At 70.6% G+C, this 226910-nt stretch carries 218 protein-coding genes and 7 pseudogenes (2 of these 225 cut by a window edge); 107 read left to right on the top strand and 118 right to left on the bottom strand.

The annotated features are described in order from the left end of the window. The 4 genes in view from J2S55_RS39325 to J2S55_RS39310 are tightly spaced (at most 44 nt apart) and all read left to right on the top strand, a layout consistent with a single transcriptional unit that may run on beyond the window. Positions 1-128 carry the end of an acyl-CoA thioesterase gene (locus J2S55_RS39325; RefSeq protein ID WP_306871737.1) on the top strand. The gene continues 802 nt to the left of window position 1, outside the view, so 128 of the gene's 930 nt are visible here — the last part of the coding sequence; its start codon lies beyond the left edge, outside the window; it ends in the stop codon at positions 126-128. Continuing rightward, the gene (locus J2S55_RS39320) at positions 125-2500 is read left to right on the top strand and encodes a bifunctional salicylyl-CoA 5-hydroxylase/oxidoreductase (protein WP_306871735.1); all 2376 of its coding nucleotides are present in this window, start codon (positions 125-127) and stop codon (positions 2498-2500) included. Before J2S55_RS39325 ends, J2S55_RS39320 begins: the two co-directional genes overlap by 4 nt. A 44-nt stretch (positions 2501-2544) precedes the next feature. Continuing rightward, entirely contained in the window at positions 2545-2919 is a 375-nt protein-coding gene (locus tag J2S55_RS39315; RefSeq protein WP_306871731.1) for an acyl-CoA thioesterase, read from the top strand. Between the two features lie 41 nt (positions 2920-2960). Beyond that, positions 2961-3836 carry a PaaX family transcriptional regulator gene (locus J2S55_RS39310; protein ID WP_306871729.1) on the top strand — a complete coding sequence of 292 codons (876 nt, stop codon included), beginning with the start codon at positions 2961-2963 and terminating at the stop codon, positions 3834-3836. On the opposite strand, the gene J2S55_RS39305 is transcribed toward J2S55_RS39310, so the two are convergent. Beyond that, positions 3833-4153 carry a hypothetical protein gene (locus tag J2S55_RS39305; protein WP_306871727.1) on the bottom strand — a complete coding sequence of 107 codons (321 nt, stop codon included), beginning with the start codon at positions 4151-4153 and terminating at the stop codon, positions 3833-3835. The two genes, J2S55_RS39310 and J2S55_RS39305, sit on opposite strands and share 4 nt — an antisense overlap. A gap of 23 nt (positions 4154-4176) precedes the next feature. Continuing rightward, a complete protein-coding gene (locus tag J2S55_RS39300; RefSeq protein WP_306871725.1) occupies positions 4177-4788 on the bottom strand; it encodes a CGNR zinc finger domain-containing protein in 612 nt (203 codons plus the stop codon). A 103-nt stretch (positions 4789-4891) separates the two neighbouring features. On the opposite strand from J2S55_RS39300, the gene J2S55_RS39295 reads away from it, so the two are divergent. Continuing rightward, positions 4892-5740 (top strand): SDR family NAD(P)-dependent oxidoreductase, encoded by an 849-nt coding sequence (locus J2S55_RS39295; RefSeq protein WP_306871724.1) that lies wholly within the window; start codon positions 4892-4894, stop codon positions 5738-5740. A 502-nt stretch (positions 5741-6242) separates the two neighbouring features. After that, positions 6243-9170, top strand: a complete 2928-nt coding sequence (locus J2S55_RS39290) for a tetratricopeptide repeat protein (protein WP_306871723.1) — start codon at positions 6243-6245, stop codon at positions 9168-9170. 13 nt (positions 9171-9183) lie between these two features. Here J2S55_RS39290 and J2S55_RS39285 read toward each other — a convergent pair whose 3' ends face one another. Continuing rightward, positions 9184-10347: an IS30 family transposase gene (locus J2S55_RS39285; RefSeq protein ID WP_306871721.1), complete on the bottom strand. Its 1164-nt coding sequence runs from the start codon at positions 10345-10347 to the stop codon at positions 9184-9186. Positions 10348-10539: 192 nt separating this feature from the next. Here J2S55_RS39285 and J2S55_RS39280 point away from each other — a divergent pair, with 192 nt between their 5' ends. Then, positions 10540-11169, top strand: a complete 630-nt coding sequence (locus J2S55_RS39280) for a recombinase family protein (protein WP_306871720.1) — start codon at positions 10540-10542, stop codon at positions 11167-11169. 94 nt (positions 11170-11263) lie between these two features. Here J2S55_RS39280 and J2S55_RS39275 read toward each other — a convergent pair whose 3' ends face one another. Beyond that, complete coding sequence (locus J2S55_RS39275) at positions 11264-11422, bottom strand: hypothetical protein (protein WP_306871718.1); 159 nt, start codon at positions 11420-11422, stop codon at positions 11264-11266. A 63-nt stretch (positions 11423-11485) separates the two neighbouring features. Between J2S55_RS39275 and J2S55_RS39270 the strand changes: the two genes are divergently transcribed. Next, positions 11486-12748 (top strand): hypothetical protein, encoded by a 1263-nt coding sequence (locus J2S55_RS39270; protein ID WP_306871715.1) that lies wholly within the window; start codon positions 11486-11488, stop codon positions 12746-12748. Between the two features lie 150 nt (positions 12749-12898). Beyond that, complete coding sequence (locus J2S55_RS39265) at positions 12899-13294, top strand: transposase (RefSeq protein ID WP_306871714.1); 396 nt, start codon at positions 12899-12901, stop codon at positions 13292-13294. Positions 13295-13446: 152 nt separating this feature from the next. Here J2S55_RS39265 and J2S55_RS39260 read toward each other — a convergent pair whose 3' ends face one another. The 4 genes from J2S55_RS39260 to J2S55_RS39245 form a co-directional block, all read right to left on the bottom strand. Continuing rightward, on the bottom strand, positions 13447-14313 hold the full coding sequence (locus J2S55_RS39260; RefSeq protein ID WP_306871712.1) for a hypothetical protein: 867 nt from the start codon (positions 14311-14313) through the stop codon (positions 13447-13449). Further along, complete coding sequence (locus J2S55_RS39255) at positions 14310-14858, bottom strand: RNA polymerase sigma factor (protein ID WP_306871710.1); 549 nt, start codon at positions 14856-14858, stop codon at positions 14310-14312. The genes J2S55_RS39260 and J2S55_RS39255 overlap by 4 nt, the downstream gene beginning before the upstream one ends. Before the next feature lie 395 nt (positions 14859-15253). Continuing rightward, complete coding sequence (locus J2S55_RS39250) at positions 15254-15598, bottom strand: hypothetical protein (protein WP_306871708.1); 345 nt, start codon at positions 15596-15598, stop codon at positions 15254-15256. Then, positions 15598-16716, bottom strand: coding sequence for a tyrosine-type recombinase/integrase (locus tag J2S55_RS39245; RefSeq protein WP_306871707.1), 1119 nt, complete (start codon positions 16714-16716; stop codon positions 15598-15600). The genes J2S55_RS39250 and J2S55_RS39245 overlap by 1 nt, the downstream gene beginning before the upstream one ends. Before the next feature lie 260 nt (positions 16717-16976). On the opposite strand from J2S55_RS39245, the gene J2S55_RS39240 reads away from it, so the two are divergent. Continuing rightward, positions 16977-18236 (top strand): carotenoid oxygenase family protein, encoded by a 1260-nt coding sequence (locus J2S55_RS39240; protein ID WP_306871706.1) that lies wholly within the window; start codon positions 16977-16979, stop codon positions 18234-18236. Between the two features lie 11 nt (positions 18237-18247). Beyond that, on the top strand, positions 18248-19138 hold the full coding sequence (locus J2S55_RS39235) for a TetR/AcrR family transcriptional regulator (protein WP_306871705.1): 891 nt from the start codon (positions 18248-18250) through the stop codon (positions 19136-19138). A gap of 107 nt (positions 19139-19245) precedes the next feature. On the opposite strand, the gene J2S55_RS39230 is transcribed toward J2S55_RS39235, so the two are convergent. Together J2S55_RS39230 and J2S55_RS39225 are read right to left on the bottom strand one after the other, a co-directional pair. Next, entirely contained in the window at positions 19246-19557 is a 312-nt protein-coding gene (locus tag J2S55_RS39230; protein WP_306871703.1) for a hypothetical protein, read from the bottom strand. Between the two features lie 22 nt (positions 19558-19579). Further along, positions 19580-20209 (bottom strand): TetR/AcrR family transcriptional regulator C-terminal domain-containing protein, encoded by a 630-nt coding sequence (locus J2S55_RS39225; protein WP_306871701.1) that lies wholly within the window; start codon positions 20207-20209, stop codon positions 19580-19582. Positions 20210-20281: 72 nt separating this feature from the next. Between J2S55_RS39225 and J2S55_RS39220 the strand changes: the two genes are divergently transcribed. Beyond that, positions 20282-21532: an FAD-dependent monooxygenase gene (locus J2S55_RS39220; RefSeq protein ID WP_306871699.1), complete on the top strand. Its 1251-nt coding sequence runs from the start codon at positions 20282-20284 to the stop codon at positions 21530-21532. 13 nt (positions 21533-21545) lie between these two features. Here the strand turns inward: J2S55_RS39220 and J2S55_RS39215 are convergent, their stop codons facing one another. After that, positions 21546-21734: a hypothetical protein gene (locus J2S55_RS39215; RefSeq protein ID WP_306871696.1), complete on the bottom strand. Its 189-nt coding sequence runs from the start codon at positions 21732-21734 to the stop codon at positions 21546-21548. A 182-nt stretch (positions 21735-21916) separates the two neighbouring features. Between J2S55_RS39215 and J2S55_RS39210 the strand changes: the two are divergent. The 5 genes and pseudogenes from J2S55_RS39210 to J2S55_RS39190 all read left to right on the top strand — a co-directional run. After that, positions 21917-22687: pseudogene (locus tag J2S55_RS39210) on the top strand (Tn3 family transposase); the annotation flags it as partial. A gap of 85 nt (positions 22688-22772) precedes the next feature. Beyond that, a complete protein-coding gene (locus J2S55_RS39205) occupies positions 22773-23612 on the top strand; it encodes a helix-turn-helix domain-containing protein (RefSeq protein WP_306871691.1) in 840 nt (279 codons plus the stop codon). A gap of 66 nt (positions 23613-23678) precedes the next feature. Then, positions 23679-24260 carry a dihydrofolate reductase family protein gene (locus tag J2S55_RS39200; protein WP_306871689.1) on the top strand — a complete coding sequence of 194 codons (582 nt, stop codon included), beginning with the start codon at positions 23679-23681 and terminating at the stop codon, positions 24258-24260. 412 nt (positions 24261-24672) lie between these two features. Further along, positions 24673-24936 carry a hypothetical protein gene (locus tag J2S55_RS39195; RefSeq protein WP_306871686.1) on the top strand — a complete coding sequence of 88 codons (264 nt, stop codon included), beginning with the start codon at positions 24673-24675 and terminating at the stop codon, positions 24934-24936. Positions 24937-24974: 38 nt separating this feature from the next. Beyond that, positions 24975-25325: a hypothetical protein gene (locus J2S55_RS39190; protein ID WP_306871683.1), complete on the top strand. Its 351-nt coding sequence runs from the start codon at positions 24975-24977 to the stop codon at positions 25323-25325. A 613-nt stretch (positions 25326-25938) separates the two neighbouring features. Here the strand turns inward: J2S55_RS39190 and J2S55_RS39185 are convergent. Continuing rightward, positions 25939-27159 carry an FAD-dependent monooxygenase gene (locus J2S55_RS39185; RefSeq protein WP_306871681.1) on the bottom strand — a complete coding sequence of 407 codons (1221 nt, stop codon included), beginning with the start codon at positions 27157-27159 and terminating at the stop codon, positions 25939-25941. Positions 27160-27193: 34 nt separating this feature from the next. Continuing rightward, a complete protein-coding gene (locus tag J2S55_RS39180; RefSeq protein ID WP_306871679.1) occupies positions 27194-28120 on the bottom strand; it encodes a quinone oxidoreductase family protein in 927 nt (308 codons plus the stop codon). 211 nt (positions 28121-28331) lie between these two features. Here J2S55_RS39180 and J2S55_RS39175 point away from each other — a divergent pair, with 211 nt between their 5' ends. After that, positions 28332-28784, top strand: a complete 453-nt coding sequence (locus J2S55_RS39175; RefSeq protein WP_306871676.1) for a MarR family winged helix-turn-helix transcriptional regulator — start codon at positions 28332-28334, stop codon at positions 28782-28784. A gap of 73 nt (positions 28785-28857) precedes the next feature. On the opposite strand, the gene J2S55_RS39170 is transcribed toward J2S55_RS39175, so the two are convergent. The 3 genes from J2S55_RS39170 to J2S55_RS39160 are packed head-to-tail and all read right to left on the bottom strand — an operon-like array spanning position 28858 to position 31486. Then, complete coding sequence (locus J2S55_RS39170) at positions 28858-29517, bottom strand: response regulator (RefSeq protein ID WP_306871674.1); 660 nt, start codon at positions 29515-29517, stop codon at positions 28858-28860. After that, on the bottom strand, positions 29514-30668 hold the full coding sequence (locus J2S55_RS39165) for a sensor histidine kinase (RefSeq protein WP_306871672.1): 1155 nt from the start codon (positions 30666-30668) through the stop codon (positions 29514-29516). The genes J2S55_RS39170 and J2S55_RS39165 overlap by 4 nt, the downstream gene beginning before the upstream one ends. Beyond that, positions 30665-31486 (bottom strand): CPBP family intramembrane glutamic endopeptidase, encoded by an 822-nt coding sequence (locus J2S55_RS39160; protein WP_306871669.1) that lies wholly within the window; start codon positions 31484-31486, stop codon positions 30665-30667. Before J2S55_RS39160 ends, J2S55_RS39165 begins: the two co-directional genes overlap by 4 nt. Before the next feature lie 265 nt (positions 31487-31751). Here J2S55_RS39160 and J2S55_RS39155 point away from each other — a divergent pair, with 265 nt between their 5' ends. Then, on the top strand, positions 31752-32666 hold the full coding sequence (locus J2S55_RS39155; RefSeq protein WP_306871667.1) for an alpha/beta fold hydrolase: 915 nt from the start codon (positions 31752-31754) through the stop codon (positions 32664-32666). Positions 32667-32873: 207 nt separating this feature from the next. Here the strand turns inward: J2S55_RS39155 and J2S55_RS39150 are convergent, their stop codons facing one another. Beyond that, positions 32874-33911, bottom strand: a complete 1038-nt coding sequence (locus J2S55_RS39150; RefSeq protein WP_306871666.1) for an amidohydrolase family protein — start codon at positions 33909-33911, stop codon at positions 32874-32876. A 127-nt stretch (positions 33912-34038) separates the two neighbouring features. Between J2S55_RS39150 and J2S55_RS39145 the strand changes: the two genes are divergently transcribed. Continuing rightward, positions 34039-34764 carry a TetR/AcrR family transcriptional regulator gene (locus J2S55_RS39145; RefSeq protein ID WP_306871664.1) on the top strand — a complete coding sequence of 242 codons (726 nt, stop codon included), beginning with the start codon at positions 34039-34041 and terminating at the stop codon, positions 34762-34764. A gap of 199 nt (positions 34765-34963) precedes the next feature. Here J2S55_RS39145 and J2S55_RS39140 read toward each other — a convergent pair whose 3' ends face one another. Beyond that, a complete protein-coding gene (locus tag J2S55_RS39140; protein ID WP_306871663.1) occupies positions 34964-35176 on the bottom strand; it encodes a helix-turn-helix transcriptional regulator in 213 nt (70 codons plus the stop codon). 702 nt (positions 35177-35878) lie between these two features. Between J2S55_RS39140 and J2S55_RS39135 the strand changes: the two genes are divergently transcribed. Beyond that, complete coding sequence (locus J2S55_RS39135; RefSeq protein WP_306871661.1) at positions 35879-36154, top strand: hypothetical protein; 276 nt, start codon at positions 35879-35881, stop codon at positions 36152-36154. On the opposite strand, the pseudogene J2S55_RS48670 reads toward J2S55_RS39135, so the two are convergent. The 3 genes and pseudogenes from J2S55_RS48670 to J2S55_RS39125 all read right to left on the bottom strand — a co-directional run. Beyond that, positions 36136-36261 (bottom strand): annotated as a pseudogene (locus J2S55_RS48670) (IS30 family transposase); the annotation flags it as partial. The gene J2S55_RS39135 and the pseudogene J2S55_RS48670 overlap by 19 nt on opposite strands. After that, positions 36254-38176, bottom strand: a complete 1923-nt coding sequence (locus J2S55_RS39130; protein ID WP_306871658.1) for a hypothetical protein — start codon at positions 38174-38176, stop codon at positions 36254-36256. The gene J2S55_RS39130 and the pseudogene J2S55_RS48670, both read right to left, overlap by 8 nt. Positions 38177-38561: 385 nt before the next feature. Beyond that, positions 38562-39200 (bottom strand): maleylpyruvate isomerase N-terminal domain-containing protein, encoded by a 639-nt coding sequence (locus J2S55_RS39125; RefSeq protein ID WP_306871655.1) that lies wholly within the window; start codon positions 39198-39200, stop codon positions 38562-38564. 659 nt (positions 39201-39859) lie between these two features. On the opposite strand from J2S55_RS39125, the gene J2S55_RS39120 reads away from it, so the two are divergent. After that, positions 39860-40168, top strand: a complete 309-nt coding sequence (locus J2S55_RS39120; protein ID WP_306871654.1) for an aldo/keto reductase — start codon at positions 39860-39862, stop codon at positions 40166-40168. On the opposite strand, the pseudogene J2S55_RS39115 reads toward J2S55_RS39120, so the two are convergent. Next, positions 40117-40257 (bottom strand): annotated as a pseudogene (locus tag J2S55_RS39115) (IS5/IS1182 family transposase); the annotation flags it as partial. The gene J2S55_RS39120 and the pseudogene J2S55_RS39115 overlap by 52 nt on opposite strands. Positions 40258-40371: 114 nt before the next feature. On the opposite strand from J2S55_RS39115, the gene J2S55_RS39110 reads away from it, so the two are divergent. Next, entirely contained in the window at positions 40372-41235 is an 864-nt protein-coding gene (locus J2S55_RS39110) for a YwqG family protein (protein ID WP_306871650.1), read from the top strand. On the opposite strand, the gene J2S55_RS39105 is transcribed toward J2S55_RS39110, so the two are convergent. From J2S55_RS39105 to J2S55_RS39095, 3 genes are read right to left on the bottom strand one after another with little or no spacing between them, the layout of a single operon-like run. After that, a complete protein-coding gene (locus J2S55_RS39105) occupies positions 41232-41516 on the bottom strand; it encodes a Tn3 family transposase (RefSeq protein WP_306871648.1) in 285 nt (94 codons plus the stop codon). The two genes, J2S55_RS39110 and J2S55_RS39105, sit on opposite strands and share 4 nt — an antisense overlap. Further along, complete coding sequence (locus tag J2S55_RS39100) at positions 41513-42253, bottom strand: hypothetical protein (protein WP_306871645.1); 741 nt, start codon at positions 42251-42253, stop codon at positions 41513-41515. The genes J2S55_RS39105 and J2S55_RS39100 overlap by 4 nt, the downstream gene beginning before the upstream one ends. Then, on the bottom strand, positions 42234-42494 hold the full coding sequence (locus J2S55_RS39095; RefSeq protein WP_306871642.1) for a hypothetical protein: 261 nt from the start codon (positions 42492-42494) through the stop codon (positions 42234-42236). The genes J2S55_RS39100 and J2S55_RS39095 overlap by 20 nt, the downstream gene beginning before the upstream one ends. A 248-nt stretch (positions 42495-42742) precedes the next feature. On the opposite strand from J2S55_RS39095, the gene J2S55_RS39090 reads away from it, so the two are divergent. The 6 genes from J2S55_RS39090 (at position 42743) to J2S55_RS39065 (ending at position 51510) form a co-directional block, all read left to right on the top strand. After that, the gene (locus J2S55_RS39090) at positions 42743-43939 is read left to right on the top strand and encodes a coiled-coil domain-containing protein (RefSeq protein WP_306871641.1); all 1197 of its coding nucleotides are present in this window, start codon (positions 42743-42745) and stop codon (positions 43937-43939) included. A gap of 456 nt (positions 43940-44395) precedes the next feature. Beyond that, positions 44396-45448 carry an NAD(P)-dependent alcohol dehydrogenase gene (locus tag J2S55_RS39085; protein WP_306871638.1) on the top strand — a complete coding sequence of 351 codons (1053 nt, stop codon included), beginning with the start codon at positions 44396-44398 and terminating at the stop codon, positions 45446-45448. A 102-nt stretch (positions 45449-45550) separates the two neighbouring features. Continuing rightward, entirely contained in the window at positions 45551-47380 is a 1830-nt protein-coding gene (locus J2S55_RS39080) for a glycoside hydrolase family 15 protein (protein WP_306871636.1), read from the top strand. Further along, positions 47377-48747, top strand: coding sequence for a glucose-6-phosphate dehydrogenase (locus J2S55_RS39075; protein ID WP_306871633.1), 1371 nt, complete (start codon positions 47377-47379; stop codon positions 48745-48747). The genes J2S55_RS39080 and J2S55_RS39075 overlap by 4 nt, the downstream gene beginning before the upstream one ends. Then, entirely contained in the window at positions 48747-50516 is a 1770-nt protein-coding gene (locus tag J2S55_RS39070) for an IlvD/Edd family dehydratase (RefSeq protein ID WP_306871630.1), read from the top strand. The genes J2S55_RS39075 and J2S55_RS39070 overlap by 1 nt, the downstream gene beginning before the upstream one ends. Beyond that, positions 50503-51510 carry a C-terminal binding protein gene (locus J2S55_RS39065; protein WP_306871628.1) on the top strand — a complete coding sequence of 336 codons (1008 nt, stop codon included), beginning with the start codon at positions 50503-50505 and terminating at the stop codon, positions 51508-51510. Before J2S55_RS39070 ends, J2S55_RS39065 begins: the two co-directional genes overlap by 14 nt. 433 nt (positions 51511-51943) lie before the next feature. On the opposite strand, the gene J2S55_RS39060 is transcribed toward J2S55_RS39065, so the two are convergent. Next, a complete protein-coding gene (locus J2S55_RS39060; RefSeq protein ID WP_306871625.1) occupies positions 51944-52906 on the bottom strand; it encodes a VOC family protein in 963 nt (320 codons plus the stop codon). Positions 52907-52999: 93 nt separating this feature from the next. On the opposite strand from J2S55_RS39060, the gene J2S55_RS39055 reads away from it, so the two are divergent. From J2S55_RS39055 to J2S55_RS39040, 4 genes are all read left to right on the top strand, one after another. Then, a complete protein-coding gene (locus J2S55_RS39055; RefSeq protein ID WP_306871622.1) occupies positions 53000-53578 on the top strand; it encodes a TetR family transcriptional regulator in 579 nt (192 codons plus the stop codon). A gap of 457 nt (positions 53579-54035) precedes the next feature. Continuing rightward, positions 54036-54224 carry a hypothetical protein gene (locus J2S55_RS39050; RefSeq protein ID WP_306871620.1) on the top strand — a complete coding sequence of 63 codons (189 nt, stop codon included), beginning with the start codon at positions 54036-54038 and terminating at the stop codon, positions 54222-54224. Beyond that, a complete protein-coding gene (locus J2S55_RS39045; protein ID WP_306871619.1) occupies positions 54215-54517 on the top strand; it encodes an anthrone oxygenase family protein in 303 nt (100 codons plus the stop codon). The genes J2S55_RS39050 and J2S55_RS39045 overlap by 10 nt, the downstream gene beginning before the upstream one ends. 320 nt (positions 54518-54837) lie before the next feature. Further along, positions 54838-55947 (top strand): SGNH/GDSL hydrolase family protein, encoded by a 1110-nt coding sequence (locus J2S55_RS39040; RefSeq protein ID WP_306871617.1) that lies wholly within the window; start codon positions 54838-54840, stop codon positions 55945-55947. Positions 55948-56104: 157 nt separating this feature from the next. Here J2S55_RS39040 and J2S55_RS39035 read toward each other — a convergent pair whose 3' ends face one another. Together J2S55_RS39035 and J2S55_RS39030 are read right to left on the bottom strand one after the other, a co-directional pair. Then, entirely contained in the window at positions 56105-57271 is a 1167-nt protein-coding gene (locus J2S55_RS39035; RefSeq protein WP_306871614.1) for an erythromycin esterase family protein, read from the bottom strand. Between the two features lie 73 nt (positions 57272-57344). Continuing rightward, positions 57345-58571, bottom strand: coding sequence for an MFS transporter (locus J2S55_RS39030; RefSeq protein ID WP_306871612.1), 1227 nt, complete (start codon positions 58569-58571; stop codon positions 57345-57347). 72 nt (positions 58572-58643) lie between these two features. Here J2S55_RS39030 and J2S55_RS39025 point away from each other — a divergent pair, with 72 nt between their 5' ends. After that, positions 58644-59486 (top strand): LysR family transcriptional regulator, encoded by an 843-nt coding sequence (locus tag J2S55_RS39025; RefSeq protein ID WP_306871609.1) that lies wholly within the window; start codon positions 58644-58646, stop codon positions 59484-59486. A gap of 175 nt (positions 59487-59661) precedes the next feature. Continuing rightward, entirely contained in the window at positions 59662-59784 is a 123-nt protein-coding gene (locus J2S55_RS39020; protein WP_306871606.1) for a hypothetical protein, read from the top strand. A 148-nt stretch (positions 59785-59932) separates the two neighbouring features. Here the strand turns inward: J2S55_RS39020 and J2S55_RS39015 are convergent, their stop codons facing one another. Next, complete coding sequence (locus J2S55_RS39015; protein WP_306871604.1) at positions 59933-61318, bottom strand: MFS transporter; 1386 nt, start codon at positions 61316-61318, stop codon at positions 59933-59935. Positions 61319-61443: 125 nt separating this feature from the next. On the opposite strand from J2S55_RS39015, the gene J2S55_RS39010 reads away from it, so the two are divergent. Further along, a complete protein-coding gene (locus tag J2S55_RS39010; RefSeq protein WP_306871601.1) occupies positions 61444-62331 on the top strand; it encodes a helix-turn-helix transcriptional regulator in 888 nt (295 codons plus the stop codon). A 142-nt stretch (positions 62332-62473) separates the two neighbouring features. Here the strand turns inward: J2S55_RS39010 and J2S55_RS39005 are convergent, their stop codons facing one another. Further along, entirely contained in the window at positions 62474-63160 is a 687-nt protein-coding gene (locus J2S55_RS39005) for an SRPBCC family protein (RefSeq protein ID WP_306871598.1), read from the bottom strand. A gap of 164 nt (positions 63161-63324) precedes the next feature. Next, positions 63325-63672 (bottom strand): hypothetical protein, encoded by a 348-nt coding sequence (locus J2S55_RS39000; RefSeq protein ID WP_306871595.1) that lies wholly within the window; start codon positions 63670-63672, stop codon positions 63325-63327. Between the two features lie 184 nt (positions 63673-63856). Between J2S55_RS39000 and J2S55_RS38995 the strand changes: the two genes are divergently transcribed. The 3 genes from J2S55_RS38995 (at position 63857) to J2S55_RS38985 (ending at position 65981) form a co-directional block, all read left to right on the top strand. Further along, positions 63857-64504 (top strand): TetR/AcrR family transcriptional regulator, encoded by a 648-nt coding sequence (locus tag J2S55_RS38995; RefSeq protein ID WP_306871592.1) that lies wholly within the window; start codon positions 63857-63859, stop codon positions 64502-64504. A 122-nt stretch (positions 64505-64626) separates the two neighbouring features. Then, a complete protein-coding gene (locus J2S55_RS38990) occupies positions 64627-65682 on the top strand; it encodes a serine/threonine-protein kinase (protein ID WP_306871590.1) in 1056 nt (351 codons plus the stop codon). Positions 65683-65684: 2 nt separating this feature from the next. After that, positions 65685-65981, top strand: a complete 297-nt coding sequence (locus tag J2S55_RS38985; RefSeq protein ID WP_306871588.1) for a hypothetical protein — start codon at positions 65685-65687, stop codon at positions 65979-65981. A 75-nt stretch (positions 65982-66056) separates the two neighbouring features. Here J2S55_RS38985 and J2S55_RS38980 read toward each other — a convergent pair whose 3' ends face one another. Next, positions 66057-67250, bottom strand: coding sequence for an MFS transporter (locus J2S55_RS38980; RefSeq protein WP_306871585.1), 1194 nt, complete (start codon positions 67248-67250; stop codon positions 66057-66059). A gap of 79 nt (positions 67251-67329) precedes the next feature. Between J2S55_RS38980 and J2S55_RS38975 the strand changes: the two genes are divergently transcribed. Beyond that, on the top strand, positions 67330-67731 hold the full coding sequence (locus J2S55_RS38975) for a MerR family transcriptional regulator (protein ID WP_306871582.1): 402 nt from the start codon (positions 67330-67332) through the stop codon (positions 67729-67731). 159 nt (positions 67732-67890) lie between these two features. Here J2S55_RS38975 and J2S55_RS38970 read toward each other — a convergent pair whose 3' ends face one another. After that, complete coding sequence (locus tag J2S55_RS38970; RefSeq protein ID WP_306871580.1) at positions 67891-69036, bottom strand: serine hydrolase domain-containing protein; 1146 nt, start codon at positions 69034-69036, stop codon at positions 67891-67893. Positions 69037-69176: 140 nt separating this feature from the next. Between J2S55_RS38970 and J2S55_RS38965 the strand changes: the two genes are divergently transcribed. Further along, the gene (locus J2S55_RS38965) at positions 69177-72323 is read left to right on the top strand and encodes an AfsR/SARP family transcriptional regulator (RefSeq protein WP_306871577.1); all 3147 of its coding nucleotides are present in this window, start codon (positions 69177-69179) and stop codon (positions 72321-72323) included. A gap of 93 nt (positions 72324-72416) precedes the next feature. Beyond that, entirely contained in the window at positions 72417-73205 is a 789-nt protein-coding gene (locus J2S55_RS38960) for an inositol monophosphatase family protein (RefSeq protein ID WP_306871574.1), read from the top strand. Between the two features lie 138 nt (positions 73206-73343). Here the strand turns inward: J2S55_RS38960 and J2S55_RS38955 are convergent, their stop codons facing one another. Together J2S55_RS38955 and modA are read right to left on the bottom strand one after the other, a co-directional pair. Continuing rightward, a complete protein-coding gene (locus J2S55_RS38955) occupies positions 73344-73580 on the bottom strand; it encodes a hypothetical protein (RefSeq protein WP_306871573.1) in 237 nt (78 codons plus the stop codon). 154 nt (positions 73581-73734) lie between these two features. Next, a complete protein-coding gene (modA, locus tag J2S55_RS38950) occupies positions 73735-74532 on the bottom strand; it encodes a molybdate ABC transporter substrate-binding protein (RefSeq protein WP_370879742.1) in 798 nt (265 codons plus the stop codon). Positions 74533-74714: 182 nt separating this feature from the next. Here modA and J2S55_RS38945 point away from each other — a divergent pair, with 182 nt between their 5' ends. Further along, a complete protein-coding gene (locus J2S55_RS38945; protein ID WP_306871569.1) occupies positions 74715-75323 on the top strand; it encodes a molybdopterin-dependent oxidoreductase in 609 nt (202 codons plus the stop codon). 166 nt (positions 75324-75489) lie between these two features. Here the strand turns inward: J2S55_RS38945 and J2S55_RS38940 are convergent, their stop codons facing one another. After that, positions 75490-76290: an SDR family oxidoreductase gene (locus J2S55_RS38940; protein WP_306871568.1), complete on the bottom strand. Its 801-nt coding sequence runs from the start codon at positions 76288-76290 to the stop codon at positions 75490-75492. A 51-nt stretch (positions 76291-76341) separates the two neighbouring features. Here J2S55_RS38940 and J2S55_RS38935 point away from each other — a divergent pair, with 51 nt between their 5' ends. Beyond that, positions 76342-76935, top strand: a complete 594-nt coding sequence (locus J2S55_RS38935; RefSeq protein ID WP_306871566.1) for a TetR/AcrR family transcriptional regulator — start codon at positions 76342-76344, stop codon at positions 76933-76935. A gap of 331 nt (positions 76936-77266) precedes the next feature. Here J2S55_RS38935 and J2S55_RS38930 read toward each other — a convergent pair whose 3' ends face one another. Both J2S55_RS38930 and J2S55_RS38925 read right to left on the bottom strand, forming a co-directional pair. Then, positions 77267-77575 carry a hypothetical protein gene (locus J2S55_RS38930; RefSeq protein WP_306871563.1) on the bottom strand — a complete coding sequence of 103 codons (309 nt, stop codon included), beginning with the start codon at positions 77573-77575 and terminating at the stop codon, positions 77267-77269. Between the two features lie 41 nt (positions 77576-77616). After that, positions 77617-77907: a hypothetical protein gene (locus J2S55_RS38925; protein WP_306871560.1), complete on the bottom strand. Its 291-nt coding sequence runs from the start codon at positions 77905-77907 to the stop codon at positions 77617-77619. Positions 77908-78028: 121 nt separating this feature from the next. On the opposite strand from J2S55_RS38925, the gene J2S55_RS38920 reads away from it, so the two are divergent. From J2S55_RS38920 to J2S55_RS38905, 4 genes are all read left to right on the top strand, one after another. Beyond that, positions 78029-78493: a helix-turn-helix domain-containing protein gene (locus tag J2S55_RS38920; RefSeq protein WP_306871558.1), complete on the top strand. Its 465-nt coding sequence runs from the start codon at positions 78029-78031 to the stop codon at positions 78491-78493. Between the two features lie 56 nt (positions 78494-78549). After that, positions 78550-79002, top strand: a complete 453-nt coding sequence (locus J2S55_RS38915; protein ID WP_306871555.1) for a M78 family metallopeptidase domain-containing protein — start codon at positions 78550-78552, stop codon at positions 79000-79002. 1 nt (position 79003) lies between these two features. Then, the gene (locus tag J2S55_RS38910; protein WP_306871553.1) at positions 79004-80173 is read left to right on the top strand and encodes an MAB_1171c family putative transporter; all 1170 of its coding nucleotides are present in this window, start codon (positions 79004-79006) and stop codon (positions 80171-80173) included. Positions 80174-80372: 199 nt separating this feature from the next. After that, the gene (locus J2S55_RS38905; RefSeq protein WP_306871550.1) at positions 80373-81314 is read left to right on the top strand and encodes a tyrosine-type recombinase/integrase; all 942 of its coding nucleotides are present in this window, start codon (positions 80373-80375) and stop codon (positions 81312-81314) included. Positions 81315-81465: 151 nt separating this feature from the next. On the opposite strand, the gene J2S55_RS38900 is transcribed toward J2S55_RS38905, so the two are convergent. Continuing rightward, a complete protein-coding gene (locus J2S55_RS38900) occupies positions 81466-82119 on the bottom strand; it encodes a class I SAM-dependent methyltransferase (RefSeq protein ID WP_306871548.1) in 654 nt (217 codons plus the stop codon). A gap of 112 nt (positions 82120-82231) precedes the next feature. Here J2S55_RS38900 and J2S55_RS38895 point away from each other — a divergent pair, with 112 nt between their 5' ends. Next, a complete protein-coding gene (locus J2S55_RS38895; RefSeq protein ID WP_306871545.1) occupies positions 82232-82810 on the top strand; it encodes a TetR/AcrR family transcriptional regulator in 579 nt (192 codons plus the stop codon). On the opposite strand, the gene J2S55_RS38890 is transcribed toward J2S55_RS38895, so the two are convergent. Next, complete coding sequence (locus tag J2S55_RS38890) at positions 82728-83951, bottom strand: MFS transporter (RefSeq protein ID WP_306871542.1); 1224 nt, start codon at positions 83949-83951, stop codon at positions 82728-82730. The genes J2S55_RS38895 and J2S55_RS38890 overlap by 83 nt on opposite strands. Positions 83952-84021: 70 nt before the next feature. Next, on the bottom strand, positions 84022-84987 hold the full coding sequence (locus tag J2S55_RS38885; protein ID WP_306871540.1) for a cation diffusion facilitator family transporter: 966 nt from the start codon (positions 84985-84987) through the stop codon (positions 84022-84024). Positions 84988-85127: 140 nt separating this feature from the next. Here J2S55_RS38885 and J2S55_RS38880 point away from each other — a divergent pair, with 140 nt between their 5' ends. Then, a complete protein-coding gene (locus J2S55_RS38880) occupies positions 85128-85484 on the top strand; it encodes an ArsR/SmtB family transcription factor (protein ID WP_306871537.1) in 357 nt (118 codons plus the stop codon). Between the two features lie 61 nt (positions 85485-85545). Here J2S55_RS38880 and J2S55_RS38875 read toward each other — a convergent pair whose 3' ends face one another. From J2S55_RS38875 to J2S55_RS38855, 5 genes are all read right to left on the bottom strand, one after another. After that, positions 85546-88584, bottom strand: a complete 3039-nt coding sequence (locus tag J2S55_RS38875) for a Tn3 family transposase (RefSeq protein ID WP_306871535.1) — start codon at positions 88582-88584, stop codon at positions 85546-85548. A 194-nt stretch (positions 88585-88778) separates the two neighbouring features. Further along, complete coding sequence (locus J2S55_RS38870; RefSeq protein ID WP_306871532.1) at positions 88779-91790, bottom strand: alpha-mannosidase; 3012 nt, start codon at positions 91788-91790, stop codon at positions 88779-88781. 30 nt (positions 91791-91820) lie between these two features. After that, on the bottom strand, positions 91821-92777 hold the full coding sequence (locus tag J2S55_RS38865) for a carbohydrate ABC transporter permease (protein WP_306871529.1): 957 nt from the start codon (positions 92775-92777) through the stop codon (positions 91821-91823). Position 92778: 1 nt separating this feature from the next. Next, positions 92779-93678 (bottom strand): carbohydrate ABC transporter permease, encoded by a 900-nt coding sequence (locus J2S55_RS38860; protein WP_306871526.1) that lies wholly within the window; start codon positions 93676-93678, stop codon positions 92779-92781. Further along, positions 93675-94955: an ABC transporter substrate-binding protein gene (locus tag J2S55_RS38855; protein ID WP_306871523.1), complete on the bottom strand. Its 1281-nt coding sequence runs from the start codon at positions 94953-94955 to the stop codon at positions 93675-93677. Before J2S55_RS38855 ends, J2S55_RS38860 begins: the two co-directional genes overlap by 4 nt. 98 nt (positions 94956-95053) lie before the next feature. On the opposite strand from J2S55_RS38855, the gene J2S55_RS38850 reads away from it, so the two are divergent. The 7 genes from J2S55_RS38850 to manA all read left to right on the top strand — a co-directional run bounded on the left by J2S55_RS38850 (position 95054) and on the right by manA (position 107125). Next, positions 95054-96085 carry a LacI family DNA-binding transcriptional regulator gene (locus tag J2S55_RS38850; RefSeq protein WP_306871521.1) on the top strand — a complete coding sequence of 344 codons (1032 nt, stop codon included), beginning with the start codon at positions 95054-95056 and terminating at the stop codon, positions 96083-96085. A gap of 46 nt (positions 96086-96131) precedes the next feature. Continuing rightward, a complete protein-coding gene (locus tag J2S55_RS38845) occupies positions 96132-97352 on the top strand; it encodes a glycoside hydrolase 5 family protein (protein WP_306871519.1) in 1221 nt (406 codons plus the stop codon). 10 nt (positions 97353-97362) lie between these two features. After that, entirely contained in the window at positions 97363-99876 is a 2514-nt protein-coding gene (locus J2S55_RS38840; protein WP_306871518.1) for an endo-beta-N-acetylglucosaminidase, read from the top strand. Positions 99877-99975: 99 nt separating this feature from the next. Next, positions 99976-104202, top strand: a complete 4227-nt coding sequence (locus tag J2S55_RS38835) for a glycoside hydrolase family 38 N-terminal domain-containing protein (RefSeq protein ID WP_306871516.1) — start codon at positions 99976-99978, stop codon at positions 104200-104202. Next, entirely contained in the window at positions 104199-104984 is a 786-nt protein-coding gene (locus J2S55_RS38830; RefSeq protein ID WP_306871514.1) for a DUF7158 domain-containing protein, read from the top strand. Before J2S55_RS38835 ends, J2S55_RS38830 begins: the two co-directional genes overlap by 4 nt. A gap of 12 nt (positions 104985-104996) precedes the next feature. Further along, positions 104997-105938 (top strand): ROK family protein, encoded by a 942-nt coding sequence (locus J2S55_RS38825; protein WP_306871511.1) that lies wholly within the window; start codon positions 104997-104999, stop codon positions 105936-105938. Further along, positions 105935-107125 (top strand): mannose-6-phosphate isomerase, class I, encoded by a 1191-nt coding sequence (gene manA, locus J2S55_RS38820; protein ID WP_306871509.1) that lies wholly within the window; start codon positions 105935-105937, stop codon positions 107123-107125. Before J2S55_RS38825 ends, manA begins: the two co-directional genes overlap by 4 nt. A 50-nt stretch (positions 107126-107175) precedes the next feature. Here manA and J2S55_RS38815 read toward each other — a convergent pair whose 3' ends face one another. The 3 genes from J2S55_RS38815 to J2S55_RS38805 all read right to left on the bottom strand — a co-directional run bounded on the left by J2S55_RS38815 (position 107176) and on the right by J2S55_RS38805 (position 111736). Then, a complete protein-coding gene (locus tag J2S55_RS38815) occupies positions 107176-109425 on the bottom strand; it encodes a glycoside hydrolase family 3 C-terminal domain-containing protein (protein WP_306871507.1) in 2250 nt (749 codons plus the stop codon). After that, the gene (locus tag J2S55_RS38810; RefSeq protein WP_306871504.1) at positions 109422-110120 is read right to left on the bottom strand and encodes a TetR/AcrR family transcriptional regulator; all 699 of its coding nucleotides are present in this window, start codon (positions 110118-110120) and stop codon (positions 109422-109424) included. The genes J2S55_RS38815 and J2S55_RS38810 overlap by 4 nt, the downstream gene beginning before the upstream one ends. A 383-nt stretch (positions 110121-110503) precedes the next feature. Then, a complete protein-coding gene (locus J2S55_RS38805) occupies positions 110504-111736 on the bottom strand; it encodes a serine hydrolase domain-containing protein (RefSeq protein WP_306871502.1) in 1233 nt (410 codons plus the stop codon). Between the two features lie 175 nt (positions 111737-111911). On the opposite strand from J2S55_RS38805, the gene J2S55_RS38800 reads away from it, so the two are divergent. Both J2S55_RS38800 and J2S55_RS38795 read left to right on the top strand, forming a co-directional pair. After that, complete coding sequence (locus tag J2S55_RS38800) at positions 111912-112049, top strand: hypothetical protein (RefSeq protein ID WP_306871499.1); 138 nt, start codon at positions 111912-111914, stop codon at positions 112047-112049. 4 nt (positions 112050-112053) lie between these two features. Further along, a complete protein-coding gene (locus J2S55_RS38795) occupies positions 112054-112830 on the top strand; it encodes a MerR family transcriptional regulator (protein ID WP_306871497.1) in 777 nt (258 codons plus the stop codon). Here the strand turns inward: J2S55_RS38795 and chrA are convergent. Together chrA and J2S55_RS38785 are read right to left on the bottom strand one after the other, a co-directional pair. Further along, positions 112824-114188, bottom strand: a complete 1365-nt coding sequence (gene chrA, locus J2S55_RS38790; RefSeq protein WP_306871495.1) for a chromate efflux transporter — start codon at positions 114186-114188, stop codon at positions 112824-112826. The two genes, J2S55_RS38795 and chrA, sit on opposite strands and share 7 nt — an antisense overlap. Beyond that, positions 114185-114622: a chromate resistance protein ChrB domain-containing protein gene (locus tag J2S55_RS38785; protein WP_306871492.1), complete on the bottom strand. Its 438-nt coding sequence runs from the start codon at positions 114620-114622 to the stop codon at positions 114185-114187. The genes chrA and J2S55_RS38785 overlap by 4 nt, the downstream gene beginning before the upstream one ends. Positions 114623-114799: 177 nt before the next feature. Here J2S55_RS38785 and J2S55_RS38780 point away from each other — a divergent pair, with 177 nt between their 5' ends. Then, a complete protein-coding gene (locus J2S55_RS38780) occupies positions 114800-114922 on the top strand; it encodes a hypothetical protein (protein WP_306871491.1) in 123 nt (40 codons plus the stop codon). 25 nt (positions 114923-114947) lie between these two features. On the opposite strand, the gene J2S55_RS38775 is transcribed toward J2S55_RS38780, so the two are convergent. Beyond that, positions 114948-115358 (bottom strand): ArsR/SmtB family transcription factor, encoded by a 411-nt coding sequence (locus tag J2S55_RS38775; protein ID WP_306871490.1) that lies wholly within the window; start codon positions 115356-115358, stop codon positions 114948-114950. 65 nt (positions 115359-115423) lie between these two features. Between J2S55_RS38775 and J2S55_RS38770 the strand changes: the two genes are divergently transcribed. Next, positions 115424-117499 (top strand): heavy metal translocating P-type ATPase, encoded by a 2076-nt coding sequence (locus tag J2S55_RS38770; RefSeq protein WP_306871489.1) that lies wholly within the window; start codon positions 115424-115426, stop codon positions 117497-117499. Between the two features lie 104 nt (positions 117500-117603). Here J2S55_RS38770 and J2S55_RS38765 read toward each other — a convergent pair whose 3' ends face one another. The 3 genes from J2S55_RS38765 to J2S55_RS38755 form a co-directional block, all read right to left on the bottom strand. After that, a complete protein-coding gene (locus tag J2S55_RS38765) occupies positions 117604-118608 on the bottom strand; it encodes a HEAT repeat domain-containing protein (protein WP_306871488.1) in 1005 nt (334 codons plus the stop codon). Positions 118609-118614: 6 nt separating this feature from the next. Beyond that, on the bottom strand, positions 118615-119283 hold the full coding sequence (locus J2S55_RS38760; RefSeq protein ID WP_370879741.1) for a HEAT repeat domain-containing protein: 669 nt from the start codon (positions 119281-119283) through the stop codon (positions 118615-118617). Positions 119284-119566: 283 nt separating this feature from the next. Then, positions 119567-120064: a winged helix-turn-helix transcriptional regulator gene (locus J2S55_RS38755; RefSeq protein WP_306871486.1), complete on the bottom strand. Its 498-nt coding sequence runs from the start codon at positions 120062-120064 to the stop codon at positions 119567-119569. A gap of 76 nt (positions 120065-120140) precedes the next feature. Between J2S55_RS38755 and J2S55_RS38750 the strand changes: the two genes are divergently transcribed. After that, positions 120141-120635, top strand: a complete 495-nt coding sequence (locus tag J2S55_RS38750) for a nuclear transport factor 2 family protein (RefSeq protein ID WP_306871485.1) — start codon at positions 120141-120143, stop codon at positions 120633-120635. Between the two features lie 252 nt (positions 120636-120887). Here the strand turns inward: J2S55_RS38750 and J2S55_RS38745 are convergent, their stop codons facing one another. Beyond that, positions 120888-121427: a DinB family protein gene (locus tag J2S55_RS38745; protein WP_306871480.1), complete on the bottom strand. Its 540-nt coding sequence runs from the start codon at positions 121425-121427 to the stop codon at positions 120888-120890. Positions 121428-121797: 370 nt separating this feature from the next. Here J2S55_RS38745 and J2S55_RS38740 point away from each other — a divergent pair, with 370 nt between their 5' ends. Continuing rightward, positions 121798-121992 carry a hypothetical protein gene (locus J2S55_RS38740; protein WP_306871478.1) on the top strand — a complete coding sequence of 65 codons (195 nt, stop codon included), beginning with the start codon at positions 121798-121800 and terminating at the stop codon, positions 121990-121992. A gap of 1439 nt (positions 121993-123431) precedes the next feature. Here the strand turns inward: J2S55_RS38740 and J2S55_RS38735 are convergent. The 3 genes from J2S55_RS38735 to J2S55_RS38725 all read right to left on the bottom strand — a co-directional run bounded on the left by J2S55_RS38735 (position 123432) and on the right by J2S55_RS38725 (position 126549). Next, a complete protein-coding gene (locus J2S55_RS38735; protein ID WP_306871475.1) occupies positions 123432-123659 on the bottom strand; it encodes an NUDIX domain-containing protein in 228 nt (75 codons plus the stop codon). A 520-nt stretch (positions 123660-124179) separates the two neighbouring features. Further along, on the bottom strand, positions 124180-125055 hold the full coding sequence (locus J2S55_RS38730; RefSeq protein ID WP_306871473.1) for a metalloregulator ArsR/SmtB family transcription factor: 876 nt from the start codon (positions 125053-125055) through the stop codon (positions 124180-124182). Between the two features lie 1101 nt (positions 125056-126156). Further along, a complete protein-coding gene (locus J2S55_RS38725) occupies positions 126157-126549 on the bottom strand; it encodes a nuclear transport factor 2 family protein (RefSeq protein ID WP_306871471.1) in 393 nt (130 codons plus the stop codon). 392 nt (positions 126550-126941) lie between these two features. Here J2S55_RS38725 and J2S55_RS38720 point away from each other — a divergent pair, with 392 nt between their 5' ends. Continuing rightward, on the top strand, positions 126942-127760 hold the full coding sequence (locus J2S55_RS38720; protein ID WP_306871468.1) for a S1 family peptidase: 819 nt from the start codon (positions 126942-126944) through the stop codon (positions 127758-127760). Between the two features lie 226 nt (positions 127761-127986). Here J2S55_RS38720 and J2S55_RS38715 read toward each other — a convergent pair whose 3' ends face one another. Continuing rightward, complete coding sequence (locus tag J2S55_RS38715) at positions 127987-128589, bottom strand: TetR/AcrR family transcriptional regulator (RefSeq protein ID WP_306871466.1); 603 nt, start codon at positions 128587-128589, stop codon at positions 127987-127989. An 81-nt stretch (positions 128590-128670) separates the two neighbouring features. Here J2S55_RS38715 and J2S55_RS38710 point away from each other — a divergent pair, with 81 nt between their 5' ends. Continuing rightward, positions 128671-129669, top strand: coding sequence for an SDR family NAD(P)-dependent oxidoreductase (locus J2S55_RS38710; RefSeq protein WP_306871464.1), 999 nt, complete (start codon positions 128671-128673; stop codon positions 129667-129669). Positions 129670-129698: 29 nt separating this feature from the next. Here the strand turns inward: J2S55_RS38710 and J2S55_RS38705 are convergent, their stop codons facing one another. Beyond that, positions 129699-130619: an SGNH/GDSL hydrolase family protein gene (locus J2S55_RS38705; protein ID WP_306871461.1), complete on the bottom strand. Its 921-nt coding sequence runs from the start codon at positions 130617-130619 to the stop codon at positions 129699-129701. Further along, positions 130616-131191, bottom strand: a complete 576-nt coding sequence (locus tag J2S55_RS38700; protein ID WP_306871459.1) for a PadR family transcriptional regulator — start codon at positions 131189-131191, stop codon at positions 130616-130618. The genes J2S55_RS38705 and J2S55_RS38700 overlap by 4 nt, the downstream gene beginning before the upstream one ends. Positions 131192-131429: 238 nt before the next feature. On the opposite strand from J2S55_RS38700, the gene J2S55_RS38695 reads away from it, so the two are divergent. Beyond that, on the top strand, positions 131430-132011 hold the full coding sequence (locus J2S55_RS38695; RefSeq protein ID WP_306871457.1) for a TIGR03086 family metal-binding protein: 582 nt from the start codon (positions 131430-131432) through the stop codon (positions 132009-132011). A 659-nt stretch (positions 132012-132670) separates the two neighbouring features. Then, positions 132671-133651 carry an MFS transporter gene (locus tag J2S55_RS38690; RefSeq protein WP_306871456.1) on the top strand — a complete coding sequence of 327 codons (981 nt, stop codon included), beginning with the start codon at positions 132671-132673 and terminating at the stop codon, positions 133649-133651. 141 nt (positions 133652-133792) lie between these two features. Here the strand turns inward: J2S55_RS38690 and J2S55_RS38685 are convergent, their stop codons facing one another. Genes J2S55_RS38685 through cynR form a run of 3 tightly spaced genes read right to left on the bottom strand, consistent with a single transcriptional unit; the run spans position 133793 to position 139271 of the window. Beyond that, complete coding sequence (locus J2S55_RS38685) at positions 133793-136999, bottom strand: DUF7824 domain-containing protein (RefSeq protein WP_306871453.1); 3207 nt, start codon at positions 136997-136999, stop codon at positions 133793-133795. Next, positions 136996-138324 (bottom strand): SWIM zinc finger family protein, encoded by a 1329-nt coding sequence (locus tag J2S55_RS38680; protein WP_306871450.1) that lies wholly within the window; start codon positions 138322-138324, stop codon positions 136996-136998. Before J2S55_RS38680 ends, J2S55_RS38685 begins: the two co-directional genes overlap by 4 nt. A 41-nt stretch (positions 138325-138365) precedes the next feature. Continuing rightward, entirely contained in the window at positions 138366-139271 is a 906-nt protein-coding gene (cynR, locus tag J2S55_RS38675) for a transcriptional regulator CynR (RefSeq protein ID WP_306871447.1), read from the bottom strand. A gap of 124 nt (positions 139272-139395) precedes the next feature. Between cynR and J2S55_RS38670 the strand changes: the two genes are divergently transcribed. The 3 genes from J2S55_RS38670 to J2S55_RS38660 all read left to right on the top strand — a co-directional run bounded on the left by J2S55_RS38670 (position 139396) and on the right by J2S55_RS38660 (position 141260). Next, positions 139396-140028: a carbonic anhydrase gene (locus J2S55_RS38670; RefSeq protein ID WP_306871444.1), complete on the top strand. Its 633-nt coding sequence runs from the start codon at positions 139396-139398 to the stop codon at positions 140026-140028. Positions 140029-140146: 118 nt separating this feature from the next. Continuing rightward, positions 140147-140617, top strand: a complete 471-nt coding sequence (gene cynS, locus J2S55_RS38665) for a cyanase (RefSeq protein ID WP_306871441.1) — start codon at positions 140147-140149, stop codon at positions 140615-140617. A gap of 145 nt (positions 140618-140762) precedes the next feature. Next, positions 140763-141260, top strand: coding sequence for a nucleoside deaminase (locus J2S55_RS38660; RefSeq protein ID WP_306871438.1), 498 nt, complete (start codon positions 140763-140765; stop codon positions 141258-141260). Positions 141261-141418: 158 nt separating this feature from the next. Here J2S55_RS38660 and alc read toward each other — a convergent pair whose 3' ends face one another. From alc to J2S55_RS38605, 11 genes are read right to left on the bottom strand one after another with little or no spacing between them, the layout of a single operon-like run. Beyond that, the gene (alc, locus tag J2S55_RS38655) at positions 141419-142561 is read right to left on the bottom strand and encodes an allantoicase (protein ID WP_306871435.1); all 1143 of its coding nucleotides are present in this window, start codon (positions 142559-142561) and stop codon (positions 141419-141421) included. Further along, entirely contained in the window at positions 142558-143898 is a 1341-nt protein-coding gene (allB, locus tag J2S55_RS38650) for an allantoinase AllB (RefSeq protein WP_306871433.1), read from the bottom strand. Before allB ends, alc begins: the two co-directional genes overlap by 4 nt. Further along, positions 143898-144632 (bottom strand): aspartate/glutamate racemase family protein, encoded by a 735-nt coding sequence (locus J2S55_RS38645; RefSeq protein WP_306871431.1) that lies wholly within the window; start codon positions 144630-144632, stop codon positions 143898-143900. The genes allB and J2S55_RS38645 overlap by 1 nt, the downstream gene beginning before the upstream one ends. 1 nt (position 144633) lies before the next feature. Then, complete coding sequence (locus tag J2S55_RS38640) at positions 144634-145920, bottom strand: DUF6986 family protein (protein ID WP_306871429.1); 1287 nt, start codon at positions 145918-145920, stop codon at positions 144634-144636. Next, positions 145917-147371, bottom strand: coding sequence for an amidohydrolase family protein (locus tag J2S55_RS38635; protein ID WP_306871427.1), 1455 nt, complete (start codon positions 147369-147371; stop codon positions 145917-145919). The genes J2S55_RS38640 and J2S55_RS38635 overlap by 4 nt, the downstream gene beginning before the upstream one ends. Continuing rightward, positions 147368-148153: an ABC transporter ATP-binding protein gene (locus tag J2S55_RS38630; protein ID WP_306871425.1), complete on the bottom strand. Its 786-nt coding sequence runs from the start codon at positions 148151-148153 to the stop codon at positions 147368-147370. The genes J2S55_RS38635 and J2S55_RS38630 overlap by 4 nt, the downstream gene beginning before the upstream one ends. Continuing rightward, positions 148150-149079, bottom strand: coding sequence for an ABC transporter ATP-binding protein (locus J2S55_RS38625; protein WP_306871423.1), 930 nt, complete (start codon positions 149077-149079; stop codon positions 148150-148152). Before J2S55_RS38625 ends, J2S55_RS38630 begins: the two co-directional genes overlap by 4 nt. Further along, complete coding sequence (locus tag J2S55_RS38620; RefSeq protein WP_306871421.1) at positions 149076-149876, bottom strand: ABC transporter permease; 801 nt, start codon at positions 149874-149876, stop codon at positions 149076-149078. Before J2S55_RS38620 ends, J2S55_RS38625 begins: the two co-directional genes overlap by 4 nt. Beyond that, the gene (locus tag J2S55_RS38615) at positions 149873-150805 is read right to left on the bottom strand and encodes an ABC transporter permease (RefSeq protein WP_306871418.1); all 933 of its coding nucleotides are present in this window, start codon (positions 150803-150805) and stop codon (positions 149873-149875) included. The genes J2S55_RS38620 and J2S55_RS38615 overlap by 4 nt, the downstream gene beginning before the upstream one ends. Further along, entirely contained in the window at positions 150802-152430 is a 1629-nt protein-coding gene (locus J2S55_RS38610) for an ABC transporter substrate-binding protein (protein ID WP_306871415.1), read from the bottom strand. The genes J2S55_RS38615 and J2S55_RS38610 overlap by 4 nt, the downstream gene beginning before the upstream one ends. Then, the gene (locus tag J2S55_RS38605) at positions 152430-153560 is read right to left on the bottom strand and encodes an amidohydrolase family protein (protein ID WP_306871413.1); all 1131 of its coding nucleotides are present in this window, start codon (positions 153558-153560) and stop codon (positions 152430-152432) included. The genes J2S55_RS38610 and J2S55_RS38605 overlap by 1 nt, the downstream gene beginning before the upstream one ends. A gap of 76 nt (positions 153561-153636) precedes the next feature. Here J2S55_RS38605 and J2S55_RS38600 point away from each other — a divergent pair, with 76 nt between their 5' ends. Continuing rightward, positions 153637-154305, top strand: a complete 669-nt coding sequence (locus tag J2S55_RS38600; RefSeq protein WP_306871410.1) for a FadR/GntR family transcriptional regulator — start codon at positions 153637-153639, stop codon at positions 154303-154305. Between the two features lie 112 nt (positions 154306-154417). Next, on the top strand, positions 154418-154852 hold the full coding sequence (locus J2S55_RS38595) for a VOC family protein (RefSeq protein ID WP_306871406.1): 435 nt from the start codon (positions 154418-154420) through the stop codon (positions 154850-154852). A 233-nt stretch (positions 154853-155085) separates the two neighbouring features. Here the strand turns inward: J2S55_RS38595 and J2S55_RS38590 are convergent, their stop codons facing one another. Then, positions 155086-155466 (bottom strand): nuclear transport factor 2 family protein, encoded by a 381-nt coding sequence (locus tag J2S55_RS38590; protein WP_306871404.1) that lies wholly within the window; start codon positions 155464-155466, stop codon positions 155086-155088. Between the two features lie 88 nt (positions 155467-155554). On the opposite strand from J2S55_RS38590, the gene J2S55_RS38585 reads away from it, so the two are divergent. Next, on the top strand, positions 155555-156205 hold the full coding sequence (locus J2S55_RS38585) for a winged helix-turn-helix transcriptional regulator (protein ID WP_306871401.1): 651 nt from the start codon (positions 155555-155557) through the stop codon (positions 156203-156205). 227 nt (positions 156206-156432) lie between these two features. Here J2S55_RS38585 and J2S55_RS38580 read toward each other — a convergent pair whose 3' ends face one another. Further along, complete coding sequence (locus tag J2S55_RS38580) at positions 156433-157326, bottom strand: NAD(P)-dependent oxidoreductase (RefSeq protein ID WP_306871398.1); 894 nt, start codon at positions 157324-157326, stop codon at positions 156433-156435. Positions 157327-157511: 185 nt separating this feature from the next. Further along, positions 157512-157844, bottom strand: coding sequence for a nuclear transport factor 2 family protein (locus J2S55_RS38575; protein ID WP_306871395.1), 333 nt, complete (start codon positions 157842-157844; stop codon positions 157512-157514). Between the two features lie 241 nt (positions 157845-158085). Between J2S55_RS38575 and J2S55_RS38570 the strand changes: the two genes are divergently transcribed. After that, positions 158086-158796: a TetR/AcrR family transcriptional regulator gene (locus J2S55_RS38570; protein WP_306871393.1), complete on the top strand. Its 711-nt coding sequence runs from the start codon at positions 158086-158088 to the stop codon at positions 158794-158796. A gap of 187 nt (positions 158797-158983) precedes the next feature. Next, positions 158984-159508 (top strand): hypothetical protein, encoded by a 525-nt coding sequence (locus J2S55_RS38565; protein WP_306871391.1) that lies wholly within the window; start codon positions 158984-158986, stop codon positions 159506-159508. Between the two features lie 744 nt (positions 159509-160252). On the opposite strand, the gene J2S55_RS38560 is transcribed toward J2S55_RS38565, so the two are convergent. Continuing rightward, positions 160253-161404 carry an IS630 family transposase gene (locus J2S55_RS38560; protein ID WP_306863766.1) on the bottom strand — a complete coding sequence of 384 codons (1152 nt, stop codon included), beginning with the start codon at positions 161402-161404 and terminating at the stop codon, positions 160253-160255. Positions 161405-161446: 42 nt separating this feature from the next. On the opposite strand from J2S55_RS38560, the gene J2S55_RS38555 reads away from it, so the two are divergent. The 3 genes from J2S55_RS38555 (at position 161447) to J2S55_RS38545 (ending at position 163264) form a co-directional block, all read left to right on the top strand. Further along, entirely contained in the window at positions 161447-161800 is a 354-nt protein-coding gene (locus J2S55_RS38555) for a hypothetical protein (protein ID WP_306863763.1), read from the top strand. Positions 161801-161827: 27 nt separating this feature from the next. Further along, positions 161828-162241: a WD40 repeat domain-containing protein gene (locus J2S55_RS38550; protein ID WP_306871389.1), complete on the top strand. Its 414-nt coding sequence runs from the start codon at positions 161828-161830 to the stop codon at positions 162239-162241. A gap of 636 nt (positions 162242-162877) precedes the next feature. Further along, positions 162878-163264, top strand: coding sequence for a VOC family protein (locus J2S55_RS38545; RefSeq protein WP_306871388.1), 387 nt, complete (start codon positions 162878-162880; stop codon positions 163262-163264). Positions 163265-163811: 547 nt separating this feature from the next. Here the strand turns inward: J2S55_RS38545 and J2S55_RS38540 are convergent. The 3 genes from J2S55_RS38540 to J2S55_RS38530 all read right to left on the bottom strand — a co-directional run bounded on the left by J2S55_RS38540 (position 163812) and on the right by J2S55_RS38530 (position 165399). After that, a complete protein-coding gene (locus tag J2S55_RS38540; protein WP_306871386.1) occupies positions 163812-164006 on the bottom strand; it encodes a hypothetical protein in 195 nt (64 codons plus the stop codon). A 632-nt stretch (positions 164007-164638) separates the two neighbouring features. After that, positions 164639-164986, bottom strand: coding sequence for a hypothetical protein (locus J2S55_RS38535; RefSeq protein ID WP_306871384.1), 348 nt, complete (start codon positions 164984-164986; stop codon positions 164639-164641). A gap of 35 nt (positions 164987-165021) precedes the next feature. Continuing rightward, entirely contained in the window at positions 165022-165399 is a 378-nt protein-coding gene (locus J2S55_RS38530) for a DUF6292 family protein (protein WP_306871381.1), read from the bottom strand. Here J2S55_RS38530 and J2S55_RS38525 point away from each other — a divergent pair. Beyond that, the gene (locus tag J2S55_RS38525) at positions 165304-165822 is read left to right on the top strand and encodes a DUF6245 family protein (protein ID WP_306875753.1); all 519 of its coding nucleotides are present in this window, start codon (positions 165304-165306) and stop codon (positions 165820-165822) included. The genes J2S55_RS38530 and J2S55_RS38525 overlap by 96 nt on opposite strands. Positions 165823-165945: 123 nt before the next feature. Here the strand turns inward: J2S55_RS38525 and J2S55_RS38520 are convergent, their stop codons facing one another. The 3 genes from J2S55_RS38520 to J2S55_RS38510 all read right to left on the bottom strand — a co-directional run bounded on the left by J2S55_RS38520 (position 165946) and on the right by J2S55_RS38510 (position 168490). Further along, positions 165946-167013 (bottom strand): tyrosine-type recombinase/integrase, encoded by a 1068-nt coding sequence (locus tag J2S55_RS38520; RefSeq protein WP_306875751.1) that lies wholly within the window; start codon positions 167011-167013, stop codon positions 165946-165948. Between the two features lie 2 nt (positions 167014-167015). Further along, positions 167016-167444, bottom strand: coding sequence for a hypothetical protein (locus J2S55_RS38515; protein ID WP_306871378.1), 429 nt, complete (start codon positions 167442-167444; stop codon positions 167016-167018). 231 nt (positions 167445-167675) lie between these two features. After that, positions 167676-168490, bottom strand: a protein-coding gene (locus J2S55_RS38510) for an IS5 family transposase (protein WP_370879740.1) whose coding sequence is annotated in 2 segments (ribosomal slippage) — positions 167676-168136 and positions 168136-168490 — 816 coding nt in all. Because the reading frame shifts where the segments join, the coding sequence is not laid out codon by codon here. 348 nt (positions 168491-168838) lie between these two features. Here J2S55_RS38510 and J2S55_RS38505 point away from each other — a divergent pair. Then, the gene (locus tag J2S55_RS38505) at positions 168839-169693 is read left to right on the top strand and encodes a hypothetical protein (RefSeq protein WP_306871376.1); all 855 of its coding nucleotides are present in this window, start codon (positions 168839-168841) and stop codon (positions 169691-169693) included. Then, positions 169687-172413 carry an outer membrane protein assembly factor BamB family protein gene (locus J2S55_RS38500; protein ID WP_306871374.1) on the top strand — a complete coding sequence of 909 codons (2727 nt, stop codon included), beginning with the start codon at positions 169687-169689 and terminating at the stop codon, positions 172411-172413. The genes J2S55_RS38505 and J2S55_RS38500 overlap by 7 nt, the downstream gene beginning before the upstream one ends. Positions 172414-172504: 91 nt before the next feature. Here the strand turns inward: J2S55_RS38500 and J2S55_RS38495 are convergent, their stop codons facing one another. The 7 genes from J2S55_RS38495 to J2S55_RS38465 form a co-directional block, all read right to left on the bottom strand. Next, on the bottom strand, positions 172505-172693 hold the full coding sequence (locus J2S55_RS38495; RefSeq protein WP_306871371.1) for a hypothetical protein: 189 nt from the start codon (positions 172691-172693) through the stop codon (positions 172505-172507). 377 nt (positions 172694-173070) lie between these two features. Further along, positions 173071-173403: a group II intron maturase-specific domain-containing protein gene (locus tag J2S55_RS38490; protein WP_306875746.1), complete on the bottom strand. Its 333-nt coding sequence runs from the start codon at positions 173401-173403 to the stop codon at positions 173071-173073. A gap of 8 nt (positions 173404-173411) precedes the next feature. Continuing rightward, entirely contained in the window at positions 173412-173996 is a 585-nt protein-coding gene (locus tag J2S55_RS38485; RefSeq protein ID WP_306871368.1) for a recombinase family protein, read from the bottom strand. A gap of 163 nt (positions 173997-174159) precedes the next feature. Continuing rightward, positions 174160-175473 (bottom strand): MFS transporter, encoded by a 1314-nt coding sequence (locus J2S55_RS38480; RefSeq protein WP_306875743.1) that lies wholly within the window; start codon positions 175471-175473, stop codon positions 174160-174162. Beyond that, entirely contained in the window at positions 175473-176375 is a 903-nt protein-coding gene (locus tag J2S55_RS38475) for a PP2C family protein-serine/threonine phosphatase (RefSeq protein WP_306871367.1), read from the bottom strand. Before J2S55_RS38475 ends, J2S55_RS38480 begins: the two co-directional genes overlap by 1 nt. Further along, positions 176368-176583 (bottom strand): MerR family transcriptional regulator, encoded by a 216-nt coding sequence (locus J2S55_RS38470; protein ID WP_306871364.1) that lies wholly within the window; start codon positions 176581-176583, stop codon positions 176368-176370. The genes J2S55_RS38475 and J2S55_RS38470 overlap by 8 nt, the downstream gene beginning before the upstream one ends. A 129-nt stretch (positions 176584-176712) precedes the next feature. Further along, positions 176713-179646 (bottom strand): Tn3 family transposase, encoded by a 2934-nt coding sequence (locus tag J2S55_RS38465; RefSeq protein WP_306871361.1) that lies wholly within the window; start codon positions 179644-179646, stop codon positions 176713-176715. Between the two features lie 206 nt (positions 179647-179852). Between J2S55_RS38465 and J2S55_RS38460 the strand changes: the two genes are divergently transcribed. Both J2S55_RS38460 and J2S55_RS38455 read left to right on the top strand, forming a co-directional pair. After that, a complete protein-coding gene (locus J2S55_RS38460) occupies positions 179853-180356 on the top strand; it encodes a DUF6245 family protein (RefSeq protein ID WP_306871358.1) in 504 nt (167 codons plus the stop codon). A 377-nt stretch (positions 180357-180733) separates the two neighbouring features. Beyond that, positions 180734-181219, top strand: a complete 486-nt coding sequence (locus J2S55_RS38455) for a hemerythrin domain-containing protein (RefSeq protein ID WP_306871356.1) — start codon at positions 180734-180736, stop codon at positions 181217-181219. Between the two features lie 152 nt (positions 181220-181371). On the opposite strand, the gene J2S55_RS38450 is transcribed toward J2S55_RS38455, so the two are convergent. After that, positions 181372-182130: a pentapeptide repeat-containing protein gene (locus tag J2S55_RS38450; protein ID WP_306875740.1), complete on the bottom strand. Its 759-nt coding sequence runs from the start codon at positions 182128-182130 to the stop codon at positions 181372-181374. 376 nt (positions 182131-182506) lie between these two features. Here J2S55_RS38450 and J2S55_RS38445 point away from each other — a divergent pair, with 376 nt between their 5' ends. The 5 genes and pseudogenes from J2S55_RS38445 to J2S55_RS38425 all read left to right on the top strand — a co-directional run bounded on the left by J2S55_RS38445 (position 182507) and on the right by J2S55_RS38425 (position 185661). Further along, entirely contained in the window at positions 182507-182989 is a 483-nt protein-coding gene (locus J2S55_RS38445; RefSeq protein ID WP_306871354.1) for a hypothetical protein, read from the top strand. Between the two features lie 373 nt (positions 182990-183362). After that, positions 183363-183547, top strand: a pseudogene (locus J2S55_RS38440) (low molecular weight phosphatase family protein); the annotation flags it as partial. Beyond that, entirely contained in the window at positions 183544-183846 is a 303-nt protein-coding gene (locus J2S55_RS38435; RefSeq protein ID WP_306871351.1) for a GNAT family N-acetyltransferase, read from the top strand. The pseudogene J2S55_RS38440 and the gene J2S55_RS38435, both read left to right, overlap by 4 nt. Further along, entirely contained in the window at positions 183831-184058 is a 228-nt protein-coding gene (locus J2S55_RS38430; RefSeq protein ID WP_306871350.1) for a GNAT family N-acetyltransferase, read from the top strand. Before J2S55_RS38435 ends, J2S55_RS38430 begins: the two co-directional genes overlap by 16 nt. 349 nt (positions 184059-184407) lie before the next feature. Next, the gene (locus J2S55_RS38425; RefSeq protein ID WP_306871348.1) at positions 184408-185661 is read left to right on the top strand and encodes a serine hydrolase domain-containing protein; all 1254 of its coding nucleotides are present in this window, start codon (positions 184408-184410) and stop codon (positions 185659-185661) included. On the opposite strand, the gene J2S55_RS38420 is transcribed toward J2S55_RS38425, so the two are convergent. The 3 genes from J2S55_RS38420 to J2S55_RS38410 all read right to left on the bottom strand — a co-directional run bounded on the left by J2S55_RS38420 (position 185649) and on the right by J2S55_RS38410 (position 190745). Continuing rightward, the gene (locus J2S55_RS38420) at positions 185649-188873 is read right to left on the bottom strand and encodes an AfsR/SARP family transcriptional regulator (RefSeq protein ID WP_306871345.1); all 3225 of its coding nucleotides are present in this window, start codon (positions 188871-188873) and stop codon (positions 185649-185651) included. The two genes, J2S55_RS38425 and J2S55_RS38420, sit on opposite strands and share 13 nt — an antisense overlap. Positions 188874-189060: 187 nt before the next feature. Next, the gene (locus tag J2S55_RS38415) at positions 189061-189840 is read right to left on the bottom strand and encodes an ABC transporter permease (RefSeq protein ID WP_306871344.1); all 780 of its coding nucleotides are present in this window, start codon (positions 189838-189840) and stop codon (positions 189061-189063) included. Beyond that, on the bottom strand, positions 189837-190745 hold the full coding sequence (locus J2S55_RS38410; RefSeq protein ID WP_306871342.1) for an ABC transporter ATP-binding protein: 909 nt from the start codon (positions 190743-190745) through the stop codon (positions 189837-189839). The genes J2S55_RS38415 and J2S55_RS38410 overlap by 4 nt, the downstream gene beginning before the upstream one ends. Before the next feature lie 132 nt (positions 190746-190877). On the opposite strand from J2S55_RS38410, the gene J2S55_RS38405 reads away from it, so the two are divergent. Beyond that, the gene (locus J2S55_RS38405) at positions 190878-191990 is read left to right on the top strand and encodes a sensor histidine kinase (RefSeq protein WP_306875738.1); all 1113 of its coding nucleotides are present in this window, start codon (positions 190878-190880) and stop codon (positions 191988-191990) included. Further along, on the top strand, positions 191987-192658 hold the full coding sequence (locus tag J2S55_RS38400; RefSeq protein WP_306871339.1) for a response regulator: 672 nt from the start codon (positions 191987-191989) through the stop codon (positions 192656-192658). The genes J2S55_RS38405 and J2S55_RS38400 overlap by 4 nt, the downstream gene beginning before the upstream one ends. 84 nt (positions 192659-192742) lie before the next feature. On the opposite strand, the gene J2S55_RS38395 is transcribed toward J2S55_RS38400, so the two are convergent. Together J2S55_RS38395 and J2S55_RS38390 are read right to left on the bottom strand one after the other, a co-directional pair. Further along, complete coding sequence (locus J2S55_RS38395) at positions 192743-193279, bottom strand: hypothetical protein (RefSeq protein WP_503167705.1); 537 nt, start codon at positions 193277-193279, stop codon at positions 192743-192745. 33 nt (positions 193280-193312) lie between these two features. After that, positions 193313-193546: pseudogene (locus J2S55_RS38390) on the bottom strand (DUF2867 domain-containing protein); the annotation flags it as partial. 95 nt (positions 193547-193641) lie between these two features. On the opposite strand from J2S55_RS38390, the gene J2S55_RS38385 reads away from it, so the two are divergent. From J2S55_RS38385 to J2S55_RS38375, 3 genes are all read left to right on the top strand, one after another. After that, positions 193642-194226 (top strand): TetR/AcrR family transcriptional regulator, encoded by a 585-nt coding sequence (locus J2S55_RS38385; protein WP_306871334.1) that lies wholly within the window; start codon positions 193642-193644, stop codon positions 194224-194226. A 158-nt stretch (positions 194227-194384) separates the two neighbouring features. Then, positions 194385-195368, top strand: coding sequence for a sigma-70 family RNA polymerase sigma factor (locus J2S55_RS38380; protein WP_306871331.1), 984 nt, complete (start codon positions 194385-194387; stop codon positions 195366-195368). Between the two features lie 100 nt (positions 195369-195468). After that, complete coding sequence (locus J2S55_RS38375; protein WP_306871328.1) at positions 195469-196245, top strand: alpha/beta fold hydrolase; 777 nt, start codon at positions 195469-195471, stop codon at positions 196243-196245. Positions 196246-196489: 244 nt separating this feature from the next. On the opposite strand, the gene J2S55_RS38370 is transcribed toward J2S55_RS38375, so the two are convergent. The 7 genes and pseudogenes from J2S55_RS38370 to J2S55_RS38340 all read right to left on the bottom strand — a co-directional run bounded on the left by J2S55_RS38370 (position 196490) and on the right by J2S55_RS38340 (position 201800). Then, on the bottom strand, positions 196490-196867 hold the full coding sequence (locus J2S55_RS38370; RefSeq protein ID WP_306871326.1) for a hypothetical protein: 378 nt from the start codon (positions 196865-196867) through the stop codon (positions 196490-196492). 286 nt (positions 196868-197153) lie between these two features. Continuing rightward, positions 197154-198008 (bottom strand): LysR family transcriptional regulator, encoded by an 855-nt coding sequence (locus J2S55_RS38365; protein WP_306871322.1) that lies wholly within the window; start codon positions 198006-198008, stop codon positions 197154-197156. A gap of 122 nt (positions 198009-198130) precedes the next feature. After that, positions 198131-198392: pseudogene (locus tag J2S55_RS38360) on the bottom strand (ferritin-like domain-containing protein); the annotation flags it as partial. Between the two features lie 28 nt (positions 198393-198420). Continuing rightward, positions 198421-199689, bottom strand: coding sequence for an MFS transporter (locus tag J2S55_RS38355; RefSeq protein ID WP_306871321.1), 1269 nt, complete (start codon positions 199687-199689; stop codon positions 198421-198423). Positions 199690-200058: 369 nt separating this feature from the next. Next, positions 200059-200494 (bottom strand): annotated as a pseudogene (locus tag J2S55_RS48665) (helix-turn-helix domain-containing protein); the annotation flags it as partial. 104 nt (positions 200495-200598) lie between these two features. Continuing rightward, a complete protein-coding gene (locus tag J2S55_RS38345; protein ID WP_306871317.1) occupies positions 200599-200976 on the bottom strand; it encodes a GntR family transcriptional regulator in 378 nt (125 codons plus the stop codon). Beyond that, a complete protein-coding gene (locus tag J2S55_RS38340) occupies positions 200973-201800 on the bottom strand; it encodes a hypothetical protein (protein ID WP_306871316.1) in 828 nt (275 codons plus the stop codon). The genes J2S55_RS38345 and J2S55_RS38340 overlap by 4 nt, the downstream gene beginning before the upstream one ends. Positions 201801-202047: 247 nt before the next feature. Between J2S55_RS38340 and J2S55_RS38335 the strand changes: the two genes are divergently transcribed. Next, on the top strand, positions 202048-202680 hold the full coding sequence (locus J2S55_RS38335) for an IS110 family transposase (protein WP_306875736.1): 633 nt from the start codon (positions 202048-202050) through the stop codon (positions 202678-202680). Here the strand turns inward: J2S55_RS38335 and J2S55_RS38330 are convergent. The 4 genes from J2S55_RS38330 to J2S55_RS38315 form a co-directional block, all read right to left on the bottom strand. Beyond that, a complete protein-coding gene (locus tag J2S55_RS38330) occupies positions 202652-203884 on the bottom strand; it encodes an RNA polymerase sigma factor (RefSeq protein ID WP_306871314.1) in 1233 nt (410 codons plus the stop codon). The two genes, J2S55_RS38335 and J2S55_RS38330, sit on opposite strands and share 29 nt — an antisense overlap. Further along, positions 203881-204204: a YciI family protein gene (locus J2S55_RS38325; RefSeq protein ID WP_306871313.1), complete on the bottom strand. Its 324-nt coding sequence runs from the start codon at positions 204202-204204 to the stop codon at positions 203881-203883. The genes J2S55_RS38330 and J2S55_RS38325 overlap by 4 nt, the downstream gene beginning before the upstream one ends. A 53-nt stretch (positions 204205-204257) precedes the next feature. Continuing rightward, the gene (locus J2S55_RS38320) at positions 204258-204866 is read right to left on the bottom strand and encodes a dihydrofolate reductase family protein (RefSeq protein WP_306871312.1); all 609 of its coding nucleotides are present in this window, start codon (positions 204864-204866) and stop codon (positions 204258-204260) included. A gap of 357 nt (positions 204867-205223) precedes the next feature. Continuing rightward, positions 205224-206183, bottom strand: a complete 960-nt coding sequence (locus J2S55_RS38315) for an AraC family transcriptional regulator (protein ID WP_306871311.1) — start codon at positions 206181-206183, stop codon at positions 205224-205226. A 75-nt stretch (positions 206184-206258) separates the two neighbouring features. On the opposite strand from J2S55_RS38315, the gene J2S55_RS38310 reads away from it, so the two are divergent. After that, positions 206259-207221, top strand: coding sequence for an NADP-dependent oxidoreductase (locus tag J2S55_RS38310; RefSeq protein WP_306871309.1), 963 nt, complete (start codon positions 206259-206261; stop codon positions 207219-207221). Between the two features lie 14 nt (positions 207222-207235). Then, positions 207236-207910 carry a DUF6069 family protein gene (locus J2S55_RS38305; RefSeq protein ID WP_306871308.1) on the top strand — a complete coding sequence of 225 codons (675 nt, stop codon included), beginning with the start codon at positions 207236-207238 and terminating at the stop codon, positions 207908-207910. Between the two features lie 63 nt (positions 207911-207973). On the opposite strand, the gene J2S55_RS38300 is transcribed toward J2S55_RS38305, so the two are convergent. Then, positions 207974-208972, bottom strand: a complete 999-nt coding sequence (locus J2S55_RS38300) for a zinc-dependent alcohol dehydrogenase family protein (RefSeq protein WP_306871307.1) — start codon at positions 208970-208972, stop codon at positions 207974-207976. Between the two features lie 92 nt (positions 208973-209064). Here J2S55_RS38300 and J2S55_RS38295 point away from each other — a divergent pair, with 92 nt between their 5' ends. Next, positions 209065-209382, top strand: a complete 318-nt coding sequence (locus J2S55_RS38295; RefSeq protein WP_306871305.1) for an ArsR/SmtB family transcription factor — start codon at positions 209065-209067, stop codon at positions 209380-209382. Positions 209383-209535: 153 nt separating this feature from the next. Here J2S55_RS38295 and J2S55_RS38290 read toward each other — a convergent pair whose 3' ends face one another. Continuing rightward, complete coding sequence (locus J2S55_RS38290; protein ID WP_306871304.1) at positions 209536-210744, bottom strand: FAD-dependent monooxygenase; 1209 nt, start codon at positions 210742-210744, stop codon at positions 209536-209538. 233 nt (positions 210745-210977) lie between these two features. On the opposite strand from J2S55_RS38290, the gene J2S55_RS38285 reads away from it, so the two are divergent. Continuing rightward, positions 210978-211622 carry a TetR/AcrR family transcriptional regulator gene (locus tag J2S55_RS38285; RefSeq protein ID WP_306871300.1) on the top strand — a complete coding sequence of 215 codons (645 nt, stop codon included), beginning with the start codon at positions 210978-210980 and terminating at the stop codon, positions 211620-211622. Between the two features lie 349 nt (positions 211623-211971). Beyond that, on the top strand, positions 211972-213540 hold the full coding sequence (locus J2S55_RS38280; RefSeq protein ID WP_306871299.1) for a serine/threonine protein kinase: 1569 nt from the start codon (positions 211972-211974) through the stop codon (positions 213538-213540). A gap of 291 nt (positions 213541-213831) precedes the next feature. Here the strand turns inward: J2S55_RS38280 and J2S55_RS38275 are convergent, their stop codons facing one another. Together J2S55_RS38275 and J2S55_RS38270 are read right to left on the bottom strand one after the other, a co-directional pair. Then, positions 213832-214557 (bottom strand): GbsR/MarR family transcriptional regulator, encoded by a 726-nt coding sequence (locus tag J2S55_RS38275; protein WP_306871297.1) that lies wholly within the window; start codon positions 214555-214557, stop codon positions 213832-213834. A gap of 299 nt (positions 214558-214856) precedes the next feature. Next, complete coding sequence (locus J2S55_RS38270) at positions 214857-215498, bottom strand: TetR/AcrR family transcriptional regulator (RefSeq protein ID WP_306871295.1); 642 nt, start codon at positions 215496-215498, stop codon at positions 214857-214859. A gap of 106 nt (positions 215499-215604) precedes the next feature. On the opposite strand from J2S55_RS38270, the gene J2S55_RS38265 reads away from it, so the two are divergent. Continuing rightward, positions 215605-216489: an NmrA family NAD(P)-binding protein gene (locus J2S55_RS38265; protein WP_306871292.1), complete on the top strand. Its 885-nt coding sequence runs from the start codon at positions 215605-215607 to the stop codon at positions 216487-216489. Positions 216490-216564: 75 nt separating this feature from the next. On the opposite strand, the gene J2S55_RS38260 is transcribed toward J2S55_RS38265, so the two are convergent. Further along, positions 216565-217893: an erythromycin esterase family protein gene (locus tag J2S55_RS38260; RefSeq protein WP_306871290.1), complete on the bottom strand. Its 1329-nt coding sequence runs from the start codon at positions 217891-217893 to the stop codon at positions 216565-216567. 63 nt (positions 217894-217956) lie between these two features. Between J2S55_RS38260 and J2S55_RS38255 the strand changes: the two genes are divergently transcribed. From J2S55_RS38255 to J2S55_RS38230, 6 genes are all read left to right on the top strand, one after another. Then, positions 217957-218505: a helix-turn-helix domain-containing protein gene (locus J2S55_RS38255; RefSeq protein WP_306871287.1), complete on the top strand. Its 549-nt coding sequence runs from the start codon at positions 217957-217959 to the stop codon at positions 218503-218505. A gap of 95 nt (positions 218506-218600) precedes the next feature. Then, complete coding sequence (locus J2S55_RS38250; RefSeq protein WP_306871284.1) at positions 218601-219848, top strand: hypothetical protein; 1248 nt, start codon at positions 218601-218603, stop codon at positions 219846-219848. An 86-nt stretch (positions 219849-219934) separates the two neighbouring features. Further along, positions 219935-221185 carry a DUF1266 domain-containing protein gene (locus J2S55_RS38245; protein WP_306871282.1) on the top strand — a complete coding sequence of 417 codons (1251 nt, stop codon included), beginning with the start codon at positions 219935-219937 and terminating at the stop codon, positions 221183-221185. A gap of 427 nt (positions 221186-221612) precedes the next feature. Beyond that, on the top strand, positions 221613-221816 hold the full coding sequence (locus J2S55_RS38240; protein ID WP_306871281.1) for a cold-shock protein: 204 nt from the start codon (positions 221613-221615) through the stop codon (positions 221814-221816). Positions 221817-221968: 152 nt separating this feature from the next. After that, on the top strand, positions 221969-222676 hold the full coding sequence (locus J2S55_RS38235; protein ID WP_306871280.1) for an RraA family protein: 708 nt from the start codon (positions 221969-221971) through the stop codon (positions 222674-222676). Between the two features lie 391 nt (positions 222677-223067). Continuing rightward, positions 223068-223880, top strand: a complete 813-nt coding sequence (locus J2S55_RS38230; protein ID WP_306871278.1) for an aminoglycoside 3'-phosphotransferase — start codon at positions 223068-223070, stop codon at positions 223878-223880. Between the two features lie 57 nt (positions 223881-223937). On the opposite strand, the gene J2S55_RS38225 is transcribed toward J2S55_RS38230, so the two are convergent. Continuing rightward, complete coding sequence (locus J2S55_RS38225) at positions 223938-225488, bottom strand: hypothetical protein (RefSeq protein WP_306871275.1); 1551 nt, start codon at positions 225486-225488, stop codon at positions 223938-223940. Positions 225489-225914: 426 nt separating this feature from the next. Between J2S55_RS38225 and J2S55_RS38220 the strand changes: the two genes are divergently transcribed. After that, positions 225915-226622, top strand: a complete 708-nt coding sequence (locus tag J2S55_RS38220) for a hypothetical protein (protein WP_306871271.1) — start codon at positions 225915-225917, stop codon at positions 226620-226622. 6 nt (positions 226623-226628) lie between these two features. On the opposite strand, the gene J2S55_RS48465 is transcribed toward J2S55_RS38220, so the two are convergent. Both J2S55_RS48465 and J2S55_RS48460 read right to left on the bottom strand, forming a co-directional pair. Next, on the bottom strand, positions 226629-226715 hold the full coding sequence (locus J2S55_RS48465) for a helix-turn-helix domain-containing protein (protein ID WP_370879809.1): 87 nt from the start codon (positions 226713-226715) through the stop codon (positions 226629-226631). Then, positions 226681-226910, bottom strand: the end of a protein-coding gene (locus J2S55_RS48460) for a histidine kinase dimerization/phosphoacceptor domain-containing protein (RefSeq protein WP_370879738.1). 388 nt of this gene lie beyond the right edge of the window; the window shows 230 of its 618 coding nt (coding positions 389-618); the start codon falls outside the window, past its right edge; the stop codon is at positions 226681-226683. The genes J2S55_RS48465 and J2S55_RS48460 overlap by 35 nt, the downstream gene beginning before the upstream one ends.

The raw sequence follows: 226910 nt of genomic DNA, 5'->3' as shown, positions 1-226910 counted from the left end.
AGGACGCGGCGGCGGCGGACGGCGGCCGCGGCCTCGGCATCGGCCGCTTCTTCACCCGCGACCGTTGTCATCTGGCCACCGTCGTGCAGGAAGGCATGATCCGCACCTCGGGGAGGAACCCGTCATGAGGATCGCGATCGCGGGCGGCGGCCCCGGCGGACTCTACTTCGCCGCGCTGATGAAGCAGCTTGACCCGACCCATGAGATCACCGTCTGGGAGCGCAACGCCCCCGGCGACACCTTCGGCTTCGGCGTCGTCTTCTCCGACGAGACCCTTGGCGGCATCGAGAACGCCGACACGGTGATCTACCAGCAGATGGAGAGCCGGTTCGCCCGCTGGACCGACATCGACATCACGTTCAACACCACCTCGTTCACCGTCGGCGGCCAGGGCTTCGCGGCGATGGGGCGCAAGGAGCTGCTGCACATCCTGCAGAAGCGGGCCGCCGATCTCGGCGTGACCGTCCGGTACCGGGCCGAGGCGCCCGACGTCGAGGAGTTGCGCGCAACGTACGACCTGGTGCTGGCCTCCGACGGGCTCAACTCCACCATCCGGACCAAATTCGCCGATGTCTTCAAGCCGTCGCTGGACGTACGCAGGAACAAGTACATCTGGTTCGGCACCGATCTGGTTTTCGAGGCGTTCCAGTTCTTCGTCAAGCAGACGGAGTGGGGCGTCATGCAGATCCACGGCTACCCGTTCTCCGACACCGGCTCGACCTTCATCGTCGAGATGCACGAGGACGTGTGGCGCCGGGCCGGCTTTGACGCGACCGAGCGCGAGGTCTTCCCGCCCGGGGTGTCCGACGACTACGCGGTCGCGCGGATCAAGGAGATCTTCGCCGACGAGCTGCGCGGCCACACCGTGCTGACGAACAACTCCAAGTGGATCAACTTCACGACGGTCCGCAACGAGCGCTGGTACGCCGGCAACGTGGTGCTCCTGGGCGACGCCGCCCACACCGCGCACTTCTCCATCGGTTCGGGCACCAAGCTCGCCATGGAGGACGCGCTTGCGCTGGCCGCCTGCCTGCATGAGCATCCGACGGTGGCCGAATCCCTCGAGGCCTACCAGTCCGAGCGGAGGCCTGTCGTCGAGTCGACCCAGCGTGCGGCGCAGGCGTCGCTGGAGTGGTTCGAGAACATCGGGATGTACGCCGGCCAGGAGCCCGCGCAGTTCTGCTTCAACCTGCTGACCCGGTCGCGACGGATCACGTTCGAGAACCTCAAAGAACGCGACGCCGAGTTCGCCGAACTGATCGAGACGGAATTCGCGAAGGCCAACGGGCTCGAACAGGTCGCGCCGGCGATGTTCCAGCCGGCATGGATCGGCGGGCTGGAGCTGAAGAACCGCGTCGTGGTCTCGCCGATGGACATGTATTCCGCCGTGGACGGCCTTCCCGGCGACTTCCACCTCGTCCACCTCGGCTCCAAGGCGCTCGGCGGCGCAGGCCTGGTGATGACCGAGATGGTCTGCGTCTCGCCCGAGGGGCGGATCACGCCGGGCTGCACCGGGCTGTGGAACGACGAGCAGCGCGACTCGTGGCGGAAGGTCACCGACTTCGTCCACACCCGAACCACCGGCAGGATCGGGCTCCAGCTCGGCCACTCCGGCCGCAAGGGCTCGACCAAGCTGATGTGGGAGGGCCTCGACGAGCCGCTGGAGGAGGGCAACTGGGAGGTCACCGGCCCTTCCGCGCTGCCCTATGGATCCGGCTGCCACATGCCGCGTGAGATGACCCGAGCCGACATGGACAAGGTCGTCGCCGACTTCCTCGCCGCCGCGCGCCGCGGCGTCGAGGCGGGCTTCGACCTGATCGAGGTGCACGCCGCCCACGGCTACCTGCTCTCCTCGTTCCTCTCGCCGATCGCCAACCACCGCACCGACGGATACGGCGGGTCCCTGGAGAACCGGCTGCGCTTCCCGCTCGAGGTGTTCGACGCCGTCCGTGCGGCGGTGCCCGCCCCGATTCCGGTGACGATCCGCATCTCGGCGACCGACTGGGCCCCGGAGGGCAACACCGAGCACGACGCGGTGGAGATCGCCCGCGCGTTCATCGAGCACGGCGCCGCCGCCATCGACGTCTCCTCCGGACAGGTGACCATGGCGGAGAGGCCGGCCTTCGGGCGGTCCTACCAGACTCCGTTCGCCGACCGGATCCGGCACGAGGTCGCCGGCCCCGCGGGTGTCGCGGTCATCGCGGTCGGTGCGATCTCGTCATACGACGACGTCAACTCGATCCTCCTCGCCGGCCGCGCCGACCTGTGCGCGCTGGGCCGCAGCCACCTTTACAACCCGCAGTGGACGCTTCAGGCCGCCGCCGAGCAGGAGTACGGCGGGCCCGGCGCGCCGTGGCCGGACCAGTTCGCCGCCGGCCGCCGCAAGCCGCCCAGTTCGCGTACCGACAAGATCCCACCGCGCCTGGCGTTGCTGCGCGCCCCGGAGACGGACAACGTGCATCTGCGATGGACTCCCGACCGCGTCACCATGGGCCCGTGACGGCTCCGCGAGACACCAGGACGGCCGGCGTTCACCGTGTGCGCGTGGAGTGGATCGACACCGACGCCGCAGGGATCTACCACAATACGGCCGTGGTGCGGTATGTCGAGGCCGCCGAGGCCACGCTCATGCGTGAGCGCGGCCTCGACGGCTACTTCTCCTCAGCCCCGCGCGTCCGATACGAGGTGGATTTCGAGTCACCGCTCCGCTTCGGGCAGGAGGCCACCACCGTCGTCGAAATCGTTCGCATCGGCACAGCCTCGATGACGTTCGCGTTCGAGCTCTGGGGCGAGCCGTTCGCCGGGCGACCCCGCACTCGTGCCGCGCACGGACGGTTCGTCACGGTCCACATCGATCCTCAGACGGGCAAGAGCGCACCGTGGCCACAGCAGTGGCTCACAGCGCTCGGCGTCTCATGACCAGGATTTTCCGGCAACCTGGATCAGGCATCATGAGCCAGATGAGCGACATGGATCCGGTAGACACGATCACCCCGTCCCACCAGTCACGCACCGTGCTCATCGGTTTTCTCGGCGCCATCGTGCGACGGATGGGGAACTGGATGCCGATCGCGGGCACGGTCGAGCTGCTCGGCCAGTTCGGCCTCGACCAATCAAGCGTCCGCACCGGCGTCTTCCGGCTCAAGCAACGTGGCTGGCTGGTCCCGGACACACGCGAAGGGACCCGCGGCTACTCCTTGGCAGCGGAGGCGCTCGAATCCCTTGCCGACGGCGATAAGATCGTCTGGCATGCCCGGCAGCCGGCGGATCTCTCCGACGGCTGGTGCGTCGTCAACTTCTCGGTGCCCGAGTCGACTCGGACGAAGCGGAACCAGCTCCGCGCGCACCTGTCATCGCTCGGGTTCGGCAATATCAGCTCGGCGGTCTGGATCGCCCCGGCCCGCATGCTGCCGGCCGCTGAGCGCGCTATCGGCGAGCTCGATCTCATGCGCCACTGCGCTGTCTTCGTCGGTGACTATGCCGCAGGCCAGGACCTTCGAACGATGGTCCACGCCTGCTGGGACCTTGAGGGAATCGACCGTCGATACCGTGAGTTCATCGACAGGCACAAAGACGAGACGCGTGTGCTCGAGCGCTCGGGAGTCATCGACGGGCAACACGCGTTCGTGTCATACCTTGCCGTCATCGACGATTGGCGGAAGCTGCCCTTCCGTGACCCTGGCCTGCCGCGTGAACTTCTCCTGGACGATTGGGCGGCACCAGCGGCAGGCGCCCTCTTCGAGAAGCTGGTCGCGTTGCTCGAAGGCCGTGCTCTGGCCCATGCGGCGAGCTACTGGCCCACCACCCCGGCGAGCCGTGTCGGTCCGGTCGTTTAGTTGTCGCGATCATCCGGTCGGAGAAGCTGAGGCCCGATCGTCCTGGCTCTGGGGCGATCGGAGGGACGATGCGCCGCTACGCCGGGATCCGTGGGATGGTTGCGCCTTATGAGTAGATCGTCGAAGGTAACGCACATCCTCCTGGCGGCTGAGGTCACGTTCGGGAGGAGGACGCCGACCTGGAAGGTGGCGAAGTCGGTGTGGGCCGCTTCGACGGCTTCGGGGTAGGCCTGGCGCTTCTCGTGCTCGGCGAGTGCCCGGTAGATGCTGGCCAGGCCAGGGTTCTGGCCCTTGCGCTCGCCGGTGGGGATGATCACCCTTCCTCGCTGGAAGGGCGGTCTCACGCCTCGGACGGCGCACCACTGCCATGGCGCTGCCGCTGGCGGTGTTTGCGCATGGACACCTGAGAGCCGCAGCCAGTACTGCAGTACAGCCCTCCCCCATTGCGGGTGCGGTCGAAGAAACCGAAATGGCATGGGGGGTTCCGGCACGCCTTGATGCGCCCCCAGTCGCCGCTCTGCGCAAACGTCGTCACCGCAGCCAGTACGGTTCCGAACACGCGCGGCACCCCCGCCTGCGGCGAGGCCAGCTCTACACCGCCGGCCGTGACCACCGTCGCCAGCGGGTAGAGCGAACCCACACGCCGCAGGTGCCGCTCGGCACGCAGCAGCGGCTCACCCAGACTTTCCTCATCGCCCGAGTGCGCGAGCAGCACAGTCACCAGGGCATCACGCAGCTCGCGCGCGACCGCGGCGTCAGCGTCGGTCACCACGGTTTCGCCACCGAACTCGTCGCGCTCCGCCAGCCACGCCGCGAACGAGTCCCCGTCCCCGAACAACTCTCGGCGACCCGATCCGTCCGCGCGCGTGTTCACGAACGCGAGAACGGTCTCCACCGTCGGCGTGACGGTGCGCGAGCTGGGTTTGGGGGATCCGGCCGCCGCAGTGATCATCCCCCCACAGTACATCAGCGTGAGCGGCGCTAATCCAACTAGTGAGCAACCTCCCAGCCGATCCAGTTTGACTCGTTGCGAGCTAACAGCTTACGGTCGCAACATGAACGGAACACCCAACCACCAGACCCACCTCCGCACATGGCTGATCACCGGCGCGACGTCCGGCATCGGCCGCGAACTGACGCTCCAGGCACTGGAGAACGGCGACACCGTCTCGGCCCTCGCCCGCGACACCTCCTCCCTGGACGAACTGGCGCAAGCGCACGGTGAGCGCCTGCTTCTCATCCAGGCGGACGTACGTGACGAGCGAGCCGTCCGGGACGCAGTGAAAGGCACGCTCGCACGGTTCGGCCGTATCGACGTCGTGGCCAACAACGCGGGATACGGACTGTTCGGAGCCGTTGAGGAGGCCTCCGACACGCAGGTCCGTGCCGTGTTCGACACCAATGTCTTCGGAGTGCTCAACGTGCTCCGCGCAACGCTGCCGGTGCTCCGCGCCCAGCGATCCGGGCACATCCTCCAGGGCTCGTCGGTCTACGGGCAGTCCGCCCATCCCGGCGTGGGTCTGCTGGCCGCCACCAAGTACGCGGTCGAGGGGCTGTCGGACGCGCTCGCGGCCGAGGTCGCACCGCTCGGCATCAAGGTCACGATCATCCAGCCCGGGCTGACCGCGACCCCCTTCCTTGCCAACCTCGATGTCGCAGTCGGCCTGGGCGACTACGACCAGACTGTCCGCGAGGTTCAGAAGGGCATCGGAGAGCTGCCGGCGGCCGCGTTCTCCGCCGCGACGCGGATCGCCGCAGGCATCCGGACCGCGGTCGACAGCCCCAACCCTCCGCTGCGCCTGGCCCTTGGCGCCTCCAGCGCGACGGGCATGCGCCCCGCTTTGGAAGCACGGATCGCAGACCTGGACAGCTGGCAGCGTGTGACCGACGCCGTCGACAGGTAGTAAGCCACGAATCCCGCCGGGAACATGGTCATGGCGGAGGCGGCCCGCCCCCCTTACCGCCCGGCCATGACGGCGCCCTCCTCCCGAACGTGACCTCAGCCGCCATGTAGCAGTGAGGTCCTGTTCTCGGAAGTGCTGAGCTGGGGTTTCAAGCCGGAGTCACGTGTGTTCTCGAAAGTCGGTAGCGTCTCCGCTTCCGAGAACACGGTCTTCTTGGAACCTCGGTGACCTGTACTGATCAGCTCACTTGGGGCTGGGGCCACGCTCGGGAGGAGGACGCCTTTCTCCCGTGCTTGGTCTGCCCCCTGACGATGCCCAGGAGCTTCCGCAGAGAACTGGCCGGTCCGGGACAAACTCGCTGGGAGAAGATCAACCGGTAACGGGTTCGTGACACCTTGGCGCGCTATCGGCCGCAGACGGCAATCTTGGAAGGGTGCCGACTTCCTCCTCCTCCCAGCCCGCGAGTGTGCCACCGACGCCGGTTCGACACCATCGGCGCCGGGTGGTGGCAGCTGTGGTCGTGGCCGTATCGGTGCTGGCACTGGCCACCGGGCTGGTGGGGTTCTTCGCCGATCCGCTGCACCTGCCGGATGCGGCGCTGGACGTGCTGGACAAGCGGGCCAGCGTACTCAGCCTGTTCGTCGGCATCGCGGGCCTGGCGGTGGCCGGGGTGGGCCTGCTGCGCCAGCAGACCCCGCCATCGTCCGATGCGCCCGCCGCGCCTGCTGTCTCCTCCTCCGGGCCGGGGTCGCCGGTGGTCGGCGGGGCGATGTCGGGCGGCATGGTCGTCGGGCAGGTCTCCGGCGGCACGACAGCCGGCCCGGGCGGCGCCGCGGCCGGTGGCCAGCGGGCGGTGGCCGTGGCCGGCGACCTCACCGCCGGAATGCTCATCACGGGCGACGGGGCCACGATCACCACGACGGCCGCCCAGATGCGGCCACCGCTGCCGCCCATCGGCGCGGTGGAGGTGCCGGCGGCTGGGCTGGCCGGGCTGCCGCGCCGCCCGGCGGGAGTGTTCGTCGGCCGGCAGGAGCAGCTGGAGCGGCTGGAGCCGGCGCTGCGCTCCGGCCCCGGGGTGATCACGCAGGCGGTGGTCGGGCTGGGCGGGATCGGCAAGAGCGAGCTGGCCCTGCAGTACGCCCACCGGCACCGGGACGCCTACCGGCTGGTGTGGTGGATCACCGCCGAAACCCCGGAGCAGATCCAGGCCGGGCTGGCCGAGCTGGGCCGGGCGTTGTGTGCCGGCGTGGCCTCCAACGCCGCGGCCCAGGCTCCGGCCGAGGAGGCCGAGGCGTGGGCGCTGGCCTGGCTGGCCGCCCATGACGACTGGCTGGTGGTCTTCGACAACGCCGCAGACGCCGAGGACCTGCAGCCCTGTCTCGGCCGCCTGAGAGCCGGGCACGTGCTGGTCACCAGTCGCCGCGCCGTCGGCTGGCAGGACGTTGGCGAGGTGCTGCAACTGGGCGTGCTGCCGCAGGCCGATGCGGTGCAGCTGCTGCTGGAGGTGATCGGCGCCGAGACCACGGTCGACCGGGCGTCGGCCGGGGAGCTGGCGGCGGAGCTGGGGGAGCTGCCACTGGCCCTCAAGCAGGCCGGCGCCTACATCGCCGCCACCCCCGGCATGGACCCGGCCACCTATCTGGGCCTGCTGCGCACCACCCCGGTGCGGGCGCTGAGCGCCGACCCGCGACGCGACACAGCGACCGACCGCGTCGTCGCCCGGGTGTGGCAGGTGACATGTGCGCGGATCGAGCAGATCGACCCACGGGCGATGCGGCTGCTGCAGGCGCTGGCCTGCTACGCCCCCGACGACCTGCCGTGTGAGGTGCTGACCGGGTTCGAGGGTGGCGATGCGGCCGTGATCGCCGACGCCCTGGGCGTGCTGGCCTCCTACAGCATGATCAATCGGTCGCGGGACGGGCGGGCGGTGAGCGTCCACCGCCTGGTCCAGGCCGTCACCCTGGCCGCCCTGCCCGACGACGCCCGTACCATCGCCCGCGCCGCCGCCGCCGACCTGCTGCAGGCCGCCCTGCCCGACGACCCCGAGCGCATCTCCTCCTGGCCGCTCTACGCTCGGCTGCTGCCACACGCCCAAGCTGTCCTTGACGCCGGCTCCGACGCCATGCGCGCGATCCTCAACTACTTGGGTGCCAGCGGCGACTACCGCTCCGCCCAAGCCCTGCAGCACCGCCGCTACACCGTGCTGCACCACGCCCGCGGACCTGAACATCCGCAGACGCTGACCGCCCAGGCCAATCTGGCGTTCTGGACAGGACGGGCAGGGGATGCGGTCGGTGCGCGGGATCAGTTCGCGGCGTTGCTGCCGGTGCGTGAGCGAGTGTCAGGTCCTGAACATCCGCAGACGCTGACCGATCGGGCCAACCTCGCCCGGTGGACGGGGGAGGCAGGGGATGCGGCCAGAGCGCGAGATCAGTTCGCGGCGCTGCTGCCGGTGCGTGAGCGGGTGTCGGGTCCTGAACATCGGCAGATGCTGACCGCCCGGGCCAATCTGGCGTTCTGGACGGGACGGGCAGGGGATGCGGTCGGTGCGCGGGATCAGTTCGCGGCGTTGCTGCCGGTGCGTGAGCGAGTGTCAGGTCCTGAACATCCGCAGACGCTGACCGATCGGGCCAACCTCGCCCGGTGGACGGGGGAGGCAGGGGATGCGGCCAGAGCGCGAGATCAGTTCGCGGCGCTGCTGCCAGTGCGTGAGCGGGTACTGGGTCCTGAACATCCGCAGACGCTGACCGATCGGGCCAACCTCGCCCGGTGGACGGGGGAGGCAGGGGATGCGGCCAGAGCGCGAGATCAGTTCGCGGCGCTGCTGCCAGTGCGTGAGCGGGTGCTGGGTCCTGAACATCCGGAGGCGCTGACCGCCCGGGCCAATCTGGCGTTCTGGACGGGACGGACGGGGGATGCGGTCGGTGCGCGGGGTCTGTTCGCGGCGCTGCTGCCGATAGTCGAGCGGGTGTCGGGTCCTGAACATCCGGAGACGCTGACCGCCCGGGCCAACCTCGCCGGGTGGACGGGGGAGGCAGGGGATGCGGTCGGTGCGCGGGATCAGTTTGCGGCGCTGCTGCCGGTGCGTGAGCGGGTGTCGGGTCCTGAACATCCGCAGACGCTGACTGACCGGGCCAATCTGGCGTTCTGGACGGGACGGACGGGGGATGCGGTCGGTGCGCGAGATCAGTATGCGGCGCTGCTGCCAGTGCGTGAGCGGGTGTCGGGTCCTGAACATCCGCAGACGCTGACCGCTCGGGCCAACCTCGCCCGGTGGACGGGACGGGCGGGGGATGCGGTCGGTGCGCGAGATCAGTATGCGGCGCTGCTGCCAGTGCGTGAGCGGGTGCTGGGTCCTGAACATCCGCAGACGCTGACCGCCCGGGCCAACCTGGCGTTCTGGACGAAGGAGGCTGAGGGGCGTCCCTGAAACGGTGGCGGTCTCAAGGGGTCAACGCATCACCGTCTTTGATGAGGTCAGCGTAGACCTCGGCTGGACTTCGAAAGTCGTGGATCCGGCGAGGCCGGTCGTTGAGCTCGGCGGCGATGCCATCGAGGTCTTCCTGTGTCAGGTGGCGCAGGTCGGCGCTTTTGGCCAGATACTGCCGTAGCAGCCCGTTGGTGTTCTCGTTGGTCCCTCGCTGCCAGGGACTGCGCCGTTTACAGAAGTAGACCGGGACACCGGTGTCGTTGCTGAAGAGGCGATGCTCGGCCATCTCTCGGCCGCGATCCCAGGTCAGCGAACGGCGCATCTGCGGCGACAGGCCGGTGAAGACGCGGGTCAGATGCGGCCGGACCTGCGCGGCCTTGATTCCATCGGGCAGCGCCACCAGCACCACGTAGCGGCTGGTGCGCTCGACCAGGGTGGCGATCGCCGAGGGACGGCTGCCCATCACCAGATCGCCCTCCCAGTGACCGGCGATCAGACGGGTCTCGACCTCGAGCGGACGAGCTTTGATCGAGACCATGTCGCGCAGCCGACCCCGGCCCGAGGCGTGGCGGGCCGTCCGTGGATAACGCATGGGCCGGCCGGTGCGCAGCTGCCGCGACAGGTCCCGGTTGATCGCCCGGCGCCGTGGGTCGAACAACGAGCGATAGATCGTCTCGTGGGAAACCTGCAGGTGCCGGGCCTGGGGAAAACGGCGCCGCAGCCAGCCGGCGATCTGCTGGGGTGACCAGCGCCGGGCGAGCTTGTCTTCCACCAGGCCACGTAAATGGAGGTGTTGGGCCAGCTTGGCGGGCTTGGGGCGACATGCCCGCCGACGGGCGTTGTCTTCAGCGTTTCGGGCCCGGTAGTGCTCGCGGCCGCCGTTACGGGCGATCTCCCGGGAGACGGTCGAGGCCGAGCGTCCCAGCCGCCGGGCGATCGCCCGCGCCGAGTGGCCGGCGGCCAGGCCACGGGAGACCTCCTCCCGCTCGGCGACGGCCAGGTGCCGGAGCGAGCGTCGTACGGCAGGAGGCCGGACGCCGCCGGTCTGGGCGAAGAAGCGGCGTACATGCTGTAGCGGAGCACCGACGCCCCGGGCGATGGAGCTCAGCGACTCTCCGCTGCGCCATCGCTGCCAGACCTCGTCTTGGCGATCGGGTGATAACCCGTAGTCCCGCACACGCACCTCCACTAATGATCAAGGTCATTGTGTGGTGATGCGTTGACCCCTTGAGACCGCCGTCGTTTACGGGACGGTGAAACGATCATGGATGCCGAGGAGGGTTCGCCCAGGAACGGCCGTCCCGAAACTCATCCCGAAACACCGCCTCTGGAAATTGAGTTTCAGGATCCTTTTCGGGACGGTGGGGAGATGCGCACCCCCGTGAATGCCTCCCAGGAGACCTCGGAGCCCACGATCAACACGATCCGGATCGGCTACGCCCGCGTCTCCACCCGCGCCCAGGACCACCTGTCCCAGATGGAGGCACTCGCCGGGGCGCACTGCCGCGAGGTGGTCGAGGAGACCGCCAGCACCCGCAAGGACCGGCCCAAGCTGACCGCGACCATCGAGCGGATGACAGCCGGCGACACCCTGGTCATCTACAAGCCCGACCGGGTCGCGCGCTCGGTGAAGGAACTGCTGGTCTTCCTCGAAGACACCCTGGCCCCCCGCGGCATCAACCTGGAGATCTTGAGCGGCATCTGCGCGGGCCTGCACCGGCCCAACGGCCAGACGGTCGCCGACAAGATGCTGTTCATGGTCGCGGCCATGGCCGCGGAGATGGAGCGCGACCTGATCAGCGAGCGCACCCTGGACGGCCTGGCGGCCGCCGCCGCGCACGGCCGCAAGGGCGGCCGGCCTCCGGCGCTGGACGCCGACACCCTGGCCATCGCCCGCGCCCGCCTGGCCCGCGGGGAGTCGGTCACCACGATCGCCAAGCATCTGAAGGTGGGGCGCTCGACGCTGTATCGGGCCCTCGAAGGCGACGACCGGCAATAGGCCGCTGTGTGGGCGCCCAGGGTACGGAAGCCGTTACAACCAGATGCGAGCCCGCAGTCCCGACGGAACCGCGGGCGCTTTGTGCCGGAGCTGGTCAATACGACAGCTGATCGGCGGTCACACCGCCGTCCGCGCCGTGGGCGGCGGCGTGCAGCACCACCTGGTGCAGCTGCTCGATGGAGTGGCCGGCGAGTGGGATGGGGCTGCCTTGCAGGGTGTACCACTCTTCGGCCCCGGTGTACTGCACCTGCACCTGGGTCGCCTGGGCGCGTCCGTCCGAGTCAACCTCGGCCGGATTCCCTGCGTCGTATCCATTGTGGATCTTGCCAGGCTCCGGAGGCTGCGTATCGCGGCCGCGGCCATCACCCTGTTGTTCACCCTCGGTGTCTTCGATCAGCTGAAGACGCCCGCCCTGCCGATGCCGGCACGGGCTGCCGCCTCGGTCGAGGAGATCGCCGACCGGCTGCGCGGGCACCTCGACGACGACGTCACTTACGCCCCCCATGTCACTCTCCCGGGCATTCCCCTTCTGGCTTGGTGCTGGCCGGAGAACATTGAGACACGAATGCCGCCCGAGGGCGTGCCCACCTACAGCGGCAAGCTGCTCCCCCCGGAGATGGACGAGCCGCTGGAGGTGCGGTTCTGGATCACTTCCCCCGAGACGGCGGTGAGCGCGGTCGCGGCGGCCAGCTCTGGCACCGAGGAGTGCGGCCGCCCCGACGATGACGTGCTCAAGGACGTGGCCGACTTCAACCAGCGGGGGTGGCTTGGCGTGCAGGCCCTGGTCACTACGGATGTCTGGACGGAGGATGGCGACTCGGGCGCCAGCGCGACGATCGTGGCAGCGCGTGGCGGGCTGCTGGCGGAGGTGACGTGGGCCTGGCCGTTCGAGGCGGACGGCGAGCCGGACCCACATGTACTGCTCCAGGGCACTGTGTCGGCCACGTCCGTGCTGGCCGCCGTTGGCGGCGACCCTGCCAAATCCGCACTCGCCACCACCACGCGGTCGGCCTCGGCCGCGATGGCCGCGGCCCTGCCCCCTCCGTCCGCTTACGGAAAGGACATGGTGTCGTGGCCGGTCCCAGGCAGCGCGCCGGGCTCGCATGAACTGGTCTGCGGGGACCCCTTTCATGAGCAGAACGCCTACAGCGGCGCGCCCGCTGTTACCCGTCGCCTGATCGGTGAGGTAGGTGAGGTATCGGTCCGCGAGGACGTGCTGTTCCTGCCTGAGGAGCAGAGCGCCGAACGGGCGCGCACCAGGTCGCTCGGCTGGGATGGCTCATGCCTCTCCGACGAGGGCGAGCAGTCCTACAGCATCGATCCCCGACTCGAACCCTTCACCAGTGGCCCGTGGACAGGCGAGATCAAGACCTTCGCCGTGCAGCGCCCCGACCCGCCGCGCCGGCCCAAGGGCATCTACCGCCGCTCGGTTGCTCATGTCGCCGTGGGCGTGCGCCATGGCACCGCCATGGTCTACCTCCGTTGGCAGGGACCGGTCGGAACCGACCCGGCCGCCGCCCTGCGCACCGGCCGCGCCGCCATCACGCGCACACTCGACCGTCTGCCCGTCGGCGATTGAAGCCTTCGATCCTGCGTCTTGCACCGTTCCGACCCATCGTGATCTTGTTGAGAATCGATCAGTTGATGAACGTGATCGGCTCGCGGTGCGCCGAGGGCCCGCAGTCCCGTCGGGACTGCATCTGAGGTTGAAGGGCTGAGCACCCGGCTGATGTATCGGATGCTGATCCGGCGTGGGCGACCCGGGGAGGTCAAGGGTTTTGATCCCCGGCGGTTCGCAGCTCTGCTGGATGCCGCGCACGCCCAGCTCGGCGGGGCGATCGTGCTGGTGTGGGACAATGACCGCCGCCACTTGTCGGCCGCGATGCGCGCGTTGATCGATGCCCGCCCGTGGCTGACGGTCTTCCAGTTGCCCGCTTATGCGCCGGAGCTGAACCCGGCCGAGGGCGTGTGGTCGGCGCTCAAGCGCGCTCTGGCCAACCTCGCGCCTCGCGACATCGACGAACTCGCCGGAGTCGTCGCCACCAAGCTCAAACGAATGCAGTACCGATCCGGCCTGTTGGACGGATTCATTGCTCAGACCGGCTTCATCCTCAAACCGCTGTAACTCCAGCCCTTCAACCCTCAGTGGCACGGACCCGATCAAAGGCCGAGCAGGCCAGCGCGGGATAACAACGATGGGGAGGCCTTGGACGCAGCCCCCGAGGGCTCTCTCGCTGGGGACGTCGGGGGCCGCGTATGCTATCGATCTTGCATCGGTCAGAAGCCAGGCGGCCAGGTCGCGTCCGGGCCTGGCGTGACGTGCAGGATGATCACGCCGTCGTTGTAGGTTTTAGCCGACACGACCGCCCAGCTGGGGTCGATGCGGGAAGCGGGCACGTTCTCCTCTACCTGGAAACCTTGTTCCCCGCTCCTCAGTGGCCAGTCGAGCCCGTAGGCCACCTTAAGGTCGTGTTCGCGCACGACGCGGGCCGCCTCGCCGGCGGATCGGCCTTGGAGCTTCACTCCGGCCAGCGCCTCGCCCGGCCAACTCGCGTCGGCGGGGTAGGCGTATTTCTCGCCGGGCTTCGCCGGGTGGCCCAGGCGTAATTGCGCGGGCCCCTTGAGATCGGCGGTGATGCGGAAGGCCGTCAGGCATCCTTCGACGCGCTCGGCGCAGTCGGACATGGTGACCGACGCCCGAGCACCGGGGCCGGCCTTGCCGAGGTCAACTCCGACGACGGGGGATCGCTGCTGTGGCGAGACGGGGATCAGCTTCACCGTGATGTTGTCCAGGCCGACCTTGCGGAAGGCCTTCTCCAGCTCGGCGGGGTCGGGATCGCCGTCGGTGATGTAGAAGGCGTACTCGTCGCCGTCGCGGTCGATCGTCACGGCCTGGCTGGCGTATACCTGCTCGGACGCCCTGAACAGGGACGGCCCGACGACCAGGGCTCCCGCTAGGACGACGGTCGCGACTACGCCGAACAGGATCCGGCGTGGAGACGGCACGAAACGCCGCCGGGCCGGAGCCTGCTTCAGCAGGACGATCTCCGCCAGCAGCGCGTCCGCGCCCGTGGAGGACGCCCGGCCGACCAGATCTTTGTCCAGCACCCTCGCCTGGCTCCTAAAGATCTGGTCGTTGTTCACGGTGCCTCCTTCTCGATGAGCGTCCGCGCTTCGAGACGGACCGATGGGTGGATCTTCTCCAGGGCTTTGGCGAAGCGCTTGCGGGCCCGGTGCAGGCGGATGCGGGCGGCGTTGCGCGAGCAGTCCAGCACCTCGGCGATCTGTCCGGGGTCGAGCTCTTCCCAGACGGCCAGAGCCAGCAGTTCGCGATCATTGTCCGAAAGCATGTCCAGGGCCGGGCCCACCTCGTCAGGCCCGTTCTGGGAGAAGGTCGGAGGGTAGAAAAGCTCGGCTTCGGCCGTGAGCTCGGCGTGCCGGGTGGCTCTGCGTCGCTCGCCGCGACGGTGGTTGGCCAGGACCCGCCGGGCCACGCCGTACAACCAGAGCCTGTCGGCCTCGCCGTGCGGGAGTTCGTCCATCCGCCGCCAGGCGATCACATAGATCTCAGCCACGACGTCGGCCGCGTCCTCAGCGCAGGAGCAGCGCCGCGTGGCGTAGCCGAGGATCTGCTCGTACGTTCGCCGGTACACAGCCTCGAACCGAGCCCGGTTGTCTGTTTCATCCACGCGTCATCCTCGTCAGACCTTCCGAACGCTCAGAGGGTTTCAATCCCTATATGTCCGCGAGCGATCGCAGAATTTCAGGCCATGCGACTTATGTTCACGGGCTGCTCCGCCACCACTGCATCAGGAGCGGGTCAGAGCCCGAAAAGGTCAGCGGCCGCGCGTACGGTGAAGTTCTCCCCTTGACGCAGGGTTCCGGCAGTAATCGCGGAAAATCCAACGGATACGCCCCTGGCCTGCTCTGATGTGAGGGCACCGCAGGACCGGTGTGCCGGTCAGTGGGTGCGGTGGCCGGACCGAGGATGTCGCTGACCTCGCCCGGATGCCTCACCTCAACGCTGGTCGGCGAGATCCGTTGGATTTTCCGCGATTACTACCGGAACCCGTTGACCACCAGATCAGGCGCCGCCGCCTGCGGTGCCTTCGGCGGGCGCCTGGTCCGGCTCGGGGAACAGTTCCAGTTGCTCGCTGGCGGGCTCGGCGCGTGTGAGTTTGAGGCAGCGGCGGCAGGTGACCGGCCCGCGGTCGGGGTGGGCCGCGGCGGGGTCCCAGCCGCTGACGCCGACCATGCAGGCCGGGCCGGGCATGCGCTCGTCGGCGAACCAGCGGGTCATCGCGACCTCGTGCACGATGCCCGAGGACCGGACCCGCAGGTTCGAGCCGTCGGCGTAGGCGGCCCGTGCCGCGGCGGCGATCGTGGCCAGCGCCTCCTGAACGCCCGGGGTCGGCGGCGTGTTCTCCATCAGGCACCTCCGCCGAGGATGGACGCCATCCGGTAGGCGGCATGGAAGTCGAGTTTGCGGCGGCCGCGGTTGTAGCGCTGGGTGGTGACGGGGGAGGCGTGCCCGAGCAGTTCCTGGACGTCGGTCAGCGGCACCCCGGCATCCAGGGCGGTGGTGGCGGCGGTGGCCCGCGCGGTGTGCGGGGTCAGGCGGGTGTGGTCGACGCCGGCGGCGGTCGCGGCCCGGCGCAGCGCGGTGGTCATCCGCCAGCGGTCGAACGGCCGGCCGTCCTCCCGGACGAACAGCGGCTCATCGGGGGAGCGGTCATCCAGCAGCGGCTGCAGCAGGGCGCGCACCCGCGGCGGGATGGGCATGCGGTCGGTCTTGCCGCCCTTGCGGCGAAACAGGATCATGGTGTGCCCGGCGTCGGCGGCCACCGAGCCGACGGTGAGGGCGACCAGCTCGCCGACGCGGACCGCGCACACGCTCAGCAGCGCCACCGCGGCGGCGTCGGCCGGGTAGGTGGCGGCGATGGTCTCGGCGCCGTCGACCAGGGCGGTGGCCTCCTCCACGGTGCGGGCCAGGGTGGTGCCCACGGTGGAGACCTCCGGCCGCCCCACCGGGTCGGCCGGGTTGGCGGCGAGGAGACGGCGGCGGGTGGCGTAGCCGTACAGCGACGACAGGCTCGACAGGCGGCGGGCCACCGTGGCCGGGGCCAGCGGGACGCCGGGCCGGGCCAGGCCGGCGCGCGCGGTGCCGGTGGCGATGGTGTCGCGGTAGTGCGTCAGGTGATCCTCGGTCACGGCCAGCAGCTGCACGCCCGGCGTCTCGACCGCCAGCCAGCGGACGAACGCGGCGACGTCGGCCAGGCGGGCGCGGCGGGTGGTGACGGCCTTGCCCGCCTTCAGCCAGGCGGCCACGGCCGACCATTCCGCGTGGGGGAGCGCGTCGACGGTGTCGACGTCGGCGCCGGGCACCTCACCACCGTCGCCGCGCTTGCGGCGAGGAGACAGACCGGCGATGTCGCCCACGGTGCGCACCATCGGTTCCGGCAGCGCCACCACCGTGCCGAACGGGGCGGAGGCCGCCGGGACGCCGTCAGCGGGGCGGAGGATCGCGCTGGGGAGGATCTCGGTCACGCCGGTAACGATCTCACGGTCATCTCACATAATTAGCATTGTGTGAGATGAAATCAGGCGGGAGGCGCCCCCGGCCGAACTCGACCGGCTCGTGGCGTACTACACGGAGTTGCTCGGAGCACCGCTGCCCCGCCTTCTCTTCGGAACAGCGATGCCGCGAGGGACCCTCTCGGGTGGGCTCCCGCTGTTGCACTAGTGCACAGCATGGCATTCCCCGTTGCTGCTGTGGGATCAAGCGTTTTCCTGCGTACGGTGTCCGCATGAAGTATCTGGAAGGGCCTTTCGCACCCCTCACTGAAGAAGTCACCGCCTACGACCTGCCTGTCACCGGGCGGATCCCGGCCGAACTCAACGGCCGCTACTTGCGCAACGGGCCCAACCCGCTGGGCGCGGAAGACCCGATTGTGCACATCTGGGGCATGGGCCAGGGCATGGTGCACGGGGTGCGGCTGCGTGACGGCCGGGCCGAGTGGTACCGCAACCGTTTCGTGCGCACACCGGGTTTCGCGCCCATGGTGCACGTGATCGAGCACGCCCAGCGTACCTTCGTCCTGGCCGAGGGTGGCCTGCCGCCCGCCGAGTTGGACGAGGAGCTGAACACCGTGGGCGTGTGCGAGCTGGGTGGGACTGCGGAGGGGTTCACGGCGGGGGCGCACTCCAAGCACGACCCGCTCACCGGCGAGTTGCATTCGCTGTCGTACATGCCGGGCCGCGACTTCGTCCAGTACCTCGTGACCGACGCCGGGGGAAGTGTCGTCCAGACCACCGCCATCCCCATGACGCGAACGCCGTTCATGCACGACTTCGCACTTACCGAGGAGCACGTGGTGTTGTGGGACACGCCGCTGGGTTTCGACGGGTTCGAGTGCCGGTGGCTGCCGGGACACCCGACGCGCGTGGGGGTCATGCCGCGGAGCGGTGGTGACGTGCGCTGGCTGGACATCGGCCCGATCCATGTCAGCCACACGCTCAACGCCTACGACGACGGCGACTCGGTCGTGGTTGACCTGGTCACGGCCGAGGGGCCGTTCGATCCCGCCGACCCTGGGGCGATCCGGCCGACGCTGGACCGCTGGACGATCACGCCGGACAGGATCCACCAGCAGCGCATCGACGACCGGCCGCAGGATTTCCCGCGGGTGAACGAGGCACGTACCTCCCGCCCGTACCGATATGGCTACTCGGCCGCGACAGCCCTGTACGGAATTCCGTTCGTGCCTGAGGGCATGCCGCCGGACGACGCCTTCACCAACGCCCTGGTCAAGCATGATCTGGAACGAGGGACGGCCGAGGTGCACGGGTTCGGCAGGGACGAGGCGGTGGGAGAGGCCGTGTTCGCCGCCGTGGGGCTAGGGGAGGACGAGGGGTACCTGCTCACGTACGTGCACAATCCTCGCCGAAACGCCAGCGACCTGGTGATCCTCTCAGCCCAGGACTTCACCGGCGAGCCCGTCGCGCGCGTCCACCTCCCTGTCAGAGTGCCGCTCGGTCTGCACGGCAACTGGCTGCCTGACCGCTGAGACGTGGCAGCATGGCCGTCGTGAACGATCCGCAACCGCCGTACCTCCGGATCGTCGCCGACATCGAGCGGCGCATCGCCGACGGAGAGCTGCAGCCCGGCGCTCCCGTCCCGACCACCAGGGCGATCATGCGCGAGTGGGGCGTCGCGATGGCGACGGCCACCAAGGCGCTGGCCGCGCTCAAGCAGGCAGGCGCCATCGAGTCGGTATCTCGGGTCGGCGCCGTGGTCGCTCCCCGGAGACTGCCCTCGCGTTCGGCCGGGGGTCTCGAACGCGACCGCGTCGTCCGTGTGGCCATGGAGATCGCCGACGCCGACGGCCTGGCCGCACTGTCCATGCGAGCGGTTGCGGCCAAGCTCGGCGTCGCCACCATGGCCCTCTACCGGCATCTCGAGGCCAAGGCCGAGCTCACCCAGTTGATCGCCGACGCCGCGTTCGCCGAGATCGAATATCCACAGCCGCCGCCAGGATGGCGTTCCCACCTGCGGGTGGCCGCTCGGCTACAGTGGGCGGCCTACCAGCGCCATCCCTGGCTGCCGCGGCTCGTGTCCATCACCCGGCCAGCCACACTGCCCGGGCAGCTCGCCTACGGGGTATGGACCCTGCGCGCGCTCGACGGCCTCGGCCTGGACCCGATCGCCCGCATGCACGTCTACGGCACGATCGTGAACTACGTCCGGGGGACGGCGATCAATATCGAGAGCGAGGCCGTCGCCGAACTGGATACGGGGATGACCAGCAAACAGTGGGGCAAGGCCAAGCTGTCCGTCGACGGGCCGCTGATCGCCCAGGTCGCGGAGCCGGGCGCGGAGCTCGACTTGGAATCACTGTTCGTCTTCGGTCTCGAACGCCTGCTGGACGGCCTGGTCACCGTGATCGCCGCCCGAGAGATCCGTCGGTGACCGGGCCTTTACCGGAGTCGGCACGTCGATTGGCAGCCGGAGCGGCCCAGTGGCACCGCGGTCACGACCGCGTCCCTCAGGCATGTAAGGCGTGTTGACCGGCGCGCTCAGCATGTCGCAAGCGAACGCATTTTCAGCGTGGAAATGACCATCGAATCCAGGGCGTCGTGCTGCCGTCGGGGGTTCTGCTTGTCGGTGCTTACCCGGACCAGGCCGATGAGGGCCACGCCCCCACCTCCGTTCATCAAAGGTCTTCGGAAAGCAAGGCGAACACCAGCGGTTGATGAACGGGAAAACGAACGCTTCGGGTGGGCAATCGGGGCGCCCAGTGCCCAGCCCATCAAACTGAAGGATTCCCCGTCGCGCCAGCGCCGCCAGATCTCGTCTTGCTGAGCGGGTGAAAACCCGTAGTCACGCACACACACCTCCGCGGCTACATGATCATCCATGGGTGATGCGTTGCCCCATTGAGGGTGCCACCGTTTGCCGGCGGGGGGCGGCCCGCATTGCGGTGCGGTGCACCAGGCCGTCCAAGATGAGGGCCAGGCCGGCCTCGAATGCCGACTCGTAGTCGGTCACAGGCATGTCCGCCGGTGGATCTGAGCCGTCGCCGGAGCCGGCGTCCGCCTGTTCCTCCAGGACACTGCCGACCGTGAAACGACCGGCGGCCAGCATCGCCATCTGGGCGTCCCGCTCGGGCACTCCGGAGGTGATCAGGAAGTCCATCTTGCGGCGGATCCGGTCGAGGTCGCCGGCAGGGGTGCTGCCCGCGTGGAGGCGTGCACCGTCCCGACGCATCAGCAGGGTGCGCCGGAAGCTTCGCGTGTTGTCCAGGAACCAGTCGCGCCAGTCGTCGTCGGGCGTCGGCAGCGGGGCGGCCGCATGCGGTGCCATCGCCGCCTCCGCCATGGCGGCGAGGAGGTCCTTCTTGGTGCGGAAGTACCAGTAGAGGGAGGGCTGTTCGACGCCCAGCCGCTTCGCCAGCCGCCGCGTACTGACCGTGTCCAGCCCGACCTCGTCGAGCAGGTCGAGCGCTTCGGAGACGACGATCTCACGGTTCACCTTGGTCACGTTGACAAATCTATCACTGATAGATGACTCTGAAAGGGAATCATTCACTGATAGATTTTTGGGGTGGTGAGCATGGCCAACGGATCGGGGGCGCACCCTCTGCGGGTCCTTGTTGCCGGCGGCGGGATAGCGGGCCAGGCGCTGGCTTTCTGGCTCACGCGGGGCGGCCACAGGGTGACCGTCGTCGAACGCTTTCCGGCGCTGCGGGCCACCGGGGCGCAGGTCGACCTCCGAGGGCAGGGCATCGAGGCCGTCGAACGGATGGGGCTTCTTGACGCCGTCCGCGGCAGGCTGGTGGACGAGGCGGGTGTCGCCTTCGTCGACGCGCGCGGCAGGACCAAGGCGACGATCATGGCCAACACCTCCGGCCAGGGCCGGCAGACCCTCACCTCCGAGTACGAGATCATGCGCGGTGACCTGGTACGCATCCTGCACGACGCGTCGAAGGACGACATCGAGTACGTCTTCGGCGTGAGCGTGGACGGCTTCGAGCAGGACGAACAGAAGGTCATCGCGCACTTCTCCGACGGGTCCTCCGGCGAGTTCGACCTTCTGGCCGGAGCGGACGGGCAGGGGTCGCGCATCCGGCAGGCGATCCTCCCTGCGGGCTGTGACCCGTACTGGCGGGTCGGCATCCACATGGCCTACTGGTTCATCCCGCGCATCGCGTCCGACAGCAACATCCGGGACACCTACATGGTCCCGGGTGGCCGTCAGATCATGCGCCGCAGCCACAACCCGACCGAGACCCAGGTGTACTTCGTGATGCGGGAGGAGTCCGAGGAGGCCTCGGCGATCCACCGGGAATCCGTCGAGCGCCAGCGGGAGTTCTGGGCGAGCAGGTTCCGCGACGCGGGCTGGCAGACAGAACGTTTCATCGACGGCATGCAGACGAGCCCTTTCTTCTACTCCCAGGAGATCGTCCAGGTTCGCACCGACACCTGGTCCAAGGGCCGCGTGGTCCTGGCCGGCGACGCCGCCCACTGTGCCTCCCCTTACAGCGGCATGGGAACCTCCGGCGGTCTGGTCGGCGCCTACGTCCTGGCCGGCGAGATCAACCGGCACCCGGACGATCTGCCGACCGCACTGGCGAACTATGACAGCGTGCTGCGGCCCTTCGTCGACGAGATCCAGGGCGAGGTGAATCCGCGTCTCCTACGCCTGGGCATGCCGATGACCCAGCGTGCGATCGACGCCTTCCAGGCCGCCACCGCGCTGGCCTGCTTCCTGCACGTCCCCGATCTCGCCGCGCGCTTTTCGAAGGAGGACCGCGGCGGCAGCTGGCAGCTCCCCGAGAACCCGGCTCCGATCAGCGCCGTCTGAAAGCGGCCGGACATCAGGGGCTGATGACCGTCGTGACCAAGGCTTGGCCTGTGGCGCTGCTGTGAGACAGGGGGGATCCGGCCAGGACGGCGGCGTGGTCGCGGTGGATGCCCTGGATGAAGGATTGCAGGTGCGGCAGGTCGTCGTTGTCGGCGCCGGCGAGCCAGGCGTCGAGCCTGTCGCCGTAACGGCCGGTGAGCATCGGCGAAGGCGGTGACGTGGGTGCTGAGCCGTTCCAGGAGCGGACTGCGGCAACAGGGCAACACGATCAAACGGGGAAACACCCCCTACGCCCCGGCACGCACAATCCGTGACGACCGCGAACCGTAATCGTGATCTAGCTCATCGCTACTTCGGGGCTGGGGCCACCTTCGGGAGCGGAGGGCCGCGTCCGAGGTGCACGCCATGGTCGAGGGCGCGATGCGGCACGGCACCGACATGGAGGTCGAGCAGAACTTCGCCGATTCCCACGGCGCCAGCTTCGTCGGGTTCGGGATCACCCGGCTGCTGGACTTCGACCTGGTCGCCCGGTTCAAGCAGATCAACAAGACGAAGCTGTATGTGCCCGGCCGGGGCGAGGACTTCTCCTACCCGCTGCTCGCGCCCGCGCTGACCAGGCCGATCCGGTGGGACATCATCACCCAGAGCTACGACATCATGATGAGGTACGCCACCGCGATCCGGCTGCGGACCGCCTCCACCGAGGCCCTGCTACGCCGGTTCACCTCCGAGACCACCCACCCCGCCTACGCCGCGATGCTGGAGGTCGGCCGCGCCCAGCGCACCGCCTTCCTGGCCCGCTGGCTCCGCGACCGCGATCTTCAGCGGGAGACCGAATCCGGGCTGAACGTGGTGGAGAACTACAACGGCGTCAACGACTACATCAAGTTCGGCAAGCGCGGAGAGCTCGCCTCCAACCGGCGCGAAGAACAAAGACTGGGGATGTTGTGCCTGCACATTCTCCAGTCGGCCCTCGGTCTGATCAACACCCTGATGATCCAGGACACCCTCGCCCTACCCGAGTGGGAGAACGTCCTGACCGACGCCGACCGGCGCGGGCTCACGCCCCTGTTCCACACCAACATGACCCCCTACGGTGAGATCCAGCTGCGCACCGACCGGCGCCTGGACCTCACCGACCTGCCGACTGCGTAACGCCGGACGCTCGCCCGTTCCGGCGGCAGCTCGGCTGGACCATCCCGGCGCTCGATGCCGGCGGGGCGTCGGCGATACTGTGGGCGTGGAGTACGTGTCCAGAGTGCCGCGACCGCCGCTGGACAGACTGATCGACGACCTTTACTACCTGGAGGGTGCGCCGCCGTACGCCCGGCTGACGCTGCCGCCGATGCCGGCGGCGTTGCTCATCGTCAACCTCGGGGCGCCGTTCCGCATCCGCGCCGGCACCGACATCGAGACGGCCGAGTACGCCGACGGCTGCGTGGTCACCATGCCCACCCGCGCGCTGGAGTTCGGCTACCCACTCCGGACCCGGTCCGTCGGCGTGCACTTCAAGCCGTGGGGGCTGGCGCCGTTCCTGCCGATGCCCGCGGCCGAGCTGTGTGACCGGCCGGTGACGGTAGAGCAGGTTTGGGGCCGGCCCGCCATTGCTGAGCTGCGAGACCGGCTGGCCACGGCGGACGGACCGCACGAGATGCTGACGCTGCTCGAGCAGGAGCTAATACGACGGCTGTGCGAGACCGCCGGCCTGGGACTGGTCCGCCATACGAGCAGCGTCATCGCGGCGACCAGCGGGGCGGTGGCGATCGGCGACCTGAGCGTGGCAGCCGGTGTCAGCAGCACTCATCTGGCACGGCGGTTCAAGGAGCTCATCGGCGTCACGCCGAAGCGGCTGGCCCGCACCTACCGCTTCGCTGCCACCGTGTTCGCGATCAACCCCGCCGGACCGATCGACTGGGGCGACCTCGCCGGTGGCGCAGGCTACTTCGACCAGGCCCACTTCGGCCACGAGTTCCGGGCGTTCACCGGGCTCACGCCGACCCGGTACGTCGAAGTCCGGCGGCGGTTCCTGCGCGAACATCCCGGCCACGCGCTGGACGGCTGGCCGCTGCCGGCCGATTGATTTCTTACAAGAGCGGCAGCTCACGACACGCTAATTTGAGGGCACCCCAAAGCAGAGGAGAGCCCCGTGGGCAAGGTGGTCATGTACAGCTCGGTGTCGGTGGACGGCTTCGTCGCGGACGAGAATGACCAGCCCGGACCGCTGTTCGACTGGTTGTCCAGCGGTGACGTCCCGTTGGACGAGAGCGGCGCGCTGAAGGTGTCTCAGACGTCCTACGACTACACCCGCTCGTACTGGGACCAGATCGGAGTCACGATCGTCGGCCGCCACGTCTTCGACCTGACGGACGGCTGGGACGGAAAGCCGCCGAGCGGCATCGACCACGTGGTCGTCGTGACGCACCGGCCGCAGCCCGAGGGCTGGGACCCCGAGGCACCGTTTCACTTCGTCGACGGCGTCGAGGCAGCCGTGGCCAAGGCGCAGGAGCTTGCGGGTGACCGCTTGATCGAGGTCGCCGCTGGCGACGTCGGTGGCCAGGTGCTTGCCGCGGGCCTGATCGATGAGGTGCGCATGGACGTCGTACCCGTCGTGTTCGGGTCCGGCAAGCGCTACTTCGGGTCGGTCCACGCGCAGCACCTGTTGGAGGATCCTGACGTGATGATTCAGGGCAACCGGGTGCTTCACCTGCGCTATCGGGTGCGCCGTTGACCGATCTGAGCGGGTACGCGAAGAAGTCCACTGCGAATGGTGACACAAGATCGGGCTTCCGGCTGCGTTTGCGCATCGCTGTCCCTCGTCGGGCAGCCGACGCCGATCCGCCCCAGCACCTCACCTGCGGCAAGTTCAACTTAAGATCACTGGTTGCCGGTTTCCGTCGTATCTTAGCCGACCCCCGAACGGACTTGGCCTGAGCGTGGCCTCGGGACTTTGGACCCGATCAACGCACCGACGCCACCCTCCCATCAGAGCTTCTGATATCTCCCGATATCAGAAGCTAATCGCAGGACCAGCTGCTGATATCGCGGTCCTGGCCAACGCCGCCCTGGGCCTTGCCCAGCCGCCGCACGCCCTGCAGGAGGCCCTGGACGGCATTCCCCCTCACACCAGAGACCGCAAGCAGTTGCTGTTCGCCCTCCACCTGGCCGTCCTCGGGCAGGGCCCCTACCCGCCCCGGGCCGCCCACCTGGACTACCGAGGCCAGACCTCCTGGGGAGAGGTCACCGGCTGCGCCATGAAGATCCTCACCGCCCACGGCCTCGGCCACCCGCCCGCCGCCCAGGACCACCGCTTCCTCACCGCCCGGCTGGCGGCGAGCCGGCGTGAGGTGTGGGAGGGCAGCGTCGGCGCCCACACCCTGGCCCTGCTCGCCCTGCACAGCTCGTAGCCCGCCGGACCGTCCCGGAATGGCAGGCCGTCCTGGACGTGGTCCAGCAACTCGAGCACGTCGGCGCCGGCCCGGTGAGCTACTGGGGTGTGTCGTTGGGCTGCGGACTCGGGGTTCCGTTCGTTGCCGCCGAACCCCGAGTCCGCGCGGCGGTGCTGGGCCTGGGCGGGGCGCTGGCCGCAGCCGAGGCCGCCGCGCGTATCACCGTCCCGGTGGAGTTCCTGCTGCAGTGGGACGATGAGCGGGTGCCGCGGGCCCAGAGCTTGGCACTGTTCGACGCCCTGGGCTCAGCGGAGAAGACGCTGCACGCCAACCCGGGCAAGCACGGTGAGCTCCCGGCCTTCGAACTGGACAGCACGCTACGGTTCTTCGCCCCAGCGCCTGCATGACGCGGCGATGAGCTGGAAAGGCCGGATCCGCTACGCGGCCGGGCCGGTGAGCAACGACCTCGGATTCGGCGCCCTGCTGATCCAGATTCCTGATCGCCCAGCACGCCCCTTTCGCGCACGTCGCCGAAGCAGTGCGGTACGAGCAGCCGTCGAGTACGTGGTCCGACCGTGGAAGTCGCGGCCACCACCGGCAGCACAGCTCGCTGGCTCCTCCCCGAAGGAGGCGGCACCGCCGACATGGTCCAGGACCTGTACGTCTTCCTCTCCGATACCGCTCAAGGCGCCGGTGACAACGGCCACCCGGTCAGCCGGCGGCGTACCGCCAAGAACTGTGGGCATCTTGCATCACCTTTCTCTCCTGGTCGTGATCACAACGTGGTCAGCGGAACGGCTGCGCCTGCGCGTCAGTGGATGGCTGCCGAACATACGGTCACACCCGGTCTGCGACTTCGCTGCGGCCCTGCGGTGTCATCGGCAGGCTGCCGGGTCCCAGCCGCGGGCGATGATCCGCTTTTGGTTGGAACGGTGCTGACCATGGCTACGGGCGCAAACACGCGAACGCTGTCCGGGCGGGCATCACCGTCTGAGTGCGTGCATGCGGAGCGGGTGGTCGTCAGCCGGCGTGGGCGATGTCCAGTTCCCGTTCCCGGATGGACCTGGTGTTGCTTCGCAGGGAGCGCAAGGCGTTGCCGATCACCGGGAGCCGGAGGCTGCGCGCCATGAGGGGCCGGAGGGCGATCTGCCGCTGGTTGCCGGGGGTGACGAAATACCGCTGTTCGACGCCGTTGGCCTGGTAGTAAGTCATGTGCGGGCGGAGCTGCGTCTCCCAGGCGCGCAGAGCGCCGCGGATGTCGCCGGGGTGACGGTGCAGCATGCTGCCGAGCAGGTCGGCTCCGGCGAGCCCGGCGGAGATCCCCATGGCGGCGTACAGGCTGGGGCACCATGCGGAGTCGCCGACCAGCACAACCCGGCCGTGCGACCAGGCGTCCATGCGGGGTTGCTCGACCGAGTCGAACAAGAACTCGTCGGCGGCGTCGAGCGTGTCGAGCGCCTCGCCGAGCAGCCGGCCCGCGGGCTGAGGTCCGTACGCGGCGCGCACCCGTTCGGCGGGCCGGCCGGTGAACTCGGCATCGACGTCGTCGGTACGGTACGAGAAGAGCACGGTGGGCGGGTGATCGGCGAACGGAAAGACCCACATGGCCCGGCCGGGCTCGAGAAGACTCGCCCCCTCGTGCGGGGAGAGCCCGCCGACCGGGCCCGGCAGCAGCGTCGCCGCGATCATGTAGCCGAGCCGATGCAGATACCTGTCGTGCGGGCCGAAGACGAGCCGCCGGACCGTGGACCGCAACCCGTCGGCGCCCACGACGAGGTCGAATCGCTCGGTCACGGACCCACCGTCGTGTTCGAGCGTCACCTCGACGCCAGAGGCGTCCTGCTCGATGCGGGTGGGGGTCGTCGCGTAGCGGATCTCCACGTCGTGCGAGAGCGCGGTGAAGGCGGCACGTTCCACGTCGCCGCGCAGCATCATGCGAGGCGAGACCGGCAGATCCCCGAACCCCAGGCCGGGTCTGCGGACGCCGGCGCGATCCACCGTGTAGGTGACGCCGCCGGGCGGCGACCGGTCGGGGATGGCATCGAGGATGCCGAGTCGCCGCGCGGCGGCCTGGCCGGCGCCGAACAACACGACGAAGTAACCACCCGATCGACGGCCCGGTGCTCTCTCCACGATCACCGGATCCCAGCCGATGCGCCGAAGGCCGATCGCCGTGGCCATGCCGCTGACGCCGAGACCCACGACCAGGGCCCGTTTCCTCCTGCTGCTCAACGAAGTCACGCCTTTCTCCTCGGAGGTGACGGCTAGGGGCTTGCTAGGGGACGAAGACGACGCGGTCGTCGGTCTCGCCGGTCCACGCCTGCGCGACCTGGGCGAGGGGTACGGCGCGCGCCCGTACGTCGATCGCGCCCGCGGCCACCGCTGAGGCCAGTTCCGGCAGTTCGGCGAGGAAGTCGCGGGCGGGGACCGAGCCGATGCCGCTGCCGACGATCTGTAGGCGGGCGGAGCGCAGCGCCGCGGAGGGGATCGGCGCGGTCCGGCCGGCGATGGATCCGATCTGGATCCAGGTCAGCGGGGCGGCGCGGTCGGCACGGGCGGTGAGCATCGGGATCATGGCGCGGGCGGCGGGTTCACCCCACACGTAGTCGATGACCACGTCGACATCGGCCGCCCGGCCGATCTGGTCGAAGGTGATCGTCTCGTCGGCGCCGAGCGCGGTCAGCGCCCTCAGACGGGTGGTGTCGCGGCCGGCGGCGATGACCTGGGCGGCGCCGAACAGTTTGGCTATCTGGATCGCCATCCGTCCGGCGCTGCCGGTGGCGCCGAGGACGAGGACGCGCCGGCCGGCGTGGAAGGCGACACGTCGGCGCAGCGCGACCCAGGACGACATGGCAGGGTTCATCGCGGCGGCGATCCGTACGGGGTCGATGCCGTCGGGAAGGATCACGCTGCGGCGGGGGTCGATGAGGGTGCGGTCGGCGAACGTCCCCAGAGGAGTGTCGTCCAGAGCCACGTAGCGGACGTTGCCCTCCTCGTCGCGTACCACGCCGTCGACGCCGGGGACGAGCGGATACACGCCGTTGCCGGAGTAGTGCGAGCTGTTCGCCCTGGCCCTGGTCAGATGGTGCAGGCCGGCCGCGAGGACCTCGACGACCAGCTCGTCGCCGTGGTGTGGCGCGGGGTCGGGGTGTTCGCGATAGACCGGCGAGGCGTCGGCTGCCCGGATGACGGCAGCGTGCATGGCGGCCTCCAGAAAATAGTTTGCTTTACCAACTACCCCTATAGTGGTTGGTAATACAAACCATGTCAACGGATGCGGCGTGATCGATGCGATATCCGTCGATCAACTGACGCGGGATCGGGCCGCGAGGCGTCCGGGGGCGGCCGCGGTGCAGGCGTTCCTCGCTCCGGCATGGTTGGCATTACCAACCATGCCGGACTAGCATGACGGCATGACCGCCGCCGACGATGCCATGGACGCCCTCGTCCGGACCACCTTCGAGGTGGCAGGCGTGCTGACCCGCATCGGTGGCGAGCACGATCTGTCGCTCACCCAGCTACGGGTGCTCGGCATCCTCCGCGACCGCCGCGCACGCGTTACCGAACTGGCCGCCTACCTCGGCCTGGACAAGTCCACGCTGTCCGGACTCATCGACCGCGCCCAGCGCCGAGGGCTGCTGACACGCGGCAAGAACCCCGAAGACGGCCGGGTCGTCGAGGTGTATATGACCCCGGCCGGGCTCGAACTCGCCAGACGTGTGGAGGACGACATCCGGCGTGCCCTGGCGCCCGCGACCGGCCGGCTGGACCCGGAACAGCTCGATCGGCTCGTCAAACTGCTCGACGTCGTCTCGGCCCGCTCGTCGCGTGCACACGCCGCCCCGGGGCCGACGGACGCACGCTGATGGCCGAACAGGGCCACGGACGGTTCCTGACGTCTGCGGCGTTCGCCCCGTCGAGGTTCCCCGGCGGTGTGCCTCAGGTCACCAGGCCCCTGCGGTAGGCGTAGACCACCGCCTGCACGCGGTCACGCAGGTCGAGCTTGGTCAGGATGCGCGACACGTACGTCTTGACGGTCTCCTGGCTGATCACCAGCGTGGCGGCGATCTCGCTGTTGGACCGGCCGTCGGCGATGAGGCGCAGCACCTCCAGCTCGCGCGGGGTCAGCGCGATCTCGTCGGGCGTGTCCTGGGCGGGGCGGATCCGGGAGGCGTACCTGCCGACGAGCTGCCGGGTCACCTCGGGTGCCAGCAGCGCGGCGCCCGAGGCGACGGTGCGGATGCCGTGCAGGAGCTGCGCCGGCGGCGCGTCCTTGAGCAGGAACCCGCTCGCCCCCGCGCGCAGCGCCTCGTAGACATACTCGTCCAGGTTGAACGTGGTCACCACGAGCACCTTGACGGGGTCCGCCACGCCGGCGCCGGCCAGCAGGCGGGTCGCCTCGATGCCGTCGAGCACCGGCATGCGCACGTCCATGACGACCACGTCGGGGCTCAGCCGGCGGGCGAGGTCGACCGCGGCGCGGCCGTCGCCGCACTCGCCCACCACCTCCAGGTCCGCCTGCGCGTCGATGATCGTCGCGAACCCGGTGCGGATCAGCGCCTGGTCGTCGCAGACCAGGACCCGGACCGGCGTGCTCACGATGGGCTCCCTGCGGGGATGCGGGCCCGCACGAGGAAGCCGCCACCCGCCTGCCGGTCGGCGCTGAACTCGCCGCCCAGGGCACCGACCCGCTCGCGGAGCCCGGCCAGGCCCCGCCCGCTGCCACCGGGAGAGGCGGCCCCGGAACCGGAGCCGTCGGTGCTGACCTCCACGCTGATCTCCTTCCGGCCGTAGCGCACGTGGACCACAGTGCGGCTGCCGTGGGCATGTTTGAGGGCGTTCGTCAGGGTTTCCTGCACGACCCTATAGGTCACGAACTCGGCGCTGCCCACCGATTCCGCCGGACTGCCCTCCTCGGCGAACTCCACCGGCTGCCCGGCCCGGCGCGTCCGCTCCACGAGCGCGTGCAGGTCGCCGGCGGACGGCGTCCTGCCGTCCGTGTCGTGACCGGGGTTGAGCAGGTCCAGCATGTACCGCAGGTCGGCGATGGCCCGTCGGCCGGTGTCGGTGACGGCGCTCAGGGCCGCCTCCAGGCGGTCGGGCGTGGCGGTCAGGTAGCGGGCGGCCTCGGCCTGCACGACCATCGCTGTCACGTGGTGCGTCACGACGTCGTGGAGCTCGCGGGCGATCCGGGTGCGTTCGGCGGCGCGGGTGGCCTCGGCGACGTGGCGGCGGCGTTCCGCCTCGGCGGCGCGGGTGGAGCGCAGCCAGGCCCCGATGCCCCACGCGAGGGCCAGGGCCAGGTAGAACACCACGTAACCTTCCACCTTCTCGGTCGCGCCGAGCCGGCCGAGCGCGAGCGCCAGCGGCACGTACGCCATGGAGAGGAGGACCACGGTGACGCGCCGGTGGCGCTCCAGGTGGGCGCCCGCGCTGATGAGCGCGATGGGCATCGCGTTGCTCGCGAACACGTGGTAGGCGCGGAACTCGTCGAGGACGAAGCCGAGCGACACCAGAGCCACGCACACGGCCGGCCACCGCCGGCGCACGGCGAGGGGAAGGCACTCCAGGGCGATCACCACGAGCGCCACCGCGTCGAAGGGCCGGGCCGGCAGGTCGCCGACCTGCGTCCCCTTGCCGTGGAGCGCCGGCAGGAGCGATGCGACGGCCAGCAGCAGCCCGAACGGTAGATCCCGGATCACGACGTCGCACCGCCGCCACAGGTCCGTGACCCGCCGTAGGTCGGTCATCGGGCGAGCGTAGCGGTCGCGCCGCGTCGGAGCGGGACCACGTTGCCGCGCCGGCGGGCCAGCCGCATGAACGCGACCGTCAGCAGCAGGCCGAACACCACCGCGTACGGGCTCGCCTCCGGCCCGAACTCGCCGCCCGTGAGCAGGGCTGGGCCCGACGTCACGCCGTGCAGCAGCCCCTGCGTCGCGCCGTTGCCTGAGACCTCGGTGCCGAAGATGCCGGCCGCCGCGAAGTTCCAGCCGAAGTGCACGCCGATCGGCACCCACAGGGTGCGGGTGGCGGCGTAGGCGGCGGCGAGCATGCCGCCCGCCTCGATCGCGACGGCGATCGCGCCCCACAGGTCGGCGTGCGGGTTGAACAGGTGCGACAGGCCGAACAGCAGAGCGGTCAGCGCCAGCGCCGGCCACGTCCCCGTGCGTTCCTCGACGATCCTGAACAGGATGCCGCGGAACAGCAGCTCCTCCGTCACCGCGGCGGCGGCCATGAAGCCGAGCAGCCCGACCGCGCCCGGCAGCGAGCCCTGGCCCTCGATCCGGTAGCCGCCCACGAGAGCGATGTTCACGATGACGGCCGCGAACAACGCGGCCCCGATCAGCGCCCCTCGCGCGATGGCGCGGGCGGCGCCTTGCGCCGCCACTTCCACCGGTGCGCGGCGCTCGGACCACCGCACCACGCGGGCGTACACGAGTACGGCGAGCACAGCCGTCGCGACGCCGAGGAGCAGAGTGAGGAGCGGGCTCCCCTGCACCGTGCCCACGATCGCGCCGCCGGCGAAGGCGACCACCGCGACGGGCACGAGCTGTTTCAACAACCGCATGACGACTCCCTTACGTGGGGGACTCCGCGACGGGGCGCCGCCGCTACGCCGGGAAACGCTAGGGATCCGGCGGTCCGGAATCGTCCCCGCACGGTGGACACTCGCCGGTAGCTCGCACGGGGGACAGGCGAATGTCCACCGTGCGGGGACGATCCTGGACCGCCCGATCCGTAGCGTTACGACGCGGCCACGGTGCTCCGTCCGCCTTCCCCGCTGCACCGCCGTGCGCGTCATCCCGGCGCCGGCTCCCTTACTGGAGGACCTCATGCTCCGCAAGATCAAGACATCCGTTGCGGCCGCGCTGTGCTGCACCGTGCTCGGCACGGGGGTCGCCGGCTGCGACGGCGACGCGGTGGAGAACTGGGACCCCTTCGCCCCCGCCACGCGGACAGCCGATGCCGCCCCGATCTCCGGGACCGAGAAGATCGATGTCGCGGGCCGGTCGGTGAACGTGTCCTGCTCGGGCGACCCGGAGAAGGGCAGCCCGGTCATCGTCCTGATGCACGGGGGAGGCGATGGGCTGGACAAGCTGGCCGCCATCCAGAAGACGCTGAGCAAGCAGAACCGGGTCTGTTCCTACGACCGGCTCGGCGCGGGCGCGAGCGACCAGCCGGACGGCCCTCAGAGCTTCTCCAGCACCGGCAAGATCCTGACCGGGGTGCTCGACCGCGTCGCCGGTGACGGCCCGGTCGTCCTGGCCGGGCACTCGCTGGGCGGGCTGATCGCCGCCAGGTACGCCCCCGACCACCAGGACAGGGTCAAGGGGCTGGTCCTGATGGACGCCACCCCGCCCACCATGGTGGACGACATCACGAAGGCGATCCCCGAGTCCGCCACCGGCCCGGCGGCCGAGTTGCGCGCACAGAACCTGGCGATGTTCCGGGGCGAGAACCCGGAGAAGCTCGTCATCACCGACGGCAAGGTCCGTTCCGCAGGGAACATCCCGGTGGAGGTGATCCAGCACGGGAAGCAGTACCTCGCGGCCGTCCCCGGGTACGGGCCGCGCCTGGAGCAGGCGTGGGCCGCGGGCCAGCGCAAATGGCTCGCGCTGTCCAGCGGCGGCAAGTTGAGCACGGCCGCGGACAGCGGCCACTACATCTTCGTCGACCAGCCCGATGTCGCCGTCCAGGCCGTTGAACGCGTCACCGCGCAGGCCGCGCGTCAAGCGCATGGCGGGTAACCGGCCCGGACGGCTCCAGGATCAGTGGCTGGTCCGTCCGGGCGAGGCAGCCGGCGGACTGCTCGCGGGTGGCATCCAGCCCCGACTGTGATCACAGCGATGCCGTCCAAGGGCCGCGGTGTCAGGGGCAGCGTCGTGGACGGCACGACGACCGCGACGAACGCCACCCACCGCTGCCCGCGGGCCCCCTTCCGGCGGTCGGTCGTCTCAGGCGGCCGGGCGTTCGGCCGCGCGGGCGGTGAGGCGTTCCCAGTTACGGTGGGCGATGTCGGCCTTCTGCTCGTCGGTGAAGGGCGCGTCCTCCAGGAAGGAGCGGGCGGCGCCGTTGCTGGTGTCGACATAGGGGAAGCCGCCTGGGCGGAAGCCGTAGGTGAAGGGGTAGTCGGTGGAGTACAGCATCCGGTCGGTGCCCATGACCTCGGCGGTCCAGCGCAGGTAGCGGGGGCTGTTGGTGCCGCTGCCCGCGACCCAGAAGTTCTGCTTGAAGTAGTCCGCGAGCGGCCGCTGAAGGTCGCCGGCCTCGGCGAAGAATCCGGTGTGGTCGAGGTAGAACATGACGACCTCGCCCCAGTGCCCAGCGATCACCTGCAGGTCGGGGAACCGGTCGAAGACACCCGAGAAGATCATCCGCAGGTACTGCACGCCCAGGTCGTAGTACCAGCCGATTGCCGCTCCGGCCAGCGGCGTGCCGATCGGGCCGATGTCGGAGTAGTAGGCGTCGATCACCGGCTGGACCGGCGTCTGCGGGTGGAAGTGCAGCGGCACACCGAGCCGCTCGGCAGTGGCGTACAGCTCGTCGTTGTCCGGGTGGTCGGCCAGTTTGTCCCCGGTGCGGCCGTACAGCATGGCGCCGGGGAAGCCCAGCTCGCCCACCGCGCGCTCCAGCTCGGCCGCGGCCGCGGCCGGCGACTGGGTGGGGATCGCGGCGAACGCCTGGAAACGGTCGGGCCGCGAGGCGACGATCTCCGCGAGCTGGTCGTTGGCCTCGCGGGCCACCGTGATCGCGTCGGCCTCGGGCAGGTCCTGCACGCCGGGCGAGGACAGGGACAGCACGGCGACGTCGATGCCCTGGTCGTCCATGTGGGCCAGCCGCTGCTCGCCGGCCTCGCGCAGGTTCCTGGCGATCGGGCTGTCGCCGAAGCCGCGGGCGGGGATCTGTGGCGATCCGGCCCGCTGGTACGCCTCGTAGACGGCGGGTACGACAACGGTCTCTTCCACTCCGATGATCCGCAGACGGTCGGGCATGGTCATGCTCCTTGCACGGTGTTTCCGACGGAAGTGTGGACACGTTATCATCGTTACTAACGTCGTCAACATAGATCTGTTAACGTTGATAATATCGCGGGTACTCGGACGGTGTTATCATTGATAAATGCCGGTTGACCCGAGCCCCGCAGGGCTTGCCGCGGAGCCCAACGCCGCAGCGCGCGAGCAGACCCGCCGCCGGATCATCGACGTTGCGATCGGCCTGCTGGAACGCAAGGGCCGTGACGCGATCACCACTCGCGCGGTCGCCGACGCCGCTGGACTGCAACCACCGGCCCTGTACCGGCTGTTCGGTGACAAGGAGGGGCTGCTTGACGCCGTGGCCGAACACGGCTTCACCCGGTTCCTGGCCGCCAAGCACCTCGACCCGGACCCGAACGACCCGATCAAGGAGCTACGCGTCGGCTGGGACATCGCGGTCGAGTTCGGACTGGCCAACCCCGCGCTGTACGCGCTGATGTACGCCGAGCCCGCCAGGTCCACCACCGCTTTCCGAGCCGGCCTCGAACACCTCATGGAGCGCATCCGCCGCCTGGCCCTCACAGGCTTGCTGCGCGTCGAGGAGAATCTCGCGGCCCAGATCATCCACGCCACCGCACGCGGCGCCGTCCTGACCTGGCTGTCCCTGCCCGAGCCCCAGCGTAACCCCGCCCTCCTCCTCGCGCTGCGCGAAGCAATGATCACTGCTGTCACCACCCAGGAAGCGGCCGTGCAGGAACAGGGCCCGGCCGGCGCCGCCCGAGCCCTGCGCGCCGCATTGCCCGACCAGAACGTTCTTAGTCACGCTGAACAGCGGCTACTGACGGAATGGCTGGATCGACTGTCCGTATAGGCCCTCCGCTCCCGAAACTGACCCCAGCCCCAAAGTAGAGATCGATCTTGGTTTGGCGTGCTCGCGGAGGTGGCCACCCTGTAGTCCCGGGGATGCGGGTGCCCCAGGCCGGGGATGCCTGGTGGGTCCAGGTGCCCTGCTCGACGGCGTCGAGCAGGAGACGGGCACCAGGGCAGGCGCGTTCCACCGACGAACTGGCTCAGAGCCAGCCCTGGCGTGCGGCCTGGACTCCGGTCTGGAAGCGCGTCTGGGCGTCCAACTTCTTGGCGAAGTCGGTCACACACCGCTGCACAGTCCGCTTGCTGATACCGAGCCGGTGCGCGATCGACTCGTCGGTCATGCCGGCGACCCAGGAGATCCAGGAGATCCAGCAGATCGCGCTCGTCGCGCCGTGTGTTGCGGACAGCGGCATCTGGCGATGGGATGGCCTTGGCCCATGTGCCCTCGAACGCCACGACCACGGCGTCGACCATCGGGCCTGCCTTGATGACCACGAGCGGGTCGATCAGGGACCCGCCACGGACCCCGTTCATGAAGGCCACGCCCCGGTCGACCACCATCAGTCTGAGGGGAAGCGCGGGTGTGAACCGCGGCTCCTCTCCCGCCTCGACGCTGAGGGCGATCTCCCGCGTCCTTTCGGGCATCTGAGCAGAGAACGGATGGCCGTCGCCACTCGAGCATCGTGGGACTCACCCATCAGGTGCCGAGCCAAGTCGTCAGGGGTTGCGGAGCCGAGCTCCACGAGCGTCAGGCACACCGCCTCTTCGTCCGCGGTGAGGCCTAAGTCGGACAGCATGTCGCGTTGTAGCCATTGTCCACATAGCGACATGCCAACGGGCTATCCCGTGGGTGGGAGCCACTGCAAGAGTCTGCGCATTCAGCGCGAGTCAGGAGGGACTGGCTATCGATCGTAAGGGGACAACGTGCCCAACCGTTGAATCTCGTCCGTAGTCGTGCCGGCGACCGCCCTGGTCGTCTCCACGCTGGGCGCTTCCCCGTCGAGTGCAGCTCCACCGGGGTCGACACCGCTGGAGACAGGGGTTCAGGGTGATGCGTCAGTGGTCCGGCCTCGTCGGCCACGGTCACTCTCATCACCGGCGACCGTGTCACTGTTGTGAAGACGTCCGACGGACGTCAGAGCGCGACCATCGATCCCGCGGCCCGGAAGGACGGTCACGTTCCCGGCTTCGACCAGTACGAGCTGGACGATCAGATGTACGTCATCCCGGATGACGTAGCCGGCTTCGTGCCGGGGCGCCTGGATCGTAATCTGTTCAATGTCAGCCTGCTGGCGGACGCTGCCGTGAACACTGCCAAGGGCGGTGCCACTGAGGAGGCCACCCAGGTCATCGTGCAGCGGGACCCGACAAAGAGAAAGCGCCGGACGTGATGCATCGGGGCGCCCAGCGCCCGGCCCATCAAGCTGAAGGATTCCCCATCGCGCCGGCGCCGCCAGATCTCGTCTTGCTGAGCGGGTGAAAACCCGTAGTCACGCACATACCTCCACGGCTACATGATCATCCATGGGCGGTGCGTTGACCCATTGAGGGTGCCATGGTTTCTTGAAGGTTCGTGAAGGCGCTAACCTCCCGGCATGGTTCAGCCCCCTCGCTCCTTGCAGATCATCACGCGGCTCGTCGGCGGGCAGATCTGCGTCTATGACTTGGCATCTCCCTCTCTGGGTGTCCTGACGCCGGCCGTGGTCTTCGCACCGCGCCCTGGAGATGACGTCATCGAGCATGCCGCGTCGGTGGATCTTGGTTGGGCTGTCTACACGACGCTGAACGGGGTCGTTTGCGTGACGAGTTCTGGAGACGAGCGGTGGCGGACCGCGTTCGACCCGTTCTCGCATCAGCGGCACGGGCACCAGCCAGGATGTGTTCTGTCGCTGGACGACCGCAGAGTATGGATCTATCGGCCAGATGTCATGGCCGACCGAGGCCGGCCGGACCAGTGGGCCGTGCTCGACGCCGAAAGCGGAGCGGTAATGGCTCAGTCGGATCTGGAGACCGTCGGGCACGGTGGCCGGCAGTACCGGCATCCGAGCGACGGGCATGTCCTCCTGAACGTTGGCGAGGGCCAGGACGGCTCGATCATCTACCGGGCCGCCCTGGCCGACGGACGGCTGGCTCCCGTCCGCTATCCGTGGGTGGACCGGATTCTGATCGATCTGGCGCCCGACGGGCAGCAGTTCATGACGGTCGATCACGGACAGGCTGACGTAGCCTTTCACTTCTACCCCGGCGGCGAGGTGGCGGTGGCGTTGCAGGTCGGGGACTTCGGCCATGATCCGGACGAGGTGTTCCTGGAGTGGAGTGGCGGCTACCTCTCCCCGGACGTAGCCGTCGTCACCTTGGTGGGCGAGGACGAGGATGGGCAGGAATGGTTCCGCCACTACCGGGTCAACGTTCCCACAGGCCGCGTCGGGGCGGAGCTGGCCCCCAACGCCGGACATGCCGATGACCTCCAGCCGCTCGGTGACGGAACATGGCTCACCACCGACCCCTCTGGGCATCCCATCCGCTGGTCCGCCTGACGACCGGGGAGAGGAAGCCTTGACGAACAGCAGCGAGGGATGGCCGTTCGCATCTGCCCGGGAACCCGCCAGGTTCGGGGCCGCTGAGCAGCAGCGGTCACCCGGGGCGGAGCATGCGCTCGGCGGTGATCGCACCACCTTGGGGTGTTGGTCGCCGGACAGGGCGACGATGTCGGTCCTGCTGTAGCGATCGAACCGGCCGCGGGCGATACCGCGCTCGGCGGCGACGCGGGCCAGTTCGGTCTCGCGCCAGCCCAGGGCAGCGGCGGCTTGTTCGGCGGTGAGGGAGCCGGCCAGCCACGCGGTGCGCTCAGCCACCACGTCGACCACCAGGCGGCGTCCCTGTTCGGTGGCGATCAGGGCGTGCAGGCGGCCGACGTCGTACAGCGGCCACTTCCCGTACCAGTCGACGATCTCGGTATGGCCCAGCTCGGCCAAGGCCTGGACGTCGGCGACGTCGACCTTTACGCCGGTCGCCCTGGCAAGCAGCGCGGCGCACCGGGTGGCGCCCAGCGGCTGCGGCGGTATCTCAGCGCGCAACCGGCCGGCTTGAGCGATGAGAGCGTCGGCCGCCGGCCGTGTCCAGTAATCGCCCCGGTCCGGGGCTGGGATCGGGTCGGCCTCCAGGGCGCGTTTCCAGTCGTCCCAGGACATGCCCAAGGCCTCGCGCAGCTGCTGCTCGTCCAGGTCGTCAAGGATCGCGTCGAGGATCTCCTGGCGGCGTGCGACCAGGTCGTCCACCACCGGCCCGGACCAGCGCGTCTTCATCTCCGGGTCGGGCACGAGCCCGGCGGCGTGGGCCCGGGCGAACTGGTCGGCGGTGATGTCCATGGCCTGGACCAGCTGGGTGGCGGTGCGGGCGGTGGTGCGGCGCACGGGAACGCTCACCGGGGGCCCTTTCTCGAAGGATGCAACTCGGGTGAAGGGTAGGGAGGGCAAGGGTCAGAACGGCGGGACGTCGCTGACAGGCCGCCGGGCGCGGCACGCGCATCACCGGCGGAGCGGCGATCACGACGGCGGGACGGCGGGCACGGGGGCGCGTAAGTAACGGCACCCCTCCATTCCCGCCGCCCGCGGCCCGCATCCGGCCGGACGCTACATGATCGTTATCAGGCAGGTCGGACAAGCGAGGGCACTGTTCCGTGTGCCCCTGCCGGGCTCCAGACGTGGCGGACGGGCTGGCCTGCCCGGGCAGCGCGACGCCGAACTGAGCGGCGCCGCCCTTGGCCGGTACAGGGGGCGGATCACCGGTGTGATGGCCTCAGAAGGCGGCGACGGTGGCCGGGGCGCGTTCGGCGCGGCTGAGCGCCCGCAGGACGCCGGTCGGGCCGTGGCGGCGTACGGCCAGGCGGACCAGCAGGCCGATCACCGTGTCGACGGCACTGGGTGGGAGGGTGGGCGTCTCGACGCCCACGCTGACCGCCAGGTCGTCGGAGTGGACCGCGAGTTCCATCATCCGGGTGATCAGCATGTCGTCGAGCGTCAGCGACCACGGTCCCCACAGCGAGATGCGCACCGGCCGGTTCGTCGCCGAGACGAGGGAGCCGTCCAGTTCTTCGAGGGCCAGGTCCACGCGCGTCACCAGTGCAGCGTGTCCTTCGGCCGAGACCTCTTGGCCGCCCTGCCGGATGCGGACGTTGATGTCGTCGTCGAGGCTCGCGCCGATCCAGCGCACCCGGCTGTAGTGCTCCAGCAGGGCTACGGTCTCCTCCTGTGGCACCGGGCTGGTCAAAAGTGGCGGAATGGCCAGGATCTGGTAGGCCAGGTGGCCCGCCAGACCGGCCACGCTGAACTCCGGCAGCGCGCTCGGCCGGCTCCAGGCGGCGGCGACCGCCGGATCGCGCAGCAGATCCGCGGCCGAGCGGGCGGTGAACAGGAAATCGGCTTTGGCGTCGGTCATTTCCCTACCCTTTCCAGTGAATTCCAGCGGCGGAAATGCTGTCCTTTTCGCCGGCGCAGTGGCTTTCGGTGTGAGGAGTCGGCCTCTTCATGTAGAAAATCCCTATGTCTCCGCTGGGGCGTGGTCCGGTATCCGGCTCGGAGGCGTCACCACCGGCCCGCCGCCTCCGATCAGGCATTCTCCTCCCGAACGCGGCCCCAGCCCAAAAGTGGGCCGGTCCGCGCGGGTCATCGGACTTCCGAGAAGATCGTGTTCTCGGAAGCGGAGACGGCCGCAACTTCCGAGGACATGCACGGCTGAGAGGCGAAACCCCAGCTCGGCACTTCCGAGAACAGGACCGCGTCGCTGGTCGGCGGCTGAGGACATGTTCGGGAGGAGGAAGCCTCCGCCACCGCAAGATCAACCTATGGTGATGCGTTGATCCATTGAGAGCACCATCTTTAATCAACGCGAAGTGGCGGCCTTCCACCAGCGGGGAATTGATTCCAAACGGTTCTTGCGGGACCTGACCTGCGCTGATCGGCGCTACCACTGAGCCGGCAGGGGGCGTGCGAGAGGGATGGGGCAGGGCCGTTTCCAGCGCGCCGACAGGGACTCCATGTCCGCCACCGTCGTCCAGGAGCCTGGCACAGCGCCGGCGCAGTGAAAGAGGAAATGTCATGTCGCTCACTGCCATCCTTCCCGGCCGACTCGGGTTCGGCACGGCTCCTCTGGGCAACATGTTCCGCGCGATCCCCGAGGAGGAGGTCCACGCCACCTTGGAGGCCGCCTGGGAGCAGGGCATCCGCTTCTACGACACCGCTCCCTTCTACGGGGCCGGTCTGGCCGAAGCCCGGCTCGGCACCCTGCTGTCCACCAAGCCCCGTGATTCCCACGTCTTGTCGGCCAAGGTGGGCCGGGTCATCCTCGACGAGGTGGAGAGCGGCCGGCCGCCGCGGGAGCCGCGCTTCTTGCGGTTGGCCACCTGATCGGCCCTCTCGGGGACGACCGCTTTGATCCGGCGTCGGCGCAGGTAGATGCGGTTGCCGCAGGAGGAGTACGCCTTGTCGGCGGCCACCCACCAGCCAGCCGCGTTCCTAACCTCTCAGGTCAATACACCTAGACGGCACGACTCGAATGGTTGGCCCGGTAGACGGCACGGGTGTCAGTGACACGCTCCATCATGGCTCTCATGACTGATGAGCGATACTCCCGGCTCGCTGCCGAGCACCTGCCCACCGATCTCGCTGAGCGGTGGACCGCACTGCTGCGTCCTTGCATACGTCTGCGCCGGGTTGCGGACGGCGAGCAGGCCGTCGCCACCCTCGGCGGGGAGCCGGAACTACCGGCCGGGGCCGTCTGGCCCGAGTGGCCGGGGCACGGTCTGCTGTCCTTCATCGCATCGGTGCGGTGCGCGGTGCTCCCTCGCGCTGGGCTGACCACGGCCTTCCCGCAAGACGGGACCCTGCTGTTCTTCTACTTCGACGGCCAGGACGACAATGCCGATGACGGCTCGTTCGTCTCCCCCTATGACCCCGAGACGTGGGCCGGGGCCCAGGTGCTGTACGTCCCGGGAGACACGCCGGTTTTCCGGGCAGAAACACCCCCGGAGCTGGAACCGTACCCACACGTGGAACTGGCCGCAGGCGTAGAGGAGAGCGCCCCGGACCTGGGGCTGCCCCAGGTCCGGGAAGCCCTGCTCGGCGACGGCAGGCACTGGCCCGACCTTCGTGAAACCCCCGCCCGGCTCCGGCCGTTCCTCCGGGCCTTCCGGCGGCTACGCACCCGCATCGACCACCAGATCGGTGGCCACGCCGTACCGGTGCAGGGCCCGGTGGAGTACGAGATCGCGAACGCGGCGCTCGGCAGCGTTCACTCTTGGGGCACCCCCGTCTTGGACCGGGAAGCCGAACGCTGGGTCCTGCTTGCCCAGTTCGACAGTGACAGCGACGCGAAGATGATGTGGGGTGACACCGGCGCCCTCTACTGGCTGATCCGCCCTGAACACCTCGCCACCCACCGCTTTGACCAGGTCCGGCTCACCGTGCAGTGTTAGAGGCTCGGATCCATTGACGAGCATGGCGATCGCATTGCGCAGGTTGTCGCGGTTGACGAACAGGTAGTGGGTGGCACGTAGCGCGGCCCCGCTCTCGCCGTGCTTGCCCCGTCGGCGACGCGCTTGATTCCGATGTTGGTACCCAGCGCGTAAAGCACCAGCAGCAGCTGCTTGCGGATCACCTCGCGCCGAGTGTTCTCGCGGGTGGCGACGCTGGAGAAGGCGTCGGTGAATCCGGTGACGAAGTCGGACTCCTTGAGAAAGTCCAGCAGATCGATCACGCCCCACTGTGCCTGCACCTCGGCGTACAGCGCCTCGAGGTTGTCGGGGGTGGCCAGTTTGCCCAGGTCGGGAACATGCCACCGGGGCTCGCCCGGTGAGTCTTCGCCTTCGTTCCGCCTGAGCGCTTGCGGCCGATCGCGGTGGCGCAGTCGGCCATCGAGACGCGCATCGCCTCCTGCAACGTGGCCATGGACTCGGACGGGTCCAGCGGCTGGCGCAGGTCTTCGTAGTGCACGTCGCGGTTGTCCTCGAAGCCGGCCGGCAGGTCCTCCTCCGGGTTGCGCCAGCGGGTCGCGCCGTGCACGTGATTCTCCCGGCGGCGCAGCGCGTTCTTCAACGCCACCAGCACGCACAACTCATAGGAGACCCGCTCGATCACCCCATCGCCGTTGACGACCGCCTCCAGCCAAGCGTCCGGGACCACACCCTTGACCAGGACCTTGTCGGTGCCGTCGAAGTGGCGGACCTTGTTCGGCACGTCGGCGTAGCGGGCCAGCAGGTCCAGCGCGTCCATCACCGGCCGGTAGGCGGTGTTGTTGCACTTGAACTCAATCGACGCCAGCAGCTTGGGCGGCATCCGCCGGTAATAGGAGGAGTAGGAGCTGGTCAGCACCGTGCGCACCCGCGCCCGGTAGGTCATGCCGTCGGCCTTGGCCTCGGCGAGGGCACGCAGCGTGCCCTCGCCGACCGTGGGGAACACCACCGTGCGCACGCTGTCATCGGGGCGCTGCAGCACCGCCTCGGCGATCGAGTACAGCTTGGCGGTCTTGCCGTGCCCCTCCTTGGCCTCGGCGAACGCCGAACAGATCCGCCGGCAGCCCGATCACCTTGGCCCGCCGCAGCTTGATGATCTCCTCCAGCAGCGTATCCAGCCCCAGCCGCCCCGGATCGGACTTCAGCTCCGCCAAGAACCCGTCCGCGCCCTTGGCCAACTCCAGCAACGCCGCGGTGGACTCGGCCGGCAACCGGGCCGTCACCTGCTCACTGAACGACCGCTCGAACCGGGCCCGGCACGAACGCACGATCCACTCGAACCGGCCCGGCGTGACCCGCAGGCGCCCGCGGTGCCCCCTCGGCGGCGCACCGACGGCCGCAGCGCTCCGCTCAAAGCCGTGAACTGTGGGAACGTCAGTCCAGGGAAGTCCGTGCAAACAGTCTCGACACAACGGATCTCAATTATTGAATTTAAATTTCTGGAAAATCGGAAATGCTACCCTGGCGGGGTGTGGAAGAGCGGGGCGCGGTGACGCCGTGTAAGCACTGTGGGGCGCCGATCGAGCAGCGTCCGGGGCGGGGGCGCCCGCGGGCGTACTGCCCGCAGGGGAACTGCCAGGCGGCGGCCAAGCGGGAGCGGGAGATCAAGCGCGCGACGCCGGGGCTGGAGGGGGCGCTGGCCCGGGCCGAGGAGTTCTACGAGCGCATGGAGCGAGGGATGGCGGCGGCGATCGCGCCGCTGGCGCAGGTGCTGGCCGAGGAGCTGAGCCCTGCCGGGGTCGAGGCGAAGGTGAGCGCCGTGCAGGCCGAGGCCCACACCCGCATCGCCATCGCCCGCACCGAGCGGGAGCAGGCGTTCGAGCAGGTACGGCTGGCACGCGAGGCCACCGGACACGCGCGCCGGGAGCGTGACGCGATGGCACGGCAGGTGGAGGAGGCCAACGCCGAACGGGACACCGCGCTGGCCGACGCCGAGACCGCCAGGGAACAGGCGCTGGCCGCCTTGCACGAAGCGGCCGCCACGGAGCGCCTGGCCAGGAACGCCGAGCATGAGGCCAGGCGGAGGGCCGAGCGGGCCGAGATGGCCAGGGACGCGGCGGTGCGGGAGATGGCCGAGCGGGTGGAGGCGGCCGAGGCCGGAGCGGAGCAGGCCCGGGCGCAGGCCGCGGGGGAGAGGCGGCAGGCCGAGCAGGCACGCGCGGAGCGGGACCAGGCCCAGAGGGCGGCCGGCGCCGCCGAGGAGGCGCGGGCCGAGGCCGAACGGGCCGCCGCGGCCTCGGCCGCCCGGGCCCAGGCGGCCGAGGCCGAACGGGACCGGGCGATGGCTCGGGCCGACGCCGAGACTCGGGCGCGCGGTGAGGCGGTGGCCGAGGCGGCCGAGGCCCGGGCCCAGGCGGTCCGGGCGGAGAAACAGACCGCCGAAGCCGACAGGCGTACGGCGCGGCGGCTGGCCGAGGCGGACAGGCGCACGGCCAGGAAGATCTCCGAAGCGCAAGATCTCGCCGCGGCGAAGGCGAGCGAGGCGCAGGCCGAGCGGGACGAGGCGCGGATGCAGCTGGCCATGGAGCAGATGAGACTCTCCGACCTGCGTGAGCAGCTGGAGACGCTGCGCGCCGAGGCCGCCCAGCTGCGGGAGCGGGCGGTGGCGGCGGAACTGCGCGCCGCCGGGTCCAGCCGGGCTCCGAGCCCGGCTGGTCCGGGCGGCTGACCTCTCGGGGGACACGTCCTCGTCCGCAACGCTGCGGCTGTGCGGGAACGCGCCATATGACGATCTCTCGATCCAGGCGGCATGGCACATAAGGAGAAAAAGCGCTATTTGCCCAAGTTAGTCGCTTCCCTGGGAGGCGTCCTTGGGACGGGCCACCTCCGTGGCGCTGCCTCAGCCCACCGAGGGTGCTGCCGGGGACGTCCGAGGTGACCGGGCAGCGCGAGTCGGGCGGCTTGGGCGTCACGGACGTAGTAGCGGCCTTCAGGTGCGCTTGAAGGCCGCTACTACGTGTCAAGTCGCCACCGCGGGACCGCCGCGGACCCGGCTGCGGGCCCGATCCGCGACAGTCCACAGGGAAAAGGCCCAGGTTAAACGCCGAGATCGACAGGGTAGACCTGGGCATATTTGGGGGTGTTCCCGGCGATGCCGGACACGGGGGACCATTCGGGGGGCACGATGCGAGCGTTCGTGATGAAGGAGATCGGGCAGGTCGGCTTGATGGACAAACCCGTCCCGCGGCCAGGTCCGCTGGATGCCGTCGTACGGACGACCACCGCCCTGATCTGCACGTCGGACTCCCACACCGTCAATGGCGGCATCGGGCCGCGGGAGAACTTGACACTCGGCCATGAGGGCGTCGGCGTGGTGCACGAGGTGGGCGGCGAGGTGACGGCCTTCCGGCCGGGCGACCGGGTCCTGGTGGGCGCCATCACCCCCGACTGGGGCGATCTCGCCTCCCAGAACGGCCATCCGTCACAGTCCGGCGGACCGCTCGGAGGGTTCAAGTTCGCCAATTCCAAGGATGGGGTCTTTGCCGAGTATTTCCACGTGAACGAGGCCGACGCCAACCTGGCGAAGATCCCCGACGGCGTCCCCGACGAGATGGCGGTCTACTGCGCCGACATGCTCTCGACCGGGTTCATGGGCGCGGAGAACGGCAACATCCCCATCGGCGGGACGGTCGCCGTGCTCGCCCAGGGCCCGGTGGGCCTCATGGCCACCGCGGGCGCCAAGCTGCGCGGCGCCGGCCTGGTCATCGGGGTCGAATCGGTGCCCAGCCGGCAGAAGCTCGCTCGCGACTACGGCGCCGACGAGATCGTCGACTTCACCACCGAGGACGTCGTCGAGCGCATCCTCGACCTGACCCAGGGACAGGGCGTGGACACCGCCATCGAAGCCCTCGGCGCGGACCTCACCTTCCAGACCGCTATAAAGATCACTAAACCGGGCGGGACGGTGTCCAACACCGGTTATTACGGAGAAGGCGAGTTCGTGCGCATTCCCCGTATCGAGTGGGGCGTCGGGATGGCCGACAAGACGATCACGACCGGCCTGTGCCCGGGCGGCAGGCTGCGCATGGAACGGCTGTTGCGCGTCCTGGAGAGCAAGCGGCTCGATCCCACGCACATGACCACCCACACGTTCCGCTTTGACGAGATGGAGCGGGCCTTCGAGGTCTCGGACAAGAAGCTCGACGACATGGTGAAAGTGCTGATCACCTTCTCGTGACGGAAGCTGATCATCGTTCGGTAACGGACAGCGGCGACGTCCGCCTGACAGGAGCGCCCCCCTCTCCGACGGTGCGCGTCGGCACGGAGGAGATGGCCAGGCATGCTCGATCTCGATCCACCCTTCCGCCCGGTGCGCCGCCAGGAGGGCTATCTGGCGCTGGAGGACCTGGGCCTCATCGGCGACGGCACGACGGCGGCGCTGGTCGGCGTCGACGGTTCGATCCCGTGGCTGTGCCTGCCCCGCTTCGACAGCGACCCGCTGCTGTGCGGCCTGCTGGACCATGAGCGCGGCGGCCACTTCACGTTGACCGTGGACGACCTGCGCGAGGCCCGGCAGTTCTACGAGCCGGACACCGCGGTGCTGGTGACCGAGTTGCGCGGCCCGACCGGCCTGGTCCGGATCACCGACGCGCTGGCCCTGCGTGCGGGCGCCGACCTCAGCGACGACGCGGGCGGCGGCCGGGGCGAGCTGGTCCGGTCGGCGGTCGTGCGGGCCGGGACCGTGCGGCTGCGGGCGGAGCTGGAGCCGCGTGGTGGCGGGCAGGCGCGGACCCTGTACGACGGTCTGGAGGTGCGCGTCTCTCGGCGGCCCGATCTGCGGCTGCATCTGCGTTCCAACCGTCCGTTGACCGGCCTGCGCACCGTGCACGACCTTCAGGAGGGCGACCGCCTCGATCTGGTGCTGTCCTGGGGCCGCGTCCACCGCCATCACCGGTTCGACCCCGAGGCGATGCTGCGGCAGACCGCCGAGGCCTGGCGGCACTGGATGCGCAAGTGCAGCTACCGCGGCCCGCAGGAAGCGCTGGTCCGACGCTCGGTGATCACGCTGAAGCTGTGCGACGACTGGGGAAACGGCTCACTGGTCGCGGCGCCCACGTCCTCCTTGCCCGCACCGATCGGCGGGGTACGCAACTGGGACTACCGCTACACCTGGATCCGCGACGCCGCCTACGCCGTGTTCGCGCTGCGCCGCGTCGGCTTCGAGGAGGAGGCCGACGCCTTCCTCGGCTGGGTCCTCGACGCCTTCGAGCAGAGCCGCCATCCACGCATCATGTACACCCTTGACGGCCGCCCCGTACCGGAAGAGGTCCACGACGCCGACCTGGAGGGCTACCGGCGTTCGGCGCCGGTGCGATGGGGCAACGGCGCCGCCGACCAGCGCCAGCACGACGTCTACGGCGAGGTGCTGGACTGCGCCGACCAGTGGCTGCTCCCCGGCCGCGATCCCCAGCCCGCGCTGTGGTCCGGTCTGGCGGAGCTGGCCGAGGCCGCCGCGCACACGTGGCGGCAGCCGGATCAGGGCATCTGGGAGGTACGCAGCGAAGGCCGCGTCTTCACCTACTCGACCGGGATGTGCCAGGTGGCCCTGGACCGGGCCGCGGCCATCGGCGAGCGGCTCGGCCTGTCCGGGCCGATCGCCACCTGGCGCGCCACCGCCGATAAGCTCCGCCGGCTCATCCTGGACCAGGCCTGGAACGAGGACGAGCAGTGCCTGAGCGAACACCTCGACGGCGGCGGCGGCCTGGACGCCAGCCTGCTCGCACTGCCGCTGCGCAAGGTCGTACCGGCCGACCATCCGCGCATGGCCGCCACCACCGCGGCCATCGCCGGACGCCTGTCGGCCGGTGACGGCCTGCTCTACCGCTACCTGCACGAGCACTCGCCCGACGGCCTGCCCGGCGACGAGGGCGCCTTCGTGCTGTGCAGCTTCTGGCTGGTCGACAACCTGATCCTGCAGGGCCACCAGGACCGGGCCGAGGATCTGTACACCTCGCTGTGCGCCCGCGCCAACCCGGTCGGGCTGATGCCCGAGCAGATCGACCCGTCCACGGGGGCGTTCATGGGCAACTTCCCGCAGGCGTTCAGCCACATCGGGATCATCGCCAGCGGCGTCAACCTCGCGCGAGCGAAAGCAGGTACCACGGCATGATCAACCGGCTCATCATCCTCGGTGCCACCGGCGACCTCAACGCCCGCTATCTGCTGCCGGCCCTGGCCGCCCTGCGCGCGGCCGGAGACCTCGCCGACCGGTTCGAGCTGACGTGTGCCGACCGGCAGAACTGGGCCGTCGAGGAGTTCCGCCGCTGGGCGTCCGCCCAGCTCGACCGGCACGCCGCGACGGAGCCCGGCGAGGTCAGGAAGGCGATCGCCGACTCCGCCCGGTACCGGCAGGCGGACGCCACCGACGCCGCTGACATCGCCTCGCTCGTCGCCGGTGACGGGCCCGTCGCCGTCTACCTCGCCCTCCCGCCGGGGATCTTCCCCGGCACGGTCGCCGCCCTCGGCGCCGCGGACCTGCCGCCGGGCAGCCGGATCGTGCTGGAGAAGCCGTTCGGCGAAGACCTCGACAGCGCGGTGGAGCTGAACCGGCTGCTGACGGGGGTCGTGCCCGAGCAGGCGGTGTTCCGCGTCGACCACTTCCTGGCCATGACGACCGTTCAGAACGTGCTCGGCAGCCGGCTGGCCAACCGGGTCCTGGAGCCCATCTGGAACAGCGCGCACATCGCCGAGGTGGAGATCGTCTGGAACGAGACCCTTGCCCTGGAGGGCAGGGCCGGCTACTACGACGGCGTCGGGGCGCTCAAGGACATGGTGCAGAACCACCTGCTCCAGGTGCTGTGCCTGGTGGCCATGGAGCCACCGCTCAGCCTCGGCGAGCGCGACCTGCGTGACCGGAAGATCGACGTGCTGCGCTCGGTACGCCCGCTCACCGACGACGACGTCGTACGCCGCACCCGCCGTGCCCGCTATCTGGCCGGCCGCATCGGAGATCGTGACGTCCCCGCCTACGCCGAGGAGGAGGGCGTGGACCCGCGGCGCCGTACCGAGACCTTCGCCGAGGTGGAGCTGGAACTCGAAAGCTGGCGCTGGTCCGGCACGACCTTCCGGCTCCGCACCGGCAAGGCGCTCGGCCATGACCGCAAAGAGGTCGCAGTACGCTTCCGGCCCGTACCGCACCTGCCCTTCGGCTTCAACGAGGAAGCCGCGCCCAACGTGCTGCGCTTCGGGCTGGAGCCGGAGAGCATGACCCTGGCGCTGACCGGCATCGGCACCGGTGCCCACAACCTCGCCCCGCTCACCCTCGCCGCGCAGCCGGCGCCCCCCGAGCTGCCTGCCTACGGCCAGCTGCTGCTGGACGTGCTGCGCGGGAACGCCGCCCTGTCCATCCGCGGCGACGAGGCCGAAGAAGCCTGGCGGGTCCTCACACCGGTCATGTCGGCCTGGTCCAGGGACCTGGTGCCGCTTGTCGAATACCCGGCCGGATCAGACGGGCCTACTTCGGTGAGGGGCAGCTGATGCCGTCTACGGAGCGCGCCACGGGCGGCCTGCGCAGCCAGGCCTGGTGGGACAACGCGGGCAATCCGGAGATGACGGCTCTGTATCTCGAACGCTTTCTCAACTTCGGGCTGACCCCGGCCGAACTCCAGTCCGGCCGGCCGATCATCGGCATCGCCCAGACGGGTAGCGACCTCGTTCCCTGCAACCGCCACCACCTCGCCCTGGCCGACCGGGTCAGGGACGGGATCCGCGACGGCGGTGGCATACCGCTCGAGTTTCCCGTCCATCCGCTGCAGGAGACCGGTAAACGCCCGACTGCCGCGCTGGATCGCAACCTCGCCTACCTCGGGCTGGTCGAGGTGCTCTACGGATATCCCCTCGACGGAGTCGTTCTGACGACAGGCTGTGACAAGACCACGCCCGCGTGCCTGGCCGCAGCGGCCACGGTGAACATCCCGGCGATCGTCCTGTCCGGAGGGCCGATGCTCAACGGCTATCACAAGGGCCGGCGGATGGCCGCGTCGGGCTCAGGACTGGTGATCTGGCAGTCCAAGCGGCTGCTCGCCACCGGGGAGATCGACTACGACGAATTCATGGCGCGCGTGGCCGCTTCCGCGCCCAGCATCGGTCACTGCAACACGATGGGCACCGCGCTGTCGATGAACAGCCTGGCCGAGGCCCTGGGCATGTCCCTGCCGGACTGCGCGGCGATCCCGGCCCCCTACCGCCGGCGAGCGCAGATGGCCTACGACACAGGCCGTCGAGCGGTGGATCTCGTACGCGAGGACCTCACCCCGCGCAAGATCATGACCTTACGGGCCTTCGAGAACGCGATCGTGGTCGCCTCGGCCATCGCCGCCTCCACCAACGTGCCCATCCACGTCAACGCCATCGCGCGACACGTCGGGGTGCCACTGTCCATCCAGGACTGGCAACGCGTCGGAGCCGACATCCCGGTGCTGGCGAACGTCGCCCCCGCCGGTGAGTTCCTCGGCGAGGACTTCTACCGCGCCGGCGGAGTGCCCGCCGTCATGCGGTCGTTGCTGGCTGCGGGGCGCCTGCACGGCGACGCCATGACCGTCTCCGGCCGTACCGTGGCCGAGGACCTGGCCGATGCCCCGCCCGGCGACCCGACGGTCATCCGTCCCTTCGACGAGCCTTTCGCCGCGCGCGGCGGACTTCTCATCATGACGGGCAACCTGTTCGGCTCCGCGGTCATGAAGACCTCGGTCCTCACCGACGACCTCCGTGCGGTGTCCGACTATCGCGCCGTCGTCTTCGACGGGCCCGAGGACTACCACGCCCGCATCCAAGATCCCGAACTGGGCGTAGACGAGGACTGCATCCTCGTCATCCGCTACACCGGGCCGATCGGCTATCCGGGATCGGCCGAGGTCGTGAACATGGAGATCCCCGCCGAGCTGCTCCGGCGGGGCGTCACCACGTTGCCCACGCTCGGTGACGGCCGCCAGAGCGGCACCTCGGACGCACCGTCCATCCTCAACGCCAGCCCCGAGGCCGCGGCCGGCGGCAATCTCGCCATCCTGCGCACCGGCGACCGCATCCGTATCGACCTGGACAACGCACGCGTCGACGTCCTGCTGCCGGATGAGGAGATCGCCGCGCGGTGGGCCCACTACACACCGCCGGTATTGGACAACCAGACACCGTGGCAGGAGATCTATCGCGCCACGGTCGGGCAGCTGGACAGCGGAGGCTGCTTGGAGCTCGCCCTGGCCTACCAGGATCTCGTACACACCAAGGGGATTCCCCGTGACTCGCACTGACGCCAGGGGCACCATCATGATCGCCGACTCCGACTTCGGCGACGTGGACATCGAACGTGCGATCGTCGAGGGCGCCGGATTCGAGCTCCTCGCCGCACAGTGCAAGAGCGAGGACGAGGTGATCGAAAAGGGCCGGGACGTCGATGGCGTGCTGACCCAGTACGCCCGGGTCGGGTCCCGTGCCATCGACGCGTTCACCCGTTGCCGGGTGATCGCTCGCTACGGCACGGGCGTGGACATCGTCGACGTCGACGCCGCGACCCGGCGGGGCATCCAGGTCACGAACGCGCCGAACGACTGGTGCGCCGAGGAGGTCGCCGACCACGCCGTCGCGCTCTGGCTTGCCGCCGCCCGCAAGATCTGCGCATACGACCAGGCGACCCGGCAGGGCGTATGGCGGTGGCAGAGCGGGGAGCCGATCTGGCGGCTGCGGGGACGGGTGTTCGGGCTGCTCTCCTTCGGCGCCATCGCACAGCTCATCGCCGAACGTGCCAGGGCGTTCGGCGTCGAGGTCTGGGCGCACGACCCGTTCCTCGACGAGTCCGAGATCCGATCGCGCCAGGTGCGGCCGGTGTCCTTCGACCAACTCGTGGAAGGCGCCGACTACCTCGTGATCCAGGCGCCGCTCACCCCCGGGACACATCACACCTTCGACCGTACGACGCTCCGCAGGATGAAGCCGACCGCCATCCTCGTCAACACCGCTCGCGGCCCGATCGTGGAGGATACGGCGATCTATCAGGCACTCACCGAGGGATGGATCGCCGGCGCGGCACTGGACGACCTTGAGGAGGAGCCCGCCAAACAGCGCGACTGGCGCCCCCGCAACCCCCTGTTCACGCTGCCCAACGTGATCGTCACCCCCCACGCCGCCTACTACTCCGAGCAGGCCATCACAGCAGTGCGACACATCGCCGCAGAAGAGGCCGTACGGGTCCTGACCGGGCAAAGCGCCCGTAGCCCGGTCAACGACGTGACGGCCGGCTCTCCCTGAGGAACCCGGGTAGGAGATCGCCGATAGGGACGGGGCGACAGCTTCCGTCAGAGTTCCTTCCGGGCATCGCCGCACTCTCTGCCGGATAGCCGGGAATCGAACGGCCCGCGCCGAGAGGGCGGTTCCGGCTCACGACAGCCAGTTGATCTTGCGAGATGACCGAAGTCATCCCGCAACAGACCGCCGCACTCCCAGCGTCGGGGACTTCGTCGAGCGGCCGAAGGCTCTGGGCGGGCGCGGAGGCGGTGATGGCGTAGCCGCCCAGGGACAGGGCCGGCGGATCCGGCCACCTCCGCCTCCAACGACCGGGTCACTGCCACCGTCGTCGCCGTCCGACGCGGCTCCGACAGGTGAACCGGAAGCGGAGCCGTGCTGCCCGCCCCGTACCGGGCGAGGGTCTTCGGACGAGGGTCCACAGCGTGGGTCGGTGGCCTCAGCCGTCCTGGCGGAAGATGATCGCGACACCCAGCGCGGCGCTGGTGGGCACGGACATCTCCTCGGGGCCGGTCCGGGTGACCGGGATGCCGTTGCTGCGCAGGAGCTTCTCAGTGGCGGAGAGGTCGCGTACGGCTACCGCGTACGCGACAAACGCGGGCAGGACCGCCGGGCGCTCACCGGGCAGCAGGTCGGCGAGCGCCGATGCGGCCACGACGGTGACGTTCGCCCGGTCGAAACGCGTTACCCGACCATGTCGCGCCCGGCCGAAGTAGCTTCCGTAGCGGCGCTCCAGCTCGGGCAGCGCCGTGTCGGCCACGCACAGCACGCATTCGACCAGCCCGGTCGAGCCGTTGGGATGGTCGGTGTGCCGCCGGTCCTGGGGCGCCTCGGCCGGCGTGTTCTCGGCGAACCCGATCCTGCCTTCCGGCACGCGTCCTGGTGGCAGATCGGGATCGGAGACCTCCAGGTAGCGAGCAGGCTCCATCCTGGTCCCCGTGGCGGTCTCGACGGGCCGCTGGATGTCGTGCACGCCACCGTGGCTGACGCCATCGGCCGTCAGCCGCGCGGCCACGCGGTCGATGTCGGGCGTATCGGCGATCATGATGTGCACGCCCTGGAAGCGCTGCAGAAAGGACGTGATGTTGGCTGCGGTGGCGCGGATGGCGGCCCTCAACCCCGGCACCTTGTCCTCGGGTACCTGCAACGGGATCGGGCGCGCGTCGCCGGGCATGCGGCCGGTGTCACCGATGACGGCCACCAGTTCGACGAAACCGCGTGGGAAGTGCACATGGGCGTTGGCCACTCCGAACGGCTCCACAGGGCCTCCCGGTGTGGTTGGCATGACGGGATAGGCGGGGGCGGTCACGGTGAAGCCGAGCCGCCGGTACCGCTCCATCGCCTGGTCCATGTCCTGCACGATGTGGCCGACGTGGTGCAGGCCGTTGATGTCATGGCCCATGACGGGCACCTCCGGTTCCCCGATCCCACGAATGTGAGAGACTACTGTCTTGTGAGAGTAAACCATCATTTGTGTGTGCAGTAGGATTCCTACGTGGCTGAGATCGGACTACGCGAGCGCAAGAAGGCCAGGACCAGGGAAACGATCCTGCGTGAAGCGTTCAGGCTCTTCCGCGAGCGTGGCTACAACGCCACCACCGTCGAGCAGATAGCCGAAGCGGCCGAGGTCTCCCCGGCCACCTTCTTCCGCTACTTCCCGACGAAGGAAGACCTGGTCACACTCGACCGCTTCCCGCCTCTCATCGAGGCACTGGCCTCCCAGCCGCCAGGCGCCCCGGTCACCGTGCTACGCGGCGCGTTCCGTGCGGCATTCGCCGCCCTGTCCGCCGAGGAGATCGCCGCAGGGCACGCGCGGGAAGTGTTCGCGGCTACCGTGCCCGAGCTGCTGGTCGCCAACCTGCGTAGAAGTCCGGGCCTGATCAGCGAGGTCTGCGCCATCCTGGCGGACAGGGCCGGATGCGCCGGGGACGACCCACGGATCCGGAACGCAGTCGGCGCCGCCTTCGGCGTGGTGGCCATGGTCTGGGCGCAGTGGGCACAGAATTCCGGCCTGGACGGTCCGGCCGAGATCGACAAGGCACTGGCGCACCTGGAGTCGGGCTTGAGCCTGTAGACCGGACGCCCGGCGCCGGGCAGGCCCTCATCCATCATCGGCTACGACCACCGCCTCCTGCCTGTGCACAGCGTCTCCGGTCACCCCGAGACGGCCCGCCGCGCCGTCTTGCCGACGGAGGTGTTCAAGACCTTCTCCGGCGGAGGCGACAGCGCCCTGGTCAGGCGGTATCTGACTTCACCGGGTCTCATACCTCATCCACGCACAGCAGGGCCGGTCCGGACCTCCCTCTTCCATGCCGGGCGGGAACCCGGTACCTACTCCCGGCGTGGTAGCCGGATGCACTCCCCACGAACGACGACCGCGGGTGCTCGTCACGGCGACGATCTCTCCATGAAGAAACCCGGATGACCCCTCCGCGGAAGCCACGTCGTCGTGGCCCGCGAGCACCGCCCGACTTTCGCCGCCCCGGCCACCGGGCGCGCCTGTCCTCTTCGCTCTCACAGGAGATCTCAACGTGCTCGTCCGACCCGTCAAAGCGTTCGCGCTGCTGTCCACGGGCCTGCTCTCCGGCGCATTCGGCTATGGGGCCGTGAACGTCGCCCACGCGTTCCGGATCGTGCCCCTCGACGTGCGCCTGACGTTCCACACGGCGCTGATGCAGGTGAACGGCGTCGTCATGCAGACGTTGATGCCATGGCGATAGCCAGTTCACTCGTGCTCGCCGTCATGACACACGCCGTCCCACGGCTCCTCGCTGCGGGCGCGGCCGCCCTGGCCGTGACCTCGTTCCTGGTCACCCGGTTCGGCAACGTTCCCGTCAACGGCCAGATCAAGCAGTGGGCCGTCACCTCGGCCTCAGCCGATCACGCGACGATCCTGCAACGGTGGGAGGCGTTCCACTTCTTGCGGACCACCACCGCGTTCGTCGCGTTCCTCCTCATCGTCCTGCTCGTCACCGTCGGCGACCGGCTCAGGAAGCCCGGCACCGCTGAATGACGGCGGCCTCGCCGCCTCCCCGAGACCACGCCGCGATCCGCGATGCCTCCTCGTGGAGATGCCCCGTGGCGGGAAGCCCCCCATCCATCCTGAACGGCCGCGCACGTACTCCGCGCGCGGGCAACAGTTAGGAGACACCCATGCATGTCCAACCCCGGCGACTGGCGTCCGCCTTGGCCCTCGTGCTCACCGCGGTGGCGGCCGGCTCCGGGGCGGCGTCCGCGTCGTCCGTGTCGTCAGTGGCGTCCATGGCGGCCTCTGCCGCCGGCGCACCCGGCGGTTGGGGCGCGACCTGGGCCGCCTCACCGCAGCGACCGGGCGTGAACTACACCCCGAACTGGTCGGAGCAGGGCTTCGCCCGTCAGACGATCCGCCAGGTGGTCCGGGTCAGTGCCGGTGGCGTGGCGGCCCGGATCCGCCTGTCCAACATCTACGGCACCGTCCCGTTGAAGGTTGCCGGGGCCACCGTCGCCCGCACCGCGGGTGGCGCCGCCGTCCGGCGCGGGTCGCTCCGGCATCTCACCGTCAACCGGGCGCGGACCTTCACCGTACCGGCCGGCACCGAGATCACCAGCGATGCGGTACCGCTGCCGCTGGACGCCCTGGACTCGGTCACGGTCACGCTCTACCTCGCTGAACCGACCGGTCCGGCGACCTATCACGCTCAGGCCACGGCGACCAGCTACCGGTCCGCCGGCGACCACCGGGCAGACATCGGCGGCACGGCGTTCACCGAGACCTCCCAGTCCTGGTACTACCTGAGCGGAGTCGATGTCATCGGCGGCGCGCGGCGCCAGGGCGTGGTCGCCTTCGGTGATTCCCTCACCGACGGCTACGGCTCCAGCGCGGACTCCGACAACCGCTACCCCGACGAACTGGCCGAGCGCCTGGCCGCCGCCGGTCGGCCTCGCGCCGTACTCAACCAGGGCATCAGCGGAAATCGGGTGACGGTCGACTCCGTCTGGCTCGGCGACAAGGGCACCTCCCGCTTCCGGCGCGACGTCCTCGGCCAGCCCGGCGTGGGCACGGTCATCATTCTGGAGGGCATCAACGACATCGGCATGAGCGAGGCCCCCTCCCCGATCGGCGCGCCACCCACCGACGTCTCCGCCCGGCAGATCATCGCCGGGCACCGCGACCTGATCCGGCAGGCCCGCGCCAAGGGGCTGCGGGTCATCGGCGCCACCCTGCCGCCGATGAAGGGATCGCGGTATTACAGCGAGCGCAGCGAGACCAAGCGGGATGAGGTCAACACCTGGATCCGCACCTCGGGCGAGTACGACGCGGTGGTCGATCTCGACCGCACCCTGGCCGCACCCTCCGACGGGGACCAGCTCAACCCCGCCTACGACTCGGGTGACCACCTGCACCTCAACGACATCGGTTATCGCGCGACGGCTCACGCCGTCGACCTCGCCGACCTCCGCTGACGCGACACCTTGAACGAGGGCGGCAGACGGCCACCCGCCTGGAGGAGGCGGGTGAGGACGCGATGCTCTCGCTGGTGACCCCGGGTGCCTTGAAAGCGAGGGGCCCCCTCGGCGTGAGATGCGGAGGGGGCTCCGGCGTTGCTGACGCGCGTGCGCGTCACCCCAGCCTGACAGCCTGCTTGAGGAAGACGACGCCGTCGATCATGTCGAGCTGGGCCGGGTCCAGCGGGAAATAGGCGAAATCGTGGGAGACGCGCGGGGTGGGCTCCGTGACGGCCTCGGCCAGGCGGCGGGCGTCGATGAGAGATTGGTCCCACGGGAGCGTGGACAGGATGCCCTCGACGGTGTCCGGGGGAGGGGTGTCGTCGCCGGCCGTGCCGAAGGCCGAGGCCAGGAAGGCGTACCGGTCGCCCAGGTGGGTCGCGGTGATCGCCCCCGCGCTCCACCACTCCAGCCGCTGGTCGCCGAACGCCATCAAGGTCTTGTTCCGCTGCAGGTGGAGGTTGCTGGCGAAGACCAGGGCCGGGCCGTGCTCGGCGACGGCACGCAGGTTGGCGGCCATCATCGCGTCCCGCAGGGCCGACAGCCGGGTCCACCGCGCCGGGGACGCGTCGGCCATCCAGTGGTGGTAGCGGAGCAGGCCGGTGGCGGTGCGCCCGTACAGTGCCGCCCGCTCCCTGTCCTCCGCGCTCAGCTGCGGCGCCTGCGTGTCGAACAGTGCCACCAGGTCGTCGGCGATCACCCGCAGCCGCTGGGCGTCGGCGGACTGGCCGATCGACCGGGACGGATCCATGGCCGTGGCCTCGTCCGCCCACCGGTCGTCCGGGCCCAGCAGCGTGTCGAGGGTTTCCCTGGTCACCACAGTGTGGGGGAGGGGGCCGTCGAGGAGGGCGTGGAGGGCGGTGAGCGCCTGGCGTGGGCTCGCCGCCCAATACTCCAGAGGGCCGTCGAAGCCGAAGAACCGGAGCTTTTCGTCATGCTCCTCGTTGTACGCCCGCATCCAGCGCACGAGCTCACGGTTGGCCGGTGAGGCGCCGAAGCCGTGGCTGAAGCCGCGTTCCATGACGTCATCGAGCGTGCCCGCGCCCGTCGTGATGTAGTCGTCCACCACGAGGCCCATGAGACAGTCGCTCTCGATGGCGAACGACCGGTAGCCCTCGTGCTCGACCAGATGACGGAAGATCTCGTTGCGCAACTCGCCCAGCTCTCCCACGAAGTGCCTGGCCTCGCCCAGGCCGAGCAGCAGGGGCCTGGCGGGCAGCGACCGGAGGAACGCCGAGACGCCCGCCCCATCGAGCGGACGGGCTGTGTCCTTGATATCCATGCCTTAAACGGTATCGTTGAACATTCGGTGTAAACTTTTCTCCGAAAATCTCCGCTCTTATCAAGGTAAACCCTCAATCGTTGATGCATCGCCTGATGGATGGGCACGGCCTGTCCACCCAGGTGATCGGGGACGGCACGGCGGCGGGTGACCGGCGCGAGAGCAGGTATCCCGTCAGTGCGGCGAGCAGGCCGGCCAGGCCGGCCGCCGCGAAGCCGCCCGTCGGCGTGGACACGTCGATCGCCATTCCCACGACCGGGGAGCCGAGCGCGAACCCCGCGCTCGCCGCCGAGGACTGCAGGCCGGTCGCCTCACCGCGCACACCGGCCGGCGTCAGCCGGCTCACCGCGTCGGAGACCGTGGAAAGGGTCGGTGCGGTGAGCAGCCCGGCACCGATGACGGCCACACACAGCCAAGGCCAGTCATGGGCGAGTCCGGCCGGAATCGTCACCAGCCCGAGCAGGCCGAGCAGCAGCCAGGTGGGCATCGGCCGGGGCAGCGCTCCGTACACCAGACCGCCCACGACGGACGTCACCCCGAACACGGCGACGACCACGGCCGCCCAGGAGACCTGGCCGGCTTCTTGAAGAGTGGCGACGATGGCCAGGTCGACGCCGCTGAGCAGCATCGCGACGCCGAACCCCATCACCAGGACAGCGACCATGCGCGCGCCCAGCCACTCCCGGCGCCGGGGCCGACCCGCTGCCTCGCCGTCCGCCTCGTCCTCGGCCCGCAGCGGCGGGTCGAGCAGGGCGATCCCCGCCCCGCCGACGACGATCGCGGCGCCCACTCCCCATGCCACCACGCCGGGGGACACCTTCGCCGCACACAGGATCACCACCGCCGGCCCCACCATGTACGACAGCTCGCCCGCCACCGAGTCCAGCGCGAACGCCGCCCGCCGCTGCCCCGCCGTCGTCATCGCGGCGATCGCCTGCCTGGTGACCGATTGGACCGGCACCATCAGCAGACCGGCGGCGAAGGAGGCGCCCAGCAAGATCACGTACGGCAGCGCAGGGACGGTCAGCCAGAACACGAGCTGCGGCACAACCGTGGCTAGCAGCACAGTACGCAGGCCCCGCCGGTCGATCATCCGGCCCAGCAGCGGCCCGCCCAGCGCGACACCGGCGGTGAGCGCCGCCACCACGGCTCCCGCCGCCGCGTAACTCATGTCGAGGGCAACGACGACGTACATCGTCAACACCATCGCGTCCGCCGTGATCGCGGTACGGGCGAGCAGCGAAATGCCCAGCAGTGGCGTCATCCCCGGCACCGCGAGCACCTGTCGAAACTTGATCACCGGTTTGACGCTAAGCCACTAGGAATGCCATAGGAAGTCGTCAATCTATTGGACCAGGCATAATGAACGCTTATGGCACGTGATCTCGAGACCGCACTGCTGCGGTCGTTCGTCACCGCCGTGCGAGCGGGCAGCATCAGCCGTGCGGCGGCGGCGCTCGGCCGCACCCAGCCCGCGCTCAGCCAGCAGTTGCGCAAGCTCGAGAGGGCCGTCGGCAGTCCGCTGCTGCACCGGGCGCCGTCCGGCGTCTCGCCGACCCGGGTGGGCGAGGAACTACTGCCCTACGCCGAGCGCATTCTCGCGCTGTCGGCACAGGCACTCACCGAAACAGGACGTGCGCTCACCGGGCATTGCGGGGTGGGACTCCTCGAAGATCTCGCCGCTTCCCGCCTTCCTCAGGCACTCGCCGACCTCGCACGGCTGCACCCCGACGCGACGCTGGAGGTGCTCAGCCTTTCCAACGCGGCGATGCGGGAGGCCTGCGACACGGGCCGTGTCCAACTCGTGCTCGACGAGGTCCCGGATCTTCCCTGGCCGCCGCGCTGGACGGTGCGCCTGCCGCTGGTCTGGGCGGTCGGGCAGGGTGTCGCCACCGACGCCGATCCGCTGCCGGTGGTGCTGTTCTCGAACACGTGCGCCTGGCGGACGTCGGTGCTGGAGGCGATGGAAGGCACAGGGCGCCGCTGGCGGGTGGCGTTCGAAAGCAACAGTCTCGCCGGAGTGCTCGCCGCGCTACGGGCCGGGCTCGGAGTCGCGGCGCTCCTGCCCGCCAACCTCGAGCCGGCCATGGCCTGCCACGACGCGGCCGCGTTGCCTGCTCTGCCGGACGTCGAACTCGGCCTTGCCCGCCACCCCGGTACCGAAGGTGATGCGCTCATCGACGCCGTGGAGACCGCCCTGCGGCGGATGATCTGAGCCGCACACCTGACCCGCCCGTCTCCGCCGGCACTTCCCCTCCCGGCAGCGCCTGCTGGAGGCCGTCTTCCGCGACAAGGTCGAGGCCCTGTGCGCCACCGCCGCCGACCTGGCCGCCGACCCCGATCCCGGACACGCGCTGACCACCTGGCTGGGAGCCGTCGCCCGGCATGCCGTGTCCAACCGGGGCCTGGCCGTCGAGCAGGAACCCGACGGCCAGGCCCAGGCCGACCGGCTGCTCACCCTCGCGCTGACCGGAGTGCACCCCGTAGGAAAGACGGCGAGGCGGGAGATGTGACACGGAATGCGGATCATCAATCACACCGAGCCTGCCGAGGCGGCAGACACCCAGGCCGCGGCTCTCGACTGCCGGGGCCACTCCGCCGGACCGGCCTTCCCGGCTGACCGGCGCGCCCCCACCTCGTCGAGGAACCTGCGGACAGCCGTCAGCTACGGTCGCGCGGCAGCATGAGGGCCGCGGCCGTGGTGGCTACCAACATCACAACCGCGACGCACAGGGCGACCCGCAGACCCACGATGAACTCACCCCGGTCCGCGACCAAGGCTCCGAGGACGGCCACGGCGAGCGCGCCGCCCGTCTGCCGGAAGGAGTTCAGGATCCCGGCGGCCATTCCGGCCCGGTCCGCGGCGATGTCGTTCAGCAGGACGGCGGTCAGGGAAGGTACGACGGAACCCAGGCCGAGGCCGAGCGGGACGAGCATCACCGCGATCACCGGTCTGCTGGTCCCCTCGTCCATCCAGAGCAGGCAGAACATCGCCAGCACGCAGATCGCCTGTCCCACGGCGATCGGCATCCGCGGCCCGAAGCGTGCCGCGGCCCTGGCCGAGGCCAGGTTGGCTCCGGCGATCACGGCCATCATCGGCAGGAACATCAGCCCCGCGGCCATGACGGACAGGTTCAGAACGTCCTGGAAGAACAGGCTCAGCGCGAACACCAGCCCGTAGAACGCGGCATTGACGACGGACCCGATCGCGACCGAAACCGTCACCGTGCGCGAACGGAAGAGGTCGAGCGGGACCATCGGCGCGGCGGTACGCGCCTCGATCATGATGAACGCGGCCGTCGCCACCGCGGCGAGCCCCAGGCAGCCCAGCACCACGGGCTCGCCGAAGCCGTTCTCCCCTCCGTCGATCACCGCGAAGGTGAGCGCCGCGAGCGCGACGACCGCCGTGAGCTGGCCGTACGGATCGAGCGGCGTGGCACGGCGCGGCGAGCGCTCCACGCGGGTCAACACCGCGAGGACGGCGGCGCCGACGGGCAGGTTGACGACGAAGATCGCCCGCCAGCTCAGGGTGCTGGACAGCACCCCGCCGACCACCGGGCCGGCGGCAACCGCGACGGCTCCGCCGGCGGTCCACAGCGCGATGGCCCGTGCCCGTTCGGCCGCGTCCGGGAAGGCCCGCCGGACGAGGGCCAGCGAGGAGGGCAGCATGATCGCCGCCGCGCTCCCCTGGATCAGGCGGGCGGCGATCAGCTCGCCCAGCCCCGGCGCCAGTGCGCAGGCCGCCGAGGCGACCGTGAAGACCGCGACGCCGGCGCCGAACGCGCGGCTCGCCCCGATGCGGTCGGAGAGCGTGCCCGCGGAGAGCAGGAGCGCGGCGAACATCAGCGTGTAGGCGTCCACGATCCATTGCAGTCCCGCCGTGCTGCCGCCGAAGGCCCGCCCGATCCCGGGCAGCGCCACGTTCATCGCCATGGCGTCGAGGTTGAGCAGGAAGATGCCCATGAACGTGGTCGCCAGGATCAGCTTCGGTGCGGCCGTGCGTCGCCGGGCATTCTGTGACGCGCGGGCCGGTGCAAGAGGGGTCATCCGTCCAGGCTGGTGAGACTCGCGGGGGCGGGGCAGACCGTGATCTTCCGGGGTGCGCCATAGGGGGGTGTGACAGGGTCAGGCTCCGGGCCGGATCCGTGGTCACCCGCTGGCAAAATGACGACATGACCGAGTTCGGGAAGTTTCTGCAGGCTCGCCGTGGCGGCGTACGCCCGGCAGACGTCGGGCTGCCCGCCGGGACCGGAACGCGCCGTACGCCGGGTCTGCGCCGGGAGGAGCTGGCGGCGCTGGCCGGTGTGAGCATCGACTACTACATACGTCTGGAACGTGGCAAGGAGACCCGTCCGAGTCCCTCCGTGGTCGAGGCGCTGGCCGGCGCGCTCCGCCTCGACGAGGAAGAGCGCGGCTTCCTGCGCGAGCTGGCGGCGCGGGCGGCGCGACGTGCGCCCGAGCCCCGTCCCCTGCCGTCACGGCGGGTCCGTCCGACCGTCACGCAGCTTCTGGAGACGCTCCGGCCCAACCCGGCCTACGTCGTGAGCCGCACCAACGACCTGCTGGCGGCCAATCCCGGCGGGCTGCGGCTGCTCCACGGCATCGCCGACTGGCCGGAGCGGCAGCGGAACACCGTCCGGTACACCTTCCTGCACCCGGCTGCCCGCGAGCTGTGGGTGGACTGGGAACAGAAGGCCAAGGGGTGCGTCGCCCAGTTGCGGGCGATCGCCGGCACCGATCCGGATGCCCCGGATCTCGCCTCACTCGTAGGTGAGCTGATCGTCAAGAGCCCCGACTTCAACCGGCTCTGGGAGCGGTACGAGGTGCACACGATCGGCGACGGCGAGAAGACGCTCCGGCACCCGGAGGTCGGCACGATGACGCTCTCGCACGAGGGGCTGTCCCTGAACCGCGCACAAGGCCAGCGCCTCATCGTCTACATGGCGCCGCCCGGCAGCCCGGACCACGACGCGATGACGCTCCTCGACCTCGCCGCCTCCGGTCCGTCCGGCGGTTCCGGCGAGACGGCGCCCGTCTCACCCTTCCGGGGACAGGGCTAGTCGAACGTCTCACCCTTCCGGGGACGGGGCCGGTCGAACCGTACAGATCCCCGCCCTCCTCATGCACGGGCTGAGGAGGGCGGGGGGGACGACCGCTTCGGGCGTGGTCTCCGCTGACCGGGGTCCTATGCCGGCGGGGGTCTCACGGCTTGCCGTCGCTGCGGGCTTCGGCGGTGGTTTTCAGGTCGCGCAGCCACGCTTCGAGGCCCGTGCCGAGGATCTTGGTGGCGGTGGGAACGTCCGCTTCGACCTGGGCGCCGGTCCAGGTTTCCTCGGTGTGTACGCGCACACCGCCCTTGACCTTGGTGAAGGTCCACAGGTGCACGCCCTCGTCGATGCGCACCCCTTCTCCGATCGCGGGTCCGCTCCACAGGATGCAGGTGTTGCGCTGGAGCTGCCGGATGGTGGAGGTGATGTGCATGGTGGTGGCGGGGGTCGTGGGGGTGGGGGGCGCCGGGGTGGTCCACCGGAACCGCGAACCCTTGCGGAGAAGGCCGGGGTCGAGGAGTTCCATGGTGAGGACGGGGGCCTGCCAGGTGGGCCAGCGTTCCACGTCGGTCTGCAGCTTGAAGATGGTGCTCAGCGGCGCCTTGATCACGATGTCGGACCGGTAGCGGATACGGGCGGTGGTGTCGACGCCTTCGCCGCGGCACTGGGACCCGCCCCCGAGGGGGGCGGTCTGGGACGGAGCAGGGGCAGCCTGGGCGGCCGGGACGCTGCTTGCGAGGACGCCGGCGACGGCGAGCGAGATCGTGAGCGCGGCGGTGCGCACGCGGGTCCGGGGGCGGGACTGCTGAGCGGGCGAGTTCGCGGGGCCGTTGCTGAACATGGTGTTCCTCTCGTTCTGGGATCGGGATCGGATGCTCGGGATGGGGCGCTGGTGCGGAGGGTGAGTGCGGGGGCGCGCGGTCCGGTCCGGAGCGAGGCGGTAGGCGAGCTCGCCGGCCGAGACCGCGGGAAACTCGCCGACGGCGGGTGCTCGCTCCAGCTCCGTCAGCGCCGGGGGGCTCGAAGGATGGTCACGATGAGTGCGGCGGACGCGGCGACGATCAGCCCCACGGAGGCGGGATGCATGTCCTTGGACAGGCTTGGCGCGCCGTCGGGCCGCGTCAGCCATACGACGAGCGGGATCGCGTACGTGAGGGTGAGAAGCGTGGCCGCCCAGCGGACCGTCCGGTCGCGGGCGTGGCGGAGAGCGACGACCAGCGCGATCGCGACCGGAACGATCGCCAGCAGGGCGAACCGGCCGAGAACCATGACGGGGACCGCCCAGGAGGCGACGGTCACCGCCGGCGGAGTACTCCGGCCCGCGTGGATGAGTGGCTTGGATGTGGTGGTCATGGCGTTCCCTCCGTCTGGCTGGGCCCATGGCTGCGGACCCGCACCGCGCGACCACGATGAGCTAGAGACTCATGCGTTCGTTAGAAGTTATAACTAAACGAGAAGAGGAGTGTCAATAAGCTTCGTGATAGCCTCTAACTATCTTTTTAAGCTGTAGCTTCACGGGCGGGGAAGGCGGCAGGGCATGGCGGAGACGGACGCGAAGACCCCGCGCGAGCGCTACCGCACTCAGGTACGCGCAGAGATCAAGGAACACGCGTGGGAGCAGATCGCCGCGACGGGGACGTCCGCGCTCTCCCTCAACGCGATCGCCAAGCAGATGGGCATGAGCGGACCAGCGCTCTACCGCTACTACGCCAACCGCGACGAGCTGATCACCGAACTCGTCCGGGACGCGTACCGAAGCCTCGCCGACACCCTCCGCTCGGCCTCCGTCGCAGGTGCCGACCTGGCCGTACTGGCACACGCCGTGCGCGGCTGGGCCCTGGAGGACCCCCAGCGGTATCTTCTCATCTACGGCACCCCCGTCCCCGGCTACCACGCGCCCGACGACATCACGGCCATCTCATCCGAGATCATGATGATCCTGCTCGACGCCGGCTCGACGTCACCCCGGGAACGCCCCGCCACGCCGTTCGACATCCACCTGGAACACCACCGGGATTGGGCGGCTGGCCACCCCGCCCCGCCCGCGGTCCTCCGCCAGGCCCTGAGCTTCTGGACACGGCTCCACGGCGTCCTGTCCCTGGAGCTCTCCGGCCACTTCACCGGGATGGGATTCGACCCCGCCCTGCTCTTCGCGGCCGAACTGGACGACCTGCTGATGCCCTGACAGGAGCGCCCGTCCACGCCGCCGTGGTCTTCATCCCCGCCGGCGCACATGACGCTGAGCTCACACGCTGCCGGCAGTCTTCCCGCGGGCCCACTCTGCCCCCGCCTGATATAAGAAGGTGCATGATCGTCGAACCCTCCCACGTCGGCCCCTACCGTCTGGAGAGGCTGCTGGGCGAAGGCGGGCAGGGCGCGGTCTACCTCGGTGTCGACCCGTCGGGCGGCCGGGTGGCGATCAAGCTCCTGCACGCCAGGCTGGCCCACGACGCCGGCAACCGCCGCCGCTTCCTGCACGAGGTGGAGGCGGCCCGCCGGGTCGGGCCGTTCGGCACCGCCCAGATCCTGGACGCCGACGTCCAGGGCAACCAGCCCTACATCGTCAGCGAGTACATCCCCGGCGAATCGCTCCAGCAGCTGATCACCCGCGAGGGGCCGCGTGCCGCCGGCGGCACGCGGCGCCTGATGCTCGCCACCGCGGCGGCGCTGAAGGCCATCCACGAGGCCGGGATCGTGCACCGCGACTTCAAGCCGAGCAACGTGCTGCTCGGGCCGGACGGGCCGCGCGTCATCGACTTCGGCATCTCCCGCGTGCTGGAGGGAACGACCATGCAGTCCAGCGCCGTGGTCGGCACGCCGCCGTACATGTCACCCGAGCAGCTGCGCGGCGCGGCCGTGGGGCCGGAGTCGGACGTGTTCTCCTGGGCGGTCACCATGGTGTTCGCCGCGACCGGGCGGCCGGCGTTCGGCCAGGACAGCATGCCGGCGGTGTTCAACCGCATCCTCAACCACGAGCCCGACCTGACCGGCGTCCCGCCGGAGTTACGCGGCCTGCTGGTCGCGTGCCTGGCCAAGGAGCCGCGCCACCGGCCGGACGCGAGCGGGCTGGTGCGGCTCATCGTCGGCGAGGAGGCGCCGCCCGGACCGCAGGTCGTGACACGGGTCCAGGAGCCTGACCCGGCCGGCGAGCGGCCCTGGGGCCTGGCCTTCGCGGCGCAGATCATCACGACCCTCGCCGCCGCGGTGGTCTTCCTGATCGCCGCGGAGCTTGACTCCCGGCAGTGGCCGGACATCCCCGTTCCCGGGACGGACGGCCTGCCGTTCTGGCCCACGATCCTGACCGGCCTGGCCGCAGGCGGCGCGATCGCGCTGGTGCTGCGCCTGCTGGCGAGACGGAGCTGAGCATGGACTTCCCCTTGATGCTCGCCGTCCTCTTCGCCGCCGCAGCGGTGGCCGTCACCGCCCGGGTCATCGCCGTCCGGGGCCGCACCTTCCTGGCGCGGCACCGCCTCCTGCTGGCCGTGACGCTGCTGCCGTTGCAGCCGGTGCTCGGCGTGGGCGTCGGTGTGCTGCTGATCACCCAGTGGGACCACGTCGACGGCAACGGCCTGGTCTTCGGCGTCATCGCCTACCTCGCCGGGTTGATCGCCTTCGGCATCGTCACCGGCGTGCAGGAGCTGCGCCGAGCCCGGCGCCCCTGACGGCCGGGCCCGCCGTGGCTGGCGATCTGGATCGCGTGCATGGCGACCTCCTTTGCGGGGCGAATGGACGGGGAATCAGGCGGCGGTGAGGGTGGAGACTTCGGGTTCGGCGTCCTGCGCCGTCCGTGTCCGGGGCAGGACGAGATAGGTGAGGGCCAGTCCGATCAGGCTCAGCGCCGCGCCCGCCAGGCCGGTCCAGCGCAGAGCGCCGACGGCGACGATCGTGCCGCCGATGACCGAGCCGGCTGCGGCGCCCAGGTTGAAGGCGCCCACGTTGGCGGAGACGGCCAGGGTCGGAGCGGCGCCCGCGTGGCGCAGGATCAGTCCCTGCAGCGGGGCGATGGTCGCGGTGGCGAGCAGGCCGAGCACCAGGACCGCGGCCACGGCGGTGGGCTGCCACACCGCGGCGAACGGAATGAGCAGGAGCGTCCCCGTCAACCCGCCGAAGACCCCGCGTACGGTTGCGCTCATCGATTTGTCGGTCAGCTTTCCGGCGGTGAGATTGCCGAGGAAACTGCCCACGCCGTAGGCGAGCAGCAGACCTGAGACCGCCGCGGCGGAGAAGCCGGAGACCCAGGTCAGCAGCGGGGCGATGTAGGTGAACACTGTGGCGACCCCGGAGAAACCCACCGCGGTAGTGGCGATGGCGAGCATGACCGGCCGACGCGCCACCACGCGTATCTCGTCACGCAGTCGCGCTGCCGGCACCTCCTGCCGGGGCAGCACCGCGGCCAGGAGAACGGTGCCCGCCACGGCAAGAGCGGTCAGTACAGCGAACGGAGCCCGCCATCCGGCACTCTGCCCGAGCAGCGCCCCCAGGGGCACCCCGAGGAGCGTGGCCACGGTGAAGCCGGAGGCGACGGTGGCGATGGCCGAGCCCGTCTTCTCGGCCGGGACCACCCGGGCCGCCGTCACCAGCGCCAGAGCCAGGAAGGCGGCGTGGCTGAGCGAGGACACCACGCGGCCCACCAGGAGCAGGCCGAACGAAGGCGCCAGGGCGCTGATCGCGCTGCCTGCCGCGAACAGCGCCATCAGGCCGACGGCGAGCCCCTTGCGTGACAGACGCGCGGTCAGCAGGGCCATGACGGGCCCTCCGACCACCACTCCGAGCGCGTATGCGGTCACCGCTTGTCCAGCGGTTCCTACGGAGACGTCCAGATCAGCTCCGACCTGGGGCAGCAGCCCGGAGATCAGATACTCCGAGGTACCCACGACGAAGACGCTCGCGCACAATGCCGCGAGCGTCGCGAAACCCTTGTTCACGTTCATGCTGCAGACGCTAAAGTCTCACATCAATATGAGAGTCAAGTCGGGCAGCCAAGGTCCGCGCGGCCATCCGGAGGTTCTTGTGCGCATCGGCGAGCTGTCCCGGCGGACCGGCGTGGCCGTGCACCTGCTGCGCTACTACGAGGAGCAGGGCCTGCTCCACCCGCAGCGGCGTCCCAGCGGTTACCGGGAATACGTCGAAGAGGACGTTGCCGTCGTCCGCCGCATCCGCAGCCTCCTGGCCGCCGGTCTGAACACCTCAACGATCACCACGGTCCTGCCGTGCCTGCGGGACACCGGCGACCGTCTCGTCCCCACCTGCTCAGACCTGCTCGCCGACCTCCACCGAGAGCGCGACCGCATCGCTCGGATCATCACCGACCTTCAGACCTCCATGAACACGCTCAATGACGTCATCGCCGCGGCCCCGGCCGACGTCACCAGGCGCATGAACGAAGCGGTTCTCATAAATGGTCATCTGTGAGAGTTCCGGCCCCGGCTCGCCCGCATCCAGCGCCCCGACGATCCGCTGACGCCCGGAGAGACCGACCTTCGTCAGCGCCTCCGGCCCGGTCAGGGCATATGCCTCGCCGACACACCGATCGAGAAGGGCACGGACGGCGACCGCGGCGATGTCGCGCGCTTACGCGGCGATGGAGACGCCGAACTCCGCATTGATGATCTTGAACATGAGGTCCCAGGTCTTCCATTCGGTGTTGGTGTGGACGGTGACGGCGTGCCGGCCGTCAGGGGTGCCGACCGCGAAGAACCAGGATCCCCAGAGGCTGCCGCCGACGCCGCGCAGCGCCCGGCCGCCCGTCGCCCGCTGATCGAACTCGAACACGCCGAGGCCGTAGCGGGTGTGCGGCATCCAGTAGCTGCCTTCGGTGGAGACCGTGGTCCACATCTGCCGGTGCTGGGCGGGCGGCAGCAGGCTGCCGCTGGCCATCGCGTTGACGAAGCGGATCATGTCGCCGGTGGTGGAGACGACGTCGCCGGCCGACCAGGCCAGGGAGGAGTTGAACTCGGTGACGTCCAGGGACGGGAGGCCGGGATCCTCCATCAGCGATTCCCAGTTCTCAGGGGTGGCCGTCGCCGGGTCGACGCCGTCCCTGAAGAACAGGTTGGAGTACGCTCGCGGGTACGGATCGGGGTATCCGGTGTCCTGGGCGGAGCGCACGCGGGTGTGGGTCAGGCCGAGGGGCTGGATGACCCTGCGCTCGACCTCTTCGGCGTAGCTGCTGCCGGTGACCTTCTCGATGATCGCCCCGGCGAGGTGGAAGCCGCCGTTGGAGTACTCGAAGCGTTCGCCGGGCTCACCGACCGGCGGCTGGGAGACCGCCACCCTCAGCAGTTCCTCGGTGGTGAATCCGTCGAAGCGATGCTGGAGGAACCCGGAGCGGGTGGCGTATCGGTGGGCCACCTCCGCCGCCAGGCCGGTGGAGAACAGACCACTGGTGTTGCTGAGCAGGTGCCTGATGGTGATCTTGTCGCCGTCGTAGCCGTTGACGTTCAGCACGCCGGGCAGCCACTTGTTCACCGCGTCGTCGATGCTCAGCCTGCCCTCGGCCTCCAGGGCCAGAAGTACGGCGGCGGTGAAGGCCTTGCCGCTGCTGCCGGTGTGCAGGTGTTCCCCCGGCAGGCGTGGGGCGCCGGTCTGGATGTCGGCCACGCCGGCGGTGGCGGACCAGGTCCGGTCCCCGTCCTTGACGTCGGCGACGATACCGGGGACGCCGACCTCGTCCACCGCCCAGTCGAGCACCTGCTGCATTTTCTCGTGCGCTGCCATTGCACTGCCTTTCGGACGTTTCTTCCGTACGTCCTCCACGGTGTCCATCGGCGCTTACATGCCTCTTGGAACGCTCTTTCAGCCGGCATGGCGCCACTTTCAGCGGCACGCGCGCGTCTTTGTGCTCATAGCCTTTGGGCATGCGGATTGAGGTGCTGGGACCGGTCCGGGCCTATGCCGACGATGGCGCGCCGATCGATGTCGGCGGCGTCATGGTCCGCGCGCTGCTGGCCCGGCTGGCACTGGCCGAGGGCGAGACGGTGTCGGTCGACGCACTCGTCGACGGCCTGTGGGGGGAGCATCCGCGCGGGGGCACCGTCAACGCACTGCACGGGCTGGTGCATCGGCTGCGCAGGGCTCTGGGCGGGGCCGGGGCCGTGGAGAGGGCGGCCGGCGGATACCGCCTGCACGTACGCGCCGAGGACGTCGACGCCCACCGGTTCGAGGAGAAGGCGGAGCGGGGCGGTCGCGAACTGGCCGCGGGCGCCGTACAGCGAGCGGACTCGCTGCTGGACGAGGCGCTGGCGCTGTGGCGGGGAGACGCGCTGGCCGACGTGCGCGACGCCCCCTTCGCCGGTACGGCCGGCGCGCGGCTGGAGGAGCTGCGCGTCGCGGCGATCGAGGACCGGTTCGAGGCGGAGCTGCGGCTGGGCCGCCACGACGAGATCCTGGCCGACATGGCGGCGGTGGCCGCCGGCCACCCGTTACGCGAACGGCTGGCCGGATTGCGCATGCGGGCCTTGCACGCGGCAGGCCGCCGGTCCGATGCGCTGGCCGTGTTCGAACAGGTCCGCGGCACGCTCGCCGAGGAACTGGGCGTCGACCCGTCCGAGGAACTGCGCAGAACGCACCTGGCCGTGCTGCGGGGCGAGCTGGAGATCCCCGAGGTGGAACAGGCCCGGCCGGAGGCGGTGCCGGGACGCCTGCCGGCCCAGTTGACCAGCTTCGTCGGCCGGGCTGCGGAGCTGGGATCGCTGGCCGGGTCGCTGGAGACCTCTCGGCTGGTCACCGTTGTCGGCCCTGGGGGCGTGGGGAAGACCCGGCTGGCCGTGGAGGCGGTGAGCCGGCATCGAGCCCATCGGCGTGGCCGGGTCTGGCTCGTCCCCCTGGCCGGGGTGACCACGGCGGACGGGCTGCCCGAGGCGGTGCTGGGCACGCTCGGTGTCGCCGATGCCCGGCCGTCCGGCACCCCGCTGGAGCGGGTGGCCAACCTGCTCGCCGGTGACGAAGGTCTGCTGGTGCTTGACAACTGCGAACAGATCTCCGGCCCCGTCGCGGAGTTCGCCGGGCAGCTGCTGGAGCGCCAGCCGTACCTGACCATCCTGGCCACGAGCCGGGAACCGCTGGAAGTCATGGGTGAGACGCTGTGCCGTCTGGGCCCGCTCGGACTGCCGCCGGCGCACGCGGATCCCGCTCGGGCCGGCGAGTCGGCCGCGGTGCGGCTGTTCCTCGATCGCGCGGCAGCCGTACAGCCCGGCTTCACGCTGGACGCGCCGACCGCGGCCACGACCGTGGACATCGTACGCCGGCTGGACGGGCTGCCGCTGGCCCTGGAGCTGGCCGCGGCGCGGCTGCGGACCATGAGCGCCGACCAGCTCGCCCGGCGGCTGGATGACCGCTTCCGGCTGCTCAGCACCGGTAACCGGGCCGCTCAGCCGCGGCAGCGGACACTCCATGCGGTCATCGAATGGAGCTGGGACCTCCTCACCGACCAAGAACGGACGCTGGCCCGCCGAATGTCGATCTTTCTGGCGAGAACCGGGATCGCCGCGATCGAGGCGGTCTGTTCGGACGAGACGCTCCCCGCGAGCGAGGTCGTCTATCTGCTGGACTCCCTGGTCGACAAGTCCATCGTGGAGCGGGCCGGCGACGGCTACCGGATGCTGGAGACCATCCGAGCCCATTCGGCGGACAAGCTCCGCCTCGCGGGGGAGGCCGGAGCCGTCCTGCGCAGGCTCGTGCGGCACTTCGCCGACCTGGCCGAGGAACACGAGCCGCTGCTGCGCTCGGACAGGCAGGTGGAGTCGCTGCGGCTGTTCCAGGCCGAGTACGACAACCTGATGTTCGCCCTGCAAACGGCCATCGACACCGGCGACGCCGATGCGGCGGCCCGCCTCCTCGGCCCGCTGTACTGGTACTGGGTCATGCTCCGCTACGACGCTCGGGCCGATGCCTACGTCGCCAAGGTCGCCGAGTTCGGCGACGCGCTGCCCGCCGACGCCCGGGCCGCCTTCACCGCGATCCACCTGGTAGCCGGCGAGGGCGGGCCGGTCACCGACCCCGAGCGGCTGCGCGCGCTCATCGACGACTGCGCGCACACGGACGCGCTGCGGCGTTATCCGATGCTGCTGACGACAGCGCTGATGGTGGCGGCGGCAGTCGGGCTGGACGAGCTGGTCGACCAGGAGGTCGCCCGGGTGCGCAGCGGCTCGGACCGCTGGGCGATCGCCTGCACCTTCATGATCGAAGCCATGCGGTACCGCGGACGGGGCGACCGGGAAAGCTCCGCGACCGCGATGGCAGCGGCGCTGCACGTGTTCGAGGAGGCGGGCGACCGCTGGTGGACGGCGAAGACGCTGTACGGCCTGGCGCAGATCCACGCCATCGGTGGCGAACACGACGAGGCGATCGCCGCCTACGAGCACAGCATCGCGATCGCCACCGACCTCGGCTCGCAGGACGAGGTCTCGACCCGGCTCGGGCTCGCCACCGAACGCATGCGCGCCGGCGACCTGACCGGCGCCCGGCACGACATCGAAACCGCCGGACGAGCGGCCTGTGAGCGCGGTCAGCCCGTGCTGGAGATCGAGGTCCTGGGCAGCCTGGCCGAGCTGTATCGCCGCTCCGGCGAGATCGAACGGGCCGACCAGGAACTCGACCGGATGGAGACACTCGCCCGCCGGCTGTGCCTTACGGCGGAGACGATTGAGAACCTGCTGGTACCCGCCAGGGCGGCGAACCTCCTCACCGCCGGGGACGCCGCACCCGCGCGCGAGCTGCTGCCCCGTGCCGTGCAGGCGGCGCAGGCACGCATGGACACCCCCTGGGCCGCCCAGCTCCTGGCCCGGCTGCTGTTCCTGGAGGACGACCCGGCCGGCGCGGCCACCGCGCTCGGCCTGAGCCGGGCCATCCGCGGCACCTTCGACCACGGCGACACCGAACTGCGCTCCCTCGCGGAGGTGATCGCGGAACGGCTCGGCCGTACCGACTACGACACCGCCTACCGACGGGGCGCCGACCTGACACCCCACGAGGCCACCGACCGGCTGACAGCGCTGCCCGGCTGACAGCGCTGCGCGGATCCGCCGCCGGGCCCTCACGGCCGGCAACCGGCCCGGCGTCATGTGGCGGCCGATCTCGCCTGGTCTATCCTGCGACCCATGCTGATCACAGATGTTGAGCTGGCCTGTACGGCAGCGCAGGCGGGAGCAGCCGTCGTGCGCACCATGTTCGGCACATCGTTGGCGCGCCTGGAGAAATCCGGTGGTGACTTCGCCACGGTCGCCGACGTGGAAGCGGAGAAGGCCATCCTTGACACGATCGGCGCCGCCCGGCCCGGCGATGCCGTGATCGGTGAGGAGAGCGGGCGTACAGGTCCGGCGGGGGCGGAGCGCGTGTGGCTGGTCGACCCTCTGTGCGGAACGCTGAACTACACCGCGCACAGCATGCTGGTCGCGGTGAACGTCGCCCTGCGTGTGGGATCGGACATCACGGTGGCGGCCTCGGCCGACCCGTTCACCGAGGAGGTGTTCTGGACCGACGGCGTCCACGCCTACGTCCGCCGCGACGGCCTGGACGGGCCGCTCCGACCGTCGCCCGATTCACGGCTGGTGGACGTCAACCTCGACCCGCCGTTCCCGAACTCGCCCGCTTTCCGTGCTGCCGCCCTGCTCGCCGAGCCGGGGTTCGCCGAGCGGTTCCGCCCGCGCGTCGTCTCCACCACCCTGGCCGTGGCCTGGGTCGCCGCCGGTCGGCGAGCCGCCTACGTCACCGACGGCCGACAGCATGACAGCGTGCACTTCGCCGCCGGGATCGCGTTGTGCCGGGCTGCCGGATGCGTGGTGACCGGCCTCGACGGACGGCCGCCGCACGCCGGCGCAGGCGGGCTCGTCGTGGCGGCCGACCAGGAGACCCACGCGGCGCTGCTGGACCTGATCCGCAACCAGTAGTCCCGGAAGTGGGCTTGCCCGAAAGGCCCTGGGACGACAGCCGCCCCTACTTCCTGGACGTAGGTTTCCGGACGGATGGAGGGCCCCGGTCGGCCGCGGGCTCTCAGACGAGATCACGGCGCGCGCCGCCGAGCCGCCTCATGGCGGGTCGGCCCAGTGCAGGGCGACGTACGGCTCGGCCTGGCCGCAGTAGCGGACCCGCTCCCGGGTGATGCGATAGCGGGCGTGCATCTCAGGCTGGTCGGGCGAGTGGCGCGGGACGGGGACGGTAAGGATGCCGATGTCCTGGTCGACGTGGGTGAGCAGGCCGTGGCAGGGGCCGCCGAGACAGATGGCGTTGCGGTCGTGGTGGCCGGCCGGCGAGAGCTCGTTCATGCGGGGGAGGCGTGGGTCTCTCGGGGGCTGCCGTCCGGCCGCGAGCGGTACGGCGCCATGGCAAACAGCCCGGACGCTTCCCGAAGGACGTCGCGCGTCCGGCGGCTCCGCCGGGCGGGGCCGCCGGATCGGCGCGCGGGAGTGACCATGCGGGTCAGGGAGCCTCGAAGCCGGCCTTGGTCAGCGCGTCCTTGCCCTGCTGTGACAGCACCAGGTCGACGAACTGCCTGGCCAGGTCACCAGCGGGTGCCTTGGTCAGCGTGGCGATCGGGTAGTCGTTGATGGCCTTGTCCGCCTCGGGGAACGCGATGCCCTGCACCTTGCCGGCCGAGGCGATCACGTCGGTCCGGTAGACCAGCGCCGCGTCCACCTCGCCCAGCTCGACCTTGGTGAGGGTGGCCTTGACGTCCTGCTCCAGCGTGACGGGGGTGATCTTCAACCCGGCCGCGTCCAGCGCCTTGACCGCCGCGGCGCCGCACGGCACCTGCTCGGCGCAGAGCGCCACCTTCACCTTCGGATCGGTGAGGTCTCTGATCTCGTCCACCTTGGCCGGGTTGTCGGCGGGCACGGCGATCTGCAGCTTGTTGCGCACGAACGTGGTCGGCGCGCTCGCCAGCGACGCGTCCGTCACGGTCTTCATGGTGGCCGGGCTGGCGGCGGCGAACACGTCCGCCGGCGCGCCCTGGGTGATCTGCTGGGCCAGCGTGGCACTGGAGCCGAAGTTGAACTTCACCGTCGTGCCTGGATGCGCGGCTTCGAAGGTCTTGCCGAATTCGGTGAACGTGCCGGTCAGCGACGCCGCCGCGAACACCGTCACCTCCTTGGCCCCGCCACCGGCCGCGGAAGCCGACGCCGAGGTCGTGGCTGATCCGCCGGACCCGCACCCGGACAGACCCGCCAGCGCGAGTGCGACGGGCAGGGCGATCGTCCACCGGGAAAGACGTCTGAACACCAAAGGGGGCTCCTCACAAGTGACCGGCCACACGTTCGTGACCGGATATCTCCACGACGACGTTGGTGGACTTGATCACGGCGACCGCCACCACCCCCGACAAACCCTCACCATACCCCTCGCATATTCCAGCCCGAATACCCACCTTCCATTGCAATGGCAGCATGTCCTACGGTTCTTCCATGGCATCCACGAGATCTCAGAAACCCTCCGCGAAGGCCGGTTCTCCGCGCCGCGGGGCGGCCGCGACCGCGATCGCCTTACTGGTCGCGCTCACGCCCGCCACCGCAGCCGCTGCCGCGCCCACCGTGGTTGCCGGCCCGTCTTCCATCCAGCAGGCCGTCACCGGCACCGCCTCCGCCAGGGCGGTCACCGTCAAGATCCGCGGGCACGTGGACCATCCGCGCTCCTTCACCGTCGCCCGGCTGCGCAGCCTGCCCCAGCACACCGTGCATGTGCGCTACGAGACCTCGCACGGCCCGGAAAAGCACACCTTCACCGGCCCGCTGCTGTCCGAGGTGTTGAAGCCGGCCAAACCCCGCATCGATGCCGGCGCCAAGAACGCGCACCTGCGGCTGTTCGTCACCGCCACCGGCTCCGACGGCTACCGCGCCACCGTGGCCTGGGCCGAGCTCGATGCGGCCTTCTCCGGTAGAAAGGTCCTGCTCGCCGTCGCCCAGGACGGCTCCAAGCTCGACAAGGAGGGACCACGCCTGGTGGTGCCCGGCGACGTCAAGGGCGGCCGCTACGTCAGCGGCGTGGTGCGCCTGTATGTAGGCGATCCGGCCTGACCGCCCGCTCCGCGCGCTTGACGTCCCTTCGGCCGGGGCGCGGCCTCGACTCCGTCCAGACCGGGCAGAACAAGGTCCGCACTGTGGAAGACGGCCGCGACGCCGACCGCGTCGGCCCGGCTCGCCATCTCGTCGAGCCCGTCCGTGCCCCGGCCGCAGCGCTGCCCTACGGCAGTTCCTCCTCCTGTACGGCCGGCGCGGCAAGCGCCACCCGAGCCCCGAGATGGAGCCCGCCGCTGGCGTCCAGCACCTGCCCGGTCACCCAGCGGGCATCGTCGGAGGCGAGGAGCGCCACCGCGTCGGCCACGTCCTCGGCCCGGCCGACTCGCCCCAGCGCCGCCTGCCCGGCGAGGAACGCCGCCGCCTCCGGGGGGAACAGCGAGGTGTTCGCCTCGGTCATGGTCGCGCCCGGTGCGACGACGTTCACGGTGATGCCGCGCTCGCCCAGTGCCAGGGCGAGGGTGCGGCTCATGGTCTCCACCGCGCCCTTGGTCATGGCGAAGGAGGTCTGCGCGGGGTTGGCGATCCGGGTGACGGCCGAGGAGACGCTGATGATGCGTCCGCGGTCGGCCAGCAGCGGGAGCGCGCGCTGGATGATGAAGTAGGGCGCCTTGACGTTCACCGCGAAGAGCCGGTCGAACTGCTCGGCCGTGTCGGTCTCGATCGGACCGGCCGGGGCGGCCGCGGCGTTGTTGACCAGGATGTCCAGGCGCCGTCCGGCCAGGCCGGCCTCCAGCTCGGTGAACAGCGCATCGACGGCTCCCTCGGCCTCCAGGTCCGCGCCGATCGGGAATGCGCGCCCGTCGGCCCGCTCGATCCGCTCGACCGTCTCCTGTGCCGACGCCGCGTCCTTTCCGTAGTGGACGGCGACCAGGGCCCCGTCGGCGGCGAGCCGCTCGGCGACCGCCCGTCCGATACCGCGTGAGGCCCCGGTCACCAGTGCTGTCTTGTCTGTCAGCCGTCCCATTGCGCGCCTCGCAAACATGTTAGTAACTACCAGCGTGATAGTTTGTACCGGATGGTAGAGGAACCGACAAGCCTGCGCGAGCGGCGCCGGACAGAGACCCGGCGCGCGCTACAGGCGCACGCAGTCCGCCTGTTCATGGCACGGGGCTACGACGCGACCACGATCAACGACGTCGCACAGGCGGCCGGGGTGTCCGCGATGACCCTGTACCGGCATTTCGCGACAAAAGAGGATCTGGTGCTCTACGACGAGTACGACCGGGAGACCGCGGCGACGCTCGCGGCACAGCAGCAGCAGCAGGAGCCGCTGCGTCAGCGGATCGGCCGGGCACTGGTGCAGACCGCCGCGACGGCCGTCGACTCCGACCGGGACCTCCTGCTCGCCCGCCTCCACCTGATGATCTCCACACCCGCCCTGCAAGCCCGCCACCTGGACAGCCAGTACGCCACCGAGATCGCCATCGCCGACACCCTCTGCGCCGGCGCCACCGATCCCGACCTGGAATTCCGTGTCCGCAGCACGGCCGCCGCATGCCTGGCCGCCACCCATGTCGCTCTCATCCGCTGGGCTGAAGGTGACGGCCGGCAGGATCTCCCCACCCTCATGCGCCACGCCCTGACCTCAGCCTTCGACACCGCGTTCTGAAAGCGCGGATCCGTCCGCCAACAGGGGGACGGCGAGCGGGGTGGTCCAGCGGAACCCGGCCGTAGGCCGGCGGAACGGCCGGGATCGTCGACTACGGGTGGTTCGCCGAGCGGCTGGGACGCGTGATGCCGCCGGTGGGGCTGCCGCCCTGGCGGGAGCTCGGGGCGGAGACGGCTGCGTACGGCGTCCCCGACGCGATCGTTGCCGCCGGTACGCCGTGAGCAGACAGGGCAATCGCCCGGAGGCGGGCCGGGGGCCTCCTCCGGGCGATTGACGGTGGTCAGCGGCGCGGCACGGGCGCGACCGCCGGTATCAACCGTGACCGCCGGTATCAGCGGGTACAGCGGATGGAGGCACTGCCCCAGTAGTAGCCCGGCCCGAGCCGGGACGAGTCGGCGAACAGCAGCACGCACTGCTCGTTGCTGAAGCCCGAGATCAGCGCCTGACGGCGGGCGTCCTTCTCCGCCTCGCGCTTGGCCTCCTTGGGGCTGTTCTCGAGGGCCATGCCGTTGAAGCCGCGCTCCTCGAGCACGCTCGCCTGCCCCGTCGCGGCCGGAGCGGCGAACGCCGCGACCGGAGCGAGGACAGTGAAGCCGGTGATCATCGCGGCGACGAAACCGCGAGCAACGATCGAACGCATTCCTGTAGACCCCTTTTGTCGTGTGGTTGCGGTACCAGGGTTCAGCGCTGGCAGTACACCGTCGCGGTGCCGAACCAGCTGCCCGGGATGTCGCTGGCCCTCGCACTGGTGCTGCTCACGTAGCACTGCGAGCTCAGGAATCCGGCCACGGCCGCCTTGCCGTAGGCGTAGTTCACCGCTCTGCTCACCGCGCCGCTATGGCTCGTGTCCATGGCGGTCGCGGTGAACGAGCCGACTTCCGCCGACGCCGGTCCCGCCGCGATCGCGATCGCGGCGGCGGCCAGTACGGCGGCACCCAGCATCTTCTTCATCCACCCCCCCTTCTCATTCATCTCAGCTAATATGATCAAGACACAAGCTAGTCACGCACCACGGTGATGTCAACTGATATGAATGACCTCCTCTCGATCATTCATATCAGTTGATGTCGCCGCCTATCCTCCAGAGGCGCAGATGACCGACGAGCAGGACCGCGCACCGGTGGCCGGCACGCTCAGCGACCGGATCGACCACCTGTTCCAGGTGGTCCGTCGCCCCAACGGCGAGCAGCACAGCCACGAGGAGGTGGCCAAGGCCTGCCGGGAGAGCACCGGTGAGACCTTCTCCGCGACCTACCTCTGGCAGCTCCGCACCGGCCGCAGGGACAACCCGACCAAGCGGCACCTGGAGGCCCTCGCCGCCTTCTTCCAGGTGCCACCCGCCTACTTCTTCGACGACGAACAGGGCGCGGTGATCGCCAAGGAGTTGGAGCTGCTCGGTGCGTTGCGCAACAGCGCGGTGCGTGATGTGGCGCTGCGTGCGGTCAACCTCTCCGAGGAGGGCCTCGGCACGGTCGCCGACATCATCGATGCCATTGAGCGCCGCGAGGCGCAGCGGGGCGGCGCCAGGGAGGCGCACGGTCGCAAACCGGGGGAGTGAGGTTGCGGTACCGGCGAAACGCGCTCTGGCGACATTGCGCGCAGATCGTGTCCACTGTGGATATACCGGATCCCTTTGACGTCGCCACGCTCGTCGCCGGACTCGCCGCCAGAAGAGGTCGGCCCATCGAGCTGATCCCGCTGGCGGCACAGCCCGGCAGGCCGTGCGGCGTGCTCGCGGCAACCGACCGGACCGACTACGTCTTCTACACCGCCGACACCAGCCCCCTGCACCAGGAGCACATCCTGATGCACGAGCTGGGCCACCTCTTGTGCGGCCACGCGGGCTCCGGCGGGCTGGACGAGACGGTCTCCTCGGTGCTCATGCCGAACCTTCCGGTCGAACTCGTACGGCGGGTGCTGGGCCGCACCACCTACGCCGAACGGCAGGAGCAGGAGGCGGAGATGGTCGCTTCGCTGATCATGCACAAGGCCCGCCGCGGTGTGCCCGCCGAACCGGTGAGCAGCGAGCTGGAACGTCTGCACTCGGCGTTCGGCCCCGGTGACTGAGGTGATCAGCTATTTCGCGGCCGGGATGCTGGTGCTGATCAGCGCAGGCAAGCTGGCCGCCGCGCGGCGCGTCCCGTTGAGCCCCGGGATGCGATACCTGCTGGGGTTCTTCCTGAGCATGGCGGCAGCGCTGACGGTCTCGGCCGAACCGACCGTGCGACTGCTGTCCGCCCATGGGGCGCCTACGGCGACCCTGGTGTGCCGGCTGGTGAGCAACGCGTTGCAGGTGCTGGCCGTGCACTTCCTGATGCGGCTGGCCCGCGCCACCCAGACCCCCGTACCGCGCACCCGGTCGTGGCCGCTGGTGCTGTGCTGGGTGCTGATGGCGGTGTGCTTCGTCGACATGGTGCTGCATGTCGATCAGTCGGACACTCCCGGTTTCGACTGGCGGTTCGGTACCGTCGGGTACCAGATGGTGCTGGTCGGATACGCGGTCGGCTGCCTCACGATGTTCATGCGGGTGCTCACCCGGCATGCCCGGCAGTGCCCACGCGGCAGCTTCCGCACCGGACTGCAGGTGATCGTGACGGCCTCGGCGGTGACCGTGGTGTGGGGCCTGTACTCCGGCCTTCCCACGCTCTGGGTGTCGGTGACCGGCCTGCCCGGCGACAACTTCCTGCCGGCCAGCCGGATGATCGGGCTGGTGGCAATGGTGTTGTGGGTCGCGGGCGCGGTGGTGACCACCTGGCAGGGAATGGTGGAGCGGCCGCTGCGGTGGCTGACGGCCCGGCGCGACGTCCGCGCGGTGACGCCGCTGTGGTCGGCGTTGGTGGCCGCGCTGCCCAGGATCGCGCTGCCGCCGACTGCCCGGTGCGGCGCGGAGTTCGTGCTGTACCGCAAGCTGATCGAGATCCGGGACGGACTGCTGGCCCTGCGCCAGCATGTGCCACCCGAACTGGCGGACTGGGTGCGCGAGTCGGCCTGCCGGCACGGCGCCGCCGAGGACGGGCCGACCATGGCGGCCGCCGAGGTCGCCGCCGCGCTGGTGGCCCGGAGGTCCGGGCACAGTTGGCCGCAGGCGCCCGCCGCGCGCACCTCCTCGGTACCCAGCATCGGCGCGGAGACGGCCTGGCTGAGCGCGGTGTCGGCGGCGTTCACCAGCTCACCGGTGGTGGACGAGGTCCGGAAACGGGCCGGCGCGACCTACGCGATGCCCGCCGAAGCGGCCTGAACGCCGTCATGCCCTGGAGGCCTTCGGGGAGGATTGGATCGGATTTTGGCGGTAGGCGAAGACAGCCGGTGATCTTGTGTTGCTATCGCAGATAGGGGCACATTATCTGCGATAACTTGGATCCCGTCCTGGGAGAACACCTCACCGTGGCACCCGTGGCTCCCGGCGCTTATCTGCGATAGCGATCTGAGGAGGTTCCGTGGCGGCCGTGCACCGGCTCAACGCCCGCGAGGGCGTGCCCCGGCTCGGCACGGCCGCGGAGGCCTTCCTGGCTACCATCGCCAATCGGAACACGGCCCGCGCTTACGCGGTCGCGGTCCGGGCCCTGGCCGCCGAGTTCGGCGAGCATGCCGCCCTTGCCGAGTTGGAGGGGGAGGCCGGCGCGGACCGCGTGGCCGCGTGGTTCGCCGATCGGTGGGGCGGCTCGGCCGCGGGCACGGCCAACGCGCGTCTGGACGCGCTCGGCTCGGTCTGCGCCTGGTGGCGCGTTCAGGGCTGGCTGGCGGGTGACCCGCTGCGCCGCATCCGCCGTCGGCCCCGCACCCCGGACCGGACCCGGGCACTGGCCCGTGTTGATGTCGAGGCGCTGCTGACCCGCCCGAATCTGGCCCTGCGTGAGCGGACGCTGTGGCGGCTGCTGTATGAGTCGGCGGCCCGGACCGAGGAGGTCTTGGCCCTGGATGTCGATGAGCTCGACTTGCGTAACCGGCGGGCCAGGGTACGGCGCAAGGGCGGTGCGGTCGACGTCATCGTCTGGCGCACAGCCACCGCCCGCCTTCTGCCCCGCCTGCTGGACGGCCGCCGTGCCGGACCGGTCTTCCTCACCGGCCGCCGCGCCCGTGTCCCCCTGCCTCCGGGCGACCTAGACCCGGGCAGCGGCCGGGCCCGGCTGTCCTACCGGCGTGCCGCCGAGCTGTTCGAGCAGGCCACCCGTGAGCTGCCGGCGGGTCCGTGGACGCTGCACCAGTTGCGTCATAGTGCCCTGACGCACGCTGCCGAAGACGGGGCCAACACCTCCACCCTGCTGGCCTTCTCCGGGCACACGTCGGTGGCATCGCTGGCTCGCTATGCCCGCGTGTCGCCGGATGCGCTGGCGCGCTGGCAGGAGGGGCGAGACCCGGCAGCGCGCCGCCGATCCTGACCATTACCCGGTGACGAGGTCGGGCGCACGTCCGCAGCACCTCGGCGGCGCCTTGCTCGGTGCCCGGTCGCGGACGAGGACCGGCGGGTGCTGCTCGACGGCCGCCCTGCGGTTCGTCATGATGATCAACCAGTGGTGGTCGCCTGGACGCTTAAGCGGCCGGGCGGCGCGCTCGGACATAGGAGAGCATCACCGGCAGGTCACCCGTATCCAGGACCTGAAAACCTGCCTGCGGGATGAGGTCACCGAGCAGGTCGTGCGCGTTGTGCCGCATCGCGGGCCCGGTCAGCGCCGCGACCAGGTGGGCGAGCAGCGCATTGGCGGGCGGGCGGAACTCGGCGATTAGCAGCCGCCCGCCGGGCCGCAGCACGCGGAACATCTCCCTGATGGCCGTGCCGCGCGCGGCGGCCGGCATGTGGTGCACCGCGAGGCTGGAGACCACCACGTCGGCACAGGCGTCGGGCAGGTCCATCGCCTGGCCTTCGCCGACGAGGTAGGAACAGTTGGCGGCGGCGCGCCGCCGGGCGTGTTCGACGACCGCGGCGGAAGGGTCCACTCCCGTCACCTGTCCGTCCGGGCCGACGAGGCGAGCCATGATCCGGGTCAGGTAGCCGGTGCCGCAGCCGACGTCGACGACGCGGTCACCCGGCCGCGCTCCGGACAACGCGGCCAGCCTGGTGAAGGTCTCCCTTCGCCGGCCGAGGAAGCCGACCTCCGCCATGACCTCGTAGCCGCGTGGGCGGTCGATCGTTCCACCCGCATCCGCGTGTTCTGCGTGAGCATGCAGCAGTCTGCCCAGTCCCATTCCATGTCTCCTTCCGAACAACCTGTTCGGTTACGTATGGTGCGGCCGATAACATGGCGGGTCAACAAGCATGTGCCGCCCGACTGTGCGGTACTGAACACCAGGCGGTGAAGTGGCCACGAACTCCGGCCCGCCGGCGGGCACCGTCGACCGGCGGGTGCGCCGTACCCGGCAGGCGATCCAGCGCGCCCTGATCGAGCTGATCCTGGACAAGGGCTATGACCAGGTGACCGTCAGCGACCTGATCCGCCGCGCCGACGTGGGCCGCTCGACCTTCTACGCGCACTTCGACAGCAAACAGGCGGTGCTGCTGGCCAACCTGGATGAGCTGACGTTCCTGCACGCGGTGCCCAGTGCCGACGGCCCGCTGTTCGCCTTCGCCAGGCCGATGTTCGAGCACGTACACGACCAGCGGGACCTGGTGCGGGCACTGCTCGGCCGGCGCAGCGGCCGGGCCGTGATGGCCCACGGCGAACAGGTCCTGCAGGCAGTCGTCCGTGACGAACTGCTCGCCCGTGGCGTGCGGGCATCCACGCGGTTGGACTTGGTCGTCACCTGCGTCGTCGGGGCGTTCATGGCCATGCTGGCCAAATGGGTCGATGGGGAGATCAGCGCCACTGCGGCCGAGCTGGAGGCGGCCTTTCGTGCCGCTGTCGTTCCTGGCGTGCGGGCGCTGGCGGCGCAGCCGTGATCGAGGTCAGGCGGCGATGCGGCGCAGCATGAAGGGCACCAGCAGGAAGGCCACGCCGGCTGCCAGGAAGGCGCCCGCCCCCCATGGCTCCGGCCGTGGTGCCGGCCAGCGCGGCCAGCGGCGGCACGGCCGGCTGCGCCACGCCCCACGACGATCCCTGGAAAGCGAACCAGCGCGGCCGATCGGCTTCAGGCGCGGCGTCGGCCACGGCGGACTGCCAGCGACCCAGCAGCACAGTGTTCGCCACCGTACAGGCCAGGTAAGCACCGATCGTCACCGCTGGACTGGCCGTGACAGCCATGACCAGCGCGAGCATCCCCAGCAGCACCGTGCCGACGCCGAGGATCACCACATGCGACCGCCCGGCCAGCAGCCGCCGGGACGGCCACAAGGCCACCGGAGCCAGCACCGCCGCGCCCGCGAGCCCCAGCCCCGGCAGCCACGCCGGCGCGCCCCGCTCCAGCAGCGCCAGCGGCAGATACATCATCACCGCCAGGGAGCCGACCGCGAACGCGGTGCCCGCCACGGTCAGCCGCATCAGCGCCACCGGGGGCCGCCACCGCCCACCCGCTCGCCCACGCTCACCGCGACCGCCGCCCCGGCCAGACTCGCGGGGCAGAAACGCCACCGCGACGACCGCCGCCACCAGGCAGGTGAGCGCGTCGGCGGCCACCAGCCAGCGCACTCCCAGCGGCAGCAGCCCCGCCGCCAGCAGCCCCGCCGCCGCCCCGGCCGCCGACAGCGCCACCCCCATCACCGCGTACGTGTGATGCCGCCGCTCTCCCGTACTCGCCCGGGCCAGCAGCTCCTGCGACGCCGGCTCGTACACCTCGAAGGCCAGACCCACCACCGCGATCGCCACCAGCACCTGCACCTGGCCATGGGCCAGCGCGAGCCCGGCCAGCGACAGACCGGTCGCCACCAACCCGGAGGCCAGCACCGTGCGCGGCGAGAACCGATCGAGCAGGAACGCCCCCACCCACCGCGAGATCAGCGCCGTGACCCCGAACAAGGCCAGCGCCACCGCGGCCAGCTCAGGGCCCGTCAGCACCGCCAGGAACGACAGGGCGTAGGCGCCGAGCGCGTTGAGGACACGCACCCACACCAGCGTCCTGGCCGCCACCGGCAAAGATCTCAGCATGCGCGCTCCCCCCGACTCGCCAGCGCGTCATCCTGGCACAAGCGACCGACAAAACAGCCCTTACCTGGTCTTATCGGTGCGCGAGGAGGACGGCGTGGTGATCGGTACCGGCCGGGCCGTCCGGGTCGGCATGCACCATCGCGGCACGTAGCCGCGGCAGCTCGTGCATCAGCCGGTGCTCGGCCTCCACCGCCACGGCGTGCGCCTCGATGAGCGAGGCGTCGTGCCGCACGCCGATCTCGACCTCGGCCCGGAGCGCGTGACCGACCCAGCGCAGCCGTACCGCCCCGACCCGCTCCACTCCGGGCACCGCCGCCAGGATCTCCTCCCCCCGGGCGATCAGCTTGGGGGCGACCGCGTCCATCAGCCGGTGGTAGATCTCGCGGGCGGCATCGCGCAGCACGAAGCAGATCGCCACGGTGATCAGCAAGCCCACGATGGGGTCGGCCAGCGGGAACCCGAGCGCCGCCCCACCAGCCCCCAGCAGCACGGCCAGCGATGTGAAGCCGTCGGTACGGGCGTGCAGACCGTCGGCCACCAGCGCCGCCGAGCCGATCTCCCGCCCCACTCTGATCCGGTAACGGGCGACCCACTCGTTGCCGAGGAACCCGACCACGCCGGCGGCGGCCACCAGGCCCAGCGCCTGCATGTCGGCCGGGTTGATCAGCCGCTTGACGGCCTCGTAACCGGCCAGCGCCGCCGACGCGCCGATCAGCAGCACGATGACGACCCCGGCCAGATCCTCCGCCCTGCCGTAGCCGTAGGTGAAGCGGCGCGTGGCCGCCCGCCGCCCCAGGGAGAAGGCGATCGCCAGCGGCACCGCGGTCAGCGCGTCAGCGAAGTTGTGCAGCGTATCGCCCAGCAGCGCCACCGACCCGGACAGCGCGACGATGACGGCCTGTACGAGGGCGGTGACCGTCAGTGCGGCGAACGAGATGGCCAGGACACGCATGCCGCGGCTGCTGGACTCCAGCGCGGTGTCGGTCTTGTCCGCGCTGTCATGGCTGTGCGGGGTGATGACGTGGCGAAGCTTCAACAGCAACCGCCTGCCCTGTTCGTGCCCATGCCCATGCCCATGTCCGTGACCATGGCCGTGACCGTGCTGTGGGGGACCAACCTCAGCCATCGCGTACCTCTCGCTTGCATGTGACCAAATTGCCGGGATTATATGTAGTCATGTATGCACGCGACAATCAATCAGGTGCGTCACAGTCGCAAGAGCAACCGACAAGCGCGCAGGTCGACACGGCTGTCGAAGCCTTCCGGATGCTCAGCGACGCCACCCGGCTGCGCCTGATGTGGCTGCTGTCCAGCGGCGAGTACGACGTCAGCAGCCTGTCGGCCGCCATCGGCGTCGCCCGGCCATCGGTCTCCCAGCACCTGGCCAAACTCCGCCTGGCCGGTCTCGTGCAGACCCGGCGCGACGGCCGCCGCGTGCTCTACCGAGCCCGTGACGCCCACGTCCGAGCCATCATCAACGAGGCCCTCTTCCACGCCGACCACGAGGTCTCCGGCCTCCCCCGCCACGACTGACCGGGCCGGGTGACGCCCACCGCGGGTCCACGCCGCCCCCGCACGTCGATGTCGACCCGGGTCAGCTCCGCTCGTGACCGCCGTCATGGAAGGGGCGCAGGCCGCCGGCCACGTCCGCGTGAGAAAAGGCGTAACGGCCCAGGAAGTTGATGTGCTCGTACTGGATCGGCGACAAGTGCGCGCACATCTCGTCCGTGACAGGAAAGCCCTGGGCGCGCAGATGCTTGACGGCCGCGTCCAGATACAGGCTGTTCCACCAGATGACCGCGTTCAACGCCAACCCCAGACTGCCCAGCTGATCCTCCAGGCCCTCGCGGTAGCGCTGGCGCAACTGCCCCCGGTTGCCAAAGGCGATCTTCCGGGCGAGACGGTGGCGCGCTTCCTGGACGTTGAGCTGGGTGCCGATCATGCGGCGGTAGCCTTCGTCGGCGATGAACTGCAGCAGGTGCAGCGTCTTGAAAATCCGACCGTAGTGCGCGAACGCCTCGCCCAAGCCGGTGGTGCGGCCATCGGCCGACAGCATCCGGATCAGGTCGTAGGCGCGCACCGTGCCCATCGTCAGCGAGCCGGCCACCCGGAGCATGTCGCCCCAGTGCGCGCGGATCTTGTCCAGCCGGACGGTGTGGCGGGACATGTGCTCCAGCGGCCCGTAGACGGCCCGGGTGTTGGTGCGCCACAGCCGGGTGTCGGCCAGGTCGGCGATGCGCGGGGAGAACTGGTAGCCGCAGATCGCGAACAGTCCCGAGACGATGTCGGAGTAGCTGGCGGTGTCGGTGACCACCGTCTCCGGCTTGGGCCCGCCGTCGAGGTTGTGGATGGCGTCCAGGATGAACAGCGAGTCGCGCAGGGTGCCGGGCACCACCAGCCCGCCGATACCCATCACCTGGTCGTTGACCACGTTCAGCCAGGTCGCGCCGCGCTGCCTGCCCCAGTAGGCGGGGTTGTGGCCGGTGTGCAAGTTCTGCACCGGCACCACGAAGCGCAGCCCGTCGGCCGAAGCGATGTGCCCGCCGCCCCAGCAGGCGACGATGTCCAGCTCCGCCTGGGCGGCGATCAGGCGGGCATTGGCCGCCGCGATCGTCGCGCCGCGCAGGTAACCCTGATCCACCTGCAGCAGCCGGGCCCGGGTCAGCGCGGGCACGTTCGGTTTCTCGATCGGCACCAGGCCGACGTTGCACGCCTCGGCCACGATCAGCGCAGCCAGGCTGACGCCGAAGTCCTCCATCGATGGATCGGCGCCGGAGATGTGGATGAAGTCCGACGGCAGCCCGGTGCGGTCGAAGACCTCCAGCAGCAATTCGGGGAAGTCCAGCCGGGGCAGCATGTCATCGACCAGGGAGCGCAGCTCCTTCATCAGCGGCGGCTCCTCGGCCGCGCCGAGCTTCTCCAACTGCAGACGGCCGCCGACGAACTGCACCGCGGTGTTGGCGCCGAGCCCGTCCAGCACCCGCGCATACGCGCCCTCCAGCGCGCCGGCGAGCTCGGCCAGATGCCCGGCCGGTTCGACCTCCAGCTCCAGCGAGGTGAGGATGCGCGGCCGCGCCTCCTGCCACGCCGCCCCGTCCAGCAGCCGGGCGCGCGGATCGCTCCACCGCTCGGACCCTTCGGCGAACACATCGCGCCGGCGCAGCGCGTGGTGCAGGTGCATGATCGCGCACAGCACGAACGCGGCCTTGTCGATCTGCCCCTCCGCGACGTCGGGGTTGCGGTAGACCAGCGGCCGCCACGACCCAGTGATCAGCGTCTCGTGCGCGGTGATGTCGCCGGGACCGTAGCGGCGGCGGCTCTTGGCCATCGCCGCCGCGGCGCGCACCATCGCCAGCACCGCGGTGCCGGCCTCCACCGCGCGGAACCGGATCACCTCCAGCAGCAGCTCGATGAAGCCCTGCACCGTGCGGTAACGCTTGACCAGCTCGGCCCGCCATTCGGCGGCCGCGTCATCGTCGGTCGTGGGCACGAAGGCCGCGACCGTCTCCACCGCCGAGGCCAGCTTCTCGCGCGGCACCACCTCCTCGATCGCCTTCCACACCTCCACCAGCGACACCAGCCGATCCTCGGTCGCCTCCGGCGCCGACATCAGCACCTCCACCGCCGAGGCCATCGTCCGCGCTGCCTTGCGCAGCTTCGGGAACGTGCGCAGTTGCTCGGCCTTACCCGCCCGCTCTGCCCTGGCCAGCAGGTTCGAGGTGATCAGCAGGTCCAGCACGTCCAGGGCGTCGTCGACCGACGAGGTCTCCAGGTGCCGCACGGTGGCCAGCAGCGTGGCCGCCTGCCGATCGCCTTCCAGATCCCGCAACGTCGGCGCCTTGGAAACCAGCCCATACCGGGCCAGCGCCGACAGCTTCACCGCCGGCACCGGCTCCACCCGCACTGCCCCAGCGCCCAGCCCGCCGATCTCGGCCACCCGGTGCAACTCCGCCACCATCACCCGGCCCGAAGCCCGCGTCGGCGCGGTGCGCAGCCGCTCCAGCTCCGAGACCCGCCGATCGGCAGGCACCTGCAGCAGCTCGGCCAGCCTCACCCGCAGCTCCGGGCCGGCGCGCTCGGCCAGCGTGCGATACAACCGGGCGTGCTCAGCCCGGCGAACCTCGCTGATCAGCCGGGTCAGCGTGGTGATCCCCGCGGGCAGCAGAATGCCCTCGCGCAGCATGTGCACCACGGCGCGGTCGAACAACGCTCGCGGCCCTTCGACCGTCGACCACACCCGGGCGGCCAGGTAGTCGCGGACCTCCTGCTCCCGTTTGGAGAACTCCGACAGCTCCAGCAGGTCCCGGATCTCCCAGGCATGCTCATATGCGGTCTTCGGCCGGGTCAGGTACTCCGGCGCGCACGCCGGGTCGACGTCGAGCTGCTCGGCGACGAACGCCAGCACCTCCCCGGGCACGTCCAGGGGATCTTCGGTCAGGAAGGTGCCGAGCATCCGCACGGTGCCCCACTGCACCGCCCACCCTAGCTTCGTCGCCGGGCGGCGCTTACCCGCCAGCGCCTCCAGCGCCTTGGCATCCAGCCGGAAGAACTGCTCGAGCTCGGCCACCGACACCTCAGGCCGGAACCGGCGATAACGGGCTACTTGCTCATTCGAGAGGAAATCCACAGGCATGAGCAGGCACGCTAGGGCGCTCAACCAGGGCAAACAGCCGTCGTCACCGAATCGTCGTCAAGATCGTCTTTCTAGCGCCAAAATCCGGTCCGATCCTCCCCGGAGGCCTGGACGACCTGCGGCGGCTCGCCCCCGGCGTCCGGGCGGGGGCGGCCCTCGGCGTACCGCCCGGGCGGTACGCCGAGGGCGCGCGCTCAGCGGCTGAACCGCAGCGTGACCAGCTCGAACGGGCGCAGCGACACCGCCACCGACCCGTCGGTCAGCTCCGGCGCGGCCGCGTCGGCGAGCGGGCGCTCCAGCAGGTCGGTCACGGCGACACCGGTGGCGGTGAAGCCGGTGGAGACGCAGGCGCGGGCCCGGCCTCCCCGGGACTCGTGGAAGCGGACGACGACGTCCCCGCTCCCGTCGTCGGCCAGCTTCACCGCGGTCACCACGACCGCGTCGTCGTCCACGGTGACCAGCGGCGCGACCTCGACGTCACCCGGGACCCGCCGCTCGGGCAGGTTGAGGGACCAGCCCTCGCGCACCGCGTCGCCGATCGCCGCGCCCGGCACCAGCGCGTGCCGGAACCGGTGCAGGCCCTGGTCGGTCTCGGGGTCGGGGAACCGCGGCGCCCGCAGCAGCGACACCCGCAGCGTGGTGGTCGTGCCCGAGTCGGACGCCCGCACGGTGCGGGTCAGGTCGTGGCCGTAGGTGGAGTCGGTGACCAGCGCCACGCCCCAGCCCGGCTCCTCCACGTGCACGAACTTGTGGTTGCACGCCTCGAACTTGGCGGCCTCCCAGCTTGTGTTGGTGTGGGTGGCGCGGAAGGCGTGGCCGTACTGGCTCTCGGAGGCGTACCGGTCGGCGTGCACGTCCAGCGGGAAGGCCAGCTTGAGGAACTTCTCGGTCTCGTGCCAGTCCACCTCGGTGCGGATGTCGAGCCGCCCGGCCTCCACGGTGAGGGCCTGCGTGACCCGTGACGTGCCGAACGAGCGCACCACGCGGACCGAGCCCGGCTCCTCGCCCGGCGCGACCTCGTCGGCGTCCACCAGGTCGGTCACCGTGTTCCGGTAGAACTGGTCCACGTCCCAGGCGTCCCACATGTTGGGGAAGTCGGGGTGGATCTGCAGCAGGTTGGCGACCTGCCCCGGCGCGACCGTCTCCCGCCCCGCCCGCAGGTCGTAGGCCGAGACGACCAGGCCGCGGCCGTCGATCTCCACCCGGAGCAGGCCGTCGTTCAGGACGTACCCGCCCTCGCCGCGCGTGCGGAGTTCGGCGGCGGCGGGGGCGGGGGCCGCGGCCGCGCCGCCGGCCGGGACGCCGTTGCGGGTGTGCGGCGCCGCGTTGAAGACCAGCTCGCCGGAGCCGGGCTTCCCCGCCAGGGTCCGCTGCGCGCCGTCGATGATCTCGTTCAGCTCCGCGGCCACGGCGGCGTACGTCTTCTCGGCCTCGCGGTGCACCCAGGCGATGGACGAGCCGGGCAGGATGTCGTGGAACTGGTGGAGCAGCACGGTCTTCCAGATCCGGTCGAGCCGCTCGTGGGGATACTCGGACCCGGTGCGCACGGCGGCGGTGGCCGCCCACAGCTCGGCCTCGCGCAGCAGCGACTCGCTGCGGCGGTTGCCCTGCTTGGTCTTGGCCTGGCTGGTGAGCGTGGCGCGGTGCAGCTCCAGGTACAGCTCGCCGACCCAGACCGGTGGGGCGGGGTACTCCGCCTCGGCCTTGGCGAAGAACTCGGCGGGTGTCTCCCAGACGACGGCGGCCGACCCCTCCAGGTCCCGCAGGCGGGCCGCCTTGGCGACCATCTCGCGGGTGGTGCCGCCGCCCCCGTCGCCCCAGCCGGTGGGGGCCAGCGAGTGCCGGGCCACGCCCTTGTCCTTGAAGTTGCGCGCCGCGTGGGCGATCTCGCTGCCCTTCATCGAGCAGTTGTAGGTGTCCACCGGCGGGAAGTGGGTGAAGATCCGGGTGCCGTCGATGCCCTCCCACAGGAACGTGTGGTGGGGGAACTTGTTGATCTGGCTCCAGGAGATCTTCTGAGTGAGCAGCCGCTTGGCTCCGGCCGCCTTGATGATCTGCGGGAGCCCGGCGGCGAAGCCGAACGTGTCGGGCAGCCACGCCTCCTCGTTCTCGACGCCGAACTCGTCGAGGAAGAAGCGCTTGCCGTGCACGAACTGCCGGGCCATGGCCTCCGAGCCGGGCATGTTCGTGTCCGACTCCACCCACATGCCACCGGTGGGGACGAACCGTCCCTCGGCCACGGCCTTGACGACCCGGGCCCAGACCTCCGGCCGGTGCTCCTTGATCCACGCCCACTGCTGCGCCTGGGACATGGCGAAGACGAACTCCGGCTCGTCCTCCAGCAGCGCGGTCATGTTGGAGGTGGTGCGGGCGACCTTGCGCACGGTCTCGCGCAGCGGCCACAGCCAGGCCGAGTCGATGTGGGCGTGCCCGACCGCGCTGATCCGGTGGGCCGAGGGCGCGGCCGGCGTGGTCAGCACCCCGGCCAGCTCGGCGCGGGCGGCGGCGGCCGTGCCGTTGACGTCCTGCAGGTCGATCGTGTCGAGGGCCCGCTCGACGGCGCGCAGCAGCTCCCAGCGGCGGGCGCCGTCCACGGGCAGCTCCGCCATCAGCTCGCCGAGCACCTCCAGGTCGATCACGAGCTGCCAGACGGCCTCGTCGAAGATCGCCAGGTCCATGCGGGCCAGCCGGTACTGCGGCTCGCTCCCGGCCGTCTCCTTGTCCCCGAGCTTCGTGGGCAGGAAGGGGTGGTAGTCGAGGATGACCGGGTTGGAGGCCGCCTCGACGTGCAGCCGCACCTCCTCGCCACCCTGGACCGGCGCGCCGACGCGCACCCACTGGTTGCGCGGGTTGAGGCCCTTCACCGGGCTGCCGTCGGGCCGGTAGACCAGGCCCTCGCACTGGAAGCCCGGCATGTTCTCGTCGAAGCCCAGGTCGAGGATGGCCTCCACGGTCCGGCCCGCCCAGTCGGCGGGCACCGTGCCGGTGACCGTGAACCAGCTCGTGCCCCACGGCGCGCCCCACACGTCACCGACCGCGATCGGTGAGGGGGAGGCCGCCAGACCCTCGGCCACCGGCACGGGCTCGCCGGGCGCGTGCCACACGGCCACGTCCAGCGGTACGGACGCGGGGTACACCGCGGGGCGGATCCGCTCGTCGAGCACTCGCTTGAGTCGGGCTTCGACCAGCTCGCGGTCGTCATGCATGGGGAGAGACTCCTCGTTCTGGAAACCGGTTCAGCCCTTGATAGCGCCCTCTTCGACGCCGCGGAAGAAGAACCGCTGCAGCGACGCGAAAAGGATCACGATGGGGATAAAGGAGATCATGGTCCCGGCCGCCGGCAGCCGGGGGTTGTTGGTGAACGTCCCGTTGAGGTACTGCAGGCCCACGGTGAGCGTGAAGTTCTCCGGGTCGTTGAGGACGATGAGCGGCCACAGGAAGTCGTCCCAGGCGCCGATGAACGCGAAGATCGTGATCACGCTCAGCATGCCCCGTACGTTCGGCAGGCCGATGCGGATCAGCCGCTGCCAAGGGGTCGCGCCGTCGATGACCGCGGCCTCGTCCATCTCCTGCGGAATGGCCATGAACGCGGTGCGCATCAGCAGCACGTTGAGCATGCCGATCGCGCCGGGCAGCGCGACGCCCAGCAGTGTGTCCGCCAGGCCGAGCCCGCGCACGGTGATGTACTGCGAGATGATCGTCACCTCGCCGGGTAGCACCAGGGTGGACAGGAACCCCACCAGCAGCAGCTTCGCGCCCCGGAACCTCAGCCGGGCCAGCGCGTAGCCCGCGAGGGTCGCGCCCACGGCGTTGCCCAGGACCACGATGACGGCCACGATCAGCGAGTTGAGCGCGTACGACCATACGGGGATGGTCTCGGTGACCTGGGTGTAGTTGTCCAGCGTGGGCTGCTGCGGCAGGAAGCTCGGGGTTTCGGTGTAGATGTCCTCGTGCAGGCTCTTCAGCGAGGTGGACAGCTGCCACAGGAACGGCGAGATCAGCAGCAGGAGCACCAGCACCAGCAGCGTGTAGCGCAGGACCAGCTCGCCCGGTCCCGCCGCGCCGAAGCCGCCCCGCCCTCGCCGCCGCGTACGGCCCGCGTGCCTGCTCCGCCCCGGGCCCGGCTCCGGCCGCGGCCTCTCCTCCGGTACGGCGTGGTGCCCGGGTTCGGCGCGTGCTGTGACGTCGGGCATGTCAGCCAGCCTTCCTGTTGAGCCGGAGCAGCAGGAGCATCGGGCCGATCGTGATGACGAGCAGCACGATGCTGAGCGCCGACGCGTAGCCGAAGTGGCCGTAGAAGCCGCGGCTGTACATCTGGATGAGCATCACGACGGACTGGGCGCGTCCGCCGGGGCCACCGGTGCCGTTCGAGAGGACGAACAGCTCCGAGAACACGCGCAGCGCCGAGACCGCCACCATCACCGAGACCAGCAGCATCGTGTTCCGCACGCCGGGGACCGTCACGCTCCAGAACCGGCGGATCGGCCCGGCCCCGTCCACGGCCGCGGCCTCGTGCAGCTCCCGCCGCACGTTCCCGAGCGCCGACAGATAGATGATCATGTAGTAGCCGAGTCCCTTCCACACGGTCAGGGAGATGGCGCTGAACACCAGCAGCCAGCGCTCGGTGAGGAACGGGATCGGTTCGGCGATGACGCCGAGCCACTGCGCGAACCCGTTGACCAGGCCCCGGTCGTTCAGCACCCAGCTCCAGATCAGCGCGACCACCACGGCGGAGGCGACGACCGGCGTGTAGAAGGCCGTGCGGAAGAACGCGATGCCCGGGATCTTCTTCTCGACCAGGATCGCCAGCAGCAGCGGCAGGACCGTGAGCAGCGGCAGGCAGACCAGCATGAACACGATGCTGTTGAGCAGCGCGTCGGCGAGCTGGGCGTCGCTCAGCACCCGGGCGAAGTTGTCCAGGCCGGTGAAGTGCCCGCCGCCCAGCGGCTTCGCGTTCGTGAACGCCAGGACGATCGTGTTGATCGACGGCCAGGCGTTGAACACGAGCAGCCACAGCGCGGCGGGCGCCACCAGCGCCCAAGGTGTGAACAGATGGCGCAGCCGCCCCGGGCGGGTCAGTGCGGGAGACGTCACTGGTTGAGCAGCTCGTTGCACTTGGCGACCGCGGCGTCGAGGGCCTCCTTGGAGGAGATCTCACCGTTGAGGGCCGCCGCGACCTGCTGCCGGATGAACTTGCTCATCGCGTCGGTGACCTCGAAGGGCTGGAGGACCTCCGCCTTGGCCAGGGAGTTGAAGGCGATGACCTTGGCGTCCCCGGCGTTGGTGCCGTCGCTCTTGCTGAAGAACGGGTCGTCCGCCGAGGCCTTCGTGCTCGGGAAGATGCTCACCAGGTGGGCGAACGCCGCCTGGTTCTCCGGGCTGGTCACCCAGCGGGCCAGCGCGATCGCGGCCGGCGGGTTCTTGGTCTTCTTCGAGATCGACAGGCCCTGGACGTACAGCGGCGGGATGCCGAAGTCGGAGGAGGCCACGATCTTGGGGGCGAGCGAGGGGTTCTCGTTGGCCACGCTCGTGATGTGGTTGCCGCCGCCGGTGGTCCAGGCCACCGCGCCCTCGTTGAACAGCTTGGCGTTGCCGGCGTACGTGTCGGTCAGCACGTCACGCGGCATCAGCCCCTCCTTGAAGGCGGCGCGGTATTTGTCGATCACCGCGGCGGCCTCGGGAGTGTTGAACACGAATTTCGTGCCGTCGTCGGACAGGAGCTTGACCCCCGCTTCCTTCAGGTCCCCGACCTCGGGGCGGCGGCTCATCAGCAGGACCTTGCCGCCCGACTTCTCCTTCATGATCCGGGCCTGCTCGACCAGCTCGTCGAAGGACGTCGGCGGCTTCTTCGGGTCCAGTCCGTACTCCGTCATCAACTCGGAGTTCCAGTAGTTGACGTCGGTGTTGAGGTACCACGGGTAGCCGTAGGTGCCCTGGTGGCCGCGGAACCGGTACGCGTCGAGGCCGCCCGCGACGTACTCGTCGGCCAGCTTGGAGTCCACCTGGGCGACGTCGAGCAGCATGTCCTGCTTGACCAGCGGGCGGGCGAAGTCGGGGGGCAGGTTGACGACGTCGGGCAGGGTGCCGCCCGCGGCCTGGCTGAGGACCTTGTCGGAGTAGGCGTCGGCGGGCTGGTCGAGCCACTGGACCTTCGTGCCCGGGTACTTCTTCTCGAAGGCGCCGATGACGCCCTCCATGTACGTCGTGAACTTGGGCTTCAGGGCCCAGGTCTGCAGCGTGACCGTGCCCTTCACCTCACCCGTGGCCGCCGCGGTCGGGGCGGGGGCCTGCTGCGGGTCGGCCCCGCCGAGCCCGCAGCCCGAGACGACCATGACGGTGGCCGCCGCCAGTCCCGTCCAGTACCTACGCATGGCGCTCTCCTTGAGTACTAAATCGCTCTAGTTGCGGGACTATTCCCCCGGCTAGACTCATGTGTCAATAGCTGAGATGAACTCGTGAAGGAGCAGTGGTGCGCCGACCGACGATCACCGACATCGCGGAGCGGGTCGGGGTTTCGAAGGGCGCGGTGTCCTTCGCGCTCAACGGACGCCCGGGGGTCGGCGAGGCCACCCGCGCGCGAATCCTGCAGGTCGCGAAGGAGATGAACTGGCGTCCGCACAGCGCCGCGCGGGCCCTGGGCGGGGCCCGCGCGGAGGCCGTGGGCCTGGTCATCGCCCGGCCCGCCAGCACCCTCGGCGTGGAGCCGTTCTTCGCCCAGTTGCTGTCCGGGCTGCAGGCGGGGCTGTCGGCGCAGTCGGCGGCGCTGCACCTGCTGATCGTCGAGGACGTCGAGGCCGAGATGGAGGTCTACCGCGACTGGGCCTCCGCGCACCGGGTGGACGGGTTCGTCATGGTGGACCTCAAGGTCCGCGACCCGCGCATCGAGGTGCTGGAGGAGCTGGGGGTGCCCGCGGTGATCCTGGGCGGTCCCGGCAAGCACGGGAGCCTGTCCAGCGTGTGGGCCGACGACCGCGGGGCGATGCTGTCGGTCGTGGACTACCTGGCCGCGCTCGGCCACGGCAGGGTCGCCCACGTCGCGGGCCTGCCGGAGTTCCGGCACACCCAGCGGCGCACGCGCGCGCTGCGCGACCGCGCCGGGCGGCTCGGCCTGGAGGAGGCGGTGTCGGTGCACACCGACTTCAGCGACTCCGAGGGCGCCGCCGCGACCCGCGCGCTGCTGTCCCGCCCCCGCCGGCCGACGGCCATCGTCTACGACAGCGACGTGATGGCGCTGGCCGGGCTGGGCGTGGCGGGGGAGATGGGGGTGAAGGTGCCGAACGAGCTGTCCATCGTGGCCTTCGACGACTCGGTGCTGACCCGGATCGCGCACCCCGCGATCAGCGCGCTCTCCCGCGACACCTTCGCCTTCGGCAAGCAGCTCGCCGAGGTGATGCTGGAGGTCATCGCCGAACCGGGGCTGCGCCGGGACGTCAAGACGGCGACTCCCCGGCTGGTGGTCCGGGAGAGCACCGCGCCGCCCGGGACTTGGCAGGAGGACTAAAACGCTTTAGGCTCCGCCGGGAGATCGTTCGACCCCCGGAGGACGCGTGCCCCTGTCCGACCCCATCCGCTACGGCGCCAACTACGTGCCCTCGGCCGGCTGGTTCCACAGTTGGCTGGACCTCTCGCTCGACGAGGTCCGCCGCGACTTCGAGGACCTGGCCTCGATCGGCCTGGACCACGTGCGCGTGTTCCCGATCTGGCCGTGGATCCAGCCCAACCGGGCGATGATCCGGCAGCGCGGCGTGGACGACCTGCTGGCGCTGATCGACGTCGCCGCCGAGTTCGGCCTGTCCGTCGCGGTGGACCTGCTCCAGGGGCACCTGTCCAGCTTCGACTTCCTGCCGTCGTGGGTGCTCACCTGGCACCGGCGGAGCCTGTTCACCGACCGCGACGTGCGCGACGGCATCGCCGCGTACGCCGACCGGCTCGCCCGCGCCGTCGCCACCCGCGACAACGTGTTCGCCGTCACGCTCGGCAACGAGGTCAACAACCTCTACCCGAGCAACCCCACCACGCCCGAGGCGTCCACGGCCTGGGCCGCCGAGCTGGTCGACGTCGTGCGCTCGGCCGCGCCCGGCCTGCTCGCCCTCCACTCGCTGTACGACGCCACGTGGTACGACCCGGAACACCCGTTCCATCCCGCCGACAACGTGGACCTCGGCGACCTGACCACGGTCCACTCCTGGGTGTTCAACGGCGTCTCCGCGATCGACGGCCCGCTCGGCCCGGCCACCGTCGGCCACGCCGACTACCTCGTCGAACTGGCCGCGGCCACCTCGCTCGACCCGGCCCGGCCCGTCTGGCTGCAGGAGATCGGCGTGCCCCTGCCCGACGTGCCCGAGGCCCACGCCGCCGAGTTCGTCCGCCGCACGCTCGACGCGGTGACCGCCAACCCCGCCCTGTGGGGCGTCACCTGGTGGTGCTCCCACGACCTGGAACGTTCCCTCACCGACTTCCCGGAGCGGGAGTACGACCTGGGCCTGTTCACCGTGGACCACCACCCCAAGCCCGCGGCCAAGGAACTGGCGGCGATCATCGGCGAGCGCCGCCGCCGTACCGAGGGGAGGCGCCCCGCCCTGCGGTGCGAGGTGGACCTGCGGACCGAGCCCGGCCGCCGGGCCGAGGTCGCGCCCGGCAGCGCCTTCCACACCGAATGGGTCCGGCTGCGCCAGACCGGACCAGTGGCCATCGTCGCCGGCGACCGCGCCGCCGACCCGGGCCACCTCACGACTCGGGGGATCGACACCGTCCTCACTCACGAATGAGAGAGCCCAGATGCGACGCCGCGTGTTACCCGCCCTGTGCGGGGCCCTGATCGCCACGGCCCTCGCCGTCCAGCCCGCCCTGGCCGGCCCCACATCCCCGCCCACCTCCTCACCCGCCGGCCCGTCCCCCTCGGCCGCCCCGTCCGCTCCGTCCACCCCGGCGGCGCCGGACCGGTCGGGCCGCGCGGCGGTGCGGGCGGCGGGCGGCCAGCCCTACGCCTCCTACTGGCACCCGAACACGATCCTGAACTGGGACCCGGCGACGGATCCGGACGCGCGGTTCAACCGTTCACGGGTGCCGCTGCGGTCCCGCGCCTCCGACCCCGCGCTCAAGGCCAACCCGAACGCGCGCGCCGGCGAGGGCAAGGTCGCCTCGCTGGTGTCGTTCGGGCCCACCTCCGGCAACCCGTCGCAGGGCTCCCTCGACCCCAACTACTACGCCTTCACCTACTGGCAGTACATCGACACCCTGGTCTTCTGGGGCGGTTCGGCGAGCGAGGGCCTCATCCTCGCCCCCAACGCGACGGTGATCGACGCCGCGCACCGCAACGGGGTCAAGGTCTACGGCACGGTCTTCTTCCCGCCCACGGCGTACGGCGGGCAGATCCAGTGGGTGCGCGACTTCGCGCAGAAGTCCGGCTCGAACTACCCGGTCGCTGACAAACTGGTGCAGGTGGCCCAGCACTACGGGTTCGACGGCTGGTTCATCAACCAGGAGACCGCGGGCGGCGACGCCGCCCTGGCGACCGAGATCCGCTCGCTGATGAAGTACGCCCGGGCCAAGGGTCAGACCGAGTTCATGTGGTACGACGCGATGACCGAGAGCGGCTCGGTGAGCTGGCAGGACGCGCTCACCACGGCGAACGACGCCTTCCTGAGCGACCCCGCCCGGGTGTCCGACTCGATGTTCCTGGACTTCGGCTGGGGCGCGGGCGACCTGCGGTCGTCGCGCGACCTGGCCCGCTCCCTCGGCCGGGACGAGCACGAGCTGTACGCGGGCATCGACACCGAGGCGAACGGCTACAACACCGGGGTGAGCTGGGACGCGGTGTTCCCCGCCGGTCAGCCGCACGTCACCTCGCTGGGCATCTACCGGCCCGAGTGGACCTGGAAGTCCTCCTCGGGGCCGGCCGACTTCCGCACCCGCGACTCCCGATACTGGGTGGGCGCGAACGCCGACCCGTCCGACACCGCGACCTCCTCGTCCTGGAAGGGCCTGGCGCACTACGTCGCCGAGTCCACGGCCGTGACCGCGAAGCCGTTCGTCACCGGGTTCAACACCGGGCACGGCGACTTCTACAACGTCGGCGGGGCCCGCGTGCGCACCGGCGGCTGGAACAACCTGTCGGTGCAGGACGTACCCCCCACCTACCGGTGGATGGTGAGCTCCACCGGGACCCGGCTCACGCCGTCCATCGACTACGGCGACGCGTACGAGGGCGGCTCCTCGCTGCGGCTCACCGGGAACCTCGACGCGGCCAACACCGTGCGGCTCTACCAGACGAAGCTGCCGGTGACGGCCGACACCAAGCTGTCCGTCGTGGTCAAGACGCCCGCCGCGGGCCCGACCCGCCTGAAGGCGGCCGTCGCGTTCACCGACGCGCCGGACACCTTCACCACGTTCGACCTGGGGTCCACGGGCGGCACCGGCTGGGAGCGGAAGACGCTGGAGCTGTCGGCGCACGCCGGCAGGACCATCGCCCAGCTCGGCCTGCGCGCCGAGGGCTCCGCCGCCTCGTACGACATCCGGGTCGGGCAGCTCGCCGTGTACGACGGAGCCGTGGACGCGCCCGCCGCGCCCTCCGGCCTCCAGGTGCTCGGCGCGACCGACGTGTCCCCCTCGCGCAAGTCGCTCCGCCTGGCCTGGACCGCCGCCGGCTCCGGATCCGGCCAGGTCCACCACTACGACCTCTACCGCCGCAACGCCGACAGCTCCCGGACGTACCTGGGCGCGACCCCGAACGACGCCTACTTCGTGCCGCAGCTCGACCGGGCCGGCGCGGAGACCAGCACGACGATCGAGGTCGAGGCCGTCTCCACCGAGTACGGCCGGTCGGCCGCCGCGACCGCGACGGTCGCCTGGTCGGGTGAGCCGGGGGAGGAGAACCGCGCGCTCGGCCGTCCGGCGACCGCCTCCGGGCAGTGCAACGCGGACGAGGGCCCGGCCAAGGCCGTGAACGGCAGCGTCACCGGCGGGAACTCCGACAAGTGGTGCACGCTCACCGCGGACAGATGGCTGGAGGTGGACCTCGGCGAGGCCCGCTCCCTGACCCGGTTCGTGGTCCGGCACGCGCAGGCCGGCGGGGAGAGCGCGGCGTTCAACACCCGGGACTTCACGGTCCAGGTGCGCTCCGCCGCCTCGGAGGAGTGGAGGACCGCGGTGACCGTCACCGGCAACACCGCGGCCACCACCACCCACCCGGTCACCCTCACCGCCCGCCACGTCAGGCTGTCCATCACCAGACCGACCCAGAACACCGACCCCGCCGCCCGGATCTACGAGTTCGAGGCGTGGGGGAAGTAGCGCGGTAACGTGCCCCACCAGGCCGGTCGCGCCGCCGGGAACCCGGCGGCGCGGCCGGCCGCCGACCACGTGGGTCACCGACCCGCAGAGAGGAATCCCGTGTCAGTCACCATCGTCTCCGTGGAGTCCACGGACCTGTTCGCGGGCACCGAGGACGCCCCGCGCCAGGTGCTGCGCGTGACGCTCGACGGCCCGCCCGCGCGGGTCGCCGTCACCGGCCCCGGCGTGGCGGGCGAGGCCGAGGGCTCCGGCGAGGTCGAGGTCCCGCTGGAGATCGCCGACCCGGTCCCGGGGGCCGAACTGCCGGTCGTGGTGACGGCGGGCGACGCGCGCGCCGAAGGCGTGGTCGTCGTGGCCGAGCCCGGCTGGACGATGTTCATGGTCTCGCACTTCCACTACGACCCGGTGTGGTGGAACACACAGGCGGCGTACACCTCGCCCTGGGAACTGCTGTCCGGGGACGCCACCACCCGGCCGCTGTGGGAGCGCAACGGCTTCGCGCTGGTGGACGCGCATCTGGACCTGGCGCTGCGCGACCCGGTCTACAAGTTCGTGCTGGCCGAGATCGACTATCTCAAGCCGTACTTCGACGTGCACCCCGAGCGCCGCGCCGACCTGCGGCTGCTGATGGAGCGCGGGCAGGTCGAGCTGGTCGGCGGGACCTACAACGAGCCCAACACCAACCTGACCGGGGCCGAGACCACGATCCGGAACATCGTGTACGGCATCGGCTACCAGCGCGACATCCTGGGCGGGGAGCCGGCGACGGCGTGGCAGCTCGACGCGTTCGGGCACGACCCGCAGTTCCCCGGATACCTCGCGGCGGCCGGGCTGACCGGGAGCGCCTGGGCGCGCGGGCCGTTCCACCAGTGGGGGCCGATCCAGAAGAACTTCCGCGAGGCCAAGGACGACGCGACGGTCATGCAGTTCCCGAGCGAGTTCGAGTGGATCTCCCCCTCGGGGCTCGGGGTGCTGACGCACTTCATGCCGCACCACTACTCGGCGGGCTGGTGGATGGACTCCTCCGCCGACCTGGCCACCGCCGAGAAGGCCGTGTACGAGCTGTACCGCAAGCTCAAGCCGGTCGGGGCGACGAGGAACCTGCTGCTGCCCGTGGGCACCGACTACACCCCGCCGAACAAATGGGTCACCGAGATCCACCGCTCCTGGAACGCCCGCTACGTCTGGCCGCGCTTCGTCTGCGCCACCCCGCGCGACTTCCTCGACGCGGTCCGGGCCGAGCTGGCGGCCTCCGGGCGGCGGCCCAGCCCGCAGACCCGGGACATGAACCCGATCTACACGGGCAAGGACGTCTCCTACATCGACACCAAGCAGGCGCAGCGGGCGGGCGAGGTGGCCGCCGTGGACGCGGAGAAGCTCGCCACCCTCGCCGCGCTCGAAGGGCTCGGGAGCTACCCCGAGGCCGCCCTGGACAAGGCCTGGCGGCAGCTCGCGTACGGCGCGCACCACGACGCGATCACCGGGAGCGAGTCCGACCAGGTCTACCTGGACCTGCTGTCCGGCTGGCGCGAGGCGTACGACCTGGCGGCCGCCGTACTGGACGCCTCGCTCGGGTCGCTCGTCGCCCGGGTGGACACCACCGGCGAGGGCGTCGCGGTCGTCGTCGCGAACACGCTGTCCTTCGACCGGTCGGCGCCGGTGGCCGTACGGCTGCCCGCCGGGCTCGACGGCGGCCGGGTGCTCGACGACGCCGGCGCGGAGGTGCCGTGCGTCGTCGACCGGGGGACCCTGCGGTTCCTGGCCGAGGACGTGCCCGCCACCGGCTGGCGCACCTGGCGGCTGCTGCCCGGCCCGTCGGGCGCGGGACCCGCGTGGACTCCCGCCGTCGGCGTGACGGTCGAGAACGCCCGCTACCGCGTCACCGCCGACCCCGAGCGCGGCGGCGGCCTGTCCGGGGTTTTCGACAAGAAGGCGGGGCGCGAGCTGATCCGGGAGGGATGCGTCGGCAACGAGCTGCGCGTCTACGAGGAGTATCCGGCCCACCCCGACTTCGGCGAGGGCCCCTGGCACCTGGTGCCCAAGGGCCCGGTCGTCGGCGCGGCGCAGGGCGCGGCCCGGGTGCGCCGCGAGACCTGCCCGCTCGGCGAGCGTCTGGTGATCACCGGGACGGTGGACGGCATCGGCTACGAACAGACCGTCACGCTCTGGGACGGCGTGGACCGGGTGGACCTCGGCACCCGCGTCCTCGACTACAGCGGGGCGGACCGGCTGCTGCGGCTGAGCTTCCCCGCCGACCTCCCCGGCGCGCTCCCGGTGAGCGAGGTGGCCGGGGCCGTGGTCGGGCGCGGGTTCGCCCTGCCCGACGTGGACGCCGCCGAGGCGCCGTGGACCCTCGACAACCCCGCCAACACCTGGTTCGGCCTGGGCTCCACCGCCCGCGTCACGCTCACCGGCCCCGACGGCCGCTCCTCGGGGGACCGGGCGCTCGGGGTCGCCGAGGTGGTCGTGCCCGCGCTGGAGGACGCCGCCGGCGTCCGCGACCTGCTCGTCGCGCTGGTCCGGGCCGGGGTCACCGCGACCACGGCGAGCGCCGACTGGTCCCGGTACGGCTGGCTCGACGTGGACTCCAACCTCCCCGACTTCCGGATCATGATCGGCGGGCCGGAGGAGAACGACGCGGTGCGCGAGCTGCTGGAGAGCGCCGGGGCGGCCTACGCCGAGACCCTGGAGCGGGACGGCCGCGTCTGGGTGCCGGCCGCGCGGCCGCTGCGCGAGGTCTGGCGGCCCAACGCCGACCTGCGCGACCTGCGCGCGCTGCCCGCCCTGGTCACCACCGACCCCGCGGCGCTGACCGCCGACCTCGCCGACGCCCGCGTGAGCGTCGCCTGCCCGGGGGAGATCCCGGAGTCCGAGCTGCTCACCGACCACACCGTCGCGCTGCTCACCTACGGCCTGCCGGGCTTCGCCGTCGATCCGGCCGGGACGCTGCACCTGTCGCTGATGCGCTCGTGCACCGGCTGGCCGTCCGGTGTGTGGATCGACCCGCCTCGCCGTACGCTGCCCGACGGCGCGGGCTTCCAGCTCATGCACTGGACCCACGAGTTCCGCTACGCGCTGGTCTCCGGCGAGGGCGACTGGCGCACGCTGACGCTGCCCGCCCAGGGGCAGGAGTTCAACCACCCGCTGTACGCCGTGGTCGCCGAGTCGCACCCGGGCCCGCTGCCGCCGGCCCGGTCGTACCTGCGGGTCCAGCCCGCCCGCGAGGTGCTGGTCGGCACCCTCAAGCCGGCCGGCAACCCGACCGCGCACGGATCGGCCGCCGCTCCGGACCCGGCGTCCGGCGTGACCGTCCGCCTGATGGAGTCCACCGGCCACGGCCGCGACGCCACCCTCTCCGGCGCGCTCGCCCTCACCGAGGCCTACCGCGCCGACCTGCTCGAACGCCGGGGCGGACCCGTCCCGGGCGCCATCGCGCTGACCGGCGCCGAGGTCGCCACCGTGATCGCCGTACCCGGCCTGCCGTCGTACGACGCCGCCGCCGCGGGCGTGCCGCCGCACGGCGGGGCGGTGCTGGGGCCGGCGGCCGAGGCGGCGCAGCCGGTGCACTCGCGGTACTGGCTGCACAACCGGGGGCCGGCGCCGATGGGGTATCTGCCGGTGAGCGTCGCGGCCGCACCGGGGCTCGTGCGGACCGGTGGGGAGCCGGCCGAGGTGTCGGTGGTGCTCTCCTCGCACCTGCTCGACGCCGACGTGGAGGGGGCCGTGGAGATCCTCGCCCCCGAGGGCTGGACGGCGAGCCTGACGCGGCGGCCGTACCGGCTGGCGGCGGGCGGGCACCTGCGGTTCCCGGTGACGGTCACCCCGCCGGAGGGCGTGGAGCCGGGGATGTACTTCGCCGCCGCCCGGCTCGAGCACGCCGGCCAGACCGTCGAGGACGTGGTCACGATCGCGGTCGGCGACCTGCCCGGCGTGCTGCCCGTGCCCGGCGACGTCCCCGAGGACTGGGCGGCCGCGCAGGGCAGCAAGGACAACCCCGGCCGCGACACCGGCCTGTCGGTGGAGGTGACCGCGCGGTCGGTGCGCGTCGCCCCCGGCGGCCGGGCCGTGCTGGGGCTCACGCTGCGCAACCGCACCCGCGGCGAGATCCGCGGCGAGCTGCAGCTCGTCTCGCCCTGGGGCACCTGGGACCTGGTCGCCGACCCGGTCCGCGGGTTCGCCCTCGCGGCGGGGGAGAGCGCCACCGCCGAGTTCGAGGTGGCCGCGCCGCGCGACGCCGCCCCCGGCTCCTCCTGGGCCCTGGTCAAGGTCATGTGGTACGGCCGCTGCCAGTACGCCCCGACCGTCGAGCTGGTGGTGGCCCCGTGACGGGCGGTCACCACGGGCACGGGCATCCGGTCCCCGGGTACGCACCCGTCACCGGGGAGCCGGCCGCGCCCGGCGTGGGTCCGGTGCTCGGCTGGCTCGACGGCGCCCCCCTCCCACGCGCCGAGCTGGACCGGCGGCTCGGCGCCCTGCGGGCCGGGCCCCGGTCCACGGCGCTCCCCGCGCCGGGCACGGCCGAGGACCGGCAGCTCACGCGCTGGGTGGCCCAGGTCGTGCTGACCGAGGAGCTGTGCGCCGCCGAGGCCGCCGCGCGCGGGCTCGACCCCGGGGACGCCCCGCCGGTCCGGCTCGACCAGCGGGCCGCCGTCGAGCTGGGCTCCATCGCCGCGGCGGCGTACGAGGGCAGCGCGGCCGTCCGCGCCGTGTACGAGGCCGTCACCGCCGGCGTCGCCGTCGCCCCGGCGGAGGCGGCCGCCTACCGGGAGTCCACCGCGCGGCCGCCCGCCGGGCCGGTCTGGCGGCTGCGCACGCCGGGCGGCGAGTTCGACGCCGAGCCGGGTTCGCTGCCGGCGGACCTGGCCGGGGCGCTGGGCTCCGCCGTACCGGGCCAGACCGTGACGGCCGGTCCCTGGACCGCCACCCTCCTCGCCCGCCGCGGGCCGGAGCCGGACCCGCCCGGCCCTGCGGACGGCCTCCTCGACGCCGCGCGCCGGCTGGCGTTCGTGCGGTGGCTCGACCACGCGCGCGCTCACCGGCTGCGGCTGGTGCCGGGACTGGAGCACCCCGGTGACCCCGCCCAGCCCGACAACCACCACCGCCACTGACGGAGAACCCCCGTGACCCATGCCCTGGCCGTCGACATCGGCGGCACCAAGATCGCCGCCGCGCTCGTCGATCCCCGCGGCGCCGTCTCGCACCGCTGGACCCGTCCCACGCCGCGCACCGACGACCCCGAGGAGGTGTTCCGGACGGTGGCGCGGCTCGCCGCGCGCGTCGTGGCCACCGCCGGGGACATCGCGCGGAAGGCGCCGCTCGGCGTCGGCTCGGCCGGTCCGCTGGACCCGCGCGCCGGCACCGTGAGCCCGGTCAACATCCCCGCCTGGCGCGCGTTCCCGCTCGTGGACCGGCTCGCCGAGTCGCTCGACCGGCCCGTGGTGCTGGCCGGGGACGGGCACTGCTTCGCGCTCGGCGAGCACTTCGCCGGGGCCGGCGCCGGGTCTCGTGCGCTGCTCGGCGTGGTCGTCTCCACGGGCGTCGGCGGCGGCCTGGTGCTGGACGGCGCGCCCCGGTTCGGGCCCTCGGGGAACTCCGGGCACGTCGGCCACATGATCGTCGATCCCGGGGGCGAGCCGTGCGCGTGCGGCTCGCGCGGCTGCGTCGAGACGTACGCCTCCGGGCCGGGCATGGTGCGCTGGGCGCGCGGTCAGGGGTGGCGGGCCGGGGAGCCGGAGGCCGACGCCGCCGTGCTGGCCGCCGACGCCCGCGAGGGCCTGCCGGTCGCCACCGACGCGTTCGACCGCGCCGCCCGCGCCCTGGCCGGGGCGCTGCTGTCCACCGCGGCCGTCGTCGACCTCGACCTCGTCGTGGTCGGGGGTGGCGTCGCCCGCTCCGGGGACGTGCTGTTCGCCCCGCTGCGCACCTGGTCCGAACGGCTGGCCGGGCTGGACTTCCTGCGGCGCGTACGGCTCCGCCCGTCCGCGCTCGGCGGCGACGCCGGGCTGGTCGGGGCCGCCGCGCTGACCCGGCGGCCCGTCCCGGCGGCGGGAGCGGTGGCGTGAGCGCCCTGCCGCCCGGGGCCTACCGGCTCGACGGGACCGTGCGCACATACGCCTGGGGATCCCGCAGCGCGATCGCCGGGATCCAGGGCCGCCCCGTGCCGAGCCCGGAACCCGAGGCCGAGCTGTGGCTGGGCGCGCACCCCGGTGCCCCGTCCCGGATCGGCGGCCGGCCGCTGGACGAGATCGTCGCCGCTGATCCCCGGGGCGTCCTGGGGCCCGCCGTCGCCGCCGAGTTCGGGCCGCGCCTGCCGTACCTGATGAAGCTGCTGGCGGCCGAGGAGCCGCTGTCGCTGCAGGCCCACCCGGACGCGGGGCACGCGCGCGCGGCCTTCGCGGCCGAGGAGGCGGCAGGACTGCCCCCGGAGCTGCGCAACTACCGCGACCCCCACCACAAGCCCGAGCTGCTCCTGGCCATGGGGGACTTCGAGGCGCTGTGCGGCTTCCGCGCCCCCGAGGCGGCGGCGGACCTGCTCGACCGGATCGACGTCCCCGCGCTGCGGCCCGTCGCCGCCCTCCTGCGCGGCCCCGAGGGCCTGCGCGAGGCGTTCACCGCGGCCCTGACCCTCTCCCCGGCGGCCCGCGCCGCCCTGGTCGCCGAGGTCGCGGCCGCGTGCGCCAAGCTCGGCGACGTGGACCCGGCCTACGAGGTCGCCGCCCGCCTGGCCGTCCACTACCCCGGTGACGCGGGTGTGATCGTCTCCCTCCTGCTCAATCACGTACGGCTCGTGCCTGGCCAGGCCATCTGGATGCCCGCCGGGAACCCGCACGCCTACCTGCGCGGCGTGGGGGTCGAGGTGATGGCCTCCGGCGACAACGTGCTGCGCGGCGGCCTCACCCCCAAGCGCGTGGACGTCCCCGAGCTCCTCCGGGTGGTCCGCTTCGAACCCCTGGAGACGCCGGTCATCTCCCCGGAGCCGGTCGCCCCCGGCGTCGTCCGCTGGTCGCCCCCGGTCCGCGAGTTCGAGCTGACCCGCGCGACCCTGACCTTGGAGACCCCGCGGGCCGAGCTGGTCTCGGACGGTCCCCGCGTCCTCCTCTGCGTGTCCGGCGCCATCACCGCCGGCCGGGGCGAGCATGCCCTGACCCTCACCGCCGGCACCGCCGCCTTCGTCCCCGCCGGCGTCCCCACCCTCCCCCTCGCCGGCCGCGGCGAGCTCTACCAGTCCGCCCCCGCCCCGCCCGCCTGACCTCAGCAGCTCCATCGGTCCGGGGGCGCGCACGCCCTCGCGCAGGGTGCTCAGGGAGCCTTCGACGGGGGCGCGCTGCGGGCCTCGGCGACCAGCTCGGCGACGACCTCCGGGGTGACGCCGATGCCGAAGGTGGCGAACTTCGCCAGCGGGACGCCGCGGGCCAGGGCGAGCAGCATCGAGTCGCCGGCGGACAGCGCGGACAGGCCGGCCATCCGCTGGATCCGCTCGCCGAGCACCCTGGCGCCGACGGGGTGGTCCAGCCACTCGCCCAGCGTGGACATCGGCCCGAGCTCGTCGACCAGCCCGTCCCCGGGAGTGGACACCTCGGCGCGCAGGCGGATGTCGCGCGAGGAGGCCCCCACCTCGACGGTGAAGCGCCCCGGGTCGATCCGCCAGCCGTGCCGGGAGGGCGACCAGCGGGCGACGTCCCGGCCGGTCAGCTCGAAGGAGATCCGGCGCGACTCGCCGGGCTCCAGCCCGGCTCTGGCGAACCCGCGCAGCTCGTGCCTGGGCCGGGAGGGGGTCTCCTCGGCGAAGGCCACGTAGAGCTGCACCACCTCGTGGGCGAACCTGCCGCCGGTGTTGGTGACGGTGGCCCGCACCGTCCAGGCGTTGTCGCCGGTCGAGGTCACGTCGAGGTCGGTGTAGGAGAAGCGGGTGTAGCTCAGGCCGTGGCCGAAGGGGTAGGCCACGGGGACGTCGAGCGTGTCGTAGTGGCGGTATCCGACGTAGCGGCCCTCGCCGTAGACCACGTGCCCGTCCTGGCCGGGGAAGTGCAGGTGGGCGGGGGTGTCGGCGAGGCTGAGCGGGATGGTCTCGGTGAGCCGCCCGCCCGGGCTGTGCAGCCCGAAGATCAGGTCGGCCAGAGCGGACCCGGCGGCCTGGCCGGGCAGCCAGCCCTCCAGGATCGCGGGCACCGCGTCCTGCCACCGCGCCACCGTGACGACGCCGCCGTTGGCCAGCACCACCGCGACCCGGGAGCAGGCCGCCGACACCGCGCGCAGCAGGGCGATCTGGTCGGCCGAAAGTTCGAGCGTGGTCCGGTCGAAGCCCTCGGACTCGGCCGCCGCCGGCAGGCCGAGGAACACCAGCGCCGTATCGGCCTGGGCCGTGGCCGCCACGGCCTCCGCCACCAGGGCGGCGTCCGGTGCCCCGTCCAGGGTGAAGCCCGGGGCGAAGGAGAGCGTGGTGCCGGGGCCGGCGGCGGCGCGCAGCGCGTCCCAGGGAGTGTCCAGGCGGGTGGGCACGACGTGCGAGCTGCCGTGGCCCTGGTATCGGGGGGTGCGCGCGAACTCGCCGATGACGGCGATCCGCTGGGAGGCGGCCGGGTCCAGCGGCAGCAGGTCACCGTCGTTCTTCAGCAGGACGGTCCCGGCCCGGGCGGCCTCACGGCACAGCTCGTGATGGGCGTCCACGTCCCAGCCGTCGAAGCGCCGCGCGCCCTCGACCCGGTGCCCCAGCCGGATGACACGCTCGGCCGCCGCGGTGACCGCCGACTCCTCCAGGTGCCCGGCGCGGACCGCCGCGACGATCCGCTCGTCGGTGCCGGTCGGCGGCATCTCCAGGTCGAGGCCGGCGGCCAGGGCCGCGACCCGGTCGTTGACGGCGCCCCAGTCGGACACCACCAGGCCGTCGAAGCCCCATTCCTCCCGCAGCACCTCGGTGAGCAGCCAGCGGTTCTCACTGGCGTAGACTCCGTTGATCTTGTTGTAGGCCGACATCACGGCGTACGGCGCGGCCTCGCGCACGATCCGTTCGAAGGCGGGCAGGTAGATCTCGCGCAACGTCTGCTCGTCGACGTCGGCGCTCACCCGCATCCGGTCCGTCTCCTGGTTGTTGACCGCGAAGTGCTTGACGCACGCCCCGAGCCCCGACGACTGGATCCCGGTGACCACGGCCGCGCCCATCACCCCGCTGACCAGCGGGTCCTCGGAGAAATACTCGAAGTTGCGGCCGCACAGCGGTGAGCGCTTGATGTTCACGCCGGGGCCCAGCACGACGTCGGCACCCAGCGCGGACGCCTCCCTGGCCAGGGCCGCGCCCACCCGCCGCGCCAGTTCCGGATCCCAGGACGAGCCGAGGGCGACGGCCGGCGGGAAGCACGTGGCGGGAAGGCTGCGGCCCAGCCCGAGCGCGTCGCCCGCCGCGGGGTCCTGCCGCCGGATGCCGTGCGGGCCGTCGGTCAGGGTGACCGCACGGACCCGCCCGCCGATCGCGGTGGTCTGCCAGGTGCTGCTCCCGGAGGTCAGCGACGCCTTCTCGACGAGGGTGAGGTCGTTGGGTTCACGGAGGTTCATGTGGCGGCCCCTGGGTTCGGGATGGATGCGGGGGAGGGCTCCGGGGCGGGGCCGGAGCGGTGGTCGGAGTGGGGTGGCGCGCCGCTGAGGTCCAGGTCGAGCCGGGCGAAGAAGGCCACCACCGCCGCGTGCATGTCGACCGCGCCGGGGTCGAGCAGCCACTGGGTCTGCAGCCCGTCCATCACGGCGAGGAGCATCTGGGCGGCTAGGTCCGGGTCGTAGCCGGCCGGGGGGTCGGTGCGGGCGGCCAGCGCCGCGAAGGCCGCGCCGATCTGGCCGCGCATGACCCGGTAGCGCTCGACGAAGTAACCGTGCGCGGGGTGGGCGGGGTCGGTCGCCTCGGTCGAGATCTTGGCGTACAGGCCGACCAGGCCGGGGGTCCGCATGTTGCGGTGGACGATGCTCACCACCCGCCCCAGGAAGTCCTCCGGGCTGGTCCCGGGATCGGCCTGGAACAGCACCTTGGCGTCCTCCCGGTCGCGGTGGCTCAGCACCTCGATGAGCAGCGACTCCTTGCCGGGGAAGTGGTGGAGCAGCCCCGCGTGCGTGAGACCGGCGTGTGTGGCGATGTCGCGCAGCGAGACGGCGTGGAATCCGGAGGCGGAGAACAGCTCTGCCGCGGCGTCGAGGATGCGGGCGCGCGTGCGCTCGCCCTTCGACGGCCGCACGGCTGGGGCCTGGGTCTGGTCGCTCACGTACGTCTCTCCTGGGGTGCGGCTCGGGGCGCCCCGATCAGGGCCGTTGTCCACGGTACGGCGTCGCCACCCCGCCTCCGGGGAGGCAGAACCTACCACGTGGTAAGTTCCGGCTCAGCAAAACCTACCACGTGGTTAGTTCCGTGTGTATGCTCCCCGACATTCCCAGCGGATCCCCCCTTTCGATTTCCAGGGCCTCTTGCTGTTCGACCGCGGCGGCAAGATCACCCCGGCCCTGCGCGACCCCTGGGTCCGCCAGGCACTCAACCATGCCCTGGACCGCAGGACCATGCTCAGCGCCCTGCGGCTGTAGCGGGCGCGGCGGCGGCCTGGCTCCGGTCGCGGCCGTGCGCGCGGACGCGGTGATCGGGGCGAGCCCGATGTCAGTCGTCGATGGCCTGGTAGAGCGTGGCCCAGAAGTCGTGGATGAGCCGCGGCGAATCCAGGGTGGACATGCCGACCTGGGTGAGCAGGATTCCGGTGAGCTGGTTGTCCGGGTCGGCGTAGGCCGAGGTGCCGCTGCCGCCGTCCCAGCCGAACTGGCCGATGGGGGCGTAGTCGCCGCGGTGGGTGCGCACCGCCATCCCGAAGCCCCAGCCGCCGTGCTGCCCCTGGCCGACCGTGATGTGGGCGATGTTCCTGTACATGGCGTCCCGGGCAGCTTGTTGCCCGGGCGTGAGGCGGTTGGTGGTCATCAGCTCGACGGCGGGCCTGGACAGGATCCGTTCGCCGCCGTGCGTCCCGCCATTGAGCAGCATCCGGAAGTAGGCGTGGTAGTCGTCGACGGTGGAGACCAGCCCACCGCCGCCGCCCTGGAACGCCGGAGGCCGGCTGACCCTTCCCCCCGCCGCCTCGTCCCACACGTGGAACTCTCCGCTCTGCGGGTCGGGTCCGTAGAGGGGCGGCAGCCGGTCGATCTTGCCGGCGGGCACGTGGAAGGCGGTGTCCCTCATCCCCAGCGGATCGAGGACGCGTTCGCGCAGGAACGTCTCCAGCGGCCGGCCCGTGACCCTGGCGACGAGCACGCCGACCACCTCGTTGCTGAGGTCGTACTGCCACCGTTCTCCGGGCTGGTACGACAGCGGCAGCTCGCCGAGGCGGCGCATCCACTCGTCCGGGTCGGGCGCCGGCCCGGACGCCACGCTGTAGTCGGTCCGCTCGAAGGTCGCTGCCCTGATCGGGGAGTCCAGCAACGCGAAATCCACTCCGAGCCCGAACGTGGAGGTCAGCAGGTCCCGTACGATGATCGGCCGCCGCGCCGGCACGGTGTCGTCCAGCGGGCCGTCGGGCCGCTTCAGCACCTGGCGGTCGGCGAGTTCGGGCAGCCACGGATCCACCGGGTCGTCCAGCCGCAGCCGGCACTCATCGAGCAGGACCATCGCCGCCGCCATCGTGACCGGCTTGGACGTGGACGCCATCCGGAAGATGGTGTCCCGGCGCATCGGCGCGCCACCGTCATGGCGCATCGTCCCGAGCGCTTCGACATGCGTCTGACCGCCCCGGCCGACCAGGGCGACCAGCCCGGGGATCTTCCCGGACTCGACATGCCGTGCCAGCACCTCACGCAGTCTGCGCAGCCCCGCTTCGGAGAAGCCGCTGCTGCTTTTACCCATCATGAATGGTCATTCCTTATCTCGCGACAGTAGGTGCCGGCGCGGCTCGAAAACCAACGGCGGCCCTGGTGGCTCGGCCCCTTCGAGGCGGCCATGCGATGAGCCTGCACCCTGACCCAAGGTCAAGGTCAATTCCTGTCGCGACCAGCCGCAACAGATGCGCGCTACCCTCGCCCCTGTGATTGCTCGCAACCCATACCTCAAGGTGAGCGCGGAGGTCGCCGGCGACCACGGCTCGATCCCGCGCGAGGACTTCGGTGCCGTCACCGACGCGGTTCGCAAGACCGCAGCCGCCGACGGTCCGGAGGTGCGCTGAGCCGATGGCAGACGGGCTCACGATCGGTCAGGCTGCGACGTTCGTCGGCGTCACGATCAAGACCGTGCGGCACTATCACCGGCTCGGCCTGGTCGCCGAGCCGGAACGCGACGGTTCCGGCTACCGGCGTTACCGGTCGGCCGACCTGCTCCGGCTGGTCCAGGTCCGGACCCTGGCTGGGGCCGGCGTGCCGCTGGCCGAGATCGGTGACCTGCTCGGCGCCGATCCCGAGCGGTTCGCCGCCGCCTTGGACGACGTCCATCGCCGGCTCGGCGAACGGATCGAGGACCTGATCGCGCGCCGCGACACGCTGCACCGGCTCGCCCATGGCGACCGGGTCCTGCTGCCCGAGCGGGCCTGCGCGGTCTTGGACCGACTCGCCGATCTCGGCTTCGGTCCCGAGTACGTGGCCACTCAACGGGAGGCTCTGGTGCTGGCCCGGGCGCTGATTCCGGCGATCTTCGACAGCTTCCTGACCCAGCTCGAACATTCGCTCGACGACCCCGAGTTCGTCGAGCTGACCAAGCGCGGCTTGGATGCGAGGTCCTGGGATCCGGACGACCCGCGGATCGAGAAGCTGGCCTCCGCGCTGGCCGACAGGCTGCTGGCCAACCGTGCGGTGCTGGCGGTGCCGGCCGGGTTCGGGAACCAGTCAGACGCCGCCGCCCGGTACGGACTGGTCAACCACCACCGAGAGAACCAGGAGCCGTCCATCGCCCGGTTGAACGCGCTGGTCGAGGCGGAGCTGCGCGCGGCCGGCATCGACATCCCGCATCAGTGACGGCCGCCCAGCAGGACGGTGCCGAGGCCGAGCAGGGCGCAGACGCCGAGGACGCGCAGCACCGGCCACTTCAGCGCGAAGGTCATGACGAGCGCCGCGAGGGTGATCGCCGAGGCGATCGGACTGATCGTGGGCAGGTCGGGCAGCTGGATGATGAACGGGCCCCAACTCCAGGTGCGGGTGGCGGCGAACAGGGTGTGCTCGGCGAAGTAGACGGCGAGGTTGGCGATGACGCCGACGACGGCGGCGGTGATGCCGGTCAGCGCGGCGCTGATCGCGGCATTGTGGCGCAGCCGCTCGACGTAGGGGGCGCCGAGGAAGATGAACAGGAAGCAGGGCACGAAGGTGACCCAGGTGGTCAGCAGCGCCCCCAGCAGCGCAGCCGCCCATGGGGGGAGGATGCCGGGGTCGCGGTAGGCGCCGAGGAAGGCGACGAACTGCACGACCATGATGAGCGGGCCAGGCGTCGTCTCGGCCAGGGCGAGGCCGCGGACCATCTCGCCGGGACTCAGCCAGGCATAGGTCTCCACCGCGCGCTGGGCGACGAAGGCGAGCACGGCGTAGGCGCCGCCGAAGGTGATCAGCGCGGTGCCGGAGAAGAACAGGCCCTGGGTGGTGAACACGCTGTCGGTTCCGGTGAGCGCCGCGACCGCGGCCACCGGCAGCCACCAGGCGGCCAGCCCGACGGCCAGGATCTTGGCCGCCGAGCGGAGGCTGGGCTGGGCGTGGTGCAGGGCGTCGTCGGGGATCAGCGGCGCCGGCCCGCCGTCCCCGCTGTGTCCGTTGCCCGCCGCGAGAGCGTGCGGGGCGAGCTTGTGCACGCTCCAGCCGACGAGGGCGGCCGCGGCGATGACGATCGGGAACGGCACTCCGAGCAGGGCGAGCGCGGCGAAGGCGGCCACCGCCACGGCGACGAAGATCGGATGGGTCAGGGAGCGCTTGGCGACCCGGATGACGGCCTGGGCGACGATGGCCAGCACCGCCGGGGCGATCCCGGCGAACAGCGCGGTCACCACAGCGGTGTCCTGCCACAGGATGTAGACGGCCGACAGCGCCAGCAGCGCGAGCAGGCCGGGCAGCACGAACAGGATGCCGGCGACCAGACCGCCGCGGGTGCCGTTGAGCAGCCAGCCGACGTAGATGGCCAGCTGCTGGGCTTCGGGGCCGGGCAGCAGCATGCAGTAGTTGAGGGCGTGGTTGAAGCGCTGCTGGCCGATCCAGCGTCTGTCTTCCACCAGGGTGCGCTGCATGACGGCGATCTGCCCGGCCGGGCCGCCGAAGGTCTGCAGCGAGATGAGAAACCAGACCCGCACCGCCTGCCGGAACGCGATGACGTCGTGATGGGTCTCGGTGCTCATGCCGGCTCCCGTCCCTGCGGCAGGGCGCGTCGGAAATACTCATACAGCCCGTCGAAGACGGGCCCGGTCGGTTCCAGGCCCCGCTCGTCGTCGCACACCATCGACAGCCCGCGCAGCACCACGTCCAGGCCGGGCGCTTCGGGCGCGTCGGAACGCCCGTCGTCGAGGCCGGTTCCGTGCACGATCCGGGCGAGTTTCCACAGCACCGGATCGGTCAGCTCGTAGCGGCGCGGGATCGCCTCAAAGCTGCAGTCGGGCCCGTGGCGGGACAGCCGCGCGCCGCGCATGTCGGACGGCGTGGCATCGGCCGGAGCCAGGGCCGGGCCACGCCGAGCCGCTCCAGCTTGCGCCAGATCGCGACCCGCGGCGACGACGGCTCCCGCGGGATCTTGTAGGACAGCAGCACCCGCTGACCCCCCTGCCCAGTCATGCAACCATGGTTACACGTCATCGGGGGCGTCGACGGACCGGGGTTGGAGGGCCCGACAGGGAATCGTCCACCGGCCACCGCATCCTGCACGGCGGCCCGACCGACGGCCAGGCCACCGCCTGATCAACGGCTGCTCTGCCTCTCGTCGTAGCCCCGGGGGTGCCGGGCCGTCACCGACGAGATGCGTGCCCGGCCGTCGCCGATCGCCTACGACCGCATCGACTTCCTGGGCCGCTACGCCTTCACCCGCGCCGACGTCGCCGCCGGGCCGCGGGCCTTCCACGACGGAGGCCTGCCCGCGTGAACGGCGTGCCGCTGGACTGGAAGGGTCAGCGTGCGGGGTGTGCGTGCGCGGCCGCCCGTCCGCTCGGCGGCGCGTCCAGCCGAGCCTCGGCGTGGCCGGCCCCGTCAGCGTGGCCGGCCCGGTCGAGGTGGTCGGCGTGGAACAGCCCTTCGGACAGCAGGCGCCGGACGTGCTCATCGGCGGCGCTGTAGTACACGAACGTGCCCTCGCGACGGCCTTTGACGAGTCCGGCCAGCCGGAGTTTGGCCAGGTGCTGGCTGACCGCGGTGGGGGCGGCGTCGGCGAGCTCGGCCAGGCAGGCGACGTTGGACTCGCCCTGCAGCAGCGCCCACAGGATCTTGATGCGGGTGGGGTCGGACAGCAGACGGAAGGACTCGGCGGCCAGATGCACCTGTTCCTCGTTCGGCATGTCGAAGTCGGGCAGCGAGGTGTGCATGCGGCAAGCCTACCTCGAACCTCACTATATGCGTATCTGCGTGAATGCGCATATAAGATGCTTCGGTGACGACTGATCTGACCACGTTCGACGCCGCCGCGCGCCCGGCGCCACCACCCAGGCCGCTGCACTGGTGGCGCTCGGGAGCGGGCTCGCTGCCGGAGATGCGCTGGGCCCTGGCGGCCACCGCGCTGTTCGCCACCGGCGGCCTGGCCCAGCTCGCCGGCGCACCCGCCTGGCTCTGGTGGGTGCTGTATCTGACCTGTTACGCCGCCGGCGGCTGGGAGCCGGGCCTGGCCGGGCTGAAGGCCCTGCGTGAGAAGACCCTGGACGTCGATCTGCTCATGGTTGTCGCCGCGATCGGCGCGGCGGCGATCGGGCAGGTCTTCGACGGCGCGCTGCTGATCGTCATCTTCGCCACCTCTGGCGCGCTGGAGGCGGTGGCCACCAGGCGTACCGAGGATTCGGTGCGCGGCCTGCTGGACCTGGCGCCCGACCAGGCCGCCCGCCTCACCGCCGCGGGTGAGGAGGAGATCGTGGCCGCCGCCGACCTGCGGGTGGGCGACGTCATCGTGGTACGGCCGGGCGAGCGCATCGGCGCCGACGGGCGCGTGGTGGCCGGGGCCGGCGACGTCGACCAGGCCTCCATCACCGGCGAGAGCCTCCCGGCCGACAAGCAGAGCGGCGATGAGGTGTTCGCCGGGACGCTGAACGGCACCGGCGCGCTGCGCGTCCAGGTCACCCGGCCCGCCGGCGAGACGGTGATCGCCCGGATCGTGGCCATGGTCGAGCAGGCCGGCGCCACCAAGGCCCGCACGCAGCTGTTCATCGAGAAGGTCGAGCAGCGCTATTCGATCGTCATGGTCGCCGCCACCCTCGCCCTGTTCACGCTGCCCCTGCTGTGGGGCACCTCCGTGGAGGACAGCCTGCTGCGGGCGATGACGTTCATGATCGTGGCCTCGCCCTGCGCGGTGGTGCTGGCCACCATGCCGCCGCTGCTGGCCGCGATCGCCACCGCCGGCCGCAACGGCGTGCTGGTCAAGTCCGCCGTGGTGATGGAACAGCTGGCCGACGTCGACCGGGTCGCCTTCGACAAGACCGGAACCCTGACCGAAGGCCGCCCGCACCTGGCCCAGCTGCGCGTCCTGTCCAAGGTCGGGCTCGGCGGGGAGCCCGGCAGCGAGCCCGACGCCGAGCCCGATGTCACGGCCGGGACAGGGGCCGGGCAGGAGGCCGACCGGCTACTCGCGCTGGCGGCCGCGGCCGAGCAGGGGTCGGAACACCCGCTGGGCCGCGCCATCGTCGCCGACGCCCGCCGCAGAGGCCTGCCGCTGCCCGCCGCCACCGGCTTCGCCGCCCTGCCCGGCCGAGGTGTCCGCGCCCTGGTGGCGGGCCGGCTGGTCGAGCTCGGCAGCCCGGCCCGGCTGCTGGAGCAGACCGGGACGGCCGAGACCGAGCAGGACCTCAAGCGTGCCCGCGCCGTGGCGGCCCAGCTCGAAGACGACGGGCTCAGCGCCGTCGTGATGCTCCTGGACGGCCGCAGCGTCGCCGTCTTCGGCCTGGCCGACCGCATCCGCGCGGGCGCCCCCGCGGCCCTCGCGCAGCTGACCAGCCTGACCGGCACGGCCCCGGTCCTGCTGACCGGCGACAACCCCCGAGCGGCAGCCCGCATCGCCGGCCAGGCCGGGATCACCGAGGTGCGGGCCGGGCTGCTGCCGCAGGACAAGGCCAGCGCCGTCCACGAACTGCAGCGGCACGGCACCCGGCTGGCCCTGGTCGGCGACGGCGTCAACGACGCCCCCGCCCTGGCCGGCGCCCACGCCGGAATCGCGATGGGAGGCTCCGGGGCCGACCTCACCCTGCAAGCCGCCGACGCCGTCGTCACCCGCGACGACCTGGCCGCCATCCCCGCGGTCCTCGCCCTGGCCCGCCGCGCCCGCCGCTTGGTGGTCGCCAACCTGGTCATCGCCGCCACCTTCATCGCCGTGCTGGTGGCCTGGGACCTGCTCGGTGAGCTGCCGCTGCCGCTGGGGGTGGCCGGGCACGAGGGCTCCACCGTCATCGTCGGCCTCAACGGCTTGCGTCTGCTGCGTGACGCCGCCTGGAAACGAGCCGCCGCGATCCCGGACGGCCGTCGGTAGGCGCGCTCGGCGCTCTCGACCCGCTCGGCGGCAGAGGCGGCGGCGCGGATCTCGGCGGCGCCGGGCCCCTTGTCCAGGGCACACAGCACCCCAGGGAAGATCCGTCATCGTGCGTCGCGTATCCCGAGAATGTATGTCGCGGTAAGCGCAACGGCACGGTCTTCGTCATGTGACAGATCGGCGAGGGCCCGTGACGCTGTTGTTCCCGGGATACCCGCGAGCGCCTGTGTCAGCCGTCGACGTGCGGACGGTTCAACGGTGCCCTGGGGGAGGTGATCAACGAGCCTGGTGGCGATCTGATCCGCCAACGCGGGACGACTCGCCAGCGCGCTCAGCGCATCGGCGGCATCGACGTCATTCGTCCCCTCGATGACCATGTCGATGAGCGTCGGGACCGCGTCGGCCACTCCACGTGCCCCGAGTGCCAGAGCCGCATACCTGCGGACCACGATGTCGGGGTCTGTGAGGGCGTCCCGCAGCAGCGCGGTCGCCTCACCGTTCGGAATCTCGGCGATGGACTGGACGGCGCGTTTGCGCACCGCTGCTGCTGGGGAGCCGAGGCCCTCGGCCAGCAGCGCCAATCCGTCATCGCCCGATCGCGCCAGAGCCCATCGAAGGGCTCCGGCGACGTTCGGGTCCGTCTCGCTCAACACTGCCTCGACCAGAGCCTCCACCGGCACCGGAACCTCTTCGAGGGAGGACAGGGCCGCGCGCTGGCGCTTGCCGGCGCTCTCCGACCCCAGAGCATGCAGGAGGGCGACGATCTGGAGGACGTCCTCCCAGTCGGCGGGTTCCGCGGCGCCGATCCGACGCAGTCGGGTGAGCAGCTCCGTCTCAGCCGCGATGCGTTCTCGCGTCTGGCGGATGAGGTCGTCGACGAGCTCCGAGGGCGTGAAGCCGGGATCATCCAGCGCGCGCCCGACGTCACGCAGCGACAGCCCCAAGGACCGCAGGCTCTCGACATGGAAGATCCGCCGGATGTCCTCACTGGAGTACTCCCGATAGCCGGACTCGGTACGGCCCGTCGGCCGCACCAGGCCGAGCGATTCGTAATGCCTGAGCATGCGGGCGCTGACCCCGGATCGCCGTGCCACATCACCGATCAACACTGCCCATCACCCCTCCTTGCCGGTGGTGCCGAGGGCCACGACGCGCTTCGCCTCCTCGATCGCGAACCCGAACCCGGCATCCGGGTCGCGCAACAGCCGTTCCGTGGCGATCGCGTGCTGACGCACGCGAGGGTCGAGATCCGTCATCGCGGCGCGCAGCGTCGGCACGATCACCTCACCGAGCGCGATCAGCGCCCGGCTGAGGCTCAGCTGCGTCTCACGCTCACCGCGCCCGAGCTGTGTCGACAACACTGCGGCCAGCTCGGGCTCCTCACCTTCGGGCACGAGCACGACCGCCGCCCGCCAAGCGCTCCGCGCCACCTCGTCGTCGGCGTCGGTCAGAAGCGCCCGTGTGATCGCCGGCCACGCTTGCCGATCCCCGATCTTGGACAGCGTGTGCAACGCCTGGCTCCGTGCCTGCGCACGCTCCGAGCGGACTTCCTTGAGAAGCTCCGGGACCGTCATTGACGCCGAGTGGCGGGTGAGTGCCCACGTCAGCATGTCGCGCACATAGAATTCGGGCTCGATCGCGCATCGTTCGATGAGCTTGTCGATGAACCGCGGGTCAGGGGTCGTGCCGACCGCCAGCGCTGCCCGCAGCCGCACCGACGAGCTGCTGTCCTCCAGCCCCTGAAAAGCTCGGACCGTATCCGTTCCCTGTTTCGGCATGGCCATCGGGACCACCTCCTTGGCAACAGTGAAGACCTTGTCACCGTGTCAAGGTCAAGTGGGGTCACGGCGCGAGATCACCAGGCACCCTCTGCCTGCCGAGTCCGGTGCTTGTCAAGTCACGTCAAGGACCAGCCGGATGCGCACGCCACATCCGCCCGTCTCCCCATCCCGAGTGCCGCCTGCATGCTCATTTTCAGCATCGCGCTCCACCCGTACGGGCGTACGGGGGAGAAGAGCAGGGCTCTGTCCTGCGCAGCATCGCCGGGTACGCGTGCCGGCGTGTCCGTCAGGTGGCTCGCAGATATTCGGGCATCAGTTGGGTTCCCGGACCATCGGTGCCTCCGGGACCGGCCTCGGCGTGCACCTGCGAGGCGTTCAACGGCTCGCCGCACTCGCCGCAGCAGACTTGGGCACGGGTCACTGCACCGCACTGTTCATGGCGGAGCAACGCTGGTGGCCCGGCCTCGCCCGCGGTCCATCGATCTCCCCACGCGATGATCGCGAACATGATCTCGCAGAGTTCGAGGCCCTTGTCCGTGAGGTGATACTCGTGCCGGACGGGGTGCTGCGAATACGGGCGGCGCTCGAGGACGCCTTCCTCGACGAGCCGCTGCAGCCGCTCGGCCAGCACCTTACGGGAGATTCCCAGATCGCGCCGTATCGCGTCGAATCGGCTGATGCCCACGAAAACATCCCGAATGATCAACAGGGACCATGGCTCGGCGGCGATGTCCAGAGTCCGCGCGATGGAGCAGGTCATGGCCCCGAATGAGGTGCGCTGCATGTTCCGCAGTCTAGTTCCCTGAGGAGACCGACCCTGATAGCGTCAGTCTCCTAAGGGAACTGACCTGGAGGCAGGGATGTACAACACGATCGTCGCGCGCAGGGTACGGACCGCTTGGAACCACCTCAACGACCGCGACATCGAGTCCGTCCTGAGGATGTTCGCGCCGACGTTCACACACCGCTTTGCGGGAGAGAACGCCATGGGAGGAGTACGCGACAACATCGATTCCCAACGCCGGTGGTTCGAGCGGCTGTTTCGACTGCTCGCCGATATCCGGTTCACCGTTGATGATGTGCTCGTCAAGGGATGGCCCTGGCGTACCCGGGTCGTGGTGCTCGTGCGGACCAGCGGCACGGCCGCCGGCCACCCCTTCCGCAACGAGTTCGCCCAGACGATCGAGCTGCGCTGGGGCCAGATCACCCGTGTCAACGTGGTCGAGGACACCGAGAAGATGGCGACGATAATTGGCCGTCTCATCGAGAGTGGTGTCGAAGAGGCCGGCGCTCCGCAGATCAGGGACCGTCCGGACCCACGCGATCTCGACAGCCGCTCGCCGGACCCTCGCTGAGCCCGGGCCCGGCGGCTGTCGGCGCTGTACAAGCACCTGGCCGCCCGCGCCGCGGTGCCCACCGACCCGGTCCGCGAGCTGGAGCGGCCGCGCGTCAGCGCCGAGGGCGTCACCCCGGCGCGCGGCGCCGTCCGACCACGATCGGCGACCACACCCTGGACCACAACGACCGCAGCCTGCTGACCAAGGTGTCCAAGGCCGTCCTGCCCGGCGACGCCGGGGCTTGTGACGATGTGACCGTCCGCGCAGCGGCTACTCTCCGGTGAGCCCGTCTACCGCCTCCCGCAGGAGGTCGGCATGACCGTTGTGCCGCGCGTACTCCTCGATCATGTGGCACAGGATCCATCGCAGACTCGGTGCCCGGCCGTCGGGCCAGGTGCGCCGGGCCCGACGCTCCAGGCCGCCGTCGGCCAGCGCCTCCGCGACCAGGGATCGGGAGCGGGTCACGGCATTCTGCCAGAGCGCATGCAGCTGCTCAGGGGAGTCCTCGGCGGCCGAGTGCCAATCCCAATCGGGGTCGGCCTGCCAGTTCACCGTGTCCCACGGGGGTTGTCGGTCTTTCCCGTGCAGCCATCGAGAAAACCAGTCGTCCTCGACGTAGGCCAGGTGCTTGAGCAGCCCGCCCAGGGTCATCGACGAGGCGCCGACGGTGGCCTTCAGACCGGTTACGTCCAGGCCCGCGCACTTCCACACCAGGGTCGCGCGCTGGAACTCCAAAAAGCCCAGGAGAGTGGTGGTCTCATCGGCTTCGAGGGGAGGTTCCGGGCGCTCCTGCCCGTCCAGGTGGATCATGGACGGTGAGTCTAGGCGTTGAGGCGGCCAGTGGCACCGTCAAGGGATCCGCCAGCCTCGCCACTGCGCTGTTTTGTTACCACCGACTCACCACTCTTATCCGGGGAGAGGCGGATCATAGGAGGCCTGCCCGGGCGCTCTGACCCAGCCTCTGCCCATGCCCGCACGGTACAGAACCGCCCCGATAGCGGCCAGGGGACAGTGAGGCAGGACTCTCTGTCGCCCAAGTGAGCTGGATCCGGCTACAGACGGACTGTCCGATCCGTCAGCGACGTCAACCAACAAGATCGGTGTACGCGGCCCATCACGACCCGCCACGATCCCTCGAACATAGGGACACAGGCGGGGCCCATAAGCCAGAGTCAGAGCCATGACCGAGCGACACGTGACCTTGCTGGGCGGCCCGCTGGACGGAGCGACGGTCCCCGGGCCGGTGGTGGTGACGGATGGCGCTTTGGAGACGGGGGCGTACATGGCCGTCCCTCGGGAGACCTCCCGGGCGGCCTATGAACCTGAGCCCGGGGCCGACCCCTACATCTGGCACTACCGGGGATGGATCGACTGACACACCCAGCGGCCGGTCCTGGGGTGCGTCGCTCGTCGGCGAGTTGCGGCCGCCGCGACGAAAGCCCTGTTCCCGGGCCGGGGGATGGGGATGCGGCCCTGCCCGGCCCTCATCCCGGTGTTGTCGTCCATGAGCTGTCCGATCCGGCTCCGGCCCGTTCGATCCACATCGCGGTACGCGAGACGTCCCTCGGCCAGCCCGCACTCACCGCCCTCCTGAACGCCCTCCATGACCGCCCGCGAGAGGAGGGTCCAGGAGCGCGCCCGGGCCGCCGAGTTCTTCCCCTGGACGGACCCGCCAGGGCCTGGGATTTCCGGTTACCGGGCAGAATTCGGGGTCGACGGCGCGCGTCTTACATGCCACCAGTTCTCCCCAGTCCGCCCGGCAACTCCTTTCGGTCATCCCGAGCTGTCGCATGCAGTCGAGAAATATGATGCCCAGCTCTTGACATGACAGAGGGGAGAGATCTCGCTCGACGCAACTCAGATAATCGGAGCTGAGAGCCGCACAGGTGGACACTCCCGCACCGTCGACGTCGACGCGCGTACACCGGTCGACGACATGGAGAGCGCCCGCGCAGATGATTTCTCCCCAGCGTCCGGATCCTTGCCGGCATTCGGAGACCGTAACGCGTGCCTGCGCGCATCCGGGGGATGCCGAATGCACACCGCGGCACCTCTCGAACACCGGCCGCTCGGCCGCCGCTGATCCGACCAGCGCCGCCATCAACAGGATGGTGGCGCCCAGCATGGCCAGGAGCGGCCGCACACCGCTCCTGAGCGTATTCGATCGCATCGGAATCAATGACAATCAGGTTTGAACTTCGGGTTCAACACGCCCGTATCGCCAGATCGAGCAGAGTCCGTGTAGGTGACCCAGGCACCACAGCCCGGATACTGGTCGCGGAAATCGGAGGATTTACTGTGATCCATTCTGTGCCCTTTGGATGATGGCGTCTCCGACCAGTCCGACGAGGCCGCAGATGGCTTCGGCCTTCTCGTTCTGCGTGACGATGTTACTGAACTCGCAGGGAGTGCTCAGCCCTCTCTCCCAGTCGCCCAGCACGTTCTGCATCAGCCACAGCTCAGGCGCATAGTAGTAGTCCGTGCACTTCAGTACACGACCACCCGCCTACGGCTCACACGGTTTGCTGTCCGGCTTGCCGTCGCAGTAATTGCGCTTCGGATTCGACAGCCACCAGGCGAACTTCTCGGCCCAGCGCTCGGGTCGGCGTCATAGGACGCAAAGTAGCTCTGTGTAATCGCATGTCAGTGTCGACAGACTCTTCTGTCGACACTCCACCGGGAAACTACGAGGTCGCAGGTAGTGAGCATCAAGAATTCGTGCCGAGAATCAACGTCGGTGAACGGGCCGGTGAGCGGATTCCGACAGGCACCGGCGAGCTGTCCTGACCTGGGAATACGCCCCTACATTGCGGTCTATGACACCGACCCGAGCGGAAGGCCTACAACATGTCCCAGCTCCTCCCGTAACTCCCGGGCAGCCGCCTGCTGCGGGGTTTCCTCGGGATCGATAGCGCCTCCCGGTATGAGCCACGCGTAGAAAGGGTCCTCCACCTGGAGCGACAAGCCTCGGTAGAGCAGAAGCCGATCGACGTGGTCGATCAGCAGTACACGGGCTGATGACCGAGCGATCATCTTGTACATAGAAACGATCATATGGAGGGCGGCGCCACCGGCCAGCACACTCGAAAACTCGCTCGACAGAGGAAGTCGCGAGTTCCAAACCTCATTTAAAGGCCACGGCTTGACTCCTTAGGCAGATCGGATGCCTGCGCATGCCGTATACCCCGCCGGAGCCCGCGCCCGCCCCGCGGACCAGCGCTCCACACTCCCGGCCGAGCCATCCTTCTGGGAGGGAATGCACCTGGACCTGACCGGCGCCACCCGCATCGACTCCGACCTGACCGGCGGCCATGTCACCGAGGCCGTCTTCGACAGGGCGACCTTCACCGGGTCCACCAGGTTCAACGCGGCGACCTTCACCAAGAATACCGAGGGCGGCCCGGCGCGGCCCGCCCTCACCGTATTCCGGTGGCCCCCTCAAGAGGTCCGTTGGATTCCGCTCCATTACCGCCGGGACCCCAGGCCCCGGTGCGCCTGCCCGAGCGCGTCACCAGGGGTCCCGGTAGCAATGATGCCGTACCCCGGCGTTGCCGGTGTTGTTTCAGTCCGCGGCGATGGCCGCCACGAGCTTGTCGAGGCTCTGGCCGTAGCCGATCTCGAGGCCCGCGATGAAGTCCGCGGATTCGACCGTGCTGTCGGTGATCCGGAAGCGGACGTCGAGTTCCGTGCCGGTGTCGGTGGACCGAAGGTCCAGGTGGATGTGGGCGGTGAAGGCAGGGCTGCCGTCGGCAAGCAGCGGGGAGAGCCGGTAGGCCAGGTGCTCGCCGGCGCGTACGTCCTCGACGACTCCCTGCGCGCGCCCGACGACCAGCTCGGATTCCTCGACGACTTCCTGCGCGCGCCCGACGACCAGGTCGACACCCTCGACACCCTCGAGAACCTCGAGAACCTCGGCGTCGCGGTACCCCTGGACGATCCGTCCGCCCGGTCGCGCCTCGAAGACGAGCTCGGAGACGCGCAGGTCGTCGGGCGTCCACCAGCGGGCGAGCAGGGGGGCCTCGGTCAGGTGGCGCCAGACCTCCTCCGGGCGCCCCGCCAGCGACCGGTGGAACGTGAACGAGCGGCCGTCGGCCCACCCTGGCTCCTGGGCGGCGAGCCGCTCCGCGTGGAGGTTGTGCCTGTAGCGGTCGTAGGTCTCGTGCGGGCCGCTGATCTGGTCGGTGGTGTCGGCCAGTTGAATGAGCGCAGCCGCCAGCTCCCGCAGGGGTGCGGTCTGGAGCGCGTAGATTCGGCGCTGGCCGGAGCGCTGGGAGGCGACGACGCCGGCACGCTCAAGGGCTTGTAGGTGCTTGGTCGTCTGTGACTGGCGTGCCTCGGCGAGTTGGGCGAGGACCCCGACCGGCCGGGGCCGCTCGGCCAGCAGGCCTACGAGCTGCCAGCGGGTCGGGTCGGCCAGTGCGCTGAAGAGTATGTCCATACCGAGGAATGTGACCAGAGAAAATATTCTTGTCAAGGAATATCTTTGGACAGGGGGATACGGTCGGCCGGTATCGGGCAAGCCGGGTTCGGAAGGACGCCCTCCCCGGCGCCGCAGAACCGCCGTCCAGGCGCGAGGACCCGCCTCGAATACGGGTCCCAGTAGCAACGGCGCAGGAAACAGCGGATACGCAGGTCAGCGGCCCACCTTCCAAGCTGTGCCGGAAAGACCTCAGGGCACGCGGGCGCGAGACCGGTGAGGCCTGCTCGGCTCCGTCGCGACCCTCCGGAGGCCGGGCCATGCGCGGCGCGGATCGCATTACGGCCATGGTCGGTCGCCGACGGTTCCGCGCATGTTCCGCCGCGCTGTATCGGGCAGAGCTGTTGTCCTGTCCGGTCAGCCCACCGAGCCCTGCGCTCGGGTCGCCGCGACCATCCGAATGGTAACTCAGAGTTACATTTCCGATCTGGTGCGCGTGGTCACGGCTGGGGGTGCTGCCGGCAACCGCGTCATCCTGGATCACCGAGAACGCGGCGGACAGCACCGCGGCGGAAGCGTTTCGGGGCCCGCCCGTCACGCTCCCTCGGTGCCGGACCGCCCGGACGACCACATCGCCGGCCAGGCGCCTCCCAGACAGGAGCCGCTGGCGGGGGCCAGTGGTCAGTGAGATCCATGGGCGAACACCCCGGCGTTCGATGTAGGCGAAGGCGTCCTGACGCGACAGCTTGGGATCGACCCACAGGACTATCCGGCCGCTCCCGGATGCCCCATCACCCCGGATGACCTTCCTTCTGCTCGTCCCGCATTAGCTTCTGGTCACTCAGAGCTACCTTGCGGCCGGTCGTACGGACCCGAGCGGTGGGCCTTGAGCGGCACGGTGAGCAGCATCCGGCCGCCGGCGCGGCGCGACTGTCGGCTCTCCGCCCGGGTCGGCGTCACAAGCCTCAAAGTAGCGAGAAAGACCAGGTCAAAGCCTTAGCGCGGGCGCAACAGGGACATCGGCTGTCGAGGCTGGAGGCGATACCGCGCGAGGCAATCGCGCCGGTGCTGCCAACAAGCCGGACCGGCACATCCGCCTGGACGCCCGCGCCCGAGCAGGGATCACGCCTTGATCGCGGTTCCTTGGGCGGAGACGAGGCGCCAGACGCCGAGGGCATCGGCGGCGTAGACGTGGGTGTAGCGGCTTCCGGCGCTGAACGTGGCACCGTCGGGGTTGGTGAAGTTCATGCCGGTACGCCCAACGACGATGCCTACTGTGCCAATGACCCGGACGATCGCCTCGTCCGGGAACGAATGGATCTGCGGGAACCGGAGAGAGCCGGAGGCCATCAGGTCCAGCACGATCTTCCTGTCGGCGACAGCCCCGTCCTCGACTCCGACCAGAACGAAGTCGTCTGCCAGCAGCTCCTCCAGCACGGCAAGATCGCCGGCCACCAGGGCGTCGAAGAAGCTCTGGTCGCGCTTGAGGAGGATGTCCCGATCCATGTTGCTCATGCTGCGACGATAAACGTTGACGCCGGTGACAAGGTCAAACCAACCCCGGAGGGCGCCTTCGACCCCTTCATGGATCTTGAGGCGAGCTGTTGATGCCTTGATGTTCGATTTTTCGGGTCGTAATGCATTTCTTGGACTCCTCCGAGGCGTACGGCCCCGCCCCTCGCCGACCCGGAGCGCGATCCGGGGTGCTTGGCCATATCCGCCCGGCCCGGCCATGCGCGAGGGGCGAGGGCGAGGCCGACTTCCTGCGGGTCGCGCGGCGTTGGGTGCATCCACCCCGGTCAGGTGGGGTTAGCCCTACCGCATGTTGGCCTGCTGGCATGATCACCCCAACGAAGCCGGACATATAGCTTCATAACGCAATAAACAACCAATGAAGGGCTTCACTCGTGTCTGGCACCACCTCGTTCCGCCGTATCGTCTCCCGCTCCGCCGTCGTCGCGCTGGCCGGCGCGGCCTGCCTCGCGCTCACCGCCGGGAGCGCTGGAGCGATCATCAACGGCTCCGAGCCCACCGAGTCCTACCCCTTCATGGCGGCCATCCCGACCACGGCCCCCCTCATGGGCCTGACGGACGGCAACTGCGGCGCGGCCCTGATCAACCCGCAGTGGGTCGTGACCGCGGCGCACTGCCTCGACATGGAGATCGGCTCGATCCCGGAGGGGACGGTGCGCATCGGGAGCGACAAGCGGACGTCCGGCGGAACCGTCCGCAAGATCGCACAGGCGTTCCTGCACCCGGACTACGCCCAGAATTTGCCGAACAAGAACGACATCGCGCTGATCCGCCTGGACCGCCCGGTCAGTGTCAAGCCCATCAAGATCGCCGATCAGGCGGACAGGCCCGGCACGCCGACCCGGATCATCGGCTTCGGCATCACCGAGTCCAGCACCAACCCGGCTGACTGGAAGATGGCCAAGAAGCTGCGCCAGCTCGACACCCGCCGCGGCGCGGTCTCCGAGTGCGGCCCCGGCTTCGCCGATGACACCCGCCTGTGCACGGTCAGCCAGAAGCCCAAGGCCATGGCCTGCAACGGCGACTCCGGCGGCCCCCAGATCCAGCGCGGCCGCGGCGGCCGGTGGGAACTCATCGGCGTCACCTCCGGCCCCGGCGCCAAGAGCCCCTCCTGCGAGCAGGGTCCCGGCCTCTACACCAACGTGCCCGCCTACAGCGACTGGATCAACAAGACCATCCGCACGAACAGCTGAGCCGCGGTACGGCAGGCCCGGTGACGGACCGGGCCTGCCCATGCGGCGGCTGGGGGCCGGCAAGCGCTCGAACCCTGCCGATGATCGGCTCCATCCTGGTCAACCCGGGTGGCCCGGGAGCGTCGGGCGTGGAGGACGTCCAGGCGGACGGCATCAGCGGCAGCTTCTCCGCCGCCGTGCGCCGCCGCTTCTCGGCCCGCCTGCCCAGGTCGGCCGCGATCATCCGTCAGGTGACGGATCGCGCCACCAAGGCAATGGCCCGCCGCATGGCGTTCCGTACCTCGTCGGGCCCGTCGCCGCGCTCCAGCGCCGTCAGCGCGGAGGCGCTGACGGCGCCCACCGCCGCGCCGACCAGGGCGGAGGCGAGGATCGTGTCGAGCCTGTCGGAGAACGCCCGCTGCAGCGCCTGGGCCAGCTCGGCCTGCGTCGTGAGGTACCGCTGCAGCAGCCGGGCCTGTAGCGCCGGCACCGAGGCCGCCAGCCGGGCCCGGAGCGCGGCGAGCCCACTGGACAGGTCGCGGTCCCAGGCATTGACGATCATCTGGTCCATCGCCCGCACCAGCACCTCGGGCAGCGGTTCCTCGGCGCGGCGCTCGCCGATCGCCTGCAGCGCCAGGTCGACGCGCACGTCGGCGTCGGCCAGGAGCACGTCCTCCTTGGTCTGAAAATGCAGGAAGAAGGTTCGCGGGGACACCTCCGCGGCGTCGGCGATCTCGGCCACGGTCACCTGGTCGTAGCCCTTGTCATCGAACAGGCGCACGGCCGCCTCGATCAGCGCCTGCCGGGTGCGGTGCTTCTTCCGCTCCCGCAGTCCGCGATTCTCCACCATGTCGGCCACTCTACTTCATCTCATGAATTTATGCATATAGTGAATCACTGCAGAGACTGCAGTCATTGAAGGGGTGGTCCCGTGGGAAGTCTGGACGGACGCGTCGTCATCATCACCGGAGCAGGGCGCGGCATCGGGCGGGAGGAGGCGTTGCGCTTTGCCGCCGAGGGCGCCAAGGTCGTCGTCAACGACCCCGGCGTCGCCATCGACGGCACGGGCGGGGACGCCGGCGTGGCCGCAGAGGTGGTCGAGGAGATCATTGCCCGCGGCGGGCAGGCCGTGGCCAACACCGACAGTGTCGCCAGCTGGGACGGGGCCCGCCGCATGGTGGAGACAGCCCTGGAGTCCTTCGGCGACCTGCACGTCGTGGTCAACAACGCCACCATCGAACGGAACATGGGCCTGGCCGACCTGTCGGAGGAGGACTTCGACGAAGTCGTAGCGGTGAAGTTGAAGGGCACCTTCGCGGTGACGCACTGGGCGGCCCGCCACTGGCGCCACCGGTTCCGCGCGGGGGTCCGCGCTGACCGCGCCGTCGTCAACACCTCCTCCGGCTCCGGACTGCTCAACCCGCTGCCCGCGCAGGTCTCCTACGCGTCGGGCAACGCCGGGGTCGCGGCGCTGACCATCGTGGCAGCCCTGGAGTTGGGCCAGTACGGCGTGCGGGTCAACTGCATCTCGCCCTCGATGGCCCGCACCAGGCTCACCCTCGGTGTTCCCGGCATGAGTCAAGACCCGTCGACGAACGGGTTCGACCCCCTGCACCCGGCCGCCAGCGCGCCTGTTGCCGCCTACCTGGCCAGCGCGGCCTGCCCGCTCACCGGCCAGGTGCTGTCGGTGCGGGGCGGGACGGTCGCGGTCAACCGCGGCTGGTCGCTCGGCGGCCACATCCACAAGGACGGGCCGTGGAGCGTGGATGAGCTGGCCGAGAAGGTGAAGGAGCTGTCGATGGACGACCCGTTCGACAAGCTCGCCCAGGCCCTGACCGGCGCGCTCGGCGTCATCGGACGCGCCCAGCTCCAGGAGATGATCAATACCCTGCTGGACCAGGGAGGCCGGTCCGGCACGGCCTCCGCCTGACGCGACGAGCCATGCCCTGGACCGCATGCTCAGGCCCGTGGCCCAGGGCGGATGGCGTCCGCTCCGACCTCTCCCGGCGGCACGACCTGCCGTCCCCCCGGCGTGGGCGCCGGCACCTCTGAGCCCGCCGCCGGTCCGGCCGAGGGAGCGGGCTGCGGCGCCGTGCTGGGGCTCGCGGCCGGCTGGGCCCATGGTGTGAGCTCCGGGCGCTTGGCCGTACGGCCGTCGCCCGAGGAGCGGCCGCGGAGGCGGCGGCCGATCCATGGGCCCGCGAACGTGGCGAACCAACGCAGCTCGGCCGCCGCCACCCGCCACGCCGCCGCCAAGGGCAGGGGCGGGAAGGGCAGCATCCACGTGTCGTCGCTGCCGGGCAGGCCGAGGGAGTGGGCCATGGCGGCGGCGATGCGGGCGTGACCCGCCGGGCTCGCGTGCAGCCGGTCCGTGCCCCACATGCGCGCGTCGGTGACGAACTCCATCGCGAACGTGTCCACCACCGTGACCCCGTGGCGGGCCGCGGCGGCGCGGATGCGGGCGTTGAGGTCGAGCACCTTGGGCCGGAGCGGACGGGCTATCGGGGCGATCTTCCCGATATCTGGAAAAGTCACGGTAACCACATGTGCGCCCGACTCGGTCAGGGCGGCGTACATCTCCTCCAGCACCTCCGCCACAGCGGCGGGCTCGCAGCCGGGACGGATGAGGTCGTTCATGCCCGCCATGACCGTGGCAAGGTCGGGGCGCAGCGCCAGCGCGGGGGCCAGTTGCTCGGAGCGGATCTGGCCCGCCAGCCGGCCACGGACCGCGAGGTTGGCGTACAGGAGGTCGGGGTTGGCGCGGGCCAGGTGCTCGGCGAGGCGGTCGGCCCAGCCGCGGTGGCCGGTGATGTCGTCGCCGTCGCCGAGGCCCTCGGTCTGACTGTCGCCGAGCGCGACATAACGCATGTAGACGGTCATGAGGTCTCCCTTCCGGCTCGGGCCATGCGCTCGCCGAGCGTCCGTGCCGTCTCCAGGCACCAGGCGCGGGTCTCGCGCTCCAACCTGCATCCCGCCAGGCAGGACAGGTAGGGGCCGACGTGCTCGCCCTGGCGCAGGAACGTCTCCTCGTCCAGCTCGCCGCGCAGGCGCAGCAGGAGCTGCTCGAAGACCTCCAGCTTGGCGGCGGCCTCCAGGGCCCGGTCGTGCAGCTGCTCGATCACCGGCGCGGGGTCGAGCAGGTCGACGGCGTGCACCTTGACGGCCAGGTCGTCGCGGATGAGCAGCGGCTTGGCCGGGGTGGCGGCGAAGGCGGCCAGCTCGCCGAGCCCGGCCTCGGTCACCTTGAACACGCGCTTGTTGGGGCGGCCTCGCTGGACCACCTCCCGGCCCGTGACCAGGCCGTCGCCCTCCAGCTTGGTCAGCTCGGCGTAGAGCTGCTGTGGGGCGGCGTACCAGAAGTTGGAGACGCCGATGTCGAAGAGCTTGGTGAGCTGGTATCCGCTGTATTCGCCGTGGAGCAGCGCCGCCAGCACCGCGTGTCTGAGGGCCATCGGCTTAATACTCATGGATATGAGTAGTCATGAAGAGGACTATAGGCCGACGGACACCTCGGCGCTAGAGGGCCGCCACGCGGCGCAGGGCCCGGCCGCCGCTTTCCCCGGCGTCCTGGAACTGACGGCGCCGGACCGGGGCCATAGACGATCATCGAGCCGTCGTGCGTGGCGGGATCTTGTCGTAGGCCCCTGTCCTGTAGTGTCCCCGGCCATGACGATGGAAAAGGAAGTGCTCATGAGCGAGATCGCTGCCCGCTACCGGAGCCGCGCCGAGATCTTCGCGGCCAAGGTCGCCGCCGTCCGCCCCGAGCAATGGTCCAACCCCTCCCCGTGCGAGGAGTGGACCGCCAGAGAGGTGGTCGGCCACATCGTCGACATGCACGGCGTGATGCTCCGTCCCCTCGGCCGGTCGCTCACCCCCGCGCCCACCGTCGAGGAGGACCCGCTCACCGCCTTCGTCTGTGCGCGTGCCGATGTCGAGGCCCTCCTGTCCGATCCGGTGACCGCCGCGCGTGAGGTCGACACCCCGACGGGGCGGCTGTCGGTCGAGCAGCACATCGACCAGGTTGTCAGCGCCGACATGGTCCTGCACGGCTGGGACCTCGCCCGCGCCGCCGGACAGGACGACACCATCGACCCCGTCGAGGTCAAGGCGATGTGGCCCAAGGCCCAGCAGATCCCGGAGGAGATGCGCACCCCCGGCGCCTTCGGCCCCGGCATCGTCGTCTTCGGCCCCGAGGTGAAGGTCCCCGACGACGCTCCACTCCAGGACCGATTCCTCGGCCTCCTCGGCCGCGACCCCCACTGGTCCGCCTGAGTCGAGGACCTCAGGGCTCTACGGCCAACGCCTGCACGCAGCCTCCCCCCGAGGCGCCTCCTCCAAGGCCGGCATCCCAAACGTGGCGCGGCCCGGCGCGACGATATGCGAGCGCGGGAAGCCATCATCGCCGAGATCCTGCCCGCCGGCGGCTTCGGCGCCCGCTACGTGGAAACGCCGCAGCCCGTCTGGATCTGAGCCCCTGAGCAGACCAGCCGCTCATCCAACCATCCGCACCGAACGCCCCGCCCACACCGCGGGAGCGCTCGCACCCTCAAGGGGTGCCGGTCATATCTGGCCGAGTTTTCTCGCTTGCTGTCCGGCCACTGTTCACGAAGTGCTGAGCCGGCCGTACGCCACGCTTTGGGCCTCGTTCGCCGGCCTGCGTCGATGGCTGGTAACGGAGATTTCCGACCGGCTATGACCGCGACCCGGTCACAGCCGCCCAGACCACCCAACCATGATCAGCTTCGCTGATGACCCCAGTTCCCTGATCCTCGAGCGGGCGCAGCAGTGATCTCCGCGGATGAATTCGGTTGCGGTGGGATCGGTGGGCTTGGTGGGGTGTCTGCATGGACGGTGCCACTGAGCAGGTGCAACGGGCGAGAACTGGAAGACGTACGATCACTCGTCAACCGGCTCCGTGGCACAGGCTTGCGGTGCTCGGGGCTCTGATGCTGGCCGCCCTCACCTTCAACACCGCGGAGAACCTACCGGTCGGCCTCCTGGAGCTCATCTCCGATGACCTACGGGTGTCCCTGTCAGCGGTCGGCCTCCTGGTCACCGGTTACGGCGTGACGGTGACCATCGCATCTGTGCCGATCGTCCAGGTCGTCCGCGCCGTACCCCGACGCCATGTGCTCACGGGACTGCTGGCCGCGCTCGTGGTGTCCAGCCTCGTTGCGGCGCTGGCCACCTCCTACTGGCTGCTCCTCGCGGCGCGGCTGCTGACCGCGCTCGCCCAGGCGCTGTTCTGGGCCGTGATGGGGCCGGTCGCGGTGGGCCTGTTCGCGCCCGAGGTCCGGGGCCGTGTGGTCGGGGCGCTGTCCGTCGCCGGTTCGCTCGCCCTCGTGCTTGGTGTTCCCGCTGGGACCTGGTTGGGCCAGCGGAGCAACTGGCAGGTGCCCATCGCCCTGCTGGCGGCTCTGGGGCTTGTCTCCCTGGTGACGATCGCCGTTCTGCTGCCGACTTCGCACCCGGAAGAAGAGCCCGCCGCCTACGCGACCAGTCCCGACGTGCGGCGGTTCACGACGGTGCTGGCGGCCGGAGCCTTGTCCGCCACCGGGGCGTTCACGGGATACACCTACATCGTGATGTTCCTGGAAGACGTGAGCGGGTTCTCCTCGGGCACGGTCAGCGTCCTGTTCGTGGGTTTCGGTGTCGCGTGTCTGGCCGGGGTGAGCATCACCGGGGCGTTTCTGGACCGTTTTCCGCTGTCCGCGCTGGCTACCGCCGTGGCGACGCAGGCGGTGGGCATGCTCGGCCTGTACGCGTTCGCCGCTCATCAGGGGGCGGCGGTGGTGTTCCTGATGCTGATGGGCGGTGCACTCGGGCCGGTGTTCATGACCACGCAGAACGCGATGCTGCACTACGCGCCGGGCCGCACGGACATCGCCCTCGCAGCGAACTCCGGCGCCTGATGAGCCGACCACCGCCCTCGACCGCGTCGGCGTGGCCGAGGGCGCCCGCAGCCGGTGTCTACGGCGAGTGAGCGGGGCAGGCTTCCGAGGCGTCGTGGTCGAGCACGGGATCCCCGATCTCGGTACGGATGTCGTCAGAGGTCATGACGTGGCTCCGGCGAGCTGGGCGTGAAGCCGCTTGCACTCGTGGACGAAGCGGATCGTCCGGCGGCTGCGCGCGAACTCGGCGACGACCGGGATCTCCCCACGCGCGCCGGTCCAGCGTGCCACGTCGGCGGCGAAGGCGACGAGTTCGGTGTGGGTCACGGTGATGCGCTGCCCCTCGCCCGGCAACATCCCGGGCAGCAGAGCGCGCAGGATGCGCCACACCTCGTGGTGGCCGCCGGCGTCGGCCAGCTCGGTCAGGGCCGCGATGGCGGGGCGGGTCTCCTGCCAGGTGCGGCGCAGCACCAGCGCGAGCTGGCGGCCGATCGCCTCGGCGGGCAGCTCGCCCCTGGCGGCCATGCTCAGGACCAGCGGGATCATGTCAGGCACGCTGCCGGCCAGGAGAAAGGCGAGGATCACCGCCGTGGACTCGCCCATCGGGCCCTGGGCGATCTCCAGGCCGGTGATCTCCGTGGGCGTCACCCCCACGCCCCAGCGGCCGCGCAGCAGGAAGGGCAGGAAGTTGACGGCCACGACCTCGCGGTGCGAGGGCAGCATGGCGGGCCACGCCCGGAGCGTGCCGCCGAACTCGTCGACCGTCCAGTCGAACGGCTGACGCAGCAGCACCTCGTCGATCAGCCGATGGCCGGTCGGGGCCGTCACCCGCAACACCGGCTGCAGCCTGACCTCGGTGAAGTGCTCCGGTTCGCCGTCGCCGAACTCGACCATGGACGCGCCCACCATGTGGCGCCACACGTGGCCGCACTCAGGGTCGGCCATGCCGTCACCGGCGAGCCAGCGGGCGGCCGAGCGCGCCGCCTCCGAGTCGACCTTGGCGGCCCGGTCGGCCGCGGCCTGGTGGCTGCCCCGGGGCAACCGCAGCAGCGCCTGCGCCAGGTCGGCCAGGGGCGGCTCCACTCCGGCGGCGGCGCAGGTCTCCAGCCGGCCGACCAGCACGTCGGGGTCGAGGTGGCCGCTCATCCAGGTCGGCGTGGCCAGCAGCACGGGCGGCAGGGTGCCGTTCCGGAGGGCCTCGGCGAGTTCCGCGTAGCGGTGCAGCAGGAAATCGTGGGGCGGGGAGACGCGATTGGGGCGGGGCAGCCGGTTGCGCCGCCGCCACTCGTCGTGCTCGGGCAACTCCTCGGGCATGAAGGAACGCAGCCGGGGTGGGATGAAGACGACGGTCACCTGTACGAGTGGCTCGCCCGGGTCCGGCGGGGGCACCGGGTCTCCCGCTCGCATCGCCGCGATCCGGGCGGGGTCCACGCCCAGCTCGGCCATGCGCTCGTAGGCGTGGTCGAGGATGAAGGACGGCATGGCCTCCTCGGAGTCGTCGTACGGGACGCCAGGCCTCGCCCGCGCCGGACGGAGGCGATCCGGCAGTCTGTCGTCGTGGATCTCCTCGTCCTCGTCGTCGGCGCCGAAACGCCCCGGCTGCTCGACGTCGGTGGGGGAGCCGTACAGGTGGATCCGGCCCCTGGCGAAGGGGATCTGCCGGTCGCCCTCGTGGGCCACCGCCCCGTCCGGGCCGTCGTCGCTGGTCCAGGTGATGAAGAAGGCGCGCAGCGGGGTGTCGTCGTCGAGGTAGCGGCCAGGCCGGTAGGCACCGCTTATTATGAGCCGCCGGGGCGACGGCTCCGGGTCGGGCTCCTCGCCACGGGTGAGGGCGCGCACTCTCACGGAGTGGCTCGCGTCGTCCCAGAACTTCTCCGGCCCGATCGGCGGCAGCTCCGGCACGCTGCCGGGGGTGACGAGCTCGGCGGACAGCGCCGACTGCCAGTCGTCGGGGTCGAGGCGCACCTCCCTGGACCGCCAGTAACCCTGGTCCTGCTCGACGTGGGGCTTGAGCTTGCGGCGCAGTTTCGCCCGGTCGTCGGCGATCCCGGCGACGAAGGCCGCCAGCCAGCGCTCTTGGCCGATCCAACGCTTGTGGTAGTCGGGGGAGATCGACGGCTCGGGGAACCGCCGCGCCTCCGGCAGCTCGGGCAGCGGCGGGAACTCCTTCTGCTCCAGCAGTTCCTCGACCGGGATCTCCCCGCCGAACTGCTCGGCCAGCTTCGCGCCCAGGTCGGCGGGGAGGTGGCGGACGCCGTCGAGGATCGCCCCGGTGTGGTCGGCGAACAGGTCGGCGTATTTCAGGGTCAGCTCGGCCGCGCGGTTGCGCACGTCGAAGGACTTGTGCGCGTACGCCGTGGTCAGCGCGGTCACGAAATCGGCGGCCGCCTCGGGCGTGGCCCGGATCGCCTGGTCGAGCCAGCGCAGGCCCGTGGCGGCGAGCTTGGCCTCGTCCCGGAAGGTGAGCGCGTCGACCGCCTCGACCAGGTCGGCGTGGTCGAGCGGCATCGCCCCGCGCACCTGCCCGGCGGCCAGCTCGGCGACCGTGCCCGGAGCCGACGGCAGCAACCGCAGGTAGTCGCGCAGGCGGGGCGCGGACTCTGCGGGCGTGGGGTCGAGGAGCATGTGCAGCCGGACGAAGAACCGCAGGTCCTGCGCCTCGCCGCCGCGCAGGAAACGGCTCACGCAACCGTCGAGCACCTGCTCCCTGGGCAGCTTGCGGGCGGCGGCCAGCCAGCGGGTCGGCCGGGGCTCCAGCCGCTCGTCACGGAGGGCGCGGCCCGCGCCGTCGGCGTCGAAGACACGGGGCAGCAGCACGGCGGTCAGCGGGTCAGCGGGCACGCTCGGCGCGGCCAGCCAGGCGGCCACCAGCGGGTCGTGGTCGGGCGGCACGGCGCCGGACTCGCGCAGCAGCGCCACGGCCAGCGGCGCGATGCGGTCGGCGGGACGGCGCACCCGCTGGGCCAGCCGGACCGCGACATCGCGACGCCACTCCAAAGGGCGGGCGGCCGCCACCCGGCACACCTGGGCGACGTTGGGCTCTTCGGCCCAGCGGCGGTTGACGTCGCGGCCGGTCATCCACGTCACGGCGGCCGCCGGACCGGTGATGACGCCGACACCGGTCAGCAGCAGCGCGCCGGCCAGTGTGTCGAGCAGGTCGCCGACCTCCCAGGAGGCCATCTCCTCGAAGTCGTCGGGGTGCTCGGCGCGCACCTGCTCGGTGCGGACGCGGCGCAGCTCCTTGACCAGGCCGGGCAGCCGCCCGCCCAGCTCGGCGCGCTCCTGCTCGGTGAGCGTGACCAGCCGGTCGGCCAGGCGGGTGACCTGGTTGCGGGTGATCAGGTCGCAGATCTCCGTCCAGAGGGTCATCGGGAGACCTCCACGGCGGCGCGGGCGACGATCCGGGCGGCCAGCACGTGTTTGCACGGCCCGCGGGAGCCGCGATGGTCCCACCACCACTCGCAGGTGCAGGATCCGTCGGCCGGCGAGACCCGGCGCGCGCCGCCCGAGGTATGGACGGTGGCCAGCTCGCCTTCGAGGTGCACGGCGCCCGCCTCGACGAGCTTGCGCGCCTTGGCCAGCCGCGGGTTGAGCAGGATCACGTTGTCCTTGTCATAGGGCAGCTCACGGTGGAAGTGGGCGGCCTCCGACAGGTCGTAGCCGACCCGGCCGGCGACGCCGAGCTGCGTCAGCGCGGCCCGCACCCGGTCGGCGGGCATGCCCGCGCGGTCGGCCAGCAGGCCGATCTCGACCTCGGGCTCGAAGTTGAGCAGCATGCCCACCACGTCGGCGTCGTTCTCGGCCTCGTCGGTGGCCAGGTCGTCGAGCACCGCGCCCTCGCCGGAGAAGCCGCGCCAGCTCTCGGGCGAGAGGGCGAGTGTGTAGCGCATGCCCGGCAGCTCCAGCTCCCAGGCGCTGGAGGCGGCGTCGGCCGGGCCGTACACCCGGAGGGACTTCGCGAAGCGCAGCAGCGGCAGGAGGGTGCCGAGCCGGTTGGGGCCGGAGAGCCGGACCGAGCCCGGAACCTGACGGTCGGAGACCTTCAGCTCCCGCCCCGCCTGCGCCACCCACACCGTGCCCTTCCTGGGCAGCCCGCGCAGGAACCGCACCGCCGCCATGCCGGTCAGCTCACCGCGCTGGTCCATGCCCGAGGCGATGACCTGCACCTCGGCGAAGCCGCGTAGCCAGCGCTCGGGCAGCGGCACCTTCTTCTCCACCACCGCTCCGTCCATCGTGGTCACGACCAGTTCGTCGAGCCCGACCCCCAGGTGCAGCGGGTCACGCGCGCCGATGCGCGCCAGCGCCTCCCGGAGCGGCGCGTTCACGTCGACGTTGGTGGTGCCCCGCTCGAACACCTCGCCGTCGAGCGCGCCGTTCAGCAGGTCAAGCCGGGCGTACACACCGCCGCAGGCCGAGAACGACTCGAACCGCAACCGGTCTCCATTGCACGTCACCACCGGGTCGCGCACCCAGCCGGGCCGCGCCTGCGGCTGGTGGTAGCGGGCCAGCGCCACGTCGGCGACGCCGAGCAGGGCCGCCGCGGCGGGGGCCGCCTGGGTCACCACGCCGCTGAAGAACCGGGGGGCCACGGCCGGGCCGGACAGGGCCCGCCCGCCGGAGGTCGCCAATCCGAGACGACCGTCGACAAGAGAGGAGGGCGCGGCGTACGTGTACGCCTGCGTCGCTGAAGTCATGGCCGGGACACTAGATCACTCCACCGACAGACCGGCGCGGCTCAGGCGGGAGCGTACCCACGTGCACGGACATGGTCGCCGATGACGGCGCTGAAGGCGCGGGCGGCGGCGCTCTGGTAGGCGTTCTCCCGCCGCAGCAGGGTGACGGTGCGGGTGGGCAGGGCCGGTGCGAGCGGGATCGGGCTCAGGCCGGGGTGGTCGTGGGTGACGGCGTCGGGGAGGACGGTGGCGGCGGAGCCGCGCTGAACGATTTCGATGAGGGCCTGGACGGAGTTCGCCTCCACCACGATGCGGGGGCTGACGCCCTGCCGCCTGAAGTAGGCGTCGATGTGCCCTCGGGTGGCGAACTCGCCGCTGAGGAGCGCGAGTCGCCGCGTGGCGAGATCTCGGGCGGGCATCGGCCGGAGGTGCTCGCCGTCGGAGTCATGGGCGCTGACCACGAGGCTGAGGGTCTCCACGAACAGGGCGGTGCCGCCGATGCCGGGCAGGTAGTGATCACAGAACGCGATTCCGAGATCGAGCTCGTCGGCCAGCAGTCCCGACTCGATGCGGTCTTGCGTCATCTCCTTGATGTCCAGGGTGATGCCGGGGTGGCGGGCATGCATCTCGGCGATCAGCGGCCCGATGAGATAGGCGGTGAACGTCGGGGTCGCCGCCAGCCGCAGGTTGCCGCGGGACAGGTCGGCCACGTCGAAGACGGCCCGTTCGGCGGCGCTCAGGTCTCGCAGGGCACGCCGGGCGTAGTGGACGTACGCCTCACCGGCGTCGGTGAGGCGCACGCTGCGGCCGCTCCGGTCCAGCAGTTGCACGCCCACGGCCCGTTCCAGCTGCTTGATCTGCTGAGAAAGGGTGGGCTGGGAGATGCGCAGGTCTTCGGCGGCGCGGGTGAAGTTGCCGTGCTCGGCCACGGCGATCAGATAGCGCAGGTGACGCAGTTCCGGGGCCACGAGGACAACTATAGGCGACAACTATGGAGATCATGGTTAGTTCGTCTTGGACACTATCGCCGCACGTCATGCATGGTGGATTAGGTCAGCCCAAGAGGCCGCCTCCAATCGAAGGGAGTGAACCATGCAGGATCTCGAAGAGGGAGTCGCACGTTTCCAGCGAGACGTCTTCCCGGCCAAGACGGAGCTCTTCACGCGCCTGGCCACCGCCCACCAGCCGGCGACGCTGTTCATCAGTTGCTCCGACGCCCGTGTGGTACCCGAGCTGATCACCCAGAGTGAGCCTGGCGAGCTGTTCGTCATCCGCACCGCCGGCAACCTCGTGCCCGCCTACGCCCCCGGCTCCGCTGACGGTGTCGCCGCCGGCATCGAGTACGCCGTCGCCGTGCTGGGCGTCTCCGACATAGTGGTGTGCGGGCACTCCGGCTGCGGCGCGATGACCGCCCTGGCCGACGGTCTCGACCCGGCCGCGCTTCCCGCGGTCGCCGAGTGGCTGCGGCACGCGGACGCCTCCCAGCCTCGCACTACGACCACGACCACGACCACGGAGACGGGCGCGGAGACGGGCGCGGGCAAGGTGGCCGCGCTGGTACGGCAGAACGTGCTCACGCAGCTGGCGAACCTGGCCACCCACCCCTCGGTGGCGCACGCCCTGGCCGGGAAGACGGTCACCCTGCACGGCTGGATCTACGACATCGGCACCGGGACCGTGGCAGAACTCGACGCCACCGGCCGTCCCTCCGCGCTCGCGGTCTGACCTCCAAGCCCCACGCCTGACGTCCCGTCACCGTCCGGCACCCGGAAATCACCAGGCAGCACGGAGACCTGCCGGTTCCCCGCCACTCCGGACCGGCCCGTAGGAAAGGAACACTCCCATGGCACACGCCCAGTTCGACCCCACCGCCCGTCAGGCCCTGGCCGCAGCCGCCGTCGAGGCGAAGACGCGGAAGGACCTGACCTGGCAGCGGATCGCCGACGCCGCCGGCCTGTCGGTCGCCTTCGTCACCGCCGCCGTCCTCGGCCAGCACGCCCTGCCCGAGGCCGCGGCGAAGGCGGTCGCCGAGCTGCTCGGCCTGGACGACGACGCGGTGATGCTGCTGCAGACCATCCCGACCCGCGGCTCCATCGTCGGCGCCGTCCCCACCGACCCGACCATCTACCGCTTCTACGAGATGCTCCAGGTCTACGGCACCACGCTGAAGGCCCTTGTCCACGAGCAGTTCGGTGACGGGATCATCAGCGCGATCAACTTCAGGCTCGATGTGAAGAAGGTCGCCGACCCCGAGGGCGGCGAGCGCGCTGTCATCACCCTCGACGGCAAGTATCTGCCCACCAAGCCCTTCTGAACCGGACCGCGAGACCCGGCCCGGGCCGGACAGGACCCCTTCACCGCATCCGGCCCCACCCCCTTCCCCGACCGTTCCCCGTCCGGCTTTCCGCCCTCCGCCGGCTCGCTCGCCGGAGGCCCCCGCTTCTCACCGAGGACTTCTCATGGACATCGCACAGCGCACCGTCGACATCGCCCGCCAGAACGTCACCGAGGGCGGCCGCCCGTTCGCGACCGTCATCGTCAAGGACGGCGAGATCCTCGCCGAGAGCGCGAACAAGGTCGCCCAGACCTCCGACCCGACCGCGCACGCGGAGATCCTCGCCATCCGCGAAGCGTGTATGAGGCTGGGCACCGAACACCTGACCGGCACCACCATCTACGTCCTGGCGCATCCCTGCCCGATGTGCCTGGGATCGCTGTACTACTGCTCTCCGGACGAGGTCGTCTTCCTCACCACCCGTGAGGCCTATGAGCCCCACTACGTGGACGACCGCAAGTACTTCGAACTCGACACCTTCTACTCCGAGCTCGCCAAGGACTGGGCCGAGCGGCGCTTGCCGATGCGCTACGAGCCGCACGGGGCCGCCGTCGACGTCTACCGCCTGTGGCAGGAGCGCAACGGCGGTGAGCGGCGGGTGACCGGCGCCCCCACCGCCTGAGCACCCGTCGCCCCGTCCGACCGAGCTCCCGGCGGATGTCGCCGCCTCGCCGCCGGCGGGCCCCGGCGTCACGCGGCCCCCGCCACCTCCTCATCGGGGCCGACGCGTGATCACCTGGTCTCCGAAGTGGGCACGCCGGTGAGCCCTGCCGGACGGAGTCATCCCGACAAGGTGGAGAGCACCGTCGAAGGCAGCACGCCGCCGGCGGCGAACGGCCGTCGGCGGAGGAGGTCCTCGGCTGTCTCCGAGGGGACGCCGGCCCCGCCGAGAACCTGGACGGCGTGTTCGGCGGGGAGCAGATCGAGCCAGCGCAGCACGGCCCCATGGTGGGCGTCGGCGACCACCTCACCATGCACCCGGAGCCTGGCCAGGCCTCCGTCGGGGAAGACGTCCAGCCGGACGTGCGTCACCGGCGCGGCCGACGCCGAGCGGAAGAAGTGCCGGGTGTCCGGCTGCAGCCGCGTCTTCGGAACCAGGTCGAACCATTCCGCGCCCTCGTCCAGATGATCGCCATCGGTCCCGCGCAGCGAGGCCCAGCCGGCCGCGTTGCCGACGAAGTACGACGTGTCGATCTCGACCCGGCGGATCCGGCCACGGGCGGCCAGCCTGATCGTCACGTGGTCGTTGCCGCCGTCGCGGCGGCGGGCGTTCTCCCAGCCGTCGCCCATGATCCTGGCCCTGCCGGGCAGCAGCAGCTGCACCGGCGAGGAGTAGAACGTGTTCGAGCAGGCCACCACGTCGCCGCCGTGTTCCAGCGCGGCCAGGTCGATCGTGCCGTCCATGAACCGGGGGTCCGGCACCGGCTCACCGTGCACCCGGAACCGGGCCACCCCGCCGTCGGGGTAAATGCTCAGCCGGACATGCGTCCAGCGCCGCCGGTCCGCCACCTCGAACGCGTTCTCGGTGTCGCCCTTGATCGCGCTCTTCTCGACGATCGTCTCCCAGCTCGCCCGCTCCAGCTCGGCCGGTGACGGCGCCCCCTCGACGCTGGTCGCCTCCACCGAGGCGTAGGGCGGATAGTTGCCCTTGAACCAGGCGGTGTCGATCACCACGCCGTGCACCACGCCCGGGACGCCGAGCCGGACGATCGCGTGGTCGTTCCCGGGCTCGCGCCGGCGACGGGTCTCCCAGCCGTCGTACACCTTGCCCTTGTGGCCGAAGTCCTCCGTCGAGAAAACCGACGGCTCAGGCTTGATCAAGTTCTCGCGCTCGGCGAACAACTCGTCGTTGGCGTACACCACGCTACCGGCCAGCGCACGCGAGGCCAGGTCCGGAAGCCGGGTGAAACCGTGGGTGGTCATGCTCCTCCTCTGTTGAGCAGCCGGCCCTGCGGCGGGCTGTCGATGTCGATCGGTACGCCGCGCAGCCAGCTACCGCGGACCACACCCGCGAGCGGCCGGCCATGGTAGGGCGTGACCGGGTTGCGGTGGTGCAGCCGTTCCCTGTCGACCACGGACACCTCGTCGGGCGCGAACACGCAGAAGTCGGCCTGGTAGCCCGGCTCGATCCGGCCTTTGCGAGGCAGCCCCACCAGCTCCGCAGGGCGTTCGGCCATCCAGCGCACCACGTCGGTCAGCGTGTGGCCGCGGCGCCGGGCCTCGGTCCACACCGCCGGCAGGCCGAGTTGCAGCGACGCGATGCCGCCCCAGGCGACGCCGAAGTCACCGACGTCGAACCGTTTGAGCTCCGGTGTGCACGGCGAGTGGTCGGACACCACGCAGTCGATCGTGCCGTCGGCAAGCCCTTGCCAGAGCGACTCGCGGTTCGCCGCCTCCCGGATCGGCGGGCAGCACTTGAACTGGGTGGCGCCCTCGGCGATCTCCTCCGCGCTGAACGTCAGATAGTGCGGGCACGTCTCCACGGTGATCCGGACGCCGTCGCGCCGGGCCGACCGGATCATCGGCAGCGCGTCCGAGCTGGACAGGTGCACGATGTGCGCCCGGCAACCGGTCCGGCGGGCCAGCTCGATCACCTGCGCGACCGCGAGATTCTCCGCGCCCCGCGGCCTGGAGCGCAGGAAGTCCCGGTAGCTCGCGCCGTGCGCGGCCGGGGCGTGGTCGATCACGTGCGGGTCCTCGGCGTGCACGATCATCAGTGCGTCGAACGCCCCGATCTCCCGTAACGCGTCCGCCAGCTCGCCCGGTTCCAGGTGGGGGAACTCGTCCACGCCGGAGTGCAGCAGGAAGCACTTGAATCCGAACACGCCCGAGTCGTGCAGCCCGCGCAGTTCGCACAGGTTGCCCGGTACGGCCCCGCCCCAGAAGCCGACGTCGACGTACACCCGTCCCTCGGCGGTCTTCCGCTTCGTCCGCAGCGCCGCGACATCGGTGGTCGGCGGAATGCTGTTCAGCGGCATGTCGATGATCGTCGTGACACCGCCGGCCGCTGCCGCCCGGGTGGCGCTCCCGAAGCCCTCCCACTCGGTCCGGCCGGGGTCGTTCACGTGCACGTGGCTGTCGACGAGGCCGGGCAGCAGCACCTCGTCGTCACCGAGCTCGACCACCTCGGCGGCCTCGAGGTCCGCGTCCAGCGGCTCGACCGCGATCACCGTCCCGCCCCGTACGCCGATGCTGCGCGCCACCTCCCCGGCCGCGGTGACCACTCGACGGGCCCTGAACAGCACGTCCAGCTCGGCCATCAGACGACACCTCCATTGTCGATCGGCCACCCGGTCACGGTCTTGGGCCGTGGCGTCGCGTAGGTGCGGACCTTGCTCGTGGTGAGGCCGAGCCGGACGAGCCCCTCGGCGAGGGCGACCGCGGCGGCGACGCCGTCGACGACGGGTACCCCGGTGGCGGCGGTGATCTCCCGGCCGAGGCTGGCCATTCCGCCACAACCAAGACAGATCACCTCAGCTCGGTCGTCGACGACGGCTTTCCAGGCCTCGGCGACGATCGCGTCGACGGCCCGGCCGGGATCCTCCTCAAGTTCGAGGACCGACAACCCGCTGGCCCGGATCGACGCGCACCGGTCGGCCAGCCCGGCGAGCCGCAACCTGTCCTCGATCTGCGGTACGGCGCGGTCCAGCGTCGTGACGACCGAGTACGTGCGGCCGATCAGCATCGCGACCTGCGCGGCCGCCTCGGTGATGTCCACCACGGGTACGTCGAGCAGCTCCTGCAGGCCCTCGCGGCCGTGCTCGCCGTATCCGGCCTGGATCACCGCGTCGTACGGCTCGGCGTACCGGACGACCCGGTCCATCACGGCGACCGCCGCCAGATAGCTCTCGAAGTTCCCCTCCACCGACTCCGGCCCGAACGACGGGGTGAGCCCGACGATCTCGACGCCTGGCGACGCGTACGCCGCGGCCTGCGCACGGATCGTCTCGGTCATCGACGCGGTGGTGTTCACATTCACGATCAGGATGCGCATCTCACTCCACCCGTCCGAGGCGACCTGGACCGGCCGGCTGGGTCAGTGCGCGGAGTCCGGGTGGGGCGATGCCGGCGAGGGTGCGGACCTCGGCCTCGTCGACGGCGCCGCAGTCAAGGCCGCGGACGAGGAATCCGGCCATCGCCCGGGCGGTCGCGGGCTCGTCGAGGAAGCCCGAATCCGCGCGGCCGAGATAGCCGCGCAGCCGGGCGGCCGCGGCGGGCAGTCCCTCACGGAAGAACGCGTAGACGGCGGCGTACCGGCTGGGGAGCTGGGCCGGATGCAGGTCCCAGCCCTGGTGGATGCCGCCCTCCAGGGCGCGCCGGACCAGGCGCGCGTGCAGCCGCCAGGCGGCGCGGACCGCGTCGGTGTCGCCGACCGGGAGCACGTTGGTCGAGCCGTCGCTGACGCGTACGCCGGTACCGGCGGCGGCGACCTGCATCACCGCCTTGGCGTGGTCGGCGACCGGATGCTCCACGCTCTGGTACGCCGCCGACACCCCGAGCGCCGCCGAGTAGTCGTAGGTGCCGTAGTGCAGGCCCGTGCAGCGCCCGGCCGAGACGCGGATCATCGATGCCAGCGGCGAGACGCCGTCCGGGCCGAGGATCGCCTGCGGTGTCTCCACCTGGATCTCGAACCGCAGGCTCCCGCCTTCCAGCCCGTACGCCGCTTCCAGCCGCTCGGCGGCCAGCACCATCGCCTCCACCTGCTCGACGGATGTCACCTTCGGGAGCGTGACGACGAAGCCGTCGGGCGGCGGGCCGAGAGTCTCCAGGAAGATCGCCAGGGTGCGCAGGCCGCGCCGCCGGGTCGGCGCCTCGAAACTCTTGAACCGGATTCCGCGGAAGGGCGAGCCGTCGCCGGAGGCGACAGCGGCGGCGAGGGCCTCCGCTGCGGCCCGGGCGGTGGCGTCCTCGTCGGCGTCCGAGCGGTTGCCGTAGCCGTCCTCGAAGTCGATCCTCAGGTCTTCGACCGGCTCGCGCTCCAGCTTGGCCCGGACCCGGTCGTACACCTCCGCCGCCGTCCGCGGCGGCAGGTCGAGCGCGCCGGCGAATTCCATGACGGTCCGGCCGTGCTCGGCCAGCGCCGCCCGGGCCTCCCGGCCCCATGTCCGTACGGTGTCCGAGGTGTAGCGGTCGGCCGGGACGTAGACGGTGTGCACCGGCTGCCGGCCGGACGGCTCACCGGGGTAGGCCGTACGCAGTCGCTCGTCCGCCGCGGCGAGCCGGGTGTCGAGCTCGGCGGCGAGCCCGGCGCTGAGCTCGGTGGCGAGGCCGGCGCCGCTCATGAGCCGGCCTCGACGACGCGGAAGGACGCGGGGAACAACAGTGCCTGGTCGCGGCGCATGTGGTCACGCTCAGAGTAGGCGGCCTTCATCGTCTCGAAGTAGGTCTGTGCGCGGAGCCGCATCGACTCCTCATCCACCCCCGCGATCATCCGGTCGCGCATCACCGGCCGGCCGTCGATCACCACGGTGGACACGTCGGCGCCCGTGCAGTTCATCAGCAACGTCCTGATCGGGTCGTCGACGGGGCCGGTGCGCGGGCCGGAGAGGTCCACGACGACCAGGTCGGCCTTGGCGCCGGGGGCGAGTCTGCCCAGATCGTCCCGGCCCAGTGCGCGGGCGCCGCCCAGCGTGGCGGCCCGGTAGTAGTCGGCGGCCGAGCCCGCCTCCAGCCGTCCGGTGACCAGCTTGGCCAGGTTGTTGCCGTAGTCCATGTTGCGGATCATGTCGGGCGGGAAGGAGTCGGTGCCCAGCGCCATGTTCACACCGGCCTCCCGGTAACGGTCGAAGTCGCGGAGCGCGTCGCCGTACCTGACGAAGGTGAGGGGGCAGTGCACGATCCCGGCCAGGGCCGCGAGCCGGTCCGGTGATCCCTCGAACGGCGTCTCGGGGTCACCGAGGTACAGGGCGTGTGGGATCAGCAGCCGGGGACCGAGCAGGCCCACCTCGGCCAGCACGTCCAGCGGGTGCCGGCCGTACCACTCGCGCAGCAACCGCAGCTCCGTCATCCCCTGCATGCAGTGCAGGCGGACCAGGCAGTCGAGTCCCTCCGCGGCTCGGGCGGTGGCGCGCAGCAGGTCGAGGGTGACGGTCTCGATGCGGCAGGGCAGGAGCGCCCCTCGGATCCGGCCGTCGTGGGCGCCGTCGACGTCCCGGACGAAGCGGATCGCGTCGGCGAGCCCCTTCTCGCCGAGCTCGGGCTCCCAGTGCACGTCCCTGCTGCCGTCGGCACGCAGCACCGGCACGCCGGAGCGGTAGGACGGACCCAAGTACATGCGCAGGCCGAGCCGTCCGGCGATCTCCACGACGCCGGCGAGCTCCTCGTACGACTCCGCCCAGGCGCTGTGCGTCTCGGCGGCGATCGGCATCGCCGTGGTGATGCCGTTGCGGATGAGCTGGGTGAGCGCGTACTCCCGCATGAAGAGCGTGTCCTCGAGCGGGAAGACGGCACGGCGCCGGTTGACGGCGTAGTCCTGTGACCACCCCAGCCCGCTGGAGTCGGCGTGCCAGGTGTCGAGGATGGCGTGGTCGATGTCGGCCAGCGCGTCCAGGTCGATGAAGCCCGGCCCGACGATCGCCTCACCGGCGTCGATCACCTCGTCGACCGGGCCGTCGTAGGAGCGGCCGACGTGGACGATCCGGTCGCGGTCGTAGACGACGCACGCGTCGCGGTGGATGACATGGTCGTCGCCGTCGAAGCCGATGACGAACGACGCCCTGACGAGAGTGCTCACTGTGTGTTCCTCCGGGTCGGCTTCCATCCGGGCCTGGGTACGGCGGCCAGCAGGGCTTTGGTGTATTCCTCCTGCGGCTCGCGCAGCAGGGCGCGGGTGGTTCCTCGCTCCACGACGCGGCCGTGACGCATCACGACGGCCGTGTCGCTGATCTGGTTGACCACGGCCAGGTCGTGGGAGATGAAGACATAGCTGATCGACCGCTGCTCGCGGATGTCGGCGAGCAGGTTGAGGATCTGCGCCTGGATCGAGACGTCGAGCGCGGCGACCGCCTCGTCCAGCACCAGCACGCGTGGCTCCACCGCCAGGGCGCGGGCGATGGCCACCCGCTGGCGCTGCCCTCCGGACAGCTGTCTGGGCAGCATCGCGGCGTGACGTTCGGCCAGGCCCACGGATTCGAGCAGGTCCAGCGCCTTCTTCCGCCGCTCGGCGGGGGTGAGCGAGAAGTGCAGGGCAAGGCTCGTCTCGACGACGTCGCCGACCCGCTGCAGCTTGTCCAGCGAGGAATAGGGGTCCTGGAAGACGATCTGGATCTCTCGTGCCCGTCTGCGCCGCTCCCCGGCCGACACCCGGCCTGCCGGACGCGGCCGCCCGCAGACGCTGATCGTCCCGCTGGTGGGCGTCTCCAGGCCGAGCAGCATGCGGGCGACGGTGGTCTTCCCCGACCCGGACTCTCCCACGATGGCCAGCGACTCGCCTTCGGCCACGGTGAAGGAGACCTCGTCGACCGCGGTGGCGGTGCCGTACGTCTTCCGTAGCCGCTCCGCTTCGATCACGCTCATGCCGTCTCCTCCGCTCTCAGGCAGGCGACCCCGCGGACGGACGGCGGCCGGCTCTCCCGGCAACGCGGCTCGGCCAGGTCGCAGCGTGGTGCGAACGCGCAGCCCTCCTCGGCTTCGAAGGCCGCCACGGGCCGTCCGGGGATCACCGGCAGCCGGTGCACCGTTCCCTCCAAACTGGGGCGTGATCTCATGAGGCCGCGCGTGTAGGGGTGGCGCGGCTCGCCGTCAAGGTCCTCCACGATCCGGCCCGCGTACATCACCGCGAGCCGGTCACATGTCGCGGCGGCCAGCTCCAGGTCGTGGGTGATCAACAGCATGGCCATGCCGTGCTCGCGGCGCAGCTCGTCCAGGATGGCCATGACCTCTGACTGGGTGGTCACATCCAGTGCGGTGGTCGGCTCGTCGGCCAGCACCAGGTCGGGTTCGACGGCGAGCACGGATGCGATCATGACGCGCTGCAGCAGACCGCCGGAGAGTTCGTGGGGGTGCTGGCGCAGGCGCCGCTCACCGTCGGTGATGCCGACCTCCTTGAGGAGCTGTACGGCTCGCGCCGACGCCTGCCGTACCGGCATCCGCAGGTTGTGGACCATGGCTTCGGTGAGGAAGTCGCCGACGCTGCGGACGGGGTTGATGTGCGCCCGCGGATCCTGGAAGATCATCGCGATCCGCTTGGCCCGCAGCCGCCGCAGTTCCCTGCCCGAGGGCACCTCGGCGCCGTCGAAGACGATCCTGCCGGTCACGCGGGCGCCCGGCGGGGTCAGGCCGATGACCGCCCGGGCGGTCATCGACTTGCCCGACCCGGACTCTCCCACCAGCCCGACGGCCTCTCCTCTGCCGATGGTCAGGTCCACCTGCTCCACCAGCGTCCGCCAGCTCCGTCCGTACGGCACGGCCAGGCCGAAGCCTTCCAACGTCAACAGGCTCACGGCTGCCTCCCCAGGCGATCACCCAACAGGTTCACTGCGGCCACCACCAGCGCGATCAGCAGGCCCGCGCTCAGCGCCTCCAGCGGCTGGCCCCGCATGGCGCTGTCCAGGCCGCTCTTGACCATCAGCCCCCAGTCGGCCGTGGGCGGCTGCACGCCCAGCCCGAGGAAGGAGACCGCCGCCACGTCGATCACCGCGAAGCCGAGCGCGGAGACCGACTGGGCGACGATGATCGGCCGCAGGTTGGGCAGCAGGTGGCGCAGGCAGATGGCGGTCGCGGAACGGCCCTGCACCCAGGCGGCGGCCACGTACGGCAGGTTGCGCTCACGCAGCGCCGCGCTCCGCACCACCCGAGCCACGTACGGGGTGTAGGCGACGGCCAGGCCGATCACCACGCCGGGGATGCCGGGACCGAGGACGGCCACGGTGACCAGCGCGAAAACGATGCCGGGCACGGAGAACAGCACATCCAGCAGGCGGGAGATGACCGCGTCCACCTTGCCGCCCGCCCAGGCGGCGACGATCGCCAGCGTGGTCCCCGCGACACTCGCGACGCAGATCACCAGCACCGGGGCGAGCAACGTGGTCCGCGCGCCGTACATCAGCCGGGACAGCACGTCCCGGCCCAGGGCGTCCCCGCCCAGGGGATGCGCGACGGAAGCGCCGCCCAGCGCGTTGAACAGGTCGGGCAGGTCGGGGTCGTAGGGCGCGAGCAGCGGCGCGAACAGGGTGATCACCACGGTGGCGGTCAGCAGGACGGCAGCGGCCACGCCCAGCCCGCCCAGACGGCGGGTCACTGCCGCGACAGGCGCGGGTCGAGAGCGGAGTAGCACAGGTCCACCACCAGATTGATCAGGACGAAGGCGGTGACGAGCACGAGCACCACCGCCTGGACGATCGCGAAGTCGCGTTGCAGGATCGCGCGGACGAACAACGAGCCCAGGCCGTCCAGGGCGAAGATGCTCTCCACCACGACCGAGCCCGCGATCAGCCCGGCGACGTTCAGGCCGACCACGGTCACCACCGGGATGGCCGCGTTGCGCAGCACGTGCCTGCGGACGATGTGCCCCTCGGCCAGGCCGCGGCTGCGGGCGGTCTCCACGTGCTCCCGGCCCAGCTCCTCCGACACCGAGGCCCGCGTGATACGGGCGAGGAACGCGGCGCTGGCCAGGCTGAGCGTTATCGCCGGGAGCGTGAGGTGGTGGATGCGGTCACCGAACCCGTTACCGGGCCCGAAGACCGGGAACCAGCCCAGTCCCAGCGCGAAGACGATGACGAGGATCACCCCGATCACGAACGGCGGCGTGGCCAGGAACACCGAGGAGATCAGGCTGACCGCGCCGTCGGCCTTGCCGCCGCGCAGCCCGGCCAGCAGGCCCATGGCCACGCCCCCGGCCACGATCAGCAGCGTCGCGTAGACCACCAGGAAGGCGGTCGTCGTCGCCCGGGAGGCCATCAGCGCGGAGACGTCCTGCCGATAGACCAGGGAGGTGCCGAAGTCGCCCGTCACCGCGTCACGCAGCCAGGCGGCGTAGCGCAGCAGGAACGGATCGTCCAGGTGGTACTGCGCGCGGATGGCCGCGACCTGCTCGGGGGTGCCGCTGCGGTTGCCGAGCAGGAACGCCATCGGGCCGCCGGGCACCAAGTAGAGCAGGCCGTACACCAGGAAGGAGGCGACCAGCAGGACCACGATCAGCCCTGCCAGTCGTTTCGCCAGGAACCTCATGCCGCGCCGAGGCCCGCGGCCCACGGGTAGTACAGGTAGGGGAAGGACGCGACGGCTCCGGTCACCCGCTTGTTCATGTACAGGATCACCGGCAGGTTGTTGAGCGGCATCCACGGCACGTCGGCGGTGACCTTCTGCTGGATCGTCGTCACCAGCGCCGCCCGCTCCGTCTCGTCGTAGGCCGCCCGCGCCTTCTTGATGTCGGCGTCCACGGCCGCGTAGTCGTTGAAGTTGGTGCGGCTACCCGCCAGGAAGACGGTGTAGATGTCGAGCGGGTCGGGCACGTTGCCGTACCAGGTGGAGAAGAAGGCGTCGATGCCCTCACGGGCCTTGGGGTCGCTGTAGAGGTTCCCGTACTGTTCGACGGGGATCACCTTGATCTCGATCTTCAGGCCGAGCGCCTCGCCGGTCGCCTTGATCAGGTTGGCGGTCTGCTCGTGGACGGCCGAGCTGCCCTGGATCCCGATGGTGATGGTCTGGGTGGGCGAGCCGGCCTCGGTGAGCAACTGCTTGGCCTTGGCCAGGTCGGGCGTCTCCGGAGGGAGCGCGTCATAGGCCTTCTGGAAGGCGTCCCGCTGGTATCCCCAGTATTCGGCACCGGCGAGGGTGCGCTGCGGCACCGCCGTCCCCTGGAAGACCACCTTGGAGATGGCCGCCCGGTCCAGCGCCAGCGACAGGGCCTGGCGGACCTTCGGGTCGGCGTACGGGCCGGTCTTGGCGGCGCCCAGCAGCGTCCAGAAGGTCAGCGACTTGCCGAGCGTGACCGAGCCGGTCGTGGACTGCTGGAGCTGGCCGAGTCCCGCGGGGGGCAGGTAGAAGTACTGCCCGTCCACCTCGCCGGAGCGCAGCGCGTTGACGGCGGTGGTCTCGTCGGCGATGAACCGGAAGACCAGTTCCTTGGTCTTGGGCCGCAACGCGGTGTCCCAGTAGGCGTCGTTGCGCTTGATCGTCAGCGAGTCGCCGGACTTCCAGCTCTCGTACTTGTACGGGCCGGTGCACATCACACCGCCGGTGGGCGAGCCCAGGTCCTTCTTCTTGGCGTACTCGGCGGAGACGATCGCGCCCGCCGCGGAGGCCATCGCCTGGTTGAACAGCACGTCGGGCTGCTTCAACGTGACGGTGACCTGCATCGGCCCCGTCGCCTTGATCGACTCCACGGTGTGGAAGTAGTCGCCCCACCAGGTGCCGAGTGCGGGATCGAGGTGGCGGTTGAGGCTGGCCGCGACGTCCTCGGCGGTCAGCGGCGTGCCGTCCCAGAACTTCACGCCGTCGCGGATCGTGTAGACCCACGTGGTCGGGCTGGGGTTGTCGGCCTTCTCGGCCAGGCCGGGTTCGATGCCGAACTCGGGGGTCAGCCGCAGCAGGCTCTCGCACATGTTGGCCAGCACGGTGTTCTCGGCGTAGTTGAACGACCTGATCGGGTCGACCGTCTGCGGCTCGTACGGCAGGTTCCACGTCACCTTGTCCAGTTCCCCGGTGGCCGGGGCGGTGACGGTTCTGAGCTCCAGCTTGGGCGCTCCGCCCGCTCCTTGCTGTTGTTGCTGTTGTGGTGACGCGGCCTGCTGGCCGCACGCGGTCAGGGCCAGCGCGAGGGCGGTGGCCACGGGTATGGCTCGACGGATCATCAATAGGACCTTTCGCGAACGTGTCCGTTGCGGACGACGAACTGGGGGATGGGCCTGTCCACGACGGCTTGGGCCATGGACTCGGCGCGGACCAGGATGAAGTCGGCGGGGTCACCGGGCTGGAGCCGCGCCGGCTCCAGGCCCAGCAGGACGGCGCCTCCGTGCGCCGCGATCTCGTAGCACGTGGCCAGCTCCTCATCGGTGCGGGCGTCGGTGCGGTAGGCGAGCAGGTGGGCGCGGTTGATCATGTCGCCGTCGCCGAACGGCGTCCACGGATCCCGCACCCCGTCGGATCCGAGGCCGACCAGCACGCCGGCTCCGAGCAGCGGACCGACGGGCAGGACCGGGTCCGCGCCGAGCGCGCAGGTGGTCAGCGCGACCTCCGCCTCGGCCAGCGTCTCGGCGAGGTCCTCTCGGTCGGCCAGGCAGAAGGCGTGGCTGATCGTGGTCGGCACACCGCTGGACTTCGTCCTGCGAGCGATCTCCAGCACCTGCGCGACCCCTTGCTCACCGCCGTCGTGCAGGTGGATGTCGAGCGGTACGGTGTGCCGCTCGGCCATGCCGTACAGCAGGTCGAGGTGTCCGTGCAGGTCGCCGTCGATGCCCACGGGGTCGAGCCCGCCGAGGATGTCCGCGCCCTCCTTCAGCGACTGCTCCATCAGCTCCGCCGTACCCGGCATCGAGAGCAGCCCGAGCTGGGGGAAGGCGACGATCTGCACGTCCAGCAGGCCCTCACGCGCCCGGGCCGCCTCCCGCACGCCGTGCACGTTGCTCAGCCCGTACACCGGGGCGACGTCCACGTGTGCCCGCCACGCCCGCGTACCGCGTGCGATCGCGTGATCCATGAGCGCCCCGGCCCGCTCGGCCACCGGCGCCGCCATCCCCGCCCGCGCCGCGACATCACCCTCGATCAGGTCGCGCAGTGTCTGGGCCGGAGTACGGCTCAGCCAGGGCTGGCCCCAGGTGGTCTTGTCGGGGTGGACGTGCGCGTCGACCGGGGCGGGCAGGGCGAGCAGTCCGCCCGCTTCCACCACCTCGCATCCTTCTGTTCTGCGTTCCAGGGGGACGACGCGGCCGTCTTCGACCAGGACATCGTGGGGGCGGACATCGGTGAACAGAATCTGAGCCATACCGGCTGATCCCCTTAACTTGCGGGCAACAGTGGCATAGAATTATCAGACATCAGATGATTAGAGAAGAGGACGAATGCGGCAAGTGGGCCGGACCACCCTCGTCGACTCCGCCATACGTGAGCTCCGCGAAGAGATCTCGAGCGGCGTCTGGCCGGTCGGCACAAAGATCCCCTCAGAGAGCCAGCTGGCCGAGATGCTGGGCGTGAGCAGGCTGTCAGTACGCGAGGCCGTCCGCGTTCTTGTCCACGCCGGCCTGCTCACCACACGTCAGGGCGACGGGACCTATGTCACCGCCACGGACGAGAGCGAGGTGGCGCTCAAGCGCCGCCTCGACCGCGCGGCGACGATGGACATCATCGACGTGCGGCGCGGCCTGGACCTCGTGGCGGCCCGATTGGCCGCCGAACGACGGACACCGGAGGACCTTGACGCGCTGAGGGAGACGCTGGAGCGGCGCACCACCGCCCACCAGGCCATAGATCTCGACGCGTTCGCCGACGCCGACCTCGGCTTCCACCTGTCCATCGCCGCGGCTTCGCACAACCCGGTGCTGCTGGACCTGTATCGCGGCATGAGCGAGGCGGTGCGCGACACGCTCCTCCGCGACCACTGCATGGAACGTGCCGTGCTCAGCTCCGACTCCTCCCACCAGGAACTGTACGAGGCGATCGAGGCCGGCGACGCGGCGGGCGCTGTCAAGATCGCGCTCGCCATTCTCGACGAGCAGGAGCGCGACCTCTGATGCTCCGCGTCCCGCCCGCCTCCAGCGGCGTGCGGGACAGGGGCCGCCGGCCGGGTGGGCGGGGGAGCGGGCCCGTGGAGACGACGGAAGCCCCCGCCCCTACGATGGACCGATGGCATCGATCAGGCAGATCCAAGTCACCTTCGACTGCGCGGACCCCGAGCGCGTCGCTCGTTTCTGGTGCGAGGTGTTGGGGTACGTCGTGCCGCCGCCACCGAAGGGGTTTGCCACTTGGGACGATTTCGATCGCGCACTGCCGCCTGAGCGTCAGGGGTCGGCGTTCGCGTGCGTCGATCCCTCAGGTGTGGGCCCGCGACTGTTCTTCCAGCGCGTTCCCGAAGGCAAGGTCGTCAAGAATCGGCTCCACCTTGACGTGCGGGTCGGCACCGGGCTCGTGGGGGAAGAGCGCCTGGCCGCGCTTGAGGCCGAATGCGCACGACTGATCGCGCTCGGCGCGGTACGCGTGCGACTACTGCCTGCCGACGACGACGACGAGTCGTGCCTCGTGATGCAGGACATCGAGGGCAACGAGTTCTGTCTCGACTGAGTGGCCGCGAACGCGGCACCTTCGCGGGCCGACCGGCCCGCCGACGCCCGGCGTGGCCTGCGGCAGCCCGAGGAGGTCCGGCCCGACGCAGCCGCCCGCAAGCTGCGCCGGGCCGGTGCCGAGCACCGTGACGCCCCGGTCCGCCACATCATCCTCCGCCGGCCCGTCCGGCCCGCCCCCGACGACGATGGGGCCCGGGACACAGGTGGCCGCTTGGACGGAGGACTGCTCGCTCAGCCCCCGCCCTTGGCCACGTAGTCGGCGGGGTCGTAGTGGAGTCGGAGCCGCTGGATCACGCCGTCGATGATCGTGAAGAACTCGGCGAGCCGGACGACACCCTTGGGCAGGTGGGCGTCGTAGAGAACGGCCGTGCCGTCCGGACCGTTGACCTCCTGGATCAGGTCGATCTTGCTGACGTTGGCGATGAAACCCTGGACACCCTGCCGGAACAGGGCTGCCCCGACGACGCGTCCAGCGATGGGCCCCTCGAAGTCGAGGTCATCAGCCAGCAGAGGCACGAGCTCCTGGCCATCCCCGTAGTTCTCGATCCCACCGGTGAGGACCCGGTAGTACGCCTGGACCACGGAAGGCGCGTCGTCGCTGACGACGGTCATGTTGCTCTCCCTTCGAACACCCGATCGTTCGGTTGAGAAAATAAACCACCTAATAGAGATTCTCAACCATCCCCGCTAAACTGGGCTCATGCGTTCGTACAACCAGTACTGCTCGATGGCACGCGCCCTGGATCTGGTTGGTGACCGCTGGGTCCTGCTGATCGTCCGCGAACTCCTCACCCAAGGCCCCTGCCGCTTCTCCGCCCTGCGCCGCGGACTGCCCGGCATCGCCAGCAACCTGCTGGCCGATCGGCTGCGCGAGATGGAGTCGGCCGCACTGATCGCCCGGCACGATGAGCCGCCCCCGGTCTCCGCGACACTGATCAGCCTCACCGACCGCGGCCGCGACCTCGGCGGCGTCGTCCGCGAGCTGACCCGCTGGGGCGCACCCCTGATGATCGACCCGCCGCTTGACGACGAGTTCCGGGTGCACTGGCTCTCGCTGCCCCTGCGCCATCTGTGCCGCGACAACTCACCCGATGAGCCGCCTGTCACCGTGCGCGTCGGCGACCTGCACGACGGCTGCGACATCATCGCCGCACACGGCCAGGTCGACGTGCAGCCCTGTTCGACCGCACGGCAGCCCGGAGCGACGATCACGGCGCCGCCACAGGTGCTCGTCGCGCTCTTCACCGGACAGCTGACCCTGCGGACGGCCGAGACCCAGGGACTGGTCGTCGACGGCTCCGCGGCTGCACTGCAACGCCTTCTACCGAACAGAGGACACATCGATGCCTGACGGTCTACCGAACAGCGGACACGCCGATGCCTGACGGTCACGACGCGCTGGGGCTCCTTGAGGAGATCGCCGCGGACTTCGGCGACGGACCCGATGTCGTCCTGGGGACGATATCGGGGTCTTCTCGACCGACCGGTGTTGGACAGAGCACAGCATTCGGAGCAGAGCCGGGCACGGAATGCGTGATCCGGGTTCCCGGCTCTGCTCGTTCCGCCGTAGGGAAGAAGTCAGACCGAGGGCTTGCGGAACTGCCTGATCATCGCTGCGTAACTGTCGTCGGCGTGGCCGTCGGTGGCCGCACGCCTGGCCAGTTCCAGGAAGAGATTCGGCAACTCGGTGTTGACGCCGAGCGCCTCGGCCTCCTGGACCAGGTGCTCCATCCCGCCCATGTGAACGGCAACGGTGGCGTCGGTGGCCGGATACCTGCCCTCGTCGATCTGCTGCGCGTATGCGGAAACGTAGTCGGCCGTCACGTTGATCGCGGTGTTGGCCAGGGTCGCGAAAGTCGTCGCCTTGACGTTCGCGGCGCCCAGCAGTGCGGCCCCCTGCAGGAAGCCGTTCAGGACACCCCACATGATGCTCAGGACGGACATGTCGTACAGGGCAGACAGGCCGTGGTCCTCGTCGAGGTAAACGGTTCCGGTCTCGCTGAGTGCCTGCAGGGTGGCCTGGTGCTCCTCGAAGGCGACCTTCGAGCCGGAGTACAACAGCGTGGCATCGGCGGTGCCGACGGCCTGGGGAAGGGCAAGGATCGCCCCGTCGAGGTAAGCGCTGTCGATCTTGGCCGCCCATCCGGCGGTCTCGCGAGCCTGGGTGGAACTGGCCGTGGTCAGGTTGACGAGGGTACGGCCGGCCAGCGAGGGGCCGACCGGGTCCAGCAACTCATGCACGGCGTCGTAGTCCGAGACACAGACAACGACGAGTGGGCTTGCCTCGACCGCGCTCTTGATCGAGTCGGCCAGGGTGGCACCGTTGGCGACGAGATCGTCAGCCTTGGCTGCCGATCGGTTCCAGACGGTGGTCGGGTGACCGTTCATCAGGAAGGCCGTGGCCAGCGCATGGCCCATCAGTCCCAGGCCGACAACGGTGACCGGCGATTGCGAGGCGGAAAGGGGGGACATATGTGCTCCTGCGTATCTCATGCGGCGTCCGCCGCGACGGGTGTGGTTGCCGTGACTGAGGTCTGGGCGTAGTAGGTCGCCGGTCCGGACGGCCCGGCCAGGCATGTCGTGCTGGTCACCGGGTCCGGCTATCGGCCGTTGCGGCGAGGTGGCCAGAGCGGCGGTCCCGCCGTGCCGCGGGCGCCTTATACGAAGAACCCGACGATGCTGCGGATGCGGCCCCCGGCGAACTCGACGACGTCGTAGCCGGTGGCGACCGTGCCGAGTTTCCAGCTGAACAGCGCGCGGTCGTGGTGGGCGCCGACCACGGTGTCGAGGGTGAACCTCAGGTCGCCGAGCTTCTCCCGGGCGCGGCCGATCGCCTCGGACAGTTCGGCGTGCCCACGCAGGCCCGCGTTGGCGGGGTCGGTGTAGAGCGAGTCCTCGGTGAGGACGGACTTCATCAGTGTCACCCGGGCGGCGGCGTCTCGCTCGTTCCAGATGTCGAGGTAGGCGAGGATCACATCGGTGGTGCTCACTTGCCGGCTCCTTCCAAGGGGACGTTCGCTGTGGCCACAGAGCGGGCCTGAGGGCGAGGGCGATCAGCGCCACGTATCCGATGTCGCAGTCGAGCGCCACGATGATCCGGGTCAACGCCGACAGCCCCGGGACGAGGTCCTTCTCCGGTCACAAGCCCTCATTTCTACATGCCGTCGTGTTACTACACGGCGTTCAGACTTAGCACGATGTAGATTAGACCAACCCTGTAGACTGTCAAGGGTGAGCGACCACACGACGAGCCGCCGCGACCGGCTACGCGCCCAGACCAGCGCCGAGATCAAGGCGATCGCCATGAAGCTCATGGCGGACGGCGGCCCGGACGCAATCTCGCTACGCGCGATCGCCCGCGAGATGGGCATGACGGCCGGCGCGATCTACAGCTACTTCGCCACCCGCGACGACCTCATCACGACGCTCATCGGCGACGTCTACACCTCGGCGGTCGACGCCGCCGAGGCCGCCCGCGACGCGGTGCCGGAGACCGATCCGGGCGGCCGGATCCTGGCCTGGGCCCAAGCCATGCGCGAGTGGGCGTTGGCCAACCCCGAAGGCTTCCGGCTGATCTACGGCGACTCCGTGCCCGGCTACCGTCCGCCCGACGACGGCCCCGGCAAGCAGGCCGAGGTGCGCGCCTGCAACGGACTGATCGGCCTCGTCGCCGCAGCCTGGCCGGCGGTCCAGGCGCGCCGGTCCGAGGACCGCGCCTACAGCTGGGCCGACTTCGACCCGGACCTGGTGGCCCATGTCCGGAAGGACTTTCCGGACCTGCCACCGGCAGGCATCGCGATGACGCTGAGGGTGTGGGGCCGCATGCACGGGCTCGTGGCCCTGGAGATCTACGGCCACCTGCGCACCGCCATCCAGGACCCGGCCGTTGTCTACCGCGACGAGATGCACGACCTCATCGCCTCCCTCGGCCCCATACCGTGACCGCCGCCCACAGTCAGCGGGGATCCGGCGAACGGGTCGATCACGAGGAGCACATGGCTGACGCCGCCGGCAACACCCTCTGCGGCACGATCACCTCACTGGATCCGGTCACGCCGTGCGGCCATCACGGGTGACCGGGACGTACTGCCCCTTGAAGCCAGAACCCGACTGCCCTGGAGAAGTCGTCATGACCATGCCTGAACATGTCACGACCTGGCGCGACGCTCGCTACGACATGCCTGTCAGTCAGCAGCTGGAGCGCTACAACGAGTTGGCCGCCAAACACGCGTCGGCTCGCGCCCGGATCGAGCTGGTGGACCGAGGGATCTATGACCCCGCCCGGCATGGAGCTGATGACCGTCCTCCGCTCACCGTGGCCGAGCACATTGAACTGCTGGCGCTGGCGGAGTGCATCGCGCGCACCGTGCGCCATCCCGCCAATGTCCACCACGCATTGCTGGCCGGGGTCACCTGGGCCGATATCGCCCATATTGTCGACTCCGACGGGCTCGCCGTTCGGCGGGACTACCAGCAATGGGCTGACGACCAGCATGACCTCAACCGGCACGACCCCAGCCTCGGCATGACCACCGATGAGCACGCCGCTGCGACCGCCAGAGCTGCGGAGGGGGCGGGAGACACCTTCTCACGGACCGTGACACCCACAGATCCGGGTCCAGCCGAGATACGGCCAGAACCGGCCATGGGTTGATCTTGAAGCCCCCAACCTGAGCGAAGTGCCAATCGCCAGTACGGCCAAGCTCCGCTTCCACTTCCGAGATGAGCCAATCTCGGAAGTCGACTCCATGCCGCGCTTCCGAGATTCCGCGTCCCAGAGTCGCGGAGACACTCCGGTTCACTTCCGAGATTACGAGCATGATCGACTGATGGCCGGTCTTCCCCGTATCTCGGCTGGACCCGTATGGTGGCCAACCCCGCAAAGCCTCATTATTCATGGCCGGACGGGTGGCGGCTGGAGACGACACCGGAGGGAACCGGCCACCTGATCCAGAAGGGGGCAGAGCGCGCCCCGGTCCAGAATGCCTGACCGAAGGCGGGCCGGCGGTGGCGCCTCTGAGGCGGATACGGGACAGTGGCATACATTCTATCCGGTTCCCGAGACGGCGTCTGACCAGGTCAGCGCAGTGAGATCACTGCGGGAACCAATCCGGCCCTACGCCGGGCATGGCTATCCACAGCCGAAACCTCGGCTTCCGCCTCCACCGCCTGACCAGTCCTATTAGCCCTTTCCGGCTTACTTGGTCTGCCCCCCTCGCTCCGCTCGGTCCGCTCCACCTGGACCTGGGGCATCGTCGATGACCGAGCCGGGGCCGATGAGGTAGCCGCCGCGGCCGCCCCGCCCGGGGGCGCGCACGTCGATGCCGGGCCCGAGCCCGGAGGTTCCGCCGGAGCTGCCGGTGATCACTAGTGGTCGCGCCCGTTAATTCGTCGGGGGTCATCCGGCCAGCGGGTGCGGTGCATGCCGGTCGTGCTGTCTGATGCGTGCCAGGAGGCGGTTGAGGTCGGTGCGGGTGAACTTCCAGTCGAAGGGCCTGGCTGCGGCGTTGTAGTGGTTCTCGAAGGCGAGGATTTGGGCGGCGAGCTCATCGAGGTCCTCAAAGTCGTCGGGGCTGAGGAGCTTGCGCTGGATGACGGAGAAGTAGACCTCGATCTGGTTGAGCCAGGAGGCGTGGACGGGCAGATGGACCATCTGGGCGTTCGGGTAGGCGTCGCTGAGCCGGGCTGCCGCCGCCCAGTTCCGGTGCGAGGAGCCGTTGTCCACGACCCAAAAGACCCGCCTGGCCGAAGCGTATGGCTCGCTCTGCATCACCTGGTCCACGAGCGCGGTGAACGGCCTGATGCCAGTGGTTGGCTCGCACCGACCCATGACCCGGGCATGATGGACGTCGTAGGCGGCCAGGTAGGCGAGGGTGCCGAAGCGGTGGTACTCGCTCTCGATCCGCATCGCCCGCCCCGGCCCCGGTGGGAGCGGGAGGTGGATGCGCATGCGGGCCTGGACGCCGGGCTTCTCGTCGGCGCTGAGCACGTACTCGTCCTCACCGAGCGGCTCCCCTTCCCATTCCCGCTGGTAGAGGTCCAGGACGCGGGATGCCTTGAGGGCGAAGTGCGGGTCACGAGGAAAGATCCACGACCGGTGCTGCCAGGGCTTCAGGGCGTCGTCGGCGAGCCAGCGGCGCACGGTGGACGCCGAGGGCGCGGGAGCGATGCCGCTGGCTGCCGTATGGCGGGCCAGCTCGGGGCAGGTCCATCGGGCCAGGGGAGTTCCGCTCGAGGTGGGCATCTCGCACGCGAGGGCCTTGACCCCGGCCACGATGCGGGCGGAGAACACGCGCGGCCTGCCGGGGCGCGGCGCGTCGGCCAGCCCCTCGATGCCCTGTTCACAGTACCGACGCCGCCATTTGCGGGCCGTGTCCTGGCAGATGCCCAGTCGCTCCGCGATCATCCGGTTCGCTGTGCCCGCCGCGGCGAGCAGCACAATCTGTGATCGCAGCACCAGGCGAAACGGCGCTGAGCCGCGCCGGGACAGGGACTCCAGCTCAGCGCGCTCAGCGTCGCCAAGGCATATGACATAGGGACTGGAGGGCATGCCCTCCATGGTGCAGCCAGGCGGGTAGGGCACGATGGCCGTATGGCAAGGCCACCTGAGTCGACCATGACCTCGCTACGCCAGCGCCTGGCCGCCAGGGCACGCGAGCGCTGGCCTCAGCTCGCCGGCATCACCGTCCGCTATCACGGCGAGTTCGCCTATGTCGCCGGCCGGCTCCCCGATGGCACCACCCTGCCGCTCTGCCGGCTCCGCTACGCTGGATCCGCCACCAGCTGGGGGTTCGCCATTTACCGCGCCAGCCACGACGACTACGAGAAGTCCGTCCTGTCCACCGGCTACCCGGCCGGCACCCCGCAGGAAGCCCTCGACTGCGCCTGTGGCCTCTACCTCGGCGACACTACGGCCTGGCTCAACCCGCCATCCCCGACGAATTAACGGGCGCGACCACTAGATTCTGTACCCATGTCCATCACAGGAGCTTTGACCCGCATACTCACCGGTCACGATGATCGAGTGGTGTTGTCGGTGGCGGTGACACCCGACAGCCGCCAGGTGATCAGCTCTGACGACAGTGCGACGGTACGTGTGTGGGACCTGGAGACCGGGCGGCAGCGGGCCGTACTGACCGGCCACGACGGCGGGGTACCGGCGGTGGCGGTGACACCCGACGGCCGCCACGTGATCAGCGCCGGCGAACACCACACGCCATGCGTGTCGAACCTGAGGGCCAGGCAAGTACAGGCGCGGCTGACCGGCCACGAGGGCTCTGTGTTCGCGGTGGCGGTGACGCCCGATGGCCGTCATGTGATCAGCGGCGGCGTCGACAGAACGATCCGCGTGTGGAGCGGGGTAGGATCTGCAGATCATCGACGTTGACGCCGACGCGCCGTTGCAGGCCCCCTGCTCCCGAAGATGTCCCCAGCCCCAAAGTAGCTGTGTGAGTGATCACAATTGCGGTTCTCGTCAGCTATCAAGGAAGGCTGGCGACTGCCAGTAAGTCGCCCGAGCCGACGAGGTGGCTCCCGAACTCACCGACACGGCATTGCGACCGAGTCGATCAAGAGAGCCAGTCAGCAACATTCGGCTCCGTTTCTCACCGACATAGCCAATCCTGAGGCCGCTCATGTGTGGCCGGGCGGGTGGTGGCTGGAGGCAGCGCCGGATGGGACCGATCGCCTGATCCGAGAGGAGATAGACCCCTACTCGGTAGGGGAGGACTGCCGGAGGCGGCGGGCCGGCGGTGGCGTCCCTGAGCCGGATACCGGACAGTGCATCAGTTCTGTCCGGTCAGCCCCTTACTTTGCCCCTGGCCGTAGCTTCGGGAGTCCTGAGCCGTGACGAACAGGCCGCCACGACAGCGAACGTGCAATGAGTCGCGAGCCGTGAAGCTACTGGCGGGTCACTCGTTCCCGGTGTCCGGGGCCAGGACCTTCGAGCCGTACTGAGCTCGGCGATAACTACATGAGACCCGGCACGAGGCGTCGGCGCCGGGCTCTCGTAGACTCCGCGGTCATGACAGAACGATGGCCCTTCATCCACCACGTGACCTTCATCGCCGCGGACCTCGAGGCGAGCACGCGCTTCTTCACCGCCGCGCTGAAGCCCCTCGGTGTCGTCGGACAGGCGGCTGACGGCGGAGCGGAGTTCTGGGAGGAGGAGTTGGACACCCCGTCCTTCGGTCTGTATCCCGCGGGCGATGCCACGGTGACTCGGGGCGCGCACATCGCATTCACCGCCCGCGACCGAGCCGCAGTCGACGCCTTCCACGCGGCCGCGCTGGCGGCTGGCGGCAAGTCCCGGCACGAACCCCGGCATTGGCCCGAGTATGGCGCCTACTGCGCGTTCGTGGATGACCCGGACGGCAACAACATCGAGGCGGTGTACAAGGAGCAGGCGTAGGGCCAGCACCTGGCGGTGAGCTCGGCAGGTCGAAGATGTTCCGAGACGTCCAGCAGGGCAGCACGGTCGCCTTCGTCGTGGACGACCTCGCAACGGTTGCCCCTGGATACCCAGGGGCAACGAGATCCGTGGCACCGCGGTCGCGCTGACCGATCAAGACCGCCCCTACGCGGAGGCTGACCCCGCTGCACGTGGGGTGCCACCGGAATACGGCGGAAACGGGCCGCGCTGGGACGCTGACCGGGCAGAACCTTGGTTCTGCCCGGTCACCCGGACGGCACAACCGCAGGTCAGCACGGTGAGACGGTGCGGCCCACCAATCCGGTCCCGGTCAACGCGCCGCCGAACAATGCCGAAACCCGACCTCGGAATGGGTGGGGCAGAGCAGAGCCCCAAGGCCCATGACCTGCAGCGGCCGATCTACCTTGGGGCTGGGGACACGCTCGGGAGCGGGACGCCTATGGCTCCGGCGAGCCGCCACTCATTTGATCAATGGGTACGGCGACGGGGTGCCGGAATCTCGGTGACCTTGGCGATGGCTTCGGCGCTAACTCCAGTCGGTCCTCACCCGTTCCAGCACTTCCTCCCACGAGTCGGCCTCGGCCAGGACGTCGATGGCGGTGCGGCAGGTGCGAGCGACCCACGCGGCGCCGACACCGGTCCCCTTGGAGCCGCGTACGACCGCTTGTGACAGCAGACGCAGGGTGGTCTCGCTCGGGTTGCCGAACGTGGTGAGGACCATCTCGGCCAGGACGCGGGGGGGGGGCGCCTTCGGGCCACATCTCGGTGGTGTCGCGGATCCATACGCCGATCGACATGACGGCGGGGAGGTCTCCGCAGTCGTCGGCCACGCTGGTCCACAGCGGCTCATGCGGTTCGGACGGGAGCAGCAACATGAGCCGGACAAGCCGTTCCGTGGTGGGGGACATCTTTTGCACGCGCATTCCTCCAGAGAGGTGAGAGGCGTAGGCCTCAAGGAGAACACGGGATCGATGACGCCCGGCATCGCTGACAACAATCCGGTGCATAACAGAGCGGCCGCCGTGGCGGCCGCCTTGAAACCGTAGAGAAAAGTCTCATCCGGGGCCTCGGCACGAGGTCTAGAGGGGCCGGCCTCTAGACCTAGAGGGGCGTCGTCAGTCCCAGTCCGGCGGCTGCTCGCCGGTGGCGTCGGCGATCCGGCAGATCTCGCCGCAGTAGTCGACGCCGGGTTCGGCTGGGGCTCCGCAGATGATGCACTCGGCCTCATCGGTCATGTGGTCACGCTCCAGTACGCGTAGATGCATAGGTACATCGGGTCTGGGTCTGACCGTGCGCTTCTTTCGGCAATGTCCCGCCGTACGGATCGCGCCGGGGCGGGGCGTTGCCGGCCGGTCAGTCCTCGGCGGCCTCGGGGTCGACCTCGACGCCGAGGTGCCCGATCGCGGCGTGGTAGCGGCGGGCGGGCTCGTCCGCCTCCTGGAGCAGGCCGATCATCCAGGTGAGGCGGTCGCGGGCCTCGGCGAGGCGGGTGCCCGGGTCCTCGCCGGTGTCCTCGCGCAGGATGCCCCGGCTGGGCAGGGCCGCGACCTCGGTCCGCGCGTGGTCGGCCAGGGCGGCGGCGGCTCGGGTCATCTCGCTCAGCAGCCATCCGATTTCGTACAGCTCGGCCACGGTCAGCTCGCGCTGCTCGGCCGCGGCCTGGAGCAGCGTCCCGAAGCGGGTCAGGTCCTCGGTGTCCATCGCTCTCCTTCTCGGGTTGGTGGTGGGCCGGGCGGTCAGCTGACCGTGACCTGGGTGCGCTGGGCGGCCAGCAGCCGGGCGGCCACCCGAGCGACGTCGGCCGGGGCGGCGTCGATGGCCAGCTCGCTCAGGCGGCCCCGGGGGATCTCGGCCTCCTGGTCGGCCCAGCTCCACCCGTGCTCGTGGTGCCAGCACAGGGCCAGTCCTTGCGGCCAGTGGGCGGGCGCGGTGTGGCCGGCGTTCCAGGCCAGGAAGCCGGTGTTCTCGTCGGGGGTGCACCAGCCCGACAGCGGGGGAAGTCCGGCGGCGGTGAGGGCCTGGGCCACGGCGCCGATGTAGACGGCACCGGCACCGCCGCCGAACACGCCATCGAGGCCGCCCGGCTCGGCGGCGACGGCCCCTACCGGATGCAACTGGCCAACGCGCTGCTCGGCGCCGTGCAAATCGAGGCGATGCTCACCGAGAGCGCCGCGACCGGCACCGAGGACCTGGCCGCCGCGCACCATCAGCAGCTGGCGACCGCGGGCGTGGCCGACGATCCGGAGAAGCTGGTGGCCTTCCTGCGCTGGCAGGCGCTGCGGGTGGCCGGCCCCCTGCGACTGGTCGCCCAGGATGCGTCGACCGGGCCGATCCCGCTGGCGGCCGCGCACACCGCCGAGGGCCTGCAGAAGCTCCTGGGCGTCATCGGCGCCGGCCAGGTGCCCGACGTGGAGACGGTCAAAGCCCACGTCGTCGAGATCGAGGCGGCCCGCCAATGCCTCCTCGACGCGATCGGCAACGTCGACATCCTGCTGCAGATGCTGAACGGGCTGTCGGCCATGTTCGGTGACGACTGACCCTCTCGGCCGGCGCGCAGAGATGCGGGCCGAGGTGTCAGCGGAGTGTCGTGACTTTTTTGGCACCCCCACGCGTGCGCGCGCGTAGGGGTGTCCGAAAACTCCGAAAAGTCCTCCGGAGGTCTACAGCCCCGTCACCGGGTTGTCGGTCCAGCGGTCGCCTTCTTCGAGGTAGCCGAGCAGGGCGCGTGATCCATCGGCCCATCCGCCGTGGCGGCCGATCCGCTCCAGGGTGGCGCCGGCCCGGCGGGCGGCGGTGGCGAATCCGCGGCGCAGGCTGTGACCGGTCCAGCGGCCCTCCAGCCCGGCGGCCGCGGCGATGCGGGTGACGACGTCGGCGGCCGCGCCCGGGGTGAGGCGGCCGTCCGGGTCGCCGATCGTGCGGCCATGACGCATCATCGGCGCCGCGATGTGGCCGTGGCGGTCGATGCGCACCAGCAGCGGCCCGGAGGTGCGCCCGGCGTCGGCCAGGGCGGCGAGCAGGTCGCGGACCGCGCGCACCGGGCAGGTGGCGGGAATGCGGCCATAGGGGACGGCGGTCTCGGTGTGTGCCTTGATCTTGCGCCGGTAGATGGTCACCAGCAGCCCGTCGGCGGTCTCGCCGACGTCGGCGAGGTCCAGGGCGGCCAGCTCGCTGACGCGGGCGGCGCAGGCGTAGCCGAGCAGCAGCAGCGCGGCGTCGCGCTTGCCGGCCAGCGTGGCGCGGTCGCAGACGGCCAGCATGGCGCGCAACGCCTCGGGCACCGCCGGGTCGGCCCGGCGCGGCCGGGCGGCCGGGTCGTGGCTGAGGGCCAGACGCTGGCGGTAGCCGCCCAGGACCTTGCGGGCGGCCTTGGTCTGCGGGGCCGGGGCGTCGGCGGCGTTGTGCATGGTGCGGATCGCGGCCAGGGCCCGTTCGATGCTGGCGGGGGCCAGCGGGCGGCCGGTGCGCGCCGAGGGGGTGGTCGTCAGGTGGGTGACGTACTCGGTGACGGTGGCCGGGGTGGCGGGCAGTGGGGTCCGGCCCGTCTCGGCGCACCAGGCGGTGAAGGCGCTCCAGTCGCTGGCGTAGGCGCGCCGGGTGGCGGCCGGGACGCCGGCCTCGATCGCGGCGCGAGCGGCCGGGCTGAGGTCAAGGTCGGCGGCCGACGGTGCGCTGTCGAGGCCGGCGGGCACCGGGTCGGGGCGCAGGGCGGGGGAGAGGGACGGCATGCTCACCGCTTCCCCATGGTCAGGAGCTCGATGACGTCGGCGGCCGCGCTGAGCGCCTCGGCGAACGCAGCCACCACAACGGGGGACTCGGCCATCTCCTCCGAACCGCCGCCGTGAGGGAGCAGGACGGGGCCGGCCGGTGGGGTGGGCTGCACGGTGGCCAGCACCTGGGCCAGGCCGCGCGCCTGCTCGTGCGAGAGGCTCACGCTGGACAGGAGTTCGCGGGGGGTGGAGACCAGCGCGACCACGACGGGATCGGCCGCGTCGGCGGGCTGGGCCACGGCGACGCTGACGGCGTGACCGCCGGGGGTGTCGATGAAGGCGACCTCGTGCTCGGTGTCGTGGCGCGAGGTACACCAGGGCGGGCAGAACGGGGACGTCTGTCTGCCCGGGGCGATCCGCGGCGTGCCGTCGGCCGTCGTGTCGTCCATACGGGGCTCCGGAGGGGGCGGTGGAAGAGGGCTGAGTGATCGCGATTCTGGCTCGTGAGAAGAAACTTTATCAGGAGCCAGCATCGGGCCGCCCCTGACGCACGCCGACCGATCGGGACGGGGGCAGAGTGTGATGGAACGGAAACGTACGCCAAGCCCGTTGGCCCAGTCCGGAATCGGTGCGCAGACGCGAAGGGCTGAATGCCTTGGCGCGTTCCTGTCTTAGAACTCCTAACGCAATGAGCTAAGACGGCGCCAGCAGATCAGGGCGCAACCGAAGCTGAGGAAGGCCTCGTGGATGTCGTCGCGAATCTCCCAGCGGATGCGCAGGCGGCGGAAGTGGTGCAGCAGGGCGAAGGTCTGCTCGACGACCCAGCGGTGTTTGCCCAGGCCGGAGCCATGCTCGGTGCCGCGTCGGGCGATGATCGGGCGTATGCCGAGGGCGCGGACCTGCTTGCGGTACTTGTCGTGGTCGTAGCCGCGATCGGCCAGGACGACGTCGGGGCGCCGGAGGGGCCGGCCGCGCTTGCCACGCACCGGTGGAACGGCCTGCAACAGCGGGACGAGCTGGGTGACATCGTTGCGGTTACCGCCGGTCGGGATCGCCGCCAAGGGGATGCCGGTGGCGTCGACGATCAGGTGGTGCTTGCTGCCGGTCCGTCCTCGATCGACCGGGGACGGACCGGTCTGCGCCCCCCTTTTAGCGCTCTGACGTGAGAGGAGTCCACCGAGGCCCGGGAGAGGTCGATGGCATCGGCCGCTCGGAGCCTGGCCAGGAGCACCTCGTGCAGGCGCTGCCAGACCTCGGCCTTGTGCCACTCGTTCAGCCGCCGCCAGCACGTCATGCCCGAGCCGTACCCGAGTTCCTGCGGCAGATGCTCCCAGGCGATGCCGGTGTGCAGCACGAACAAGATGCCCTGCAGCGCCAGGCGGTCATCCAATCGCTTTCGTCCTGGCCAGCGGGCTCGCCGCTGGTGTTTGGGCAGCAGCGGTTCAATAGCCGCCCACAGCTCGTCGCTGACCTCCCACGGCTTCAGCCGCGCCAACGTGCTCACCCTCCCGCTGTCGTTACAGCGAGAGATCAAACCACAACAGAGATCATTCTGTTAGGAGCTATTAGCGCACACGCCGTGCTCACGCGTCAGCCACCCGTTTAATGCTTGACGATCACGCTTGGCGTACGTTTCCGTTCCGCCGTACTCCGACCCCGATTCCGTGCCGACATTCATCAGGCCTTCCTCAAGCTGGCCTTCACGCTCGCCTGCCGTCATGGCGTCGTTTCCGGTGCGCCGCCAATTCCGGTCGGGCATACTCCAAGGTGCACGGTCAAGATCCGCACATTCACGGCCCACTGGAAGACAGTCATGGCTAAAGGACGCCGGAGCAAGACGAGTATGACCGGCAAAAAGGGTGCGACGGTCGACGATGGCCGCGACAAGAGCGCCGATCAGCCGGCCGTGGGCCCCGGCGGCTGGAAGGCCGCGCGTGCATGGACGGCCGGAGTCGCCAGCGCCACGCTCATCGCGGCGATCGGCGTGGTGTTCACCGCCTGGTACACCACGAGCGGCCCCGACACGATCGACCGCATCCGCGGCGGGCCGCCGCTGACGGTCGGGCACGTGGCCGTCGACTACGACGAACGCCCCCTCGTACTCAGGGAGCCGGTGACCACCCCCGCCGACCGGGCGATCCTGCTGGGCAGGGGGGCCGACCCCGCCGACGTGGCCGCGATGCTGGCCCGCCACCACGTCGCCACGATCGGGGACATGACCACCACCGTCGTCCTGGTCGGCAACCGCAGCAGCCTGCGGATCATCGACATCAAGCCGCGGGTTCTCACCCGGGCACCGCCCGCGCAGGGCGCCTACCTGAACCCGGGGAGCGCCGGGCAGCCCGGTACCGTCGAGCTCATCGCGGACCTCGATCGGCGGCCGGTCCGTTTCGGCACGAAAAAGGAATTGCGCACCCCGTACTTCAGGACGAAACAGATCGACCTGAAACGGGATGAACGGGTCACACTCAGCCTCTCGATAGTCGGCAAGACGGCGTACTACGAGTTCGACCTCGTGGCCACGGTGCTGACGGCGGACAGGTCTGAAGAGATCGTGATCCACGGGCCGGGTGGCGTCCCGTTCCGGCTGACGGGCCCCGCGAGCTCCTACCGCACCGCCTACCGCACGGCCGGTGACGGCGGCGGCTGGGTGCCGATGCCTACCGACCAGACCTGCACGACCTCGGACAAGTGCTGATCACGCGCGCCGCCGCCGTCGTCCTGCTGACCGCGGCGCTGCTGACGGGTACGGCCGCCGACACCCCCGACGGCAGACCGGCGCCCGTCCAGTGGCGCATGGCGTGGTCGGCGCCCGCCGAGGCGGACCTCGTCAACGGTACCCACGGCACCCCGCACTACGGCGTGTCGCAGCCGGCGCTGGCCATGGCCGCCGGCCAGGGCACCGTACGCGTGCACGATGCCCGCACCGGCGCGCTCGTCCGCACCCTGTCCGTCGCGCCGACAACACCAGGGAACGGCTCGCGCGATCCCGTCGCCGGCGTGTGGGCGACGTCCGGCACGGTCGTTGTGTTCACCGACGATCAGAGCCGCGGCGACCAGCGGCTGCACGCCTACGACGCGCGCACGGGCGCGCTGCTGTGGCGGCGTGCCGTCACCATCGCCTCACCGCGGAACCAGGCCTCGGACGCTGGGACCTACGAGGGGTCGCCGATCATGGTGACTGAGCGCGGCGTCGTGCTCGTCGATCAGGCTGCGGAACCCCCTGCTCTGCGCACCCTGGATCCGCGTACGGGCACGCCCGTGGCAAGGACGGCTCGTCCACGGGGCTGCGCCCTGACGGCCGACGCCACAGCCCGGTCGGTGGTGCTGCTCGACCATTGCGCGGGCAACCATCTCCGGCTCGCGTCCGTGGACCCGTCCACGCTGCGGCCGAACTGGACGCGTACGCTGCCCTCGCCACCCCGCACCCTGACGGACGACGGATCCCCGCCCTCGCTCCATCTCGTCGTCAGCGGCGACGGGTACGCAGGCGTCTCGGTGGGCGACGTCTCGTCGTTCTACGGGCCGGACGGTCGCCTCCTGTCCACCGGGCAGGAGGCGCTGCGCGCCGCCGGCTCCGCCCGGGACAGCCGTTGGAGCCGGCCGATGCGCCTCAACCAGGGGGCCACGACGGGCGGCGACGGCGCACTTTGGGGCGACGCCTCCAGGTGGCCGCTCCCGGCGTTCCTGGTCTCCGTCGACGCCGGCTCCGGCCGCCTGCGCGCGCTGCCGCTCGACGCGTCCTCCACCCACGTCTCCCTCGTGGGCACGACCCCCGGCATGGCTTTCGTACTGTTCGCCACCGGCCGCGTCGCCGCCTACACCCTGACCTACGGCGTCCCGGGCGGGCACGAGCTGTTCGACAGGGTCCCGCCGGACGCCTGGCCGGACGCGTGCGGCCTGCTGACCGCCGCCGACCTGCGCCCCGTCGCGGACGGCTACGTGCCCACGCCCCGGACGCCGACCCTGTTCGGCGAGCGGCTGCCCAAGCCCGTCCAGTGTGACTGGATACCGCCCGTGGACGACGCCCCGGTCGTCTCCCTCTCGGTGGACTGGGTCTCCTCCTCCAGCGCCGTCGCTGCGCAGATCTTCGCCACCGAGACCGCCCGCATCAAGCAGACGGAGATCTACGACGCGATCACGGAGGACGCGTACCTCCTCGACTACATCCGGTCCACCGCCACCGGCACCGGCGGCGCGCCAGAAGTCCTCGTCAACGTGGGCCCGGTCATCGTCCGGCTCGCCTCCGCCTCGCGTTCGGCCCTGCGGCTCCTGGCCCCGCTCGTACGGGACGAACTACTGGCCCGCTACCGGCTTCCCCGCCCCGTACCCACCGCCCCGTCCAACCTGCGCTGGACCTTCCCCACCGACGGCCAGTTGAGGGACGATCCGGTGGTGGCCGGCGGAGCCGTCTACGCCATCGCCGGCGGCAGGGTCCACGCGATGGACGCCTCCTCCGGCCGCCCGCTCTGGACCACCGTGATCGCCGAGTTCGTTGGCGGGCCCCTCAGAGTCACCGACGGCTTGGTGTTCGTCGAAGGACCGGGTTCCTTTCACGCCCTGGACGCTCGCACGGGCCGTCGGCGGTGGCGGCATCCGGTGGGGCCGAGCTCGACCTTCGTGGTGGCGAAACGGCGCGTCATCCTCGTCGACGGCGAGACGGCCGTCGGACTGGACACGGTCTCCGGCCGCGAGCTGTGGCATTTCCACAGCGCGGACACGTTCTCCATATCCCGTCCCGTGATCGACGGCGCAACCGTCTACATCGACGACGCCGGCGGCACCGTGCACGCGCTGGACGTCGCCACCGGCCGCCGCCGGTGGAGCGTGCGGACCGGGGCCGCAAAGGACGGCAGCCACCGCGCCACGACCGCGGCGGCAGGCAAGGTCGTCTACGTCATCGGCGCCGACCGTCGCCTGCGCGCACTGGACGCCGCCACCGGCGCCCGGCGGTGGAACACCCTGCTCGGCTCGCCCGTCGCCTTCCCCCCAGTGCCCGCCGGCGACGCCGTCTACGCCTGGGGCGCGGCCGGCGTCCTGTACGCGCTCGACGCCCGCACCGGCAGGCTACGGTGGGCCTTCGCGCCCGGCGCCGTCTCCTTCCCCGCCGAGCTAGCCGTCGATCGGGGCCGCGTCTACCTGGCCGACGGTGACGGCGTCCTCCACTGCCTGGATGCCGTAACCGGCATGGAACAGTGGAGGCAGTCCGTGGGCGCCGACCACGTCTCAGGCCCCATCGTGCACGCCGGCACCGTGTACGCCGGAGCCGGCGGCGCCGTGCATGCTCTGGACGGCATCACCGGCGCGCGCAAATGGCGCATACGTACTGGCAGCCAGGCGCCCAGTGTTATCGCCGCCGGCGGCCTCCTCTATGTGAGCGCTGGCGGCGACATCCACGCCCTGCGCCCCACCCCCTGACGCCTGACCGGCACTGTCGTCCCGCTTCTACGTCCGCTGCCGAGTCGATCATGCGGCATGTGGCAACCTATGGGGTTGACGGGCTTGGCGTCTACCCGTCACTGATGCGTCTGGTCAGCAGTTGTTCCAGCCACTGGCCCGGCAGCACCCGGTGCAGGCGCAGGGTGGAGGCGATGACGTCACGCGCCTGCTCGGCGTCTTGGGTCCGGGTCTGGGCGCGGATGGTCTGCCAGGCAGTGATGAGCCGCTCGGCCACCTGGCTCACCTGCTCAGGTGTCACCAGGTACAGGCCCGCATCGGCGACCTTGGGAACGGCGTGATGGATGTGCGGCTGGGGAGTGACGTACAGGCGTCCTCCTCCCGAGCGTGGCCCCAACCGTCAAGTAGGGGTATTGGTAAGGAACGTGTCACCAGCTGCCAATTAGGGAGATGGCACAGGTCAGCGACTTGCATCGAGGAGCTGCGATGGGTCCGGTGAATCGAGGCCCCTCTGAAGGGATACCTTTCTGACCTGCAGAGACGTTGCGGTTTGCGGCTGGGTTGGGTCGGGCCAGGGCGCGGTGCTGGTCTTGCGATCAGTCCGTTTCCCTGACCCGCCCGCCGAACCCGGCGTGCATGTCTCCATGCACCGGGCTCTCCACGTGTCTTGCCCGGTGGTCAACCGCTAACGGCGGCCATTGCCGGTTGCGATGACCACGGCGTCGGAATCTTGGTGCCGCGATAGCGGTAACGGGTCACTTTGACGCTGGACGCGCCGGTGAACTCGACGCCGTTGCAGGTCAGTTTCCAGGTGCCGGGCAGACAGAACCGGCGGCGCAGCTGCTGCCAGCTGATTCGGGAGTGTTTGCGGAAGATCCAGCCGACGATGCGATGCCACGCATGGTTATCGATCGCGCCGAAGATCGCCATGGACACTCCGTGCCGGAAGTAGTTCGCCCATCCAGGCCTGGAACTCCTATAGCTACGGCGAGCCGCAAAGTAGAAGTTGATTTCGCGTTCTACCTGGGGTTTTCCTGACCGTGAATGATGCGGTGGATGGTGGAGCGTCCGACGCTGTACTCGGCGGCCAGGTCTGCGAGAGAGACCTCGCCCTCGGCATAGCGTCGGCGGATGGAGCGGCGCGCAGGCTCTGGCAGTTTGGGCTGTTTGCCTTTGAGCTTGCCCTTCTTCTTGGCCAGGGCCATGCCTTCGCGGGTGCGCTGGTGCCCGATGTTCGCCTCGAACTCCGCGACCATGGCCAGAGTCTGCAGAAACAGCCGGCCGAACGGGGCGTTCCAGTCGTAGACCGAGCCGCCCAGTCCGAACAGGACGCCGCGTTTGGACAGATCGGTGAGGATCTGGTTGGCCTCGACCATGTTGCGGGCGAACCGGTCGAACTTCGTCACGGTGAACACCGCCCCGTCCCAGACGGCGGCGAGGGCCTGGTCGAGACCGGCCCGGTTGCGGCGGGTGGTCCCGGAGAACCCACGGTCGATGTAGATCCGATCGGTCGGGACGCCGAGCGCGAGCAACTGCTCGGTTTGGATCACGATGTCTTGTTCATCGGTACTACAGCGGGCATAGCCGACACGCGCTCCGTTCACGCCCTTCAGTGTTCCGGATAGGGCCCCGTCACCGGAACGGTTCGCGGAACAGCTATACGGAACACCCTGACCTGTGGGTCTGTTCGGGCTGGGTGGTGTTCCGGTGAGGGATCCCCTAACGGAACACCGATCGCGTTCCAAGCTGGAGCGAGGCCAATGTGGATCACGCTGAGCGGTCTGGGTCACGACGTGGTTCGGGGGTGGACATCGTGTAGGAACGCAGCTCGGGAACTCGCCATGCGATCGCGGCGACGGCCATGGTAGTCAGTAGGCCTCCGATGCATATCACTGTTCGGGGCCCGAGGAGCGACGCAGTGGTCCCGTGCAGCAAGTTCGCGAGCTGCGGTCCACCGATGAGGACAACGGTGAGTGTTCCTTGGATCCGGCCGCGCATGGCGTCGTCGGTAAGGGCTTGGGAGATGGCGTTGCGGAAGGTGCTGAGCACGAAGTTCACGGCTCCGCCGAGGACGAGTGCTATCAGCGCGATCCACAGCTGTGCCGCCAAGCCGAGTACGACCATAGTGATGCCCCACGCGGCAGCGGCTGCCGCCATGAGAGCGCCATGGCGGCGGGCGCGGGTGAAGGTGCCCGATAGGAGACCGACCGCGAACACCCCGACTGGGTAGGCGGCGTAGAGCAGTCCCAGTGCCGGACCGCCGCCAGCCGGGCCGCCGTAGGTGCGCTGGGCCAGTTCGGGGAAAAGTGCGACCGGCATGCCGAAGACCATCGCCGAGAGGTCGACCGCCAGCACTGCCACGAGCAGTCGGCTGGCTGCCAGGTACCGGAACCCAGCCAGGATCTGAGCGATGGTCGGATGATCCCCGCGGTGCGGTTCGGCCGGAACGTTCGATGGTCGGGCCGGCTCCAAGCGGGGCAACTTGGCGACAGCCCACACGACGGCCAGCAACGCGAGCGCGTCGAACAGGTACAGGGTGCCGAGCCCGACGAGCGGGATCAGAAGGCCGGCGAGCACGGGGCCCAAAATCGACCCGGCGTAGCGGACCAGCGAGCTGAGACTGTTGGCCGCTGGGAGCAGCTCGACCGGGACGAGGCGGGGCACCACAGCACCCATCGTCGTCATGATCGATCCGAAGGCCAGTCCCTGGCAAGCCACCAGCATCATCAGGATCGGGACGGATCGGGCGTCCAGCACAGACTGAGTCCACAAGGCCGCGTAGGTCAACGTTAGGCCGCAATGCGCCGCCAGGAGTACCGACCGCCGGTCTCTGACATCGGCGAGAGCACCTGTCCACAGAGCCGCCACCACCAGCGCGACGAACGACACGACGGCCGAGGCACCCACGGCCGCCGATGACCCGGTCATGGTGAACAACTGCGTCGGGATCGCGGCCAGGCTGAACGACCCGCCCACCGCGCACACCACCGACGCCACCCACAACCGCCGGAATACGTCGACCCTCAGCGGTCGACGATCGACGATGATGCCGCGCCCTGCCTTGAGCCTAGGGGCGCGCATCACCGGCTGGGAACGTTCCGGACGGCATCCGCAGCGTCCAGCGGTACGACATCGGCGACGACACAGGCGATGTTGTCGGGAGCACCTGCGGCGTACGCTTGCGCGATCAATTCGTCGAGCGCCTGCTGCGGGCCGTCCTCCTCGGTCAGCACCTTCTGCAGGGACGCGGCCGAGACGACGGCCGACAACCCGTCGGAGCACAAGAGGTAGCGGTCACCGGCAGCGGCCTGGTGAAGTGACAGGTCCGGATGCGTCCCGCCTGTGCCGGTCAGTGCTCGCACCAACAGTGAGCGCTGCGGATGTGAGACCGCTTCATCGGGGGTCAGTCGTCCTTCGTCGATCAGGGACTGGACGAAGGTGTGGTCATGGGTGATCTGGGAGAGCTCACCGTCTCGCAGGCGGTAGGCGCGGGTGTCGCCGATGTGCACTAGCGCCAGATGGGAGCCGGACCACAGCAGTGCGGTCAGGGTGGTGACGGCCTCGCCATCCAATGATGCTGCGGCGATCGTCCCGATCTCCGTGTCAGCATCGTCGACCGCGTCAGCCAGCGCGCCGAGGAGGTCTTCGGCGGGCATGGCGAGAGCCTCCAGCGGTTTGAGCGCCTCGATGGCGGTCGCGCTCGCGAGGTCTCCGGCCCCGCCACGGACGCCGTCGGCCACCGCCAGCAAGCGGGGGCCCGCATAGGCGGTGTCCTCGTTGCTCGTCCGCACCAATCCCGACTCCGAGCGGGCGACGTAACGGATCCCGAACATGGTCGCGGAATCGTCCACAGAGCTGCCTCTTCCCATCAGGTAGTCGACGAGGAAGGTTGCCAACCGGCCGCGAGCGGCGGTCTCGGCCAGGAACTGCTCCCAGTAGCCGGCGATCTCCTCGGCCGCTGTCTCCGCAGGTAGATCACACACGCCGGATACGGGTCAAGGGCATGCCCAGACGCCGCAGCCAGGCGATCAACCGGGCTCGCTCCAACTGCTCCGGATCGTAGAATCGGTATCCCGAATCGCCATCCACGGCGGCCGGCAGCAGGAGCCCGAGTTCGTCGTAGAGCCGCAGGGCCTTCGGCGACAGCCGAGCTGCCCGAGCGAACGCTCCGATCGTCAGCAGCTCCCGCACCACTCCTCCTCGTCCCCGGCCATGACGACCGGTGTCAACGATGCTGGGGCTTCACCCAAGGGGAAGGTCAACAACATCACCACCCTTCCACGCGCCTTCGCAGGACCGCTCCGAGCTCTCTGGCAATCGCTACGCGCTGACCCCGAGATCGAGACGGCTGTCCATGTCGAGGCGGAACCGGCCGTAGGGGTTGACGTGGGCCCAGAACAGCGGCGATAGGGCGCGCCGGTCTTCGTCGGTGAGCTTGGCCGCCCAGGCCGAATCTCGTAGGACGGCTTGCAGGAGCTGGGTGTTGATGAACACCAGCGAGGACTGGAGCAGGTGGAGGGCGAGCATGGAGACTTCCGCGTGTTCGCGGTCGGCTCCGGTGATGGCTCCTTCGCGCCCGTAGAAGATCTTGTCGTTGGCGCCGTTCCAGTTCTCGACGACCTGTAGGCCGCTGTTGATCTCTCGGCGGAGGCCTTCGTCGGCGAGGTAGTCGCAGGCGAAGATGGTGCGCACGACGCGGCCGAGTTCTTCCAGGGCGAGGTAGACGGGCTGCTTGGGGCCGCCGCTGCCCTTCATGAATCGGCGCAGCACCTGTTCGGTCTCGTTGGTGCGTAGCCGGAGTGCGGTCGCGTATTTGATCATCTGGTCGTAGTTGCGGGCGATGAGGTCCCAGTCGATGGGGCGTTTCTTCAGGACCTTCTCCAGCTTGGGCCAGGGTGCCTGGTTGGCTGAGGGCGCGTACAGCTGGATCGCGCCGATGTTCTTCAGCCGAGGCAGCAGCTTGAAGCCCAGGAGCTCGGTGAAGGCGAACCCGACCAGGGACGCGCCGTGGGTGTCGGTGTAGTTGGCCTCAATGTCGGCGTCGGTGCCGTGCCGCAGCAGCCCTTCGATCATCGCCGCGACCTCCGAGGAGGAGCAGGACTTGAGCTGGGAGTAGATGCACAGCCGGCCCTTGTCAACGTGCCAGTAGATCATCACTCCATAGCCGCCGTAGCGGGCGTGGAACTCGGTCATCAGGTTGGAGTCCCAGGAGGCGAACCGCTTGGAGTCTGACGCCGTCGACGTCGCCGTCCCCCACCACTGGGGGTCGCGGGCCTCCAGGGTGGAGTTCACCACCGCCACGATCGCCGCCCGCAGGTTCTCGCGGGTGATGTAGGTCTGGCGGACGTGCCGCAGCTCGGCCTCGGAATGGCCGTGTTCGCCGGTCGCGGCCATTTGCCGGATCCCCATGTTAGTGCCGAGTGCGAACAGCACCAGCAGCAGCCGCCGCTGGAGGGTGGCCTTGCTGAGCTGTTCGCGGGTGGCGACCGAGGCGAACAGGTCGCAGAAGTCGGTGACGAACGCGGCGTTCTTCAAGATGTCCAGCAGGTCGATGGTGCCCCACCGGCGCTGCACCTCAGCCTTGAGCGCGGACAGGTTGCGCGGCTCGGGCAGCTTGTCGAGCTTGGGCACCGATACCCACGGCTTGCCGTTGCGGGTGACGATCTTCACGCCGCCGGTGGAGCCCTCGGCCAGGCCGGTGTTCAGGCGGTCCAGAGAGCCGGTCAGCCGCTCCTTGAGGCCGGCGACGAACTCGGCGGCGTGCATCGGCTTGGACAGGGCGAAGTAGTGGACGTCCCGGTTGGCCTCGAAGTCGCCCGGCAGGTCCTCGTCCGGGTCTCGCCACCGGCCCGCGCCCTGCACATAGATCTCCCGGCGCCGCAGCGCCTCGCGCAGCGCGATCAGCACGCACAGCTCATAGGGGATCCGCTCCACCCGGCCGGTCTCGCCGTCGACCACGGCGTCCTGCCACGCCTGCTGCACCACGCCCTGGATCGGGACGGTCTCGCTGGCTGCGTAGAACTTCTGGTCCGAGTCCACGTCGGCGTAGCGGGCCAGCAGGTCGATCGCGTCCATCACCGGCCGGTAGGCGGCGTTGTTGCACAGGAATTCCAGCGCTTCCAGCAGCGGCGCCAGCATCCGCCGATAGTAGTGCGAGTAGGAGCCGCGCAAGGAGTAGCGGACCCGCTCGGCCACCGCCCGCTGGGTGGCCACCAGCTCCTTCGCCAACGCGCGCAGCGTCTTCTCCCCGCCCGGAACGACCGGGAACACCGCCTCGCGGATCGTGTCGTCGGGATGGGCGATCGCGGCGTTCACCATCTTGGAGAAGATCCCGCGTTTGCCCTTCACCGCGGTCAGCTCCCCGATCAGCTCCTTTTCCACCTTCCGCTCCGCTCGAGCGTTGATCTTGTGGATCAGGCCGACCAGCAATTCCACCAGGCCGTCGACCAGCTCGGCCTGGCGCGTCCAGCACAATGCCGCCAGCAGCGTGTACCGGATCGGCTCAGGTGCCGAGGCGAAGTCCGAGGGATACATGCGCATCGCCCGCGCCCGCCAGGCCGCCACGATCAGGTCCGACACCTCGGCGAACACGGTCTTGTCCAAGCCGAGCGATCGGACGGTCTTCAGCTTGCCGATCTCCTTCAGCAGCGTCTCCAGACCCAGCGGGCCGGGGTCGGCCTTCAGCTCCGCCAGCACCTGCTGCCTGCCCAGCAGATCCTGCAACTGGCCGCACACCATCGGCCCCAGCCTGGCCATCACGCCGCGGGCGAAATCCTCCTCAAATCGGCTCGCCGCCGAGGCCACCACCCGCTCCACCTGGCCCGGAGTCGGTGGCTCCACATTCTCGCTGCGGCACCGGCGCCGCAGCGCCTCAGCCAGCCGGTCCCGGTTCGTCTCCGTCGAACACAGCTCATCAGCCATCCACTGCGCCCACCGCTCCTCGTCCTCCTCGGTCGGCGGCCGCGTCCCGAACGCCGTCCGGATCTGCTTGCGATGGTCCTTGATCGTCCGGCTGGCCCAGGAGTACTTGCCGAACAGCCCCGGATCTACCTTCACCAGCGACGCCACATAGACGATCGCTACCTGCGGGACCTCTTCTGGATAGGCCGGGAACCGGCCCGCGATCTCGTAGAACTTCAGCATCAACGCGAACCCCAGCCGCGTTGCCCCCGACTTGTTCTTGATCAGTTTCCAGTCGCCCTCGACCAGCGTCCATGAGCCGATCAGCTCATCGGGCTCCCACTCCGCACGCACCGTAGACCCCTCAGACCACGAACTCTCCGAACAGACGGAGACCACGATCAAGGGGAGTCGGGATGTTCCACACCGGTTTGATCTACTTGCAACCAATACGCCACGGACCCGCAAGATAGCTCACCGCTACCCTGCCCCTCGCCGTAGCTATAGGAGTTCTGGGCCTGAACGAGGTTCCCATCCTGACCAACAGTGACCTGCGCGCCGTGCTGAAGAAGTTCGGCATCACCGGCGGCCAGCTGGACAAGGACGCCAAGCCGCTGGTGCGGCTGCGGATGTGCCAGGCCCTGCTGGGCGCCGCCGAAGCCCAGGCGCTCCAGGCCGAAGGGGACGCGCTCGACGAGGGGATCGCCCCGGATAAGGTCCAGGCCGCCCACGCGGTCGCGTTCGCGGGGGCCGGCGCCACCGACGGGGCCGCGCCGCTGATGCTCCTGCAGGCCCGCGCCATGAGCCTGTTCGCCACTATCAACCAACTGGAGCCCGACCCGCGGGCGATCGTCTCCGACCCGGTGCTCGCGGCCGCGGCCGAAGCTGCCGCCGGCCTGGCCGGACTCCTGCACTTCCGCTACGAGGCGGCCACCGGGGGCAACGAAGCCGAGGCGGAGAAGCGGCTGGCCGAGGCGGGCCGGCTGCTGCAGCAGGCCGCCGACCAGATCGGCGGCATCTTCGAGATGGCCGCACGCCTGCGTCAGCCCGGCGGCCCCAACTGACCGCTGGGCGCGAGCCGTACCGCTCGACTCGCGCCGCCCCGCGACAGAGGTCTGCCCAGCTCAGCGGGGTAGGCTTTTACGCTTCCTGTAATGCCAGCTTTTCTGAAGGCATTTTCGCCAGCGGAATTACCGGCCGTATTGCTGGCCTTACTGCTTCTTGCCGGACGCGCAGCCCTACCTGGGAGGGCAGACAAGTACGCCGGAAAGGGCAACGGCGTACTTTGTCTGCCCCCTCCATAGGGCGACCGCGCTCATGACCCATGCTTGCCACCCCTCGGGGGCGAGCGACGCGGCCTCCTGTAGCCTGATGAAGGGGGCGAATATGAGAAGGCGATACCTTGTGCCCTTCGCCGGTTCCGCAAGAGGAGCTCGCAACCATGCTGACCCAACCGCTGCGTGACGAACATGCACACCTGCTGCCACACATTGAAGCATTGAGGACAGTGGCCGACACGCTGGATCACATGACACTCGAGGCGCTCGGCGCCGCACTCGCCGATCTCGAGCTGTTTTTGAGCGATCATCTCATTCCGCACGCCGAAGCCGAAGACCGGATGCTGTACCCCGTGATCGGCCGGGTGATGGGGACCGCGGAGGCGACCGCGACGATGTCCAGGGACCACGTCGAGATCGGCCGTCTCGCACACGAGCTCAGCACGCTGCGCAAGGCGGTGGAAAGAGAAGGGCTCAGCGACGAACGCCGGGCCGCTCTACGACGCGTCCTCTACGGCCTGTACACATTGGTCAAGGTGCATTTCGCAAAAGAAGAGGAGATCTACCTGCCGCTGCTCGAAGAGCGGCTTCCGGCGCCCGAGGCAGAGCGGCTCTTCGCCGAGTTGGCGCACGCCGAGCATCGCCACTGACCGCACCGGGGTTCGCTGGAGCTTGCCCCAGCGGTTGCCCGCGCATCCGGCCGAGCCATGCAGAAATGTCAGACACTGCCTAGCTGGCCCTCCGCTCGGTTCCGTGTGATGAGCCCCAAAGTAGCTCTGAGCGACGAAAGCAACGGTCGGTGTCATGAGGCCCGTTGTGCCGCTCGGTGGAAGCGGGTTTCGGCGATCTGCCGCCAAATGATCCATGGGACCGAATCGGCGAGGGAACCGGTGCGGAGGCGTTGGTCTGGGGTGACGCCGCTGCGTGACCGGACAGAGTCGCCGCACTGTCCGGTATATAGCCAAGGGCCACCGCCGGCCCGCCGCTCCGGCCAGGCATCTCCGGCTGGGGCACCGTCTGCTTCCTCGCGGATCAGGCGGCCAAGCCCCTCCGGCGTCACCTCCAACCACCACCCATCCGGCCACACATGAGCGGCGGCAGGATCGACCACCACAGCCCCACCCAGCCGAGGGGTCTTGGTGAAGGTCGCCCCGACGAACCGGGCGTGCTCGGTGAAGGTCGCCCCGTCGAACCTGACGTCCCCATGGAAGGTCGCCTTGTCGAAGACGGCGTCAGCGACGTGGCCGCCGGCCAGGTCGAAGTCGATGAGGGTGTCGCCGGCCAGGTCCAGTCGCATCCCTTCCCAGAAGGGCGGTGCGGCCGGGAGGGTGGAGCGCTGGTCTGCGGGGCGGTCGTCGCGCAGGCGAGCACTGAGGATGCGCTGGGCGGTCAGCCGCACCTGCAGCTCGCCCTCCCGGTCGCCGGCCTCCTGCTGCGGTGCGGGGTCGGTGGGCAGGGTGATGCCGGCGCGGGCGGCCTGGTAGCGGCGCCGGGCCGCCCGCCGCCGGCCGGGGAGTACGCAACCGCGGCGGAACCACCTCCGCCGCGACGACAGGCACATCAACTCGGGAGGAACGGCGACGCGGCAGTAACGGCATTCCTCTATTCCAGCCGCCCACGGCCCGCATCCGACCGGACGCTACATGATCGTCATCGGGCAGGTCGGGGTGCCGTTAAGAAACGTGTCACCAGCTGCCAATCATGGGGTTGAGGAACCTGCGGACAGACGAAGGTGGCGGCTTGCCACTCGTGCGCGCTGTTCGCGCTGGTGTCCTCAATCATGGGCGCTGGTGTCCTCAGTCATGGGGAGGAGTCTGGTCACCAGCAGGGGTTACTGTCTCCCTTCGGTACAACGCCGGATTCCGTTCCACCTCTTTGACCCCGTGTCCTGGGGAGAGTGCCTTGCCCGCCCCTGTCGTCGCGCGCATGATGACACGGTGGAGCTGGTGCTCGGCATCTTCGCCGCCCTCCTGGGGATCTTGTCCCTGCTGCGCGACGTGTTGGACTGGAAGCTGCCCAGGAAACGGCGCGTCACCGAGCGGGACGAGCGCGAAATGGGTCCAGTCCCCACGGCGGCGCCGACTGGGCCCGACAAGCCGCTCGGCTCCGGCGGAGTCTGGGTGGCGCTGACGGTGCAAGCGCTCCTCATCCTGTTCACCGTCGACGTGGCCCTCGGCCTGGGGTCGTTCTACGTCACCACCCCTGGCGGGAGCCCGTCGAGGGCGGGCGGGCTGTGGGCGCTTGATGCGTTGCTGCTGGTGATGTCCCTCGTCTACGGGGCCATGGGGCTCTACCTGCGCTCGAAGGACATGCTCGTCGGGCCGATCAGTGATCGTGTCTATCTGTACGTCTGGTCCGGGGGCATCGGACTGGCGGCCGCCGTCCTGCTGTTGATCTTGCGTGCCGGTGACATGTTCTGAGACGACCGTCGTCCCATTGCGCATCGGCATCCCAGCTCGTGAGGAAGCTCAGCGTAGCCGGGCTTCGTCAGACGTTCGGGTCCAGCCGAGATACGGGGAAGACCGGCCATCAGTCGATCACGCTCGTAATCTCGGAAGTGAACCGGAGTGTCTCCGCGACTCTGGGACGCGGAATCTCGGAAGCGCGGCATGGAGTCGACTTCCGAGATTGGCTCATCTCGGAAGGGGAAGCGGAGCTTGGCCGTACTGGCGATTGGCACTTCGCTCAGGTTGGGGGCTTCAAGATCAACCCATGGCCGGTTCTGGCCGTATCTCGGCTGGACCCGAGATCTGCCTCATGATCAATGAGACACGACTTGATCGATTCGTCTGCGACGTGGTCATCACCATGGGCTGCGGCGATGCCTGCCCGATCTTCCCCGGCAAACGGTATGAGGACTGGAAACTGGACGCCCCGCCGGGCAAGGGGCGCAGGCCGTACGCCCGATCCGCGACGCGATCGAGACCCGCATCCGCGCCCTGATCAGTGACCTGACCTCCGACCGGGGACCGGCATGACGAACATGACCGTGCAGACCGCAGCCATGACACCTGAGCACGCCACCCAGGTGCTGGCCATCTACCAGCTCGGCATCGACGAAGGACAGGCCACCTTCAAGACCGAAGCCCCGGACCGGGACCACTTCGACGCCGCCAAGCTCCCCGCGCACCGGTACGTCGCCATGGACGGGACCGGGCGAATTCTGGGCTGGGTGGCGGCGAGCGCGGTGTCGGACCGGTGCGCGTACGCCGGGGTGGTCGAGCACTCGGTCTACGTCCACCCCGCCGCCCGCCGCCCGCCGTGCGCCGCGGCGTAGGCGCCGCCCTGCTCGGCGCCCTGATCGCCTCCACCGAGACGGCAGGGATCTGGACCATCCAATCCGGGGTCTTCCCGGAGAACACCGCCGGCCTCGCCCTGCACACCCGTGCCGGATTCCGGGTGATCGGCACCCGCGAACGGATCGGCCGCCATCACGACCGCCGGCGCGACGTGGTGCTGATCGAACGGCGCAGCCCCGCCATCACCTGACAGCGCCCGCCGCGACCGTCCGCGGCGGGCGGCTGGATCACGGCCTTGCTGCCGGCGCGCTGCCGCTTGTTTGCCGCCGGAGCGTTTACGCAGGTCATAGTGTCACTCGCCGGCCGCTACACCGGACAGAGCCTACGCACGGTCACGCGCACGTGGACGGCCGGCCACTGCGCGGCCTTCTCGGCCTCGGGGACCGGACACTCACAAAAGCCCGAACACTCGGTCGGGCGGCTGACAGCGTGCTGGGTGCGGTCTGCGAGCGGCGGGTTGGAGGGTGAGGTCGTCCGCGTCACCTGTCACCCGGAGGAACGGGTCAATGTCCCAACATGTTTTTCTGTCGGACCGTGCGGTGCGGTCACGTCTGCTGCGCACGGTCACGGCTTCGGCGCTGACCGTGAGTCTGGCCGTGGCCGCGGCGTTCCCGGCTGCCGCCGCGGCCACGCCGTCCGCGGCCTGGAGCGGCACCGAGGCGCGGCGCGCTCAGCTGCAGCAGTTGGCGCGCAAGCTGGTGGACGCCGGGGCGCCCGGCGTGATCGTGCGGGTCGACGACGGCCGCGGCCGGCCGGTCGAGATCGCCGAGCAGGCCACCTGGACCAGACGGGATCACCTGCTCAAGGTGGGGGACGAGTTCCGGATGGGGTCCAACACCAAGACCATGATGGCCACGCTCGTACTGCAACTGGTCGCCGAGGGCAAGCTCGCCCTGACCGACCCGGTGGAGAGGTGGCTGCCCGGCAAGGTGCCCAACGGCAAGGCGATCACGTTGCGCATGCTGCTGAACCACACCAGCGGCCTGTTCGACTACACCGAGGACGCCGCGGTCCGGCCGTCGATCCTCGGCAAAGATCGGCGGCGGTGGACCCCGGCGGAGCTGCTCGCCGTGGGGGTGAAGCACGATCCGCTGTCCGCGCCGGGCACGGAATGGTCGTACAGCAACACCGGCTACGCCGCGATCGGCGCCGTTCTGGAGCGGGTCACCGGGAGGAGCCTGGCCGATCTGGTCCGGGACCGGATCGCCCGGCCGCTCGGTCTCAACCACACCTACTTCGCCACGGACTCCACCTGGCGTGGCCCCCATGCCCACGGCTACGAGCTGGATGCCGCCCACATGCCACCGAGTGTGCCGGCCGAGTTCAGGCACTTCGCCGGGGCACGTCGCAACGGCCACGTGGACGTCTCCGGCAATGCCCCCGGGTGGGGCGGGGCGGCCGGGGCGGTGGTGTCCACCACGCAGGACTGGGCCCGCTTCTCCACCGCGTTGACGTCCGGCAAGCTGCTGCCCGCCGCCCAGCTGGCACAGATGCGCACCACCGTGCCGGTGGACCCACGGCAGCCGGACGGGCCCGGCTACGGGCTGGGCATCCAGACCGGTCCCACCCCGTGCGGCACCTTCTGGGGTCACGACGGCGGCATGCCCGGCTACCTCACCACCAGTGTCACCGACCGCACCGGGAGCCGCACCGCGACCGTCCTCATCTCGACGGAGTTCTGGAGCGAGTTCGGAGGCGCCCCGAAGATCGCCAAAGCCGCCCAGGCGCTCCAGAGCGCGGTGATCTGCACGATGTTCGGCAAGCCCGTGCCAGCCGCGGCTCACGCCGGCTGACCGGCGCGGCCGGCCCCGGACGCGGTGATGATCGCCGACACCAGGTCTTCGGCCTCGGCCCGCGACATCGCCGCGCCCGCGGCGCGCGCGACCGCGAACCCGGCGGCGCCCAGGGCGGCCGTGGCCCGCTGTGTGATCATCCGCACGTCGGCGTCGCCGAGGTCGTCCCAGCCCCGCAGCACGGTGGCGCCCCCGAGCAGCCGTCCCGCGCGCTCCGGCCGGTCGTGGCACAGCTCGATCGCGGCGGCCACGACCGCGATCGAGGCCGCGACCGGCGTATGCCAGGTCAGCGTCAGGTGCACCGCCGGGTGGTCGAGCCGGCGTACCGCCTCGTCCGGGGAGCCCTCCGCGATGTCCACCTGGGCGAGGACGCCCAGCAGCAACGCGGTCAGGTGCGGGGTCGACCGGCCGGGTGGCGCCTCGGCCAAGCCGGCCCGGGCGTGTTCGCGGGCCGGCCCCGGACGTCCGGCCCGCCGTTCCAGCCGGGCCAGACCCAGGCGCACCTGAGCTCGCGACTCCGCCGACCCGGTCCGCTCGACCTGGTCGAGCAGGTCCGTCAGCTGCCGCCGCCCGCCGTCCACGTCGCCGGCCTGAGCCTGGTGCAGCGCGGCCGCCACCTCGTTCTCCATCGTGTGCTCGGGCATGCCGAGTTCCCGGAAGTAGCGGGTGGCCCGCTCGGCCAGCGCGGGCGCACCGGCCGGTTCGCCGGCCCGCTGCAGCGCCGAGTTCAGGGTGCTCAGCGTGATCGCCAGGCCCCACCGCTCGCCGAGTTCCTCGAAGCCGGTCAGCGCGCGTGCCAGCACCTCCGTCGCCTCGGCGGCGTGCCCGGTGTTCATGGCCAGCACGCCTTGGGCCAGCAGGGCCAACGACCGGCTCCACGGATCCGCCCGCCCGTCCGGGGAACCGGGCACGTCCGGTGCGGCTCGATCGCGTCCCGAGCTTACGGCGAGCGCCAACCGGGCCATCTCCACAATGGGATGGGTGCCGGGGGCGAGACGCTCCAGCGCCTTCCTGATCCGGTCGAAGGCCGCTTCCGCCTCGTCGGGTCGGCTGATGGCCTCAGTGGTGGCGAGTGCGTGCGCCACGGCCACCAGCGCGCGTGCCCGCGGCTCGGTCGAGCCGCGGGCCTGGAGTACCCGGCCGAGCAGGTCCAGCGATTCCGGCGGGTGGTCCCGCAGGAACCAGAACCAGCACAGCGCGGCGCCGAGCCTGACCGCCAGGTCGGCGTCGCCCGACTCGACCGCCCAGCGGATCGCGGCCGACAGGTTGTCCCGTTCCGCCGACAGGCGGACCAGCCAGCGCAGCTGGTCGGACGTGCGCAGGTGCGAGTCCGCGGTCTCGGCCAGCCGGAGGAAGAACCCGGCGTGCCGCCCGCGTACGGCGTCGACCTCGTCACGCAGGGCCAGTTGCTCGAGGCCGTATTCCCGGATGGTCTCCAGCACCCGGTAGCGCGGCTCGACCGGGTCGGCAGGCTCCACCGGGTGCAGCAGGGACTTGTCGGCCAACGCCGTCAGCAGCTCCCGGGCGTCGCCCGACCGGCCGATCGCCTCCGCCGCGTCCTCGGCGAAGGTGCCGGGCACGACCGACAGCCGTTCCAGCAGCGCTCGCTCGTCGGCGTCGAGCAGGTCCCAGCTCCAGGCCACCGCGGCGCTCAAGGTCCGGTGCCGCGGCAGTGCGGTGCGGCTGCCCCCGGTGAGCAGCCGGAAGCGGTCGTCCAGCCGTGCCGCGACCGCCTCGACCGGCAGGGCGCGCAACCGTGCCGCGGCCAGCTCGATCGCCAGCGGCAGGCCGTCCAGGCGGCGACAGATCTCCACCGCCGCCGTCAGCGCGCCGCCTTCCAGGGTGAAGCCCGGCCGCACCGCGGCGGCCCGGTCGTGGAACAGCCGGACCGCCGCGCAGGCGCGGGCCCGCTCGGCCGTCGAGCCCGGTCCGGGCAGCTCCAGCGGGAGCACCGGGTGCAAGGTCTCACCGTCGATCCGCAGGGGTTCCCGGCTGGTGGCCAGCACCCGCAGCCCCGGGCACCGGCCGAGCAGGGCCCCGGCGAGCGTCGCGGCGGCCTCGATCACGTGCTCGCAGTTGTCCAGCACCAGCACCAGGTCGTCGTCGGCGAGTGTCTCGACCAGGTGGTCCAGGACCGTCTCCGGGGTGACAGGCCGCGGCGGCACGCCCTGCTCGCGCCCCCGCAGCAGGTCGAGCACCACGCGGGGCACCTCGTCCGCGCCGACCGGGGCCAGCGGGACGGACCAGACCCCGCCGGAGGGCGTGAGCTGCCGGCCGACGGTGTTGGCCAGCCGGGTTTTGCCCGCTCCTCCGGGGCCGACCAGGGTGACCAGCCGTACTCGGCCGAGCAGTTCGGCCACGCGGCGGACGTCGTCGTCGCGGCCCACGAAGCTGGTGAGCGGGACCTCTAGATTGCCGTGCGATCGGCGGGAGCGGGGGAGTTCGCCGCGCAACACCGCCAGGTGGGCCTCCTGGAGCTGCGGTCCGGGATCGCTGCCGAAACTGTCCGCCAGCAGGCCGCGGACCCGCTGGTAGGCGGCCAGCGCCTCGGCGCCGCGGCCGTTCAGCGCCAGGGCTCGGATCAGCTGGGCGTGCAGCCGTTCACGCAGGGGGTGCGCGGCGGTCAGCGACTCCAGCTCGGCGACCAGGTCGAGGTCGGCGCCCAGCGCGAGCTCGGCTTCGACCCGGTCCTCCAGGGTGGCCAACCGGGCCCGCTCGAGCCGTTCGGCCTCGGCGGCGGCGAACGGTGCCTCACGCACGTCCGCCAGGGCGGGGCCGCGCCACAGGCTCAGGGCCTCGCGCAAGGTGGCGGCGGCCTCGGCGGGCCGGGACTGCGCGTGCGCGCGCCGGCCGGCGCGGGCCAGCCGCTCGAACCGGACGGCGTCGACCGCGTCCGGTCCGACGGCCAGCCGGTAGCCGGCCGGGCCCGAGGTGAGCAGCCCGGGGTCGCCCAGGACGCGCCGTAACCGGGAGACCAGCGATTGCAGCGCGTGCAGGTGGTCGGCCGGTGCCACCTCGCCCCACAGCGCCTCGACCAGGGTCGCCGGCCGGACGGCACGCCCGGCGTCCAGCACCAGCCGGGCCAGCAACGCCCGCAGCCGCGCGCCCCCGACCCGCGTCGGGCCGGCAGCGGTGTCCATCGCCAGGGGACCGAGAATGCCGACGCGCAGGCCGCCGAGAGCGGGACAGCGCCCCTCGATCGCATCTGCCATGGCCCGCAGTCTGTCAGAGAACGACGACGGCACCGTCCCGGCCCGAGGCACCGTCCCGGCCCGAGGCAGCGACGCGGTCAGCCGGCGGCGACGGACTCGCCGCTCGCCTCGCCCGAGCCGATCGTTGCTGATCAGGCGCATCCGCCCGATACGGCCCGCGGTCGAGGCGCAGGTGGTCCGGCTCTGATCAGTCGTCCCGCCGCTCCGCCAGCAGCAGCACCGGGACCAGCACGAGGGCGGCGTAGGCGGCCAGGAGCAGGGCGGCCACGGGCATTCCCGGCTGCGGATCCGGCTGGAGCGTCGTCAGCGATCTGGCGAGCCCGATGAAGGTGTAGTGGACAGCCTGCTCCTGCAGCGAGCTGGGGAGCACCGCGGGCAGGGCGCTCATCACCACGAACGTCACCGCCATGAACACCGTGACCGCCGCCCCCGTCCCGCGCACTGCCGCACCGACCGCGAACCCGAACACCGCGATGAAGACCGTGTAGGCGACGCTGCCGAGCAGGGCCTTCCACGCGCCGCCATCGCCCAGCCCGATCCCGAGCCCGTCCGGGTAGAGGGCCTGGGTCAGGAAGAACGTCCCGAACGTGAGCGCCGACGCCACCGCCGCGACCGCCGCGGCCAGCACCGCCAGCTTCGCCGTCAAGAGCCGCCGCCGCTGCGGAACGGCCAGCAGCGAGCTGCGGATCTGCCCCGTCGAGTACTCCGACGTGACCGTCAGCACTCCCAGCACCCCGAACGCGAACTGCGCCAGCAGTACGGCGCTCAGCGGCTCAAGCGGGTCGAACCCGCCCTCCACCAGCCAAGCCTTGGGCAGCGCCGCCGCTTCGACCGGATCGACCGACAACGCCGTCAGCGCTCCGAACACCGGCACGAGCAGCGTCGCCACCCCCAGGCACCACCACGTCGACCGCACCGACCCGAGCTTGATCCACTCCGACCGCACGATGTACCGAATGTCTGTCATGACCGCCTCTCCAGAGCGTGGTATTCGACCGCTTCACCGGTGAGGTCCAGGTAGGCCTCTTCGAGGGAGGAGCGGTGTTCGGCGAGGTGGATGATCGGGATGCCGGCTCCGAGGAGGAGTTCTCCGGCGTGGGTCGCGTCGACGCCCTTGATGAGCAGGTCGCCGCCGTCGACGGTGACGTCTCCGCCGGCTCGGGCGAGCAGCCCGACCGCCGTGCCCGTCTTCGCCTCGGGGACCCGGAGCTCGATGGACGCCGTCGCCACCAGATCGCCGATGGGGGCGTCTGCCAGGAGCCTGCCGCGGCCGATGACGATCAGGTGGTCGGCGGTGTTCTGCATCTCGGCCATCAGGTGGGACGAGACGAAGACCGTCCGGCCCTCGGCGGCCAGGTCCCGCATCAGGGTGCGGACCCACTGGACGCCCTCCGCGTCCAGGCCGTTGACCGGTTCGTCGAACAGCAGGACGCCGGGGTCGCCGAGCAGGGCCGCGGCGATGCCGAGCCGCTGGCGCATGCCCAGGCTGAACCCGCGGATCCGGCGGCCCGCCACTGCGGCCAGCCCGGCCAGCTCCAGGCAGGCGTCCACCCGGCGCTCCCCGATGCCGTTGGCCGCCGCGATCACCCGCAGATGATTCCGGGCCGTCCGCCCGGAATGCACCCCTGAGGCGTCCAGCAGCGCCCCGACCCGGGTGAGCGGCCGGTCGAGATCGCGCAGCGGCCGCCCGTCGATCAGGACGCGGCCCTTGTGCGCCCGGTCGAGCCCGAGGACGAGCCGCATAGTGGTGGATTTGCCCGCGCCGTTCGGCCCGAGGAACCCGGTGACGCGTCCCGGACGGACCGTGAAAGTGAGCCCGTCGACGGCCGCGGCCCTGCCGTAGCGCTTGACCAGACCAGTGACTTCGATCATCTTGTGCCTCCCGGACTCCACGGTCGCCGATCGGGCGGGCAGGCCGCTTCCGCCCACGGTGCCGATCACGCTTCGGACCGTGGGGGGAGGCGGCGGGACGGACTGGATCGATACGGTCGGGTCGTGAACGCGATGCGCCCGTGGCACTGGACCGCCCTGGACGCCGTCGCCATCCTGCTGCTGGCCGGGCTCGCCGCGGACGGTGACGGCGAGCCCGACCTGTTCCTGCCCCTGCTCCTGGTCACGGCCCCGGTCCTGCTCCGCCGCAAGTACCCGGTGCCCGTCCTGATCTGGACGAACGCCATCACCTACCTGCTCGTCCTCAAGCTGGACGCCACCATGCAGCCCGCCGCCTGGATGTTGGCCTCCTACTCGGCCGCCGTCCGGTCGAGACGCGCGGCCGTCCTCACCTGCACCGGCACCTGGCTGCTGGCCCAGGGGATCGTCCTCCGCCAGGACGGCATGACCCCGCTCCAGCTCGTCGTGGTCCCGCTGATCGCCGCGCTGCCGCCGTGCGTGCTGGCCGACGCCGTCCGCCAGGGCCGCGGGTGGATGACCGCCTTCGCCGACCAGCAGCGCCGCCGCGCCGACGCCGAAGCCGAGGCCCGGATCGCCGCGGAACGCCTGACGATCGCCCGCGAACTGCACGACGTCGTCGCCCACGGGGTGACTCTGATGACCGTCCAGGCCGGCGTCGCGCGCCTCCGCTCCGCCCCCGACGACCCGCTCCACGAGGTCGTCGAGACGATCGAGCAGACCGGCCGCTCCTCCCTCGCGGAGATGCGCCGCCTGATGAACCTCCTCCGCAGCGACGACGCCGACGGCCTCGCCCCCCAGCCCGGCCTGGCCGACCTGGGCGACCTGGTCGCCGCGGCGTCCGCGGCGGGCCTGCGCACCGAACTGGTGATCTACGGCACCCCGCGTCCGCCGGCCGCCGGCGCCGACCTGGCCGCCTACCGGATCGTCCAGGAGGCCCTGACCAACGCCGTGAAGCACGCCACCACCAGATCGGCGACCATCGAGGTCACCCACGGGGCCGACGGCGTCCGCCTGCGGGTGTCCAACCCCGGCCCGGTCGCCGCGCGCGGCGCGGGCCAGGGCATCCCCGGCATGGCGGAACGGGCCCGCCTCTACGGCGGCACGGTGAGTGCCGAGCCCACGTCCCCGGACGGCTGGCAGGTAGAGGCCTGGCTCCCCTACGGTTCCGAAGAGACCACCCTCACACTGGACGAGGCCCGTCAATGATCCGAGTCATGCTCGCCGATGACCAGGCCCTCCTCCGGGTCTCGCTCTCGGCCCTCCTGAACACCGAACCGGGCATGCGGGTCGTGGGCACCGCGGAGAACGGTGTCGAGGCGACGGAGCTGGCCGTAGCCCTCCGCCCCGACGTGGTGTTGATGGATGTGCGCATGCCGGGAATGAACGGCATAGACGCCACCCGGAAGATCACCGAAGACCCGTCGATCCGCGTCGTCATCCTGACCTCGTTCGACCTGGACGAATACGTCTTCGCCGGCCTCCGCGCGGGCGCCAGCGGCTTCCTCCTGAAGGACTCACCCCCGGAGGACCTCCTGACGGCGATCCGCGTGGTCGCGGCCGGCGAGGCCCTGCTGACCCCGGCGGCGACCCGTCGCCTGATCGAACGCTTCACCGCCACACCTCCGTCCCTCGCCGACCGCCTCCCCGAATCCACCCCGTCCCGCAAGGTCCTCGCCACCCTCACCGACCGGGAACGAGACGTCCTGACCCGGGTGGCCCGAGGCATGTCCAACGCCGAGATAGCCGCCGACCTGGTCCTGGCCACCAGCACGGTCAAAACCCACCTGACCAACCTGCTCGCCAAAACAGCGGCCCGCGACCGAGCCCAACTGGTCATCTTCGCCTACGGATCCGGCCTGACCACCGCACCCTAGAGCCGTGCGGGTGCGGGTGAAGGCGCGGCGAGCCCGGGCTTCCATACCCAGCCCGCCCTACCTGGCCGCCGGCCACCCCGTTCTTCAAGGATGGTGTCCCGGGGCGTCCGCCGTCTTCGCCACGGCGTCGCGGAGCAGCCCGGGTGCCAGCCGCCGGTGGACCGCGGACAACGGAGGCCACACGCTGTGGCCCAGGCGCCGGTCATAGCGCAGGAAGGTCCCCAGCGACACCCGCCCATCGGCTGCCTGGACGAGAAGGTTGCCGGTCAGAAACCAGGAAGCGGCCTCGAGCCGGATCCAGTCTTCGCCACGTCCGGCGATCCGCCATCCGGCCACGGTGTCCGGCGATCGCCCCCGGCTGAGCCGGAGACCGAGGAGACCGCGCCAGAGCAGCCGCTCGGCGGCACTGGGGACGTCGCCGAACATCGTCCGGGCCCACCGCTCCGGTGTCGCCTCCGCGTCCGTGGCGAGGGTGAAGTGGTCGACGTAGTCGATGCCGGACAGCGAGCTGAGAGCGAGGACGGACTCGGGAACGTTGTGCGTTCCCACCGCACTTTCGACGGTGGCCGCGCTGCCGCCTTCCGGACCGGGGCGGCCACGGTCCCGCCGCGTGTGTTCCAACCGCCGGGTGAACGCCGGCAAGACGATGCGGCGCCGAAATGTCGTGATGGCGGCCGTGTACAACCGCCCTGGCAGGCTGTCGGGGTTCACGAGGACCGCCGTCCGAAGCTCGTGCCGGCCGCCCGCGGCCGGCGCCCACCCCAGGTGCGTGACCGTGCGGACGGTCTTGCCCGCCGGTTCGAGGGCGCACTCGTTGTCGGGCTCGTACGCCCAGGTGAACGGCGCGGACCCGGCGCCGGGCGCGCGGAATGCGCACGCCTCTTCCAGCTGTTCATCGCTCTGCCTCCGGTTATGTATACGCCACCGTATAAACTGAGACTAGCCCGTTTTATACGGTGGCGTATACACGGTGGAGAGGTGAGGTGAGGCACATCATGGGCGCGACCCGCACGCCGCGCGAGAGGTGGATCGAGGAGGGGCTGCAGGCGCTGGCCACCGGCGGCCCGGACGCCGTCCGCGTCGAGGCGCTGGCCAAGAAGCTCGGCGTCACGAAAGGCGGGTTCTACGGGTCGTTCGCCGACCGCGACGCGCTGCTGAAGGCGATGCTGGAGACCTGGGAGCGGGAGAGCACCGACGAGGTGATCGACCGCGTCGAGCGCGAGGGCGGCGACCCGAGGGCCAAGATCCAGCGCGCGGGCGTGCTCACCTTCTCCGACGACCGCCTGCTGCCCATCGACCTCGCGATCCGCGACTGGGCCCGGCGCGACGAGGCGGTCGCCGAGCGCTTGCGACGGGTGGACAACCGGCGCATGGCGCTGCTGCGCGAACTGATCGGCACCTTCTGCTCCGATGCCGACGAGGTCGAGGCCCGCAGCATGCTCGCCTTCTGCGTGGCGATCGGCGAGCACTTCCTCGCCGCCGACCACGGCGACCGCACCCGGGCCCAGGTCCTTGCCCGCGCCGCCGACCTGCTGCTCGACCGCCCCCACGGAGACCACAGCCACTGACCGGCCCGGCACCGACGGGGTGCCGCCGGCCGCCCTGCGCCCCTCCGTCCGCAACGCCGTCGTGGACGTATGTGGCACGCTGGTCGGCGGCCGGCGACACGTCCGGGAGAAGACCCCCGATCCGGAGGGCTTCCAGACCGTCCCTGGGAGGGAGGGGCATGCCTGAGTCCGAGGGAACGGACCTGCTGGAGCGGCACCGGACCGCCCTGACCGGTTACTGCTACCGGATGCTCGGCTCACCGTTCGAGGCGGAGGACGCCGTGCAGGAGACCTTGGTGCGCGCCTGGCGGAGTCTCGACCGGTTCGACGAGGGCCGTGCGCCGCTGCGGTCGTGGCTCTACGCCATCGCCACCAATGTCTGCCTCGACATGCTGCGGGGCGCGCGGCGCCGGGCCCGGGCGGTCGACCTCGGCCCGTCCGTGCAGGCCGGTCCCGACCTCGGAGCGCCGCTCCCGGAGAGCGCTTTCGTCCAGCCGGCGCCGGACGGCCGCCTGCTGCCCGTCGGCGGCGATCCGGCGGAACTGGCCGCGCAGCGCGACACGATCCGCCTGGCGTTCGTCGCCGCGCTGCAGCACCTACCGCCCCGCCAGCGGGCGGTGCTGATCCTGCGCGACGTGTTGTGCTGCAGGGCCGACGAGGTCGCCCGACTGCTGGACACCACCGTCGCGTCCGTCACCAGCGCGCTGCAACGCGCCCGGGCGAAGCTGAGGGCCGTCTCCGCCGACCCCGGCGAGCCGTACCAGCCGATGGACCGGGCGCAGCGGCGTCTCCTCGCCCGGTACTGCGACGCCTTCGAGCGCCACGACGTCGAGGCCATGATGGCGCTGCTGCACGAGGACGCCGTCACGTCCATGCCGCCGTTCCTGTGGTGGCTGCGTGGACGGGCCGCGATCCGCCGGGCGCTGCTCGCGGCCGGGCGGCCCTGCGCGGGCGCACGCCTGGTGCCGACCACGGCCAACGGCTCGCCCGCGTTCGCGCAGTACCGGCCGACCGGGCCGGGCGGCGGGCTGGAGCCGTTCGCGCTCGTGGTCCTCTCGCTCTCGGGCGGGCTGATCGTCGAGGTGACGACCCACCTCGACGCCGACCGGCTGTTCCCGCTGTTCGGTCTGCCGGACGCCCTGGAGCCCGAGGCGACGTCCTGAAAGATCTCCCGGACCGGCCGATGAGTTTCCGACCGCCGCTCCGTACTACCCGCGTACCCGGTGGCGGTCACCGGGACCGGAACGGAAGGACGGCGACACGATGGCGGACTACGCGGATGTGAACGGCGTGCGCATGTGGTACGACGAGCGGGGCGGAGGGGAGCCGCTGGTGCTGCTGCACGGCGGTTTCTCCGACAGCAGGGACTTCGACGGCAACCTCGGCGCGCTGGCCGACCGCTTCCGGCTGCTGCTGCCCGAACGCCGCGGCCACGGCCACACCGCCGACGTGCCGGGGCCGATCACGGCCGAGGTGATGGCGCGGGACACCATCGCGTTCCTGGACGAGGTCGTCGACGGGTCGGTACGGCTGGCCGGCTACAGCGCCGGCGCGATCGTGGCGCTGCGGGTGGCCGTGCGCCGCCCCGACCTGGTCGACCGGCTCGTCCTGATCAGCGGCGCCTTCGACGCGGAGGGCATGATCATCCGGCCCTCCGCCGAGGGTCCGCTGCCCCCTCCCTTGGTCGCGGCCTATGCGGAGGTGTCGCCCGACGGCGCCGATCACCTCCCGGTCGTGGTGGCCAAGATCGTGCGGGCGGTGGCCGAGGAACGCGGCCTGACGCCGGCTGATCTCCGCGCCGTGACCTGCCCGGTGCTGGTCATGACCGCCGACGACGACATCGTCACGTTGGAGCACACGCTGGAGCTGTACCGGGGTCTCCCTGACGCCCAGCTGGCCGTCGTTCCCGGCGCGTCCCATGTCCTCCTCCACGAGAAGCCCGGGCTGTGCACCGGGTTGGTCGCCGATTTCCTGACCGCCGATCCCACACCCACCTGGATGCCTGTCCGCCGTGCCGGTGGGGGCTCCGCGGAGGGCTGATCCCCACCGATGTCCGTGCCGTACCGAGCGCCGCCCAGGCCGGTGCCCGGTACGGCACGGCCGTCGGCCGGGGCCCGCGGATCAGCGCCCGAGCCGTTCGGCGATGGCGGAGGGACCGGCGGGCCGGCGGCACGACGGGGCGGTGTGCGTACGCCACCGCGACAGCGCGTTCCGCGCCCCGGCGCGGGCTTTCCCACCAGGCACCTCAGGTCGCCACCAGGCACCCCAGATCGCCGACCTACCTTCAGCCGGCGACGGGGGAGGCGGAGTAGGAGACGCGGACCCGGCCCTTCTTCAGCTTCACCGCGGGGATCGTCACCTGTTCCAGCTCCGCGAGGCTGCGCACGTGCGTGCCGCCGCACGGAGCGGTGTGCAGGTCGCCCAGCCGTACGACCCGGCGTCCCTCGCCGTCGTGGCCCGCGGTGACCGGCAGGTCGTCGGCGATGGCCATGCCCACGGACGCGCGCAGCCGGTCGGCGGCCTTGTCCCGCTCCTCGGCGTCGGCCAGGTGCGCACCGGTCTCGGGCGGGGTGAACTCGATGCGGGCCCGGGTGGTAACGGCGCAGGAGACAACGGACATGCAGGCCAGCGGCCTGTCCTCCAGGCCGCGCCGAGGGCCCATGCAGGGGCTCCGACCTGCATGTCCGTTGGAAATTCTTCATTGCTACCGGGACCCCACGACGGAGGCCCCGTGCCGCCGTTCCAGGCGGCCGGGGCCTTCCACGTGTGCGTACCGGTGTGCGTGTCGCCTCTCGGCGAAAGGCGCAACGCGGCTCCAGCCGAACGGTAATCCGCGAAGGCAATAGGTGAGGCCCGGGGACACTGGGCACACCGGCCACGGAGACTGTAACCACGGCGCGGCCGCCGATGTTCCCCGCCGGCGAGTTCCTGGGCGGCGGCAAGGGCGGTCAGGTGATGTGCCGCAGCAATGCCGCGACCGCCGCGGGCGGCTCGCCCGGGGGCCGTACCACCATCACCCTCCAACTGGGTGCGTGCCGGGCGAACCGGTACGTTGGCAGGTCGGGGAAGTGGTTCGCGATGGACGGGGGCATGATGCAGACGCCCAGGTTGTTGCGGACCAGCTCGGACGCGGCCACGATGTCGTTGACCTCGAAGGTTGTGCTGCGGTCGACGCCGGCGGCGCGAAAGGCCCGGTCGACGGCGTGGCGGATCGCCCAGCCGGGGGTGAAGTCCACCAGGGGCAGCCGGGCGACCTCGGCCAGTTCGACCCTGCCCTCAGCAGTTCTCACGATGAGATCCCGCTGTGGTGAAGCCACCAGGACCATGTCCTCGCGGGACAGCAGCCGGGTCACGAGCCCCCGCTGCTGCTGGCGGTCGAGCGCCATCACCGCCAGATCCACGGTGCCCTCGCGCAGGGCGTGCCGGATGTCGGCCACCGCCGCCTGGCGTAACTGGACCAGCACTCCCGGGTGCTCCGACCGCAGCGCGGCCAGTGCGTGGTGCAGTCCCGCCCAAACACCCTGCATCGTGCCGACGGTCACCCGGCCGCGCAGTTCTCCCTTGGCCGCGTCGACCGCCTCGCGCGCCAGTTCGGCGGCGCGCAGCGCCGCTCGTGCCGCGGGTACGAATGCTTCACCGGCCGGCGTGAGCGACACGCGGTGTGTGGTCCGGGTGAACAGCGGAGTGCCGAACTCGCGTTCAAGGGTGCGGACCGTGCCGGAGACAGCGGACTGGACCACGTGCAGGCGCCTCGCCGCCGCCGTGAACCCACCTGCCTCAGCCACCGCGACGACGACTTCCATCTGCCGCAGGTCCATCATCCGCTCCCAGTGCCGCAGCGCCCGTCCGAAGGACGACGATCTTCACAGCATCGTAGGCGGACGAGGTGTCCTCGGCCTCGGCTCAGACACGGATCAGGGAGAGCGTCGACCAGGTGCTCCGCCGAGAACCGGGTCTGCAGCTCCTCGGTGCGGATCACTCGCGAGACCAGCAGGTCGTTGGTGCCGTTGTCGCCCAGCTCGGCGATCCGGGCCGCCGCGTCGCGGCACTCGACCAGGATGGTCTCGTGGGTCTCCAGCAGCCGTGAGTGCATTGCCGAGACTTCCTCGACGCCATCCGACGGCCGTGGAGTCGAGGTGACCTCGGCGACGCCGGGGATCGCCTTCCGCGGCGCCGCCCAGGGGGCTGGACCGGCCGGATGAGTTGTCCAGGAGTTCATGCGGTGACGGCCAGGGGGGCATCGCTGTCACCTCCGGGGCGGCGTCGGCCAGGGCCCCGGTGCTCAGTGATCCAGTAGAGCAGTGCCAGGACCGGCAGGGCCGTGCCGAGGACACTGACCGCGCCCCAGCCGCCGGCGTGGTAGGCGATGGAGCCGAACTCGGATCCGAGGGCGCCACCGAGGAAGAAGGTGGCGATGAAGGCGCTGTTGAGGCGGGCTCGGGCGTTGGGGTCGAGCTGGTAGATGGTGTGCTGGCCGAGGATGAGGGTGGCCTGGACGGCCATGTCGAGGACGATGGCGGCCAGGGCGATCAGCACGATGCTGTGCTGACCGAAGCCTGCGACGGCAAAGGCCAGCGCGGCGACGGCGAGCGCGGCGCCGGTCATGGGCCGGGCCAGCCTGCGGTCGGCCCAGTGGCCGGCGAGCGGGGCGATGGCCGCACCGGCGGCTCCCACGAGCGCGAACATGCCGACGCCGACGGGGGAGTAGTGGAAGTCGGGGCCGGTGAGGACGTAGGAGACGGTGGTCCAGAAGGCGCTGAAGGCACCGAACATCGCCGCCTGGTACAGGCCGCGGCGCAGCAACTCCGGGTGTGTGCGCACCAGTGTCACCGTGGAGCGCAGCACATGGTGGTACGGCACGGACGTGGTACGCGCGTGCTGGGGCAGCGCAACCCGCAACGTCACGGCCAGGACCGCCATCAGGACGGCGGAGCCGAGGTAGACGACGCGCCAGCCCGCGACGTCGGAGACCAGGCTGCTGAGCGTGCGGGACAGCAGAACACCGGTGAGCAGGCCACTCATCACCCGACCGACAATGCGGCCGCGCGCGTGGTCAGGGGCCAGGCTCGCGGCGAAAGGGACCAGGATCTGGGCGACGACCGACGTGGCACCGCTGATCATCGAGGCGGCCAGCAGCATGGGGAAGCCGGTCGCGAGACCGGCCGCGACCAGGGCGAGGGCGGTGATCGTCAGCAGTGCGGTGATCAGGCCGCGCTTCTCCAGTCGGTCGCCGAGGGGGACCAGGAAGAGCATGCCGATCACGTAGCCGACCTGGGTGAGGGTGATCAACGCACCCGCGGTGGCGGTGCTGATATGGAAGACGTCGCGCAGCGACGAGAGCAAGGGCTGCGCGTAGTAGAGGTTGGCGACCGTCGTACCGGTGGCGACGGCCAGCAGGGCGATCAGCCAGCCCGGTACGCCGTGAGCGGGCTCTGCGCCGACGCTCTTCCGGCGTGAAGTGCGAAGTGTGGATGGCTGGGACACGGAGACCTTCTTCGTAGGACGGGGCACCTTCATCGGTGCTTTCACGGGCACAAGCGCTCGACGGCGCTCCCCGCTTCCCCCTCCACGGCGATGGTCGGAGATGTCAGTCATCTCATCCAGAGATCGCCGCCGATGACGCCGTGTTCACCGGCACGTGTTGTGTGCGGCCGGCGCCGCATCCTCGGCTCATCCGTCCATGGTTCAGCGCAACCGGTCCCCAGGAGCGAGATCGTCGACGTGCCCGGATCCAGGGGCCGCACCACTGATCTTTGATCCGTGGTGTTATGACGACTTGAGGACCAGGTTGGTCTCAGCCAGGCAGCCGTCGATCAGATGCGGCCGATACTGGATCTTCTTCAACTCCTGGTGGTCGCGCCAGGTGAAGCCCGCCGCCTCGCCCTTGCGCCGCCGGTAGTGATGGACCCGGTAGATCAGCCGGGACCGCTGCCCGGGCCGGTAGCGGGCCAGGGCGGCGACCGAGGCCCTGCCCGCACGGCGGTCCGGCACCCTCACCACCGGCGTCAGGCCACGCCGTCCCCACCTACGGGCCACCGGTGGCCTCATCGTCCGGCCGCACTCGTCGTCGAAGCAGACCCACGCGCCCAGGTCCGCCGCCGCGGGTCCAGGCCCGGCGCCACCGGTTGGCCGACATCCGCGTAACCCGTAGTTCTCCGGCCACCTGCTCATCGGTGTCTCCACAGGCGAACAGTCCGGCCGCGCGCAGCCGTACCCGCTCCCGCTTGGCTCGTTGGACGGTGGCCAGCCCACCGCCCTGCGCACACCGCGTGACCTCGGCATACCGCAGCAACCCGGCACATTCACATGATCACCGAACATCACGGATTAAAGATCACTGAGTCATGGCCCCGCCGACCGACTCCCGTGACCCCGCCGCCGGCGGGGTCACGGTCATGACGAGGCCGGTGCCGCCGCGCCGGACGTCAGAGCCGCCTGCACGATGCGGATCGCCTCGGCCGCGTCGATGCCGACGCTGGCGATCACGGCCGCGTAGTCGGCGGCGGCCCGGCGGGCCCGCTCCCGGCCCTCCTCACCGGCGGCCGACACGAACGAGCCCGCCCGCCCGCGCGTCTCGATCAGCCCCGCCTCCTCCAGCTCCCGGTAGGCCCGGCCGACCGTGTTGACGGCCAGGCCGAGGTCGGCCGCCAGGTGGCGGATGGTCGGCAGCCGGGCGCCTACGGCCAGCGTGCGGTCCTGGATCTGCCGGGCGAGCTGGGCCCGCAGCTGCTCGAACGGCGGGACCGGTGAGCCCGCATCAATGACGATCACTGCAGGCCCACCGCGCGCCGCGCCGTGGCCGCGTACGACGGCGCCCTGACATGGACGGCGACGAAGGCGAGCGCCCCCAGCACCAAAAAACCCACCGAGGCGGCGTTCCACCACCCGGGCGCGAACCCGGACAGCAGCACCACCGGCAGCGCCCACAGCACAGCCGGCGCGGAGCCCTCGCGCGCGTCCTCGATCCGCATGACGACGTCGGCCGTCAGCGAGACCTCGTCCTCGGCCACGACGGGCCGGGCCAGCATCTCACGCAGTTGCAGGACGGCGCCGAGGGCGACTCCGGTCACGGCGACCAGCAGCACGACGGCGGCGTGCCGTGCGGTGCCCTCGGTGACGACCAGCGCGCTCACCCCCAGCGCGGACGCGCAGGCGAAGGTGGCGCCCGCCATGACGGCGTAGGGCCGTCCGAGCAGGGCGGCCCAGCCGAGCTGCACCGGATGGGTCACCCGCCGCGGCAGTGCCGCCCCGACGCGCCGGTCGACGCGCCGCACCCAGGCGTCCAGCAGCGCCTGGGTCAGCAACAGCGCGACGATCGACACGCTCAGCACCAGCACCGGCACCAGCCGGTGCGACCCGGACCCGCCGGGGGCGGAGGCTCCCGGCAGGGCGGCGACCTGCGCCAGGGAGGCCGCGATTATCAGCACGGCCAAAAGGACGCTGCCCAGCAGCCGCACCCGCCGCCGCGCCGCCAAGCGCGCGGCCAGCAACGGCGTCGGCGGGCCGTCGCTCAGGCCGTGCCGCCGCAGCCAGGTCTCGGCGCACCGGATGTCCGCCGACGGCGGTCCGGCGTCAGACATGGAAGCGTTCGTCATACCCCCTCCTTTTGTCGCAAGCTTTGTAGCAACATGGTGCGTCATGCCTTGCGACAAAGTCAACGTCCGGGGCCCTCGTCGTCCCGATGATGCAAGCTCCGGCTCGGCGGGTGACCGTCGCCCAGGTGTGCGCGAACACTCACAGAGCGTGAAGGTGATTACTCTCAGCTACTAATCACTCTTAACGAGTCCGCCACTGCGACAGACTCGGGCCTGACAGCCGCCAGCGGGTGAGCACTCATAGCTACTGGACCTTGAGTCCCGCGCAAAGGAGGCCGAAGAGGCCCAGGTGGTGATCGGGATCGAGACCGACCGTGGCCTGTGGGTGCAGGCACTGGTCGCCGCCGGGTACACGGTGCTGGCGGTCAACCCGCTGCAGGCGGCGCGGTACCGGGAACGGCTGAGCGTCTCGGGCGCCAAGAGCGACGCGGCCGACGCGCCCATGCCGGCCGACATGGTCCGCACCGACTCCCACCAGCTGCGCCCGGTCGCCGGCCACAGCCCCGAGGCCGCCGCGATCCAGGCCGCGCTGCGCACAGAGCACCTGGGTCGGCCGGCGGCCGTGACCGCTGCCTACGCCGCCACCATCGGCTCAGCGGTGGCGGTCCTCACCATGCTGGGCGAGCAGATCAAGGCCCTGCAAGGGCAGGGGGAGGACCGTTTCGGCCGACACCCGGCCGCTGAGATCATCTTGTCGCAGCCTGGGCTGGGACCGGTTCCGGGCGCCCGGGAGCCGGCAGAGTTCGGCGACCCCGAAGGCCGCGAGAAGGGTTGGCGTCTGAACATGTCAATAGTGCAGCGTTCCGTGTCGCCTTTCATCGCTGTATCAAGTGCGCTCTCGAATGCGGGCGCTACTGCAGTTGGTCGCGGCGGCGGGTGAGGTAGGCGGTCTCGCCGGTGTTGCCGGCCAGCTCGATGGCCCGGTCGTAGGCCGCGCGTGACTGCTGACTCTGGCCCAGCCGGCGCAGCAGGTCGGCGCGGGTGGCGTGGTAGGCGTGATAGCCGGCCAGCGCCTCGGCGAGGCGGTCAACGATGGCCAGTGCCACCTCCGGCCCGTCGAGCTCGGCCGCGGCGATGGCCCGGTTGAGGGCGATGATCGGCGAGGGGTCGAGGCGGACGAGCTGGTCGTAGAGGGTGAGGACCTGCGACCAGTCGGTGTCGCGGATGTCGCGGGCGGAGGTGTGCACCGCGTTGATCGCCGCGAGAATCTGATAGCGACCCGGAGCCACCCCGGCAGCGGCAGCGGCCAGGCGCTCGCGCACCAGCCGATGACCTTCGGCGATCAGTTCCGCGTCCCAGGCGCCGCGGTCCTGCTCGGCCAGGGGGACCAGTTCGCCGCCGGCCGAGACCCGGGCGGGGCGGCGGGCCTCGATGAGCAGCATCAGCGCCAGCAGCCCGGCCACTTCTCCGTCCTGCGGCAGGAGCGCGCGGATCAGGCGGGTGAGCCGGATCGCCTCGGTGGTCAGGTCGTGTCGTACGGGGTCGGTGTCGGGGCCGCTGGCCAGGTAGCCCTCGTTGAAGACGAGGAACAGGACGGCCAGGACGCCGGAGACACGAGCCGGCAGATCGTCGGCGGACGGCATCCGACAGGGGATGCGAGCCGCCTTGATCTTGGCCTTCGCGCGGGTGATGCGCCGCTCCATGGTGGCCCCCTGCACCAGGAAGGCACGGGCGATCTCGGGCACGGTCAGACCGCCGACCATGCGCAGCGTCAACGCCACGCGGGCTTCCATCGCCAGCGCCGGGTGACAGCAGGTGAAGATCAGTCGGAGCCGGTCGTCATCGATGGCGCCAACAGGCTCGGGCGGGTCGTCGTACGTCATCTGAGCCTCCCTGTGCTTGTCGTCGCGCTTGTTCTCACGCCGGATCCGGTCGATGGCCTTGCGGTTGGCGGTGGTGGTCAGCCAGGCGCCGGGATTGGGCGGTACGCCGTCGGCCGGCCACCGCTCCACGGCGGTCGCGAACGCCTCGGCAGCCGCCTCCTCGGCGATGTCGAGGTCACCGAAACGCCTGGTCAGGGCGGCCACCACCCGCGCCCACTCGTCGCGGTGGGCCAGGGTGATCGCCTCCTCGACGTCGCTCACAGGAACGGCCGCACCTCGACCTTCCGATCGCAGACCTTCGACGCCTCGGCGGCGAGCTTGAGCGCCACATCCAGATCGGGGGCCTCCCACACCCAGACGCCGGCGAGGTACTCCTTCGACTCCACGAAAGGCCCGTCGCTGAACACCGCCTGCTCACCCCGGTTGTCGATGACCGTGGCCGCGTCGGTGTCCGCGAGTCCACCCGAGAAAACCCAGTAGCCCTCGGCGATCAGTCGTTCGTTGAACGCGCTGATGGCAGGTCGCCTGTCCGTGCTACCGGGATTGCTCTTGTCGTCGATCACGGAAACCAGGTACTGCATCTGAAGATCATCTCCTGTGGTGACAAGACAGCATGGTTCGGTGGTCAGGGGCTTCAGACCGTTGCATACCGCGGACGCCCGGCCGGCCGGTAGACCTGGATCGTCACGCCCTTCGAGTCGACCCGCGACTCGACCAGGTCGAGCGCAAGATCCGGACCGGTCTCCGGGAACAGTCTCGCGCCCTGGCCGAGGATCACCGGGATCACGATCAGAATCATCTCGTCGACCAGGTCGTTCTCCAGCAACCACTGGGTCAGGACGCCACTGCCGTGCACCTGCAGCTCACCCCCGGGCTTGGCCTTCAGCTCACTGATGGCCGCCGTGAGGTCACCGCGGAGAACGGTCGTGTCCTCCCAACGCGGCGCGGTGAGCGTGGTCGAGGCAACGTACTTGGGGGCCTCGTTCAAGGCCACGCCGATGGGATGTGCGCGCATCTGGTCGATTGACCCCCAGGAGCCGGCGAACAGCTCATAGGTACGCCGGCCGAACAGGAACGCCTCGGCGCGCTGGTAGGTCTGCGTGATGAACGTCCTGGTCTCGTCGTCACCCTTCCCGCGGGCCCATCCGCCGCGCTCGAATCCGTTCCTGCGGTCATCCGACGCGGCGCCGTTTCCCTGCATCACTCCATCGATGGTGACCTGAGTCATGGTCGTCAGCTTCATGATCGCGGTTCCCTTGCCTGGGCGCCGCCCCCTTGCGGGCGGCCTCACCTCTGCTACGAACACCACCGCCCCGATCCGACACCGCCTCCCGGATTTCTTTGCAGAATTTTCCGGGACGCCGGTCGTCAGCGATCCGACAGCACGGCAGTGTCGCGGCGACCGCGCTCCACCTCCTCAAGCGCGCCCAGTGCGGACAAGCTCGCGGACCAGGTCGATCGTGAAGATCCTGACCAGTGGTGGCGGGCGTCGAACGGCCCGGGCGCGTGGGCGACCTCGTCGGTGGCGTAGCCGCCGAAGCGCTGGATGCGGGCGTCAGACCGAGCACTGCGTCGGCTTCGACCGCAGCCAGGCACGCCGCTACGCCTGGCTCGTCCCACTGCTGGCCACCTCTGCCGGATGGGGCGCCGCGGCCCGGCGGTAACGGCCGGGCGCCTGGCCGTATTCCCTCTTGAAAGCGTTGGCGAAGGCGAACTCAGAGGTGTAGCCCACCCGCGCGCCGACCTCGCCGAGCGGGGCGTCCGACTCGCGCAGCAGCCGGGCCGCGGTGTTCAGCCGCCACCACGTCAGGTAGGCCAGCGGCGGCCGGCCGACCAGCGCGGAGAACCGGTGGGCGAAGGCCGCCCTGGAGAGCCTGGCGTGGTCGGCGAGGCTCTGAACCGTCCACGGCCTGCCCGGCTCGTCATGGATGGCCTGCAGGGCGGCACTCACGGCGGGATCGCTGAGTGCCGCCGACCACCCCCTGCCCGACTCGGCGGGGCCGGTGAACCAGGCGCGCAGCAGGTAGACGAGCATCGTGTCGAGCAGGCCGAGCACCACCGTGTCCGCGCCGACGCCCGGATGGTCCACCTCGGCGGCCAGCAGATCGATGGCGGCCCGCAGCCGGGGGTGGTGACCCAGCCGCGCGGGCAGATGGATCAACTCCGGCAGGTCACGCAGGAGCGGGTGGGCCCGGCCGGGGTCCAGCCGGTAGCCGCCGCACAGCGTCACCGTCTTCTGGCCGCTGTTGCCGATGAAATCCTGCACGAACAGGCCGGCGTCCACGGTGGGATCGCAACGGGGTTCGCTGAGCGCGCGCGTGGGGGAATCGGCCAGGCCGTAGCTGTGGCCGTGCGGGAAGAACACCACGTCACCGACGTTGAGCGCCACCGGCTCGCCCTGCCCGGAGATCAGCCAGCAGGTGCCCTGCAAGATGATCTGGAACCCGGCGCTGCCTTTGACCTCGGGGAAACGCTGCCCCCAGGGGGCGTGCCAGGAGACCGTCGCCGAGCTCGGACGGCCGGAGCGGACACTGGCGAGCACGTCACTGAGGATGTCCATCCCCAAGACTATGACGTATGAAAACGATATTTCAAAGTATTCACCGTCTTACGATGCTCTTCTAGCTTTGTCCGCATGATGAAAGCAGCGCTCTTCCACGAGTACGGCGGGACCGAGGTCATCCAGGTCGGGCGGGTCCCCGTGCCGGTCGCCGGGCCTGGCGAAGTGCTCGTCCAGATAGCCGCCACCTCGTTCAACCCCTCCGACACCGCCCTGCGCGCCGGGGCGCTGCGCGAGGTGCTTCCACTGACCTTCCCGCACATCCCCGGATGGGACGTTTCGGGCATCGTCGTGGCGGTCGGTGACGGGGTGACCCGGTGGAGCGCCGGGGACCGGGTCATGGGGCGGGTCGACTCGGGCGGGGCGGCGGCCGAGTTCGCCACCGTGCCCGCTTCGCTGTTGGTCGAAGCACCGGCCTCAGCGGTTCGCGTCGGATCGGGGGGTCGCGCCTCGGCGGTCCGCGACGCCTCGGGACCCGAACCCGCCGATGAGGCTCTGGCCCTGGCCGCGGCCATCCCGGTCGCCGGACTCACCGCCTGGCAGACCGTGTACGAGCACACGAACGTGAGCGCCGGGCAGCGCGTCCTCATCAACGGCGCGGGCGGCGGCGTCGGCGGCTTCGCCGTACAACTCGCCAAACTGGCCGGAGCCACCGTGATCGCCACCGCCTCGCCCCGCAGCACCGCCACCGTGGCCGAACTGGGCGCCGACGAGGTGATCGACTACACCAACTCACCCTTGCCCTCCGGCATGGACGTCGTGATCAACCTCGCCCCGGTCAGCCCGGAGACGGCCGCCGGCCTGGCCACCCTGCTACGGCCGGGCGGCACCGCCGTGTCCATCGCCACCCCCATCCCCGGCCACCCGACCTTCACCGCCCGCAACACCCCCACTCAGATCGCCGAACTCGGCGCGCTCGTCGCGAAAGGCGAGCTGCGGCTCGACGTGACCGAAGCCGTCGCGCTGGAGGAACTGGCCCAGGTGCACCGGCGCAGCGAAGCAGGCCAGACCCGCGGCAAGATCATCGTCCTTCCCTGACTCCGGAGTTCTCCATGTCCACCACCATCACCCGCCCGACCGTCACCTCCATCAAGCACCGGACCGTCGCCGTCGCCACAGCCGTCCTCGCCGCCGCCCTCACCTGGCTCCTGGGCCGCGCTCTCGGCGCCGACTTCGTCGTCGACCAGCCGCCGGTCGTCGTGGTCGGCCTCTCCTCGGTCCTGGGGTTCTCACTCGGAGCGTCGCTGCTCGGCTGGGCGGGCCTGGCCGTACTGGAACGCTTCCTGCCCAGACGCGCCCGGCCCGTCTGGACGGCGCTGGCCGTCGCCGTCCTCGCCCTGTCGTTCCTCCCACTCCTGGGCGTCGGAGCCGCCCCGCTGACCAGGCTGTTCCTGGCCCTCACCCACCTGGCCGTCGGCGGAGTGCTCATCGCGCGGCTTGGCCGGGGCCTCGTGGTGCACGTCCCGGTTGTCGTCGAAGTCGGCCGACAGGTCGGCCTCGGGGGTGCACCAGGTCTTGCCGCCCTCCACCCAGATCTCGCGGCACCGGATCGCCCTACTGACAGGAACAGCACGCCCCCGGCGAACGTCGTCAGGACGCCGACGGCGGCGGCCGGCGGCGGGTCGTCCGGGGAGCCGGGCAGCATCGACTGCGCCAGCCCGGGGGCTGTCCGCACTCGGTCCCGATCGGCACCGGCGGGCGGGGGCGGCGTGGAAGAGGCGTCATGACGCTGTGCCGCGTGGCGGCGAGGGCTCCTCGTATCACGAGGGGATCCGTGATCCGCGCCGGCGTCAGCGGGCCACGGTGACCACGATCTTGCCGAACTGGGTGTTGGACTCCATGTGCCGGTGTGCCTGCACGATCTCCTCCAGCGGGAACAGGCGGTCCACCACCGGCCGGAAGACTCCGGTACGCAGGCCCGAGACGACGAACGCCTCGGCCCGGCGGAGCCGCCGCGGGTCTCTTGTGGTCTCCAGCACCGTGTAGGTGCGCATGTTGAGGGCGGGCATGCCCAGGTCGAATCCCGGATACGGCGTCGGCTGCCCGCTCAGCGCCCCGTACAGGAAGTGCGTGCCGCCCGGGGCCACCGCCCGCGCCAGGGCGGTCACGCCGGGCCCGGCGACGGCGTCGAAGACGTACTCGACGCCCCTGCCGCCGGTCAGGGCCAGCAGCCTGGCCGGCACGTCCTCCTCCTCGGAGACGATCACCTCGGCCGCGCCCTCCTTGAGCAGCCGTTCCTTCTTGTCGCCGGTGCGGGTGACGGCGACAGGCGTGGCCCCCACCCGGTTCGCCGTCTGGATCGCGGCCAGGCCGACGCTGCTGGAGGCGGCGTTCAGCGCCACCACATCGCCCGCCTGCATTCCGCCCACTTCCACCAGCGCGCCGTACGCGGTGAGGTAGGGCATCCACACCGCGGCGCCCGACACCGCGTCCATGCCGTCGGGCCGGTGCAGGAGCGCGGTCGCGGGGACGATCGCCTGCTCGGCGTAGACGCCGTAGTCGTTCTGGGAGAACCCCGGCACGCTGCTGACCGCCTGCCCCTCCTCGAACCCGATCACCTCCGGGCCGACCGCCTCGATCACACCGGCGGCCTCAGCGCCGAGCCTGGCGGGCAGCCGCTTGACAGGCTCGATGTACTGGCCGCGCCGGAAGAGCGCCTCGGCCCTGTTGATCCCGATCGCATCCACCCGGATCCGCACCTCGCCCGGCCCCGGCTCGCCCGGCTCCAGGTCCTCCAGCCGCATCACCTCGGGCCCGCCGACCTCGTGGAAGCGTACAGTCCTCGCCATGCCACCCATCCTTCGCTCGCTGTGAACGCGGTCCACTGTAGCCATAAGTATGATCGGCATCAAACTTTGATGAGTGTTGTACTATCGGGTCCATGGGACGTACGCCGTCGCACCTAGAGGTGTCGCAGTTCGACCTCCAGCGGGTGCTGGAGGCCCTCGTCGATCCGGTCCGCCGGAGCATCGTCACGCAGCTCGACGCCTCCGGCGAGGACCTCAAGTGCGGTGCTTTCGACATGCCGGTCAGCAAGTCCACCGCCACCCACCACTTCAAGGTCCTGCGCGAGGCGGGCCTGATCCGGCAGTACTACGTCGGGACCTCGCGGATGAACGCCCTCCGCCGCGCCGAGATGGACGAGGCGTTCCCCGGCCTGCTCGACGCCCTCACCACGCGCCAGGCCAAGGGGAGCTGACCCCTGGTCCCGGCGCCCCACGCCGAGTGACCGCCAGGTGGCTCACGCACGCGACGGCAGACCGCCGTCACGCACACGAGCCTCGGACGAGCACGGCCGCCCCGCTGATCCACCCCGCGGCCTGGGCCTCTCCCGGTGTCGATCGCCGCGCGATCATCTCGTTCTGGTGATCCGGCGTTCAGGGCCCGTGCGGCCCTTCGAGCCCAGCCGGCCGCGCAGCGACTGGAGCCCCGTGACCATTCGGTAGATCCGGTAGTACAGCCGCGGCGGGACATGCGGCAGCAGCGAGGAGTAGCGCTGGTCGTGCAGCGCGAACATCTGCGGCGACGGAAGGTCGATGTAGCGCTGGAGGTTCTCGTACCACTGGGCGCTGTGGCGGGCCGATTTCTGGGCGGCCAGGACATCGGATCTGCGTTCCCGCTCGTAGCGGGCGAGGGCGGACTGGAGTTGCGTCTCCTCGTGCAGCGCGGTGACCAGGAAGGCGGCGTCCCCCAGCGCGAGAGCGGTGCCCGCGCCGATGGAGTAGTGCGTGGTGTGCGCGGCGTCCCCGAGCAGGACGAGGTTGCCGCGGTGCCACGTCCGGTTGGTCAGGGTGCGGAAGTTCAGCCAGTACGCGCCGCCGTCGGCGTCCGCCCGGCCGATCAGCGGGTGCCCGTCCAGTATGTCGGCGAAGATCTTCTCCAGGAGGGCCAGGCTGTCGGCCTCGTTCGCCTCATGGAACCCGAGCCCCCTCCAGGTCTCGGGAGAGCACTCGACGACACAGGTGCTGTGCTCCTTGCTGAACCCGTAGCAGTAACACCAGATCCAGCCGTGCGCGGTCTCCACGAAGGAGAAGGTGAAGGAGTCGAAGACCTTGGTGGTGCCGAGCCAGACGTAGGTGTTCCGCCCGACCACCACCTCGGTGCCGAAGTGGTCGGCGTGGCGCTCGCGCAGCACGCTGTTGGCGCCGTCGCCGGCGACGACGAGGTCGGCGTCGGCCAGCTCGCCCTCGTCGGTGATCTCACGCTCGAACTCGATGCGCACCCCGAGGGAGCGGGCCCGTTCGGCGAGGATGCCGAGCATCTCACGGCGGCTGATGCCGAAGCCCTCGTCCCCGTGCTCGACCGTCATCGTCGTGCGGTCCTGGACGTGCACCACCCAGCCGTCCCAGCGGACCGAGCTCTCGCCGATGGCACGCGCGGACTCGGGGTCGGTGCCGTGGAGACTGTTGCGCACGTCGTCCCAGTAGGTCACGCCCCAGCCGTACGTCGAGCCGGCCGGGTTGCGCTCGTAGACGGTGATGTCATGGGACGGGTCCACCAGCTTCATCAGGATCGAGAAGTACAGGCTGGCGGGTCCGCCGCCGACGCAGGCGACCTTCACACGAGCTCCCCTAGTAACACAAGGTAATCAATATGGAGCATAGAGTAACAGGAGTGATGTACGGTGAGGCGACCCCATCCTGTTGAGCCACCGGTCATGAGATGGCCAATTCTCCGAACGCCCCCGTCCCCGGAGAGGCCGGAACGGGCTCCGTCCGAGCGCCCTGGCCTCCGACCACGGCCCGGACGGACAGGAGCGCCGGGGGAGATGGCCGGCTGCTTTAAGGTGAGTGAATGTCGAGGTCGCACCGGTTGCCCCGAGGGCGGAACGCGTTGCCGCCCGAAGAGGTGGCGCGGCTGCAGCGTGGGCGTCTGTGCCGGGCGATGGCCGAGGTCATGGCGGAGAAGGGGTATGTCGCCACCTCCATCGAGGACGTCCTCAAACGTGCCAAGGTGTCGCGCCTGAGCTTCTACCGGCTGTTCGACTCCAAACTCGACTGCTTCATGGCCGCCTTCGACCACGCGTGCGGACTGCTCTTCGAACGGGTCATGGGTGCGATCGGGACGTCCGGCACGGGCGGCGACCCGATGGAGAGCTACGAGCGGGCCATCACCGTCTACCTCGAAGCGCTTGAGGCGGAGTGGCCCTACACCCGCATCTACCTGGTCGAGATCTACGCCGCGGGCCCGGAAGCCGTCGCCCGCCGGCGCGAACTCCACGCGTTCATGGCCTCCGTCTACGCCGAGGCCCTGGGGGTCACCGACGATCAGGGGCTGCTGACCTGTCGCATGCTCGTCGCCGCCACCAGCGCCCTCGTCACGGTCCCGGTCGCCGAGAACGACCGTGCAGGTCTGCGCGCCGTGGGCCCCCAGTTGATCGCCCATGTCCGTTCCCTCTGGAACTGCGGCTCCTTCGGCGCGGGCACGGGCCCCGCCTGACCCGAGGGGCCGGGGCCGCCTTACCGGTGGGTCCGTGGCTTCGGCCCGCTCCTTCGATGAACTCGACCCGTCGACGGCCTGTCTCCAACCCCAGAAAGACGATACTGTCTGTCTGCTCTTTGATCATGACCCTGTGAGAGACGAGATATGGCCGGTCGCGCCGCCGTTGTCCGCCGACCCCCGGGTGTCTCGGTCCCCACCGGCCCGTCGGGCGGCTCGGACCGACGGCCGGGGCGCCGTCTGCCGGTGGCCGTGGAGACGCCGTCACCGCTGAGCGGGCGGTCACGCGTAACCGCTGCCCAGTGGGTGGCCGCGGACAAGATCTCGCCTATTCGACGCTGGAGGACACGTGCCCGAGTGGATGGCTCTGCTGCCCTCGGATCTGGAAGCGGTGGGGCCGTACCGCCTTGAGGGCCGGCTCGGCACCGGCGGTCAGGGCACGGTTTATGTCGGTAGCGCGGTTCCGGGGCAGCGGGTGGCGATAAAGCTGCTCCACCCGCACCTGGTCGTCGACAAGAGTGCCCGGGCCCGCTTCCTGAGCGAGGTCGAAATCGCCAAGCGGGTGGCCCTGTTCTGCACGGCGAAGGTGCTCGACAGCGGTTCCGTGAACGGACAACCCTACATAGTCAGCGAATTCGTGGAGGGACCGTCGCTGCAGGAGTCGGTGCGCAGCACGGGCCCGCGCAGCGGGGCGGCGCTGGAACGGCTGGCGCTCAACACCGCGACGGCGCTGGCCGCGATCCACCAGGCGGACGTGGTCCACCGGGATTTCAAGCCGGGCAACGTCCTGCTCGGCCTGGACGGCCCGGTGGTGATCGACTTCGGGATCGCCCGGGCACTGGACCTCAGCCGGTCGATCATCACCAGCCAGGTCGTGGGCAGCCCCGGTTACATGGCGCCCGAGCAGATCGCGGATGGTGAGGTCGGGCCCGCGGCCGACCTGTTCGCCTGGGGGGCGACCATGGTGTTCGCCGCCACCGGGGAGAGGGCCTTCAAGGGCGAGTCGATCCCCGCGGTCATGCGGTCGATCCTCTATGACGAGCCGGACCTGACCTGGCTGGACGGGCGGCTCTGCGCCATCGTCCGCGCCTGCCTGGCCAAGGACCCGGCCCGGCGGCCCACCGCCGCGGAGGTCGTGGACGGCTTGCGCGGCCTGCCCGGTCCGGCCTGGCTGACCGGAAACCCTCCGGCCGGCCAGGCCGCCGGGGCGCGTCAGGGCGACGGGCAGGACCGGACACCGGCCGGCAGCGTCAAGCGCCGCCGCTCCGTCCTGGCCGGTGCCACGGTCCTGGCCCTGTTCGCGGCCCTGGGCATCGCCTACTCCCTCATCCCCTCCGATCCGGGAGGCGAGAACTCCGACGCCTCACGGGCGCCGCGCTCCAGCCCGCCCTCCGGCGCCACCACGGTCTCACCCAGCCCGGCCGACACCGTGGCGGGCCGGACCGGATCGCCGTCCCCCCGGCCCCGGACGGTTCCAACAGCCGGTACGCGGAACCCGCGACGCCCGGACGGCACGCGGTCTCCGGCATCCGAGAAGCCGCCCTCACAGTCCGACGGGAAGGACAAGTCCCCTTCACGATCAGACGTCAGCGAGAAGCCACGCTCAGATCCGGAGGAGAAACCCTCACGACCAGCCGTGGAGGAAAAGTCTTCTCCACGACCGGGGGTGAGTGAGAAGCCGTCATCGGACGCAGGGGAGCAGCCCACTGCGGGCCCGAAGGTGCTCGGGACTGTGTCCGGAAGCGACATGAACGGCTACTGCCAGGACCAGGGATACGCCGCCGCCGGCGGCGGCCCGGGCTACTACTGGTGCTACGGCCCCGGCGGGAAGCAGGTCGACATGACGGCCGTATGCCGCTGGGCCTACCCCGGCTACCCGGATGCCCGGGCGGACGGGACCACCTGCAAGTCGTCCTGAACGCCAGGCGCGGAGCCGCTCCGGTGAGGCGTTCGACGGGTCCGTCGGCGAGCACGAGCCGCAGGTGGTGCCTTCCGCTGGGCCCCGGCCGTCCATGGGAGTGGCTGCGATCTTCGCCCGGTCGAACAGGCGCTGGGACAGTTCGACCGCGGTCAGCTCCAGGGGCCCGGTGTCGAGGAACGCCTCGTGCTCACCCATGGACGCGTCACCACCGGCCCGGCCGATCCCCCTGCCGACCCGGCTGATCGAGCTGCCGGACGGCGGCCGGGACCACGGCCGGGAGGAGGACGCCTAACCGTCTGTCGTGCGCCTCGCGGAATAGGCCTGCCGCCATTGCTCGGCCGCCTGGAGCATGGTGTGACCGACATGTTCGAAGAACTGGCCGATGTCCTGCAGCCGGGTGCCGGCGGGGGTGGCGGCGCCGAGGACCTGGGCTCCCTCGCGGGCGAAATCCGCCAGCAAGGTGTTCTGCCTGGCGCTGGCCATCCAGCCCCGGAACCAGGCGTCGGCGTCGATGACGTACCGGTCGCGCCGCCGATGCGGGTCGCGTTCACGCCGGATCAGCTCCTGCTGTTCGAGTTCGCCGATGGCCTTGGAGATGGACGCGGGGCTGACCTGGAGGCGCTGGACGAGCTCGGCGGCGGTCAGGCTGCCGCTGTCAGTGGTGTAGAGGCAGGTGAGCACCCGGGCGGTCATGCGCGGCAGCCCCGTGCCGATCATCATCGCGGTGAAGCGCTCCTCCAGGTCGCGGACCGCCTCGGGGTCGCGCCCGTGCGCGTCGGTGAGGGCCGGCGGTCCCGGGACCGGGGCCGGCTTGCGCCGGCGGGCGCGCCCTTCGGTCGCCCGATGCGCCTGGTCGGCCCGGTAGCCACCGGGGCCGCCGTTACGGGTCACCTCCCGGGTGATGGTGGAGATCGGTCGTCCCAGGCGGCCGGCGATCTCGGTGTAGGTGAGCCTTTCGGCCAGTCCCTCGGCGATCTGCCGGCGCTCCTGGTGGGTCAGCCTGCCTCCGGGCATCGGTGCTGCCTCCTGCTGATCTGGTCCGCTCGACGCATCCGCGGGGGTGGATGGACCAGTATCGCGTCCGCGGGCACCTCATTGCAAGAAAGTGGGGCCGGGCCCCGCATTCGACTTCACATTAATTGCAAAACGCGGCGGCGTTCGCCTGCAAAAATACAGATGAAGCCGTCAGCCGTGTTGGCGTTTCCGTAAAAGCAAGTTAGCTTTTGCTGGAACGTAAACAATCACTGCCGCGGTTGGGACGACGCTCTCCCCGGCCTTGCGCCCGCGCGGGCGCGACCCCGCAGATCCGGTGCTCATGCGGTTGTGGCGGCAGTGCGGCGCCCGCCCGTCCCGGACGTCCGCCCGTCCGGGGCGGGTGACGCGTCCTTGACGGCGCCGGGGTCGCGGGCGAGGCCGTCCAGGGTGAGAGTGACGAGGCGCTCGGAGTCGGCCGCGGACAGGTGCTCGTGCAGGGAGGCGGCGGCGGTCACCAGAGCGGTGATGTCGGCACCCGTCGCGTCGGGGCGGAGGGCGCCCGCCTCGCGTGCGCGGGCGACGAGCCGTTCCCCGGTGTCGGCCATGCGCAGGCAGGCGGTGTGCAACTCCGAGGCCTCGTCGTCCAGGCCGTCGGCGAGCATGGCGGCCAGGCCGCTGTAGCCGGCGGCGTGCGCGGTGGCCGCGCGGACCCAGGTGGAGAGCGCGTCCGGCGCGGGGTGGGCCAGAAGGTGGTCGCCCAGCTCGAACAGGGCCTGGTGACGCTCCCGGAGCAGCGCGCCGACCAGGGCCCGGCGGGTGGGGAAGTGGCCGTAGAGGGTGCCGATGGCCACGCCGGCGCGGCGGGCGATGCTCTCCAGGCTGGACTGAACGCCTCTCTCCCGGAAGGCCGCGTCGGCCTCGTCCAGGAGTCGCGTGTAGTTGCGGCGGGCGTCGGCGCGGGGCCGGCGGCTGTCGGTCATGTGTGGTCCCAGTAATTCGAGGCACCCTCAAGATAGTGTTCTCGAGGCAACCTCAGTTTATCGTCGGCTGCCTCTTCGTCGTCGGCCGCCTTTCGGAGGACACATCATGATTCTGGTCACCGGAGCCACCGGTTCCATCGGCACGCCTCTCGTACGCGCCCTCCTCAGCCGGGGGGCGCCGGTCAAGGCCATGGTCCGCGACCAGGAGAAGGGGCGGGCCCTGGGCTGTGCGACCGTCGTGGGCGACTTCGACGACCCGGCCTCGCTCGTCCCCGCCATGGAAGGTGTCGACCGGCTCTTTCTCAACGCGGGCGGAGCCCAGCCGGCGGACGGCGCGCAGCCGATGATCCGCCAGCAGAAGGCCGCCATCGACGCGGCACGCGCCGCCGGGGTGTCGAGGGTGGTGAAGGTGTCGGTCTGGCACGCCCGCCGTGGCGGCAGGCTGGCCGAGGGCGCGCACTGGGAGATCGAGGAGTACCTCAAGGCGTCCGGGCCGGCCTGGACGATGCTGCAGCCCAGCGGGTTCATGCAGAACTTCCTCACCGGCGCCGGCGCCTTCACCGTCGGAGGCAGGCTCGTGGACGCCTACGGGGGCGCCCCGGTGTCGTATGTCGACTGCGACGACATCGCCGCCTGCGCCGCCGCCCTGCTGACCGGACCGCACGGCCTGGGTGAGACGTACGTGCTGACGGGCCCGCAGGCGCTGACCTACGCCGAGATCGCGCGTGAGATCTCGGCCGTGCTGGGCCGCACCGTGGGCCAGGTCCAGCTGCCCCCTGACGAGCTCGCCGCGGCGTTGCGGGAGAAGGGGGTGCCGGCGCGGTTCGCCGACGACGTGGCCGAGCTCTCCCGGCAGGTGGCGACCGGCTCCCTGGCGGCCACGACGACGGCGGTGCGGGACCTCACGGGCCGCTCGCCCCGTACGTTCGGGGAGTTCCTGGCCGCCAACGCGGAGGCGTTGCGCTCGAGCCTCTTCTCCACGGTGAGCTGATCCCGTCAGGGACACGCCCGCGGCGCCGCCCTCATCGACCTCCTGCTCGGCGCCGGCGCCCGGGACCGGCCGGTGTTACTCCGGCTTCCACCGGGAGAACGCCTCTTGCACGTCCCGGGGTGAGTGGGCGAGCGCGGCGGCGTCGGGCTCGGCCGCCGTGACGTACGGCAGGTGCACGACGATGTCGAAGGCGTCCAGCGGGCTCAGGTCGGAGTAGGACGTCCCGTTGCCGGCGCGCTGCCGCGAGGCGGCCCGGACGGCGTCGGCGTCGGCGGGCGACAGTCGGCGGAGGTCGGTCGCGAAGGGGCCGTCGTGGCTCGCGTCCATGAGCGCGTCAAGGCTGCCGGGCCGGGGCGCCTCCATCGCGGTGAAGAGCGTGCCGGTGAAGAAGTCGGCGGTCACGTTGAGGGTCTGGCCGGTCCCCGAGGTCGTGCCGATGACGAGATAGTCCTCACCCAATCGATCGGCGAGATGCATGCCCATCGACGTCGCCGCGGGTGTGCCGGGAATGGCGCAGGGCCAGCGTTGGACGTGGCCGTTGTGGGCGGCGAGGACGATCCGCTCCTCGCCGCGCAGGATCCATTCGACCGTGTCCGCGATCGCGGCGTCGCGGTCGAACATCACGGTCTGCTGGTCGCCGCGGGCCATCGCGCGGATGATCGCGTCGAGGGTCACCGTGACGCGCAGTGCGTGGAGCGCGCGCTCGTAGGCGTCGAGGGTGGTCCGTCGGAGGTAGTCCAGACGCCGGCCCGTCATGCGCGCGGCGAGGTCGGCCAGGCCCGCGGTGAGTGCGTCCCTGGCCTGGGGTGTGAGCTTCCCGTAGGCGGCGATGGCCGCGGGCGCGGAGAACGCGGACGGCGCCGCGAAGGCGGCGGCCGTCTCCCGGATGCCCGGGTCGATCCGGAATTCAGGGTCGGCCCGCGCGAGGTAGGCGATCACGGCGTCCAGGCCGGGCAGCAGGGAGACCATCGAGCCGGGCAGGTCGATCCCGTGGAAGCCGACCGGGCGCGCGGCGCCGCTGTTGTGCCGCCGCATCCACTCCAGGTGGGCGCGCATCGGCGTCCACAGTCCCATCAGCGACGTCAGGCCGTCCGCCATGACCCGGCCGAGCCGGTCCTCACCGCCGCCTCGGACCCAGCCGTCGACCAGCCGTCCTTCGACGGATCCGGTCTCCATCGCGTAGGCGCTGAACCCGTGCCGCTCCACCAGATAGCGCAGCAGGCGGTGGCGGAGCTGGAAGAACTCGCGGTTGTAGTGCGCGCTCTCGCCGATCGCCACCACCCGTGCGTCACCGACGGCCTCGTCCAGCCATTCGAGGTCGTCCAACGGCCGGGCCGGGTCCAGCGTGCGCAGCGGCAGCACCGCCCGGCTGTTCAGCCGGGCCGCCGAGGTTTCCATGGTCATCGCGGACTCCTTCTCATGCGTTCCCAATTTTGGGAACGGTACCAGATATGGGACCTTAGGAGCGTGGATACGCTTGACCTGCTCCTGCACCCGGTGCGGCTGCGCATCGTGCACGCCATGTCCGGAGGGCGCGCCCGCACCACATCCGAGCTGTGCGCCCGCCTGTCCGACGTCCCCAAGACCACCGTCTACCGGCACGTCGGCCTGCTGGCCGAGGGGGGAGTGCTGGAGGTCGCCGACGAGCAGCGCGTGCGCGGCGCCGTGGAACGCCACTACCGGCTACGCGGCGAGCGGACCGCGATCGACGCCCGCGCGGGCGCGTCGATGACGCTGGAGGAACACCGCCGGGGCTTCGCCGCGGCCATGGCCGCCCTGCTCGCCGAGTTCAACGCCTACCTCGACCGGGACGGCGCCGACCCGGCCGCCGACTCCGTGGGCTACCGGCAGGGCGTCGTCTGGCTCAGCCATGACGAGATCACGGAGATGGCCGACGAGCTACGCGCCGTCTTCGCCGCCCGGGCGGCCAACCAGCCCGGCCCCGGCCGCGTACCCCGCCTGATGAGCCTGATCCTGTTCCCGACCGAGGAACCACCCCAGGGCTCCGACCGGTAAGTACGATGGATCAGCGCGACCGAGAGTCATGATCGACTTCTGAGGACAGGCGTCAGCAGTCTCCTCAGACCGACATGGACGAGGGCGGAGGCTTCATGCGGCGGGTGGGTGCGGTGGTGGCGGTGTCGCTCGCGCTGGTCTCAGGCGGGTGCGCGTCAGGGGCGGAAGAACCGGCGAGCACGCCCACCGGGGCGGCCGCGCCCGTGGCCGTGCCGATGGCCTCGCCCGTCGGCGGGAGCGCGCAGGCGGTGATCGTCTCGCGGACGGACTGCCCGGAGCCGGCCCGCACCGCCGACGGGTTCCAGGTGGCCTCCGTCCGGCCGGGCTGGGAGCTGCTCTCGGTGACCGAGGAGGGCGCCCTCCGCGGCGGCGCGGCGGCCTCGGCCGGCACGCTGTGGGCGCTGCGCGACACGGGGGAGAACCCCGCGACGCCGGTCCGGTGGAAGGACGGCCGCTGGGAGACGATGGCCGTGCCGCCCGGCATGAAAGGCGTCAAGGCCCTGGCGACGAGTCCCGACGGCGGGATCTGGGCGGTCAGCCCGGGGGCGGAGGCGTGGAAGGGGGGCGTGCGTGAGGGCGACGGGTGGCGGGAGCTGACGGTGACCGTGCCGGACCAGGACAGGACCGTGCCGGATCAGGGGGGAGAGGACCGCCCCGCCGACGCGCACGGCGGCTGGGTGAGCTCCGGCGCCACCGCCGTCCACTGGGACGGCACGGGCTGGGAGCGGATGGACCTGCCCGCCGACCAGGGCGCCGAGGGGGCATCCGCCGAATATCGGCTGTTCGGCTCGGAGGAGGGCAAGGAGGTCTGGGCCGTGCCCGCCGCGGGGTCCAAGGCCGTGCGGTTGCGCGAGGGCACCCCGCAGGTGGTGGAGTTCGCGCTGCGGATCAACGCGGAGGAGGCCATCCATGACACTCAGGGCGGCGCCTTCTACCCGCAGGCCGTCGCGGTCGTCGGCGCGGACGAGACATGGGTGCTCGGGGCGGCGGCGTTCGGCACCCACTACCTGGAGGAGGGCGAGGACACCAACGCCGGACGGCTGGTGGCGCTGCGCCACGCGCAGGGCAGGTGGAGCTGCACGTGGGGCCCCTTCCACCGGGAGAACTTCGACGGCGCGTTCGTGGACGCGGTGCCGGACGGGGACGGCGGGCTGTGGACGGTGACGACGGAGTCGACGCTGTGGCACCTCAGCGGCGGGCGCTGGACCAGGGAGCGCCCGCCCGCCGACCAGGGCACGGAGCCGCACGTCACCGACCTGGTGGCCACCGACCACGGAATCTACGCGCTGGGCTCGGTCGCCTCGGCGGAACAGTCCCGCGGAGCGCTCTGGCGCGCCGGCTAGGCCCCCCACCGGCTGCCGACGAGGGACGGCCGACGTCCCGGCCGAGGCCGGAAACGGCCGAGCGGAGTCTCGCTATATTTTCGCTCATGCTCACCGGTGACGAGATGCACGAGGAAATACTCCCTTCCCTGCAAGATCCTCAGGACGGGAGTCCATGGCGCGCTCCCGCCGCCCGCGAGCAGCGGCTGTATGAGCTGTGCCGGGAGGACGAGGCGGGAGACGACCGCGCGGGGTACGAATACCTGCGATCCGTCGCCGCCGAAGGGCTCTACCGGCCCGTGTCCTTGGAGGCCGCCGCCGACGAGCGAGGGCGGCGGCCGGTGACGCTTGCGGCGCTGGACGACGGGCGCCGGGTCGTGCTCACGTACACGGTGGGCGTGCTGCCCCGGCCGCATCCCGAGGTGGTGTACGAATTCGTCACCCTCGGCGGCCTGGCGGCCATCTGGCCCGACGGCGTGGAGATCCTGGCCGTCAACGCCGAGACGCCGTGTGCCCAGTGGATCCTCGCCGACGAGGAGGAGCGGGAGATCTGGGGCGAGCTCCACGAGGAGCTGTTCCGCCCCGATGAGCTGTGCGACCGCGTCGAGACGCGCCGGACCGGCGCCCCCGCGGACGAGGCGATGCTGCGCGGCCTGGCCTGCGGGGCGCACCTGTGCTACTCCAACGGAGACGCCTGGAACACGCTCCACTGGCACGGCGCCGGCTACAGCAACGAGGTCGAGCGGCTGGCGGAGTCCTGGAACGTCTTCACCCGCGACGACTGGCACAGCACGCAGGAGCGGCTGCTCACCTGCGAGGTCAGCCCCTGGGTCTGGGACTTCGTGCTCGGGACGCGGGTCCGGCTCGCCCACGGGTCGGGAGGCGAGCGCGTCGATCCCGTGGCGTGGCGCGACCTCGTCGAGACCTCCATACGCCGGCAGGCGGAGGAGGGCACCGACCCTGACGAGCTCGACGGGTTCGTCGCCCGGCTACGCGGGCTGGTGGGCGAGGTGACACGCTACGAGGCACGGTTCAGGGCCGACGGACTGCTGCCACCTGACGGGTATGTGCGGTCCGTCGCCGCCTGGGACCTGGGCCGCGCCACGATGATGGCCCGCTGGGGGCGGGGTGCCCGGTACGCGACCGAGCAGGAGATGCACGCCGCGATCGAGAGGGCGGGCAAGAGCGTCCAGAGCGTCTACGGCTCATGGGCGGAGTTCTCGGCCGGATACGTCCTGGGCCGCTGCCTCCACTTCGACGAGGATACGTTCGGGGAGTGGTACACAACGGTGCTGCAGGCCCACCGGGCGCTGATGAGCGACCCGGAGAGTCCCTGGGCGGCGATCACCCTGCACTGAGCCTCCGGGCCGCCCCGCACCGGCTTCCCCGCGCCGCCCGTCCGGCCCGTCGCAGCCGCCGCGGCCGCCGGCACCGCCCGAGCCCCGGTACGGCCGGCCGGGCGGTAGGCGCTGGTCGCGCGCGTAGTCGCGGACGGCCTGGAGAAGCTGCCGGCCGGCCAGCCCCCCGAGCAGGCGCCCCGCCTCGCCGCCCGGTACGCGCACGTGGCCCGGGACCGTGACCGGACCTGCTCGTACACCGGCCCGCGCAGGTGCTACGGTGAACCCAGTTGCGGTTGTGGTACCCATGAAACTCTGTGTGCACCTGACGGGATGTGACCCTCAGGTGCATTTTTGTTCTGCCGGTCATCTCCGGATGGGCTCATCACGGCGACACGGAATCCGTGCAGTGCGGATTCCGGCTCTGCCCCTACAGAAGGAGATCGACATGGCTACCGGCACCGTGAAGTGGTTCAACGCGGAAAAGGGCTTCGGCTTCATCGAGCAGGACGGCGGCGGCGCTGACGTCTTCGCTCACTTCTCGAACATCGCCGGCCAGGGCTACCGCGAGCTGCAGGAAGGCCAGAAGGTGTCATTCGACGTCACGCAGGGCCAGAAGGGCCCGCAGGCCGAGAACATCGTCCCGGCCTGACCTCAGCACCCGCCACGGGCCGGGACCCGCAGCCGGAAGGCGCGGATCCCGGCCCGTGCCGTATCCGGCACCCCGCCGATTGATGTCGCGTCCTCGACATGCGAGCCTCGAGGACGACGACACCTCGGGCGGACGGCGGGAGGAAGCACGGTATGGATCGCCACGAGCTTCGGCGACGGTTCGCGACTCTGACCACCGCCCATCTGGCGGACGCGTGCATCCGCGCCCGGGTCCCGGTGCGGTGCGCCCCGGCGCACCTGCGGAGCGTAGCGCCCGGGAGCCGCCTGGCCGGGCGCGTGTGCCCTGCTCGGCACGTCGGCAGCGTCGACGTCTTCCTGGAGGCCTTCGAAGGGGCCGCGCCCGGCGATGTGCTGGTGGTCGACAACGGCGGGCGGCTCGACGAGGCGTGCGTCGGCGATCTGGTGGTCCTGGAGGCTCAGGCTGCCGGGCTGGACGGAATCGTGATCTGGGGGCTGCACCGCGACACAGCCGACATACGGGCGATCGGGCTGCCGGTCTTCAGCCTGGGGGCGATCCCGACCGGCCCGCTACGCCTGGACGCCCGCCCCCACGACGCTCTGGGATCGGCCGGCGTGGGAGATCTGACGGTCAGCGGCGAGGACGTGGTCCTGGGCGATGACGACGGTGTGCTCTTCGTGCCGGCCACTCGCGCCGCGGACCTCCTCACGCTCGCCGAGACGATCCGCGACACCGAACGGCACCAGGCCGAACGGATCCGCGAAGGTGTCTCCCTACGCGCTCAGCTGCGGTTCGACACCTATCTCGCCCGGCGCCGGCAGGAGCCTTCCCTGAGCTTCCGTGATCATCTGCGGGCCGTGGGCGGAGCCGTCGAGGAATGACCCCGCGCCGGACGAGGCCATCGGCCCCTACCCCGTCGACCGGCAGGAGCCGGGGCTGAGGACCACCGGGGCCGGACCCGGCGGGCGGCACGGATCGGGATCTTGTAGACGGCGGCACCGATCCTCTACAAGAAGTAGTACTACTTCCCAGGCGCTCGAGGACGTGGCGACGCTGGTGGACTGCCTGGGCTCCGTACCCGATCCGACCGCGGTCGTGGAGGTGTACTCCGCCAAGCGCAGGCGGCAGGCGGCCCGGCCCCGGCCGCGCGGACGGACACGCTCGCCGGACCCGGCGCCGGCACCGGGACAGCGCCGCCCACTCCCACCGGCGGGCCCTTCCCCCCGAAAACCAGTTGTCACCGGCACCGCCCCCGGGAAGGATCCTGTCTCCATGAGCCACCCTGTCATCTCCGAGATCCCGACCGGCCCCGTGGCCGTCCCCGACGTCATCGCGGCGCTCGCCGGCGGCGACACCATCACTCCGGTGTGGCGCAACGAGCTCGGTGGCCTGACCTTCCGCCTCGGAAACGGGCACGACAGCACCAGATACGCCAAGTGGGTCGCCGCCGGCACCCCGGAGATCGACCTCCCCGGCGAGGCCGAGCGCCTGGCCTGGGCGCAGCAGTGGGTGAACGTCCCGCGAGTCATCGAGCACGGCGCCGACGCCGACGGCGCGTGGCTGGTCACCGCGGCGCTCCCGGGCCTGTCGGCGGTGGACCCCCGATGGATCGCCGACCCGGCGACCGCGGCGGCCGCGATCGGCCGAGGACTGCGCCTGCTCCACGACGCCCTGCCCGTGGAGCGGTGCCCGTTCGAATGGAGCGTCGCTCGACGGCTCGCACGCGCCGACGAGCGCATCGCCGACGGCAAGGGGCCGGCCGACTGGTTCCCTGAGCACCGTCACCTCGAACTCGCGCAGGCCCGGGCGCGCATCGGGGAGCCGCCCTCGATCGACCGCCTGGTCGTCTGCCACGGGGACGCGTGCGTCCCCAACACGCTGCTGCACGACGACGGCACGTTCGCCGCGCACGTCGATCTCGGTTCGCTCGGGGTGGCCGACCGATGGGCCGACCTGGCCGTCGCGGCGTGGAGCATGGAGTGGAACTACGGCCCGGGATACGACGGCGTCATGTACGACGCCTACGGGATCACCCCGGACCCCGAGCGCATCGCCTACTACCGCCTGCTCTGGGACATGACCTGACCGGTCGGCCTCCGGTGGGTCCTCCGTCTTTGGCGGGGCCCCGGCCACCCGCCCCCGTCAGGTGACGGGGACCAGGTCGGGGCCGACGACGTGACCCTGATGCGGCTCGGGGGCGTTCTGGTCGTGCCGGAAGTGCCCGGCGTACCAGACGACGACGTTGACGCCGCTGAGACTCTCCCCGTTGACGAACCGGTTCAGCATCGCCCGGTTGTCGGCACCGGGGTTGCCGTCGTACAGCTCGGCCGGGTGGTGGCGCAGGAACCACAGGTCACCGACGCCGTAGGGGTCGGCGGTGTTGTCGTGCTCGCCGGGGTGGATCTGGTAGCCACGGCCGCCGGCACCGTCGGTGATCCGCCAGAACCGGGCGGGATGACGCCGCTTGCGCATGACCTCCTGCACGATGGGCACCGGCTCAGGGATGACCGAGCCGGTGTCGTCGAACTGCTCGATCACGTCGTTGGCCGCGCCTTCGACGTCGAAGTCGAAGCGCCAGTAGACGTGGTGGCGGTGGCGCATGCAGGTGCGCGGGTTGCGCACCCCGGCGAAGCCGAACCGCGGCCTGATCACGCCGTCGTCGGCCAGGCGCCACTCTGACACATACCGGTACCAGCCGGCGGCCAGCTCGCTGACGATCCTCAGCTCGCCGTCGGCGTAGTGGAAGGCCACCCCCTGGAAGTTGCCGGCGTCGTTGTCGGGCCGCTCCAGGATGGTCCTGGGCGGCTGGGTGCAGATCCGCCAGCCCCAGCCCACCGGGTCGCTGCCGGTGGCCGAGAAGCGGGTCTCCTGGTTCTGCCAGTCGCGGAAGGTGACGCCGTCCTCCTCGTACTGGACGTTGAGGATCGGCACGTGCGCCTGGCGCAGCACGATCCTGCCCCGGTAGCGCACCTGCCGCAGCTCCACCCCGGAACCGTCACCGGGGCCGCTGGGCGCCGACGCGCGGGGCCGTACCACGATCATGTTCCACAGTTCGGTGTCACCGTCGAACACGCGCAGCCGCACCTGGTTGGGGCCGCCTCGGTCGCGCAGGCTCTCCACGCCCTCGGGCAGGTGCGACTCGCAGTCGCCCGGATGCATCGCGACGGAGACCCCGGCCGGGGACCAGTCGACGCTGCCCGCGGCGACGTCGACGGCGACGATCCGGTGCCTGACCGCGCCGGAAGGGTCATAGACGCCCAGGGTGGGGCGGCGGGTGGTGGTGCCGTCGGGGTTGTCCAGGTCGGCCAGCGGCGGCATCGGCTGATAGATCAGCACGTCGTCCCCGGCGGGGAAGCGCCCGTCGGCCCGCAGGATCGCCGCGGCCGCCCTGAGCTCCTGCGGCCGCGGGTTGGGACGGTAGGAGCTGGGCAGGACCTGCGCCTGCTCGGGCCGGTCCACGGTGCCGCGCAGCTCGACGCCCCGGTTGGAGACCGGGTCGAACACACTCGCCCGGAACGGCGCCCGCCCGTCCGGATCGTGCCCGAGCGCGGCCGCGGCCCCCACGATCAGCCGGTGGACCTCGGTGGTGCGCAGGTGCGCGAGCACGGCGGGATGCGCCCCCGCCACCTGCCGCACCCGTTCGGCCGAGAGCCCCGGACGGCCGACTTCCTCGATGATCACCCGTACGGTCATGCTGGTCTCCCCGTCATGGCTGCCGATGTCCGGCGCCGCCCCCGACGTCTCCGGCGTATCCCTGTCCTACCGCCCTGTCACGACGCTGGGAAGACCCGTAATGTTCGGCTGCGGCGATGCGGCGGCCCTCCGCCCGCCCCGCCGCCCCCCAATCCCTCGCGACACACCGCAGCGGAACCCGGCCTCACCGACACTTACCGCTTAACCTGCGAAAACAGGAACACGCGCAGCTCCGCTGCGCGCTCCTGCGACACGTCAAGCAGCGACGAGTGAGCACAGGCGCCGCCTGTCATTGGTTGGGCTGCCCCTACCGGCCGGGACGAGGCGGTTCCGGTGCGGGAGGTCCCCCTGTGGCGATTCACCTTGCGGTTTCACCGGTCGATCGGCATCGGGCCTCCCCGCGAGGCCCGCGAGGAGGGCAGTCTGGTGCGTAAGCGCTATCCCATCGTGGCGGCCACGGGCGCGCTGTGCCTGGCGCTGGCCGCCGCCTGCGCAGGCGGCGGCCCCGTCAACCTGGCGCAGGCCCCGACGGGGACCCCCACGGCGGCTCCCACGGGGAGCCCGGGGCATCCGACGGGCGGCGGCGGGGCCGCCACCGTGCCCGGCGGTTTCGAACTGGTCGGCAGCACCGCCAACGGGCTCGCCGTCGCGGTCCCCGACTCCTGGGTCGCGCTCGACCTGACCAAGGACGACCTCCAGCAGGGGCTCAAGCGCAGCGGCCTGTCGGGCAAGGCGCTGGAGCGGGCCCAGCGGGACCTGCAGCCGCTGGTGACCAACAAGGCCGTCTGGGCCTTCGACCCCGGATCGAGGCACAGATCGCCCAACGGCTTCACCACCAACCTCAACGGCTACTGCCAGCCCAGCTCGGACGCCTCGACCGACCAGCTGATCAGCGCGGCCACCGGCGAGCTGCAACAGATCAGAGCCAAGATCATCGAAGCGACCAAGGTGCCCGTCGGCGGCACGGAGGCGGCGCGGATGGTCTACGTCTTCCCGGCCGGCGGCATGCAGGTCAAGGGCACCCAGTTCTACCTGCCCGCCCAGGGCAGGACCTGCACCGTCACGCTCAGCACCGACCAGGACGGCAAGCAGGCCCTGTTCGACCGGATCGGCAGGACGATCCGGCTGCTCTGACCGTTTTCAGCCTTCCGCCAACCCCTGCCGGTAGGCGTAGCGTGTCGCGTCGCTGCGGCTACGGGCTCCGATCTTGGCGAAGGCGTTGTTGATGTGCGTCTTGACCGTCGACTCGCCGATGAACAGCGACGTGGCGATCTGCCACCGCGTGTCGTGCCTCGGACAGGCCCTCGGCGGCCAGCCGACGGGCCCGCCGTACTTGTTCCAACCCACCGTTCAGATCGTGCTTGTCGCTCAGCAGCGCGTCGGCCAGCTCCAGTTGCACGCCCAGGGCACCGAGGGAGTGCG

Origin of the sequence: Streptosporangium brasiliense (assembly GCF_030811595.1) — a bacterium.
GTDB lineage: Bacteria > Actinomycetota > Actinomycetes > Streptosporangiales > Streptosporangiaceae > Streptosporangium > Streptosporangium brasiliense.
This window is presented reverse-complemented; position numbering and strand designations above follow the sequence as displayed.

Coding starts and splice junctions, on each gene's coding strand:
- J2S55_RS39320 (WP_306871735.1), top strand. CDS start 125: ATGAGGATCGCGATCGCGGGCGGCGGCCCCGGCGGACTCTACTTCGCC.
- J2S55_RS39310 (WP_306871729.1), top strand. CDS start 2,961: ATGAGCGACATGGATCCGGTAGACACGATCACCCCGTCCCACCAGTCA.
- J2S55_RS39300 (WP_306871725.1), bottom strand. CDS start 4,788: ATGATCACTGCGGCGGCCGGATCCCCCAAACCCAGCTCGCGCACCGTC.
- J2S55_RS39295 (WP_306871724.1), top strand. CDS start 4,892: ATGAACGGAACACCCAACCACCAGACCCACCTCCGCACATGGCTGATC.
- J2S55_RS39280 (WP_306871720.1), top strand. CDS start 10,540: ATGCGCACCCCCGTGAATGCCTCCCAGGAGACCTCGGAGCCCACGATC.
- J2S55_RS39265 (WP_306871714.1), top strand. CDS start 12,899: ATGTATCGGATGCTGATCCGGCGTGGGCGACCCGGGGAGGTCAAGGGT.
- J2S55_RS39250 (WP_306871708.1), bottom strand. CDS start 15,598: ATGGAGAACACGCCGCCGACCCCGGGCGTTCAGGAGGCGCTGGCCACG.
- J2S55_RS39240 (WP_306871706.1), top strand. CDS start 16,977: ATGAAGTATCTGGAAGGGCCTTTCGCACCCCTCACTGAAGAAGTCACC.
- J2S55_RS39235 (WP_306871705.1), top strand. CDS start 18,248: ATGGCCGTCGTGAACGATCCGCAACCGCCGTACCTCCGGATCGTCGCC.
- J2S55_RS39220 (WP_306871699.1), top strand. CDS start 20,282: ATGGCCAACGGATCGGGGGCGCACCCTCTGCGGGTCCTTGTTGCCGGC.
- J2S55_RS39215 (WP_306871696.1), bottom strand. CDS start 21,734: ATGCTCACCGGCCGTTACGGCGACAGGCTCGACGCCTGGCTCGCCGGC.
- J2S55_RS39180 (WP_306871679.1), bottom strand. CDS start 28,120: ATGCACGCTGCCGTCATCCGGGCAGCCGACGCCTCGCCGGTCTATCGC.
- J2S55_RS39175 (WP_306871676.1), top strand. CDS start 28,332: ATGACCGCCGCCGACGATGCCATGGACGCCCTCGTCCGGACCACCTTC.
- J2S55_RS39165 (WP_306871672.1), bottom strand. CDS start 30,668: ATGACCGACCTACGGCGGGTCACGGACCTGTGGCGGCGGTGCGACGTC.
- J2S55_RS39160 (WP_306871669.1), bottom strand. CDS start 31,486: ATGCGGTTGTTGAAACAGCTCGTGCCCGTCGCGGTGGTCGCCTTCGCC.
- J2S55_RS39155 (WP_306871667.1), top strand. CDS start 31,752: ATGCTCCGCAAGATCAAGACATCCGTTGCGGCCGCGCTGTGCTGCACC.
- J2S55_RS39150 (WP_306871666.1), bottom strand. CDS start 33,911: ATGCCCGACCGTCTGCGGATCATCGGAGTGGAAGAGACCGTTGTCGTA.
- J2S55_RS39145 (WP_306871664.1), top strand. CDS start 34,039: ATGCCGGTTGACCCGAGCCCCGCAGGGCTTGCCGCGGAGCCCAACGCC.
- J2S55_RS39140 (WP_306871663.1), bottom strand. CDS start 35,176: ATGCCGCTGTCCGCAACACACGGCGCGACGAGCGCGATCTGCTGGATC.
- J2S55_RS39125 (WP_306871655.1), bottom strand. CDS start 39,200: ATGACCGACGCCAAAGCCGATTTCCTGTTCACCGCCCGCTCGGCCGCG.
- J2S55_RS39120 (WP_306871654.1), top strand. CDS start 39,860: ATGTCGCTCACTGCCATCCTTCCCGGCCGACTCGGGTTCGGCACGGCT.
- J2S55_RS39110 (WP_306871650.1), top strand. CDS start 40,372: ATGACTGATGAGCGATACTCCCGGCTCGCTGCCGAGCACCTGCCCACC.
- J2S55_RS39085 (WP_306871638.1), top strand. CDS start 44,396: ATGCGAGCGTTCGTGATGAAGGAGATCGGGCAGGTCGGCTTGATGGAC.
- J2S55_RS39080 (WP_306871636.1), top strand. CDS start 45,551: ATGCTCGATCTCGATCCACCCTTCCGCCCGGTGCGCCGCCAGGAGGGC.
- J2S55_RS39075 (WP_306871633.1), top strand. CDS start 47,377: ATGATCAACCGGCTCATCATCCTCGGTGCCACCGGCGACCTCAACGCC.
- J2S55_RS39070 (WP_306871630.1), top strand. CDS start 48,747: ATGCCGTCTACGGAGCGCGCCACGGGCGGCCTGCGCAGCCAGGCCTGG.
- J2S55_RS39060 (WP_306871625.1), bottom strand. CDS start 52,906: ATGGGCCATGACATCAACGGCCTGCACCACGTCGGCCACATCGTGCAG.
- J2S55_RS39045 (WP_306871619.1), top strand. CDS start 54,215: ATGGCGATAGCCAGTTCACTCGTGCTCGCCGTCATGACACACGCCGTC.
- J2S55_RS39035 (WP_306871614.1), bottom strand. CDS start 57,271: ATGGATATCAAGGACACAGCCCGTCCGCTCGATGGGGCGGGCGTCTCG.
- J2S55_RS39025 (WP_306871609.1), top strand. CDS start 58,644: ATGGCACGTGATCTCGAGACCGCACTGCTGCGGTCGTTCGTCACCGCC.
- J2S55_RS39015 (WP_306871604.1), bottom strand. CDS start 61,318: ATGACCCCTCTTGCACCGGCCCGCGCGTCACAGAATGCCCGGCGACGC.
- J2S55_RS39010 (WP_306871601.1), top strand. CDS start 61,444: ATGACCGAGTTCGGGAAGTTTCTGCAGGCTCGCCGTGGCGGCGTACGC.
- J2S55_RS39005 (WP_306871598.1), bottom strand. CDS start 63,160: ATGTTCAGCAACGGCCCCGCGAACTCGCCCGCTCAGCAGTCCCGCCCC.
- J2S55_RS39000 (WP_306871595.1), bottom strand. CDS start 63,672: ATGACCACCACATCCAAGCCACTCATCCACGCGGGCCGGAGTACTCCG.
- J2S55_RS38995 (WP_306871592.1), top strand. CDS start 63,857: ATGGCGGAGACGGACGCGAAGACCCCGCGCGAGCGCTACCGCACTCAG.
- J2S55_RS38990 (WP_306871590.1), top strand. CDS start 64,627: ATGATCGTCGAACCCTCCCACGTCGGCCCCTACCGTCTGGAGAGGCTG.
- J2S55_RS38985 (WP_306871588.1), top strand. CDS start 65,685: ATGGACTTCCCCTTGATGCTCGCCGTCCTCTTCGCCGCCGCAGCGGTG.
- J2S55_RS38980 (WP_306871585.1), bottom strand. CDS start 67,250: ATGAACGTGAACAAGGGTTTCGCGACGCTCGCGGCATTGTGCGCGAGC.
- J2S55_RS38970 (WP_306871580.1), bottom strand. CDS start 69,036: ATGGCAGCGCACGAGAAAATGCAGCAGGTGCTCGACTGGGCGGTGGAC.
- J2S55_RS38965 (WP_306871577.1), top strand. CDS start 69,177: ATGCGGATTGAGGTGCTGGGACCGGTCCGGGCCTATGCCGACGATGGC.
- J2S55_RS38960 (WP_306871574.1), top strand. CDS start 72,417: ATGCTGATCACAGATGTTGAGCTGGCCTGTACGGCAGCGCAGGCGGGA.
- J2S55_RS38955 (WP_306871573.1), bottom strand. CDS start 73,580: ATGAACGAGCTCTCGCCGGCCGGCCACCACGACCGCAACGCCATCTGT.
- J2S55_RS38945 (WP_306871569.1), top strand. CDS start 74,715: ATGGCATCCACGAGATCTCAGAAACCCTCCGCGAAGGCCGGTTCTCCG.
- J2S55_RS38940 (WP_306871568.1), bottom strand. CDS start 76,290: ATGGGACGGCTGACAGACAAGACAGCACTGGTGACCGGGGCCTCACGC.
- J2S55_RS38935 (WP_306871566.1), top strand. CDS start 76,342: ATGGTAGAGGAACCGACAAGCCTGCGCGAGCGGCGCCGGACAGAGACC.
- J2S55_RS38930 (WP_306871563.1), bottom strand. CDS start 77,575: ATGCGTTCGATCGTTGCTCGCGGTTTCGTCGCCGCGATGATCACCGGC.
- J2S55_RS38925 (WP_306871560.1), bottom strand. CDS start 77,907: ATGAATGAGAAGGGGGGGTGGATGAAGAAGATGCTGGGTGCCGCCGTA.
- J2S55_RS38920 (WP_306871558.1), top strand. CDS start 78,029: ATGACCGACGAGCAGGACCGCGCACCGGTGGCCGGCACGCTCAGCGAC.
- J2S55_RS38900 (WP_306871548.1), bottom strand. CDS start 82,119: ATGGGACTGGGCAGACTGCTGCATGCTCACGCAGAACACGCGGATGCG.
- J2S55_RS38890 (WP_306871542.1), bottom strand. CDS start 83,951: ATGCTGAGATCTTTGCCGGTGGCGGCCAGGACGCTGGTGTGGGTGCGT.
- J2S55_RS38880 (WP_306871537.1), top strand. CDS start 85,128: ATGTATGCACGCGACAATCAATCAGGTGCGTCACAGTCGCAAGAGCAA.
- J2S55_RS38875 (WP_306871535.1), bottom strand. CDS start 88,584: ATGCCTGTGGATTTCCTCTCGAATGAGCAAGTAGCCCGTTATCGCCGG.
- J2S55_RS38870 (WP_306871532.1), bottom strand. CDS start 91,790: ATGCATGACGACCGCGAGCTGGTCGAAGCCCGACTCAAGCGAGTGCTC.
- J2S55_RS38865 (WP_306871529.1), bottom strand. CDS start 92,777: ATGCCCGACGTCACAGCACGCGCCGAACCCGGGCACCACGCCGTACCG.
- J2S55_RS38855 (WP_306871523.1), bottom strand. CDS start 94,955: ATGCGTAGGTACTGGACGGGACTGGCGGCGGCCACCGTCATGGTCGTC.
- J2S55_RS38840 (WP_306871518.1), top strand. CDS start 97,363: ATGCGACGCCGCGTGTTACCCGCCCTGTGCGGGGCCCTGATCGCCACG.
- J2S55_RS38815 (WP_306871507.1), bottom strand. CDS start 109,425: ATGAACCTCCGTGAACCCAACGACCTCACCCTCGTCGAGAAGGCGTCG.
- J2S55_RS38805 (WP_306871502.1), bottom strand. CDS start 111,736: ATGATGGGTAAAAGCAGCAGCGGCTTCTCCGAAGCGGGGCTGCGCAGA.
- J2S55_RS38795 (WP_306871497.1), top strand. CDS start 112,054: ATGGCAGACGGGCTCACGATCGGTCAGGCTGCGACGTTCGTCGGCGTC.
- chrA (WP_306871495.1), bottom strand. CDS start 114,188: ATGAGCACCGAGACCCATCACGACGTCATCGCGTTCCGGCAGGCGGTG.
- J2S55_RS38780 (WP_306871491.1), top strand. CDS start 114,800: ATGCGTGCCCGGCCGTCGCCGATCGCCTACGACCGCATCGACTTCCTG.
- J2S55_RS38775 (WP_306871490.1), bottom strand. CDS start 115,358: ATGCACACCTCGCTGCCCGACTTCGACATGCCGAACGAGGAACAGGTG.
- J2S55_RS38760 (WP_370879741.1), bottom strand. CDS start 119,283: ATGGCCATGCCGAAACAGGGAACGGATACGGTCCGAGCTTTTCAGGGG.
- J2S55_RS38755 (WP_306871486.1), bottom strand. CDS start 120,064: ATGCAGCGCACCTCATTCGGGGCCATGACCTGCTCCATCGCGCGGACT.
- J2S55_RS38750 (WP_306871485.1), top strand. CDS start 120,141: ATGTACAACACGATCGTCGCGCGCAGGGTACGGACCGCTTGGAACCAC.
- J2S55_RS38745 (WP_306871480.1), bottom strand. CDS start 121,427: ATGATCCACCTGGACGGGCAGGAGCGCCCGGAACCTCCCCTCGAAGCC.
- J2S55_RS38740 (WP_306871478.1), top strand. CDS start 121,798: ATGACCGAGCGACACGTGACCTTGCTGGGCGGCCCGCTGGACGGAGCG.
- J2S55_RS38735 (WP_306871475.1), bottom strand. CDS start 123,659: ATGTACAAGATGATCGCTCGGTCATCAGCCCGTGTACTGCTGATCGAC.
- J2S55_RS38730 (WP_306871473.1), bottom strand. CDS start 125,055: ATGGACATACTCTTCAGCGCACTGGCCGACCCGACCCGCTGGCAGCTC.
- J2S55_RS38725 (WP_306871471.1), bottom strand. CDS start 126,549: ATGAGCAACATGGATCGGGACATCCTCCTCAAGCGCGACCAGAGCTTC.
- J2S55_RS38715 (WP_306871466.1), bottom strand. CDS start 128,589: ATGGTGGAGAATCGCGGACTGCGGGAGCGGAAGAAGCACCGCACCCGG.
- J2S55_RS38705 (WP_306871461.1), bottom strand. CDS start 130,619: ATGACCGTCTACATGCGTTATGTCGCGCTCGGCGACAGTCAGACCGAG.
- J2S55_RS38700 (WP_306871459.1), bottom strand. CDS start 131,191: ATGGCCCTCAGACACGCGGTGCTGGCGGCGCTGCTCCACGGCGAATAC.
- J2S55_RS38695 (WP_306871457.1), top strand. CDS start 131,430: ATGAGCGAGATCGCTGCCCGCTACCGGAGCCGCGCCGAGATCTTCGCG.
- J2S55_RS38685 (WP_306871453.1), bottom strand. CDS start 136,999: ATGACCCTCTGGACGGAGATCTGCGACCTGATCACCCGCAACCAGGTC.
- J2S55_RS38680 (WP_306871450.1), bottom strand. CDS start 138,324: ATGACTTCAGCGACGCAGGCGTACACGTACGCCGCGCCCTCCTCTCTT.
- J2S55_RS38670 (WP_306871444.1), top strand. CDS start 139,396: ATGCAGGATCTCGAAGAGGGAGTCGCACGTTTCCAGCGAGACGTCTTC.
- cynS (WP_306871441.1), top strand. CDS start 140,147: ATGGCACACGCCCAGTTCGACCCCACCGCCCGTCAGGCCCTGGCCGCA.
- J2S55_RS38660 (WP_306871438.1), top strand. CDS start 140,763: ATGGACATCGCACAGCGCACCGTCGACATCGCCCGCCAGAACGTCACC.
- alc (WP_306871435.1), bottom strand. CDS start 142,561: ATGACCACCCACGGTTTCACCCGGCTTCCGGACCTGGCCTCGCGTGCG.
- allB (WP_306871433.1), bottom strand. CDS start 143,898: ATGGCCGAGCTGGACGTGCTGTTCAGGGCCCGTCGAGTGGTCACCGCG.
- J2S55_RS38645 (WP_306871431.1), bottom strand. CDS start 144,632: ATGCGCATCCTGATCGTGAATGTGAACACCACCGCGTCGATGACCGAG.
- J2S55_RS38640 (WP_306871429.1), bottom strand. CDS start 145,920: ATGAGCGGCGCCGGCCTCGCCACCGAGCTCAGCGCCGGGCTCGCCGCC.
- J2S55_RS38630 (WP_306871425.1), bottom strand. CDS start 148,153: ATGAGCGTGATCGAAGCGGAGCGGCTACGGAAGACGTACGGCACCGCC.
- J2S55_RS38615 (WP_306871418.1), bottom strand. CDS start 150,805: ATGAGGTTCCTGGCGAAACGACTGGCAGGGCTGATCGTGGTCCTGCTG.
- J2S55_RS38610 (WP_306871415.1), bottom strand. CDS start 152,430: ATGATCCGTCGAGCCATACCCGTGGCCACCGCCCTCGCGCTGGCCCTG.
- J2S55_RS38605 (WP_306871413.1), bottom strand. CDS start 153,560: ATGGCTCAGATTCTGTTCACCGATGTCCGCCCCCACGATGTCCTGGTC.
- J2S55_RS38600 (WP_306871410.1), top strand. CDS start 153,637: ATGCGGCAAGTGGGCCGGACCACCCTCGTCGACTCCGCCATACGTGAG.
- J2S55_RS38595 (WP_306871406.1), top strand. CDS start 154,418: ATGGCATCGATCAGGCAGATCCAAGTCACCTTCGACTGCGCGGACCCC.
- J2S55_RS38590 (WP_306871404.1), bottom strand. CDS start 155,466: ATGACCGTCGTCAGCGACGACGCGCCTTCCGTGGTCCAGGCGTACTAC.
- J2S55_RS38585 (WP_306871401.1), top strand. CDS start 155,555: ATGCGTTCGTACAACCAGTACTGCTCGATGGCACGCGCCCTGGATCTG.
- J2S55_RS38580 (WP_306871398.1), bottom strand. CDS start 157,326: ATGTCCCCCCTTTCCGCCTCGCAATCGCCGGTCACCGTTGTCGGCCTG.
- J2S55_RS38565 (WP_306871391.1), top strand. CDS start 158,984: ATGACCATGCCTGAACATGTCACGACCTGGCGCGACGCTCGCTACGAC.
- J2S55_RS38560 (WP_306863766.1), bottom strand. CDS start 161,404: ATGCCCTCCAGTCCCTATGTCATATGCCTTGGCGACGCTGAGCGCGCT.
- J2S55_RS38555 (WP_306863763.1), top strand. CDS start 161,447: ATGGCAAGGCCACCTGAGTCGACCATGACCTCGCTACGCCAGCGCCTG.
- J2S55_RS38550 (WP_306871389.1), top strand. CDS start 161,828: ATGTCCATCACAGGAGCTTTGACCCGCATACTCACCGGTCACGATGAT.
- J2S55_RS38545 (WP_306871388.1), top strand. CDS start 162,878: ATGACAGAACGATGGCCCTTCATCCACCACGTGACCTTCATCGCCGCG.
- J2S55_RS38540 (WP_306871386.1), bottom strand. CDS start 164,006: ATGGTCCTCACCACGTTCGGCAACCCGAGCGAGACCACCCTGCGTCTG.
- J2S55_RS38535 (WP_306871384.1), bottom strand. CDS start 164,986: ATGGACACCGAGGACCTGACCCGCTTCGGGACGCTGCTCCAGGCCGCG.
- J2S55_RS38520 (WP_306875751.1), bottom strand. CDS start 167,013: ATGCCGTCCCTCTCCCCCGCCCTGCGCCCCGACCCGGTGCCCGCCGGC.
- J2S55_RS38515 (WP_306871378.1), bottom strand. CDS start 167,444: ATGGACGACACGACGGCCGACGGCACGCCGCGGATCGCCCCGGGCAGA.
- J2S55_RS38505 (WP_306871376.1), top strand. CDS start 168,839: ATGACCGGCAAAAAGGGTGCGACGGTCGACGATGGCCGCGACAAGAGC.
- J2S55_RS38480 (WP_306875743.1), bottom strand. CDS start 175,473: ATGCGCGCCCCTAGGCTCAAGGCAGGGCGCGGCATCATCGTCGATCGT.
- J2S55_RS38455 (WP_306871356.1), top strand. CDS start 180,734: ATGCTGACCCAACCGCTGCGTGACGAACATGCACACCTGCTGCCACAC.
- J2S55_RS38450 (WP_306875740.1), bottom strand. CDS start 182,130: ATGTGCCTGTCGTCGCGGCGGAGGTGGTTCCGCCGCGGTTGCGTACTC.
- J2S55_RS38435 (WP_306871351.1), top strand. CDS start 183,544: ATGACGAACATGACCGTGCAGACCGCAGCCATGACACCTGAGCACGCC.
- J2S55_RS38420 (WP_306871345.1), bottom strand. CDS start 188,873: ATGGCAGATGCGATCGAGGGGCGCTGTCCCGCTCTCGGCGGCCTGCGC.
- J2S55_RS38415 (WP_306871344.1), bottom strand. CDS start 189,840: ATGACAGACATTCGGTACATCGTGCGGTCGGAGTGGATCAAGCTCGGG.
- J2S55_RS38410 (WP_306871342.1), bottom strand. CDS start 190,745: ATGATCGAAGTCACTGGTCTGGTCAAGCGCTACGGCAGGGCCGCGGCC.
- J2S55_RS38405 (WP_306875738.1), top strand. CDS start 190,878: ATGCGCCCGTGGCACTGGACCGCCCTGGACGCCGTCGCCATCCTGCTG.
- J2S55_RS38400 (WP_306871339.1), top strand. CDS start 191,987: ATGATCCGAGTCATGCTCGCCGATGACCAGGCCCTCCTCCGGGTCTCG.
- J2S55_RS38380 (WP_306871331.1), top strand. CDS start 194,385: ATGCCTGAGTCCGAGGGAACGGACCTGCTGGAGCGGCACCGGACCGCC.
- J2S55_RS38375 (WP_306871328.1), top strand. CDS start 195,469: ATGGCGGACTACGCGGATGTGAACGGCGTGCGCATGTGGTACGACGAG.
- J2S55_RS38370 (WP_306871326.1), bottom strand. CDS start 196,867: ATGGGCCCTCGGCGCGGCCTGGAGGACAGGCCGCTGGCCTGCATGTCC.
- J2S55_RS38365 (WP_306871322.1), bottom strand. CDS start 198,008: ATGGAAGTCGTCGTCGCGGTGGCTGAGGCAGGTGGGTTCACGGCGGCG.
- J2S55_RS38340 (WP_306871316.1), bottom strand. CDS start 201,800: ATGACGAACGCTTCCATGTCTGACGCCGGACCGCCGTCGGCGGACATC.
- J2S55_RS38325 (WP_306871313.1), bottom strand. CDS start 204,204: ATGCAGTACCTGGTTTCCGTGATCGACGACAAGAGCAATCCCGGTAGC.
- J2S55_RS38320 (WP_306871312.1), bottom strand. CDS start 204,866: ATGAAGCTGACGACCATGACTCAGGTCACCATCGATGGAGTGATGCAG.
- J2S55_RS38315 (WP_306871311.1), bottom strand. CDS start 206,183: ATGGACATCCTCAGTGACGTGCTCGCCAGTGTCCGCTCCGGCCGTCCG.
- J2S55_RS38310 (WP_306871309.1), top strand. CDS start 206,259: ATGATGAAAGCAGCGCTCTTCCACGAGTACGGCGGGACCGAGGTCATC.
- J2S55_RS38305 (WP_306871308.1), top strand. CDS start 207,236: ATGTCCACCACCATCACCCGCCCGACCGTCACCTCCATCAAGCACCGG.
- J2S55_RS38300 (WP_306871307.1), bottom strand. CDS start 208,972: ATGGCGAGGACTGTACGCTTCCACGAGGTCGGCGGGCCCGAGGTGATG.
- J2S55_RS38295 (WP_306871305.1), top strand. CDS start 209,065: ATGGGACGTACGCCGTCGCACCTAGAGGTGTCGCAGTTCGACCTCCAG.
- J2S55_RS38285 (WP_306871300.1), top strand. CDS start 210,978: ATGTCGAGGTCGCACCGGTTGCCCCGAGGGCGGAACGCGTTGCCGCCC.
- J2S55_RS38275 (WP_306871297.1), bottom strand. CDS start 214,557: ATGCCCGGAGGCAGGCTGACCCACCAGGAGCGCCGGCAGATCGCCGAG.
- J2S55_RS38270 (WP_306871295.1), bottom strand. CDS start 215,498: ATGACCGACAGCCGCCGGCCCCGCGCCGACGCCCGCCGCAACTACACG.
- J2S55_RS38265 (WP_306871292.1), top strand. CDS start 215,605: ATGATTCTGGTCACCGGAGCCACCGGTTCCATCGGCACGCCTCTCGTA.
- J2S55_RS38260 (WP_306871290.1), bottom strand. CDS start 217,893: ATGACCATGGAAACCTCGGCGGCCCGGCTGAACAGCCGGGCGGTGCTG.
- J2S55_RS38250 (WP_306871284.1), top strand. CDS start 218,601: ATGCGGCGGGTGGGTGCGGTGGTGGCGGTGTCGCTCGCGCTGGTCTCA.
- J2S55_RS38245 (WP_306871282.1), top strand. CDS start 219,935: ATGCTCACCGGTGACGAGATGCACGAGGAAATACTCCCTTCCCTGCAA.
- J2S55_RS38240 (WP_306871281.1), top strand. CDS start 221,613: ATGGCTACCGGCACCGTGAAGTGGTTCAACGCGGAAAAGGGCTTCGGC.
- J2S55_RS38235 (WP_306871280.1), top strand. CDS start 221,969: ATGGATCGCCACGAGCTTCGGCGACGGTTCGCGACTCTGACCACCGCC.
- J2S55_RS38230 (WP_306871278.1), top strand. CDS start 223,068: ATGAGCCACCCTGTCATCTCCGAGATCCCGACCGGCCCCGTGGCCGTC.
- J2S55_RS38225 (WP_306871275.1), bottom strand. CDS start 225,488: ATGACCGTACGGGTGATCATCGAGGAAGTCGGCCGTCCGGGGCTCTCG.